This is a genomic window from Salinarchaeum chitinilyticum, assembly GCF_055390775.1.
In genome coordinates this window covers 2,912,789-3,133,682 of sequence record NZ_AP043888.1, presented here as the reverse complement: position 1 = coordinate 3,133,682, position 220,894 = coordinate 2,912,789, and the positions used below count along the sequence as shown (strand labels likewise).

Annotated in this window: 220 protein-coding genes, 8 tRNA genes and 5 pseudogenes (1 of these 233 only partly in view); 92 read left to right on the top strand and 141 right to left on the bottom strand. The window is 65.3% G+C overall.

The genetic code is table 11. From position 1 onward, the window contains the following. Window positions 1–140: 140 nt before the first annotated feature. Entirely contained in the window at window positions 141–728 is a 588-nt protein-coding gene (locus ACZ5KP_RS15250; RefSeq protein ID WP_460918746.1) for a DUF2150 family protein, read from the bottom strand. Between the two features lie 1,095 nt (window positions 729–1,823). Here ACZ5KP_RS15250 and purD point away from each other — a divergent pair. The 3 genes from purD to ACZ5KP_RS15235 all read left to right on the top strand — a co-directional run bounded on the left by purD (window position 1,824) and on the right by ACZ5KP_RS15235 (window position 5,114). Next, window positions 1,824–3,146, top strand: coding sequence for a phosphoribosylamine--glycine ligase (gene purD / locus ACZ5KP_RS15245; protein WP_460918745.1), 1,323 nt, complete (start codon window positions 1,824–1,826; stop codon window positions 3,144–3,146). A 107-nt stretch (window positions 3,147–3,253) separates the two neighbouring features. Further along, entirely contained in the window at window positions 3,254–4,051 is a 798-nt protein-coding gene (dph5, locus tag ACZ5KP_RS15240; RefSeq protein WP_460918744.1) for a diphthine synthase, read from the top strand. Between the two features lie 82 nt (window positions 4,052–4,133). Beyond that, window positions 4,134–5,114: a PLP-dependent cysteine synthase family protein gene (locus ACZ5KP_RS15235; protein WP_460918743.1), complete on the top strand. Its 981-nt coding sequence runs from the start codon at window positions 4,134–4,136 to the stop codon at window positions 5,112–5,114. A gap of 29 nt (window positions 5,115–5,143) precedes the next feature. Here the strand turns inward: ACZ5KP_RS15235 and ACZ5KP_RS15230 are convergent, their stop codons facing one another. From ACZ5KP_RS15230 to ACZ5KP_RS15215, 4 genes are all read right to left on the bottom strand, one after another. Beyond that, a complete protein-coding gene (locus tag ACZ5KP_RS15230; protein WP_460918742.1) occupies window positions 5,144–5,560 on the bottom strand; it encodes a CoA-binding protein in 417 nt (138 codons plus the stop codon). A 48-nt stretch (window positions 5,561–5,608) separates the two neighbouring features. Then, window positions 5,609–6,241, bottom strand: coding sequence for an RAD55 family ATPase (locus ACZ5KP_RS15225; RefSeq protein ID WP_460918741.1), 633 nt, complete (start codon window positions 6,239–6,241; stop codon window positions 5,609–5,611). 193 nt (window positions 6,242–6,434) lie between these two features. After that, window positions 6,435–7,280, bottom strand: coding sequence for a geranylgeranylglycerol-phosphate geranylgeranyltransferase (locus ACZ5KP_RS15220; RefSeq protein WP_460918740.1), 846 nt, complete (start codon window positions 7,278–7,280; stop codon window positions 6,435–6,437). Window positions 7,281–7,481: 201 nt separating this feature from the next. Further along, complete coding sequence (locus ACZ5KP_RS15215; protein ID WP_460918739.1) at window positions 7,482–8,882, bottom strand: receiver/sensor box histidine kinase; 1,401 nt, start codon at window positions 8,880–8,882, stop codon at window positions 7,482–7,484. A gap of 183 nt (window positions 8,883–9,065) precedes the next feature. Here ACZ5KP_RS15215 and ACZ5KP_RS15210 point away from each other — a divergent pair. The 3 genes from ACZ5KP_RS15210 (at window position 9,066) to ACZ5KP_RS15200 (ending at window position 11,696) form a co-directional block, all read left to right on the top strand. Next, window positions 9,066–9,140, top strand: a tRNA-Arg gene (locus tag ACZ5KP_RS15210). Window positions 9,141–9,402: 262 nt separating this feature from the next. Beyond that, a complete protein-coding gene (locus ACZ5KP_RS15205; RefSeq protein ID WP_460918738.1) occupies window positions 9,403–10,170 on the top strand; it encodes a pirin family protein in 768 nt (255 codons plus the stop codon). 353 nt (window positions 10,171–10,523) lie between these two features. Then, the gene (locus tag ACZ5KP_RS15200) at window positions 10,524–11,696 is read left to right on the top strand and encodes a tubulin/FtsZ family protein (protein ID WP_460918737.1); all 1,173 of its coding nucleotides are present in this window, start codon (window positions 10,524–10,526) and stop codon (window positions 11,694–11,696) included. A 178-nt stretch (window positions 11,697–11,874) separates the two neighbouring features. Here ACZ5KP_RS15200 and ACZ5KP_RS15195 read toward each other — a convergent pair. Next, window positions 11,875–12,073, bottom strand: a pseudogene (locus tag ACZ5KP_RS15195) (LLM class flavin-dependent oxidoreductase); the annotation flags it as partial. 143 nt (window positions 12,074–12,216) lie between these two features. Here ACZ5KP_RS15195 and ACZ5KP_RS15190 point away from each other — a divergent pair. Then, a complete protein-coding gene (locus ACZ5KP_RS15190; protein ID WP_460918736.1) occupies window positions 12,217–12,609 on the top strand; it encodes a hypothetical protein in 393 nt (130 codons plus the stop codon). Window positions 12,610–12,657: 48 nt separating this feature from the next. On the opposite strand, the gene gatA is transcribed toward ACZ5KP_RS15190, so the two are convergent. Continuing rightward, window positions 12,658–13,926 carry an Asp-tRNA(Asn)/Glu-tRNA(Gln) amidotransferase subunit GatA gene (gene gatA, locus ACZ5KP_RS15185; protein ID WP_460918735.1) on the bottom strand — a complete coding sequence of 423 codons (1,269 nt, stop codon included), beginning with the start codon at window positions 13,924–13,926 and terminating at the stop codon, window positions 12,658–12,660. Window position 13,927: 1 nt separating this feature from the next. Further along, entirely contained in the window at window positions 13,928–14,206 is a 279-nt protein-coding gene (gene gatC, locus ACZ5KP_RS15180) for an Asp-tRNA(Asn)/Glu-tRNA(Gln) amidotransferase subunit GatC (RefSeq protein WP_460918734.1), read from the bottom strand. A 381-nt stretch (window positions 14,207–14,587) separates the two neighbouring features. Here gatC and ACZ5KP_RS15175 point away from each other — a divergent pair, with 381 nt between their 5' ends. Continuing rightward, a complete protein-coding gene (locus tag ACZ5KP_RS15175; RefSeq protein WP_460918733.1) occupies window positions 14,588–15,559 on the top strand; it encodes a transcription initiation factor IIB in 972 nt (323 codons plus the stop codon). A gap of 70 nt (window positions 15,560–15,629) precedes the next feature. Here the strand turns inward: ACZ5KP_RS15175 and ACZ5KP_RS15170 are convergent, their stop codons facing one another. The 10 genes from ACZ5KP_RS15170 to ACZ5KP_RS15125 form a co-directional block, all read right to left on the bottom strand. Next, complete coding sequence (locus ACZ5KP_RS15170; RefSeq protein WP_460918732.1) at window positions 15,630–17,045, bottom strand: ABC transporter ATP-binding protein; 1,416 nt, start codon at window positions 17,043–17,045, stop codon at window positions 15,630–15,632. Beyond that, complete coding sequence (locus ACZ5KP_RS15165; protein WP_460918731.1) at window positions 17,038–18,282, bottom strand: ABC transporter ATP-binding protein; 1,245 nt, start codon at window positions 18,280–18,282, stop codon at window positions 17,038–17,040. The genes ACZ5KP_RS15170 and ACZ5KP_RS15165 overlap by 8 nt, the downstream gene beginning before the upstream one ends. Next, window positions 18,282–19,298 carry an ABC transporter permease gene (locus ACZ5KP_RS15160; protein WP_460918730.1) on the bottom strand — a complete coding sequence of 339 codons (1,017 nt, stop codon included), beginning with the start codon at window positions 19,296–19,298 and terminating at the stop codon, window positions 18,282–18,284. Before ACZ5KP_RS15160 ends, ACZ5KP_RS15165 begins: the two co-directional genes overlap by 1 nt. Then, entirely contained in the window at window positions 19,298–20,329 is a 1,032-nt protein-coding gene (locus tag ACZ5KP_RS15155; RefSeq protein ID WP_460918729.1) for an ABC transporter permease, read from the bottom strand. The genes ACZ5KP_RS15160 and ACZ5KP_RS15155 overlap by 1 nt, the downstream gene beginning before the upstream one ends. Before the next feature lie 13 nt (window positions 20,330–20,342). Next, window positions 20,343–21,998, bottom strand: a complete 1,656-nt coding sequence (locus ACZ5KP_RS15150) for an ABC transporter substrate-binding protein (RefSeq protein ID WP_460918728.1) — start codon at window positions 21,996–21,998, stop codon at window positions 20,343–20,345. A 230-nt stretch (window positions 21,999–22,228) separates the two neighbouring features. Then, the gene (locus tag ACZ5KP_RS15145; RefSeq protein ID WP_460918727.1) at window positions 22,229–23,632 is read right to left on the bottom strand and encodes a glutamate-5-semialdehyde dehydrogenase; all 1,404 of its coding nucleotides are present in this window, start codon (window positions 23,630–23,632) and stop codon (window positions 22,229–22,231) included. 40 nt (window positions 23,633–23,672) lie between these two features. Beyond that, complete coding sequence (proB, locus tag ACZ5KP_RS15140; protein ID WP_460918726.1) at window positions 23,673–24,533, bottom strand: glutamate 5-kinase; 861 nt, start codon at window positions 24,531–24,533, stop codon at window positions 23,673–23,675. 4 nt (window positions 24,534–24,537) lie between these two features. After that, entirely contained in the window at window positions 24,538–25,281 is a 744-nt protein-coding gene (proC, locus tag ACZ5KP_RS15135) for a pyrroline-5-carboxylate reductase (RefSeq protein ID WP_464761850.1), read from the bottom strand. 322 nt (window positions 25,282–25,603) lie between these two features. Then, the gene (locus tag ACZ5KP_RS15130) at window positions 25,604–26,650 is read right to left on the bottom strand and encodes a tyrosine-type recombinase/integrase (protein WP_460918724.1); all 1,047 of its coding nucleotides are present in this window, start codon (window positions 26,648–26,650) and stop codon (window positions 25,604–25,606) included. Next, window positions 26,643–27,062, bottom strand: coding sequence for a DUF5805 domain-containing protein (locus ACZ5KP_RS15125; protein WP_460918723.1), 420 nt, complete (start codon window positions 27,060–27,062; stop codon window positions 26,643–26,645). Before ACZ5KP_RS15125 ends, ACZ5KP_RS15130 begins: the two co-directional genes overlap by 8 nt. A gap of 690 nt (window positions 27,063–27,752) precedes the next feature. Between ACZ5KP_RS15125 and ACZ5KP_RS15120 the strand changes: the two genes are divergently transcribed. Together ACZ5KP_RS15120 and ACZ5KP_RS15115 are read left to right on the top strand one after the other, a co-directional pair. Continuing rightward, the gene (locus tag ACZ5KP_RS15120) at window positions 27,753–27,998 is read left to right on the top strand and encodes a DUF8015 family protein (protein ID WP_460918722.1); all 246 of its coding nucleotides are present in this window, start codon (window positions 27,753–27,755) and stop codon (window positions 27,996–27,998) included. A 35-nt stretch (window positions 27,999–28,033) separates the two neighbouring features. Beyond that, on the top strand, window positions 28,034–29,029 hold the full coding sequence (locus tag ACZ5KP_RS15115; RefSeq protein ID WP_460918721.1) for an ornithine cyclodeaminase family protein: 996 nt from the start codon (window positions 28,034–28,036) through the stop codon (window positions 29,027–29,029). Between the two features lie 6 nt (window positions 29,030–29,035). Here the strand turns inward: ACZ5KP_RS15115 and ACZ5KP_RS15110 are convergent, their stop codons facing one another. The 3 genes from ACZ5KP_RS15110 to srp19 all read right to left on the bottom strand — a co-directional run bounded on the left by ACZ5KP_RS15110 (window position 29,036) and on the right by srp19 (window position 30,853). Continuing rightward, window positions 29,036–30,157 (bottom strand): presenilin family intramembrane aspartyl protease PSH, encoded by a 1,122-nt coding sequence (locus ACZ5KP_RS15110; protein ID WP_460918720.1) that lies wholly within the window; start codon window positions 30,155–30,157, stop codon window positions 29,036–29,038. 136 nt (window positions 30,158–30,293) lie between these two features. Beyond that, complete coding sequence (locus ACZ5KP_RS15105) at window positions 30,294–30,515, bottom strand: H/ACA ribonucleoprotein complex subunit GAR1 (protein ID WP_460918719.1); 222 nt, start codon at window positions 30,513–30,515, stop codon at window positions 30,294–30,296. A gap of 56 nt (window positions 30,516–30,571) precedes the next feature. Beyond that, entirely contained in the window at window positions 30,572–30,853 is a 282-nt protein-coding gene (gene srp19, locus ACZ5KP_RS15100) for a signal recognition particle subunit SRP19 (protein WP_460918718.1), read from the bottom strand. A 364-nt stretch (window positions 30,854–31,217) separates the two neighbouring features. Here srp19 and ACZ5KP_RS15095 point away from each other — a divergent pair, with 364 nt between their 5' ends. Then, window positions 31,218–31,802 (top strand): thioredoxin family protein, encoded by a 585-nt coding sequence (locus ACZ5KP_RS15095; RefSeq protein ID WP_460918717.1) that lies wholly within the window; start codon window positions 31,218–31,220, stop codon window positions 31,800–31,802. Window positions 31,803–31,835: 33 nt separating this feature from the next. Here ACZ5KP_RS15095 and ACZ5KP_RS15090 read toward each other — a convergent pair whose 3' ends face one another. The 5 genes and pseudogenes from ACZ5KP_RS15090 to ACZ5KP_RS15070 all read right to left on the bottom strand — a co-directional run bounded on the left by ACZ5KP_RS15090 (window position 31,836) and on the right by ACZ5KP_RS15070 (window position 37,790). Continuing rightward, the gene (locus tag ACZ5KP_RS15090; RefSeq protein ID WP_460918716.1) at window positions 31,836–33,842 is read right to left on the bottom strand and encodes a PAS domain S-box protein; all 2,007 of its coding nucleotides are present in this window, start codon (window positions 33,840–33,842) and stop codon (window positions 31,836–31,838) included. A gap of 237 nt (window positions 33,843–34,079) precedes the next feature. Continuing rightward, window positions 34,080–35,255, bottom strand: coding sequence for an acyl-CoA dehydrogenase family protein (locus ACZ5KP_RS15085; protein WP_460918715.1), 1,176 nt, complete (start codon window positions 35,253–35,255; stop codon window positions 34,080–34,082). Between the two features lie 75 nt (window positions 35,256–35,330). Next, a complete protein-coding gene (locus ACZ5KP_RS15080; RefSeq protein ID WP_460918714.1) occupies window positions 35,331–36,092 on the bottom strand; it encodes an ABC transporter permease in 762 nt (253 codons plus the stop codon). Between the two features lie 23 nt (window positions 36,093–36,115). Beyond that, window positions 36,116–37,018: pseudogene (locus tag ACZ5KP_RS15075) on the bottom strand (ABC transporter ATP-binding protein); the annotation flags it as partial. A gap of 103 nt (window positions 37,019–37,121) precedes the next feature. Continuing rightward, complete coding sequence (locus ACZ5KP_RS15070) at window positions 37,122–37,790, bottom strand: O-methyltransferase (protein WP_460918713.1); 669 nt, start codon at window positions 37,788–37,790, stop codon at window positions 37,122–37,124. Between the two features lie 269 nt (window positions 37,791–38,059). On the opposite strand from ACZ5KP_RS15070, the gene ACZ5KP_RS15065 reads away from it, so the two are divergent. Continuing rightward, the gene (locus ACZ5KP_RS15065; RefSeq protein ID WP_460918712.1) at window positions 38,060–40,342 is read left to right on the top strand and encodes a methyl-accepting chemotaxis protein; all 2,283 of its coding nucleotides are present in this window, start codon (window positions 38,060–38,062) and stop codon (window positions 40,340–40,342) included. Between the two features lie 153 nt (window positions 40,343–40,495). Here ACZ5KP_RS15065 and ACZ5KP_RS15060 read toward each other — a convergent pair whose 3' ends face one another. From ACZ5KP_RS15060 to ACZ5KP_RS15050, 3 genes are all read right to left on the bottom strand, one after another. Beyond that, entirely contained in the window at window positions 40,496–42,478 is a 1,983-nt protein-coding gene (locus ACZ5KP_RS15060; protein ID WP_460918711.1) for an AMP-dependent synthetase/ligase, read from the bottom strand. Window positions 42,479–42,683: 205 nt separating this feature from the next. Then, window positions 42,684–43,628, bottom strand: a complete 945-nt coding sequence (locus tag ACZ5KP_RS15055; RefSeq protein WP_460918710.1) for a mechanosensitive ion channel family protein — start codon at window positions 43,626–43,628, stop codon at window positions 42,684–42,686. Between the two features lie 94 nt (window positions 43,629–43,722). Then, window positions 43,723–44,145, bottom strand: coding sequence for a Rieske (2Fe-2S) protein (locus tag ACZ5KP_RS15050; RefSeq protein WP_460918709.1), 423 nt, complete (start codon window positions 44,143–44,145; stop codon window positions 43,723–43,725). A 98-nt stretch (window positions 44,146–44,243) separates the two neighbouring features. On the opposite strand from ACZ5KP_RS15050, the gene ACZ5KP_RS15045 reads away from it, so the two are divergent. Further along, on the top strand, window positions 44,244–44,516 hold the full coding sequence (locus tag ACZ5KP_RS15045) for a hypothetical protein (protein WP_460918708.1): 273 nt from the start codon (window positions 44,244–44,246) through the stop codon (window positions 44,514–44,516). Window positions 44,517–44,610: 94 nt separating this feature from the next. Here the strand turns inward: ACZ5KP_RS15045 and ACZ5KP_RS15040 are convergent. The 4 genes and pseudogenes from ACZ5KP_RS15040 to ACZ5KP_RS15025 all read right to left on the bottom strand — a co-directional run. Then, a pseudogene (locus ACZ5KP_RS15040) lies at window positions 44,611–44,697 on the bottom strand (hypothetical protein); the annotation flags it as partial. Between the two features lie 626 nt (window positions 44,698–45,323). Next, entirely contained in the window at window positions 45,324–45,845 is a 522-nt protein-coding gene (locus ACZ5KP_RS15035; protein WP_460918707.1) for a type IV pilin domain-containing protein, read from the bottom strand. A 185-nt stretch (window positions 45,846–46,030) separates the two neighbouring features. Then, window positions 46,031–46,486 (bottom strand): type IV pilin domain-containing protein, encoded by a 456-nt coding sequence (locus ACZ5KP_RS15030; RefSeq protein ID WP_460918706.1) that lies wholly within the window; start codon window positions 46,484–46,486, stop codon window positions 46,031–46,033. A 1,117-nt stretch (window positions 46,487–47,603) separates the two neighbouring features. Beyond that, a complete protein-coding gene (locus ACZ5KP_RS15025; protein WP_460918705.1) occupies window positions 47,604–48,062 on the bottom strand; it encodes a type IV pilin domain-containing protein in 459 nt (152 codons plus the stop codon). 874 nt (window positions 48,063–48,936) lie between these two features. On the opposite strand from ACZ5KP_RS15025, the gene ACZ5KP_RS15020 reads away from it, so the two are divergent. Further along, the gene (locus tag ACZ5KP_RS15020) at window positions 48,937–49,479 is read left to right on the top strand and encodes a hypothetical protein (protein WP_460918704.1); all 543 of its coding nucleotides are present in this window, start codon (window positions 48,937–48,939) and stop codon (window positions 49,477–49,479) included. Window positions 49,480–49,605: 126 nt separating this feature from the next. On the opposite strand, the gene ACZ5KP_RS15015 is transcribed toward ACZ5KP_RS15020, so the two are convergent. From ACZ5KP_RS15015 to ACZ5KP_RS15005, 3 genes and pseudogenes are all read right to left on the bottom strand, one after another. Continuing rightward, window positions 49,606–49,902: a type II toxin-antitoxin system RelE/ParE family toxin gene (locus ACZ5KP_RS15015; protein WP_460918703.1), complete on the bottom strand. Its 297-nt coding sequence runs from the start codon at window positions 49,900–49,902 to the stop codon at window positions 49,606–49,608. A 6-nt stretch (window positions 49,903–49,908) separates the two neighbouring features. Next, on the bottom strand, window positions 49,909–50,100 hold the full coding sequence (locus ACZ5KP_RS15010; RefSeq protein ID WP_248515954.1) for an antitoxin VapB family protein: 192 nt from the start codon (window positions 50,098–50,100) through the stop codon (window positions 49,909–49,911). A gap of 371 nt (window positions 50,101–50,471) precedes the next feature. Further along, window positions 50,472–50,528 (bottom strand): annotated as a pseudogene (locus ACZ5KP_RS15005) (type II toxin-antitoxin system HicA family toxin); the annotation flags it as partial. Between the two features lie 108 nt (window positions 50,529–50,636). Here ACZ5KP_RS15005 and ACZ5KP_RS15000 point away from each other — a divergent pair. The 3 genes from ACZ5KP_RS15000 (at window position 50,637) to ACZ5KP_RS14990 (ending at window position 51,517) form a co-directional block, all read left to right on the top strand. Beyond that, window positions 50,637–50,840: a hypothetical protein gene (locus ACZ5KP_RS15000; RefSeq protein WP_460918702.1), complete on the top strand. Its 204-nt coding sequence runs from the start codon at window positions 50,637–50,639 to the stop codon at window positions 50,838–50,840. 165 nt (window positions 50,841–51,005) lie between these two features. Next, entirely contained in the window at window positions 51,006–51,392 is a 387-nt protein-coding gene (locus tag ACZ5KP_RS14995; RefSeq protein WP_460918701.1) for a hypothetical protein, read from the top strand. Further along, window positions 51,389–51,517, top strand: coding sequence for a hypothetical protein (locus ACZ5KP_RS14990; protein WP_460918700.1), 129 nt, complete (start codon window positions 51,389–51,391; stop codon window positions 51,515–51,517). Before ACZ5KP_RS14995 ends, ACZ5KP_RS14990 begins: the two co-directional genes overlap by 4 nt. A 343-nt stretch (window positions 51,518–51,860) precedes the next feature. On the opposite strand, the gene ACZ5KP_RS14985 is transcribed toward ACZ5KP_RS14990, so the two are convergent. The 5 genes from ACZ5KP_RS14985 to ACZ5KP_RS14965 all read right to left on the bottom strand — a co-directional run bounded on the left by ACZ5KP_RS14985 (window position 51,861) and on the right by ACZ5KP_RS14965 (window position 54,403). Beyond that, a tRNA-Trp gene (locus ACZ5KP_RS14985) sits at window positions 51,861–52,031 on the bottom strand. A 73-nt stretch (window positions 52,032–52,104) separates the two neighbouring features. Further along, window positions 52,105–52,656: a cupin domain-containing protein gene (locus ACZ5KP_RS14980; protein ID WP_460918699.1), complete on the bottom strand. Its 552-nt coding sequence runs from the start codon at window positions 52,654–52,656 to the stop codon at window positions 52,105–52,107. Between the two features lie 87 nt (window positions 52,657–52,743). Next, complete coding sequence (locus ACZ5KP_RS14975; protein ID WP_460918698.1) at window positions 52,744–53,037, bottom strand: hypothetical protein; 294 nt, start codon at window positions 53,035–53,037, stop codon at window positions 52,744–52,746. 9 nt (window positions 53,038–53,046) lie between these two features. After that, window positions 53,047–53,274: a DUF5795 family protein gene (locus ACZ5KP_RS14970; protein ID WP_460918697.1), complete on the bottom strand. Its 228-nt coding sequence runs from the start codon at window positions 53,272–53,274 to the stop codon at window positions 53,047–53,049. Between the two features lie 115 nt (window positions 53,275–53,389). Then, a complete protein-coding gene (locus ACZ5KP_RS14965; RefSeq protein WP_460918696.1) occupies window positions 53,390–54,403 on the bottom strand; it encodes a DUF5794 domain-containing protein in 1,014 nt (337 codons plus the stop codon). Window positions 54,404–55,179: 776 nt separating this feature from the next. On the opposite strand from ACZ5KP_RS14965, the gene ACZ5KP_RS14960 reads away from it, so the two are divergent. After that, window positions 55,180–56,016 (top strand): hypothetical protein, encoded by an 837-nt coding sequence (locus tag ACZ5KP_RS14960; protein ID WP_460918695.1) that lies wholly within the window; start codon window positions 55,180–55,182, stop codon window positions 56,014–56,016. Between the two features lie 394 nt (window positions 56,017–56,410). Beyond that, complete coding sequence (locus ACZ5KP_RS14955) at window positions 56,411–57,001, top strand: AsnC family transcriptional regulator (protein WP_460918694.1); 591 nt, start codon at window positions 56,411–56,413, stop codon at window positions 56,999–57,001. A gap of 280 nt (window positions 57,002–57,281) precedes the next feature. On the opposite strand, the gene ACZ5KP_RS14950 is transcribed toward ACZ5KP_RS14955, so the two are convergent. Further along, the gene (locus tag ACZ5KP_RS14950; RefSeq protein WP_460918693.1) at window positions 57,282–58,340 is read right to left on the bottom strand and encodes an aldo/keto reductase; all 1,059 of its coding nucleotides are present in this window, start codon (window positions 58,338–58,340) and stop codon (window positions 57,282–57,284) included. A gap of 215 nt (window positions 58,341–58,555) precedes the next feature. Here ACZ5KP_RS14950 and ACZ5KP_RS14945 point away from each other — a divergent pair, with 215 nt between their 5' ends. From ACZ5KP_RS14945 to ACZ5KP_RS14935, 3 genes are all read left to right on the top strand, one after another. Then, window positions 58,556–59,461 (top strand): acyltransferase, encoded by a 906-nt coding sequence (locus tag ACZ5KP_RS14945; protein WP_460918692.1) that lies wholly within the window; start codon window positions 58,556–58,558, stop codon window positions 59,459–59,461. 102 nt (window positions 59,462–59,563) lie between these two features. Then, complete coding sequence (locus ACZ5KP_RS14940) at window positions 59,564–60,058, top strand: hypothetical protein (protein ID WP_460918691.1); 495 nt, start codon at window positions 59,564–59,566, stop codon at window positions 60,056–60,058. A gap of 124 nt (window positions 60,059–60,182) precedes the next feature. Beyond that, on the top strand, window positions 60,183–61,169 hold the full coding sequence (locus tag ACZ5KP_RS14935) for a cation diffusion facilitator family transporter (RefSeq protein WP_460918690.1): 987 nt from the start codon (window positions 60,183–60,185) through the stop codon (window positions 61,167–61,169). A gap of 27 nt (window positions 61,170–61,196) precedes the next feature. Here the strand turns inward: ACZ5KP_RS14935 and ACZ5KP_RS14930 are convergent, their stop codons facing one another. Then, on the bottom strand, window positions 61,197–62,576 hold the full coding sequence (locus ACZ5KP_RS14930; protein ID WP_460918689.1) for a tRNA pseudouridine(54/55) synthase Pus10: 1,380 nt from the start codon (window positions 62,574–62,576) through the stop codon (window positions 61,197–61,199). A gap of 122 nt (window positions 62,577–62,698) precedes the next feature. Between ACZ5KP_RS14930 and trmY the strand changes: the two genes are divergently transcribed. Continuing rightward, window positions 62,699–63,292 (top strand): tRNA (pseudouridine(54)-N(1))-methyltransferase TrmY, encoded by a 594-nt coding sequence (trmY, locus tag ACZ5KP_RS14925; protein ID WP_460918687.1) that lies wholly within the window; start codon window positions 62,699–62,701, stop codon window positions 63,290–63,292. Window positions 63,293–63,364: 72 nt separating this feature from the next. Further along, window positions 63,365–63,437 (top strand) — tRNA-Pro (locus tag ACZ5KP_RS14920). 113 nt (window positions 63,438–63,550) lie between these two features. On the opposite strand, the gene katG is transcribed toward ACZ5KP_RS14920, so the two are convergent. The 3 genes from katG to ACZ5KP_RS14905 form a co-directional block, all read right to left on the bottom strand. Continuing rightward, window positions 63,551–65,695, bottom strand: coding sequence for a catalase/peroxidase HPI (katG, locus tag ACZ5KP_RS14915; protein WP_460918686.1), 2,145 nt, complete (start codon window positions 65,693–65,695; stop codon window positions 63,551–63,553). 317 nt (window positions 65,696–66,012) lie between these two features. Continuing rightward, window positions 66,013–66,807, bottom strand: coding sequence for a formate/nitrite transporter family protein (locus ACZ5KP_RS14910; protein ID WP_460918685.1), 795 nt, complete (start codon window positions 66,805–66,807; stop codon window positions 66,013–66,015). 76 nt (window positions 66,808–66,883) lie between these two features. After that, window positions 66,884–67,138: a hypothetical protein gene (locus ACZ5KP_RS14905; RefSeq protein ID WP_460918684.1), complete on the bottom strand. Its 255-nt coding sequence runs from the start codon at window positions 67,136–67,138 to the stop codon at window positions 66,884–66,886. Between the two features lie 307 nt (window positions 67,139–67,445). On the opposite strand from ACZ5KP_RS14905, the gene ACZ5KP_RS14900 reads away from it, so the two are divergent. From ACZ5KP_RS14900 to ACZ5KP_RS14865, 8 genes are all read left to right on the top strand, one after another. Next, the gene (locus ACZ5KP_RS14900) at window positions 67,446–68,282 is read left to right on the top strand and encodes an RAD55 family ATPase (protein WP_460918683.1); all 837 of its coding nucleotides are present in this window, start codon (window positions 67,446–67,448) and stop codon (window positions 68,280–68,282) included. A gap of 73 nt (window positions 68,283–68,355) precedes the next feature. Then, window positions 68,356–69,246: a hypothetical protein gene (locus ACZ5KP_RS14895; RefSeq protein ID WP_460918682.1), complete on the top strand. Its 891-nt coding sequence runs from the start codon at window positions 68,356–68,358 to the stop codon at window positions 69,244–69,246. After that, a complete protein-coding gene (locus tag ACZ5KP_RS14890; RefSeq protein ID WP_460918681.1) occupies window positions 69,243–69,800 on the top strand; it encodes a DUF8135 domain-containing protein in 558 nt (185 codons plus the stop codon). The genes ACZ5KP_RS14895 and ACZ5KP_RS14890 overlap by 4 nt, the downstream gene beginning before the upstream one ends. 95 nt (window positions 69,801–69,895) lie before the next feature. Next, window positions 69,896–71,092, top strand: coding sequence for a M20 family metallopeptidase (locus tag ACZ5KP_RS14885; protein WP_460918680.1), 1,197 nt, complete (start codon window positions 69,896–69,898; stop codon window positions 71,090–71,092). Between the two features lie 115 nt (window positions 71,093–71,207). Further along, window positions 71,208–72,716 (top strand): carboxypeptidase M32, encoded by a 1,509-nt coding sequence (locus ACZ5KP_RS14880; protein ID WP_460918679.1) that lies wholly within the window; start codon window positions 71,208–71,210, stop codon window positions 72,714–72,716. Between the two features lie 238 nt (window positions 72,717–72,954). Further along, window positions 72,955–73,890, top strand: a complete 936-nt coding sequence (locus ACZ5KP_RS14875) for an ABC transporter substrate-binding protein (protein ID WP_460918678.1) — start codon at window positions 72,955–72,957, stop codon at window positions 73,888–73,890. Window positions 73,891–73,955: 65 nt separating this feature from the next. Next, on the top strand, window positions 73,956–74,471 hold the full coding sequence (locus ACZ5KP_RS14870; protein ID WP_460918677.1) for a peptidylprolyl isomerase: 516 nt from the start codon (window positions 73,956–73,958) through the stop codon (window positions 74,469–74,471). Between the two features lie 78 nt (window positions 74,472–74,549). Continuing rightward, complete coding sequence (locus ACZ5KP_RS14865) at window positions 74,550–75,821, top strand: NAD(P)/FAD-dependent oxidoreductase (protein WP_460918676.1); 1,272 nt, start codon at window positions 74,550–74,552, stop codon at window positions 75,819–75,821. A 34-nt stretch (window positions 75,822–75,855) separates the two neighbouring features. Here the strand turns inward: ACZ5KP_RS14865 and ACZ5KP_RS14860 are convergent, their stop codons facing one another. Together ACZ5KP_RS14860 and ACZ5KP_RS14855 are read right to left on the bottom strand one after the other, a co-directional pair. Continuing rightward, window positions 75,856–76,140 (bottom strand): DUF357 domain-containing protein, encoded by a 285-nt coding sequence (locus ACZ5KP_RS14860; protein WP_460918675.1) that lies wholly within the window; start codon window positions 76,138–76,140, stop codon window positions 75,856–75,858. Window positions 76,141–76,172: 32 nt separating this feature from the next. After that, window positions 76,173–77,972 carry a radical SAM protein gene (locus tag ACZ5KP_RS14855; RefSeq protein ID WP_460918673.1) on the bottom strand — a complete coding sequence of 600 codons (1,800 nt, stop codon included), beginning with the start codon at window positions 77,970–77,972 and terminating at the stop codon, window positions 76,173–76,175. A gap of 199 nt (window positions 77,973–78,171) precedes the next feature. Here ACZ5KP_RS14855 and ACZ5KP_RS14850 point away from each other — a divergent pair, with 199 nt between their 5' ends. Then, window positions 78,172–79,575 (top strand): tryptophanase, encoded by a 1,404-nt coding sequence (locus ACZ5KP_RS14850; protein WP_460918672.1) that lies wholly within the window; start codon window positions 78,172–78,174, stop codon window positions 79,573–79,575. A gap of 25 nt (window positions 79,576–79,600) precedes the next feature. Here the strand turns inward: ACZ5KP_RS14850 and ACZ5KP_RS14845 are convergent, their stop codons facing one another. The 7 genes from ACZ5KP_RS14845 to ACZ5KP_RS14815 form a co-directional block, all read right to left on the bottom strand. Then, a complete protein-coding gene (locus ACZ5KP_RS14845) occupies window positions 79,601–79,780 on the bottom strand; it encodes a hypothetical protein (protein WP_460918671.1) in 180 nt (59 codons plus the stop codon). A gap of 154 nt (window positions 79,781–79,934) precedes the next feature. Then, window positions 79,935–80,786, bottom strand: a complete 852-nt coding sequence (locus tag ACZ5KP_RS14840) for a UbiA family prenyltransferase (RefSeq protein WP_460918669.1) — start codon at window positions 80,784–80,786, stop codon at window positions 79,935–79,937. 157 nt (window positions 80,787–80,943) lie between these two features. Beyond that, on the bottom strand, window positions 80,944–82,899 hold the full coding sequence (locus ACZ5KP_RS14835) for a HEAT repeat domain-containing protein (RefSeq protein ID WP_460918668.1): 1,956 nt from the start codon (window positions 82,897–82,899) through the stop codon (window positions 80,944–80,946). Window positions 82,900–82,988: 89 nt separating this feature from the next. Continuing rightward, window positions 82,989–87,293 carry a hypothetical protein gene (locus ACZ5KP_RS14830; RefSeq protein WP_460918667.1) on the bottom strand — a complete coding sequence of 1,435 codons (4,305 nt, stop codon included), beginning with the start codon at window positions 87,291–87,293 and terminating at the stop codon, window positions 82,989–82,991. Window positions 87,294–87,581: 288 nt separating this feature from the next. Continuing rightward, window positions 87,582–88,700 (bottom strand): pyridoxal phosphate-dependent aminotransferase, encoded by a 1,119-nt coding sequence (locus ACZ5KP_RS14825; RefSeq protein ID WP_460918666.1) that lies wholly within the window; start codon window positions 88,698–88,700, stop codon window positions 87,582–87,584. 77 nt (window positions 88,701–88,777) lie between these two features. Further along, complete coding sequence (locus ACZ5KP_RS14820) at window positions 88,778–89,992, bottom strand: TIGR04347 family pseudo-SAM/SPASM protein (protein ID WP_460918665.1); 1,215 nt, start codon at window positions 89,990–89,992, stop codon at window positions 88,778–88,780. Window positions 89,993–90,028: 36 nt separating this feature from the next. Beyond that, window positions 90,029–90,382 (bottom strand): Htur_1727 family rSAM-partnered candidate RiPP, encoded by a 354-nt coding sequence (locus ACZ5KP_RS14815; protein ID WP_460918664.1) that lies wholly within the window; start codon window positions 90,380–90,382, stop codon window positions 90,029–90,031. Window positions 90,383–90,509: 127 nt separating this feature from the next. Here ACZ5KP_RS14815 and ACZ5KP_RS14810 point away from each other — a divergent pair, with 127 nt between their 5' ends. Both ACZ5KP_RS14810 and ACZ5KP_RS14805 read left to right on the top strand, forming a co-directional pair. Continuing rightward, window positions 90,510–91,628: a TIGR04053 family radical SAM/SPASM domain-containing protein gene (locus ACZ5KP_RS14810; protein ID WP_460918663.1), complete on the top strand. Its 1,119-nt coding sequence runs from the start codon at window positions 90,510–90,512 to the stop codon at window positions 91,626–91,628. Between the two features lie 781 nt (window positions 91,629–92,409). Beyond that, window positions 92,410–92,928 carry a gamma carbonic anhydrase family protein gene (locus ACZ5KP_RS14805; RefSeq protein ID WP_460918662.1) on the top strand — a complete coding sequence of 173 codons (519 nt, stop codon included), beginning with the start codon at window positions 92,410–92,412 and terminating at the stop codon, window positions 92,926–92,928. 54 nt (window positions 92,929–92,982) lie between these two features. On the opposite strand, the gene ACZ5KP_RS14800 is transcribed toward ACZ5KP_RS14805, so the two are convergent. Beyond that, window positions 92,983–94,305 (bottom strand): permease, encoded by a 1,323-nt coding sequence (locus tag ACZ5KP_RS14800; protein WP_460918661.1) that lies wholly within the window; start codon window positions 94,303–94,305, stop codon window positions 92,983–92,985. A 262-nt stretch (window positions 94,306–94,567) separates the two neighbouring features. Continuing rightward, window positions 94,568–95,296: a 5-formyltetrahydrofolate cyclo-ligase gene (locus tag ACZ5KP_RS14795; RefSeq protein ID WP_460918660.1), complete on the bottom strand. Its 729-nt coding sequence runs from the start codon at window positions 95,294–95,296 to the stop codon at window positions 94,568–94,570. A gap of 169 nt (window positions 95,297–95,465) precedes the next feature. On the opposite strand from ACZ5KP_RS14795, the gene ACZ5KP_RS14790 reads away from it, so the two are divergent. Both ACZ5KP_RS14790 and ACZ5KP_RS14785 read left to right on the top strand, forming a co-directional pair. Next, entirely contained in the window at window positions 95,466–96,389 is a 924-nt protein-coding gene (locus tag ACZ5KP_RS14790; RefSeq protein ID WP_460918659.1) for an NAD-dependent epimerase/dehydratase family protein, read from the top strand. 273 nt (window positions 96,390–96,662) lie between these two features. Next, window positions 96,663–97,670, top strand: coding sequence for an ROK family protein (locus ACZ5KP_RS14785; protein WP_460918658.1), 1,008 nt, complete (start codon window positions 96,663–96,665; stop codon window positions 97,668–97,670). Window positions 97,671–97,724: 54 nt separating this feature from the next. Here the strand turns inward: ACZ5KP_RS14785 and ACZ5KP_RS14780 are convergent, their stop codons facing one another. Next, window positions 97,725–99,560 (bottom strand): ribosome biogenesis/translation initiation ATPase RLI, encoded by a 1,836-nt coding sequence (locus ACZ5KP_RS14780; protein WP_460918656.1) that lies wholly within the window; start codon window positions 99,558–99,560, stop codon window positions 97,725–97,727. Window positions 99,561–99,575: 15 nt separating this feature from the next. Next, window positions 99,576–99,890, bottom strand: a complete 315-nt coding sequence (locus ACZ5KP_RS14775) for an EMC6-like membrane protein (protein ID WP_460918654.1) — start codon at window positions 99,888–99,890, stop codon at window positions 99,576–99,578. Window positions 99,891–100,260: 370 nt separating this feature from the next. On the opposite strand from ACZ5KP_RS14775, the gene ACZ5KP_RS14770 reads away from it, so the two are divergent. Beyond that, window positions 100,261–100,542: a helix-turn-helix transcriptional regulator gene (locus ACZ5KP_RS14770; protein WP_460921068.1), complete on the top strand. Its 282-nt coding sequence runs from the start codon at window positions 100,261–100,263 to the stop codon at window positions 100,540–100,542. 143 nt (window positions 100,543–100,685) lie between these two features. On the opposite strand, the gene ACZ5KP_RS14765 is transcribed toward ACZ5KP_RS14770, so the two are convergent. Then, entirely contained in the window at window positions 100,686–101,201 is a 516-nt protein-coding gene (locus ACZ5KP_RS14765) for a hypothetical protein (protein ID WP_460918653.1), read from the bottom strand. 384 nt (window positions 101,202–101,585) lie between these two features. Between ACZ5KP_RS14765 and ACZ5KP_RS14760 the strand changes: the two genes are divergently transcribed. Beyond that, window positions 101,586–102,017 carry a hypothetical protein gene (locus ACZ5KP_RS14760; protein ID WP_460918651.1) on the top strand — a complete coding sequence of 144 codons (432 nt, stop codon included), beginning with the start codon at window positions 101,586–101,588 and terminating at the stop codon, window positions 102,015–102,017. A gap of 98 nt (window positions 102,018–102,115) precedes the next feature. On the opposite strand, the gene ACZ5KP_RS14755 is transcribed toward ACZ5KP_RS14760, so the two are convergent. Continuing rightward, on the bottom strand, window positions 102,116–104,044 hold the full coding sequence (locus ACZ5KP_RS14755; RefSeq protein ID WP_460918649.1) for a PINc/VapC family ATPase: 1,929 nt from the start codon (window positions 104,042–104,044) through the stop codon (window positions 102,116–102,118). A 128-nt stretch (window positions 104,045–104,172) separates the two neighbouring features. On the opposite strand from ACZ5KP_RS14755, the gene ACZ5KP_RS14750 reads away from it, so the two are divergent. The 6 genes from ACZ5KP_RS14750 to ACZ5KP_RS14725 all read left to right on the top strand — a co-directional run bounded on the left by ACZ5KP_RS14750 (window position 104,173) and on the right by ACZ5KP_RS14725 (window position 107,980). Further along, entirely contained in the window at window positions 104,173–104,493 is a 321-nt protein-coding gene (locus ACZ5KP_RS14750; RefSeq protein WP_460918648.1) for a DUF5785 family protein, read from the top strand. 126 nt (window positions 104,494–104,619) lie between these two features. Beyond that, window positions 104,620–105,282: a CBS domain-containing protein gene (locus tag ACZ5KP_RS14745; protein ID WP_460918647.1), complete on the top strand. Its 663-nt coding sequence runs from the start codon at window positions 104,620–104,622 to the stop codon at window positions 105,280–105,282. Next, the gene (locus ACZ5KP_RS14740; RefSeq protein ID WP_460918646.1) at window positions 105,279–105,794 is read left to right on the top strand and encodes a GNAT family N-acetyltransferase; all 516 of its coding nucleotides are present in this window, start codon (window positions 105,279–105,281) and stop codon (window positions 105,792–105,794) included. Before ACZ5KP_RS14745 ends, ACZ5KP_RS14740 begins: the two co-directional genes overlap by 4 nt. Window positions 105,795–105,817: 23 nt before the next feature. Next, window positions 105,818–105,891, top strand: a tRNA-Thr gene (locus ACZ5KP_RS14735). 286 nt (window positions 105,892–106,177) lie between these two features. Continuing rightward, window positions 106,178–107,122: a bifunctional 2-dehydro-3-deoxygluconokinase/2-dehydro-3-deoxygalactonokinase gene (gene kdgK1, locus ACZ5KP_RS14730; protein WP_460918644.1), complete on the top strand. Its 945-nt coding sequence runs from the start codon at window positions 106,178–106,180 to the stop codon at window positions 107,120–107,122. A 414-nt stretch (window positions 107,123–107,536) separates the two neighbouring features. Continuing rightward, complete coding sequence (locus ACZ5KP_RS14725) at window positions 107,537–107,980, top strand: hypothetical protein (protein WP_460918642.1); 444 nt, start codon at window positions 107,537–107,539, stop codon at window positions 107,978–107,980. 21 nt (window positions 107,981–108,001) lie between these two features. Here the strand turns inward: ACZ5KP_RS14725 and ACZ5KP_RS14720 are convergent, their stop codons facing one another. From ACZ5KP_RS14720 to ACZ5KP_RS14705, 4 genes are all read right to left on the bottom strand, one after another. Then, complete coding sequence (locus ACZ5KP_RS14720; RefSeq protein ID WP_460918640.1) at window positions 108,002–109,234, bottom strand: ABC transporter ATP-binding protein; 1,233 nt, start codon at window positions 109,232–109,234, stop codon at window positions 108,002–108,004. Window positions 109,235–109,312: 78 nt separating this feature from the next. Beyond that, window positions 109,313–110,266, bottom strand: coding sequence for a carbohydrate ABC transporter permease (locus tag ACZ5KP_RS14715; protein WP_460918638.1), 954 nt, complete (start codon window positions 110,264–110,266; stop codon window positions 109,313–109,315). Between the two features lie 17 nt (window positions 110,267–110,283). Beyond that, window positions 110,284–111,252, bottom strand: coding sequence for a carbohydrate ABC transporter permease (locus ACZ5KP_RS14710; protein ID WP_460918636.1), 969 nt, complete (start codon window positions 111,250–111,252; stop codon window positions 110,284–110,286). Between the two features lie 9 nt (window positions 111,253–111,261). Further along, on the bottom strand, window positions 111,262–112,542 hold the full coding sequence (locus ACZ5KP_RS14705; protein ID WP_464761849.1) for an ABC transporter substrate-binding protein: 1,281 nt from the start codon (window positions 112,540–112,542) through the stop codon (window positions 111,262–111,264). 356 nt (window positions 112,543–112,898) lie between these two features. On the opposite strand from ACZ5KP_RS14705, the gene dgoD reads away from it, so the two are divergent. Next, a complete protein-coding gene (gene dgoD, locus ACZ5KP_RS14700; RefSeq protein ID WP_460918634.1) occupies window positions 112,899–114,056 on the top strand; it encodes a galactonate dehydratase in 1,158 nt (385 codons plus the stop codon). Between the two features lie 526 nt (window positions 114,057–114,582). Here the strand turns inward: dgoD and pdxS are convergent. After that, a complete protein-coding gene (gene pdxS, locus ACZ5KP_RS14695; RefSeq protein ID WP_460918632.1) occupies window positions 114,583–115,491 on the bottom strand; it encodes a pyridoxal 5'-phosphate synthase lyase subunit PdxS in 909 nt (302 codons plus the stop codon). A gap of 156 nt (window positions 115,492–115,647) precedes the next feature. Here pdxS and ACZ5KP_RS14690 point away from each other — a divergent pair, with 156 nt between their 5' ends. Continuing rightward, complete coding sequence (locus ACZ5KP_RS14690; RefSeq protein WP_460918630.1) at window positions 115,648–116,388, top strand: DUF1405 domain-containing protein; 741 nt, start codon at window positions 115,648–115,650, stop codon at window positions 116,386–116,388. Window positions 116,389–116,494: 106 nt separating this feature from the next. Here the strand turns inward: ACZ5KP_RS14690 and ACZ5KP_RS14685 are convergent, their stop codons facing one another. The 6 genes from ACZ5KP_RS14685 to ACZ5KP_RS14660 all read right to left on the bottom strand — a co-directional run bounded on the left by ACZ5KP_RS14685 (window position 116,495) and on the right by ACZ5KP_RS14660 (window position 124,648). Further along, window positions 116,495–117,283, bottom strand: a complete 789-nt coding sequence (locus tag ACZ5KP_RS14685) for a TrmB family transcriptional regulator (protein ID WP_460918629.1) — start codon at window positions 117,281–117,283, stop codon at window positions 116,495–116,497. A 350-nt stretch (window positions 117,284–117,633) separates the two neighbouring features. Continuing rightward, window positions 117,634–118,563, bottom strand: a complete 930-nt coding sequence (mptA, locus tag ACZ5KP_RS14680; protein WP_460918627.1) for a GTP cyclohydrolase MptA — start codon at window positions 118,561–118,563, stop codon at window positions 117,634–117,636. A gap of 183 nt (window positions 118,564–118,746) precedes the next feature. Continuing rightward, window positions 118,747–119,568 carry an NAD(+)/NADH kinase gene (locus tag ACZ5KP_RS14675; RefSeq protein WP_460918626.1) on the bottom strand — a complete coding sequence of 274 codons (822 nt, stop codon included), beginning with the start codon at window positions 119,566–119,568 and terminating at the stop codon, window positions 118,747–118,749. A 473-nt stretch (window positions 119,569–120,041) separates the two neighbouring features. Continuing rightward, complete coding sequence (locus ACZ5KP_RS14670) at window positions 120,042–122,888, bottom strand: valine--tRNA ligase (RefSeq protein WP_460918625.1); 2,847 nt, start codon at window positions 122,886–122,888, stop codon at window positions 120,042–120,044. Between the two features lie 238 nt (window positions 122,889–123,126). Beyond that, window positions 123,127–123,624, bottom strand: coding sequence for a hypothetical protein (locus ACZ5KP_RS14665; protein ID WP_460918624.1), 498 nt, complete (start codon window positions 123,622–123,624; stop codon window positions 123,127–123,129). Between the two features lie 91 nt (window positions 123,625–123,715). Then, window positions 123,716–124,648: an HFX_2341 family transcriptional regulator gene (locus tag ACZ5KP_RS14660; RefSeq protein ID WP_460918623.1), complete on the bottom strand. Its 933-nt coding sequence runs from the start codon at window positions 124,646–124,648 to the stop codon at window positions 123,716–123,718. Between the two features lie 161 nt (window positions 124,649–124,809). On the opposite strand from ACZ5KP_RS14660, the gene ACZ5KP_RS14655 reads away from it, so the two are divergent. Both ACZ5KP_RS14655 and ACZ5KP_RS14650 read left to right on the top strand, forming a co-directional pair. Further along, window positions 124,810–125,694 (top strand): redoxin domain-containing protein, encoded by an 885-nt coding sequence (locus ACZ5KP_RS14655; RefSeq protein ID WP_460918622.1) that lies wholly within the window; start codon window positions 124,810–124,812, stop codon window positions 125,692–125,694. Between the two features lie 89 nt (window positions 125,695–125,783). Continuing rightward, a complete protein-coding gene (locus ACZ5KP_RS14650) occupies window positions 125,784–126,110 on the top strand; it encodes a nuclear transport factor 2 family protein (RefSeq protein WP_460918621.1) in 327 nt (108 codons plus the stop codon). Window positions 126,111–126,164: 54 nt separating this feature from the next. Here ACZ5KP_RS14650 and serS read toward each other — a convergent pair whose 3' ends face one another. Then, window positions 126,165–127,547, bottom strand: coding sequence for a serine--tRNA ligase (gene serS, locus ACZ5KP_RS14645; RefSeq protein WP_460918619.1), 1,383 nt, complete (start codon window positions 127,545–127,547; stop codon window positions 126,165–126,167). A 185-nt stretch (window positions 127,548–127,732) separates the two neighbouring features. Between serS and ACZ5KP_RS14640 the strand changes: the two genes are divergently transcribed. Continuing rightward, the gene (locus ACZ5KP_RS14640) at window positions 127,733–128,509 is read left to right on the top strand and encodes a DUF7504 family protein (protein ID WP_460918618.1); all 777 of its coding nucleotides are present in this window, start codon (window positions 127,733–127,735) and stop codon (window positions 128,507–128,509) included. 94 nt (window positions 128,510–128,603) lie between these two features. Continuing rightward, on the top strand, window positions 128,604–128,972 hold the full coding sequence (locus ACZ5KP_RS14635) for a hypothetical protein (RefSeq protein WP_460918617.1): 369 nt from the start codon (window positions 128,604–128,606) through the stop codon (window positions 128,970–128,972). 76 nt (window positions 128,973–129,048) lie between these two features. Here ACZ5KP_RS14635 and ACZ5KP_RS14630 read toward each other — a convergent pair whose 3' ends face one another. From ACZ5KP_RS14630 to ACZ5KP_RS14620, 3 genes are read right to left on the bottom strand one after another with little or no spacing between them, the layout of a single operon-like run. Continuing rightward, window positions 129,049–130,152, bottom strand: a complete 1,104-nt coding sequence (locus tag ACZ5KP_RS14630; RefSeq protein WP_460918616.1) for an NAD-binding protein — start codon at window positions 130,150–130,152, stop codon at window positions 129,049–129,051. A gap of 23 nt (window positions 130,153–130,175) precedes the next feature. Then, window positions 130,176–130,823, bottom strand: coding sequence for an NAD-binding protein (locus ACZ5KP_RS14625; protein WP_460918615.1), 648 nt, complete (start codon window positions 130,821–130,823; stop codon window positions 130,176–130,178). Window position 130,824: 1 nt separating this feature from the next. Beyond that, window positions 130,825–131,346 (bottom strand): archaemetzincin family Zn-dependent metalloprotease, encoded by a 522-nt coding sequence (locus tag ACZ5KP_RS14620; protein ID WP_460918614.1) that lies wholly within the window; start codon window positions 131,344–131,346, stop codon window positions 130,825–130,827. A 39-nt stretch (window positions 131,347–131,385) separates the two neighbouring features. On the opposite strand from ACZ5KP_RS14620, the gene ACZ5KP_RS14615 reads away from it, so the two are divergent. The 4 genes from ACZ5KP_RS14615 to ACZ5KP_RS14600 all read left to right on the top strand — a co-directional run bounded on the left by ACZ5KP_RS14615 (window position 131,386) and on the right by ACZ5KP_RS14600 (window position 134,081). Beyond that, a complete protein-coding gene (locus ACZ5KP_RS14615; protein ID WP_460918612.1) occupies window positions 131,386–131,877 on the top strand; it encodes a UPF0146 family protein in 492 nt (163 codons plus the stop codon). A gap of 35 nt (window positions 131,878–131,912) precedes the next feature. Beyond that, window positions 131,913–132,851, top strand: a complete 939-nt coding sequence (locus ACZ5KP_RS14610; RefSeq protein WP_460918610.1) for a TIGR01548 family HAD-type hydrolase — start codon at window positions 131,913–131,915, stop codon at window positions 132,849–132,851. Window positions 132,852–132,984: 133 nt separating this feature from the next. Next, a complete protein-coding gene (locus ACZ5KP_RS14605) occupies window positions 132,985–133,416 on the top strand; it encodes a hypothetical protein (RefSeq protein ID WP_460918609.1) in 432 nt (143 codons plus the stop codon). 191 nt (window positions 133,417–133,607) lie between these two features. Next, entirely contained in the window at window positions 133,608–134,081 is a 474-nt protein-coding gene (locus ACZ5KP_RS14600; RefSeq protein WP_460918608.1) for a DUF7384 family protein, read from the top strand. Between the two features lie 50 nt (window positions 134,082–134,131). Here the strand turns inward: ACZ5KP_RS14600 and ACZ5KP_RS14595 are convergent, their stop codons facing one another. The 5 genes from ACZ5KP_RS14595 to ACZ5KP_RS14575 all read right to left on the bottom strand — a co-directional run bounded on the left by ACZ5KP_RS14595 (window position 134,132) and on the right by ACZ5KP_RS14575 (window position 137,302). Further along, window positions 134,132–134,746 carry a non-canonical purine NTP pyrophosphatase gene (locus ACZ5KP_RS14595; RefSeq protein ID WP_460918607.1) on the bottom strand — a complete coding sequence of 205 codons (615 nt, stop codon included), beginning with the start codon at window positions 134,744–134,746 and terminating at the stop codon, window positions 134,132–134,134. Continuing rightward, the gene (locus ACZ5KP_RS14590) at window positions 134,747–135,034 is read right to left on the bottom strand and encodes a DUF5808 domain-containing protein (protein ID WP_460918605.1); all 288 of its coding nucleotides are present in this window, start codon (window positions 135,032–135,034) and stop codon (window positions 134,747–134,749) included. An 88-nt stretch (window positions 135,035–135,122) separates the two neighbouring features. After that, complete coding sequence (locus tag ACZ5KP_RS14585; protein WP_460918603.1) at window positions 135,123–136,853, bottom strand: bifunctional N(6)-L-threonylcarbamoyladenine synthase/serine/threonine protein kinase; 1,731 nt, start codon at window positions 136,851–136,853, stop codon at window positions 135,123–135,125. Between the two features lie 3 nt (window positions 136,854–136,856). After that, entirely contained in the window at window positions 136,857–136,991 is a 135-nt protein-coding gene (locus tag ACZ5KP_RS14580) for a 30S ribosomal protein S27ae (RefSeq protein ID WP_460918602.1), read from the bottom strand. Continuing rightward, entirely contained in the window at window positions 136,988–137,302 is a 315-nt protein-coding gene (locus ACZ5KP_RS14575; protein WP_460918601.1) for a 30S ribosomal protein S24e, read from the bottom strand. Before ACZ5KP_RS14575 ends, ACZ5KP_RS14580 begins: the two co-directional genes overlap by 4 nt. A 312-nt stretch (window positions 137,303–137,614) precedes the next feature. Here ACZ5KP_RS14575 and ACZ5KP_RS14570 point away from each other — a divergent pair, with 312 nt between their 5' ends. Beyond that, the gene (locus tag ACZ5KP_RS14570; protein WP_460918600.1) at window positions 137,615–138,001 is read left to right on the top strand and encodes a RidA family protein; all 387 of its coding nucleotides are present in this window, start codon (window positions 137,615–137,617) and stop codon (window positions 137,999–138,001) included. 20 nt (window positions 138,002–138,021) lie between these two features. On the opposite strand, the gene ACZ5KP_RS14565 is transcribed toward ACZ5KP_RS14570, so the two are convergent. The 6 genes from ACZ5KP_RS14565 to ACZ5KP_RS14540 all read right to left on the bottom strand — a co-directional run bounded on the left by ACZ5KP_RS14565 (window position 138,022) and on the right by ACZ5KP_RS14540 (window position 141,991). Continuing rightward, a complete protein-coding gene (locus ACZ5KP_RS14565; protein ID WP_460918599.1) occupies window positions 138,022–138,849 on the bottom strand; it encodes a DUF6159 family protein in 828 nt (275 codons plus the stop codon). 80 nt (window positions 138,850–138,929) lie between these two features. Then, window positions 138,930–139,496, bottom strand: coding sequence for a GTP-dependent dephospho-CoA kinase family protein (locus tag ACZ5KP_RS14560; protein ID WP_460918598.1), 567 nt, complete (start codon window positions 139,494–139,496; stop codon window positions 138,930–138,932). Between the two features lie 6 nt (window positions 139,497–139,502). Then, on the bottom strand, window positions 139,503–139,700 hold the full coding sequence (gene spt4 / locus ACZ5KP_RS14555) for a transcription elongation factor subunit Spt4 (RefSeq protein ID WP_248516073.1): 198 nt from the start codon (window positions 139,698–139,700) through the stop codon (window positions 139,503–139,505). Beyond that, the gene (locus ACZ5KP_RS14550; RefSeq protein ID WP_460918597.1) at window positions 139,700–140,278 is read right to left on the bottom strand and encodes a DNA-directed RNA polymerase; all 579 of its coding nucleotides are present in this window, start codon (window positions 140,276–140,278) and stop codon (window positions 139,700–139,702) included. Before ACZ5KP_RS14550 ends, spt4 begins: the two co-directional genes overlap by 1 nt. 17 nt (window positions 140,279–140,295) lie before the next feature. Then, window positions 140,296–140,712: a PIN domain-containing protein gene (locus ACZ5KP_RS14545; protein ID WP_460918595.1), complete on the bottom strand. Its 417-nt coding sequence runs from the start codon at window positions 140,710–140,712 to the stop codon at window positions 140,296–140,298. 40 nt (window positions 140,713–140,752) lie between these two features. Next, window positions 140,753–141,991, bottom strand: a complete 1,239-nt coding sequence (locus tag ACZ5KP_RS14540; RefSeq protein WP_460918594.1) for a translation initiation factor IF-2 subunit gamma — start codon at window positions 141,989–141,991, stop codon at window positions 140,753–140,755. A gap of 191 nt (window positions 141,992–142,182) precedes the next feature. On the opposite strand from ACZ5KP_RS14540, the gene ACZ5KP_RS14535 reads away from it, so the two are divergent. Beyond that, window positions 142,183–143,181 carry a DUF5787 family protein gene (locus tag ACZ5KP_RS14535; RefSeq protein ID WP_460918592.1) on the top strand — a complete coding sequence of 333 codons (999 nt, stop codon included), beginning with the start codon at window positions 142,183–142,185 and terminating at the stop codon, window positions 143,179–143,181. A 14-nt stretch (window positions 143,182–143,195) separates the two neighbouring features. Here the strand turns inward: ACZ5KP_RS14535 and ACZ5KP_RS14530 are convergent, their stop codons facing one another. Both ACZ5KP_RS14530 and ACZ5KP_RS14525 read right to left on the bottom strand, forming a co-directional pair. Then, window positions 143,196–143,393, bottom strand: a complete 198-nt coding sequence (locus tag ACZ5KP_RS14530; RefSeq protein ID WP_460918590.1) for a hypothetical protein — start codon at window positions 143,391–143,393, stop codon at window positions 143,196–143,198. A 36-nt stretch (window positions 143,394–143,429) separates the two neighbouring features. Continuing rightward, window positions 143,430–144,464, bottom strand: coding sequence for a phosphoribosylaminoimidazolesuccinocarboxamide synthase (locus ACZ5KP_RS14525; protein WP_460918589.1), 1,035 nt, complete (start codon window positions 144,462–144,464; stop codon window positions 143,430–143,432). 279 nt (window positions 144,465–144,743) lie between these two features. Between ACZ5KP_RS14525 and cofH the strand changes: the two genes are divergently transcribed. Continuing rightward, window positions 144,744–146,186: a 7,8-didemethyl-8-hydroxy-5-deazariboflavin synthase subunit CofH gene (cofH, locus tag ACZ5KP_RS14520; protein WP_460918587.1), complete on the top strand. Its 1,443-nt coding sequence runs from the start codon at window positions 144,744–144,746 to the stop codon at window positions 146,184–146,186. Window positions 146,187–146,367: 181 nt separating this feature from the next. Beyond that, the gene (locus tag ACZ5KP_RS14515; RefSeq protein ID WP_460918586.1) at window positions 146,368–147,306 is read left to right on the top strand and encodes a cell division protein CdpA domain-containing protein; all 939 of its coding nucleotides are present in this window, start codon (window positions 146,368–146,370) and stop codon (window positions 147,304–147,306) included. A 121-nt stretch (window positions 147,307–147,427) separates the two neighbouring features. On the opposite strand, the gene ACZ5KP_RS14510 is transcribed toward ACZ5KP_RS14515, so the two are convergent. After that, the gene (locus ACZ5KP_RS14510; protein WP_460918584.1) at window positions 147,428–149,233 is read right to left on the bottom strand and encodes a helix-hairpin-helix domain-containing protein; all 1,806 of its coding nucleotides are present in this window, start codon (window positions 149,231–149,233) and stop codon (window positions 147,428–147,430) included. A gap of 22 nt (window positions 149,234–149,255) precedes the next feature. Then, complete coding sequence (locus ACZ5KP_RS14505) at window positions 149,256–149,699, bottom strand: DUF5788 family protein (RefSeq protein ID WP_460918583.1); 444 nt, start codon at window positions 149,697–149,699, stop codon at window positions 149,256–149,258. A gap of 104 nt (window positions 149,700–149,803) precedes the next feature. Between ACZ5KP_RS14505 and ACZ5KP_RS14500 the strand changes: the two genes are divergently transcribed. Next, on the top strand, window positions 149,804–150,307 hold the full coding sequence (locus ACZ5KP_RS14500) for a DUF5518 domain-containing protein (RefSeq protein ID WP_460918582.1): 504 nt from the start codon (window positions 149,804–149,806) through the stop codon (window positions 150,305–150,307). Between the two features lie 81 nt (window positions 150,308–150,388). Here ACZ5KP_RS14500 and hflX read toward each other — a convergent pair whose 3' ends face one another. After that, a complete protein-coding gene (gene hflX, locus ACZ5KP_RS14495; protein ID WP_460918580.1) occupies window positions 150,389–151,699 on the bottom strand; it encodes a GTPase HflX in 1,311 nt (436 codons plus the stop codon). 141 nt (window positions 151,700–151,840) lie between these two features. Here hflX and ACZ5KP_RS14490 point away from each other — a divergent pair, with 141 nt between their 5' ends. After that, entirely contained in the window at window positions 151,841–153,025 is a 1,185-nt protein-coding gene (locus ACZ5KP_RS14490; RefSeq protein ID WP_460918579.1) for an NAD(P)/FAD-dependent oxidoreductase, read from the top strand. Between the two features lie 30 nt (window positions 153,026–153,055). Here ACZ5KP_RS14490 and ACZ5KP_RS14485 read toward each other — a convergent pair whose 3' ends face one another. From ACZ5KP_RS14485 to ACZ5KP_RS14455, 7 genes are all read right to left on the bottom strand, one after another. Beyond that, window positions 153,056–153,433, bottom strand: coding sequence for a hypothetical protein (locus tag ACZ5KP_RS14485; protein WP_460918578.1), 378 nt, complete (start codon window positions 153,431–153,433; stop codon window positions 153,056–153,058). A gap of 67 nt (window positions 153,434–153,500) precedes the next feature. Next, on the bottom strand, window positions 153,501–153,923 hold the full coding sequence (locus tag ACZ5KP_RS14480) for a DUF7124 domain-containing protein (protein ID WP_460918576.1): 423 nt from the start codon (window positions 153,921–153,923) through the stop codon (window positions 153,501–153,503). Window positions 153,924–154,056: 133 nt separating this feature from the next. Beyond that, window positions 154,057–154,260, bottom strand: coding sequence for a hypothetical protein (locus ACZ5KP_RS14475; protein WP_460918575.1), 204 nt, complete (start codon window positions 154,258–154,260; stop codon window positions 154,057–154,059). 131 nt (window positions 154,261–154,391) lie between these two features. Further along, complete coding sequence (locus ACZ5KP_RS14470; protein WP_460918574.1) at window positions 154,392–154,925, bottom strand: DUF5815 family protein; 534 nt, start codon at window positions 154,923–154,925, stop codon at window positions 154,392–154,394. A gap of 161 nt (window positions 154,926–155,086) precedes the next feature. Continuing rightward, a complete protein-coding gene (locus ACZ5KP_RS14465) occupies window positions 155,087–155,896 on the bottom strand; it encodes a DUF7847 domain-containing protein (protein WP_460918573.1) in 810 nt (269 codons plus the stop codon). Between the two features lie 102 nt (window positions 155,897–155,998). Continuing rightward, window positions 155,999–156,415 carry a DUF7124 domain-containing protein gene (locus ACZ5KP_RS14460; RefSeq protein ID WP_460918572.1) on the bottom strand — a complete coding sequence of 139 codons (417 nt, stop codon included), beginning with the start codon at window positions 156,413–156,415 and terminating at the stop codon, window positions 155,999–156,001. A gap of 113 nt (window positions 156,416–156,528) precedes the next feature. Further along, entirely contained in the window at window positions 156,529–157,770 is a 1,242-nt protein-coding gene (locus tag ACZ5KP_RS14455) for an NAD(P)/FAD-dependent oxidoreductase (protein ID WP_460918571.1), read from the bottom strand. Between the two features lie 366 nt (window positions 157,771–158,136). On the opposite strand from ACZ5KP_RS14455, the gene ACZ5KP_RS14450 reads away from it, so the two are divergent. From ACZ5KP_RS14450 to ACZ5KP_RS14435, 4 genes are all read left to right on the top strand, one after another. Continuing rightward, complete coding sequence (locus ACZ5KP_RS14450) at window positions 158,137–158,721, top strand: DUF6149 family protein (RefSeq protein WP_460918570.1); 585 nt, start codon at window positions 158,137–158,139, stop codon at window positions 158,719–158,721. A gap of 166 nt (window positions 158,722–158,887) precedes the next feature. After that, window positions 158,888–159,781 carry a homoserine kinase gene (locus ACZ5KP_RS14445; RefSeq protein ID WP_460918569.1) on the top strand — a complete coding sequence of 298 codons (894 nt, stop codon included), beginning with the start codon at window positions 158,888–158,890 and terminating at the stop codon, window positions 159,779–159,781. A gap of 147 nt (window positions 159,782–159,928) precedes the next feature. Further along, window positions 159,929–160,498 (top strand): (d)CMP kinase, encoded by a 570-nt coding sequence (gene cmk / locus ACZ5KP_RS14440; protein WP_460918568.1) that lies wholly within the window; start codon window positions 159,929–159,931, stop codon window positions 160,496–160,498. A gap of 2 nt (window positions 160,499–160,500) precedes the next feature. Continuing rightward, the gene (locus ACZ5KP_RS14435; RefSeq protein WP_460918567.1) at window positions 160,501–161,502 is read left to right on the top strand and encodes an RNA-guided pseudouridylation complex pseudouridine synthase subunit Cbf5; all 1,002 of its coding nucleotides are present in this window, start codon (window positions 160,501–160,503) and stop codon (window positions 161,500–161,502) included. A gap of 20 nt (window positions 161,503–161,522) precedes the next feature. Here ACZ5KP_RS14435 and ACZ5KP_RS14430 read toward each other — a convergent pair whose 3' ends face one another. Further along, window positions 161,523–161,837 carry a CGCGG family putative rSAM-modified RiPP protein gene (locus tag ACZ5KP_RS14430; protein ID WP_460918565.1) on the bottom strand — a complete coding sequence of 105 codons (315 nt, stop codon included), beginning with the start codon at window positions 161,835–161,837 and terminating at the stop codon, window positions 161,523–161,525. A 969-nt stretch (window positions 161,838–162,806) separates the two neighbouring features. Here ACZ5KP_RS14430 and ACZ5KP_RS14425 point away from each other — a divergent pair. From ACZ5KP_RS14425 to ACZ5KP_RS14415, 3 genes are all read left to right on the top strand, one after another. Continuing rightward, window positions 162,807–162,929 (top strand): hypothetical protein, encoded by a 123-nt coding sequence (locus tag ACZ5KP_RS14425; RefSeq protein ID WP_460918564.1) that lies wholly within the window; start codon window positions 162,807–162,809, stop codon window positions 162,927–162,929. A 188-nt stretch (window positions 162,930–163,117) separates the two neighbouring features. Beyond that, the gene (locus tag ACZ5KP_RS14420; RefSeq protein ID WP_460918563.1) at window positions 163,118–164,461 is read left to right on the top strand and encodes an alkaline phosphatase family protein; all 1,344 of its coding nucleotides are present in this window, start codon (window positions 163,118–163,120) and stop codon (window positions 164,459–164,461) included. A gap of 331 nt (window positions 164,462–164,792) precedes the next feature. Continuing rightward, window positions 164,793–165,473 carry an HAD hydrolase family protein gene (locus tag ACZ5KP_RS14415; RefSeq protein ID WP_460921064.1) on the top strand — a complete coding sequence of 227 codons (681 nt, stop codon included), beginning with the start codon at window positions 164,793–164,795 and terminating at the stop codon, window positions 165,471–165,473. Between the two features lie 36 nt (window positions 165,474–165,509). Here the strand turns inward: ACZ5KP_RS14415 and ACZ5KP_RS14410 are convergent, their stop codons facing one another. Continuing rightward, window positions 165,510–165,707, bottom strand: a complete 198-nt coding sequence (locus tag ACZ5KP_RS14410; RefSeq protein ID WP_460918562.1) for a VNG_1110C family protein — start codon at window positions 165,705–165,707, stop codon at window positions 165,510–165,512. Between the two features lie 182 nt (window positions 165,708–165,889). Here ACZ5KP_RS14410 and ACZ5KP_RS14405 point away from each other — a divergent pair, with 182 nt between their 5' ends. The 3 genes and pseudogenes from ACZ5KP_RS14405 to ACZ5KP_RS14395 form a co-directional block, all read left to right on the top strand. Next, on the top strand, window positions 165,890–166,996 hold the full coding sequence (locus tag ACZ5KP_RS14405) for an OBG GTPase family GTP-binding protein (RefSeq protein WP_460918561.1): 1,107 nt from the start codon (window positions 165,890–165,892) through the stop codon (window positions 166,994–166,996). A 121-nt stretch (window positions 166,997–167,117) separates the two neighbouring features. Then, complete coding sequence (locus tag ACZ5KP_RS14400; RefSeq protein ID WP_460918559.1) at window positions 167,118–167,798, top strand: hypothetical protein; 681 nt, start codon at window positions 167,118–167,120, stop codon at window positions 167,796–167,798. Window positions 167,799–167,800: 2 nt separating this feature from the next. Further along, window positions 167,801–167,949 (top strand): annotated as a pseudogene (locus ACZ5KP_RS14395) (OBG GTPase family GTP-binding protein); the annotation flags it as partial. Between the two features lie 119 nt (window positions 167,950–168,068). Here ACZ5KP_RS14395 and ACZ5KP_RS14390 read toward each other — a convergent pair. Next, entirely contained in the window at window positions 168,069–168,797 is a 729-nt protein-coding gene (locus ACZ5KP_RS14390) for a hypothetical protein (RefSeq protein WP_460921062.1), read from the bottom strand. Between the two features lie 185 nt (window positions 168,798–168,982). Between ACZ5KP_RS14390 and ACZ5KP_RS14385 the strand changes: the two genes are divergently transcribed. The 7 genes from ACZ5KP_RS14385 to ACZ5KP_RS14355 all read left to right on the top strand — a co-directional run bounded on the left by ACZ5KP_RS14385 (window position 168,983) and on the right by ACZ5KP_RS14355 (window position 172,816). Next, a complete protein-coding gene (locus ACZ5KP_RS14385; RefSeq protein WP_460918558.1) occupies window positions 168,983–169,738 on the top strand; it encodes a VOC family protein in 756 nt (251 codons plus the stop codon). 127 nt (window positions 169,739–169,865) lie between these two features. Then, window positions 169,866–170,603 carry a glycosyltransferase gene (locus ACZ5KP_RS14380; protein ID WP_460918557.1) on the top strand — a complete coding sequence of 246 codons (738 nt, stop codon included), beginning with the start codon at window positions 169,866–169,868 and terminating at the stop codon, window positions 170,601–170,603. Window positions 170,604–170,609: 6 nt separating this feature from the next. Next, window positions 170,610–171,038 (top strand): GtrA family protein, encoded by a 429-nt coding sequence (locus ACZ5KP_RS14375; protein WP_460918555.1) that lies wholly within the window; start codon window positions 170,610–170,612, stop codon window positions 171,036–171,038. Between the two features lie 60 nt (window positions 171,039–171,098). Continuing rightward, window positions 171,099–171,173, top strand: a tRNA-Met gene (locus ACZ5KP_RS14370). Between the two features lie 291 nt (window positions 171,174–171,464). Next, entirely contained in the window at window positions 171,465–171,746 is a 282-nt protein-coding gene (locus ACZ5KP_RS14365) for a winged helix-turn-helix domain-containing protein (protein WP_460918554.1), read from the top strand. A gap of 53 nt (window positions 171,747–171,799) precedes the next feature. Beyond that, the gene (locus tag ACZ5KP_RS14360) at window positions 171,800–172,102 is read left to right on the top strand and encodes a DUF8036 family membrane protein (protein WP_460918553.1); all 303 of its coding nucleotides are present in this window, start codon (window positions 171,800–171,802) and stop codon (window positions 172,100–172,102) included. Between the two features lie 132 nt (window positions 172,103–172,234). Next, window positions 172,235–172,816 (top strand): COG4315 family predicted lipoprotein, encoded by a 582-nt coding sequence (locus ACZ5KP_RS14355; protein ID WP_460918552.1) that lies wholly within the window; start codon window positions 172,235–172,237, stop codon window positions 172,814–172,816. Here ACZ5KP_RS14355 and ACZ5KP_RS14350 read toward each other — a convergent pair whose 3' ends face one another. After that, window positions 172,817–173,605 carry a TrmB family transcriptional regulator gene (locus ACZ5KP_RS14350; RefSeq protein ID WP_460918551.1) on the bottom strand — a complete coding sequence of 263 codons (789 nt, stop codon included), beginning with the start codon at window positions 173,603–173,605 and terminating at the stop codon, window positions 172,817–172,819. It lies immediately after the preceding gene. A gap of 142 nt (window positions 173,606–173,747) precedes the next feature. Between ACZ5KP_RS14350 and ACZ5KP_RS14345 the strand changes: the two genes are divergently transcribed. Further along, the gene (locus ACZ5KP_RS14345) at window positions 173,748–174,080 is read left to right on the top strand and encodes a DMT family transporter (protein WP_460918549.1); all 333 of its coding nucleotides are present in this window, start codon (window positions 173,748–173,750) and stop codon (window positions 174,078–174,080) included. 303 nt (window positions 174,081–174,383) lie between these two features. Here ACZ5KP_RS14345 and ACZ5KP_RS14340 read toward each other — a convergent pair whose 3' ends face one another. Both ACZ5KP_RS14340 and ACZ5KP_RS14335 read right to left on the bottom strand, forming a co-directional pair. Beyond that, window positions 174,384–175,403: a tyrosine-type recombinase/integrase gene (locus ACZ5KP_RS14340; protein ID WP_460918548.1), complete on the bottom strand. Its 1,020-nt coding sequence runs from the start codon at window positions 175,401–175,403 to the stop codon at window positions 174,384–174,386. After that, window positions 175,400–175,663 carry a hypothetical protein gene (locus tag ACZ5KP_RS14335; RefSeq protein WP_460918547.1) on the bottom strand — a complete coding sequence of 88 codons (264 nt, stop codon included), beginning with the start codon at window positions 175,661–175,663 and terminating at the stop codon, window positions 175,400–175,402. Before ACZ5KP_RS14335 ends, ACZ5KP_RS14340 begins: the two co-directional genes overlap by 4 nt. Window positions 175,664–175,948: 285 nt before the next feature. Here ACZ5KP_RS14335 and ACZ5KP_RS14330 point away from each other — a divergent pair, with 285 nt between their 5' ends. From ACZ5KP_RS14330 to ACZ5KP_RS14320, 3 genes are all read left to right on the top strand, one after another. Next, on the top strand, window positions 175,949–176,077 hold the full coding sequence (locus ACZ5KP_RS14330; RefSeq protein WP_460918545.1) for a DUF7557 family protein: 129 nt from the start codon (window positions 175,949–175,951) through the stop codon (window positions 176,075–176,077). Between the two features lies 1 nt (window position 176,078). Beyond that, window positions 176,079–176,408 carry a hypothetical protein gene (locus ACZ5KP_RS14325; protein ID WP_460918543.1) on the top strand — a complete coding sequence of 110 codons (330 nt, stop codon included), beginning with the start codon at window positions 176,079–176,081 and terminating at the stop codon, window positions 176,406–176,408. A 165-nt stretch (window positions 176,409–176,573) separates the two neighbouring features. Next, window positions 176,574–176,960 (top strand): hypothetical protein, encoded by a 387-nt coding sequence (locus ACZ5KP_RS14320; protein ID WP_460918541.1) that lies wholly within the window; start codon window positions 176,574–176,576, stop codon window positions 176,958–176,960. Window positions 176,961–177,222: 262 nt separating this feature from the next. Here ACZ5KP_RS14320 and ACZ5KP_RS14315 read toward each other — a convergent pair whose 3' ends face one another. The 8 genes from ACZ5KP_RS14315 to ACZ5KP_RS14280 form a co-directional block, all read right to left on the bottom strand. Next, window positions 177,223–178,188, bottom strand: a complete 966-nt coding sequence (locus ACZ5KP_RS14315; RefSeq protein WP_460918540.1) for a hypothetical protein — start codon at window positions 178,186–178,188, stop codon at window positions 177,223–177,225. Beyond that, on the bottom strand, window positions 178,181–178,990 hold the full coding sequence (locus tag ACZ5KP_RS14310; protein ID WP_460918539.1) for a DUF8125 domain-containing protein: 810 nt from the start codon (window positions 178,988–178,990) through the stop codon (window positions 178,181–178,183). Before ACZ5KP_RS14310 ends, ACZ5KP_RS14315 begins: the two co-directional genes overlap by 8 nt. Continuing rightward, a complete protein-coding gene (locus ACZ5KP_RS14305; protein ID WP_460918538.1) occupies window positions 178,987–179,523 on the bottom strand; it encodes a hypothetical protein in 537 nt (178 codons plus the stop codon). The genes ACZ5KP_RS14310 and ACZ5KP_RS14305 overlap by 4 nt, the downstream gene beginning before the upstream one ends. Beyond that, window positions 179,510–181,561 (bottom strand): hypothetical protein, encoded by a 2,052-nt coding sequence (locus ACZ5KP_RS14300; RefSeq protein WP_460918537.1) that lies wholly within the window; start codon window positions 181,559–181,561, stop codon window positions 179,510–179,512. The genes ACZ5KP_RS14305 and ACZ5KP_RS14300 overlap by 14 nt, the downstream gene beginning before the upstream one ends. Further along, the gene (locus ACZ5KP_RS14295) at window positions 181,558–182,094 is read right to left on the bottom strand and encodes a hypothetical protein (RefSeq protein WP_460918536.1); all 537 of its coding nucleotides are present in this window, start codon (window positions 182,092–182,094) and stop codon (window positions 181,558–181,560) included. Before ACZ5KP_RS14295 ends, ACZ5KP_RS14300 begins: the two co-directional genes overlap by 4 nt. A gap of 88 nt (window positions 182,095–182,182) precedes the next feature. Then, a complete protein-coding gene (locus ACZ5KP_RS14290; protein ID WP_460918535.1) occupies window positions 182,183–182,563 on the bottom strand; it encodes a hypothetical protein in 381 nt (126 codons plus the stop codon). Next, window positions 182,560–182,955: a hypothetical protein gene (locus ACZ5KP_RS14285; RefSeq protein ID WP_460918534.1), complete on the bottom strand. Its 396-nt coding sequence runs from the start codon at window positions 182,953–182,955 to the stop codon at window positions 182,560–182,562. Before ACZ5KP_RS14285 ends, ACZ5KP_RS14290 begins: the two co-directional genes overlap by 4 nt. After that, complete coding sequence (locus ACZ5KP_RS14280; protein WP_460918533.1) at window positions 182,955–183,317, bottom strand: hypothetical protein; 363 nt, start codon at window positions 183,315–183,317, stop codon at window positions 182,955–182,957. Before ACZ5KP_RS14280 ends, ACZ5KP_RS14285 begins: the two co-directional genes overlap by 1 nt. Window positions 183,318–183,545: 228 nt before the next feature. Here ACZ5KP_RS14280 and ACZ5KP_RS14275 point away from each other — a divergent pair, with 228 nt between their 5' ends. Beyond that, complete coding sequence (locus ACZ5KP_RS14275; protein ID WP_460918532.1) at window positions 183,546–184,841, top strand: hypothetical protein; 1,296 nt, start codon at window positions 183,546–183,548, stop codon at window positions 184,839–184,841. Between the two features lie 18 nt (window positions 184,842–184,859). Here the strand turns inward: ACZ5KP_RS14275 and ACZ5KP_RS14270 are convergent, their stop codons facing one another. From ACZ5KP_RS14270 to ACZ5KP_RS14250, 5 genes are all read right to left on the bottom strand, one after another. Then, window positions 184,860–187,133 (bottom strand): hypothetical protein, encoded by a 2,274-nt coding sequence (locus tag ACZ5KP_RS14270; protein ID WP_460918530.1) that lies wholly within the window; start codon window positions 187,131–187,133, stop codon window positions 184,860–184,862. A 3-nt stretch (window positions 187,134–187,136) separates the two neighbouring features. Further along, entirely contained in the window at window positions 187,137–187,424 is a 288-nt protein-coding gene (locus ACZ5KP_RS14265) for a hypothetical protein (RefSeq protein WP_460918529.1), read from the bottom strand. Next, window positions 187,417–187,944: a hypothetical protein gene (locus tag ACZ5KP_RS14260; protein ID WP_460918528.1), complete on the bottom strand. Its 528-nt coding sequence runs from the start codon at window positions 187,942–187,944 to the stop codon at window positions 187,417–187,419. The genes ACZ5KP_RS14265 and ACZ5KP_RS14260 overlap by 8 nt, the downstream gene beginning before the upstream one ends. Beyond that, on the bottom strand, window positions 187,937–188,077 hold the full coding sequence (locus tag ACZ5KP_RS14255; protein WP_460918527.1) for a hypothetical protein: 141 nt from the start codon (window positions 188,075–188,077) through the stop codon (window positions 187,937–187,939). Before ACZ5KP_RS14255 ends, ACZ5KP_RS14260 begins: the two co-directional genes overlap by 8 nt. Window positions 188,078–188,493: 416 nt before the next feature. Further along, window positions 188,494–188,565: transfer RNA gene (locus ACZ5KP_RS14250), tRNA-Ala, on the bottom strand. Window positions 188,566–188,926: 361 nt separating this feature from the next. Here ACZ5KP_RS14250 and ACZ5KP_RS14245 point away from each other — a divergent pair. The 5 genes from ACZ5KP_RS14245 (at window position 188,927) to ACZ5KP_RS14225 (ending at window position 192,086) form a co-directional block, all read left to right on the top strand. Further along, on the top strand, window positions 188,927–189,391 hold the full coding sequence (locus ACZ5KP_RS14245; protein WP_460918526.1) for a 30S ribosomal protein S15: 465 nt from the start codon (window positions 188,927–188,929) through the stop codon (window positions 189,389–189,391). Between the two features lie 2 nt (window positions 189,392–189,393). Then, window positions 189,394–190,569, top strand: a complete 1,176-nt coding sequence (locus tag ACZ5KP_RS14240) for an exonuclease (RefSeq protein WP_460918525.1) — start codon at window positions 189,394–189,396, stop codon at window positions 190,567–190,569. Next, window positions 190,566–190,934, top strand: a complete 369-nt coding sequence (locus ACZ5KP_RS14235) for a KEOPS complex subunit Pcc1 (RefSeq protein ID WP_460918524.1) — start codon at window positions 190,566–190,568, stop codon at window positions 190,932–190,934. Before ACZ5KP_RS14240 ends, ACZ5KP_RS14235 begins: the two co-directional genes overlap by 4 nt. Continuing rightward, complete coding sequence (locus tag ACZ5KP_RS14230; RefSeq protein WP_460918523.1) at window positions 190,931–191,566, top strand: 30S ribosomal protein S3ae; 636 nt, start codon at window positions 190,931–190,933, stop codon at window positions 191,564–191,566. The genes ACZ5KP_RS14235 and ACZ5KP_RS14230 overlap by 4 nt, the downstream gene beginning before the upstream one ends. 94 nt (window positions 191,567–191,660) lie before the next feature. Next, a complete protein-coding gene (locus tag ACZ5KP_RS14225; RefSeq protein WP_460918522.1) occupies window positions 191,661–192,086 on the top strand; it encodes a hypothetical protein in 426 nt (141 codons plus the stop codon). A gap of 56 nt (window positions 192,087–192,142) precedes the next feature. Here the strand turns inward: ACZ5KP_RS14225 and ACZ5KP_RS14220 are convergent, their stop codons facing one another. Next, window positions 192,143–192,550 (bottom strand): cupredoxin domain-containing protein, encoded by a 408-nt coding sequence (locus ACZ5KP_RS14220; protein WP_460918521.1) that lies wholly within the window; start codon window positions 192,548–192,550, stop codon window positions 192,143–192,145. A gap of 166 nt (window positions 192,551–192,716) precedes the next feature. Here ACZ5KP_RS14220 and ACZ5KP_RS14215 point away from each other — a divergent pair, with 166 nt between their 5' ends. Together ACZ5KP_RS14215 and ACZ5KP_RS14210 are read left to right on the top strand one after the other, a co-directional pair. Further along, window positions 192,717–193,433 carry a protein sorting system archaetidylserine synthase gene (locus ACZ5KP_RS14215; RefSeq protein ID WP_460918519.1) on the top strand — a complete coding sequence of 239 codons (717 nt, stop codon included), beginning with the start codon at window positions 192,717–192,719 and terminating at the stop codon, window positions 193,431–193,433. A gap of 91 nt (window positions 193,434–193,524) precedes the next feature. Continuing rightward, entirely contained in the window at window positions 193,525–194,736 is a 1,212-nt protein-coding gene (locus tag ACZ5KP_RS14210; protein WP_460918518.1) for a HEAT repeat domain-containing protein, read from the top strand. A gap of 79 nt (window positions 194,737–194,815) precedes the next feature. Here the strand turns inward: ACZ5KP_RS14210 and ACZ5KP_RS14205 are convergent, their stop codons facing one another. From ACZ5KP_RS14205 to ACZ5KP_RS14110, 20 genes are all read right to left on the bottom strand, one after another. Beyond that, window positions 194,816–195,541 carry a DUF7289 family protein gene (locus ACZ5KP_RS14205; protein WP_460918517.1) on the bottom strand — a complete coding sequence of 242 codons (726 nt, stop codon included), beginning with the start codon at window positions 195,539–195,541 and terminating at the stop codon, window positions 194,816–194,818. Further along, entirely contained in the window at window positions 195,538–196,014 is a 477-nt protein-coding gene (locus ACZ5KP_RS14200) for a DUF7266 family protein (RefSeq protein WP_460918516.1), read from the bottom strand. Before ACZ5KP_RS14200 ends, ACZ5KP_RS14205 begins: the two co-directional genes overlap by 4 nt. Continuing rightward, complete coding sequence (locus tag ACZ5KP_RS14195) at window positions 196,007–196,870, bottom strand: hypothetical protein (protein WP_464761848.1); 864 nt, start codon at window positions 196,868–196,870, stop codon at window positions 196,007–196,009. The genes ACZ5KP_RS14200 and ACZ5KP_RS14195 overlap by 8 nt, the downstream gene beginning before the upstream one ends. Beyond that, complete coding sequence (locus ACZ5KP_RS14190; RefSeq protein ID WP_460918514.1) at window positions 196,867–197,487, bottom strand: DUF7288 family protein; 621 nt, start codon at window positions 197,485–197,487, stop codon at window positions 196,867–196,869. The genes ACZ5KP_RS14195 and ACZ5KP_RS14190 overlap by 4 nt, the downstream gene beginning before the upstream one ends. Window position 197,488: 1 nt before the next feature. Next, window positions 197,489–197,965 carry a DUF7287 family protein gene (locus ACZ5KP_RS14185; RefSeq protein WP_460918513.1) on the bottom strand — a complete coding sequence of 159 codons (477 nt, stop codon included), beginning with the start codon at window positions 197,963–197,965 and terminating at the stop codon, window positions 197,489–197,491. Window positions 197,966–197,968: 3 nt separating this feature from the next. Further along, window positions 197,969–200,014: a type II secretion system F family protein gene (locus tag ACZ5KP_RS14180; protein ID WP_460918511.1), complete on the bottom strand. Its 2,046-nt coding sequence runs from the start codon at window positions 200,012–200,014 to the stop codon at window positions 197,969–197,971. Then, window positions 200,011–203,871, bottom strand: a complete 3,861-nt coding sequence (locus tag ACZ5KP_RS14175; RefSeq protein WP_460918510.1) for an ATPase, T2SS/T4P/T4SS family — start codon at window positions 203,869–203,871, stop codon at window positions 200,011–200,013. Before ACZ5KP_RS14175 ends, ACZ5KP_RS14180 begins: the two co-directional genes overlap by 4 nt. Window positions 203,872–204,378: 507 nt before the next feature. Next, window positions 204,379–204,451 (bottom strand) — tRNA-Arg (locus tag ACZ5KP_RS14170). A gap of 16 nt (window positions 204,452–204,467) precedes the next feature. Next, window positions 204,468–204,749: a twin-arginine translocase TatA/TatE family subunit gene (gene tatA / locus ACZ5KP_RS14165; RefSeq protein ID WP_460918509.1), complete on the bottom strand. Its 282-nt coding sequence runs from the start codon at window positions 204,747–204,749 to the stop codon at window positions 204,468–204,470. 79 nt (window positions 204,750–204,828) lie between these two features. Next, window positions 204,829–205,074 carry a DUF7385 family protein gene (locus tag ACZ5KP_RS14160; protein WP_460918508.1) on the bottom strand — a complete coding sequence of 82 codons (246 nt, stop codon included), beginning with the start codon at window positions 205,072–205,074 and terminating at the stop codon, window positions 204,829–204,831. Window positions 205,075–205,179: 105 nt separating this feature from the next. Beyond that, window positions 205,180–205,812: a zinc metalloprotease gene (locus ACZ5KP_RS14155; RefSeq protein ID WP_460918507.1), complete on the bottom strand. Its 633-nt coding sequence runs from the start codon at window positions 205,810–205,812 to the stop codon at window positions 205,180–205,182. Between the two features lie 81 nt (window positions 205,813–205,893). Continuing rightward, complete coding sequence (locus ACZ5KP_RS14150) at window positions 205,894–207,636, bottom strand: TraB/GumN family protein (protein WP_460918506.1); 1,743 nt, start codon at window positions 207,634–207,636, stop codon at window positions 205,894–205,896. 83 nt (window positions 207,637–207,719) lie between these two features. Next, window positions 207,720–208,355 (bottom strand): GNAT family N-acetyltransferase, encoded by a 636-nt coding sequence (locus ACZ5KP_RS14145; protein WP_460918504.1) that lies wholly within the window; start codon window positions 208,353–208,355, stop codon window positions 207,720–207,722. Between the two features lie 70 nt (window positions 208,356–208,425). After that, the gene (locus tag ACZ5KP_RS14140; RefSeq protein ID WP_460918503.1) at window positions 208,426–208,830 is read right to left on the bottom strand and encodes a DUF5518 domain-containing protein; all 405 of its coding nucleotides are present in this window, start codon (window positions 208,828–208,830) and stop codon (window positions 208,426–208,428) included. 97 nt (window positions 208,831–208,927) lie between these two features. After that, a complete protein-coding gene (locus ACZ5KP_RS14135; RefSeq protein ID WP_460918502.1) occupies window positions 208,928–209,356 on the bottom strand; it encodes a NusA-like transcription termination signal-binding factor in 429 nt (142 codons plus the stop codon). A gap of 68 nt (window positions 209,357–209,424) precedes the next feature. Beyond that, window positions 209,425–210,624: a DNA-directed RNA polymerase subunit A'' gene (gene rpoA2 / locus ACZ5KP_RS14130; protein WP_460918501.1), complete on the bottom strand. Its 1,200-nt coding sequence runs from the start codon at window positions 210,622–210,624 to the stop codon at window positions 209,425–209,427. Beyond that, window positions 210,617–213,544, bottom strand: a complete 2,928-nt coding sequence (locus ACZ5KP_RS14125) for a DNA-directed RNA polymerase subunit A' (RefSeq protein ID WP_460918500.1) — start codon at window positions 213,542–213,544, stop codon at window positions 210,617–210,619. The genes rpoA2 and ACZ5KP_RS14125 overlap by 8 nt, the downstream gene beginning before the upstream one ends. 1 nt (window position 213,545) lies before the next feature. After that, complete coding sequence (gene rpoB, locus ACZ5KP_RS14120; RefSeq protein WP_460918499.1) at window positions 213,546–215,375, bottom strand: DNA-directed RNA polymerase subunit B; 1,830 nt, start codon at window positions 215,373–215,375, stop codon at window positions 213,546–213,548. Window position 215,376: 1 nt separating this feature from the next. Then, complete coding sequence (locus ACZ5KP_RS14115) at window positions 215,377–216,945, bottom strand: DNA-directed RNA polymerase subunit B'' (RefSeq protein WP_460918498.1); 1,569 nt, start codon at window positions 216,943–216,945, stop codon at window positions 215,377–215,379. Continuing rightward, a complete protein-coding gene (locus ACZ5KP_RS14110) occupies window positions 216,945–217,172 on the bottom strand; it encodes a DNA-directed RNA polymerase subunit H (RefSeq protein ID WP_460918496.1) in 228 nt (75 codons plus the stop codon). The genes ACZ5KP_RS14115 and ACZ5KP_RS14110 overlap by 1 nt, the downstream gene beginning before the upstream one ends. A gap of 328 nt (window positions 217,173–217,500) precedes the next feature. Here ACZ5KP_RS14110 and ACZ5KP_RS14105 point away from each other — a divergent pair. Continuing rightward, a tRNA-Asp gene (locus tag ACZ5KP_RS14105) sits at window positions 217,501–217,573 on the top strand. Window positions 217,574–217,772: 199 nt separating this feature from the next. Next, a complete protein-coding gene (locus tag ACZ5KP_RS14100; protein ID WP_460918495.1) occupies window positions 217,773–218,720 on the top strand; it encodes an aminopeptidase in 948 nt (315 codons plus the stop codon). An 87-nt stretch (window positions 218,721–218,807) separates the two neighbouring features. On the opposite strand, the gene tbsP is transcribed toward ACZ5KP_RS14100, so the two are convergent. Both tbsP and ACZ5KP_RS14090 read right to left on the bottom strand, forming a co-directional pair. Next, complete coding sequence (tbsP, locus tag ACZ5KP_RS14095; RefSeq protein ID WP_460918493.1) at window positions 218,808–219,623, bottom strand: transcriptional regulator TbsP; 816 nt, start codon at window positions 219,621–219,623, stop codon at window positions 218,808–218,810. Window positions 219,624–219,975: 352 nt separating this feature from the next. After that, a protein-coding gene (locus tag ACZ5KP_RS14090) for a hypothetical protein (RefSeq protein ID WP_460918491.1) crosses the window boundary here: on the bottom strand, window positions 219,976–220,894 show its 3' end. 1,304 nt of this gene lie beyond the right edge of the window; only the last 919 of its 2,223 coding nucleotides appear in the window; its start codon lies off the right edge, out of view — the gene reads right to left on this strand; it ends in the stop codon at window positions 219,976–219,978.

Sequence of the window (220,894 nt, the reverse complement as noted above, 5' to 3'; positions counted from 1 at the left end):
TCGGTGACCGAGCATCGTGATCGGACAGTCAGGAATCCGGAACTGTAGCGAGTCAGTCCCAGACAGTTCAGCGACTCGCAAACGGACAACGGAGCGCAGCGTCTCGGTCGATGGAAACGTCACCCCCGCGGGACGTTCGCTCAGTTCTCGGCTTCTTCTTCCTCGACGACCTCGGGGTCGCTCATCGCGCTCTGGAGGCTGTCGAGCCCGTTGATCCACTCAGTGACGAGCCCGTACTCGAGCTCCTCGGCGACGGAAATGTCGAGCTCCTCGCCGTCGATGACAAGAGTTCCAGCCTGGGCAGCGAAGCCCAGCGCCGCGTCGAGGTCCTCCTCCGCTTCGGCGTCGGCAGCGGCGCGAAGGTATTCGCCGACTTCGGCGTCCTCGGCCGGGCCGCCGACGACGTACTCCTCGGCCGAGTAGAAGACGCACATGAGGCTCGTCTGGACGCCGTCGACGAGGATCGCGGTTTCCTCGTCGTCGAGACCGGGATCGTCGAGGACGACGTCGCGAATGTCCGCGATCTCGTTCATCGCCTCGTCCTCGTCGAGGTGGTCGTCCTCGTAGGCGGTGACGATCTTCGCGATCGCGAGCGCCGCGTCGTCCTGGAGGTTCAACAGGAGCCGCGCGGAGTCCTCGTCCTCGGGATCGATCTCTTCTTGGGATATGCGGTCGATCCAGTTCTGCCAGCGATCCTCGGAGTAGAACTCCTGTGGCGGCTCGCTCATACCCGAGCAAACGGGTGTGCAGTGAAATGCCTTTCTCTGCGGGACGGCGATGGATTTCGAATCGTAACTGCCGGACGGGATTCCGAGGCGCTGGTTACGCTCGTCTGTCGACGGATTCGGGCGCACTGTCCGCGATGGAGTTTCTGACCGACTGGACTACTGAGGAACTCAAATTGGAGCTGTGGAGTAGGCTGGTCCGCGACCGCCTTCGGAAGCCCCCTCCCGCTCAACGATTCTAACTCGCTGTCGTCCGAGAGAGCAAAGCTCTCTCGTGATCACGAAAGACGCTTTGCGTCTTTCGAACGACGCTCCTCGTTCGCTTCGCTCACTTCGGTGCTTACTTCGTTAGAATCGCCGAGCGGTCGGCCCCTTCCGGAGTCCCACCCGACTGGAATTTTCACCGATCGCGAACCCCCGGTGGACCACGTCGGCGCGCGCTGGCGCCGGCTGCGAGCCCCAAAGCGGGCGAGCGGCCGCGCCAGCCAGCGCGCGAGGGCCGAGCGATGCTGGATCGGAGATCCAGCAAGTCTGAGGCTTCGCCTCAGGCAGCGCAACGAAGTGAGCAGCGCAGAAGGCTGGGGAGGAATGAGGTCCGGTGGGTGGGGTGAGCGAAATCTTCGATTTCGCGATCTACGGAAGATCTCCGATCTTCCGGTACTGAGCGAGACCTTCGGTCTCGCGAGGTACGAAGGATCTGCGATCCTTCGATACATCGAAAGGGGCAGGGCGACTCGGCTGTCCCCGGGCGACGGTGAGCCGAGCAACGCGAGGCGAACGTCGAAAGGTGAGCGAAGCGAGCCTTTCGGAATAAGCACCGCAGAGAGCGAGCGCAAGCGACGCGACTGAGGAGCGCAGCGAGCGTCACGCGAACGAAGTGAGTGTGACCTCGAAAGACGAGCGAAGCGAAGTCTTTCGGTGCCCGGGATACCGAGCGCCCTGGGGCTTTCGGAGATCACTGCCATATTTAAAAAACCTCCTCGCGATTCTGATTTCCTCAGTAGTCGAATCTCGCAGATCGAACCGACAGCCGTTCCCTTCAATCTCCAGCCAGCAGGAACGGTAACCTTTACACCCACTCCGCGCCCGAAATCTGCCATGAGCGAGACCGTTCTCCTGGTGGGCGGCGGCGGGCGCGAGCACGCGATCGCCCGGGCAGTCGACGAGAGCGAGCAGGACGTCGAACTGTACGCTGCGGCGAGCAACAAGAACCCGGGCATCGCCGAGCTCGCGTCGGGATTCGTCACCGTCGACGAGACGGACGCCGACTCGATCGTCGACTTCGCCGAGTCCGTCGGCGCAACGCTCGCCGTCATCGGGCCGGAGAGCGCGCTCGCGGCGGGCGTCGTGGACGCACTCGACGACGCGGGGATCTACGCGTTCGGCCCGCGTGAGGCCGAGGCCCGCATCGAGACGGACAAGGCCTACCAGCGGGAGTTCATGCGCGAGAACGACATTCCGGGGACGCCGGACTTCCAGGTGTTCGAGGACCCGGAGGAGGCCGCCGAGACGCTTCGGCGCTACGACGGCGACATGGCGATCAAACCTCGCGGGCTGACCGGCGGGAAGGGCGTCCGGGTCACCGGCGACCAGCTCACCAAGGAGGAGGGCATTGAGTACATCCTCGAGAGCGAGTACGACGAGTTCGTGCTCGAAGAGCGCCTCGTCGGCGAGGAGCTCACCGTCCAGGCGTTCGTCGCCAACGGCTCGGTGCTCATCACGCCCGCCGTCCAGGACCACAAGCGCGCCTACGAGGGCGACGAGGGGCCGAACACTGGCGGTATGGGCTCCTACACGGATTCCACGTTCCAGCTACCCTTCATGACCGAACTCGACTCCGCGGAGGCCCTGACCATCCTCAAGGCCGTCGTCGACGAGCTCCCGGCCTACCGCGGGATCCTCTACGGCCAGTTCATGCTCACGGAGGACGGGCTGAAGGTCGTCGAATTCAACGCGCGCTTCGGCGATCCCGAGGCGATGAACACGCTCCCCGCGCTGGAGACCGACTTCGTCGAGATCATGCAGGCCGCCCGGGATCGCCAGCCGATGCCGGAGATCTCCTTCGCCGAGCAGGCGACGGTCGTCAAGTACGCCGTTCCCGAGGGCTACCCGACCGATCCCGAGGACGGCGCGACCGTCACGATCGACGACGAGGTCATCGCGGACGTAAACCGGGACCACGACGGCGAGGCGCTGCTCTACTACGCCAGCGTCGACGACCGCGAGGACGGCATCTACACGACGACGTCGCGATCCTACGCGGTCGTCGGGATCGCCGACGACATCGAGACTGCCGAGGAGATCGCCGAGGCTGCGCTCGAGGAAGCGGGCACCGAGGGGCTGCGCGTTCGACACGACATCGGAAAGGCAGACCTCGTGCAGTCCCGGATCGACCACGTCGAGGAGCTCCGCGGGGACTGAACGGACGGCTCCCGACTCCGATCGCCTCTTTCCCCCTTTCGGCTATCGAACGATCTGCTACCGACGAACCCGGACCGCTTTTCCCGCCACCCCACGGAGCAGCGACCATGCTCACCTTCGTCGGCCTCGGCCTCTACGACGAGGACTCGATCACGCGCGAGGGCGCGGCCGCGATCGCCGACGCCGACGCCGTCTTCGCGGAGCACTATACCAGCAAGCTGATCGGCGCAACGATCGAGGACCTCGAGGACGACCACGGTGTGACGATCGAGGTCCGGGATCGCGCCGGCGTCGAACAGGATCCCGAGCCGATCCTTACAGCAGCGGCGGAGGGCAACGCCGTCTTCTGCACCGCTGGCGACACGATGATCGCGACGACCCACGTCGACCTTCGGCTCCGCGCCGAGGAGCGAGGGATCGAGACTCGCGTCGTCCACGGCGTCACCGCCCAGGCCGCGGCGAGCTCGCTGACCGGCCTCCAGAACTACCGCTTTGGCCCGTCGACGACGCTACCGTTTCCGGACTCCCACGGCGCGGACGGGCTCCCGGCGAGCGTGACGGACACGATCGACGACAACCGGGAGCGCGGCCTCCATACGCTCGTCTTCCTCGACATCAAGGCCGCAGACGATCGCTACATGACGGCAGATCACGCGGCCTCTCTGCTCGCAGACCCGGACGGCCTGGAGGGCGACCACTCCTACGGGGATCTGCTCGGCGTCGTCGTCGCTCGCGCAGGCAGCCCGGACCCCCTCGTCGCCGCTGCCCCGATCGACGCACTCGCCGAGCGGACGTTCGGCGATCCGTTGCATCTCCTCGTCGTTCCAGGAGACCTCCACGCGCTGGAGGCCGACGCGCTCGAAACGTTCGGCGGTGCGCCGCCTGGGCTGCTCCCGGATCGATAACCTCGCCAGTGCGCACGGTCGGTCCACGGTGCACGACACTGTCGGGATAGCACTTTACCCCGAGCCACGCGTTGTTCCACCGATGACGAGCCACGGGGAGCCACTCGACTCCGTCCTCGAGACCGTCGGCGAGACGCCGCTCGTTTCGGTCCACGCCGCACCGGACGACGTTCCAATCTACGCGAAACTCGAGTCGTTCAACCCCGGCGCCAGCGTCAAGGATCGGATCGGCCAGTACATGCTCGAGGCGATGCTCGATCGCGGCGAGCTCGACCCCGGCGGAACGGTCGTCGAGCCCACCGCAGGCAACACCGGGATCGGCTTCGCGATCGCCGCAGGGCAGCTCGACGTCGAGGCGGTGTTCGTCGTCCCGGAACGCTTCAGCGTCGAGAAACAGCAGCTCATGGACGCGCTCGGCGCGACGGTGATCAACACGCCGACCGACGACGGGATGCAGGGTGCGATCGAGCGCGCTCACGAGCTCGCCGACGAGCTCGACGACGCCGTCGTTCCCCAGCAGTTCACTAACCCGCTCAACGTCGAAGCCCACCGGGAGACGACCGGCCCGGAGATCCTCGACGCCCTCGACGGCGACGTCGGCGCGATCGTCGCCGGCTGTGGCACTGCCGGAACGCTGATGGGCGTCACGAAGGCGGTGCGGGAACGGGTCCCCGACGTCCACGTCGTCGCCGTCGAGCCCGAAGGATCGACGTTCGGCGAGCGGTTCGGCGAGGATCCCGAAGAAGCCGAGTACAAGACCGAGGGGATCGGGACGCACGACGCATCGACGAACGAGCTGTTCGACCCCGACCTCGTCGACGATCTACTCTCGATCCCGGATCGCGACGTGCACGCCGAGATGCGACGGCTCGCTACCGAAGAAGGCCACCTCGTCGGATCGAGCGCAGCCGCGAACAGCCTCGCCGCCCAGCAGGTCGCTCGCGGGATCGATGGCGGAACGATCGACGCGCCACACGACGCCGTCGTCACCGTGTTCCCCGATTCCAGCGAGCGGTACCTCTCGAAGGGCGTCTATCGATCCTTCGAGGAGTGGGAAGGATAGGGGCGCGCTGGACCGTGCCGCCAGCGTCGCTACTCGGCGCGACCCAGCGCCTGGTGTTCGACCTTCATGCAGCGATCCTGGACGACGATCAGCCCGGCCTCGCGAGCACGCTGTGCTGCGTCGTCGTCGCGGATCCCCAGCTGCGTCCAGACGACGTCGACGTCGCCACGTTCGATCGCTGCGTCGACGATCCCGGCGACCTCCTCGCTCGGCCGGAACACGTCCACGATCTCGACGTCGCCGGGAACGTCGGCAAGCGAGTCGTACGCCTCCCGGCCGAAGATCTCGTCGGCGAAGGGATTGACCGGAACCACGTCGAAATCGTGGTCGATGAGGTACTTCGGAACGTCGTGGGCGGCTTTGCCCGGCGAGGTGGAACAGCCGACGACGGCGACGCGATCGAGCGAGAGCACTTCACGGAGCTGTGCGTCGGTCGGTGACGTCATGGCTGTACGGAGGCAGCGCAAGCGTATAAAACAGGGGCAGGAGCGCGCTCAGACGGACTGGATCCCGGCGGTCGTGATCGACTGCTCGCCGGCCTCGTCTTCGTCGACCTCGATCACGCCGTCGAAGAGCTGCTTCAGCGTGTTCATCGTCTGGTCGTCGTGCGCCGTCGAGTCGATGACGTAGAGCCCGAGTGCGTCGGCGCTCTGGACCCGCCCCGTGAACACGTGAAGGAACCGGAACACGGTCTGGAGGTTCGAGTACATCAACAGCGTCGAGATCGAGTGCAACAGGATGCGGTTTCGCTGAACGCCGCGGCCGTCGTAGAACTCCTCGAGGAACTCGGAGAGCTTGATTCCGATCCCGGTCATGTCGACGGGGGAGGAGGCGTACTTCACGCGTGCGGAGTCCTCGACGTCGCCAGCGCCCTGTTGTTTCGTGACGCAGTCGACGACGCCGACCGGGGCGTCCTCGAGGCCGGTGGCGAACCTGCCGTACTCGTCGAAGACTTTCTCGGCGCCGTCCTTGGTCGACACGACGATCACGCCCTCTCCCAGGTCAGTGCCGCGAGCAAGAATCTGGAAGGCGACGCGTCGCTTTCCAGTCATCGGGGGCCCGGAGATGAGGAGGTTCGTTCCGGGGCCGATCTCGGCGTCCGGCAAAACGTCGTCCAGATCGTACATACTGTGGTGGAGTCTCGCTGCTCCGCGGCGACGAGTGTTACTGGAAAATGAGTAGATACCCATATAGTCCTTGTGATCGATACAACCGCTTTCGGGCGTTCGTACACTACTCGAGGACCTGGACGGATCCACCGTGCCACAGACCGCACAATCGTTGCGCGCCGCCGCTGCCTACTGTTGGATTACTGTCCATTCAGGCAGCCGGGACGGCCCGGCCGATCACGAACGCAACTGTCGCGACGAACATGCCGTACTTCAGTATCGACTGCCCCGCAGTCGGGTCCGCGTAGCTTCGATAGCCGGCGTACAACAAGAGGCCGAGCGCAGGGAGCACCACGATCAGGTAGGCCACGCCGAGTGCGTCGAGGAGATAGGGCGCCGGGCTGAGGAGAAGCGCGACGAGCAACAGCCCGTTCGCGAGGTGGAGCGACCGACGCTCACCGACGGCGATCGGCAGCGTCCGGAGCCCCTCGGACCGATCGCCCTCGACGTCTTCGACGTCTTTGACGATCTCGCGGGAGAGCGTCGAGAGCGCGGCGAGCGCGAAGAGCACGAGAGCTGCGGACCCGGGCGTCGCGACCGCTGCCGCACCGAACAGGAACGTGCTGCCACCCAGATAGGCCACGACGGCGTTCCCAGCGCCGGGAAGTCCCTTGAACACCTTCGTGTAGGCGACCAGTGCGACGAGATTCACCACTGCGATCGCGATCGCGAGTGGCGGGAGCGTCAGCGCGAGTCCGACCGCACCCACGAAGAGAGCGGCGCTGAAGAGAAGTGCCCCGCGGGGCGAGACGGCACCGCGTGGGAGCGGTCGCTCCGGTGCGTTGATCTCGTCGATGTCCCGGTCGAAGTAGTCGTTGATGGCGTTACCGGCCGCGACGCCGAACACCGTCGCGACGACCGCCGCAGCGACCGCCGCTGGAGCGTCGAATGCCCCGCCTGTGACGTACGCGCCGACGAACGTTAGAACGCCCGAAGCGACGGCGTTCCCGGCCCTCGTCAGGTCGAAGTAGCCCCGGAGCGTCGCGGCGGCGTCCATGCTCGGTCACTGCGATGGGCAGGGGATAAATGACCCGATGCCCCGACGAACCGGGCGATCGCCGACCCACTCGCGTATCAACACGATTACTCGCTCGTTCGCCCTCTCACGTACCCGCTCACATTCACTCGATCAGATTCACTCACTCACTTGCGATCTCTCTCTCTCTCTCTCTCTCCTGCTCGATCTTTCGAACTTCCGTCACTCGATTTCGATCAGGAACTGGGCGCCGCCGTCGTGTTTGACCGCCCGGATCTCCCAGCCGTGTGCCTCGGCGATCTCGCGAACGATCGAGAGCCCGAACCCGGTGCCGTCGTCGTTCGTCGTGAACCCGTGTTCGAACACGTTTCCGCGGAGGTCGCCCGGAATGCCTGGACCGTCGTCGGTGACCGTGACTCCCTTCAGGTGGGGATCGATTCGCACCGACACGTCCGGACTGCCGTGCTCGACGGCGTTCCGAAAGAGGTTCTCGAAGAGCGCCCGGAGCCGTTCGTGGTCGCCGCGGACCGTCGGGAGGTCACCGAGTTCGAGTGCGGAGCCGCCTTCGACCGTGTCCCACGCGTCGCGAGCCGGATCGGCCAGATCGATGAGCTCGGGGTCGTCGACGACCGACCCCTGCCGAGCGAGTTCGAGGACGTCGTTGATCAGCTCCTCCATCCTGTCGAGCGCCCAGTGCACGTCGGCCTTGGCGTCGGCGTCGCCCTCGAGCTGTTCGACGCGACCCTTCGCGATGCCAAGAGGGTTCCGGAGGTCGTGACTGAGCACGCTCGCGAACCGTTCGAGCCGGTCGTTCTGGCGCTCCAACCCGCGGCGGTGTTGCTCCCGATCGGTGACGTCCACCGTCACGCCGACGATCCCGCGGAGGGTCCCCGCCGAGTCGTACCACGGCGCCTTCGAGGTCGAAACGAACGTTTCGGTGCCGTCGGCCTCCTGCGACCGCTCCAGTTCGTCCACCATCGGCTCGCCGGAGCGAAGAATCCGCGCCTCGTCTTCGACCGTCTTCTCGGCCAGAAAGGTGGGATACAGGTCGAAGTCGGTCTTCCCCAGCACGCTCTCTCCCCTGTGGATGATCTGCCCGTCGGGCGTCTCGGAGTACGGCGGCCCGATCAACCCCGGAAAGTCCTCCGTGACGGCGACGTGGCGCCCCGCAGTGTCCTTGAAGTAAATCGACAGCGATCGGGGCACCATCCCGAGGAGCGCGTCGAGCATCCCCTCAGCGTCGCGTCGGGGATCGCTAGCGGGCCGCACGTCCTCGAGCGCGCGCTCCAGCGCGTCGATGCCCTCGTGCTGTGGGACGTAATCGTCGACGCCGAAGGAGAAGCACCTGGCAGCGAGCCGCTCGCTTCCGGCGCTCGGAAACACGACCAGCGGGAGGAGCGTGTCGATCTCCTGTACAGCTTCGAGCACCGCGAGTGCGTCGAACGCCTCCCGATGATCGACGACGAGACAGTCGATCGACTGCTCGGTGGCGAACGCCACTGCGTCATCGGTCTCGTGGGCGACGTCGACCGGAAAATCCCGGGCCCGCAGTCCCTCGACCGCGTCGCTTGTCTGCGCGTCGTCGGGGCCCACGTATCCGACCGAGAGACGACGCGTTCGCATGGAATCCAGTTCGTGCTGATCCGGTTTAACATTGCTTGCCGACAGTTCATACGGCAAATGTCGTTACCGATCACCGCTGCGAAGGGCGACGGTACATTCGTAGCGAGACGTGCCCCCGCACTGGGCTGGAAAACGAACCGCGAACCGTCGCGCTTAAACGGGACCTGGATGTACGAAAGCGTAGGGCGCTTAGCTCAGTCTGGATAGAGTGCTTGGCTTCGGACCAAGCTGTCGCGGGTTCAAATCCTGCAGCGCCCATCCAGTTGCTCCACGAATCGACTCCAATTAGAATTATCGAGTAGAAGCGTCTCCTCGACCGGTTCCGGCAGAATTGCCGAACCGAATTCGCTGTCCGAAAAGCGAGTTCGTTCTGGTCCAGCCCGCGGACCGTCTCCGTCGTGCGATTCCGAGTTGCAAGGGCGGCGTTCTGGGGTGGAGCGTAATGGAGAACCGCCAGAACCCTGCAGCCAGAATTTCCGGGCGCCGAACGCCTTTCCCCCTCGACAGCCTACAAGACACAATGAGCGATCCAGCACAGACCACCCAACCAGGAATCCACACCTCCCCGCGCACCGACGTCTCGCAGAACCAGGGCAAGTTCAGGATTCACTTCAACTTCCCGGGCCGTGCGGTTCCCGACCACGACGACCACGGCTACGGTCCCCTCGCCACGGTCGTCGAGTCGTTCATGGATCCGGGGACGCTGATCCAGATGCACCAGCACCGCAACGAGGAGATCGTCTCGTGGGTGCCGGCGGGCGTGATGCGCCACGACGATCGTCAGGGGAACGAACTCGTCACCGATCCCGAGCATCTGCTGGTGATGAACGCCGGGAGTGGGTTCTGGCATGCCGAGGAAACGTTATCGGAGGACCCGCCGCTGCGAATGCTGCAGATCTTCGTCCGCCCGCACAGTCTGGATCTCGAACCCGGGATCCAGCACAAGCCGATTCCGGAGCCGACGCCGAACGAGTGGCGCCACCTCTTCGGGCCGACGGACGGCGACGCGCCGCTGTCGGTGCGGAACGAGGTACAGTGCTACGACTGTCGACTCGAGGCGGGTGCGACCACCGAGCTTCCGTCGCGAGGGGATCGAGACGTGTACTGCTACGTGTTCGACGGCGCTGTGACCGTCGGCGAGGACGAGGCACCCCTCGGATATACGGAGAGCGCTCTCATCACTGGTGCGGCGGAAGTCCCCGTGACGGCGACGGAAGATTCCACGCTCGTCGCCTTCGCGATCGATCCCGACGCGCCGATCACGCGGCGAGGCACGATCGGCCGCTGAGAGCGGCGATCGAGCGGCGACGGAGCGTACATCGCTCCGCTCCACCCACGAACAGACCGAGAGCGTCGCCACTCTCCATCGTAGAAACGAGCCGGAGACCGGCTCGTCGCTTCCTAAATGATCCTGAGGAAGCACTCGAATACGGTCGCCCGCGCTGTATAAGTCCGTGGATCGGGCAGTGGACCCGTGCAGTCAGGAAATCCCTTAGCGTGACGGCACCGTCGGTACGTCGGACCGGGTAATGCCAGCGTTACCAGCCAGCGGCGCTGGCCCGGGATCGCCCCCGACGCCGAACCGATCGCCGGAATAACCGCTCCATTACAATTTGGTAACCCGCCATACCGTCGAGCACGATGAAAATCGCGCTCATCGGATTCGGGAACGCAGGGGGAAAGATCGCCGATGAGCTGTTCGAGCACCAGCTCGATTCCGACCGCGACCTCTGTCGCGCCGTGCTCGCGGTGAACACCGCACAGACGGATCTCGCGAAACTGGACACGATCCCGGAGGCGGACAGGATCCTGATCGGCCAGACCGACGGGAGAGCGAAGGGCCACGGCGTCGGCGCGGATCCCGACCTCGGAGCGGACGTCACCGAGCGCGATCTCCACGAGATCGAGAGCGCGCTCGCGGAGGTTCCGATCTACGACGTCGACGCCTTCCTCGTGATCGCCGGGCTCGGCGGCGGAACGGGGAGCGGCGGTGCACCGGTCCTCTGTGAGAAGCTCGGCGACACCTACGAGGAACCGGTCTACGGACTCGGCGTCCTCCCCAGCAGCGACGAGGGTGGGCGTGCGACGTACAACGCCGCTCGCGCGTTCCCGTCGTTCGTTCAGGCGACGGACAATCTGATCGTCTTCGACAACGACGCCTGGCGAGGCCACGACGACTCCGTCGGTGGCGGCTACGATCGGACGAACCGCGAGATCGCCAAACGCATCGAAACGCTCCTCTCCGCCGGCAACGTCGGCGAGGAGATATCCGAGAACGCGATGGACGCCAGCGACGTGCGACGCACGCTCGGGACCGGCGGGATCAGCTCGATCGCGTACGCCGAGACGGGGATCGATCGCTCGACGTACGAGTCGAGGGGCCTGCTGAACCGCTTTCGATCCAACGGGACGCAGGAGGACACCGACTCGGCGAAGAAGATCAGCGGCCTCGTCCGACAGGCAGTGCAGTCCCGGCTCACCCTGCCGGCGACGATCGAGTCCGCCGAGCGGTCGCTGATCGTCGTCGCCGGCCCGCCACAGGAGTTCTCGCGAAAGGGACTCGAGAGCGCCCGCCGGTGGGTCGAGGATCGCACCGACAGCATCGAAGTCCTCGCGGGGGACAGCCCGACGCCGTCGGCGGACCAGCTCTCCGTGGCGGTGATCGTCTCGAACGTCACCGACGTCGAGCGAATCGATCGCCTCCAGTCGCAGGCACTCGACGCCCAGGAGAACGTCGAGGCACAACGCGAGTCGCGCGACCGGGAGATCGAGGAGCTGATCACCGACGACAACGACGAGATCAGCCCCGTCTGAGGCGTGCAGTCGCCGGTTCGTGCGAGACCGGAGTACCCGACGACAGAATCGCCAGAATCCGCTCACGTCGGCGCCACTCTTCGGTACGAGAACGACGGTAACACGACTCCCGATAGCGATCGACGAGCGCCGCATGGACGTCGCCGATCTGCTGGACGTAGACGGTCGTAGCCGGCGTCGATCGACTCCGTCGCGGCGGCGACGCCACCGAGCGTCGCCCACGCGAACGGCGAGTGGCCCTGTGCACTGACCCAGGGATGGTAGTGGTCCGATATCGAGCGGAAGTCGAACCCCGCCTGCTCGGCCCGGACGGCCTGTTCGACGAGATCGGTCGGACTGTGCTTCTCGCTCGACAGCGTGTAGCCGATGTCTGTCATGATGGGACTGTGTCGCAGTCCCCCGCTTCCCGACACCCTCCGGCCGTCGGACGCATAAGGTCAATCCCGGAGAACTCCCCGAACAGCACCGGTCTGGCGAGACCTCCAGAACGATTATTCCCACAGGTCGCGAACCGCAGACCGTGCCGATCGACCAGCCCGACGATCCCGCGGACGTCTACCTCACGGAGGCCGACGTGGCCATCCTGACGGGGATCGTCGGGCATCCCTACGAGATGCCGACGCTGCCGGAACTCTGCTGGGCGGCCGGCGGTCATGGCCGCGAACTGGTCAAGCGGCGGGTCCACCGGCTCACGGAGCAGGGGCTGCTGGAGGAGGTCCGCTTCGAGGACGGTGCGCCGTCGCCGAAGCTGCCCGATCGGTTCTTCGGAACGACGGCGTTCGGCGACGACGTGCTCGATCGTCGCCTCTCCGCGGAACGCCAGCGCGCGCTCCAGGAGACGTACGCGAGCCTCGACAAACCCGACAGGATCCTGCGGTACGAGCGGGCGCCCCGGCCGCCACGAACGCGGTGAGAATGCCAAAAACGAGGCGATCGGCGGGCGAGCCGATCCCGCTACACCTTACGCCAGCGCGCTGCCGGCTCGGACGATAGTCTCCTCGCCGAACGCGGGCCCAACGAGCTGCAGCCCGACCGGAAGGCCGTCGGTCTCGCCGGCGGGCACGGAGATCGCGGGGAGATCCGCGAGGTTGACCGGCGTCGTGTTCGCGTCCGCGAGATACATCGTGAGCGGGTCGTCGAGCGACTCGCCGAGCTCGAACGGCGGGACCGGCATCGTCGGCGAGGCGAGCACGTCGGCGTCGTCGAGCGCCGAATCGAAGTCCTGTTTGACCCACGCGCGGGCGGCCTGGGCCTGATCGTAGTACTTCTCGTGGTAGCCAGCAGAGAGCGCGTAGGTGCCCAGCAGGATCCGGCGGACGACCTCGTCGCCGAAGCCCTCGCGTCGGGCGTTCGCGAAGGTCTCGTTCCAGTTGCCGTCGAACCCGCCGCCGTGACCGTAGCGGACGCCGTCGAATCGTGCGAGGTTCGAGGACGCTTCGGACATCGCGATCACGTAGTAGGCCTCGACGGCGTGCTCGACCGATGGCAGTGAGACCTCGTGCGTGGAGGCGCCCTGAGCCTCCAGCTCGCCGATCGCGTCCCAGAAGGTCTCGACGACGCCCTCGTGAGCACCGTCGAGGAGTTCGGTCGGGATGCCGATCTCCAGCCCCTCGACGTCGCCGTCCGCAGCAGCGGCGTAGTCGCTGTCGGCGCCGTTCTCGCGGGTCGTCGCGTCGTTGGGGTCCGGGCCGGCGATCACGTCGAGCAGTTCGGCCGCCTCCTCGACGGTCGGCGCGATCGGCCCGATCTGTTCGAGGCTGTTCGCGTACGCGACGAGCCCGTAGCGTGAGACGAGGCCGTACGTCGGTTTGATGCCGACGACGCCACAGAAGGCAGCGGGGCAGCGCACCGAGCCGCCCGTGTCCGTGCCGAGCGCGAGGTCGGCTTCGCCGTCGGCGACGGCAGCAGCGGAGCCACCGGAGGAGCCCCCGGGGACGTGGCCCGGCGCCGCGGGGTTGTCCGTCGGGCCGAAGGCGGAGGTCTCCGTCGTCGTTCCCATCCCGAACTCGTCCATGTTCGTCTTGCCGACGATCGTCGCGCCGGCGTCGAGCAGCGACTCGACGACGGTGGCGTCGTAGGGGGGCACGTACTCCTCGAGCATGGCCGAGCCACAGGTCGTTGGCACGCCCTGCGTCGAGATGTTGTCCTTGACCGCGACGGATGCGTTCGCGAGCGGACCCTCCTCGGCGCCGGCGATCTCCGCCTCGGTGATGAATGCGTCCCGGGCCATCTCAGGAGACGTTGGGGCCCTTGAAGTAGCCGTCCTCGCTCTCGGGGGCGTTCGCGAGAGCGTCGTCCTGGGAGAGCGACGCGCGCTCCTCGTCGGGGCGCATGACGTTGGTCAACTCGGCGTCCCGATCCACGTCGGGCACCTCCTCGAGCGCGTCGAAGGCCTCGAGGATGTCCGCGAACTGCTCGACGAACCGCTCGGCGTCGCCGTCGTCGAGGTCCACCCGTGCGAGGCCAGCGACGTGCTCTACGTCTTCGGTCTCGACGCGTTGCTCGCTCATAACGAGGACCACTTTCGGCCCGGGAGTAAGCGTTTCGAATGGTGGCCCACTCGTTCGACGATCGGCACTGACGAAGCCAAAACCACCGATTCGCCGAGAGCGGCCCTTCGACGGCAGGAGGCACCTGACCGATCCGTTCCTGGCCGAACGTCCAGTTCTCTTCGCTGATCACCACAGGTCACTGTCGCGGGCACAGACCCCCGATTCCGGGCCGGAGCAACGCTCGGAACGTGGATCCATCTCACGATACGGGAAACGGCAGCGAGACGCCACGAATCGGCGCTTGCCGGCGAAATTGGGGCAAAATTGGGCAAAGACCTTAAGTCCCGTCCTGCGCAACAAATAAGGGAGCGGTTTTCCCGAGGGGGATCACCATACACAATGTCAGACGGACGTAGAACCCGGGAACGGGAGCGAGCCGAGACCGAGTCCGAGGAGCAGACGGAGGAGGTCGACGAGACGGTCCAGTGTCCCGAGTGTGGCGGACACCTCGTCAACGACGAGGAGCACGGCGAGACCGTCTGTCAGGACTGCGGCCTGGTCGTCGAGACGGACGAGATCGACCGCGGGCCGGAGTGGCGTGCCTTCGACTCCCGCGAGAAAGACGAGAAGAGTCGCGTCGGCGCCCCCACGACCAAGATGATGCACGACGAGGGGCTCTCGACGAACATCGGCTGGCAGGACAAGGACGCGTACGGCCGCCAGCTATCGAGCCGCCAGCGCGAGAAGATGCAGCGCCTGCGCACCTGGAACGAGCGATTCCGCACGCGGGACTCCAAGGAGCGCAACCTCAAGCAGGCACTCGGCGAGATCGACCGGATGGCGAGCGCACTCGGCCTCCCCGAGAACGTTCGCGAGACAGCCAGCGTCATCTACCGACGCGCGCTCGCGGAGGACCTGCTGCCTGGACGCTCGATCGAGGGCGTTTCGACGGCATCACTCTACGCCGCAGCGCGACAGGCCGGGACGCCCCGAAGTCTCGACGAGATCACCGCGGTCTCCCGCGTCGAGAAGGACGAGATCGCTCGGACCTACCGCTACGTCGTCCGCGAACTCGGCCTCGAGATCAAGCCCGCCGACCCCGAGCAGTACGTGCCCCGGTTCGTCTCCGAGCTCGAACTCTCCGAGGAGGTCGAACGCCGGGCCCGGAAGCTCCTCAAGACCGCGAAAGACGAGGGGATCCACAGCGGCAAGTCGCCGGTCGGCCTCGCCGCCGCAGCCGTGTACGCCGCCTCACTGCTGACCAACGAGAAGGTCACGCAGAACGAGGTCAGCCGCGTCGCGAACATCTCCGAAGTGACGATCCGGAACCGGTACCACGAGCTGCTCGAGGCCGAGGGCGCGATCGCGTAACGGAACGGCCACGCAGCGGAAACGCGGTCAGTGTCGCGTCCGAGGACGATGCAGACGGTTTTTCGACCGATCAGTCGGAGTGAGCACTGTCGCTCCCGCGTTCAGCCGACGGCGGCGCGTCCACGTCCGCGTCCTCGATTTCGGACGTCACCGGACCGGGTTGCTCGTAGAGGTGGCAGGCCACGGGATGGGATCGATTCTGCTGGAGTGCCGGTGAGACGACCTCACAGACGCTCTCGTACCGGTCTCGGAGTATCTCGGCGGCGCGCTCCCAGTCGTCGTAGGACAGCTCTCGGAACGCCGATCGGACGGTGTCGGCGTGGGAAGCCGATAGCTCGTCGTCGAGGAGCCGCTCCTCCAGGCGAGCGACGAACGCGTCGCCGTAGCGGTCCCTGAACGGATCGTCCCGGACGGCATCGTCGTCGAGCAGCCCCCGAAGCGAGGAGGTCCCCGTGTCGGGTTGCTCGTCGGCGACGTACTCCCAGGCGGATTCGAGGTCGATGTCGCGGGACTCGATGCGCTCGCGCACGTCCATGATCTGGCGGTACTCAGACTGCTCGACTGCGACGTCGGCGGGCGGGATCACCGAGGGACAGCGCGTGCGGAAGCGACAGCCACTCGGCGGATTCCGCGGCGAGGGGACGTCGCCGGAGAGCGTCTCGATCTCGCGATCACGCTCGTCCGTGGAAGCGCGAGGAACGCTCTCGAGGAGCGCCTGCGTGTAGGGATGGCTCGGCGATTCGAAGATCTCCGCGACCGGTCCCACCTCGACGAGTTCACCGAGGTACATCACGGCGACGCGATCGGAGATGTGGCGGATGACCGAAAGGTCGTGGGAGATCAGGAGGTAGGTCAGGTCGAACTCCTCCTGGAGCTCCGAGAGCAGGTTCAGGATCTGCGCCTGCACGGAGACGTCGAGTGCGCTCGTCGGCTCGTCGAGCACGATGAAATCCGGCTCGAGCGCCAGCGCCCGCGCGATGCCGATGCGCTGGCGTTGCCCACCGGAGAACTCGTGCGGGTAGCGATCGTACTGGTCGGGACTCAACCCGACGCGATCGAGCAGTTCGCGGACGCGCTCCGTTCGCTCGGCCTTCGTCCCGACGCCGTGCACGTCGAGCGGCTGGCGAACCGTCGCACCGACGGTCATCCGGGGGTCGAGGCTGGAGAACGGATCCTGGAAGACCACCTGTGCGTTCCGGCGGAACGACTTGAGGTCGTCGCCGGAGAGCTCGAGGACGTCCTCGCCGTCGAAGCGGATCGTGCCGCCGGTCGGATCCTGGAGCCGGAGGAGCGTCTCGCCACAGGTCGACTTGCCGCAGCCGGACTCGCCGACGAGCCCGAGCGTCTCGCCTGCCTGGACGTCGAAGCTGACGCCGTCGACGGCTCTGATCGAGACGGGCTCGCCGCCGAGCATCCTGTCGACGAGCGTGTCACGCTCGTAGAAGTGCTTCTCGAGGTCGCGCACCTCCAGCAGTGGTTCAGTCATCGGCGCTCACCTCCTCGCCGCTGGCAGTCTCGGGGCGTTCCCCGTCGTTCGCGTCGGCCGAACCGTCCTCGTCGTCGAAGAACCCGTCCGGAAGCGCCTGCTCCGGTTCGAACGGATGGTCGGCGAGGTAACACGCCGCCGCGTGTTCCTCGCTGCCGGGCCCGGCGAACTCGGGTGGTTTCTCGAGACACTCCTCCATCGCTTTCGGACAGCGATCGGCGAAGTAGCAGCGATCGTCCATCTCGTGATCGAGGAGGCTCGGCACGTTGCCCTCGATGGGCTGGAGCCGCCCGCCCGCGGATTCGAGATCCGGGATCGATCCGAGCAGCCCCTTCGTGTAAGGGTGAGTGGGGTCGTCGAAGACGTCCTCCAGCGTGCCGCGCTCGACGATCTCGCCGGCGTACATCACGCCGACGCGGTCGCACATCCGCGCGATGACGCCGAGGTTGTGGGTGATGAGGAGGATCGTCATCCCCGTCTCCTCCTGGATGTCCCCGAGGATGTCGAGGATCTGGGCCTGGATCGTGACGTCGAGTGCCGTCGTTGGCTCGTCGGCGATCAGGAGCTCCGGCTCGCCGGCGAGCGCCTGTGCAATCATCGCGCGCTGGAGCATTCCGCCGGAGTACTCGTGTGGGAGCGCTTCCGCGCGCTCGGCAGGGTCCGGAATCCCGACGAGTTCGAGCAGCTCGATCGCCCTCGCCTCGCTCTCCTCGGAGAGGTATCCCTTTCCGGGAACGGCACTGCCGAGCAGGAACTTGCCCAGGCCGTACGACTGCGTCCGCGACCGGGTGGATCGGGGGTTCGCGCTCGCACGACGCTGGACCTCCACGGCCTCGGCGATCTGCTCGCCGACGGGAAGGGACGGGTTGAGACTGCTCGCGGGGTCCTGGAAGATCGTCGCGAAGTCGGGACCGCGGAGCGCTCGACGGTGTCGCTCCGGGAGCTGCCGGACGTCGACGTACTCGCCGTCGACGGCCGCAGGGTCGTTCTCGCTGGCCGATTCCGCGAGCTCGGCGTTCCGGTACTGGATTTCGCCGTCGACGATCTGGCCGGGGTCCTCGACGAGATCGACCAGGGAGAGCGCCGTGACGCTCTTGCCCGATCCGGACTCGCCGACGATCCCGAGCACCTCGCCGTCGCGCACGTCGAAGGAGACGCTCTCGACGGCGTTGACCTGCCCCTCCTGGGTGAAAAAGCGGGTCGTCAGGTCGCGAACGCGAAGGAGGTCGCGGGCCATCAGACACCGCCCTCCCCCTGGTCGATGCCAGGATCGAGTGCGTCGCGGAGCCAGTCGCCGACGAGGTTGATCCCGACGACGGCGACGACGATCGCGGCGCCGGGCACGGTCGCGATCCACCACGACGAGGAGAGGTAGTCCCGCCCCTGCGCGATGTCGAGCCCCCAGGAGAGGTTCGCCCCGGAGAAGCCGAGGAAGGACAGCGAACTCTCCAGCAGGATGATCGCCGCGATCTGGATCGTCCCGAGCACCAGGATCGGCGTCAGGCTGTTCGGAAGGACGTGGCGCCAGAGAATCTCGAAGTCCGAGGCGCCCACGCTACGGGCGGCCTTGACGTACTCCTCGTTGCGCACGCGCAACGCTTCGCCACGGGCGACGCGTGCGAACCAGACCCAGTTCACGAGCGCCACGACCGCGATGATCGTGACCGGGACGACGATCGTCTCTGGCATCCCGGGGGTTATACCGAGTTCGTGGAAGGGGTCGGGGATCGGTTGGGACTGCTGGCCCCAGAGACCGACGAGTGCGATCGCGAGCACGAGCGACGGGAACGCCAGCATGACGTCCGCAGCTCGCATGAGCGCGTCGTCGACGCGTCCGCCGTAGAAGCCCGAGACGAGGCCGACGATGACCCCGAACATCGCGGCGAGTGCCGTTCCGCCGATGCCGACGATGAGGGACGTTCGAGCGCCGAACAGCGCACGGGAGAGCACGTCACGGCCGACGTGATCGGTCCCGAGTGGATGCTCCGTCTGGGCGTTCACCTTGATCTCCTCTTCCACGATCTTGATCTCGCCGCCCTCCATCACGGTGGTTGACTCGGTCCGCGTCTCGCTGAATCCAAGCGGCGGGAGATTCGCCTCGCCCGGGCTGGTCTCCGTCGGATCGTGTGGTGCTAACAACGGCGCGAACGTCGCGGCGAGGAGCACGAACAGGATCAACACCACGCCCAGTTTCGCGAGGTGACTCCGCTTGAGTTCGACTTTCAGATTTCGCCAGGTTCGATCCGAGACCATTATTCGTACCCCACCTGCGGGTTCAGGTAGCCGTAGACGACGTCGACGGCGACGTTGATGACGACGAAGCTCACGCCGATGACGATGAGCGACGCCTGGATGATCGGCCAGTCACGGCTGTTGATCGCGTCGATCAGGAGCGACCCGAGGCCCGGCCACGCGAACACCGCCTCCGTGATCACCGCGCCACCGATGAGCGTCCCGAGCTGGAGCCCAAGGACGGTAAGGATCGGGATCAGCGTGTTCCTGAGTGCGTGCCGATAGCGCACGAGCGTCTCGGGGAGCCCTTTCGCCCGGGCAGCAGTGACGTACTCCTTGCCCAGCTCGTCGAGCATCCCGCTCCGCGTCAGCCGCGTGATCAGGGCGGTGAAGTAGGTGCCGAGCGTGATCGCCGGCAGCGTAATGTGCCAGAGCCACGTCCCCATGTCGTCGGCGAACGCACGGGCATCGAGCGGCACCGAAAGTGACGGCGAGCTGAGATTTACGTGAATCAAATGGCTCCACGCCTCGAGGAACCCGACTGGACGCTGGCTCGTCGGGAACAGGTCCAGCTGGACCGACATGAACAGCACGAGCATGATCCCCAGCCAGAAGTTCGGCGTCGAGATGCCGACCAGCGAGAACAGGGTCGCCCCGTAGTCCGCCGGACTGTGTCGGCGGGTCGCCGCGACCACGCCGAGCGGGATTGAGAGGACGATCGCCACGATACTCGAGGCGACGGCCAGCTCGACGGTCGCCGGAATGCGATCCCAGACGAGGTCGCTAGCTGGCAGTCCTCGCTGGTACGAGTAGCCCATGTCTCCCTGGAGCAGGCCAGCGAGGTAGTCGAAATACTGCACGTAGATCGGCTCGTTCAATCCCAGGTCTTCCGCGATCCGTTGCCTGAGCTCGGGACTGGCGTCCAGCGGGGCGATGAACGTGACCGGATCGCCTGGCGAGACGACCCGGAGCAGGAAAACTACGGTAATAACTCCCCAGACGACGAGGATACCCTGCAGTGATCGTCTGACGAGGAAGCGTCCCAGCGACATCGGTCGCTGGAGGTTACTGGCTCCCGGGCAGGCTCTGTGCCTCGTTCACGAGGGCGTCGAACTCCTCGTTCTTCCACGAGGTCAGTGCTCCGCCGCTGGTCAGCAGCGGAATGAGCGTCTGAGAGGCGTCGAACACGGCGTTTCCCCACCCGATCAGATACCACTTCGGACTGGTCTCGATGTCGCCGTCGGTCAGTTCGCCCGCGAGATTTTCGAACACGCGCTGGTTGACGGTCGCAGTGACGTTGTCGAGGTCGTCGATGTAGCCAGCGGTCGCCTGCGCGATCTCGAGGTCGTTGAGGTATCGGCCGACCGGCGTGTGGAGTTCGAGCTCCGCTCCGTCGTACTCAGAGGCCTCGATGAGCTGGTTGGCGAGCTCCGGATCGTAGGGGTAGGGATCGAGGTCCTCGTTGTAGCCCACGAACCCCTCGAGCGTCGGCTGGGCAGTCTGGTCAGCGAAGCTCTGAAGCGTATCCTGGACGATCGTCTCCAGATCGATCGCGTAGTTCATCGCGCGACGGAACAGCGGATCGTCGAACGGCTCGACGTCGTAGCGCATCCCGTTGTAGATGATGCGGGTACTGGGAACGGGTGCCATCTCGGCACCGCTGGCGTTCTGGACGTTCGAGACCTGCTGGGGCGGGACGTTGACGATGACGTCCGTTTCGCCCTGAATCAGCTGATTGACCCGTGTGCTGCTCTCCGACACTCCGCGGAACGCGAGCGAATCGAACTCCGGTGCACCTCGCCAGTGGTCCTCGTAGGCCTCGTACTCCACCACGCTCGTTTCGTAGTTGGTGAGCTGGAAGGCCCCCGTCCCGTTCATGTTACTGTTGATCTCCGAACTGCTCCGGGATTCGATCCACTCCTGCTGGACGATGTTACAGTAGGAGGCGAACAGCGAGAAGATGACGGGGTTGATGCCATCGGAGAAGACGTCGACCGCTCGTTCACCGTCGACGACCTCCGCACCGGTCACGCCCGCGAGCTGGTCGTTCTGCGGGCTGACGATGCCCACCTCGGGATCGACCACGCGGTTGATACTGTACGCGACGTCCGACGGCTGGAGCTCGTCGCCGTTGTGGAACGTGACGCCGTCGCGGATGTGGAACCGGACGTGACCGGGCTCGATGCGCTCCCAGTCCTCGGCGAGTGCGGCCTCGATCGATCCGTCGCTGGCCCGCATCAGCAGCCGGTCGTAGGCCTGGGTGACGATGTTGTCGGTCGGGGTCTCCCGGTGGTCGTGGGGATCCAGCCCGGTGTCCATCTTGCCTTGCGTCACCGTCACGGAGTTGCCCTCCGGGGACATCTGGATGGCCCAGATCAGTTCGTCGTTGCGGGGCTCCCACTCGAGACTGGTCTGCTTCCCGTAGTTGCTGTACTGCCGGTTCAGGAAGATCCACGGCGCTTCCTGGTGGGCGGCGAGGTTGGCACGCTGGAGGTACGCGTCACGGCCCTCGGGTTCGTCGAGGTCTTGCCAGTTCTCCTCCTCGTCGATGCCGTTGCCGACGCCCCCACCGCCGCCGTCGCCGTTCGTGTTGTTCCCACTGTCGCCGCCGTCACCGTCCCCACCGGAACAGCCCGCGAGTGCGACAGTCGCTACTGACGCCCCGGCAGCGGTTCCGTGCTTGAGAAACGACCGCCGATCGAACCAGTGATCGTCCGACATACCTGAACGGATGAGCGATGCGGCCTAATAGTTCATGGTTAATAAATAGACATATAGGATAGTATTTTCAAGTTCCCATACCAAAACTAGTATCCTGAACTCATATGGCCAGTAATCAGATTATAATTGGTCTATTAAATCAATATGGGCAACATAATCCCAGCGTACGACCGGATTCGCATAGAATTCGTGCCTGGAGCAGCGAATCCCCGAAGCGCGAACTGGCTACGTTACTCGGTCGACCGGTGTCCCGGCCGCCACTCATCGTCGAAGTCCTCGTGAAGGAACGGTTTCGCGTCCGCGCCCGCGTACGTACCCACGATCTGGCCGTCGCCCTCGAGGTAGTACTGGTACGTGGTCAGCCCCTCGAGGCCGACGGGGCCGCGCGCGTGGATCTTGCCCGTGCTGATCCCGACCTCCGCACCGAGGCCGTACCGATAGCCGTCGGCGAACCGCGTCGAGGCGTTGTGGAAGACGCTCGCGGAGTCGAGACTCCGCATGAAGTACCGGGCGTTCGCTGCCTCTTCGGTGACGATCGAGTCGGTGTGCTTCGAGCCGTACGTCGTGACGTGGTCGACGGCGGTTTCGATCGAGTCGACCACCCTGATCGAGACGATCAGATCGCCGTACTCGGTCGCCCAGTCTTCCTCGGTCGCCGCGATCACGTCGGCGTCGACGCCGCTCGCCTCGACGATCGACCGCACCGTCTCGTCGCCGCGGACCTCCACGTCTGCGTCCCGGTAGCGCTCGACCATCTCGGGGAGGAAGGAGTCGGCCACGTCCTCGTGGACGAGCACGGTCTCGACGGCGTTGCAGACCGCGGGATACTGGACTTTGGCGTCCAGCGCGATCTCCGTCGCCATCGATAGATCGGCCTCGTCGTCGACGTAGACGTGACAGACGCCCTCGGTGTGACCGAGCACCGGAATGTGCGTGTTCTGCTGGATGTACTCGACGAACTCGGAGCTGCCCCGGGGCATTACGAGATCGATCGAATCGTCCATCTCGAGGACGGTGTCGACGTCCGCCCGGGCCTCGATGAGCTGTGCCCAGCCGTCGGGAACTGACGCCGAAGCGTCGGACGCGGAATCGGCACCGGCCGAGCCACCCTGGGTCGCTTCCTCGATCAGATCGAAGAGCACGCGGTTCGAATGGCTCGCCTCACTACCCCCTTTCAGAATGACTGCGTTTCCGGACCGCAGACAGAGCGCGGCGATCTGGACGAGTGCGTCCGGCCGGGACTCGAAGATGGTCCCGACGACGCCGATGGGGACGGAGCAGCGGTAGAGTTCGAGGTAGTCGTCGAGCTTCCGGGCTGTCTGGGTCTCGCCGAGCGGATCGTCCTGTTCGGCGACGCTGCGGACCATCTCCTCGATGCTCTCGAGTTTCGACGGCGAGAGCTCGAGGCGGTCGACCAGCGCCTGGGTGTACTCCCCGGCAGCGAGCAGCTCCTCGGCTTGCTCGACGTCGCGCTCGTTCGCCGCGAGGATCTCGTCGTGGTGGGCCGCGATCGCGTCGGCGATCGCGTGGATCGCCGAGGACCGATCCTCGTCGGAGCTCTTCGCCAGCGAGAGTGCTGCTCGCTCTGCCGCTTCGACCTTCGCCTCTGTCGATTGCTCGGCGGTCTCACTCATTGAAAATCACCGGTCTGCGTCGTCCGATTCGGCAGTACCGTCATTCGGAGTCACCGTTCGTGGGCACGAAGATGGTCCCCACGGGTTTGCCTTCACCGATCTTCGCGAGCACGGACTCCTCAGTCGACTTGCCGATGATCGCGGGGATCTCGTGCTCGCTCGCCGCGCGCGCGCCGTGAACCTTCGTCTGGATACCGCCGAAGGTCACCTCCGAGCTCTCCTCGACGGCTGCCTGGACATCGGCGTAGTTGCTGCCGACCGCTTCGACGAGCTCAGCGGACGGGTCGTCTTTCGGATTCGCCGTGTAGACGCCGCCGACGTCCGTCAGCGTGACCAGGAGATCCGCCCCCACACCGATCGCGACCGACGACGAGAGCATGTCGTTGTCGCCGATGCGGATCTCCTCGGTGGCGACGGCGTCGTTCTCGTTGATGATCGGCACGACGTCCCACTCCAGCAGCGTCTCGACGGTGTTCGTGAAGTTCGTGAACCGCTCCGTGTCGTCGAGGTCGGTCTCGGTCAGGAGGAGCTGGGCGACCTTGCGGTCGTAGCGCCCGAAGCTGTCGGCGTACGTCGCCATCAGGTGAGACTGGCCGACCGTCGAGAGGGCCTGGGCCTCCTCGACCGTATCGCTGGGGTGGTCCACCCGGCCCTTTCCGGCGCCGACGGCCCCGGAGGAGACGAGGAGCACCTCTCGGCCGTCAGCGAGGAGATCGGCGATGTCGTCGACGAGCTTGTCGACCTTCTCGCGATCGAGGTTCGAGTCGTCGTCCGTGAGCGTGTTCGTCCCGGCCTTGACGACGACGCGTTGGGCTTCGGCAGCCTGCGTTCTGGCTGCCTCGATCGTCGCTGCCTCGACAGCGGGAATCGCGGTGGCGGCGTCGGTCTTCGAATCGCTCATCGAATCACTCCCCCGCGGACTCGCTGGCGAGTTCCTTCGATCGTCGCTCGGCGGCGGCCACCGCCGCGGCGAGTTGCTCGTCGGCGTCGCCGTCCCAGAGGACCTCCATCCCCTCGATCGTCGTCCCGTTCGGCGAACACACCGCGTCGATGAGATCCTCGATGTCGTCGTCGGAGCGGAGCACCGTCTCTGCGGCACCCTTGAAGGTCTGGGCCGCGAGCACCCGAGCGTCGTCCTCGTTCAGTCCGGCGTCGACGCCAGCGTCCTGCATCGCCTGGATGAGGTAGAAGACGAACGCGGGGCCGCTCCCGTTGACGGCTGTGGCGACGTCCATCTGCTCCTCATCGACCTCCACGAAGACGCCCGCCTCCTCCAGGAGCGCCTCGATTTCGGGCGTGAGTTCGCCACCGGTCACTGCCGCTGCCATGTTTCCGGTCGCTGCAGCGAGATTCGGCATCACGCGAACGACCGAGGCGTCGGTCAGCGGCTCGATGACGTCCGTCGAAACGCCAGCAGCAAAAGAGACGAGCGTCTGCTCTGCAGAGAGGTCGAGATCCTCGACGAGCGCCGGTGCGATGTCGGGCTTCACGACCAGGAAGACGATATCTGACTCGGTCGCGCGCTCGAGATCCGTCGTCGTCTCGCTGCTGTACTCGGCGACTGCGTCGAGTGCCGCCTCGTCCACGTCGTAGGCGACCACGCTGTGATCGCCAGAACGGGCAAGGCCGCGCACGAGGGCACTCCCCATGTTGCCACACCCGATAACGCTAGCTCGTGCCATTCTATGGTCACCATCGACGGGTGAGGAACATAGCGCCTGTGATTTTGCACTCGGATCGAACACCGGCGAGCGACGGCACTGTCGGCGGTGCAGGCGGGTGTTTCGGCCGGATTTCGACCGTCGAATCTCGCCCGATCCGTCCTGTTCACTCTATATAGCGACATGCAGTGTACAAGTCGCATATCCGCCCCAGGCAAATAGTTTATATAAAAATACCATTCAGTGGCTATATCTGATAGAATTGCACCGGTACCCGGACTACGGCGAAGCAAAACGCGAAGCGAGGTCGTTACGCGGAGTTCGTGAGCGAGTAGACGTTCGCCTCGTACACGTCGCGAACCCGGCCGCCCCAGTTGTGCGTGTACGTGTCGATGATGTCCTCGGCGACGTCCCCGCGGAGGTACTTGACGACGCCGCGATCCCCGGTTCGGTCCCGGAGATGGGTCGTGAAGAAGTGTCGAAAGTAGTGGGGCGTGACGTTCTCCCCCGCCCCAGCGCCCGCCTCGTACCACCCCGCATCCTCGGCGTAGGACCGGACGATTCGACGTACGGAGTGGGGTTCGAGCCGGGCGCCCCAGTCGCCGTCGGTGGACCGGAAGAGCGGCGCAGGCTCCGCCCTGGAATCCGGTCGCACCGCGAGCCATCGAGTGAGTTCGCGGGCGAGCTCGTCGTCGATCGGGACGATCGTCGAGCGCTGGCGCTTGTTCGCCGCCGAGCGATCGTCGGAGAGTTCCGTTCCGGCAGCGACGTAGAGCGCGTTCGGACGGTTGTCCAGGGCTGCACGGGGGCGGACAGCGGCATCCGCCCGGATATCGCCCTCGAGCGAACAGTCGCGGATGTCGAGATTGCAGAGTTCGCCGACTCTGATGCCGGTTTTCAGGAGCGTGACGACGACTGCACGGTGTAGCGGATGGTCGATCGAAGCCACGAACGCACGGACGTCCGGGACGCTCAGATCGCGTCGCGTCGGGTTCTTCTCGATCCGCTCGTCCATCTCCTCGCGAACGAGCGCCATCGGATTGGCATCGAATTCCTCGACCCGAACCATGTAAGCGTAGAACCGGTGGACGTAGGCCGCGTAGGAGGCGATCGTACTTCGGGCGTACGACCCACGGAGCTCGTGGATCCAGGCCATACACTCCCTGCGCGTCGCTCCTTCCGGAACGGTCGTATCACCGGGAACGCGCTCGGGGTCGGCGAGGAACGTCTCGAAACGCCGCAGGACCCGCTCGTAGGCGTCGAGGGTCCGCTGGCTCTTCCCGTGGTACCGCTGTTCCTCGAGGAAGTGTGCGATCGGGTCGCCGGTCGCCGACTCGGACGTGACGGTTCTAGCCATCGTCGGTCACCCGGTACCCGCCGTCAAGCCGATCGTGCTCGACCAGCTCCCGTTCTTCGAGTCGATCCAGCGCCGCGTCGACGTCGCGACGGAAATCGTCGGCCACGACCTCGACCAGTTCGTCGAACTCGAGGGGGCCATCAGCCAGCGCTTCGAGGACGGTGCTTTCGAGGCCCTCACCCCCAGGGGTAGCGTCGCCAGAACCGGGTTCCTCGATACTCGGCTCAGACGGGCTGTGCTCGATCCCCTCGAAGCCACGCTTCCCGGCCTGCACCATCGAGCGAACGTACTCGCTGAGGCTCATCTCGAGTTCCTCCGCGTGTTCGGCCCAGGCCTCCTTCTGGTAGACCGGAACGTACGTTCGCACGGACGTGCGTTCGGCGTCCCGCTCGGTCGCGGATCGATCGGCCATGAACTGAGGCTTACGGGCCACCCACATCAATCTATCCCCACTATCGCAGATAAGAGTCCTTATCGTCGTATGTGACACCCTATTTTCGGTGGTTCTGGCCCACATTCGACCCATTATGACAGGTTGTCTATAGATTAGGAAGGATCCGTGCACACATCCCACGTTCCAATATATTCTCGGGATTGTCCCCTCTGGGAGTGAGTCACCTGTTTGCGCTCCGATTTTCATGTCATTCCGTACCACGGGCGATGACCGTGCACCGAGCGGCTCGACGGACTGTGATTGGCATCGGGACGTTCGTAATCGAGAATGCCAATGAGAACGAGCAGTGGGAGAGAAGCGGGAGAGAGAGAAATACTGGAGATGCAGGAGAGAAGCGGGAGAGAGGAGACAGGGGGGTCGAAGCGAATCCTAACGCCGTCGTTGAACGCCCCACTCCCGTAGGGATCGAAGCAGGCCGGCGGTTCTGAAAACGTGTTCGTGGCGACGAAGGTGGTGAGTTCAGTTGAGACCCAGGATCGCTACGAGCGTGCCGGAGAGTCACTCTACGGCCGATAGAGGAAGATAAGATAATATTATACATAAGTTATGAGGATGTTGTAGCTTCAGTTTGAAGGAGTCATCAGTGAAATACTCCTCGCATACTGGGGCAACACTTATGATATATGTCGTGCTATTAGCATACATACTATGACTGGATACTACGACGCCGTTCTCGCACTCATTCCGGTCGCACTGCTCGGAATCGGCGGCGCGCTCCTGGTCGCTGGCGTGCCACAGCCGATCGCCGTCTCCGTCGCTGGCGTCGCGTCCGTCGGGATGATCGGACACGCGATCTTCGTCAAGGGCCCCGTTGCCTCGACGACCGGGACCCCAGCGAACGACGCACAATCCGGTTCGCCCGATGCCGCCGGCGCGTCGGTACAGGCCGACTAAACAGGTCTTTCCTCCTCCGGTCCCTCCGTACCCGTATGCAGCCAGTGTTCCTCTCCAGCGACGACCTCGAAGGACTGGCAGGTCCAGCGGCGTTCGTCGACGCCGTTCGCGAGGGCTACCGCCAGCGTGGCAACGGCGCGCCGGCGAAGCCACGGACGACGCTCGGGTCCGCAGACCCACCCGGAATGCTCACGGGCTACACTGCGATCCTCCCCGAAACCGGCGTCATGGGCGGCTACACCTACTCCGCGGGGTTCGGCGAAGCGGACGCCTGGTTCGTGACGCCGCTGTTCGACGCCGAGACCGGTGCCCCGCTGGCGATTCTCGACGGTGCATGGATGAACCCGTTCAAGACGGGCGCTACGGGGGCGCTCGCCGTCGACGAGCTGGCACGAGACGACGCCGAGATCGTCGGCGTGATCGGTTCGGGCGCACAGGCACGCGGCCAGCTCCGGGCCATCGATACCGTTCGCGACGTCACCGAGGTCCGGGTCTTCTCGCCGACGGAAGCCCACCGCGTGGCGTTCGCCGAGGAGTTCGACGAGCGACTCGAGGCGGCCGTGAGCGCCGTCGCAGACAGCGCTGACGCGGTCGAGGGCGCGGACGTCGTCGTCACGGCCACGAACGCGAGCGATCCCGTCTTCGACGGCGAGCGACTCGCTCCGGGCACGCACGTCACTGCGATGGGACAGTACCATCCCGAGAAGCGGGAGCTGGACCACGAGACGATCGCACGGTCGCGGTACGTGCCGGACCTCGAAGAACGCGTGAGCCAGGACGCCGGATCCTTCCTCCACGCACAGGAGGCCGGCGTCGTCGAGGAATCGCACGTACACGCCGAACTCGGTGCGATCGTGGCGGGAAGGGCGGATGGGCGGACGAACGACGAACAGATCACCGTCTTCGACAGCGGTGGGACGGGTATCGAGACCGTCGCTGGCGCCAACTTGCTCTACGAGCGAGCACGAGAACAGACGCTGGGCACGGAGATCGAACTCTCGGCTGCGAGTGAGTCGCTCACCGGGCGATAAAGGCGTTCACAGCGGAAGGCCAAGTGCCTCGAGGAGCCCCACACCGCTCGCGAGTGCTCCGACGAGATAGCCGCCGATCGCGCCGCCGTTGAGCATTGGCAGACCGGCGTGTGGACGACCCTTTAGGACCATCCGGAGCAGGAATCCAAGGCCGATCAAGGTCCCCAGGAGCGCCGTAAGTGCCGGGAGATTGATCGCGAGCAGCGGAACGTCGAACAACGGCGCCGTATCCCGGAGGAAGTAGGCCGCGCTGACGACCAGAATCGTCGGCATGACGGCGTCGCCGAGCCCGATGTAGATGGCGTCGCGAGTGGATTCGTCGGCTTCTGCGTCCGTAGATCCAGCCGCTTCTCCGTCGGGGTTCGCCGCCCGCTCACCTCCACTCGAGGTTGCGTCTCGGGCTTCCTGACTGGAGCCACCGGCGTCGTCGCCATCGTCGGTCTGATCCGGCGAAGCTTCCTCCGAATCGAGTGCAGACGGGCCGTCGTCGGACAGCAAGGAGAACGAACGCGTGGTCGGCACCACCAGCAGGACGGGGAGATTGAGGTCCGTCACGCCCTCGGCGAGCGCGAGCATGTGCTCGGTTCCGTAGACGCTGATCGCGTCGTAGACGGCCAGCAGAACCAGGAACGCGATCGTCAGCTCCGGCGTGAAGGCGAGTCCGAAGAGCCCTGCTGCGCCCGCGCCGAGAACGACCCCGGCAGCGTCGATGACGTACCACTCCGGGTGGACGAACAGCGACGCCACGAGCACGCCTGCGGCGGCGAAAGGAAGCACGAACACCAGCGTCTCGAGCACCGTCCCAGCTGTTCCACCGGCAAGATTCCCGGGTGTAGCGGACGCGAGGATTGTGTCGAGCACCAGCCAGCAGATCCAGCCACAGGACAGCAGGACGAAGCCCCGAATGATGCGCTCGAGACCGAACTTGATCGCGGCCAGCATCCCCGCCGTCGCGACCAGAATGACGCCGAAGAAGTACGCCACGTTCCCCGCGTTCGACGGGTCGTCGACGGGCTGGGCACCCGCTGCGACGTAGGGATCGAGGAGGGCGAGAGCACCGATTTGAATGCAGAGGAAGAGGCCGATCGTCCCTGCGACCGCCGTGAGCGATCGCGTACGGTCGTCCATACCGGACGGTCGGCTGGTCGCCCCTTGCCCGTTACGCTTCCGGCGGACGGCCGAGCACGATGCCGGCGTTGGAGTCGACCGAGGAAAAGGCAGCTAACTCGGGATCATAATCGGACGTCGAAGAACGATCAGCGCGTCACCGAACGTATAGTGGTTCGCCGAGGAGCGACGGCAACTGCCGGGACTCGGCCGGTGAGACGGTCGCGAAGGGCGCTGCGACGGGGCCGAACACGTCGACGACGGTGCCAACCGTTTCGAGCTGGTCGTCGACGACCTCCGTCCCGATGTCCGGGACGTCGTCGACCCTGACGATCGCGAGTCCCTGCGCGATTCGGTTCGTCGTTCCAAGTCGTTCCATAGTGGGTTGTGGGCGTTTCGACGGCCAGTGTGAACGCGGCGTCGATACCGGGGAGTTCAGTTCCGCAGGGCGGTGACGTAGGCGCCGACTGCCTGGATCAGGTCCGACTTTCCAGTGTCGGTAGCGTCGTGGACGACGACTCGTCCCCGAGCCGTGTGGTGCTCTCGGGGATATGCGACGTCACGTTCGACGGTGGCGTCGTACCCGACCTGACCGACGGCTTCGGCGATCTCTTCGACGGTCGGCTCGTCGACGGCCAGATCACCGGGAACCCGGCGGCCGTTCGACCGAGAGAGCGTGGCGTCGAAGTACGCCGGCCAGAGGACGTTCTCGACCATACGAACGCTCCGGGTGGATGCGGTTTAACCCCTGTGCTCGGCGGCCGATCCCGGGTGTTCGACGGTCGATCCCGGGTGTCGGATCTGACTCCCCGAGACGAGGCCGGCTCCTTAGTGATCGTCGACGGCTCGAATCGCCGACTATCCGGCAAAAGTACCACAACAGAAACATATAATGCAACAAATACAATGGCGAACCGCCGCCACGTAAATGGTATAGCGCTATATCAAACTGGTTTGGTCCAAACAGACCACGAACGAACCGAAATTCGGGGTACGAGAGCGGAAACTGCGATCGCCAGGCCGCAATTTGATCGTGCTCACCGACGCAATCGTTTTGGGCGACGCCGCCGATCCCTCGATCATGGCCGGAGAGTCAGTCGACAGACTCGAGATCGGTGACGCCGCACCAGCCTTCGAACTCCGAGGGACCGACGGAGCGACCTACTCGCTGGCGTCCTTCGACGACGCCACCGCGTTGCTCATCGTGTTCACCTGCAACCACTGCCCGTACGCGCAGGCGAAACACCCGCTACTCAATCGAATTGCCGACGAGTACAACGACGTGGCGGTGGTGGGGATCAACGCGAACGACCCCGAGGCGTACCCCGAGGACTCCTACGACTCCATGGTCGATGCCGTCGAACGCGGGGAGATCGCCTACGACGCGTACCTCTTCGACGAGTCACAGTCGGTGGCAGCAGCCTACGGAGCAGTGTGCACTCCCGATCCGTTCCTGTTCGCCAACGACGACGGGTTCGAACTCGCCTATCACGGCCAGCTCGACGACGCCCTCGATCCCGACGACGAGGCGAGCAGGTTCCACGTTCGCGAGGCGATCGACGCTGTCCTCGCGAGCAAGCCCATCGACATCAACGCCGAGCCGTCGCGTGGCTGCACGATCAAGTGGCGCGACGGAAACGAACCGGAGTACTGGGACGAAATATAGGGCAGCGGACAAACCGGAGCAACTCCTCCCCCTTTACTCGGCCCGATCGACGCCAGTAAACTCGAAGCGAGCTCCGCCATCCGTGCCGACGGTCGCCGTCGGCGCCCAGTCGTGTGCGTGTGCGACTTCGCTCACGACCCACAGACCGATTCCGTTCCCCTCCGAGGAGGTCGTAAACCGAGACTCGAAGACGTTCTCGCGAACCGCGGGCGGAATGCCACTCCCGTCGTCTTCGACGAAGAACCCGAGGGTTGCAGCGTCCGGTCCTTCCAGCACGCCGACCGTAACTGAAAGTGGTTCGGAACGCTGCTCGGCGGACTCGTCGATGCCGTGTTCGATCGCATTCCGGAAGAGGTTCTCGAGCAATCGGAGGAGCCGGGACTGGTCGGCACTGATCTGTACGTCCGCATCGACGGAGAGCGTCGCGTCGCCAGTCTCGACGTTCGACCACGCCGCCTCGACGATGCTCCCGAGGTGGACGGGCCCTGTCTCCGTTGCGGACCGACCGCTACGTGCGAGTTCGAGGACGTCGTCGATCATCTCGTTCATCCGCGTGAGCGCGTCGTCCACCCGCTCGATCGGCGCATCGTCGTCGGCAGACTCCTCGACGAGTTCGAGATACCCCTGGGCGACGCTGAGTGGGTTCCGGAGATCGTGGGAAACGATCGAGGCGAACGCGTCCAGTCGTTCGTTCTGTCGCTGGAGTTCCCGTTCGCGTTCTTTGCGGTCCGTGATATCTCGTAGCACGCCGACCGTTCCACGAGACTGGCCGTCCTCGTCACTCGGAAGGAGCCCTACCTTGTTCTCACAGGGGAAGGGATCGCCCGTCTTCGGATGAACGGTGAGCTCCAGGGATTGCGAGCTGCCAGCGGCATCGTGGAGTGACTCGACGGCCGCGTGCCAGGACTCGCTGCTGTCGGGCCCGAGTATCATCTCGATGTGCTCGCCGAGCAGTCCCTCTCTCGCGTACCCCGTCATCGAACAGAGGGCGTCGTTGACGGTCATGAAGTGACCGTCGGCGTCGAGGGCGTACATCCCGTCCCCGACCGTCTCGACGAGGCGCTCGTGGCGACGGAGGATGCGTTCCTGCTGGTCGATACGGCCGCGAATGGCCATCCCTTCGAGCACCCGTGCGGTCGTTTCGGCGACGTCCAGGAGGGCCGTCCGTTCGGTCGGATCGAACCCATCGGGATCGGTCGAGTAGACGCCGAGCACGCCGAACAGCTCGTCGTCGGTCTGCAGCGGAACGAACGACAGTGCACGACAGTCCCGCGCGAGTGCCTCCGCTCGCCACGGAACGAAGGCGTCGTACTCCTCGACGTCCTCGGCGAACACCGGCGTCCGATCGCCGAGAACCTTCGCGAGGACCCCCGCGGCGTCGTCACCTGCAGGAAACGTCCGTGACCGAGGCCAGTCCTCCCCCGACGTCGCGGTGCCCCACGGAACGACCTGCCCCTCCCCGCGATCGAACTCGCCGATCCACGCGAACTCGTACCGGTCGTCGAGAACGAGCTGTTCACAGAGCGCAGCCTCGACGTCCCCCGGACGCGTCGCGTCGACGAGATCGCGTTTGATCGCTGAGATCGTCGTCTCGATGTGGGGAGAGTGGACCCCGACAGGAGCGGCCGACGCACCGAACCTGTTGGCGCTCCCGCCGGCCGCTGTGGAGCCGTCCCCGACGACGGAGTTCGCGACCCAGTCGGCGAGCGCGCCGTCCTCGCTCGTTCCAGCGTCGTCGAGAACGTCGACGACTTCCGCGACGGCGGTCAGTCGGTCGTTCGCCACCGCCTGGGTCGAGAGAACGAGCAAGGAGAGCTCCGGCCGGCGATCGCGGACGGCTGCGAGCAGCGTGGGTGCATTCGCAACCGTCTGCGCATCCGTCACCACCGCGTCGACGTCCTCGTCCTGGATGACGTCGACGCCGTCTGTGACGTCGGCGACGCTGAGGACGCTCACTTGCGGATAGGAGTACTCGAGCGGCGCGCTCACCAGCGACGCGAAGGACTCGTCGTCACTCAGACACAGGACGCGACTCGTCACAGCGTCGTCACCTCCAGTACGCCCATGCTCCCCACGAATGCGGACACTTCGAGAGCCATACGACGCCGCCGACTTTAATGCTTCTTGCCACCTGATGGAATCTCCAGTCATCGAGTGACCGGCGAACGCCGCACGACCTCGATCGACGCTCCCACCCCCTCGATCGGCGATTCCGCGACCTCGATCGGCGCTCCCACGACCTCGAACCGCGATCCCGCGATCCGGTCGTCGCTCCGTTCAATCCCCGGACTGTCGGTAGACGAGGTTGCGCTGGATTTCGTTGGCGCCCTCGTAGATGACCGGGATCCGGACGTCCCGGTACACCCTGGCGATGCGACGGTCGGTGAGGATCGAACGGCCGCCGTGGAACTGCATGCCCTGCTCTGCACAGTCGGTGGCCGCCTCCGTCGCGACTGTCTTGGCCATCGCCGCCCAGAAGCCCGGCTCCTCGCCGGCCTCGACCTTCTTCGCCGCACGCCAGGTCAGCGCACGAGCGCTCTCGAAGTCCATGCGCATGTCGGCGAGCCCGTGCTGGACCGCCTGGAAGTCGCTGATCGTCCGACCGAACTCCTCGCGGTCGTGCGTGAACGACCACGCCTCCTCGAAGGCGGCAGCGGCGAGGCCGAGGCCGTGCCCCGCGACGACGATCCGGCCGTGGTTGAAGAACTCGGCGAGCATCCAGAACCCCGCGCCCTCGGTCCCGATCACGTTCTCGGCGGGGATCCGGCAGTCGTCGAAGACGACGTGGGCCTGCTTCGAGGCACGCATCCCCATCTTCTCGGGGATGTGTTCGGCGTGGTAGCCGTCGGCGTCCGTCGGAACGATGAAACAGGTGTGGTTCCCGTACCGATTCGTCTCGTCGTCGCCGGTCCGGGCGTAGACCGTGAGCCAGTCGGCCTCGACGCCGTTGCCGATCCAGTACTTCTCGCCGTCGAGGACGTACTCGTCCTCGCCGTTCGGTCCGGAACCCTCCTCAAGTTCTGCGCGGGTCGACATCCCGGCGAGGTCGCTCCCGGTTTCGGGCTCGGAGACTGCAAGCCCGGTGAGCTGTTCGCCCTCTGCGACGGGCCGAAGGTACGCCTCTTTCTGTTCCTCGCTCCCGTACTCGGTGACGAGCTCCGCACCGAAGCTCGCCAGCTGGAGGGTGAGCGCGATGCCTGCGTCCGCGCGGAAGAACTCCTCGGCGATCGCGAGGACCTCCGTGAGCGAGAGCCCGCGACCACCGTACGCCTCGGGAATGTCCTGAGCGATCAGATTCGCGTCGCGAGCGGCTTCGAGGATCTCCCAGGGGTACTCCGCCTCGCGGAAGCACTCCTCGGCGTTCGGCTGGATATGCTCGGCGGCGAACTCGCGGGCCTCCTGCTTGACGGGACGGGCGTCCTCCGGGACGACGGACTCCTCGAGAAGCTCCATGTGCGAGCAACGGGCTCGGCTGGCAAGTATCCGGCGCGTCGATCGTCGGCCAGAGCGAGCAGGTGGGTCGGGGAGTCAATCCGTCAGCCCGACGCCCCGTTTCACCAGCCAGACGTCGAGGACGAGCACCGCGACCGTCGCCCCCACCAACACGCCGACCGACACCGCGGGCGTCAGATCCGAGTAGCCCAGCAGGCCGTAGCGGATCGTGTCCACCATGTAGACCATCGGATTGAGCAGGGAGACTGTCCGCCAGGTCGCGGGAAGCACGTCGAGCGAGTAGAAGACCGCGCCGAAGAACACCAGCGGCCGGAGGATGAACTGGTTCATCACCGTGAGATCGTCGAAGTCACGGGCGTAGAGCCCGCCGATGAGCCCGAGCCCCGCGAAGAGCACGCAGACCACGACCATCGTCACGGCGAGGACGAGCGCGTGCCTGATGCCGATCGGCGTGAAGATCCGACCGACCGCGCCGATGATGACGCCGACGAGCAGCCCGCGAAGCGCGCTCGCGCCGACGTACGCGGCGACGATCTCGGTGTAGGACAGCGGCGAGGTGAGCGGCTCCTCGATGTACTCGTTCCAGCGGCCGTGGAAGATCGAGAAGGCGGCGTTCTCGAAGGCGTTCGAGACTGCGCCGAGGACGATCAACCCCGGGAGGATGAACAGGACGTAGGGGAAGCCGGCGATTTCGTCGATGCGGCCGCCGAGGACGATCCCGAATACCGCGAAGTAGAGCACGTTCGTGATCGCCGGCGGCATGAACGTGTTCTTGGGTCGCCGGACGAACCGCTGGACCTCGCGTTTGAACAGCGTCCGACCGCCGACGGTCCACATCAGAGCCCACCTCCAGATTGCTCCGTGAGATCGACGAAGATGTCCTCCAACGACGTCCTGGCAATCTCGAGGTCGACGACCTCGTGGCCGGCGGCGTCGAGATCGCGGAGGAGCCGCGGCGCGGTCCCACCGCCGTCTTCGACCTGGACCGCGACGCGGCCGGCATCCATCCAGGAATCGAGGACGTAGTCGTCCAGCGTCGGCGGCGCGTCGAGGTCGGCGTCGAGCGTCACGTAGATCGTATCAGTGCCGCGGTCCATGAGATCCGCCGGCGTCTCGACGGTGACGACCTCGCCGTGGTCGAGGATCGCGACGCGATCACAGAGCCGTTCGGCCTCCTCGATGTAGTGGGTCGTGAGCAGGACGGTCGTCCCGTTCTCGTTCAGCTGCGTGATGATCTCCCAGAGGTCGTGCCGGAGCTCGACGTCAACGCCGGCGGTCGGCTCGTCGAGAATCAGCAGGTCGGGATCGGTCACGAGCGCGCGAGCGAGGAGGAGCCGGCGCTTCATCCCGCCGGAGAGCCAGTCGAATCGCTGCTCGCGCTTCTCGTAGATGCCGACCGTCCGAAGCACCTCGTGGGCCCGCTCTTTCGCCTCGTCGTGGGGAATGCCGTGGTAGCCGGCCTTGTGCATCAGCACCTCCTCGATCGGGAAGAACCGGTCGACGTTGAACTCCTGGGGCGCGATCCCGATGGCGTCCCGCGCTTCGCGATAGTCGTCGACGACGTCGTGGCCAAAGACCCTGGCAGAGCCGCCGCTCAGGCGGACCAGCCCGACCAGAATGGAGATGAACGTCGTCTTGCCGGCGCCGTTGGGGCCCAGCAGGCCGAAGAACTCGCCGTCCTCGACCCGCAGGGAGACTTCGTCGAGCGCCCGCAGGTCCCCGTACTCCTTCACCAGGCGCTCGGTCTCGATGGCCGGCGGCATGCGTGGCAGTCGATCGGTGGGCGAGAAAAGGCTGTTCGTCGCGGTCAGCGCCACCGGATCGACCCGACCGAGGGAGCCGGCGACGTCATCGAGCGCCGTCTGCTCAGGACTCCCGGTGACTCACCGCGAGCCCGGAGCCGATCGGGAGGATCGTCGTCTCGAACTCGGGATCGTCGCGGACGGCGTGGAGGTACTCGTCGATGCCCGTCGTCATCTCGTCGTCACTGGCAAGCGGCTCGTCGTCGTGCCATGCACGAAGCAGCGCCTCGAACTCGATCGTCCCGCCGGTCATCACGTTATCCGCGACGACGATCCCGCCAGGGGCGACCTTCTCCCGGACTGCCTCGAATGCGTCGGCGTAGCGGTGCTTCTGGTGATCGATCAACACCACGTCGAAGGGGCCGTCGTACGCCTCGACGATCTCCACGGCGTCGCCGTGCTCGTAACTGACCACGTCCTCGAAGCCGCCACGGGCCAGAAACTCCCGGCCCATCGCAATCTCGTCCTCGTCGATCTCGGTGCAGACGATCTCGCCGTCCGCGGGGAGCGCGCGGGCGAACCAGTACGCGGAGTAGCCGTAGCCCGAACCGAACTCGAAGACGCGCTCGGCGTCGACCATGCGGGCGAGTAGCTGGAGCCAGCCGCCCAGCGCGGGGCCGACGTGTGGGAAGCCGTGCTCCTCGGCGTAGGCGTCCATCTCTTCGAGAATATCGTCGGGCTGGGGGCCAACCGCACGAAGGTAGCGCGCGACATCGTCGGACAGTGGATCCATGTGAACAAGTGTGACCGTCTGCCACCTAAGGGTTCCTCACTCCCGGACCGCATCGAGGGAAGGGCGCAAGGAACGTCGGATTGCCAGTTCGGTAGCACGTTCGAGGCCATTCGAGGCCATTCAGACGACCGGGGAGTACGTACCACCTCCGAACCGCCTGTACGCGAACAAGTCACGAGATTGCGCCACATAGCGGTGCCATGTGTACGATAGGCGTAATTATAAATTTTCATAAAAGTATAGGTGTGTGATTGGTGAGGACGTATCCGATGGGTTCGCTCACACGGGCGCTGTTACCGAAGCGATTGCGAGCTAGTTACGGGAGGAAGTTCCTCGCTGCACTCGTCGTCGTGACAGTGATCACGGGATCGCTGGGAGCGTACGTCTACGTCAACGCGGGAGAAGAACTGCGCGGGGAGACGAAAGAGGAGCTGACCACGACGGCCGAGCTCCAGGCCTCACAACTCGACGACTGGACGACCTCGACGAGCGGGAACACGCGTTCGCTCGGAACGACGATCTCGACGATCAGCGGCCGCGACGACTCCTACGGGCGCATCCAATCGTTGCTGACCGGGACCGTCGACCGGAACCAGCACGTCATCGGTGCGTACTACGTCCACGAGGAGTCCGGTGAGATACGGCTCCAGGCGGGCGACCGCTCAGTCGTCCAGGGAGGCGACCAGCTCAAGCCCCAGGTGACCGAGCGCGTTTCGGGGCTGACAGGCGACGAGACGGGGCAGGTCAGGACCTCCGACACCTTCCGCGTCAGCGAATCGGGGTCCCCACTGACCGCGTTCGTGACCGAGACGCGCGGCTCGGAGACCGGCGCGGTCGTCGTGGTCGCGAGCCTCCAGTCGCTCTCGGCGGACGTGCTCCGGAGCTCGAACGGGGGCCGGACCGTCGTGACGGACGGGGACGGGACCGTCGTCATGGCGACGGACGACCGCGGCCTGCTGGCGAACGACGGGCTCTCGCTGAACGGGTCCCAGGGGTTCGTCTCCAGCACCGGCTCGTCGAACGGGTCGGTTGCGGTCGGCTACGCGACGGCCGGAGCCAACGGCTGGACGGTGTCGACGCGCGTCCCGAGGAGCGAGGCGTACGCGCTCCAGCAGTCGATCTCGAAGCAGATGCTCGCGATGGTCGCAGTGGTGTTCCTGAGCGTCGCGTTGCTGGGACTCACGATCGGCCGGAACACGGTGCGATCCGTCCGGGAGCTCTCCGAGGCCGCCGCGGAACTCGAAGCGGGCAACCTCGACGCCGACGTACCGACCGACCGCGCCGACGAGCTGGGCGACCTCGGCCGGGGGTTCGACCGGATGCGGTCGTCGCTGAAGCAGCGCATCGACGAGGTCGAGTCGGCTCGCGAGGACGCACAGGCAGCCCGCGAGCGAGTCGAGTCGCTCTCGGACCACCTCGAGCGGAAGGCCGACGAGTACCATGCGACGATGGTGACCGTCGCCGACGGCGACCTCACGAAGCGGCTCGACCCCGAGAGTCGCAACGAAGCGATGGCGGCCGTCGCCAGGTCCTGCAACGAGATGCTCGAGGAGATCGAGGCGACCGTCGCCGAGACGGAGTCGTTCGCCGCGGCAGTCGACGACGCGAGCGAGGCGGCCGCCGAATCCGCGACCGAGGTCAAGACCGCGAGCGAACAGGTGACCGAGTCCATCCAGGCAATTTCGGTCGGTGCCGACCGGCAGTTCGAGAGCCTCCAGTCGGTGAGCGCGGAGATGGAAAGCCTCTCGACGTCCACCGAGGAGATCGCGGCGACGACGAATCAGGTAGCGGACGTCGCCGAGCAGACCGCCGACGCCGGGCAGTCGGGACGCGCGGCTGCCACGGCGGCCGTGGAAGGGATGGAACGGATCGAGGCCGAGTCGGAGGACGCCGTCGACGCCATCGAGGACCTCGAGGCGGAGATGGCGGAGATCGACGAGCTGATCGAGTTCATCACCGACGTGGCCGAACAGACGAACATGATCGCACTGAACGCGAACATCGAGGCCTCGCGCGGTGGCGGCGACGAGGAGGGAGAGGGGTTCGCCGTGGTCGCCCAGGAGGTGAAGGAGCTCGCCTCGGAGACCAAGACGGCCGCCGAGGACGTCGAGGAGCGCCTCGATCGCATCCGCGAGGAGACAGACCGGACCGCGGCGGAGGTACGCGAGACGAAGGAGCGGGTCGCTACGAACGCCCGGAGCGTCCGCGAGGCCGCCGACATGCTCGACGAGATCGCCGACTACGCCCAGGAGACGAACACGGGCGTCCAGGAGATCTCTGCTGCGACCGAGGAGCAGGCCGCGTCCACCGAGGAGGTCGTCGCGGAAGTCGAGAAGGCGACGGGAATCGCCGAGCGGACGTCGACCGAAGCCGAGACTGTCGCGGCGGCTGCCGAGGAGCAGACGGCGAACCTCACGGACCTGACCGGCGAGATCGACGAACTCGCCAAGCGGGCCCGCCGGCTCTCGAGCAACCTGGCGACGTTCGACGTCGACGGCTCAACAGCGTCTCAACAGGCGCAAGTCGGTAGCGAGGTCGCCGACGACGACTGAGTCGCACCCCGGGTCGTCCCGTTCGATCCGCCGGAATTTCCACGCGGCCGGTCGGCGACGTCGCGAACGCGATTGTGCGCGGCTGGGCAGTCCGAACGTCTACGACAGCTGGGGTCCCCACAGATAGCTCGAGGCACGTCCCGCTGGTACTGTTCAGTCGGTCCGCGGCGCGGACGTGGCAGTCTCCTCCTCGGCGTAGATGTCCTCGATCAGGTCGTCGTACCGATCGACGATCTCGGACCGGCGCTTCTTGAGCGTGGGCGTCAACAGCCCGTTCTCCTCCGTGAACTCCGCGGGGACGAGCCGGAAGTCGCCGATCTGCTCGTGGGGTTCGAACCGCTCGTTGATCCGGTCGATCTCGGTCTCGATCCGGTCGCGCACGACCGAGAGATCGCAGATTGCCGCCGGATCGTTCGGGAGGTCGACGTCGTTCCTGTCCGCCCACCGGCGGAGCCCCTCGACGTTCGGCACGACGATCGCACCGACGTACTTGCGGTCGTCGCCGACGACGATCACCTGCTCGACGACGTCGCTGTCGACGAACGCGTCCTCGATCGGGGCCGGCGCGACGTTCTTGCCGGTTCGGAGCACGAGCAGCTGCTTGTTGCGCTCGTGGAACGTGAAGTAGCCGTCCGGTCGCTTCGTGACGATGTCACCGGTGCGGAAGTAGCCGTCCTCGGTGAAGGCCGCCTCCGTGGCGTCCGGCATGTTCCAGTAGCCGTCCGTCACGTTCGGCCCCTTGATAAGGAGCTCGCCGGTCTCGCCAAAGACGTCCGTGACCTCGTCCTGCAGGACGACCGAGCTGTCGATCTTCACGTCCATATCGACGACCGGCGGTCCGATCGTTCCGATCTTCACCTCGTCGGCGGGGTTGGACGTGACGACCGGTGCGGCTTCTGTCAGCCCGTACCCCTCGAAGATCGGGAGCCCCATGCCGTGGTAGAGCGTGCAGAGCTCCGCGGAGAGCGTCCCGCCACCGCTGACGAGCATCTCGACGTTCCCGCCGAGAGCGTCCCTGACGTCGGAGAACACCAGTTTGTCCGCGAGCCAGTACCGGACTTTCGTTCCGGCCCCGGGCTGGTCCGCCTGGTGGTACTCCCGGGCGACGTCGGTGGCCCAGTCGAAGATCCGTTCCTTCGTCGCGGATTCGGAGGCCTGCTCCCGGATCGCATCGTACATCTTCTCGTAGACGCGGGGGACGCTGGTCGCGCTCGTGGGCTCGAACAGCGCGAAGTCGTCCTGGAGCGTGTCCGGGCTCTCGGCGTAACAGACGGTGCCGCCGACGGCGAAGATTCCGAAGTGACCGGCGAGTCGCTCGAACACGTGCGCGAGTGGGAGGTAGGAGACGGTCCGCGTCGACTCGTCGATGGCGGGTACGCTGGGGTGTTTGTCGGGTCGGTTGCCGTGCCGGCGGTGGACCTGATTGACGTTCGCGCGGAAGTTCCGATGGGTGAGCCGGACGCCCTTCGGCTGGCCCGTCGTTCCGGACGTGTAGACGAGGCTCGCGAGGTCGTCCGGGTCGCGGGCGGCGAGCCAGGACTCGTAGGTGCCGGCGTCGAACTGCTCACTCCCCCGTTCGTAGATCTCGCCGAGGGTGTGGACGTCCACGGCTGCCTCGTCGAACTCGTCGGCGAGCGAATCGATCGAGACGATCCACTCCAGTGCGAGATCGTCGGCCACCTCGAGGACTCGCTCGGCCAGGGCTCCGTTCTCCACGACGACGCCGACGGCGCCGGGATCGTCGAGCAGGTACTGGACCTGGTCGGCTGACGAACTCTTGTACACCGTCGTCACGACGCCACCGGCCGCCATGATCGCGAAGTCCGACTGCGCCCACTCGAGGCACGTGTCCGCGAAGATGCCGACGCGGTCGCCCGCCTCCAGACCGAGCGATCGGAATCCGGCCGCGAGCGATCTGACGACGGTCTGCATCTCGCGATACGTGATCGTCTCGTAGTCGCCCTCGTCGGCGACCGGAATCGCGTCCGGAGCCAGCGAACGGTCCCGAATGCCACCTCTGTACCCCTGTGCGGGCTCGTCGGGAAAGCGCTCGACCGTCGCTTCCAGCATCTCCGGAAGCGTGTTCATCGTCGTTACCTCGTCGGAGAGTTCGCGTTCCGCCTCGAGATCCACCATAGGATGATATATCCTGAACATCAATGATAATAAACTATGGTGAGTCAAACGTCGAAAACCGCCCGCAGAAAACCGCTAACAACGGAATTCGCGTTTCTTCGTGGAGTTCTGGCCCCGTCGCCAGACGCGGAACGAATGCCGCGAGCAAACGGCGGACGAGAACGGAACCGTCGGCAGCCCGCGGGCGGACCCTGTCCGGCGGTGCTCAGCGATTTCGACTGACCGGGAATGCGACCCGATCGGGTGCCTCGTTGCAGCGCTCGAGGATCCGCTCGTAGAGCTGATTCCTGACGGACTGGCTCTTCTTCGGGTGGACGAGATAGCGCAGGCGGAGCTCGACCCAGCTCTGCTCCTGGACGACGTTGACGGAGGGCCGCTCCCGGACCTCGAGCTCGACGGGCGTCTCGTCGAGCACCTCGCGGTACTGGGCGATCCGTTCGGCCATCTCGTCGCCGAGCAGGTCGTCGGCCTCCTCGACCATCACGGATCGGGCGAACTCGAGGTCGGTTTCGTATGCGACCTGCAGCGTGAGCTCGTTCCAGACGTAGGGGAAATCGTCCCAGGAGAAGTTGTAGACCTGCGTCGAGAGCACCGTGCTGTTGGGCACCGTCACCAGTCGGCCGGAGGGCTGGTTGCCCGAGACCAGCTCGCCGCCGACCTCCCAGAGCGTCGTGACGAGGAAATCCACGTCGATCACGTCGCCCTTCGCGTCGTCGATGCGAACGCGATCGCCGACGCGGTAGGGCTGTTTCACCACGATGTACGCCCAGCCGATCAACGAGGCGAGTGGCTGCTGGAGCGCGAACGTGATCGCGAACCCGACGACGCCCAGCGAGACCATGAGCCCGAGCCAGCGCTGGGTCAGGAGTCCGAGGACGGCGAGCGCGACGGCCACGAAGATCGCGAGGCGCAGAATCGTGAGCAGGCTGTGTGCACGCGCCTTGGTCGGCGCGGTCGCGACGATCGCGCGCGACGCGAGGAGATAGAGACCGTACCCGGCGGCGACGATTCCCAACGCCACGACGAGCTTCCAGAGGATCGAGTTGGGGAGGCCAGTCGACCCGGGAGCCGACAGCGTCGAGAGCACCGCTCCTGCGAGCGCGAGCAGCCCAGCGAGGACCAGGAGTCCGATGCCCGCAGTGCGTTTCACGTCCGTCGAGTGGATCGGTCGTCGGAAAGGTGTTTTCACCGGACTGCCCGGCAGGGTGATCGAGGACGCGAAATCCGTATCGTGAAAATCGACACTAGAACCCGATGTTCGACGTAGAGCCGGGCGCTCCGCCGTCGCCGTCGTCATCGTCGATCCCGCCCTCGTGAAGGAACGTGTAGCTCTCGTCGACGAGCACTACCTCGCCGTCCTCGCAGGCGACCTCGACGTGTGGAAGCGTCGTGTCCTTCGCGTCGCCGTTGTCACAGAAGCCCGAGCAGGTATCGAAGGTCGAGCCGTGCTTTGCGCAGACGATCTCTCCCTCGCGATAGATCACGCCGAAGCCCCGGTCGAGGCGGAAGTCCTCGTGCGTACAGCGGTTGTGCCACGCTTCGACGCCGTCCTCGCAGGGGACGAGGATGACCTCCTCCTTGACGCCGTAGTCGTCCGCGACGGTGAAGAGATAGGAGCCCTCCTCCCGGACCTGTTCGACGGTCGTGAGGGTCGGTGCTCTGGCCATATCGAGCGGGTTGGACTGGACGATACTAACCCTGACGACGAGCACCGCTGGATCGCGACCTGCATATTTTACGGGCCAGGGCGTACTCGCTTCGCTCGATGTCACTCACAGACGTGCTCGGCGACCTGGTACAGACGATCGTCACGTTCGCCGTGTTGATCGTGCTCGCGATCCTGGCGTTCTACGTCACCGTGTTCGTCGTCTCGACGGGTGCGGGGCTGGCGAACTACGACCCGAGTGGCGACTTCGTCGTGCTGTCGGCGTCGATACTGGTGGTCGCTGCACTGCTGGGCGGCGTTCCGTTCGGCGGTGCGGCGCAGGCTCAGTCCGGCTCGAGCGACGACGATCAGCCTGCGGCCGGGTTCGAGTAGCGAATCCTGTAGAGAAACCGGCAGATTCGACAGTGCGTTCGTGAACGGTTTCGGTTGGAGTACACGCGGGCTCGACGCCCATGCGATCCCGCGCCGCGACGCTCTCACGCTGGCAGTCCTGTTCGAAGATTTCGACCTGCCCAGTGTCCGGCCGCACGAAGTCGAGGAAGACTTTGATCATCGTCGACTTCCTCGCACTGTTCGGACCGAGGAAGCCGAAGATCTCGCTCCGTCGGCCGTGAGATCGACGCGATCGAGCGCCGTGAGGGTGCCATAACGCTTGGAGACCTCCCATGCCTGAATGGCGGCCATGTATCTGGGCGTGATGGGTTGGTTATAGGCTTTGAGGAGTGTCGCTAGAAGTGAACCGGGACGTAGGTAAACCGTGGGTTAGCGAGCGGTTTTCAAGCTGTTTTTACAATGTTCAGTAAGAGATCATATATTAAACATCATCCTGACAAATCAGTATGTCGTTATATCTGTGCTTTTCGGTGATAAAATTGTATACAGAAGGCAGATTAAATGCATCTTGCGACTCTCCAGTATCTTACACATGCATGAAATCTATCTCCCATGGCAGCGAGGTCCATCCAATTTGATATGAAATACCATGAAATGACTACAATTGCTTCTTAATTGCCGGATAATTCCAGTACCTTTAGCATTGATTGGACTGCAGCGTTACACGGTGTACGGCGTTGTTAAGGCGACCCACGCAACGGCAATTTCTGGTCAAACCCAGATCCGATACTGGCCAACATACCAACCCCGATCATCTGATAAAACGAAGGCAGCTCTTGAACTCAGTTAGGGACTAGGGTCAACTGAATCGAAATCCCACTGTTCACCACTACCCGAAGTTTCCTCTCCAATTGTGTGCGTGTAAACAGTGGAAGAACTCCCTTCCTCGGACCAGATCAGATTTATTTCATCATCCGACACTGCTCCATCAGAGATTGAAGCATTAGTGAGATCTACAGAAATGGAGGTTCCTGCGCTGATCTCCTTTGCGCCAAATTCTTGACTGATACCGGGGCCCGAAACCTTCAATGTTTCAGCATCAAAGCCATCGCTGACACTATCCGCAGTAAACGAAATAGTAAGCGTTTCAGTATCGTCACTGCCATCGGCAGGAGTCCCAGCATTATTCACCGTGGTTTCTTCGCTTGAGTCCCAGCTCGCAGTTGGCGCGGACGGCCCACCGCCACCGAAGCCGAGCACGAAGGCACCGATTACCGCTGCCAGGATGACCGTAATCGCAACCATCAGAATAACTCCGATGACCGGCGACACCGCGTCGTCGTCTGTGAGTAGCTGTCGGATTTGCATCACAAATATCTAATCGCACCGGTCAATAATAAAACCGTTGGCCTCCAATGGGCCTTTGATTAAACAAGATCGGCAGAATTGATCTTCTAACATAATAGTAATATAGTATGATAAATACGACGCTTGGAGATCTTGGCAGCAAATATTAATGGACCAAAAAATGCCGCATATGGAGATTGACTCAGTTAGTCGTCAAAGTCTTCCAGCGTTCCACTGCCACTAACTGAATCTACATCATGAGTGTAGAGGGTTGAGGAACTACCATCCTCTGACCAGGTAAGTGAAATTTCTCCATCACTTGCGTCCACACTACCTGAGCTGGAGAAATCCACTACAATTTCGTCGCCTGCACTTACTGTGCCATCACTACTAGATGCAACTGTAACGTCCACTCCGTCAACAGACAAAGTATCAGCATCGAACTCATCACTTACCGATTCTGCCGTGAACGTGAGTGTGTCACCACTAGAACTCTCCGTCGAGTCCCAGCTCGCGGTCGGCGCGGACGGCCCACCGCCACCGAAGCCGAGCACGAAGGCGCCAATTACCGCTGCCAGGATGACCGTGATCGCGACCATCAGAATAACCCCGATGACCGGCGACACCGCGTCGTCGTCGTTGAATAGTTGTCGGATGCGCATTGCGAACTGCTCGTCTCACTATTCCATAATAAATCCATTGGCATCGAAGCACACCCCTAATGGGATGTCCCGACAGCTACGTCGCAGACGCCGATGCGCCCGCTTTCGTAGGGACTCAACCGTGCATTGTAAGCCTGCGGGCCGATCAAATCCAGCCGAGACAAAATACCGACGGCTCTACTTTCTGAAATATAATTCAGGGCGAGGAGTATTCTGAATTTGAGACAGGTGGCGGGAGTTTGTTCAGGTCGAGAAAACACCGGTTTGGCGAGTTACCGGCGAGGGGAATTTGGTGATAGCGGGCATCTCGTAGACGGACGTGGGAGCGTCGGTTGAATCTATTTAACCGGGGCAAAACCGGGATATGCTGTTCTCTTCGGGACGTCGTGTTCGAAGTGAGCCGTTGTGGCGCGCCGAATCGGGGTGAATTGGCGAATCGATAGCTCACGCGCGGACGGACGCAAGACCTCAGTAGTCGGAAACGTTGAGGTGCCGTCCAAGTCCAAAATACCGCCTCGGAGAGCAAATCCGGTACTAGTTGCGTAGGTCGACAAGACTAGGGGAACACCTACGTGGAACGTCCTCGGTCAAGGTTCCAGATGACTCAACGAGATCGTTTACGATATCGTTCGATCTATGGTCCGCTCTCCGGGAGCAGCCACCGGCAAGACGCATCTTGGCATTTTTAGACGTCTAATTCCCACCAGGGCATCAACCGAAATCGGTTGAAAGCCCTCACCCCTCGCGATTCAGAGACATTCAGGCGTTCCCGCCGCGAGCGGTGAGAGTTTTTAACTACCTCACTGTAGCACTCCTGATCACCTATACAGGGCATGACTTGGTGATCCAATATCGTCTATCAGGACTATCATTTGTATCGTTAGCAACGACAATACTGACTCGCCAATACGGATACTTTGGCCGCCACCACCTATGTATTTTTTAATTATGCGTCAGCAAATATAGTAATTCCACGAAGTGGGATGGTTTAATCGAGTGGTCACTACTATATCACCACTAATCACGGGTGACCGAGTCCTACAGCATTTGATGCTGATATGTTGAAATTATAGAAAAACTCCCCCAGCCACTAAAATAAGAAATGGAAACAGGCTGTTTATGTTACACTACTGACTGAATAGGTCTCTCCGCTTTCTCCTTCAAGAGTGTGAGTAGCGATAGTGGATGAACTCCCATCTTCCGACCAGACGAGGTCGATCTCGTCCCCCGGTGAATAAGTATCGGACCCACTCGTTTGCAGAACAACTTCAATAGTACTACCTGCCTCTACTGTAGCTTCGCTAGCTTGGGTGCCATCCACAGACAGAGTGGATGCATCAAAGGAATCGCTTACGCTCTCAGCAGTAAAGGTAATCGTAATCTCACTACTACTAGGAGTATCGACCTCTTCATTTGTATCCCAGCTCGCAGTCGGCGCAGACGGACCGCCGCCACCGAAGCCGAGCACGAAGGCACCGATTACCGCTGCCAGGATGACTGTAATCGCAACCATCAGGATGACCCCGATGACCGGCGACACCGCGTCGTCGTCTGTGAATAGTTGTCGGATGCGCATTGCAAACCGCTCGTCTCACTATTCCATAATAAATCCATTGGCCTCGTCCAGACCGACATAAAGGGATTCCCTAACTGGACTGCAAACACGCGTACGTAGCGGCCCTCGTGCGAACCTGGACGTGGATCGTAAGTTTACGTTCCACATCGAATAGCATGTGCAAAAATCTCGACGGTTACGTGTTCTGAAATATAATTCAGGGCGAGGTGTGTTCTGAGTCTGAGGCAGGTCGTGGGGGCTTGTTCACGCTGCGAAAACACCCGTTCGCAGAATTATCGGCCGTTGGAATCTGTCGGTAATGGACGTTTCAGCGGTGATCGCCGGGGGTTCTGTTCTGTCGCCACATCGTGGGCAAAACTGACCCATTCTGTTGTTTCAGGAGCGTCACGTTTGAACGGCGTCGCTGGGGCGCGTCGAATCGGGGGCGAAATCGGTGATCGAGTGCTCGCGCGCGGTGGAAGATCGGTCGCTGGAGGGTACTGATCTGTACCCTGCGTGTTCGAACTACGGATGATTGTGGAGCAGATTGAAGCGGATACCCCGGCACGCGTATCATGGCTACAACTGAACTGAATGAGGGTCGGAGGGAAGGACGCTGGTCTCGTTCCCGACATCCACTGGGTTGTACGACGTCGATCTCGAACGGTCAGATTACTCTTTGGTCTCCTGAATGTCAAGGTTCAGCGTGGGCTCCGCCCGGCGCTCCTCGAACTCGTCGAGCAGTTCGGGCTTCAGGTAGTGCTTCCGCAGCGTCTCCGGGCTCGTGTTCACGCGCTTCCCGATATCCTCGACGGCGATCTCGACGCGAAACCTCCCGGAACCGGACGGCGATTAACCAGCCGCCAGGGCGGATAGCTTTACGTGGATTCCCCGATTGGCGAGCGGTATACCGGAATCCAGCAAGGGTGCAGGGTCGATCGGTCCGTATCTCGCACCCGGCGAATCCGTCACGACAACGTACCAGGGCGAGCCAGAGCACGAGAACGACCATCCCCCATTCTACGCACTTACCGACCGGCGCTTCATCGAGATCTCAAAGCAATCCGAGAACAGCGAGGAAACGGTCTCTGTCGAAGCATATCCGCTCGCCGAGTCGACGACCATCCATATTGACCGGACTGAGGAGGGGAGTGGTCTCGATTCAGAGTACGGCTTGGCAGCCGCAATATCCGGCCTTTTCGGGCTTTTCATCATGGTCTTCCCGAGTTCTGGCGCTCAGAAACTTGGTCTGTTCATGATGGGTGGCCTCTTTCTGACGGTGGCAATTCTTCTAGCTCTGATAGGCTGGGATAATGGGTCCGGCGAAGTTGTCCTCCAAATTGAGCAGAAACGTGACTCGAAGAGCGTGACGCTGCCGCTCGCCGCCCAGGAGTTCGTGGAGTCAGTCGCCAGCGGAGTCGGAGCTCATCAGAGCTAACTCCTGCCACTGTTCCTCAGAGTACCTCGAACGATCCCGGTACCAGCTCCGTTCACCTGACCGTGTAAAAAGGAATCGCGGCCACTTCTCTGAACGCCGTCCGGAAACTGGCTGAAAAACGGAACCTCAATCGAGATCGCCGTACTCGTCGTGTGCTTGATCGATCGGTAGGACATCAAGCACCTTTACCGCGTCCTCGGACTCGTTAACGTCGTAGAACGCGGTCCAGGTCCTGCCGATATGTAATCGGTACACTTCCTCGCTGCGCCACTTGATTTTCTCCTTGTCACCGGTCCCACGGCCAGGATAGGGATTTGAGAGCTTCTCCAGGTTCTCCCGAACGATTCGTTCGGTTTTTTCGTCGACGTTGTTGAGGAACGTCCGAACTTCCTCGGAGACGAGTAGCCGATACCCGTCACTCATCCCGCCCTACACCTCGTCGAGTGGCTCGAACTCGCTCTCCTCGCGGATCTGGTTCATATCCCGGAACAGCCGCTCCTTCTTGCGCTCTTCGACGAGTTCCTCGATCAGCTCGTCGAAGGTCTGCCCCGGACCTTTCAGGTCGTGTAGTTCTTTCCATCGTTCTTCCGTAACTGGAATTCGTTTTTCTGCGTTTGACATTGAGTTGATCCCACAAGCCCGTCGAATTCGATTTCACAGGGAGAGACAATGCATACCGTTCCACCGGTTGCCATAGTTGTGAGGTAGGGGAATTTCTTCCAACTGTTACATCCCTGCTTATACGAACCGGGCCGGCACCCGTGGCTGGCGATTCACTGCGCCGATCGCCGTCTTCGGATGCCATTGATTATCCTTACAACCTGTGCACCATATAACGCTTGTGCCATCCTGACAACTTCGTCCGAAACGTGGCTGAGAATAGGCTACCGCTGCTCGTCGATCCAGGCACACCACGCCCGGAAGTCCTTCGCACCGCTTTGCTCCGCGATCGACTCGAAGGTCCCTCGAGAGATCTTGTCCTTGGATTTCATCGGGACGGTGACGATCCGCACCTCGTCGGAGTGGGGACTCTCCCAGCGCAGTTTCAGGTGACTCCCGGTCCGGTCAGCCGGGACGAACCCGTTGTCGATGAGAACGTTCGCGATTTGCTGGGGTTGCCAGAGGTGTTATGCGATTGCCGTTCGCACCGCTACGGTATGAGCACCGACTCGCAGGATTGTCCAGAGTGTGGCGCGACAGATCAGACTGGTGAATACTGCGAGCAGTGTGGCGTTCGCATCCGGACCGAGCAAAGCGGTTGGGAGGCGCTCAGTACCAGGAAGAAGTGGACCGTCGTCATCGCCGGGTTGTTGCTCGGCATGTTCGTGGTCAACCTTCTCGATCGCGGCGTGCTTGGGTAGGGGCGTCAGTCGCTGCCAAGCAACAGCTCGCGTTCGCGCTCGGGGCTCGCTGCGGGCTTCGACCCCATTATGTCCTCGACGTGACGAGCACCCGGTCGCACAGACGCGAGCGCAAGAAAGTCGCCTGGTTATAACTGTCCGGCCTGAGCGGAATCGGGAGAGAACATGCTTGATGAAGCTGCTCTCCGGGTACTCGAAATGGTCGGTGTACTCCTCTCGATACTCTTTGTAGGAATGCAGTTCGCTTCTCGGCACTCGAATAGAGACGCAGTTTCGGATGAGACGCTGCGGTACGCGCTGGAAAACATTGAGAAGGCGGCACTCTTCCTTCTACTCGCATCCAGTGCCGCGATTTCTGTGTATTTCTCGATTCACGGAACCCAGCCGGCATGGCAAATGTTTATTCCCCTATTCCTCGCATTGGTTCTGATAACGAACGCGATCAGGCATTCAACGAGAGAAATGCGAGCGTCCTTGGAGCCCGACGAAAACGACGACAGTTTGAACACGGATCAACCCGAATCTAGGAACACGGAGGAAGACCGCGAATGAACTCAACGCTCGAAATCCTGCTGGGAAAACCCGGCGGCGGCTATGACTGGTACAAGTTCGTCACCTGGGGACTGTTCGTCGCGCTCATCGGCTACACCGTTGGCGCGGGCCTCGGCTTCTTCTGACGACTGTTTCGGCTTCGCGTACGCTCTGATCGCGGGCTGCTCTTGGAACTCGGGAGATCGCCCCTCCCGGGGCACTCGGATCACGTACACTCGTGGAGTGAGCCACTGATAGTGAACTACGCCCGGACATACTCGCTACGCTGCAAGCGTCAGGTCTCGTTCAAATCCTCCTCTGTCACAGTTTCGTCGCTTACGAACGTGTTCGTGACGAAACAGCATGGGGTCGGAGGGATTGTGAACCACGGTCACACGGTCGCTCACTACGCTCGCGCTGCGTGCTCCCTGGTTCAAATCCCTCTCTCCGTTCACTTCTGTCTCCTCACGTCCATTCGTCGCCAGAAGATGGGGTCGGAGGGATTTGAACCCCCGATCGACTGATATCTCCGATCCGCCTCGGAACTCCAGAGCGTCGTCGTCACGTCCGGTGATCAACCCGGCCGTTCCGTATATCAGGTAGTTCGTCAGAGGCGGGCTCTCTGGAGTCAGTCGCCCTGCCGGACTGGGCCACGACCCCGCGGCCGGAAGTTCCGCCGGTCGCACTTTAGGGGTTTCGATTCACCCGACTGAGGCCAGATTCGGCGGTGAGACTACGGTTCCTGCTTCGCGCCGCACTCCGAGCACCGCGATACCGGTTCACCGTCAGCGTCGAGGACTGCCTGGAGCTCGTGGCTGCCACACGCCGAGCAGATTGCAGGCTGCTGTTCATCACAGGCCGGGCAGGTCAGTGCCGGGCCAGAGTCCGTACGCGTCGGCTCGCGGAACTCGTGATCACAGTTCGGACAGGGAAGCGGAATCCGGATATCAGTGGAATCCCGCGGCGCACCGATGGCCAACACTTCGAGTGACGACCTCGCGTCGTTGGTGACGGACTGGTACTCTCCCGGCGCGAATCGCACGGTCTCGCCGGCATCGACGTCGACCGGTCCGTCGAGCGTCTCGATCGTGGCGGTGCCTTCGAGGACGACGAAGAGTTCCTCCTGATCGCCGTGGGCGTGGAGCCCGCTGACGCGCTCGCCCGGCGCGACCGCGTAGTGATTGATCGCGACGGCCTCGGTCCCCAGCACGTCGGAGAGACGGTGCGCCGTCGCCGCACCAGCCGACGGTGCCGGATCGACTGCATCGAACGCGACTCGCTCCATGGTCGGCGTTCGGCCGACCGTGGAAAAAGCGCTCCGGCGAGAGCAGGCCTTTCGACCGACGATCTGCATGCCCGAGATCACGGTGAATCACTCGGATGCGAGCGCTTCCAGGGCTGCCTCGGTCAACGACTTCGCGCGATCGAGGAGTTCGTCGGCCCGTTCGTCGCCGGTCGCCTCGACCTCCGAGAGCAGCGATTCGACGTGACCCAGTCGCTCCGCGACGACCGGCTCGGAGAGGTCAGCGTTGGCGAGGTCCCGAGCGACGGCCTCGGCTTCGCCGATCCACCGCGCAGCGGAGCGTTCGACGGGGAGCTCCTGCGTGGCTGCCAGTGCCTCGTGGATCGCGTCGAGCAGCTCGTCGAGCGTCGACGGCTCGGTCACGGATACGACTCAGTCCCTGTCGGTTTCGGCCCAGTCACAGTCCTGGCACTTGAAGCCGGTCACGAATTCGGTCACCGTCGGCATGTAGCCGACTGCGAGTACGTCGCCGCCGCAGTCGGGACACTCCCGGTCGGCGTCTTCGATGTCCTCGGCGTCGATCACGCCCTCGCCCTCGACGATCTCCGCCAGCGACGCGGGCGTGACCATGCGGCCCTGCACGACCCGATTCTCGCTCATGAATCTCCGTCGTGGCTCCCGCGTCGTAAGGGTTGCTAGGAAGGGCCGACCGTCGGACGCGAGACGCGGCGGCAGATGGTCGTCCGTCGTCACCCAGATTCGGGGTGGGCCCAGACTACAGCCACGGCGGGCGATCGTCGTCGGCGTCGTCGTCCGGCGCGTCCGGGACGTCCGGCGCATCCGGGACGTCCTGGGCGTCCGGGGCGTCCGTAGCTGGTTCGGGATGTTCACCGCCGTCCGGTGCTGCCGAGGAACCGCCGGATCGTGCGGAACCCGAAGACGGTGACGACCCGGCGTCATCAGCGACTTCAGAGTCCTCGCCGCCACGGAGGACGGTCTCGGGAACACCCAGCCGTCCCGAGCTTCCGTCGGCCCACTCGCCGATCTCGCGGTCGGGGTCGAAGGCGAACAGCGCGGAGAGCCCGAGCACCACCAGCGGCGCGAGATCGGTGAGGAGACCGACCTCCTGCGCGCCGGGGAGCAGCCCCACGCCGAGCAGCCCGAGGGCCACGGCGCTGCCGAAGCGGAAGCGGTCGAGGTCGACGACGCGTCGCAGGGTAGGGCTCGTGATCGCGAGCAGGAACGCGAAGCCCACGCCGACGAGGGCGGCTGCGACCCCGCGAAGGACGAGCGCGGGCTCCGCGGTCGCCGCGAGCGTCGCGTTCGACGGTTCGACGCTCGCGATCAGGCCGAAGACGATGACGATCGCCGGGCGCGGGACGTACGCTGCGATCCGGGCGCTGGCCGTCGAAGCGGCGACAGCCAGGACCACCAGCGCGGCGAAGCGGTGGAACACGACCATGTTCAGCGCGCCAGCGATCGCCGGTGCGAAAGCGGCCTCGAGCGCGGCGAGCGCGACGAGGGGAACGGCGACCAGCGCGACGACTCGCGCCCCTTCGCGGCCGCTGCCGTCGAAGTCCGCGAGGATCACCGCGACGGTTGCGCTCCCGCCGAAGATCAGGAGGCCGACCTGGACGATTCCCGCCGCGGAGTCGAGCGCTCCTGCGACGATCAGCGCCGGGAAGATTCCGTCGACGAGCGGGAGGCACATGACGGTCGCGAGCAGCGCGGCTCGTCGACCTACCAGTGCCTCGATGCGGAGCGCGATCGGGTGCCGAGAGACGCTCATCGACTATCTGGAAGCGCCCTCACCCAGGGCCATCGGGTCGTGGTGCCCGCGTGGGCGCACTGGACTGCCGCCGATGACCGCGAAAAATTTTGTCGCCATCTGCTGCCACTCGAAACGGGCGGCCGTACGGAGGCTACCCTGCGGCTGCACACCGGTGCCGGCTCGGAGTGGACTGGCGACGTCCATATATCATTATCGTTCAGGTCGGACAATAAGGATTGCGTGAGGCACGGCCACACAGTCCACGAGCGAGACCGGACGGACTGGCAAAAGCTCCCGAGAAAGGGAGCGAAAACTACACACTTGCAACGTTCGTGAGGCAGGAGGTCGGCCCCACCCGAGGATCTCTCATTGACCTTCCTCACTCACTATCTCTCTCTCAGACTCACCCCCGCTCTCACTAACACGGTCACTCACACGGTCACTCTCGTGCCGGTGAAATCGGCTCGCGGTACTGCCAGCGAACGACCCCGAACCGCCCGAGGCGGTACTAATTTATACTGTGCTATCATATTCGAAAGCATGTCCAGAGCCCTGAAGGTCCTCGCACTGGTCGCAGTCGTCCTGATCGCGTACAAGCTCTTCGCGTCCGACTCCGCAGTCGAGGTAGAGTACGAATCCGAGTAGCCGCCGATCGAGGGACAGCGGCGTTCTTCTGGTGACAGCGTTCCTTCAGCGTAGCGGTGCAGCCACCCGACGTCGACAGTTCCTGGAGGCCCGGAAAGCGCCCGATCGACAGCGGCGGCCTTAACAGTCCCCTCACACTTATCTCGGCTATGTACGGCGTCGTCACGCGTAACGAGCCGGAGACCACGTGGGAGGAGTTCGATCGCGCGTTCTACGAGGTCAAGGACGTCACCGGTCGCGGCGCCGAGCCGATCGAGACCGCGGTGAACATGGTGTCGTGTTTCGGCGACACGGCCGCCGTCGAGGCCGACCCGTCGCTGGCCGCCGTGGACGAAAGCGGGACGCCGGCGACCCGGGACCAGCCGTACTTCGACTGGTCCTACGTGTGCCCCACGCGCGAGGAGTATCGCCAGGGTGTGCTCGCGACGATCGAGGATTGCGCAGCGGTGAACCCGGACGTCCGTCTCGACGACGTCGGCTTTCCGCGCGCGGGCTACTGTCGCTGTGAGACCTGTCGTGAGCGCTTCGCCGAGAGTGAGCACGAGGACTGGGCGAGCTGGCGCGCCGCCGTCATCACCGAGTTCGTCGCAGACGCTGCGTCCCGGATTCCGGGACGAACGAGCCTCACGCTCTACCCCGATCCCTATCCAGGCCACATCTACGAGCGATCCGGTCTCGAGATCGAAGCGATCGAGCCCCACGTCGACGAGTTCGTCGTCCCGCTCTACGACACCGCCTACGGAACGACGTACTGGCTCGAAGCACTCGCGAGCGGGTTCGCCGACAGCGTCGACGTCGATCTCGCGATCGAACTGTACGCCGTCGACGTCGACCTCGACGCGCTGATTCACGCAGCCGAAGTCGCCGAGGTATCTGCAGACGCGGTCTACTTCGGCTACGACGCGTCGAACGGCCGGGCCGCACTCCGACGGATGAAGGCCGACGCCCAGGAGGGAGTCGCCCACGGCGACGACTCGGGCGGATAGTCCGACGGAGACGCACTGATTCACATGGGACGATCGTCGGACGGTCTACCGACACAGTGCACGTTCCACAGTTTCGATACGCGGTGACTGTTACTCTGCGAGCGGAAGCCAACTCGATCGTTGCGGGCAACGCCCGGACAGGAAGGACCGACGTTTCAGTTGCGAACAATCAGTCAGACGCTCGCACGACGCAGGTCGAAACGAGGGGCAAATCCGGCGAAATTGGCGGCGTATTCGTCTCCAATTTCGATAGAAATGGCGAGGATATATTGCATACATTCGATCGTTCTCATGCGAGCACCAGATTCGCCATAGTTTCGGACGAAAAGAGTAAAACGAAAATAAATCGCCGGATGTCGAAAACGGTATATGCGAACCGTCAGTACTCCGCGGTATGCCTCAGCTCGACGACACGGACCTCGAAATCCTCCGGCTTCTGGTCGCCAACGCGCGCCGACCATACAGCGAGATCGCCGACAAGGTCGGCGTCTCACCGCCCACCGTCTCCGACCGCATCGATCGGCTCCAGGAGCTCGGCGTCATCCGCCGATTCACGCTCGACGTCGATCGTTCGACGCTCGACGCAGGCATCCAGGTCCTCATCGACGTCTCGACGGCCCCCGGAACGACCGAGGAGGTCGCGGAGAGTCTCGCGGCCCAGAACGTCGTCGAGCACGTCTACGCCACGGCCGACGGCTCCGTCGTCGCCCACGCCACCGTCCCCGAAGACGCGGTGCACGACGTGCTCGAAGAGAGCGTCGCGAACGAACACGTCGAGTCCTTCGACGTCCGGCTCCTCACCGACGAGGAGTGGACGCCGGAGGTCGCCGGAACGGCGTTCGCACTGGAGTGCGCCGTCTGTGGCGACGAGATCACCAGTCAGGGCGAGACCGCACGGATCGACGGCGAGTTCGTCGCCTTCTGTTCGGCTTCCTGTCGAGAAGCCTACGCTGAAGAGGAACAGCTCGCCGCCGAATCGATCTGAGGCGCAACCCAACCCCGTTCTCTGGCGCCCACCCGACGAGCCACTGCGCCCCTCGACGATCGAGCGAACGACGGAGCAGACGCTCGACGAGGTCGCTTCACGGCCGACGCTCAGCCGGGCGGATCCGGAGTGAGTGGGACTTCGAAGTGGAAGTGATCCTGGGGGAATCAGACACTGCACCGTCCATGGGTTTGCAGTGGAAACCGTCGATCGAACTGGCTGGCGTTCGGCCGTGAGAACTCCAAAAAGAGCGCGGACCTGTAGGATCCCGATTCCGCGATCAGTACGCGGCGGGTTCCTTGTCGAGTCCGGCCTCGCGGATGTCCTCGCCGTCGACGGACGTCCGGAGCGAGTCCATCCCGTCGTCCCCATCGATATCGAAGTCGTTCGCGTAGAGCGCCTGGACGCGCTCGTACTCAGCCTCGGAGAGCGGCGGAACGTCCGACGCGGCGGCCCACGCTTCGACGTCTGCTTCGGAGCGGAACGTCGGCGTGACGCTGGCGACGGCGTCGTGGTAGAGGAGCCACTGGATAGCAGCCTGGGCGAGCGTCCGCTCCCCGTCACGTTCGAGAAAGCGAATCTGTTCGACCTTCTCCCAGCCCGCCTCGTACCACTCCTGGGGCCGGTGCGAGCGGTGGTCGCCTTCGCCGAGTTCGGTGTCGGGTGTGACCTGCTCGTTCAGAAGACCCGAGGAGTGCGGGACACGGGGGAGGAGGCTCGTCGACGCGTCGTGGGCGTCGATCTGGTCGAGGAAGTGCTGGCCTGGCTCCTGCTCGAACAGATTGAACACCGTCTGCAGCGCGTCGACGTCGGCCTCCGCGGCAGCCTCCCCTTCGGCGAGCCAGCCGATCGAGGGGCCGAGCGCCCAGCCGACGGCCTCGACGCGGCCCGACTCCTGCAGGCGGTCGAGCGTCTCGAGCACGTCCGCGTCGACCTCGTCGACGTTCGCGTTGTGGACCATCAGCAGGTCGACGTAGTCGAAGTCGAGCCGCTCGAGCGAGCGGTCGAGGGCCGTCTCGATCCACTCGGGCTCCATCCGCTTGGGGAGCTCGCCGTGTCCGGCCTGTGGATTGTTGTAGAAGTCGTAGCCGACCTTCGTCGAGACGACGACGTCGTCCCGGCGATCGGCGAGCGCCTCGCCGACGATCTCCTCGCTGTCGCCGTGGCCGTACACGTCGCCGGTGTCGAAGAAGTTGATGCCGGCGTCGACGGCAGTCTCGATCAGGTCGAGTTCGTCCTGGTGCGTGCGGTCGCCCCACCAGTCGGTTCCCACTACCCAGGCGCCGAAGGCGACCTCGCTGACCTCGAGGCCCGTGTCGCCGAGTTCCCGGTATCGCATACGTGTTCATTCGCGTCCGCGTACTTAGGCGACGCGGAAGCCGGGGATCGAGAACCCGTGGAATCGGGGGGAGACCCCCGACACCCAATCGGTCCATGCAGCACGCGAGGGTCCCCGTGGTGAGGTGACCGCGCTGCCCTGCAACGCGATTCGCTCGCTCGCCCTCGCGTTCCGCGACGGAAACCCATATCAACAGCCGCGATCAACCTCCGGCTATGACGAAGCGTCACGTCAGCCTCCCGACCGATGCGGAGGCGGGCGTCAGGGCGTTCATCGACGAGGTCGACGAGCGGCTCGCGTCCGACGAGGACACGTGTCGCGTCGTGGAGGACGTCCTCGTCGATCTCTTCGGAGACCGCGATGCCTACGAGCGCTGGCAGGACGGCGAGAACGTTTCCGCGGCCGAGCGCGTGCGACTCCAGGGGTACGATCCCTGCAACGCGACGCTGGAAAGCGAGTACTACGCGGAGAAGGACGAGGACCAGTTCCGACGCTCGAAACACCTCCAGTGGCTCTGGCGGCAGTTCGACGCGACACCGCTCGCCGACAACGTCGAGTTCGCGTTGCGCTTCCGGAACATGCTCGCGAAACACCTCTTCGCGGAGTGTGGCGACGACTGCCGGTTCTTCAAGGGAATCTCCTTCACCTACGGTCACAACATCGAGGTCGGCGACAACGTCGTGATCCACGACGACGTCCACCTCGACGACCGCGGCAAGCTGACGATCGGCGACCGCGTCTCGATCTCCGACGACGCCCACGTCTACAGCCACGACCACGACGTCGTCGATCAAACGGGGATCACGAACTACCACACGATCATCGAGGACGACGTCCGGCTGACCTACGACACGATGGTTCGCGCTGGCTGCAAGATCGGCGAGAATGCACTGATCGGCGCGAAGTCCTCGGTCACGTCGGACATTCCGGCCCACCACATCGCCGTCGGCTCGCCCGCCAAGAGCGTGAAGGTCAAACCTGGCTGGGAGCCAGTCGCTGCGCCGCTCGACGACTCGAGCGAGACCGATCGAGAGGAGCGCGTGATCGAGCGCGATCTCCCCGACGACCTCCGACAGTTCGACGAGTTCCAGCGCGATCTCACGCCGCCGGACGGTTCCTGAGTCCTGTAGATACCCCAGGCGAGCAGCTCACTCGAGCTCGGGGCCTCCTGAACTTTATTGAGAGTTCGAATAGAAGGAGCGAACGTGCGCCGAAGAACCTTCGTGAGCGTACTCGTCCCCGCGATCGCAGCCGTCGCTGGCTGTAGCAGCTCCTCCTCCTCGCCATCGGTCAGTGAGCAGCCCCTAGCAGACTACGGCTGTCCGCCCGGTGGCGTCGACGAATCTGGACTCGACTGTTCGCAAGTCGACGACGGAGCGGACGCCGAGGTACTGCTGGAACCGTCCCCGGAATCGACGAGCGATCCAGCCGAGGTCACCCTGACGCTCCGCAACGAATCGAGCGAGCAGCTGGAGTTCAATCCCGCCAGCTGGCAGTTGTGGGTCGAGCAGAACGGCGACTGGGATCGAATCGAACAGACAGCGACGGGTGACGGCTACGAGGAACTGCCCGCCGGCGACTCCAGGACGTGGAACGCGACCGACGTTCCCGATCTGATCCGACAGTCCGAGTTCGACTTCGAACCGGGGACCTACCTCGCGGCGATCTCGATCAGGTCCCGGACCCCGGCCTGTTTCTTCCGCATCGTCGACGAGTAGGGGTCGATTGCGAGGCGACCCACTGGATCGGGCCCGCTCGATCTCCGATTGCAATCCTATCCGACGAGCAGTCGTCGCAACAAACCCGCCAGAGCTAACTATCGGCTGGTGCCACGTCCCTGCAATGGCATCCAGCGTCTCCGTCGTCCTCGCCGCGCTCGTCGCCAACGGCGCGATCGCTTGCCTGAAGTTCGGCGGCTTTCTGCTCACGGGAAGCCCCTCGATGCTCGCGGAGACCTACCACTCGATTTCCGACACCGGCAACCAGGTGTTCCTCCTCATTGGCATCTTCTACGGCCGGCGCGAGGCCGACGAACACCATCCCTTTGGCTACGGGAAGGCGGAGTTCTTCTTCTCCTTCCTCGTCTCGGTCATGCTCTTTGGGATCGCGGGCTGGGAGAGCGCAAAGCACGGGTACGAGGCGATCCGTCACGGCGAGACGAGCTTCAGCGACGAGGCTCAGCAGCTCCCGCTCGTCGACGTCGCGGTCCAGGGCGTCTACATCAACTACGCGATCTTGCTCGGCGCGATCGTCTTCGAGGCGTACGCGCTCTACAAGGCCCGCGCTGGGATGCAAAAGGAGATGGAGAAACACGGCTACGACGGCTACGTCGAGGCGTTCCGGAAGACCAGCCAGACGACGATCCTGACTGCGCTGACCGAAGACACGATCGCACTCTCCGGCCTCGGGATCGCGCTGGCCGGCATCTTCCTCACGCGCACGACGGGCGATCCGATCTACGACGCCGTCAGCGCGCTGCTCATCGGGATCATGCTGATGGGCTTCGCGATCGCGCTCGCCTGGGAGAACAAGCGGCTCCTGATCGGCGAGAGCCTGCGGAAGGACGACGAGGACGAGCTCGTGCGGATCGTCCGCGAGACCGACGGCGTCAGCTCCGTCGTCGACTTCCGATCGGTCTACTTCGGCCCCGGTGACGTCATCGTGGCCGCCGACGTCGCCTTCGAGCAGGGACTCGACATTCAGACGATCGACGAGACGATCACGGCGCTGGAAGCACGGATCAAGGAGACCGCACCGGAGGTCACGAAGGTCTACGTCGAGCCGGAGGATCCCGTGGAGCCCAGTCCGACCGACGAATCGAGCCCGTAATCACGGGACTCGACTGCCAACGCCTGATCAGTCCCGGAAGAACTCCTCGTCCTCGAAGGGTTCCTCCTCGCCTTCGACAGCGAGAACGTCGAGTGCGGTTACCACGATCTCCGAGCCGAGGAGTCCAGCGAGGCTCGGCTCCGTCCGGCCCTCGTCGCCGCTGATCAGCTCCTTGACGTAGAGGCCGCCCTCGCCGTGGATTTCGACCGTGCCGGTCCGAACGATTTTCTCGAGGTCGACCTCGTCCTCGTACCGTGCGGCGATCTCGGCGTCGTCGTGGATCGCGTCGCCATCCGAATCGGGGGCGTCGTGGAGTGACCCGTCGATATCGTAGACCGTTCGGGTCCGGGTCGTACTCGCCCGGCGATGGTCGACCCGTTCAGGGGTGTACTGCTCGACTGTCGTGCCATCGAGTTCCGCGAGCGCGTCCTCGAACGCGCCGTCGTCGACGTCGTCGAACAGTGCGACCGACGCCCGGTAGCGTTTGCTCGCGTCGAGTTCCTTGACGCGCTCGACCATGTCGTACGTCGCCAGGCGGAGCCCTTCGACCTCGACACGGCCCGCCGCAGCCTCGTTGGTCTCGACTTCGAGCGCTTCGACGTCGGGCGATCGATTCCGCGGGCGCTTGACTTCGACGACGAACGGCCTGCCTGTGCCGAGCATGAGCGCGTCGACGTCCTCGCGGCCAGCACCGTGGAACAGCGCTTCCTCGCCGTCCATCGCTTCGTCGATCAGCGGTGCGACGGACTGCTCGACGCTCGTCGGGTACATGTAGCCCGAGCCATCGCAGTGCTCGCAGTCCTCCTCGCCGTCCTCCCCGAGTTGCTTCCCGGAGCCACCGCACTCGCGACAGGGCCACTCGGTCTGTGGCACGTCGCGTTCGACCTTGCGGTAGCGACCATAGACGAAAGCCGGATTGATCTGTACGTCCACGTCGCCGCGTTCGAGGTTCAGGAGTGCGAGCACGTCCGGTCGCTCGAAGTCCACCTCGGCGCCGGTCAGCTGGCCGAAGCGCTTGCCGACCTCGCGGTTGAACGCAGATTTGAACGACTCGCCAGCGTCGGGGTCCAGCCCCGCTTCTTCCCGCAACAGTCGGTCGTTCTCTTCGAGGAGCGGGGGTGTGCGGGTTCCGATCTGATACGTCTCGAACTCGGCGTCACCGGTCGCCTCGACGACGCGTTCGGCCCACTCGTCGTGCGTCGAGCACTGCCCCTCACAGACCCAGCACTCCTCCGTGGGACCCGATTCGAAGTCCGCATCGTCGGCCAGCGCGACAGCGGTCCGGAGCGAGCGGCCGCGCTCCTCGTTCGAGAGGCCGAAGCTCCGGTCGGCGAACGGCCGACCGAGACAGGGATCGCAGATGGGCCCGCTCGCGAGGAGGTCCCGGGCCACGGCGACGACGTCCATGTACCTTGGGCCGCTGCGGTCGCGGTAGTACCTTGCGGATCCGCCGCGAGCCGGACCTTGGCAACCGAACGCACCGATCTCGATGCGACGACGCTATTGGGCGCCCGCCACTCGTGAGTGCCATGCGCCAGTTCATCGTCGTCGGCCACGAGGTCACGCCCGACGCCGACGTCTCACTCGACGACCTCCCGGGAGCGGGGCGGTTCGACGTGCTCTGTCGGTCCGTCACTGCTGGGCTCCTGACCTCCCACGGAATCCGCACGGACGCGCTGGTCCACCTCGTGATCGACGACGCCGTCACGATCACCGTCGACGGCGCCAGCGTCCGACGCCTGAATCCAGACGAGCGCTCGACGGCCGCCCTGCTCCGCGGCGCGCTCGAGCGGCGACAGGAAGCGATCGGCCACCAGCCCGTCGAATCCTCGCCCGGCGTCGAACTCCGCCGCCGCGGCTTCGAGGCCACGCTCGACGCGGTCGCGGCCAGTGGAGATCTGATCGTGCTCGACGCGGACGGCGACCCGGCAGGGTCCGTCGAGCCTCCGGACGGTCCCGCGTTCGTCCTCTCTGATCACCACGACTTCACGGACGCCGAGCGAACCGCGCTCGCCGATCGCGACGCGACGCCACTCTCGCTCGGGCCGGAGGCGCTCCACGGTGACCAGGCGATCACGGTCGCGCACAACTGGCTCGACACGGACGGTTTCCAAGACTACTGATCGACTGTACTTCCACCGCCGCCTGCCCCACTCCGGAATCGTTAAAGGCGGACGGTCGCTTCTATCACGTGCGGGCCGGTGGGGTAGCTTGGTATCCTTCGGCCTTCGGGTGGCCGTAACCGCGATTCGAATTCGCGCCGGCCCACTGGGAATATACCCCTTTTCCCGCATTCTCTGACAGGTAGCGACGGCCAACTGTCACTGCTCGTTGTCAGTAGGAAAAAACAAACGCGCACAGCGCGAGAAGCGCCAGCGACGTTACTCCAGGTCGAACCGGTCGTGCTGCATGACCTTGGACCAGGTGTCGACGAAGTCATCGACGAACTCCGCCTCGCCGTCGTCGCTGCCGTAGACCTCTGCGATCGCACGAAGCCGGGCGTTCGACCCGAAGATCAGATCGACGCGGGAGCCCTCCCACTCGACCTCGCCCGTCTCGCGGTCGCGAAGTTCGAAGCGATCCTCAGCCTCCGTCTTCGCTTCCCACTCGTAGCTGCCGTCGAGCAGGGTCACGAAGAAGTCGTTGGTCAGCGTGCCGGGCTCGTCGGTGAACACGCCGAGCTCGGAGTTCTGGTAGTTCGCGTCGAGGACGCGCATGCCACCGACCAGCGCCGTCATCTCCGGCGGGGAGAGGTCAAGCAGGTCGGCCCTGTCGACGAGGAGCTCCTCGGCGGGGTCGTCGTACTCGCCGCCGAAGTAGTTCCGGAACCCGTCGACGTCGGGTTTGAGCGCCTCGAAGGAATCGACGTCGGTCTGCTCCTGCGTGGCGTCGGTGCGGCCCGGCTCGAAGGGGATCTCGACGTCGTGGCCGGCGTCCGCCGCGGCCTTCTCGATGGCGGCGTTCCCACCCAGGACGATGAGATCGGCGAGCGAGACACGGACGTCGTCGGAACGTGAGGCGTTGAACTCCTCCTGCACGCCCTCGAGCGTCTCGAGGACGGCGTCGAGTTCGGCCGGCTCGTTGACCTCCCAGCTGCGCTGGGGTTCGAGTCGGACGCGTGCGCCGTTCGCACCGCCGCGCTTGTCGCTGTCCCGGTACGTCGATGCCGAGGCCCAGGCCGTCTTCACGAGCTGTGAGACGGTGAGGTCCGTGTCCAGAATCGACGCCTTCAGCTCGGCGACGTCGTCCTCGTCGACGAGGTCGTAGTCGGCGTCGGGGATCGGATCCTGCCAGAGCATCGTCTCGTCGGGGACCTCGGGGCCGAGGAACCGGGACGGCGGGCCCATGTCGCGGTGGATCAGCTTGTACCACGCCTTCGCGAAGGCCTGCTGGAACTCGTCGGGATGCTCCTGGAACCGCTCGAGGACCGCCCGGAAGTCGGGGTCGTGCTTGAGGGCGATGTCCGTCGTCAGCATCATCGGGGTGACGGAGTCCGGCGCGCCCTCGACGTCAGGGACGGAGTTCTGCAGGTCGTCGCCGACCGGCTCCCACTGCCACGCACCGCCGGGACCCTTGACGGACGTCCAGTCGTGCTCGAGCAGGTTATCCACGTAGCCCATGTCCCACGAGGTCGGCGCTTGCGTCCACGGCCCCTCGATGCCGCTAGTGATCGTGTCGGGACCTTTGCCCTCGCCGAACTCGTTCTCCCAGCCGAGCCCCTGCTGGTCGATCGGAGCGGCGTCGGGTTCGGGGCCGAGGTTGTCACCGCTGTCGGCGCCGTGGACCTTTCCGAACGTGTGACCGCCGGCGATGAGTGCGGCGGTCTCCTCGTCGTTCATCGCCATCCGGCTGAACGCCTGCCGGATGTTCTTCGCAGAGCCCTCGACGTCAGGTTCGCCGTTTGGCCCCTCCGGATTCACGTAGATGAGCCCCATGACGGTGTTGCCGAGGGGCTTCTCGAGGTCGCCGTCCTCGTCGAATCGATCGGGAGAGCTCTCCTCCCACTCGTCTTCGGGGCCCCAGTCGACGGCGTCGTCGGGCTCGAAGGCGTCCTCGCGACCCCCGGCGAAGCCGAACGTTTCGAAGCCCATCGATTCGAGTGCGACGTTCCCGGCAAGGACGATCAAGTCCGCCCAGGAGAGTTTCTGGCCGTACTTCTGCTTGACCGGCCAGAGCAGGCGGCGTGCCTTGTCGAGGTTGACGTTGTCCGGCCAGCTGTTGAGCGGCGGGAGTCGCTGGCGGCCACCGCTCGCGCCGCCGCGCCCGTCGATGGTGCGGTACGTTCCGGCGCTGTGCCAGGCCATCCGGATGAACAGCGGCCCGTAGTGGCCGTAGTCAGCAGGCCACCAGTCCTGGGAGCTCGTCATCAGCTCCTCGATGTCCGCCTTGACGGCGTCGAGGTCGAGCTCCTCGAAGGCCTCGGCGTAGTCGAACTCCTCGTCCAACGGACTGACGTCGCTGGCGTTCTGGTCGAGCACGTCGAGGCGGAGCTGGTTCGGCCACCAGTCGGTCTCTCCGTGTCGCATTATCGGGCTCCCCCCGTGCGTTCGTCGGCGGCGATAGACTTCCCGGCAGTCGCCGCGACAGCGAGCGAGCAGTCGCCGGTTTGGGCCGCGTCGATCCCCGGTGGTGGGCTAGTATCGGACATTGATCTCGTGTCTACTAAAGATAATTTGTGAGATAACCAAAAATGTTCTGGAAGGCAAAGACAACAACTTGCAGTGTAACGAGCAGGGTTCTCGCGGTGTCGTCCCCTCCCAGCGCCACGAACGTGAGGGGAGCGACCACAGTAGCGATCGGCTCAATCTAGCCGCTTCACCGCGATCGCTGGCAGTAGCGCCGATTACTGCAGCTCCGTCTCCGAACGGGCGCCTTTCGCCTGCGCCGCGTGTGTGAAAGTAACGAGGCCGAGCCCGCCGAGGAGGTTCCCCGCCGTCACGACGACTGTCAGGAATGCCAGCGTTCCGAGGCCGACGTTCGCCCCGTAGAGCATTCCCAAATACACGTGGAGGACGGTGACGACGACGTGATCGAACGGACCGAGCGCGAGGAGCACGCCGACCACGTAGGCGAGCGCGATCCGACTTCCGTCGCCCTCGACGGCGGCGAGGAGGAAGGATAGCAAGCTCAGTAGTGCGCCGCCCGCGATACCCCGGGTGAACCACGTACCGGCCCCACGGTGTGCCGTCTCGGTGGCGTACCTGCTCAGTGCCTCGCCCGCACCTGGCGGTAGCGCCCCATCGACGGCGAAGACGAGCGCGAACAGACAGCCACCAGCGAGATTGAAAACGAACGTCAGCGACCACAGCCGGAGCAGCGGTCGGAGCAGCCACGTATCGGGCCGTTCGATCGCCGCTGCCGCCGGATCGGAGAAATTCTCGTTGAACAGCTCCGTCCGCCCGACCACGAGGAAGACGAGACCGACGCCGAAGGCGAGTGCGCCCCCGAGTTTTGCGACGGCCCCGAACTGCGGCTCGACGATCGACTCGACGATGCCCAGTGCGACGATTCCGAAGACGATCGTGAACCCGGCGATGAAGCTCGTCGCGACCAGTTCGAGGAGCGGCTGCTCGATGCGCCGGTTCCCCTCCTCGACCGCCCGATCGAAGATCGCCGCTGGAGTCGGCGGCACAGCCACGGGCGACTAGTCGTGGGCCATCGACAAAAGCGAACTCGTCGCACGGGGGTCGAGCGCCGCTCCCAGACGGTCGGAGCTACGCCGTTCGTCGGTCGAAGGTGGGTTCGCCACAGCTGTCACAGCTAGCCGGTTCTTCGAGGTACGCCCGATCGCACCGCGAGCAGTGAAAGAGCGGTCCGTCGAGCGTGATGGCGCCACCGTCGGGTGCGGGCTCGGGATGGTCACCTCGCGGAGTGTTCGAGTCACCGTCCTCGGTCGCCGCCTCCTCGCCGTCGCTCCGAACTGCCGCGAGCAGTCGACGTCGCTCGGTCCCGCGATCCGTAGCCGTCACGTCAACCCCTCCGCGTTCGCGCTGTAGCCGCTTCGATCGACCGCTCTGCCTCCTGCAGCCCGACGGTCCACCACCAGCCGTCGGTTGCCGCGCCGATGCATAGAGACCACGTACCACACTACCCTCATAATAATTCCGCTTCCGATTAGCCTGATGCATGTTACGAGTCACGTAGTAAACGAGTCCCCAATCGAAGGCGTCGACCGGGCCGAAACTGCCGTGTCGTCCGAGGAAAGGGCAAGCTCGCAAGCCGGAGGATCACCGATTCCGCCGTAAGTGCTAACGGCAGTCGCTCCGAACGGGAGTCATGGTTCGGGTCCCCTTCGGCGTCTCGCGGCTCGACGCGATGATCGGTGGTGGCGCACCCGCTGGCAGTACGGTCCTGCTGGGAAGCGAGGTCGGGGCCGGGGGACGGGAGTTCCTCTACACGACGGCCGCGATGAACGGGCTCGCACTTGCGGACGAAGCACAGTTCGACCTGTACTATGGGGATCTGGAGGACGGTGCCCAGCTCCCCACGTCGGTCCAGTATCTCTCCTTCACGGACGACGAGAACGCGCTGATCGAGGAGATGGAGTACACGATGGACGAGGAACTCGTCGACGCGGCAGCGGAGGCGATTACCTTCGAAGACTTCTCCGAAGAATACTTCCAGCTCAGTCAGGTGCCGAGCGACTGGTACGCCAGCAAGACCGCGGACATCTCGTCACTCGGCGACCGGCACGACCGACGCGACGTGCTGGAAGCCATCGGCGAGTACCTCAGTCGGAAGGGAGAGGGCAGCCTCGTGGTGATCGACTCCGTGACGGACCTGATCAGCGTCGCCAGCGGCGAGATGGACTGGACCGACATCACCCTGCTCATCAAGGGCCTCAGCAAGGCCGCGAAACGGTGGGGCGGGATGGTCGTACTGCTCGTCACGCTCGACACGCTGGAACCGACGCAGCTCGGGCGGCTCATGGAAGCGACCGACGGGACGTTTCTCTTCGAGTGGGAGACCGGCGGGAGCGAGCGCGCACGAACGATGGTCGTCAAGCAGTTCCGCGGCGTGCTCTCCCGGCTCGAAGAGGAGGAAATCATCCGGTTCGAGACCGAGATCCACGACGGCGGATTCGACATCAGCGACGTCCGCAAAATCCGCTGAGGCGAACGTTTTCGCCGTCTCGCAGGGTGCTGGCCACGGGATACTTATGCCGTGACTCCGATATATTGCACAGATGGCGAGCGAAGACACCGGCGAGGCAGCGGGGATCGCGGTGTCCGAAGACGTCCGTCGCTGGCTCCAGCGACGAGCCGACGAGCACGGCGTAGACGTCGGGCAGTTCGTACGGTTGCTCCTCGCCGCACATCGAGATCTCGACGACGATGACGGTGCCCTCGAGGGACTCTCGACGGACGCGATCGCGGATGTCGACGACCCGGTCGATCGGTCGGAGCTCGACGAGGTCGAATCCGAGTTCCGTTCGCTCCTCGAGGACGTCCGATCGAGAGTGATTCAGGTGAAGCGGGAGGCCGACGGAAAAGCGCCTGCCGAACACGGCCACGAAGCGCTCGAGAGCGATCTGGAGGAACTCGGTGCGGAGCTGACGGCGCTCGACGAGCAGCTCTCGACGCACGGCGACCGTCTCGAGAGCGTCGAAGCGAACCTCGACGATGGGTTCGAGAACTTCGAGGAGGTGCTCGAGTACCTCATCGAAGTAACGGACGACCTGGCCGATCGCACCGACAGGCTCGCCCAGGCGACGATCGGTACGAGGGAGCAGCTGCAGGAACTAGCCGGTTCGATCGAGGAACGAGAGGCTGCGGACCGGCTCAAACGCGACGCTGCCCTGGAGGGGATCGAAGCGGCCGACTGCGAAGACTGTGGACGGTCCGTGCGCGCGGGGCTGCTCACGAGCCCGGACTGTCCGTACTGCGCCGCGAGCTTCGTCGACGTCGAACCCAAACAGGGGTTCTTCGGTTCGGCGACGTTCGTGACGGGGCAATCGCCGGCGTTGACGGGCTCGAACGACGATCCCGTCGCCGAAGCGCTCCAGGCCGACGTCGAGCGCGACCGTCCTCACCCGGCAGACGTCGACTGGGACACCGCGGGTGACGACGACAGATGATCGACGAGGGCGACGGTGCTGGTGAGCGTGATCCCGAGGGCGACGCGGACACCGAATCGGCCGATGAACGGATCGATTCGGAACCATCGAGCACCGATTCCTTCGGTCTCGATACCGATCTCGAACCGGATCACCAGGCCGACGAGGCCGCCGGGGCGGGTGAAGAAGCTGCAGAGGCCGATGCCGAGAGCGGTGCGAACGCCGACGCGCCGCTGGGGTCCCTGGCCTCCACAGTCGACGAGCGCCGAGGTCGCGACGCGGACCGCCCGGACGACGGCCTGTTCGAGGAGGAATCAGTCCCCGAGATCGACTCCGACGTCGTCTGGGAGCAACTCGACCAGGACGAGCCACCGGAGCCGCCGGACGACGCTGCCCAGGACGTCCGCGTAGTGAAGAAACGCAGCTACTGCGAACAGTGCCCGTACTTCTCCGAGCCACCCGAGGTAGCGTGTTCCCACGACGGCACGGAGATCCTCGAACTCGTCGACATGGAGCACTTTCGGGTCGTCGACTGTCCGATAGTCCGGGAAAACGAGCGCCTCGAGCAGCTCTAACGACCGTCAGCGTTGGCGGCCAGCGTTTTTCTCCACGTCAAACAGGTCCCCCGCCAGCCACACCGGTTATTAGGCTGGCAGCCGCTCCAAGCCGCATGGACGAGCTCGTCTCGCTTGCGACAGATCTCGTGGAAACACCGAGCCACGAAGATCCGACGGCAGCCGGAGATCTGATCGAGTCCTGGCTGTGCGAAGAGACGGAAGCGACCGTGCGACGGGACGAGGTGGGAAACGTTCTCGCTCGGCGCAGCGCCGACGGAAAGTCGGCCCCAGAGACTGACGATCAGTCGCCCCCCGATAGCACGTTGCTCACGACCGACCGATCGCTCGCGCTCGTGGGACACCACGACGTCGTGCCACCGGACGACGATCAGATCGACGACGACGGGGCGTACGTCGTCGAACGCCGGGACGGTCGGCTCTACGGCCGCGGGAGCGCGGACATGAAGGGAGCAGTCGCGGCAGCGATGCTCGCATTTCGCGATGCGGAGCTGTTGACCACCGCAGAGACCGCATCGGCCGACGCGCTCGTCTTTGCGAGCTTCGTCGGCGAGGAAATCGGCGGCGAGGGCGCCCGACACGCCATCCAGAACGGGTTCGTTCCCGAGACCGCCGTCGTCGGAGAGGGATCGACTTGCTACTCGGCCGAGGGGGTTACCGACGTCGCCGTCGCGCACAAAGGCCGCCGTGCGAGCACGATCGTCGCACACGGGGAAAGCGCCCACGCGAGCGTACCCGAGGAGGGCGAGAACGCGATCTACAGGGCGACCGACGCAGTCGATTCCCTGCGGTCGCTTCCGGTCCCGTCCGTCGAGGTCGCCGGAGAAACAGTCTCTGGAAGCCTGGTCGTCACCGAAATCGACGGCGGCACCGCCTGGAACGTCGTTCCCGACCGATGCGAGGTGACGATCGACGAACGGACGGTACCGGGCGAGCGCGCCCCCATCGATCGCGTGGCAGCGACGACTGGCGTCGAGTGGGCCGTCGAACAGGACCTGCCGCCGATGCGGTGCCAGGACGAATCCTTCGCCGACGCAGTCCTCGACGCGGCGCGATCGAACCAGGATTCCGGCAGCCCCAGCAGCCCCCAGCACGTGGTCAAACCCCACGCGACCGACGCCGGCTGGCTCGCGGAAGCCGGTACCGACTGCGTCATCTGCGGGCCGGCCCAGCCGGGCGAGGCGCACACTGCGACGGAGAGCGTCTCGCTCGAAGTGCTCGAGCGGTGTCGGTCGATCTATCGAGCGGTCGCCGAATCGCAGGTCGGCGCGACCACGGCACCATCGGAGTGACGGACGATGCGGATACGGAACGGTCGTTCGCTGCGCTAGCACCGTGCGAGCACCCTGAACGCGCAGGATCGCCGAGAACCACGCATTCTTGAACCCCCCTCTGCAACGGTCGATCATGTCGGATAGCGCTACGACGACACCCGACGAACGATACGAGGAGTTCCTCCAGCGCGTCGAACGGCGGCACAACGTCGGTGCCGCGGCTGGCGTCTTGCGGTGGGACCAGGAAGTGATGATGCCGGAGGGTGGAACGACCGCCCGGTCCGGACAGCTCTCGGCTCTCTCCGCGATCGGTCACGAACTGCTGACCGACGAGGAGATGGCGGGCTGGATGGAGACGCTCCGCGACGCTGATCTCGACGACGATCAGCAGGCCGTCTTGCGCGAAGTCGGTCGGGAGTACGACCGCGCGACGAGCGTCCCCACCGACCTCGTCGAGGAGATCTCCGCCGCGACCAGCGAGGCCCACCCGACGTGGACCGAAGCGAAGGAGGAGTCGGAGTTCGAGACGTTCGCACCCTCACTCGAACGGCTCGTCGAGCTGAACCGGGAGTACGCAGAGCACATCGACCCCGACCGCCCGGCCTACGAGGTGCTCTTCGAGGAGTACGAACCCTACCTCGGTCTCGAAACTGCGGATCGCGTGCTCACCGAGCTCCGAGAAGGACTGGTCCCACTCATCGAGCAGGTTCGCGAGAGCGACGTCGAACTCGCGTCGCCCTTCGACGGCGAGTATCCCGCCGAGAAGCAGGAGGAACTCGCCAGAACCGTCCTCGACGAACTGGGCTACGACTGGGAGCACGGACGGCTCGACACCGCACCGCACCCGTTCTCGACGGGGACGCAGTTCGACGCCCGCGTGACGACGCGCTTCGACGAGTCCGAACCGATCGGCGCGCTCTCGAGTACGATTCACGAGTTCGGGCACGCCCGCTACACGCAGGGGCTTCCGAAGGACCACTACGGCACGCCGCTGGGCGAGTCGCGCGACCTCACCGTCCACGAGTCCCAGTCGCGGTTCTGGGAGAACCACGTCGGTCGTTCGCGGAACTTCTGTGAACGCCTCGTCCCGCTGATCCAGGACCACCTCCCAGGCACGGCGGACCTGACGACGGAGGAGCTGTTCGAGGCCGCCAACGAGGTCTACGAGGACAACCTCATCCGCGTCGAAGCCGACGAGCTGACCTACCACCTCCACATCGTCGCCCGCTACGAAATCGAGCGCGAGCTGATCGATGGAGACCTCGCGATCGACGACGTACCGGATGCCTGGAACGACGCCTACGAGGAGTATCTCGGGATCAGGCCGGAGAACGACGCCGAGGGCTGTCTGCAGGACATCCACTGGAGCCACGGCTCCTTCGGCTACTTCCCGACGTATTCGCTGGGGAGCGTCCTCGCCGCCCAGATCGACGCCGCGATGCGCGAGGACCTCGACGTCGACGAACTGGTCGCTGACGGCGAGTTCGAGCCGATCCGCGAGTGGCTTCGCGAGGAGATCCACCAGCACGGCGCGCGCTACACGACCGGCGAACTCATCGAGAAAGCCACTGGCGAGCCGCTCACGGCCGAGTACTTCCTCGACTACGTCGAGGACAAGTACGGCGAGCTCTACGACCTCTGATCATTGCCAGCGGCGTGCAGGGGTCGTGGCGAGCAGGCGGCGCGTGGCCGCTATTTCGACCGGCCATCAGCTGTGTTTCCGACGGCGCGCCGCGCATCCGCCTCGGCCGTCGGAACCGACGCGTTAGCGCATAGATTACTCGACGCGAGTTCGCCGCGGCATCCCGCTTAAAGCTGTAGTCCCACCGAGACGGCAGACGAGAACAGACGTTTATGGCCGAGTAGCCGAAAGTCGATCCATGGACGTCGTCACGCTGCTTCCGTCTGCGACGGAGATCGTCGCTGGACTGGGCGTCGATCCCGTTGGGACCTCCCACGAGTGCGACTACCCGCCCGGCGTCGAGGAGCTTCCCGACGTCAACACGACTCGAATCGACGCCGAAGCGTCGAGCGAGGAGATCAACGACCAGGTCGCGCGGGCCGAGGCCGGTGACGGCGTGTACGAGATCGACGTCGACCTGCTGGAACGGCTCGATCCCGATCTGATCGTCACGCAGGGGATCTGTGACGTCTGCGCGGTCGACACGGTGCTCGTCGAGGACGTCGTCGCCCAGCGCGGGATCGATGCTGAGATCCTGACGACCGATCCGCACCGGTTGGGCGACCTCTACGCAGATATCGAGCGAATCGGTGCAGCGCTCGGGCGCGAGGAACGTGCGGCGGAGTGGGCCGCCGACCTGCGAGCGCGCGTCGACGCGGTCGAGTCGGCCGTCGATCAGGCTGCGCCCGCGACCGAGGATCGGCCGTCCGTCGCCGTTCTCGACTGGCTCGATCCCGTCATGGTGGCGGGCCACTGGATTCCCGAAATCGTCGAGCACGCCGGCGGAACGTACCCGATGGCAGAGCCGGGCGACCGTTCGACTCCACGAGAGTGGGAGTCGGTGTGCGAGACGGATCCGGACGTCCTCGTCGCCGCACCGTGTGGCTTCGATCTCGAACAGACCCGCGAGAACCTCCCCGACCTCACGGAACGGGAAGCGTGGCGCGGACTGCGGTCAGTTCGTGCCGGCCGGGCGTACGCGATGGACGGCCATCACTACGTTAATCGGCCGGGGCCACGCCTCGTCGACACGCTCGAACATCTCGCCGCAACACTCCATCCGGGCCACTTCGACGAACCGCCGGCCGACGTCGTCCGACCGCTGTCGGAGCTGACGGCACCGACGCACCTGTAGGACTGGCCAGCGCGTCGACGCCGAGACCCGCACGCTTTTCGGCCGGGGTCGCGTCCGATTCATGCATGGGAGACACGACTGCAATCCTGCACACGAATCGTGGCGACATCGAGGTCGAACTCTACGAGGAGAAGGTCCCGAACACGGTCGAGAACTTCGTCGGTCTCGCGACTGGCCAGAAGGAGTGGGAGGATCCCGAGACGGGCGAGACCATCGAGGGCGAGCCCTACTACGAGGACGTCCCAATTCACCGCGTCATCGAGGACTTCATGATCCAGACCGGCGACCGCACCGGCACCGGCCGCGGCGGTCCGGGCTACACCTTCGACGACGAGTTCCACGACGACCTCACCCACGACGGGCCCGGTGTCCTCTCGATGGCCAACAGCGGCCCGGACACCAACGGCTCGCAGTTCTTCATCACGCTCGATGCGACGCCCCACCTCGATGGCAAACACGCCGTCTTCGGGCAGGTTGTCGATGGGATGGACGTCGTCGAAGAGATCGGAAGTCTGCCGACGGACCGTGGCGACGAACCCCAGAAGGAAGCGACCCTGGAATCAGTCACTGTCTACCGATAAGCTTCCAGTTCACAACGCTCGCGTGGTAACTGACTACCGAACACCGTCTTTTAGGTGCGGCCCGTCGAAGCCCAGAGCATGACTGCTGACCGGGTCGTGATCGCTGGCGCTGGCCCGGCCGGCCTCGTCGCTGCACGGCACCTCGCCGACGCTGGCGTCGACGTGACCGTTTTCGAAGCCGGCGAGGAGGTCGGCGGCCGAGTCGCGACGCGGACCGTCGGCGGCTACACGCTCGATCGGGGCTTCCAGGTCCTCTTCACAGGGTACCCCGCAGTCCAGCGGGAGCTCGACCTCGACGCGCTCGACCTGCGGACGTTCACACCGGGCGCCGTCATCTGTCGGCCGAACCGCCGCTCGATCCTCGGTGATCCGCTCCGCGATCCACGATCGATTCCGCAGACGCTGACCAACCGCGAGATCACGACGGGCGACGCTTATCGGCTCTGGCAGCTTCGCCGGGATCTCCGCTCGGAAACCCAGGGCGCGATCTTCTCCGGTGCGGACCGGACGATCCGCGAGGAGCTCGATCGTCGAGGGTTCTCGGACGGATTCGTCGAGGCCTTTGCCGCCCCGTTCATCGGCGGGATCACGCTGGATCGGTCGCTGGAAACGAGCAAGCGCGTCTTCGAGTACGTCATGAAGGTCCTCGACGACGGCAAGACGGCCGTGCCTGCAGCAGGAATGGGCGCAGTGACCGAGCAACTAGCGAGCAGCGCTCGCGATACTGGCGCTACGATCGAAACTGGCACGCCCGTCGAATCCGTCACGGCCGACGACACCGGCGGCGACTTCGACCTCGGCGGCGAGACGGTCGACGGCCACGCCGCGATCGTTGCGACGGACGGACCGACGGCCCAGGAACTGACTGGCGTCGAATCGATCCCGACGGACGGCAACGCCGTCGCGACCCAGTACTACACCGTGCCCGCCCACGCCGCGCCACCTGGAAAGCGTCTCCACCTGAACGCCGAGAACGAACAGCCGAACACGCTCGTCACGCTCTCGAACGTCGCTCCAGAGTACGCGCCCGACGACGATCGGGCACTGATCTCCGCGACCTTCCTCGGCGATCCAGACGCGCCGAACGCGAAACTCGACGACAAGACACGACGTGCGCTCACGGCCTGGTATCCCGAGCGACAGTTCGGCGACCTCCAGCTCTTCGCGACCGACCGAATCGAGTTCGGCCAGTTCGCGCAACCACCCAGGTGCCACGACGATCTTCCCGGCGTCGCCGCGCCGGACGGCCGCTGCTATCTCGCCGGGGAGTACACCCAGTGGTCGTCGATCCAGGGCGCGATGGCGAGCGGACGCGACGCCGCGCAGCGCGTGCTGGCCGATCTGTCCTGAGAACCGAATCGGCCGACGCCGGAGCGCCCGGTGGTTACTGCGTGAAGAGGTGGCCCTCGCTGGGGACGTCGAGCACACCGACGCGAGCGCCGGCATCGAGCCAGCCGTGGCCGTAGGAGAAGGCCGCGAGCGCGTCGGGCAGATCGTCGGTATCCCGGAAGTGCCGACCATCTCGGAGATAGGATTCGGCCATCTCCAGGCACTGCTCGGCAGCCTCGGACTGCTGGTCGGGGAGGTCCTCGGCGACGGTCGCGACCTCGAGCGCCTCCGCGAGGAGCGACTCGTACTGGTCGGTCTTGGATTCGAGATCGGATGTCATTGGGCTGTGAGAGTGGTTCTCGGTCGCGGACGTCAGTCCGCGCCGCTGGGCGCCCCCGTCGTGACGAACGAAGAGAGGTCGGCGTCGACGCCGAGATCCGTCACGGAGTCGTAGGGTCGGTTCACGACGATGTCGCCAGCGCGCTGTTTACCGATCCCGGGGAGCGCCGCGAGCTCGTCCATCGACGCGGCGTTGAGGTCGAGCGGATAGGGCACGCCGGTGACGGATCGATAGCCGTGGTCGACGATCGCGACGTCGATCGAGCGGCCGAGTTCGCGCTCGCCGGGGATACCGACGAGCAGTGGATAGGTCCCGAGCTGCCTGCCGAAGGTGCGGCCGCCCTCGTGGTACTCGAGGTGGACGTCGGGGAGGACCGTGCCGGGCGGGGCGACGCGCTGGAGCATCGGGTTGTCGATCTGCTCGCGGACGCGAGTCTTGTAATGCTTGAACAGCTGCTTGTGGTCGTTGGCGATCTGGGCACCGGTCTCGTCCATGTCGGTCCCGGGGAACGCCATCACCTGCCGGATGTTGACCCGGCGGAGCACGAGCCCCTCGTCGTAGACGCGCTGGAGGAACTGCTCGTTGTGCTCGAAGGTCTCCTCGCGTTCGCCCTTCAGTCCGTGGAGCAGATTGATCCCCGGAAGGAGCTTCGGGAGGCGGCGCGGAGCCTGGTCGCCGAAGGTCGGCGCTTCGAGATCGGCGGCGGCGCCGTGGACGCTGCTGTCTCGTTCGGCGGGCGGGGTGCCCGGCGCGCCGGGATCGAACGGCGGCTCGTCGTTCTCGGATCGCCAGCCGGCGACCTCGTTGACGATCTTCACCGCCTGGAAACATTCCTCGGCGGAGACGTTGAGGTTGTTCTCCTCCTGGACGATCGGATCGGCAGATTCGAGGCCGAACGCTGCGGTGTCGCCGGGCGTGTTGTGCCGGGCGATGACGTCGAGGCCCTCCCGCGAAAGATCCGGCCACTTCACGATCGTGATCGGGTTCACGTTGTCGAGGTGGAGCGTCTCGAGATCGGGCACGACGGTTCGAATTCCGCCGTAGAGCTCACGGAGCGCGTCGGGGTTGGGCTTCTCGCCGTCGCCGCCGTAGGCGAGGATGTCGGCCTGGCGACCGAGCCGGAAGTTCCGGACGCCGTGGTCGGCCAGCGCGTCGACCTCGCCGACGACGGTCTCCGGCGGGCGGAAGGTCGCGTCGCCGTAGAGCGGCTCCGTACAGAAAGAGCAGCGATACGGACAGCCCCGGCCCGTCTCGAGTTCGCAGATGAGGTAGTCGGGATGGTTCGGATGATCCTCGACGATGAACGCACCCTTCTGCGCCCAGCGGGTGACCTCCTCGACGTCCCGGTAGCGACCGTTGAACCCTTCCAGTCCGCTCTCGACGATGTCGTGGGCGGCCGCCTCGACGTCGCCCATCGCGAGGAAGTCGAAGTCGAGGTCGTCGCGCTCGGTCTCGATGCCGCCGGCGTTCTCCTCGCCGACGCCGAACTTCGCGGGGCCGCCCATCACGCTGACGCCCTCCGCGGTCCAGGCGAGCTCCCTCACTTCGTCCGGCTCGGCGGGCGTCCCGCCGACGTACTTGCCGGGGACGGTCATACCGCCGATGTAGAGCAGGAAATCGGCGTCGGCGACGTCTGCCCAGCGGTTCCGATCGTCGCGGAGTTCGTCGATCGTGTGGTAGGTGATCCGCTCGCGGGGGACGCCAGCGTCGACCATCGCGCCAGCGGCGTAGCGCGGGTAGGTCGAGATGTACGGCGGGACCCCGAAGTGGGCGGGCTCGTCGACGTAGCCGTCGACGATGGTGACGTCGATGGACTCGGGGTCCGCTGTCATGGTCGCATTCTTGCCGTTCGAGGTGTATAACGCGTGTGGATCGTCCGGCTTCGGACGTGGCGGTCCGGTCTCCGGCGGGAGCAGATTGTGCGACTCGGTGCCAGTGTGCACACGTCCGGCACGGGACGGACGCCTATCACCGTCAGCCGACAAGATTCGTCGGATTACCTATACGTTCGGCCAGGGCGAACCCGGAGACATGTACGAATCGCGGATGGTGGATCGCAGCAGTGTGCCCGACCGAGCGGAGCGAGAACGGTTGCTCGAACGGGCTGGCTACAACGTCTTCGACGTGCCAGCCGAGGCCGTGGCTGTCGATCTCCTCACCGACTCCGGCACGGGGACGATGAGCACCGACCAGTGGGCTGCGCTGCTCCGCGGCGACGAGGCCTACGCGGGAAGCAGAAGCTTCAGCGAACTCGAGGACGCCGTCGCGGAGGTGATGGGGTTCGACCGGATCGTCCCGGCCCACCAGGGACGGGGCGCCGAGCACGTGCTCTACGGTGCGATCGTCGAGGAGGGCGACGTCGTCCCGAACAACACGCACTTCGACACGACCCGGGCCCACGTCGCGGAGGCCGGGGGGCTCCCGGTCGACTGCCCGGTAGCGGGCGCGATGGATCCCGATGCGAGCGGCGAGTTCCTCGGGAATCTCGACGTCGACGCGGCCCGGGAACTGGCAGCCGAGCACGGCCCGGAGAACGTCCCTGCGATCGTGGTCACCGTCACCAACAACGCCGCCGCTGGCCAGCCGGTCTCCATCGAGAACGTCCGTAGAGCACGCTCGCTCGCGAACGATATCGACGCCCGTCTCGTGATCGACGCCTGCCGGTTCGCCGAGAACGCCTACTTCGTCAAGGAGCGCGAGCCGGGCTGGGCAGACGCATCGATCCGGGAGATCGCTCGCGAACTCCTCGGCTACGCGGACGCTCTCGTCATGAGCGGGAAGAAAGACGGTCTCGCGACCGTCGGCGGGTTCGTCGCCGTCGGTGATCACGACCCAGGGGACGACGGTGGAGACAGCGACGACACCGACGAGCTCTTCGAGCAACTGAAACAGCGAGCGATCCTCTACGAGGGGTTTCCAACCTACGGCGGCATGGCGGGCCGCGACATGGCGGCGATGGCCGTCGGGCTCCGGGAAGCCGTCGAACTGGAGTATCTCGAGCACCGCGTCGGGCAGGTCCGGGAGCTGGCTGATCTGCTCGAGGCGGCCGAGGTCCCCATCTACCGTCCGGTGGGCGGTCACGCGGTTTACGTCGACGCTGCAGCTGCGTTACCGGCGATCCCGGCCGACCAGTTCCCCGGACAGACGCTCGTCTGCGCGGCCTATCGCGAGGGCGCCGTTCGTGCGGTCGAACTCGGGAGCTTCGCGTTCCCGAAGACGGAGCGCCCGGAGCTCGTCCGGCTCGCGATCCCACGGCGTACCTACCACCGCGAGCACCTGGAACTGGTTGCGGACGCGTTCGGCGACGTGCTAGATCGAGCCGATCGCCTCACTGGTCTCGAGATCGTCGAGGAGCCGGAACGCGAGTCGCTTCGCCACTTCTCGGCGCAACTCCAGCCGCTCGAGGGTGCGCTCGTCGACGGTCCTGCCGAGTAAACGGCAGGAAGAACTGTAGTGCGAGCTACACCCACTCGGCGAGCGGCCCGACGGCGTCGGACTGGATCCAGGCCTCCTCGATCTCCCGGTCGTAGATAATTGTCTCCTCGTGGTCGACGGCCACTGCCGAGTAGCGGTCACCGTCGTCCGCGTCGTGGTCGACCGGGTCGGTGCCCATCGTCTCGTCCATCTCGTCTGCTGGCATGGGTGTATAGCGTGTCGGGCCAGCGAGGCCCACCGCAGTCGGTCGTCGCGCGATTCGATCACTGCTAAGCGGCCAGCCTTGTTAACTGTTATCGTTCGACAAACCCTTGCCGGCACGGGTATTTCGGGGCGCAGTCGGGTCGCCAGCACTGGCATCACCCAAGCGGTTCGAACCAGACCGCCGCGACCAGCACGGCCAGGAAGACGTACGCACCGCGGATGAGCAACATCGTCGCGATCTCGGGATCTGCTCGCCTGGTCGCGAGCACGACCGCGCCGAAGGCAGCGACCGCGAGGACGCTCGTCGGCGGGAACACGGCAACCGCTGCGAGCGCGAGCACGACGAGAAAGCCCAGCGCAATCAGCCCGTAGGCGATGCGGCGCGCTCGCGGCGGACCGACTGTCACGGCGACCGTCCGCTTGTCGATCGATCGGTCGTAGTCGTAGTCCTGCGCGTCGTCGATGACCTTCACGCCGGAGAGCACGAGCAGGAAGACCAGCGCGAACGCGATCGGGACCGGAGCGATGGCGGCCGTCTGGACGTAGTACCCGCCGACGATCGCGAGCGCGATCCCCGCCGGATAGCCGGTGGTCGCGGTGAGTGGGTTCGTGTCGAGCTGTGGCGCGTGGTGGTAGCCGATTACCCACGTCGGGATGGTGAGGAAAGCGGCGATCGGATTCACCGCGATCCAGAGCACCACGACCGCAGCGGCAAAGAGTGCCGTCGCCCCGACGAGCGCGACGCGACAGCCCACCACCGTGAGCGGGTGATCGTCGTCCTCGCCGCGGACGTGAAAGTCCACGTAGCCGTCCTTCACGTGTGCCGTGTAGACTGCCGCGAAGATGGCGATCGAGTGGACCGCTGCGAAGGCAGCCGAATCCAGCCCACCGAGTACTGCGCCGAACCACGCGGCGGCGATCGGCGGGAGCATGAACACCGGGTGCACCTGGGAGGCCAGGGCCCGGAGCGCGGCGACCGGGCCGGTCCCGTGACGGGCGAGCGACACGGTTCACGCAACGGCGACTGGCACAAAAAAACGTCGTGACGATTCAAGGGGGTAGGCCGTCGCAGAAGCCGGTGCAACGGACTCCGTGGCGGTCGGGGTCGGTCGGTACCCTGGCGGAGAGCTCCGTCGTCGGTCGGATTCCAGCGACAGGGACCACCTACTCGCGCTCCGACTCGGCGACCGGGTCTCTGTGGGCCTGGAGCTCCGACGCCGCAACCGAGACTGCGTCCGGATGGGACGCCGCGATCGACTGGAGAGCCGCGGCGATCAACGAACGGACGTACCGATATTCGTCGTCGCGTTCGAGGCGAGACTGCAGCGCATCGCTGGCGACCGGGGCAAGTTCCCGGTGGGCGGCACCGACCGCACCCAGCGCAGTGGTTGCCGACAGACGGACGTCGGCGCTGACGTCCCCGAGTCCGTCCCGGAGATCCTCGATGACGGATTCGGCAGTGTCGAGATCCTCGGCGCCGATCGTCCCGAGGGCCTCGAGCGCTGCGGATCGAACCTCGGCGGCGTCGTCCGCCACGAGTGGCCGGACGTCCCCACTGACGTCTGGCGCCAACGCCGGGATTCCAGCGCCGATCGTCCCGAGTGCCTCGGCCGCCGCTGCTCGCCCGTGGTGGGGCTCGTCGTCGAGAAGCGCCCGTAGATCGTCCAGTGCGAGCCTGGCAACCTCGGGGTCGGCAGCCCCGATCTTGCCGAGCGCGACGGCCGCATCTGTCCTGTTCCAGTGCATGTCGGCCGCGAGGAGGTCCAGAAGATCCGGCACGACGGGCCGGACCGCGTCGGGGCGGACGGCCCCGATCGTGCCGAATACCTCAGAGAGGTCCTCCATGGAGCCCCAGTCGTCGAGCCCGTCGAGAAGGTCGTCCACGATCGGATCGACGGTATCGGGGTGGCTCACAGCGATGCGGCCGAGCGCCTCGACGATCGAAATCCGCATTATCTCCGTGAAATCGATGCGAGCCCGATTCACCACCTCGGCCCGGTCCAGCCACTCGCGTAACGTCTCGACGACCTGCGGGGCGATCGCTGCATCCGCAGCCGCGAGCTTCCCGAGCGACTGGACGACCGAGAACTGCACGGTCTCGCTGCCGTCCTCGAGCATTGCCACCAGCTCGTCGAGGTGTGGGCGGACCGTCGCAGGTCGTTCGGCGGCGATGACCCCGAGCGCGTCGACGACGGACTTGCGGACCTGTTCGTTCTCGTCGTCGATGTGGGCCAGGAGACGGGGGAGCTCGGGCACGACGGCGTCGGGGTGTTCGGCCCCGACGCGTCCGAGCGAGCTGATCGCCGTGGTGCGGGCGAACTCGGGATACTGATCGCTGGGGTCAGCATCGGCGAGCGTGCAGAGATCCTCGATACATCGTTGGCGTTCGTCGGGGTAGACGATGGCGATGTCGGCGAGCGACGTGGCGGCGACGATCCGGAGACGGTGGTTCTCGTCGGAAAGCAACTCCCGCAACTCCTCGACGACGGGACTGACGAGGTCGGGGCGAACCAGCGCGATCCGGCCGAGTGGACCGGGGACCCCAGTGACGTCAACACCCTCGTCCCTGGTCAGTGCGAGCAAGTCGTCACCGGCCGGAGCGATTGCCTCCGTATAGGCACGCGAGATCCCTGTCAACAGGGTGAGGGCCTCGCGACGCATCGACGCGTCGTGGTCGAGATATCCGATGATCTCGTCCACGTGCGGATGGAATAGAACGGGCTTCACGTCGGCGAGTTCGCGAAGCACGGACCTGGCTGCCTCACGTCGGGTTTCGACGTCGGCCTGGAGCGCGGCCAGGAGGAACTCGATCGTGGTGTCGAGCGCGCCGGGGTTCTCCAGTGCGTACCACGTGATTTTATCCGCTGCTCTCTCCCGCACCTCTTTTTCGTCGTGAACGAGGTACGGCTGGAGCCCCTCGGCGACCCGTCGGACGCCATCCGGATGCGCCGATGCGATCTCGTCGAGTGCATCGGTGGCCTCGGAGTACCCATCCCGTTCCGTGAGCAGTTCACACCACGCGGCGACGTCCGCTTCGGTGGCCGTGGCGGGATCGACTGTTTCTCGGAGGTATTCGACTCGTCGGCGGGGATCGTCGGGTGCGTCTGGGTGATCGGTCATGTGTATCGGGTGCCGGAATTGCGTCGGATTCCCATCGTCCGGTTCAGACGGTTGTCGAGCGGTCGTGGCCGCAACGACGACGCAGCGTACTACCGGTCCTCGTGATCCGCGGGATTGCTACCGATCCCTCCACCGGTGTTCGAGACCGGTTCGCCGTCGGGGACACCGGTGTCGTCGCCACGGTCGCCGTCGAACAGGTCGTTCGCGACGGTCTCGTGCCCCGCGTTCCGGAGTCCGTGATCGATGCGGAGCAGGTACTCGCCGGGATCCTTGACGTTGGCCGAGGAGAGCGTGTCGGCGGCTCGCGAGACCGTTCGTTCCAGGGCGTCGTCGCTCCGGAGCAGGTCCGCATCACCTGCAGCTTCCAGCGACTCGCTCACGGCGTCGATGCAGGCTTCGATCGAGGTCCGGGGGCCGTGGCGTTTCGCTCCTTCCACGACCACGTTGGCGTACGTCGCTTCCAGAAACGCCGCGGGATCGTCGACGGTCGGTCCGTTCGTGTACGTACGAAGCTCGGCATCGAGGCGCCGTCGCCACTCGTCGGCCCCGTCCTGGGCTGCTTCGAAGAGCGCCCGAACGTAGACGTCGGCGACGAACTCGGCAGGGTCCTCCGGCGCCACGCTACTCGCGGTCGCTTCGATCCTGTCGCTCACGACGTCGAACCACTCCGCAGTGTCCGAGACGTCGGGGTGCGTTCGACCGACCCTCGCGAGCGCCTCGGCGTAGATCCGCTCGAAGATATACGCTCGCTCCAGATCGATCCACTCGAGTGAGAACTCGTCGTCGAGGATCGCCAGGACCTCGGTCACCCCGAACCGGACCTCCTCGGCCGGACCGTCGGCGGCGAGCGCCAGCGCACCGCCGAAGACGGACGCCACGTACACGACGGGGTGCGGTGGATTGTCCGCCGCCTTCGCGGCGACCGCGATCTTGGACAGCACCGCCTCGACCAGGCGGTCGTGCGTCCGTTCACCGACGTCCGACCGGGTCAACACTGCCGTGAGAATCTCCGCGTCGGTCGACGCGAACGCGTCGAACCACCTCACCTTCTGCGGGCCGTCGATCGACTCGCGAGTGCTCCGCAAGGTTTCGACCAGCACCGTGACCCACTCCTGGGCCCGACTCGATTCGCCCTCCCTGGCCCACGTCGTCGCTGCACCGCCGTAGACGTCCGCGAGGAACGCCACCGGGTCCTCGATTCCGTCGGACGTCGCTCGCGTTTCGATCAGCTCCGTGAGACCGGCGTACCAGGTGTGTTCCCCGCGCGGAGTCACGCCGTCGCCCGTATCGTTCCAGTGCTTCCCGTCGGGATCGAACCCGCGGACGTGCGTCGACAGCGCCCCGCTGTAGACGTCGGTGAGATACTGGGTCGACTCGTCGGCGGACGCCGTCGGCCCGATACTCCGTGGCACCGACGCATCGTACAGCGTCAGCCAGTCCTCGAAGCCGAGGGAGTCCTCGAACGCGATCGTATCACGGCCGTACGGATAGCTGCTGGCCGCGTCCGGGAAGTCACGCTCGACCTGGCCGAACGCGGCGAGCCCGCTCGCGTGGAGCGCTGCCCGACCGTCTCGACCGGTCTCGAACGCGTCCGAATCACCGATAGCATCGACGAGCCGGTGACATTCCGCGAAGAAGCGTTCCGCCCGGTCGAGGTCGCCCGACTGGACGACGGTCCGGACGGCCCGGCCGTACCCCTCGAGCACGAGCGCCTCGGAATCCTCGAGGTTCGCCGCCGTCGCCGTGTAGCACACGGACTGGCCCACGGCGTCGAAGAACGAACCGACCGCCTCGTCGGGACAGTCGTGCTCGAAGACCCACAGCCCGAGCCCGCTTCCGTAGAACGTCGTGAGCAGCCGTCGCCGACTGTCCGGATCGGCGACGTCCTGGAGTGCGTCCCTCGCCCGGGACTCGACGTCCTCGACCCAGGCGGTGGGGGTTTCGCCGGGGCTATCGTCGGAACCCTCGACGCCGGCCACCGCCCCGAGCATCGATGCAAAGGAGTTCCCGAGTGTCCTCGCAGTCCGATGATCGGTGGCGCCCATCGCGTGCTGGCGAACGCGAGTGACGACCGTGGAGATGCCGCCGTTTGCCGCCCGCAGATCGTCGGCCCAGCGGGCGATTCGACCGGCAGCACGCCCGTAGACGAGGTGGACCGGGAACTCCCAGCCCTCCTCGACCATCGCGTGGAGCGCCTCGTCGACGCACCCGACGGCGCCGTGGTTCACGGTCGACCCGTCCGGTGGCTGTGCGAGCCGCGCCAGTGCGCCCGAGAAGGCGGTGGCGAACGGCTCCAGGTCGCCCCCGACGGACTCCCGGCCAGCGAACGGGGCGGCGGTCTCGTTCGTGACCTCCAGCACGCCGCGAGCCACCGCGTGCACCCACTCGTCGGTCCGCGGGTTCGCCGCTGCGACGGCGGCGATCGCCGTCTCGTAGACCTCGCCACGGTACAGGAGCGCAGCGTCTGAGTCACCGGTCCTGTTCAGCGCCACGTCCGCGACGAGGTCGTCGACGAACGAGAGCCACTGCCGGGCAGCGGCAGGTCCGTGTGACGCGGAGACGATCTCGACGACCTCGGCGACGACCGTCCCGAGGAACTCGCCGTCCAGGGCGTGGTCCGGAGCGCCCACGATCGCGGCCAGCGTGCTCTGGTCGGCCACCGGATCGACCTCGACGGTCCGCCGGGACGGTGACTCGACCTCGTTCCAGCCGATCGCGTCCAGCAGGTCGCGGGCGACGACAGCTGGTTCCCGGTCGATTTCGGTGGACGGTTCGCCGAGAGAGACTTCGACCCGGTCCGTCCAGGCCGTGAACTCGTCGCAGTTTGTGCGTTCGGCGACCTCGTCGAACCGGTCGCGATCGGCGTCGTCGCAGATCACCAGTGCACCGGCACAGCTCCCGTCGTCGACCCACTCGGGGAGTGCGCGAACGCCGTCGTCGCCCACGATCCTCGCTGGCCCGGCTCCGTACGTCGCGACCACGACGGCGTCCCCCGTCGCCTCGATTCCCGGGCGAAGCTCGTCGGGATTTCTGAGCCCGGTGAGTCTGACAGTCGCTCCCCAGTCGTCGAGTTCCGCGGCGAGGGAGGCGGCGACCTGTCGCTTCCCGCTCGCTTTCGGTCCGGAGAGAACCACCAGCCCACCGTCGATCGCTTCGAGGAGATCGACGTCGTCGACGAACGTGCGCCAGTCGTGACTGGCCCCGTCGTCGGAATCATCGGACTGCTGGATCCACTCGGGCAGTTGGCGATCCGCAGCAGCGTCCTCCAGCGCTCGCGGTCCGTCCCAGTGCCAGGCCCCGACGAGTGGCCACCGCCCGTACTCGTCGGAAGCCGTCGAACGCGCTTCGAGCGAGTCGGCCTCCGCGTGGAGCACGTCCGCGGCCTCCCCCACCACGTCACGAGCCACGTCGAGCACCGCCTCCGCGTCCGCAGCCGTCGAGAGACGATCCTCGAGGGCGGATCGGGGGGAATCGGCGGCGAACACCTGCAGCTCGTCGATCGTTCCCGGCGGGAGATCCAGGGCGATCTCCAGCGCCTCGGCGGTGGTGGGGAGCATCCGGAACCTGGTGACGGCCTCGAGCCAGTCCGCGTCGTCGTCCAGTCCAATGGCGACGAGCGCCGCGGCAGCGAGGACCGGCGGCGAGCGCTCGGTGGGACGTCGGCCGGGCCGACCGCCGCTCGGGACCAGTTCCGAAACGCGGTCTTCGAACTCCCTGCTGATCGGGCCAATCGAGACGTCGTAGCCATCGAGGACGTCCCTGACCGCACCGGGGAGGAGGACCGGCGCGTCGTCGTACTGCGACAGGGAGAGCAATGCCGCTGGCGTGACGGTCCGGTCGTACCAACCCAGCCGTCGTTGCAACGCCGGCTCCCGGAAGTCGTAGGCCGGATAACTGGTCCGGGCCAGCACGGCCGCGCGGTCCTCTTCACGGAGCGTAGACACACTCGATCGGTCCATCCGCTCGAGAATCGCGTCGATCGCATCGATCGCAGCCGTCGGGGGCGTCCGGACGAGTACCACGGCGTCCACCGACTCCACGAACTCGCCGTCGACGCCGTCGGCGCTCCGGCAGAGCCAGTCGAAGCTCCGGGGACGGGTGGCGAGCACTGCACCACCCGGCCTCGCAAACAGCGAGTGCTCGCCGCGCTCGGTCATGTACTCCGAGTGGTGGTCGTCCGCTATGTCGAAGACGGCCGAGACGAAGTCGTCGACGAACACGAGTTCGTCCTCGTCGACATTGGCAGTCTCGGGGAATGCGTCGACGGACGGACCGAGCGGTGCCAGGTGTCGTGCCAGCTCGATGCCAGGTGCGCCGAGAACGAGCGTAAGCTCCCCCGGCTCGACGGACGCTGCCAGTTCGTCAGGTGCGACTTCCGCGATGGTCGTGTCCATTGGTATTGCGCCCACTCCGTCGACGACCCCCGTCGGGAGAACGACGACGACAGTAGTTGTTTTTTCGTCTATTCACGCACAATATAGGTGTTTCCACAGCGGGCCGGCGCTCGGCGAAGCGCCGTCGGCGGAACCCCGGATCGGTCGTCGATGCTGATCGTCTCCTTCGGCGAACTCCAGCCCTCACAGACGGGCCGTGACCGGGGAGCTGGTGAGGATCGGTTTCGGTCGATCCTGCAACGCCTGTAGGAATATCCGCAGGGTCGTCGCTGGAACCGGGCCGGTCAGTCAGACGGCCTGCGTCGCCTCTCGCATGATCGAGAGGGCCTCCTCGAGTTCGTCCATCCCCGTCGCGTAGCTGATCCGGGCGTATCCCGCTCCGCGTTCCCCGAAGGCCTCACCGGGCACGACGACGACGCCACGGTCGATTACCTCGTCGACCCAGCCCTCCGGGACCTTCGGCATCGCGTAGAATGCCCCCTCGGGCGTCGGGACGTCGAGCCCCATGTCGGTCAGTTCGTCGAGGACGAGATCCCGGCGCTCCTCGAAGGCAGTCACCATCTCCTCGACTGGCTCGCGCGGGCCGGTGAGCGCTGCCTCGGCGGCGTACTGTGCTGGCGCGCTGGCACAGGCCTGTCCGTACTGGTGGACGCGGAGCATCCGCTCGATTCGCCGGTTGCTCCCCGTGACCCAGCCGAGTCGCCAGCCCGTCATCGAGTAGGTCTTCGAGCAGGCGGAGACCACGACGACGTTGTCGGTCTCGGCGAACTGCAGCGGCGAGTGGTGCTCGCCCTCGAAGACGATGTGCTCGTAGACCTCGTCGGAGATACAGAGGACGTCGTGCTCGTCGGCGATCCGGGCGAACTCGCGCATGTCCGCCTCGGACTGGACCGCGCCCGTGGGGTTCGCGGGGCTGTTGACGACGAAGGCTGCGGTGTCCTCGGTGATCGCCTCCTCCACGGTCGCCGGATCGAGCGTCAGGTCCTCGCGGAGCGGCAGTGGCGTCGGAGAACCGCTGGCGATCCTCGTCAGCGCGTCGTAGGAGACGAAGCCGGGGTCGGGGAAGAGCACCTCCTCGCCGGGGTCGACGTGGGCCTCGAGGGCGATGTGGAGTGCTTCGGAACCGCCGGCCGTCGCGATGAGGTCCGCGGGATCGACGTCGATGCCCCAGTCCAGATCGTATCGGTGTGCGATGGCCTCCCGGAGCGACCGAGTGCCCTTGTTCGAGGTGTACGCGTCTGCGATCCCCTCGTTGATGGCCTCACAGGCCGCGTCGCGAGCGTGGGCGGGCGTCGGGAAGTCCGGCTGGCCGAGCCCGAGGTTGATCGCGTCATCGCCGGCGGCCTCGAAGACCTCCCGGATCCCGCTGATCGACACCTGCTCGACCCGCTCGGAGAACTCCGTCATGTCCGGAGGGGCGTCCGGGGGGCGCATACCTCTTACGGAGGCACTCCGATCCGGGGGAGTCCGCCGCCCCGGAGGGATCAGTCCGCAGGATGTCCGATCGCCCCGTCCCCGACGCCTTCGCGCTCTGCCTCCGTCAGGTAGCACTGCGGATCGGGCGCGAACGGATCGTCGCTCGCGGCGAGCGCACGGAGCCGCGAGCCGCCCCGGCAGATCGACTGGTAGCGACAGCTCGCACAGCGGCCGGTGAGGTGCTCCTCGCGTTCACGGAGCGCGGCAACGAGCGGGTTGGTCTCGTCGCTCCAGATGTCGCCGAAGGAGCGGTCCCGAACGTTGCCGAGGCTGTAGGACTGCCAGAACTGCGTCGGGTGGACGTTCCCCTGGTAGTCGACGTCGGCGACGCGCTCTGCGGTCGGATCCCCGCCGTTGCGTTCGAGGTAGCGATAGATCCCCTCTGCAGCCTCTTCGTCCAACTCCGAGCGTGCGTACTCGACGAGGAAGGCGGCGTCGGCGTAGTTGCCCACGAGCAGCGTCTCGATCTCCTCGCCGCGGGCGTGGTACTCGCGAGTGAGATCACAGAGCGTGCGGACAGCCTCGCGCTTCTCGGGGGGCGCCAGATCCACGTCGGCGATCTCCGCACCGCGACCGCCGTAGTCGAGGTGGTAGAAACAGAAGCGGTCCACTCCTTCCTCGTGGAGCAGTTCGACGACGTCCTCGAGATCCTCTGCGTTCGTGCTCGTGATGGTGTAGCGTAGCCCGGTCTTGAGTCCGGCGTCGAGGCACGTCCGGATGCCACGGACCGCGTCCTCGAAGGCACCCTCCTTCCCGCGCATCTCGTCGTTGTGGGCTGGCATTCCGTCGACGGAGACGCCGGCGTAGGCGAGGCCGGCGTCGCGGAGCGCAGCGACGCGCTCCTCGGTGAGCAGTGTGCCGTTCGTCGAGAGCACTGGGCGGATTCCGAGGTCGGAAGCGTAGGCCACCAGCTCCTCGAGATCCTCGCGGACGAGGGGCTCGCCGCCGGAGAAGAGTACGACCGGCACGTCGAACGCCGCGAGATCGTCGAGGAGCCCCTTGCCCTCCGCCGTGGAGAGTTCGCCAGGGGCCCCGACCTCCTCCGCGCCGGCGTAACAGTGCGAGCAGTAGAGGTTGCACTGCTTCGTGAGGTTCCAGACGACGACCGGCCGCTCCTGTTTGTCCTCGCGAATCTGGGGCTTGCTGGACTCGCCGGCCGCGTCGTAGCGCAGTCCGTCGCCTTCGGCCTCGCCGCCACACAGCAGTTTGCTGATGGAGATCATGGATCGTGGTTCGCTGGGGTGCTCGTGCTCCTCGAATCAGAGTTCGGTGACGCGGGGCTCGTCCTCGGCGTCGTGCTCCTCCGTGTCGTCCTCGTCGACGACGTCCGTCGGTGCGTCTCCGTTCGAGTCCGTCGCTTCGCGTTCGTCGTCGTCGAGGTCGTGCGTCGAGAACCGTCGGACCTCGTCTGCCGGGCACAGCCAGAGATCGTCGGCGTACCAGGCGAACAGCCGGCTCGCCTGCTCGTTCGCGATCTCGGCGGTCTGTGCGCTGACGCTCCCGACGTGACCGAGGGGTTCGTCGGCGTCGTCGCGGACGAACACCTCCCACTCGCGGCTGGGGTCACCGCGTGGTTCCGCACCCACCTCGTCGCGATCTGCCTTCTCGACCATGCCTCTGGATTACGAGTGAACCACCAAAACCGGCCCTCGCGTTCCCACCGGCTGAGAACGGCCGCTGCGTCCTTTTCAACGGGATCCAAAGTCGTCCTCACGCGGACGTTCCACACAATACCCTTCCATGCGCCCTACAGCCGTCGACACCGACCAACGACCGTTCGTGTTGATCTGGGAACTGACCCAGGCCTGTGAGCTGGCCTGTGATCACTGCCGCGCGGAGGCCCAGCCCGATCGCCACCCCGAGGAGCTGACCACCGCCGAGGGCAAGGAGCTGCTCGACCAGGCGCGGGAGTTCGGCGAGAACCAGCTCGTCGTCCTCTCCGGTGGCGATCCGGCCGCTCGCCCGGACCTCGTCGAACTCGTCGAGTACGGAACCGACGCCGGCCTCTCGATGACGGTGACGCCCAGTGGCACGGCCTCGCTCACCCGGGACGTGATCGAGGACCTCTCCGACGCCGGCGTCCGTCGCATGGCGCTCAGCATCGACGGCGGCGTCGCCGAGGAGCACGATGCGTTCAGGGGTGAACGGGGCAGCTTCGGGGCGACGCTGGAGGCGGCGGCCCACGCCCGCGGGGCAGGCGTCCCACTGCAGGTCAACACGACCGTCTGCGCGCGGACCGTCGATCAGCTCCCCGCGATCCGCGAGCTCGTCGCGGATCTCGGGGCGGCGCTCTGGAGCGTCTTCTTCCTCGTTCCCGTGGGACGCGGCGCGATGCTCGATCCCGTCAGTCCCTCGCGAGCGGAGTCGATCATGGAGTGGCTCGACGACGTCGCAAGCGAGGAGTCCTTCGGCGTCAAGACCACGGAGGCGCCGCACTACCGGCGGGTCGCGATCCAGCGACGTCGGGCGGAGCAAGGCGGCGAGGGGCCCGAATCGGGGGTGGCAGCAGGTGGCGAGGGCGGTCCCGGTCGTCGCGGTGGCATCGTCGCCGGCGACGGCTTCGCGTTCGTCTCTCACACCGGGGAGGTCTACCCCTCCGGCTTCCTCCCGGAATCGGCCGGCACCGTCCCGGAGGAATCGATCGTCGACGTCTACCGGAATGCCGATCTCTTCGAGCGACTCCGAGACCGCTCGGAGCTCACGGGTAAATGCGGGGCTTGCGAGTTCAAGCACGTCTGCGGTGGGAGTCGGTCGCGGGCCTTCGCGACGACGGGGGATCCGTTCGCCGCCGATCCGCTCTGTGAGTACGTTCCCGACGGCTACGACGGCCCGATGCCCGACGGAACGCCAGCTGATTAGGGATTTTGCATCGCTCGGTGTGCGTGTGGTCGATCTGACTACTGATTATACAGAAAGAGAGAATCGGGACATCCGAAAGCCCCAGGACGCTCGGAATCCCGGGGCTCGCTGCATGCTTCCCTCCTTCGCTACACTCAGTCAGTCCAGTGCTTGCGTCGCCCGGGGACAGCCGAGAGTCCTGCCCCTTTCGATGTGCCGGAAGATCAGAGATCTTCCGTACCTCGCGAAATCGAAGATTTCGCTCAGCCCCACCCGCCTCACTCCTCCCCAGCCTTCTGCGCTGCTCGCTCCGCTCCGCTGCCTGAGGCGAAGCCTCAGACTTGCTGAATCTCCGATCCAGCATCGCTCGGCCCTCGCGCGCTGGCTGCCGATGGCCGCTCGCCCGCTTCGGGGCTCGCGACCACGCCAGCGCGCGCCGACGTGGACCACCGGGGGTTCGTGATCGGTGGAAACTCCAATAGGGTGGGGCTCAGGAAGGGGCCGACCGCTCCGGGAAGCACGGCGACGCAAGCACTGGAGCGACCGGAGGGAGCGAAGTCGTTCGAGAGAGCGAAGCTCTCTCGTGATGACGAAAGACGCTTTGCGTCTTTCGAACCACGCGCAGCGAGCCGCGCGACCGGAGCGGGAGGGGGCTTCCGTGGCGGTTCACTCATCAGCCAACTCCCACGCTCCGATCTGCTTTCCCTAGTAGTCCAGTCCCACAATCAACACCGAATAACCACACGTGGACAGCCAGACGTAGCAGGAATCCTTTATGCCGATTGCCCTGGTACCACACTGCATGGATTCTCGTACGTACGCCTTCGAGGGTGCGCGCCCGTCGATCGACGAGGACGCCCACGTGAGCAGGGAGGCGACGCTCGTCGGCGACGTTGCCGTGGCAGCGAACGCGAGCGTCTGGCCATGCGCAGTCCTCCGTGGCGACGTCGGCCCGGTCGAGATCGGCGAGAGCGCGCACGTCGGCGACGGGGCAGTGCTCCACGCCTCGACCGCAGCCGAGGAGGCGATGATCGGCCACGGTGCTGTCCTGAACGACGCGACTGTGGGCGAGGACGCCCTCGTCGGGTTCAACGCCACGCTCAACTCGGACGTGACTCTCGGCGCCGGGAGCGTCGTCGCATCGGGGTCTGTCGTCCCCGCGGGCTGGGAGATCCCGGAGGATTCCTTCGTCCGCGGGGTGCCAGCGCAGGTGACGCCGATCGAGGACACGAGCCTCGACGCCGAGGGGATCTCGAAGCGCTACGCGTCTGGCGCCTACTCCGACCTCGCGGGACGCCACGAGGAGCTGTTCGAGGACTGAACCCAAGGTCGAGGGCTGTCCTGAACGGGAATGGGACGGCGATCAGTCGGTGTGTTAGGCCGTGGCACCACTCTGATCCGGAGATCCCTCCATCGAGTTGGACCGATGGAGCCAGTAGAGCACCCCGAACAGGGCGGTCGCCAGCACGTTCAACGCGAGCTTGTAGTTGAGTTCGATCGACAGCTCGGCGACCTCCGTCGCGGACGGATCCGGGACGAATCCGATTGCGAGGAAGACGAAGTGGATCACGAATCCCGTCAGGACGGCGCTGACGAAGATCATCACTGCCAGGATGGCACCGAACGTCGCGCCGTAGTACTCGCGATAGGCGTCGACGATGGGCGGAACGATCAGGTCCGCGTAGATGTAGCTCAGAACGCTCCCGAACGGTAGGCCGTTCGTCCAGAGCACGGTCGCGAACGGTACGTTACCGACCGAGCAGACGAACGTCGCGACGCCGATGACGGCGCCGAGCACTGCTGTCCAGAAGACGTAGATGGGAAGCCCGAACGTCGGGCCCGAGAAGACGGACGTCCAGACGCTCTCGGGGACGAACCCGGCGATGAGCCCGGCGAAGAGGAAGCCGATGGCGATCTCGTCCCAGAGCATCCCCCACTCCTTCCACTGCTTGTCGGCGAGTGCCCTCCAGCCGGAAAGCGCCGTCGCCTGTTCGCGGATCGTCGTGTTGGCGTCTTCGGGATCGAAGCTCTCCATACAGGACTTCGAACAGAAGTACGTCGTTTCCCCGTCGTGGTCGATCGAGTACTCCGTCTCCTCGGGATCGACCTCCATGCCACAGACGGGATCGCGAACCGTGCGATCGCGCTGTTCCTGAACGTTCTCACGCGCCTGCTCGACGACCTCGTCTGGGACGACGTAGACGAACCCAAACGCCATCATGGCGATCAGGATGAAACCACCGACGACGTCGGCAAGGAGGAACTGCCAGCCCAGCAGGATCCAGATGACGGCTCCGATCTCGATGACGAGGTTGGTCGACGCAAACATGAACGCGCCGATCGTGGCGGCCGCCGACCCGCCCTTCTTGAAGAGGTTCTTCGCCGTCGCGATCGCGCTGTAGGAACACGAGGAGGAGACGAATCCGAAGAGCGATCCGTAGCCGATCTCGCGTGCCCCGTGTCCGTCGAGAAGCTCAGCGACTTCCTCGTCGGACGTCCAGGCTTCGACGCCCCCTGCAATCGCGAATCCGAGCACCAGCGCCCACCACGTGATCCACGCCATCGTGGCCGTCGTCGTGAGGAACTGTCGCGTGCTTTCGACGACGAAGGTGTCCAAGGGCTTCGAGGTCGTGACCGCCCCCAGACAGACCGTCCCGAACGCAAGGCCGATCAGTATCGCGTACTCGTTTCGATCCACGTGTGTACTAGGGCAGCCCGTTTGAATGCAGTTGTGACTGTCCAGACGAACGACGAACGGCTGAGAATTTTGCTATCAAAACTCGAGTTCCTGGGTTGCTATCGAAACGAACCAAAAGGGCGCGATATCGAGCTTCGGAACGATATCGGCATCGTCGGCAGCCAAGCAACGGGAGACAGGGTTACGATTCCAAACCAAGCGTGGTGAGCGGCGCGGGGAGACGAGCGGGAAGAACCGATCCGGAACCCTCCGGAGACGTCGATCAGGGCTGGAGCTGCTGGAGGACCGGGATCGCCTCGATTCGCTCCTCGTCGAGCAGCGCCCAATCGATCCCGGTCGGTCGCGCGACGTTGCCGGAGGAGTCCGCTCGAATCGCCCGCTCGGGCGTGACGAGCAGATCCATCGGCACGTCGTGCGGATCGGGGCCTGGCACGTCCTCCCGGAGCTGGCGTTCGTGGACCGTCGTCGCGATCGTCGTCGAGTCGTCGACCGCACCCAGTTCTGAGAGCACGGCGAACTCGAGGTCGCTGTAGCCCTCTCCTTTCCCGATGCGCGTTCCGTTCTCTGGATCGACCGCGACGCTCCCCGAGACGATCAGGTCGACGTGCGGAACGTCCTCGGGCCCCACCGGCTCGCCGTACTCGTCGATCCCGGAGATCGTCGTCGCATCGTCGATCGATCCCCCTTCGCTGGCTTCGATTCGCTCGGGATCTAGCTCGCGGAAGGGATGCTCGTCAGCGAGTCGAGGCACCGCGACGTAGACGGTCTTGCCCGCGCGGAGCGCCCGCCGGCGCACGGGAAGCTGCGGAGCGTCGGGGTTGCTCTTGATCGTCTCCGCGTCGGCCCAGGCGTCGGTCTCGGCGAGTCGGTCGGCGGCTTCGGTTGCGCCGGCGAAGTTCGGGATCCGATCGTGAGGTGGGAACGGGAAACGAGCGATGTCGTCGTCCTCCAGCTCGTCCCAGACCTGCTCGCGGATCGCCTGCTTGGCCATGAGGAATCACGGTCCAGGATCGCCTTGAGAGCAGCGGAGCGTCGTGCTCGAACGAACGGCGGGCAGATCGAGCCCTCGAAGCAAGCAACGGTCTCGAAAGCGCCGTACACGTCACCATACTCGCTGAAATCTCGGAATACTTTTCCCCCGTCTACCGGACCTACCGAGCATGCAGGACAAGCGCGTCCTCGTCACCGGCGGCGCGGGCTTCATCGGATCGAACCTCGCGAATCGGCTCGCCGTCGACAACGAGGTAATCGCTCTCGACGACTGTTATCTCGGGACACCCGACAATCTCACGGACGCCGTGGACTTCCGCGAGCAGAGCGTCCTCGACGACGACCTGCCCACAGAGGACCTGGACGTCGTCTTCCACATCGCCGCGCTCTCCTCCTACAAGATGCACGAAGAGAACCCCACCCAGGGCGCCCGGGTCAACGTCGAGGGGTTCGTCAACACCGTCGAGCAGGCCCGCGACGATGGCTGCGACACGGTCGTCTACGCCTCGACCTCGTCGATCTACGGCGATCGCACCGAGCCCTCTCCCGAGGACATGCCCGTCGAGGTCAACACCGGCTACGAGGCATCGAAGCTCGCCCGCGAGCGCTACGCCGAGTACTTCTCCAACCACTACGGGCTCTCGATGGCGGGCATGCGATTCTTCTCCGTGTATCAGGGGATGGCCGAGGGTGCCGAGGGCCACAAGGGCGAGTACGCGAACCTCATCGCGCAGTTCGCCGAGGACGTCGCGAACGGCCGCCCCCCGGAAATCTGGGGCGACGGCACGCAGACCCGCGACTTCACGCACGTCGACGATATCGTCGACGGACTCGTGCTCGCGGCCGAGCACGAACTCGACGGCATCTACAACCTCGGCACTGGCGAGCAGTACAGCTTCGACGAGCTGGTCGCACTCCTGAACGAGGAGCTTGGCACCGACGTCGAACCTGTGTACGAGGACAACCCGATCCCGGAGGACGTCTACGTCCACGACACGATGGCCGACGCCTCGAAGATGCGAGCGGCCACCGGCTGGGAGCCCGAGATCAGCTTCGAGGAGGGCGTCCGGCGCGTCTGCTCGCAGTATCGGTAAAGACAACAAGGCAGCGACCGGCATCGATAGCCGCCACCGCGTAGGTGACTCCTATGATGCACGGACGGGGCGACTACTTTTCCTGCACACCGCCGTCCGGGCCGACGTGCAACGACGCAGTTCCGCGCGGCGGTCGACGCAGAAGCCGACGCCGTGCTCTAGATCGCCAGGGTCGCAACGGCAGAGTCCAACCGCTCTGTATCGGGCTGAACCGGCACGCAAGGTTTCGGAGCTACCAGAAAGTACATGCCGACCACGGCAGCTACTGTTCCCATGACCAGGGTGGCCGTCTTCGGCGTCGGAAGCACGAACTTCCGGTACGCCGTCGCCACCGCTTCCGGAGAGTTCGTCACCGAGCCCGTGATCGAGCCGACCGATCCGGATAGGCTCGCCGGGCAGATCGTGGACGCGGTCGGCGACCTGAAGACCTCGACCGGCCTCGGGCTCGACGCCGTCGCCGTCTCGGCGCCCGGGCTCGTCGACCGGAACGCAGGGACGATTCGCAAGCTCGACGCGCCCGACGGCAGGACGGTTCCGGAGGTCGAGGTTCGCGACGCCGTGCGCGAGCGACACGACCTGCCGGTGGTCGTCGAGAACGACTGCAACGCCTCGGTACTCGCGGAGTGGCAGTTCGGATCGAACCCCGCCGTGGACTCTGTCGCCCACCTGACGATCGGCACCGGGATCGGCGGTGGCGTCGTCGAGAACGGGACGCTCATCGCCGGAGAGGACGCTCAGGCCGGCGAGTTCGGACTGTTCGCCGTTGCGCCCGAGGGCGATCTGCGGAGCACTGGCGTCACGGGCGCCTGGGAAGCGTACTGCTCCGGGCGCGGAGTCCCGAAGTATGCCACACACCTGTTCGAAACCGGGGAGGCGAGTTTCGGTCCGGACGACTCGGAGCTGGCCACAGCGATCGGCGACGGCGTCCCGATCACCAGCCAGACCGTGTTCACCCACGCCGCCGACGGCGACCCCTTCGCGGAGGCCTGTCTCGAGCGGATCCACCGCTACAACGCCGTCGGCATCGCCGGCATCTGCAACGCGTTCAATCCCGGACTGTTGACCCTCGGTGGCGGCGTCGCGCTCAACAACGGCGAGGCGACGATCGAGGGCATCGAGCAGTATCTCGGTGAGTACCTGTTCGTCGATCGGCCGGAGATCAGACTGACCGCGCTCGGCGACGACATCGGGCTGTACGGATCACTCGCCGCGTATCTCACGCGGACGGATGATCCCTCGATTTCGGTCGAGCGCCAGCCCGTACAGTCCACGACGGACTGACGGTGCCTGCCGGTACGGGAGCTCGGAGAACAGAGATCGTGCGGCCGAACTCGGTCAGTTCGCGTCTTCAGGCGCGTAGTAGTACTCGCCCTCGCGCTTTTGCTGGCTGTCGAGCTGGGAGCCGGGCTTGTTGATCCGCGGTCGACCGATCCGCTCGTCGCGGCGGAACGTGATCTCGAGATTCGAGAGGAACTCGTTCATGCCCTCGCGCATCCCCTGGGGCGTGCCGGCGTGGCCGTGAACGGCGGGCTCGCCGTCGAAGACCTGCAGCCGGTCGGCCAGCAGGTCGATCATGTAGATGTCGTGGTCGATGACGAGCACGGTCGCATCCTGCTGTTCGGCGTAGCGCCGGATCGCACTGGTCGCCTGGACGCGCTGCTCGACGTCGAGGTGTGCGGAGGGCTCGTCGAGGAGGTAGAGGTCCGCGGGCTCGGAGAGACACGCCGCGATCGCCACGCGCTGGCGCTCGCCGCCGGAGAGGTCAGTGAGCTGCTGTTCCATGATCCGGTCGAGCTGGAGGGGCTGGGCGATCTCCGTGTTCCAGTAGGAGGAGCCGAACTGATCCGTAATCCCGCGGAGGAACGTGTCGACGCGCTGGGGGCGGTCGATCTCGATGTACTGGGGCTTGTAGGAGATGTCGAGGTCGACGTCGAGATCACCCTCCTCGGGTTCGAGCTGTCCGGCGATGAGCTGCGCGTAGGTCGATTTCCCGATCCCGTTGGGGCCGACGATGCCGAGGACTTCGTTCTCGCGGATCGCACCGCCCTCGACGTCGAGCGAGAAGGCGTCCTCGCCGTAGCTCACCGTCATGTCCGGGTACTCGACGAGCGTCTCGGAGCGAGAGATGGTCCGGGGGGCGTGTTGCTCGAACTCGATAGCTTCCGGGCGGATTCGCATGTTCTCGTTGTCGAGGTAGCCCGCGAGATACTCGTTGATCCCGTTGCGGACGGACTTGGGATCAGTGATCACACCGTAGGCGCCCGGCTGCCCGTACGCGACGTGGAGCGTGTCCGCAAGCAGGTCGAGGATCGCGAGGTCGTGCTCGACGACGAGCATGGAGCGATCCGGCTCGTTCTCCAGGGTCTCACGGAGCAGTCGAGCCGCTGCCATCCGCTGCCCGATGTCGAGGTACGGCGTGATCTCGTCGAGGAAGTAGAAGTCCGCGTCACGCGCGAGACACGCCGCGATCGCGACGCGCTGGAGCTCGCCGCCCGAGAGGTCGTCGATCGGCTGGTCCATCACGGGGCCGATCGACAGCGATTCGACGAGGTGGTCGAGTTCGTCGCGCTCGTCGACGCCCTCCAGGAGCTGTCGCGTGTTGCCGTCGAACTGGTCGGGGATGCGATCCACGTACTGGGGCTTTCGCGAGACGGCGACGTCGTCGTCCCGAATCGCTGCGAGGTAGTCCTGCAGTTCGGTGCCACGGTAGGCGTCGAGCACGTCGTCCCAGTCGGGCTGGTCGGCAGGATCGTAGTTCCCGAGGTTGGGCACCATCTCGCCCGCGAGCATCTTGATCGCGGTCGTCTTCCCGATGCCGTTCGGGCCGAGAATCCCGACGACGTTGCCGTCTTCTGGCGCAGGGAGGCCGTAGAGCCGGAACGCGTTCTCGCCATAGCGGTGGGCGGGTTCGTCCTCGAGCTCGCTCGGCAGATTGACGATCTCGATCGCGTCGAAGGGGCACTTCTCGACGCAGATCCCGCAGGTCTCGCCGAGGCAGATCTCCTCGCTGATGCGGACCTGGTCGGGGTCGCCCTCCTCGGCGTCCTCCCCACGCAGCGTGATGCACTCCTTGCCCGTCCGATTCGGCGGGCAGTAGTTCTTGCACTCGTAGTTGCAGCGGTCGGGCTGGCACCGATCGAGGTCCACGACCGCGATGGAATCGTCGCTCATTGGAAACTGTCCGCGTTAGACGAGGTTCGCGTCGGACGTGAGAATGACGCCCCAGGTGACGAACCACATGATGAACGTCATGAACGCGACGTAGAGCACGTCCTTCGCGCCGCCCCACTCCTCGTAGACGACGTGATAGACCGGGAGCTGGACGACGACTGCCGCGAGGACCACCAGCTGGGCGTTCGTCGCCCCTGCTGCGTTCTCCGGCGACATGCCGGAAGTCACCATCTCGGATCCGAGCGCGGCGGCCACGCCCGCCAGCGCGGTCGCCGACGTGATCGCGATCGCACGCAAGTGCGCCCGGCGCTCGTCAACCTCGTCGCTCATGACAGAGTGTCTGCGAGGCCGGGCAAAAAGGGGTTCGCTTTGGCCGCTGAAATCGAACGGGAGTACGGACGCTACCGGGCCGACGCCTCCACCGCCACAGGGCAGTCACGAAGCAAGCCGGATTGGATACGGAACTCGGGGCGGGCGAACGCGAATCCGCACGTGGGAGACACATATGCGTGGAGAGCCCATACTCGTGGGAGGACCCAACGCACGCGGATAGCAGCGAGGATAGTGACTTGCTACCGCCGAAACAGCTACAGAGAGCCCAGTACGACCCCTCGTACGAACTGGGAAGCAGCTGGGAGGCACCGGCCACGCCACCCGCGGCACAAATCTTTATGGCGCCTGGACGTTTCGAATCGTAATGATGGCAGGTACTGACGACGACGGCCTGGAGGACCTCCCGCCGAGCGCCAAGCTGGTCTTCAAGGTGCTCGAGTACGACGGGCCACTGACACAGAAGCAGATCGTCGAGGAGTCGATGCTGTCTGCTCGAACGGTCCGCTACGCCCTCGAGCGCCTCGAGAACATCGGAATCGTCGAGGAAGACATCTACTTCGCCGACGCCCGACAGAACCTCTACTCGATCACGGCCGAAGCGCCCTCCGACGTCGAGCAGGGCGTCGACGCCAGCGCGACGGCAGAGTAGTCAGCGACGAACTCTCCGCTGTACGGACACCCTGCGGCGTTTTTACCTGATCGCGGATCGAGATTGGTCGGTACAGTCGACGTGTAGCACCTGGATCGGACGGCCTGTTGAGTAGTACACGTACGGCAGTAGATCACCGCAGATCACCCCGTGGTGCCATACCGGTCCCGCTCGGACTGACTCTCTAGTTCAGCTCGGATGAACTCCCTCGCTTCCGCGCGCTCCGCCTCCGTTTCGAACCTATAGATAGAGGGGGAGATCGTGTCACGCGTCCCGAAATACACGTCGACGCCGACGTACTCGGCATCAGCTTCGTCGAGGTCGAACGTCTGCCATTCGTGGGACGGCGTCAGAAACCGGGCTCGTAGTTCGTACGCTCCCGAGCCCTCGTACCGAGCCGGATCGATCAGATGCGTACTCGGATTCTGACGATCGGGAGCTGGCGGGTCCGTCCCCCAGGCTGGAACGTCGTTGTACCGTTCCTCGAAGCGTCGTTCACCGTCACGAACGATACTGACTTCAAGACTCTGGGACTCCGGAGTCGCGTTTACCAATCGAACGAACAGTACCCTGACGTCACTCGATGGGGAGGAATCCCGCGGCAGCAACACGTACCCGATCCCAGCGAGACCAGCTGACCCACCGATCGCTGCGAGCAATCGTCGTCTCGTTACCGTCGGAACGTCCGTTGCGTCCATTCTATGATGGCACTGTATTCCACCGTTGTTCTATATGCAGTTTCTGGAGGTTTCGGATGATTAGTACTGGGTCAGCCCAGATCTGTAAGCCTTCCCCCAACAGCATTTACGTCAACTCTAAGCGGTACTGAAGTCAGAAAGATCGGTTCGATTTACTCTACGAACATCTTGGTTATCATTTGCCATGGTATATGGAATAATGAATGCAGACTAAATAAATACATGCATTAGCCGCAATATTTATGTATTATTTATATTATCTGAAATATATTGGAGAGATATTCCGGGACCGGTCAGCACATCTGATCGGTATACTTTTGCGTTCTCGCCGATCGGTGCCTGCGCATGGCACGATCCAGGGTGGTCGCCGCGTCGATCGGGGTGGTCGCACTCCTGCTCGGGTGGGCGTTCCTGCAGGCGATGACGCCCAGGACCGGCCCCGACGGCCAGCCGTACGTCGAGACGGTGAGCTTCGCGCTCTCGACGCCCGCGGGGCTCGTCTTCCTCACCTACCTCACCGGCGTCTTCGAGTTCGATCGGTACTTCGGCGACCGGAGCCTGCCTGCGCTCTTCGGCGACTTCTTCCTATCCGTACTCGCCGCGGCCGCTATCGGGATCCTGGCGACGGCGCTGCTGATCGAGGTGACGACCGCTCGGCAGGTGCTGTTCATCGGGGGGTCGTTCGCGACGTTCCTCGGCGGATTCGGGCAGTTCCTCCTCCGAACGCGGGACTACTTCGACTGGGAACAGACAAACGACGTGGACGCTGTGGACTAACGCAGCGACGTCGAGCGGCTCGGGCTCGATCTCTCTCCGGACTTGCGAAGCGGACCGGCGGGAATGAGACCCCACAGGTCGGAAAAGACGGACGAGATTCAGGAGGGGACGACGGTGACCCGCTCTCGCCGGTCGATCGCGTCCTCGAGTTCCTCTGCAATGGCGCTTCCACGCGAGACCTGCACCTCGCCGCCACGGCTGACCGTCGCGGTGAAGAGGTACTCGTCGCCCGCCTTGACCTCGACGGTCTCGCCAGCGTGCCCGTCGACCGGCAACACGACGTGTCGAGACGTGATGTCGGGCTCGACGATCTGGCCCTGACGACCACCGCCAGCGCCGGAAGAGCTCCCAGACCCAGCGCCTGCTCCGCCACCACCGCTCGCTCCCGCACCGCCCGCTCCTCCACCGCCCGCGCCGGGCCGGTTCGCGGGATTCTCCTCGTGCGTGCGGACGTCGATACTGATACCGAGTCGATCCTCGACCTCGCTGATGCGACCGCCGCCCTTGCCGATCACCGTGGAAATGTCGTCGTCTTCGACGTAGACGATCGCGTCGTTCGATCCCTTGAGCTGGACCTCGACGTGGCCTCGAGCGATCGAGCGAATCTCCCGTTCGATCTCCTGCTTCGCGATGCGCTCGACGCCCTGTTCGGCGGTCGCGGCGCCGGGGCCGCCCTCCTCGTCGGTCAGCGGGACGGTCACGACCTGCCGGTTGAACGTGTAGATCTCGTAGGCGGGCTCGCCGGTCTCGAAGTCGGAGACGACGATCACCGGGCGTGCGAGGTCCTCCTCGGTGAGGCCGTGTGGGACCTTGACCTCGGTCTGGACGTCGTAGACGGTCTCGACCTCGCCGGCCTCGATGTAGACGACGGTGTCGACGATCTGGGGGATCATCCCCAGCTCGACGCGACCCACCAGGCGCTGGAGCGCGTCGATCGGCCGGGTCGCGTGGACGACGCCGATCATACCAACGCCCGCGAGCCGCATGTCCGCGAAGACCTCGAAGTCGTCGGTCTTTCGGACCTCGTCGTAGACGGTGTAGTCCGGACGGACCATCAACAGTGAGTCGGCGGTCTTCGACATCTCGCCGCCGAGTTCGGTGTACTGCGTGATCTCGGGGCCGACCTGGAGGTCACGGGGTTTCTCCATCGTCTTGACGACCACGTCGTGGTCGGCGAGGAAGCCGGCGGCCGCCTGCGCGAACGTCGACTTCCCGGCGCCGGGTGCCCCGGAGATGAGAATGCCGCGCTGGCGCTCGAGGAGCCGATCTTTCAGCTCCTCGTCGTGCTCGTAGTCCTCCATCGTCGTCTGCGCGATCGGTCTGACGGCGGTGATCTCCACGTCGTCGGCGAATGGAGGTTCCGCGAGCGCGATCCGGTAGTCACGGTACTGCACGATCGTCATTCCCGGTTCTGCAAGCTCGATGAAACCTTCGTCGGACTGCCGGGCGGCGTTCTCGATCTGCTGGGCCATGTCCCGGACCGTCTCGGTATCGAGGATCGCGTCGTCGACCGGCTCGTAGCGGAGCTCCCCGACGGTGCCGCGCTTGGCCATCGGCTTCGTGTCCGCCCGGAGGTGGACCGACATGGTGTCGTCGTCGAAGTACGACTCCACGGCGAGTTCGTCCATCGACTCCGTGCGCGGATCGACGTACTCGACGTCGACGCCCTTGGCGGCGGCGACCTCCGACTGGACGACGTCGCTGGTGAAGAAGGTCGCGCCGAGATCGGCGGCGAGTGCGCGAATGAGCGCGTCGACCTCGCCCTCGCTAGCGTGGCCGCGCTCGACGGCGTCCGGCCGCTCGCCGACGTACTCGAGGTCGATCTCGCCGTCGTCGGCGAGGTCGGCGAGGCGCTGTAGCTCGGAGAGGCCGTCCCATCCGCTCTCCGTGCCCTCGTTGGCCTGGGCCTCGAGCTCGGCGACGACGGCCTCGGGAACAGAGATCGTGGCGCCGACGAACTCCCCGTCTTCGATCCGCTCGGAGACGCGACCGTCGACGACCACGCTCGTGTCCGGAACGACGTGCATACTGTCGCTGGGGCGTCGTCGTTCAAAAGGGTGTCCAAGCCACCGAGGACGGCAGGTGGCGGAAACCGACCGTCGGCACCGGCCGCCAGAGGACAATCCTTTTGCGCCCGCTGGTCCCACCCGGTGACATGGACTGGCCCCACGACCCGGACGGCGAGGAGGGTAGCGAGGGAGGACGAAAGTACGGGATGGCGATCCTGGCGAAGAAGCTCGACGAGGACGAGGACTTCCCGCTGGACGTCGAGGCGTTCGTGGCCGAGCACGGCGACGAACCGCTCCGGCTCAACTACCAGCGCGTCGTCTCCGTCGCGGACGTCTTCGAGCACGTCGACGCCGAGTCCTTCGAGGACATCGTCACCTTCCACAAGGGCGTCGGCGCTGCGATGCGCGAAGGGGGCTTCTGGGAGTACCACCCGAAGGGAGCGAACCCGCAGCGCAAGCGCGCCTGAGGGCTCGAAAATTCGACCCGTGGATCGATCGACGGCACCCCGAAGAGACCAACAGGCGACTACGGCAAGGTTGGGGATAAGCTTGCCGGGAGTAGCTTTTAGACCGACGATGCGGTACCCGTTGACATGGAGGGAGTGACCGCCCGGGACGTGATGTCGCGTACGTTTGCCGGCGTCACGGAGGGCGACGACGTCGAGGACGTCCGGGAGCTGATGGTCGAGGAACGGACGGACGACGTCCTCGTGCTGCGGGGCAACGATCCGGTCGGCCAGGTCGCCGCCCACGACCTGCTGAGCACAGTCGCCGAGAACGGTCCCGACGACGCGACCGTCGAATCGGTGATGCGGCCGGCGCCGGATCCGATCGACGCCGACGCCGACCTCTCGAACGTGCTCACTCGGCTCTCTGCCGTCGACGGCGGCCGCCTCCCGGTCGCGAACGGCGATGCCGAACTCGTCGGCGTCGTCACGGAGGCGGACGTGATCGCAGCAGCGAGCACGGTCGTCACCGAACCCCGGGCCACCGACGTTGGCGGACCGGAAGGACTCGGCCGATCCGATCGAATCGCTGGAGAGGAAGGGCTGGGCGGGCCAGAGGGGCTCGCGACGGCCGAAACCGGCGCCGTCGCTGGCACCGGACAGACGACGACCGACCCTGACGCCGAGGAGCCCGTGGCGCCGTCAGAGCAGTACTCGAACCAGAGCGTCTGCGAGTCATGTGGCACGCTAAGCGCGGATCTCCAGGTCGTCAACGGGCAGTCGATCTGCCCGGAGTGTCGCGACGTGTGACTGGCGCGGACGACGGCGCCGGCGTGACAGACGAACTCGCGAGCGACGATGCTATTCGGGAGGCGACGATGGCGGACCTCGACGACGTCGTCGAGGCCTGGGTCGACCTCGTCGAACACGGCCGGGCACACGGGCTCCACATCGAGGCGACCAGCAACCGCACCGTCGCACGGCAGACGCTCGCTGCTGCGATCGACGACGACCTCGCCTTCGTCGCGAGCGCTGGCGATCGAATCGTCGGCTTCTGTTCGCTCGCGCTGGAAACCGGCGGGTTCGACCGCGACGTGGACCGCGGCGTCGTCGAGAATCTCTACGTCGAACCGTCCGCGCGTGGACGCGGACTCGGCTCGGCGCTCCTCGCCGCTGGCGAACAGCGGTTGATCGATCGTGGTGCCGACGCGATCGCCGTCGAGACGATGATCGCCGACGAGGACGTCGTCGAGTTCTACCGCGAGCGAGGCTATCGTCCGCAGCGCCTCAGCGTCGAGAAGCGAGTCGAAACCAATAGGTGAGGCTAGCGCGGAGTCCAGACCGCGCCAGGGGAGCGTGGGCGGTTCACGCACTCGACTTGTAATCGAGACTCCATGGGTTCAAATCCCATCCCTGGCTCTCGTGTTCTCGAACGGACGTGAGCGAGTTAGAAGCCAGGGATGGGATTTGTACCCTGGAAGACGCAACCTGCACAGCCGAACGTAGCGAGGCGGTCGAAAAACGACGTCCGCCGGTTCACACCACCGCGTTCACGGGAGCCGCTCGAACCGAATCCGCGTTCGGCTGCAGGCAGCCATCCTGCCGGATCGCCACTCGCCGACGGCGCTGCCGCGAACGCCTCACCTTTAATCCCGGGCCGTGCATCCACCACACGAAATGATGCGTGGACCTCGCACGTGGTTCGATGGCTGACGTCGTGGCCTTCGGCGAGACGATGCTTCGCCTCTCGCCGACGGCCGGCGAACGCCTCGAGACGGCAGATCAGCTGGAGTACCGGACCGCCGGCGCTGAGAGCAACGTCGCCGTCGCGGCGTCGCGGCTGGGAACCGACGCGGCGTGGCTCTCGAAGCTCCCCGACTCGCCGCTGGGCCGGCGCGTCCACGGCGACGTGCAACGACACGGCGTCGAACCGCTGGTCGCCTGGAGTGACGACGGGCGGCAGGGAACGTACTACCTCGAACAGGGTGGCGAGCCCCGCGGAACGGACGTGATCTACGACCGAGCGGACGCAGCCATCACGACTGCGACGCCCGAGGAGCTCGCCGTCGACGCGGTCGCCGACGCCGAGATCTTCTTCACCACCGGCATCACTCCGGCGCTGTCCGAGCAGTGCTTCGCGACGACCGAGCGACTGCTCGAGACGGCCGATCGAACCGCGTTCGATCTGAACTACCGGAGCAAGCTCTGGTCGACGTCCGAGGCTCGCGACGCCTTCGACGAGTTGCTCCCTCGGGTCGACGTCCTGTTCGCCCCCGAGCGCGACGCGAAGGCGATCCTCGACGCCAGCGGTGAACCAGCCGCGATCGCCGCGTCCCTCCGTGATCGGTACGACTGCGAGACGGTCGTGCTGACGCGGGGGGAACACGGTGCACTGGCCCGTACGCCAGCGGGGACCTTCGAGCAGCCCGTCTTCGAGGCCGAGACCCTGGATCCGATTGGCACCGGCGACGCGTTCGTCGGCGGCTACCTCTCGCGGCTCGTTCGCGGTGAGGACCCCGAAACGGCACTCGCCTACGGCGCTGCGACCGCTGCGTTGAAGCGGACCATCGGAGGCGATATCGCCGTCGTCACGGAGGAGGAAGTCGAGCGGCTACTCGACGATCGAGACGGACGCACAATTGCGCGATAGCACCGGGGACCGACGGGTTACTGGCCGGTTCGATGGAGCCACGTTTAAACCGGATCGCTTCGCACAAACCGATATGGAAGCGCCACGGCGGCGACACCGAGTACGGTGGTTGGGCACACCCGAGGACGTCGACCCTGGCCGCTGCGGTGACCGTCGATGATTGGCGATGCGCTACGATTTCCGCTCGACAAAGCGTCTGGGGAATCGCATTTCCTGGGCGCTACCGGAGCACTCCTGGCGACGGCGATCCTGTTCCGATTGACACTCCAACTGTATCCACTCGTCGTAGCCGTCGTCCCGCTGATTGCCGCAGTCGTTTCGACGTCGGTCGCGACGGGACTCTGCGTCGAGGCGTTTCTCAGACCGAACGAAGAACTCCCGCAGCTACGGTCGCTGTTTCGGACGGGAATCTTCGTGGCTTGCATCGCCACGGCGATGCTCCTCGGACCGGTGATGCTCCTGGTCGGGACGATTCTCAGCTATGGAACTGGGGAAGCGATCTCGAACTCCGGGGTAGCGACGTTCTTTCTCCTGGGATCGACGACGTCGATCGTGACGTTTCTCGCAGTGACCTACGCCTTGCCGGTCGTGGTGGCACGTGCCGTCGACGGCGGGCTCCGATCGATATCGAGTGGTCGGCCGCTCAGGAGCATCCTCGGCGAAATCGCGTACCTCCAGGGCTGGGCGGTGGGGTTCTCGCTCGCGACGATCGGGTGGTGGATTTCGGTCGCTGGACTGGCATCGCGAACGTTCGTCGGACTCCTCTCCATCCTCTTTGGAACCTACTGTTTCGTCGCAGGCGTTCGGGCGGTCGGCATGGGATACGCCGCAGTTCCGGGGATCGAACGCGGAACGTGAAAAGCGGGTCTCGTGGATCGGTCAGGCTTCCGGGACGCTGCTGGCGTTCTCGAGCCGCCGGTTGTGGAGTGCCTCGGAGCTCACGGCGTCGAACAGGTGAATGGACTCCGGCGGAATCCGGACCGAAACCGAATCGCCGGCGTCGTACTGTTCCATTCCACCGACAGTAGCGACCAGCGTGCCCGACTCGTCGGCGATGGATTCCTCGGTAGCCACGTCATCACCCTGGTCGGTATCGGGTGTCGTCTCGGCTTCGACGTCGGCCGCAACGACCTGGTCGCCCTCCTCGAGCTGGAGGTAGACGACGTTTTCGTCACCCATCGGTTCGACGACGTCGATGGTGGCCGAAACTGCCCGTTCGGTATCGGCGCCCTCGTCGTCGAGTTCGATGTCCTCGGGGCGAACGCCGAGAATTACGTCCTCGACGCCGCTCAGACTGTTGGCGATCTCGGGAGGAAGCGGATATTCGAACGTTCCGTCGACGAGAGCTCCGTCCCGATGGGACACCTCGAGGAAGTTCATCGGCGGATCACCGATGAAGCCGGCGACGAAGAGGTTCTGGGGCCGGTGGTAGCATTCCAGGGGCGTGCCGACTTGCTGGAGGCGCCCGTCGTTGAGGATGGCGATTCGATCGCCCATCGTCATCGCTTCGGTCTGGTCGTGCGTGACGTAGATCGTGGTCGTTCCGAGCTCGGATTGGATGCGCTGGAGCTCCGTCCGCATCTGCGCCCGGAGCTTGGCGTCGAGATTCGACAGTGGCTCGTCCATGAGGAAGACGGCCGGTTCCCGGACGATCGCGCGACCGAGTGCGACGCGTTGTTGCTGTCCGCCCGAGAGATCAGCCGGCTTTCGATCGAGCAGATCGCCGATCCCCATCATCGTAGCGGAGTCTCGGACGCGCTCGTCGATATCGTCGCGCGGCAGATCTGTCGACTCCTCCAGCCCGAAGCTCATATTCTCCCGAACCGTCATGTGCGGGTAGAGCGCGTACGACTGGAACACCATCGCGATGTCGCGATTTTTCGCTGGAATGCCGTTGATGACGGTGTCGTCGAGCCGGATCTCGCCCTCCGAAATCGTCTCCAGCCCGGCGACCATCCGGAGTGTCGTCGACTTTCCGCAGCCGGACGGGCCGACGAGGACGAGGAACTCACCGTCCGCGATGTCGATCGAGAGGTCGTCGACGGCGACGACCTCCGAACCGTCGTCCTCGACGAAGATCTTCGTGACGCCGTCGAGTTCGGTCTTAGCCATGGTTCACCCACTCGGTTCGGCACGCTCGGTCGATACTCCCTGTCGGTGTCGTGATCGGTGTCGTCATTGTGATTGCAATCATACGCGAACCCCCTCGGCGAACTGATCGGTGAAGAGGATGTAGACGACGAGAGTCGGCATCGCCGCAACGAACGCCGCCGCCATCCTGAGCGGGAAGTCGACGCCCTGCATCGAAGTGCCGATCTGACTCAGGATGAGCGTCACCGACGCCGCGTCGTCGTTGGCGCCCCCGATAAGCGTGAGCGAGAAGAGGAACTCGTTCCAGATCTGCGTGAACTGGAAGATCAGTACGACGGCGAACATCGGGACCGACAGCGGGAGCACGATCCGGCGGTAGACGCGCCAGAGGCCGGCACCGTCGAGCCTGGCAGCCTCGATCATCTCCCACGACATCGTCTGATACTGCGCACGGAAGAGCACCGTACAGATCGGGATGCCGTAGGCAGTGTGCGTGATGATCAACTCCAGGATCGTCGCGTAGTGCTCCTCCATGAACGGCAGCGCCCAGATCGCGCCAAGCCGAGTCTCGAGCATCAGGTAGTTGGTGTAGAACTCGGTCAGCGGGATGACCACTGCCTGGTAGGGGATGAAGATGCCGGCGATGAACAGCGCGAAGACAGCTATCTGGCCACGCCAGCGGACGAGCGTAAGCCCGTACGCGGCCATGCTTCCGAAGATCGCGCAGAGCACCGTCGAGGGGATCGTAAACAGCATGCTGTTCACCATCCCCCTGGACAGCGCGTTCCAGGCTTCGCTCCACTGTTCGGCCGTCGTCTGGTTCGTCAGCTGTGCGAAGTCGAACTCGACGAAGGGGATTCGGAAGAAGAGATCCATCCCTGGCAAGAGGAACGGAAGACTCGCCCGGATCCCCTCGCCCGTTTTGAACGCCGTTACCAGCCCGGTCTCGATGGGGAGGAGGTAGAATACGGCCAGCGCGATCAACAGCCCGTAGTAGCCGAGGGTCTTGAGGAAGCTACTGACGTCGAACGCCTCGGCCGCCTCCTCCGACATGGTTGATTGTGCTTGTGTCATAGATTCCCGTTCCTGTACTGTTGGTAGAGGTACGGTGCGATGACCGCCAGCGAGAGGACGAAGAGGAAGATCGCGATCGCAGAGGAGTACGCCCACTCGTTCTGGAAGTACCCCTCACGCATCATCTTCGTCGCGAGGATGTCGGATCCTTTCCGTGGCTGGTAGCCCCCGAAGAGGGCGTAGAGGAAGTCGAACGCCTTGAGCGAGAACAACAGCAAGACGACCGATGCACTCGCTATCGCTGGCTTGAGCTGCGGGATGATCACGCGCCAGTAGAGCTTGAGCGTGGATGCACCGTCGGCTCGTGCTGCCTCGTACTGTTCCTCGGGGATCGCACGGAGTGCAGCCAGATACACGATCATGGTGTACCCACTGTACTGCCACACCAGTGCGAAGATCACCGCGTAGAGGACGAGGTCGGGATTCGACAGGAAGGCGTACGGACCGAGCTGAAACACCCCGAGAAACTCGTTGATGACGCCGTACTGGGAGTTGTACATCCACTGCCAGAACTGTGCAGTGACCACGAACGAGAGGCTCATCGGCAGCAGGTAGATCGTCCGGAACCCGCGACCGAACCGTATCTCGCGGTCGAGGAGGATCGCCAGCAACAGCCCGACGACGAGACACGCGACGGTGAACGTCACGAGGAGAACGAGCGTGTTGACGGTTGCATCGATCAGCTGCGCGTCGTTCACCATCTGCGTGTAGTTCTCGAAGTCGAGGTTCGTGTAGTCCGGCTCGCCGAACCCCTCGTAGTCGGTCAGCGAGAGTGCGAAGTTCCAGCCGATCGCAGCGTAGACGAAAAAGCCCATCAAGAGGAACGGCGGCCCCCAGAACGGAGCCGACCGGACCAGATCGCTACGAAGCAGTCGCTGGAAGCGAGTAGTGGACTCCTCCTCGCCCGTTCGGTCACCTTCGGACGCTTGGCTGGCGCCCCCTTCCGCTGTTGAAAACCGCTTCATGAAAACGGATCAGACGAGTTCCATGAACCGGTCGGTTGCAGACTCGGCGTCGAACGGATCCGCGAAGTTCTGCGAGATCGCCGTCTTGAGTTCGGAGAGGACGCCCGCAGGGACGGCGAGCCCGTGTGCGATGGTGGGCGGACGGTACTCGACGCTGCCGAAGTCCTCGATCGTCTCGACGAGGTAGTCGTTGAACTGGTCGGTCGACGTCTCCTGGGTCGGGATCGAGCCCTTGTACTGATTGAACGCGATCTGGGCTTGCTCGGATCCGACGAACCGGAGGAACGTCTTCGAATCCTCGGGCGTGGGATTGTTGTTCGGATAGATGAACGAGTCCAGGTGGAACCCGTACATGTCCTCTGTCCCGGGGAAGCGAATCGCACCCCAGTCCTCGCCGTAGGTGAGATCCGCGTTCGCGTAGGCACCGGCGGACCAGTTACCCTGGTGGGTGAAGGCCGCGTCCCCCTCCATCAGGCGCTGGTTCGCAGTCGTGAAGTCGATCTCGGGTGCGTCGTCGTTGATGTACTCCGAGAGGACGACCTGGGCGTTCTCGAAAGCAGCGAGGACCTGCTCGCGGTCCCCGTTGCCTTCGATGAAGTTCATGTACGCGTCGTAGCCCTGTGACCCCAGCATGTTGACGGCCCAGAACTGGAGCACGATCCACGGTGCCATCGCGTTCACGTACGGCGTTGCATTGGTCTCGCTCTGGATCGTATCCATCGCGGAGGTCCACGCTTCGAAGGAATCGATGCTGTCGGGATCGACGCCCGCGTCCTCGAGAACCTGGACGTTGTAGAACACGTCGTTCATCCGGTGGGAGCCGATCGGCACCGCATTGAACCCGTTCGGGCCCTGGCACGCTTCGACGACTTCGGGGTAGTGCGCCTCCTTCAGATTCGCCTGGTTCCACACGTCCTCCTCGATGTCACCGAGTCGACCCTCGTACTGCATCAGGTTCTCGCCCGGCCAGCCGGCGAAGCTGCTCGGTGGGTCGTCGGACTGGAAGCGGTTCGCGACCTGCTGATTGAGGGAGGTGTTTCCGCTACTTCCGATGCCGTTCCAATTGGTGTCGATGTCCGGGTACTCCTCGGTGAACGCTGACGTCAGGGCGTCGAACGCTTCCTGACCGTCGCCCGCGTTCCACCCGTGCATCACCTCAAGTGCGTTGCTGCCACCGTCACCACCAGTCAAACAGCCGGCGAACAGCGTCGTTCCGGCAGCGCCGACAGCTGCCGCACCGCGCATGTAGTCACGCCGTCCGAGTGCGTTTTCCACCGTATTGTCTGTCATGGTAAATGACCTAAGTAGTGTGAGAGACGGCAGCATGATAAGTATTTCCTCGACAGCAAAGTAATATTCATCAACTGCTGCTGACAATACTGCAAGATGACAACCAGACTGCGACAAATATCTTATATTAATTAGTTTGTCACCAATATATACCACCATCTGCAGCAAATGACAAATATCATTCGGAAATGGCCAAATTCCACCGGCCTCCAGGGACCGACACGGTGGCACGAACTACATACGACGAGAGCGTACCACACGGCCGACCCGATGCCTTCTTGCACGGTGCGCAAATGATCACGCGTACGTGGGCACGGGAGCAACGGTATTCGACCCCCCGATTGCCATCGAATCACATGACACGAACCATCACTGACTACGAACTCTACGAGGTGCCGCCGCGCTGGCTGTTCCTGAAGATCGAAACGAGCGACGGACTGATCGGCTGGGGAGAACCCGTCGTCGAAGGGCGGTCGAAAACCGTCAAGGCGGCCGTCGAGGAGCTCCTCGACGGCTACCTCCTCGGCGAGGACCCCGGCCGGATCGAGCACCACTGGCAACGACTCTATCGTGGCGGCTTCTACCGCGGCGGTCCGGTCCTGATGAGCGCCATCGCCGGCATCGACCAGGCGCTCTGGGACATCAAGGGGAAAGCGTTCGATGCCCCCGTCTACGACCTGCTGGGTGGCCCCGTTCGCGATCGAATCCGGGTCTACCAGTGGATCGGCGGCGATCGGCCGGCCGAGGTCGGCGACGCCGCGGCCGAGCAGGTCGACGCTGGCTTCACCGCGCTCAAGATGAACGCCACGCCGGAGCTCCGGCGCGTCGACAATCCCGCAGCCGTGGAGGCAGCGTCGAACCGGCTCGCGGAGGTCCGCGACCGCGTCGGCCCGGAGGTCGACATCGGCGTGGACTTCCACGGCCGCGTCTCCAAGCCGATGGCCAAACGCCTCGTCGAGGCGCTGGAACCCCACGAGCCGTTCTTCGTCGAGGAGCCGGTCCTCTCCGAACACCTCGACGACCTCGCGGAGATCAGCCAGCACACGACGATTCCAATTGCGACGGGCGAGCGGCTCTATTCGCGGTGGGATTTCAAGGAAATTCTGGAGGACGGCCACGTCGACGTGCTCCAGCCGGATCTCTCCCACGCCGGCGGGATCACGGAGGTCAAGAAGATCGCCGACATGGCCGAAGCCTACGACGTCGCAGTCGCGCCCCACTGCCCGCTGGGGCCGATCGCGCTCGCGTCTTGCGTGCAGCTCGACGCCGTCTCGCCGAACGCGCTCATCCAGGAGCAGAGCCTCGACATCCACTACAACGAGACCAGCGACGTCCTCGACTACCTCGCCGACACGGAGGTCTTCGAGTACGAGGACGGCTACGTCGACCTTCCTGACGGCCCCGGCCTCGGCATCGAGATCGACGAGGAGCACGTCCGGAAGATGGCCGAGGAGGACGTGGACTGGCACAACCCCGTCTGGACCCACGACGACGGCAGCGTCGCGGAGTGGTGACGGAACGGAACTGCCGAAGTTGAAACTGATTCTGTAATCGATCCTCCATTGCATTCGATCCATCGGCCGCCTCGAAAGCCCTCGGCCAGCTCGCGCGGTTTCTGCCGGATATTCTCGCTCGCTCTGCTCGCTCGAATAGGGCCGGCGGAAACCGCGCCACCTGGCCTCGCCCTTTCAGTCCACCAGGGGTGGCGGGAGCGAAAGGGTCAGTACCCCGAGGATATCGGCCTGCTGATCCCTGTTGGCTGCGACAGTTTCGACAGCCACCGCGCCTGGCGGACTGAAAAGGGCCAGGACCGTCTCGCGTGGGCTCAGCCGGCCCTATCCGAGCGAGCGTGAGCGAGCGAGGATATCCGGCTGTCGAGGGCGACCAACGGGAGCCCTCGGCTATAGCGAGCGGGAGCGAACGAAGTGAGCGACACGCGAGCTGAGCGCACGTCGAGCGGTCCGAGGGCTTTCGGGGCAGCTGCTATCGTTGCTCGGTTACGAGTAGTACGAATAGCGAAATTCAGTGAGAAGTTTCAGTTCAAACGCCGCGGCCCTGGAGCTTCTCCTCTTCGGGCAGGTCGGCGTTCGAGTCGCCCTTCATGCCCGATCCGATGTCCGCAGCGATCTCCGCGAGCGTCTCGGGATCGTCCCAGTTGTTGACCGCGTCGACGATCGCGGTGCCCATCGATTCGGGATCCTCCGCGCCGAAGATGCCCGAGCCGACGAAGATGCCGTCGCACTCGTGGTGCATCATCAGCGCCGCGTCGGCGGGCGTCGCGATGCCACCGGCAGCGAAGTTGACGACCGGGAGTCGGCCCTGCTCGGCAGTCTCGTGGACCAGTTCGGCCGGCGCATCGTTCTCGCGAGCCCAGCGTTCGCGCTCCTGGTGGGTCGCGCCCTCGAGCTCCCGGATGGCGCCCTTGATCTGGCGCTGATGGTGGACGGCCTGGTTGACGTCGCCGGTGCCGGCTTCGCCCTTCGTTCGGATCATCGCCGCACCCTCGTCGATCCGCCGGAGCGCCTCGCCGAGGTTCCGTGCGCCACAGACGAACGGCGCGTCGAAGTCGCGCTTGTCGATGTGGTAGGCGTCGTCGGCGGGCGTGAGCACCTCGGACTCGTCAATCATGTCGACGCCGACGGCCTCGAGGATCTGGGCCTCCTTCACGTGGCCGATGCGGGACTTGCCCATCACCGGGATCGACACCTCGTCGATGATCTCCTCGACGTCGGCGGGGTCGGCCATCCGCGCGACGCCGCCGCGCTTGCGGATGTCCGCGGGCACGGCCTCGAGGGACATGACGGCGACCGCGCCGACGTCCTCCGCGATGCGCGCCTGCTCCCGATTCACGACGTCCATGATAACGCCGCCCTTCTGCATGCGGGCGAAGCCGCGCTTGACGAGCTCCGTCCCGCGCTTGAGTTCCTCTAGATCGGTCTCGGTCGGCATGTGAGCCGCTACGCAACGGAGGCACTTACTGGTGTCCTTTGTGTGGCACCGTGTCCGGAAGTGGGGACAGTCCGAGCGCTCCGGGAGCGTCCAGGCAATCCAGCACGATCCCGCTACCGCTACCGTTTTGGGCCGCCCCTCGCTTTGAGCGACGTAATGGGGAGCTCCGACGCGAGCGCTCGGGCCAGACTCCGGCGGCTGACCGACGACGACGGACTGCCAGCCCCGGATCAGCTCCCGTGGTATCTCGCGCCCGTTCCCGAACGCCTCGAGAACCTCGGCCTGCGACTCGCGTGGGCCGTCGTCGTCGTCAACCTCCTCGGCACCGCCTTCGGGTTCTGGTACTACCGCTTGCAGTTCTCGGAGACGCCGCTCCCGATGCTGCCGTTCGTCCCGGACAGCCCGCTGGCGACGCTGCTGTTCGCGCTCGCCGTGGCGAGCTGGAAACTCGGTGCGACGCGGCAGTGGCTGATCGTGCTGGCGTTCGTCGGCAACGTCGTCCTGGGGCTGTGGACGCCGTTCACGTTGCTTGCCTTCCGCCCCGAGTTCCCGACGTCACCGCCGATGTGGCAGTTCCTCTTCTGGAGCCACCTCGCGATGGTCGTGCAGGCGTTCGTGCTCCACCGGATCGGGGACTTCTCGATGCGAGGGATCGCCGTCGCGGCACTCTGGTACGGCACGAATCTCGTCGTCGACTACTTCGTCCCGGTGCTCGGGGACCATCCCCATCACACGACGCTCCCGGTGGAACCAGAGCAGTCGGTCGCTCTCGGGGCGACGGCGCACGACGCCGCTGCGGCGGCGGCCGTCGTCGTCGTCCTGGCGGCGATCACACTCGCAGCCGCTACGGGTGCGGCGAAACGATCCGGCACAGCCGATCGGTCGAGAAGTGGGTAGATCGAGCCCCTACTGAAAGCACCCGGCCGAGTCGCGCACGCCAAAAACAGTCGAGACCACGAGGAGAAGCGTCCGGACCGAGATCTGGCGATCGATGTGAGCGGGCTCACTCGGCAAGTTGACTGTCGGCCAGCTCCTCGAGGAGCAGCCGACGGCAGAGGACGACGGCGCCGTTGGACGCGCCCTCCGCGACGATCGCCCGTTCGGTGCCCTCGCCATCGGCGCCGGTACACGTCGTCAGCAGGAGCGAGTCGCGATCGGCGAGCAGCAGCCGACCGATCCGGCCGTCGTCACCCTGGGACTCAAGCCAGGGAAGCTCCGATCGGACCGTCTCGACGGCGTCGAACCCGTCGAGATCGAGGGTGACCGACGGAAGGGTGACGACGTGGACGTCGACGCCGCGATCCACGACAGTCTCGATCGCGTCGGCGAGTTCCACGGTCCAGCCGTCCGAGGAGCCAAGCACCAGGACGACCTCGTGCTCGGCGGCCAGGATCGTGGCCGAGATCCGGGCGTCCAGGCTCCCGTCCGACGACAGCGTCCACACCTCGGGGTGATCGTCGGGTTCGTTCGCGTCCGGTTCGAGATCGGCGAGCGTCTCGTGGAGCCGCTCGATCCGTAGCTCGTACTGTTCGCGAAGGTTCCGTACGGCTTCGGACAGTGGAATCGCTCGGAAACGCTGGGGGTTCGTGTGCTGGACCTCGACGAACCCCTGTTCCGCGAGCGCTTCCGTCGCGTCGTAGACCCGCGTGCGTGGGACGTCGGCGACCTCGCTGATCTCCCGAGCCGTCCCACTAGGGATGGTGTTCAGGGCGGCGAAGCACTCCGCCTGATACGTCTTCATCCCGAGTTCCTTCAACAGTTCCACCGCACGATCGTGTTCAGCAGTACCCATCGGTTCCAACCACCTACCGGATAGACGATCGTTTGTGACTCCTCCGACATATACGTTCTTGCTTCCAGCGTCGAAACGGCGAGGAAAATTCCACGTAACGGCAAGAGTCGGATACCCGTTACAGCGCTCCTATCCCACGAAATCAGCCAATTAGCACGTCCGAACGCCAACGCCCACTGCGACTGCGAATTATAAACGGAAAGTGGCGTCGGCAACTGGGGGGAATCGAACGGTGAATCGATCCGCTCCGCATCGACGCCCGTCGTTCTTGCCATCCACCATCGTCGATCACCGAGGACGATGAGCCGACGGATCGCGCTGCCCAACTCGTCGAGTCGTTTCCCTGGCTCTCACTCGCCGTCGACTTCCGAACGCAGCGTCGCGACGTCGACCACGCGCTCGGCGTGGGCGTTGTGCTGGTGGATCGACTCGTCGTTGGACTGGGCCATCGTCACGATCGCATCGTCGGGAAGGTCCGGGAACGATTCCGCGACCCCCTCTGCCATGGACCGCACGCAGTCCTCCACGAACTTCGCGTCGCTGTGTGCCTCGAAGGTCATGTGATCCTCGTCGGGCCGCTTCGCGAGGTTGTAGATGCGCGCACTCATCGAGTCGCGAGCGACCTCGATGAGGTCGACGAGATCGACCTCCGGAACGCCGTCGCTCTCGACGGTCAGCGTGGCGTGGCCGCGCTGGGAGTGTCCCGGCTGTGGAACCTCCTCGAGGAAAGTCTCGACCGTCTCCTCGTCGACGTCGAGATCCTGGAGCGTCTCACGGGCTCGCGACGCCGACATTCCCTGCGAGCAGGGGCAGACCGTCATGCCGGTCACCTCGGCGCCGATTTCCGTACGAACGCCCTCCTCGGACGCGGTCGCACTGGCGAGCACGTCGCTCGTGAACTGCGTTTCGCGCTCGCTCGCGGGCGTGTCCTCACGCTGGACGAACTCGGCCTCCATCGACACCTCGGCCTTCGTCGTGTAGTCGTGTTTCTCGAGGAGCCGTCGTGCTGCCTCCGTACAGACGTTCTCGATGCCGTAGACTTCGTCGCGAGTCGCCGCCTCGAGCGTCTCGTCGACGACCTCCATGTTGCGGCTCATGTCCGCGCCCTTTCGCCAGGAGGGCAGATCGACGAACACCTCGAACTCCGCCATCAGGACGATCGGACGGTCGTCGGCCCGCGCGATCTTGACGAGCTTCTCGACGCCGGTGACGCCAACCCGGTTCAGTCCGACCGTGACGTCGGGACTGTCGGCCTGTACGTCCGGCAGTTGCTGGCTCATTAGCTGCATACGGGGGCCTCGCCCGATTAGGCCTTACGAAAGCAGGGGTCTCCGAGCGCGCGTCTTCGACCTCGATGTGCTGTGCACTCGACCACTGGAAGTAGGGCGGTCGATCGCTGATTCCCGATGCGTTCGGCCACTGGATATCGAGCGGTCGAACACTGTTCGACAGCATCCGGCCGGCTACTCCAGCTTCTCCAGTGCCTCGAAGTAATCGACGTCGGGACCGGCGATGTGGAGGGGCTGCTCGCTCACTTCGACGGTCACGTCGAACGGAGCTTCGAGCTCGCGAGCCTGTCTACCGTCGGTGACGACGTGACCACTGTCGGCGTTCTCGACGTGCAGTTCGATGGTCGAATTTCCGTCGACGACGAGCGGCCGCGTGCCGTCTCTCGCGAACATCGGCGTGACGACCATCGCGTCCACGCTGGGATGGACCAGCGGTCCGCCTTCGCTGAGGTTGTAGGCCGTGCTCCCCGTTGGCGTCGCCACCAGAACGCCGTCTGCGACGCCGCTGGCGTACGTCGAGCCGTCGACGCCGACCGACACCGTCGTATCGACGCCCGCACCGCGGCGGGGACCCTGTACCAGCACCTCGTTGATCGCGGGCTCCAGCGACCAGTCGTCGCCGCCCGCCCGGAGACGGGGGACGTCTCGCGTCGAAAGGGAGCCAGCTTCGAGCTCGTCGACCGCGGCAGTCACGGCCTCGATCGCTCGCTCCGGAGAGACCCCGTTCAGGAACCCGACTTCGCCGAGATTGACGCCGACGAGCGGCGTTGCACCAGCAGCGCGAGCCGCGTAGAGGAAGGTCCCGTCGCCGCCGATGCTCACCGCCAGATCGCAGTCGGCGAGGCGCTCGGGCGGCGACCCCTCGACGTCGAGCGCCGTCGCCGTGGACTCGTCGAGGACGACGTCGACGCCGCGCTCGTGGAGTCGATCGCGAAGGTCGTCGGTGACCGCGACCGCCCGTTCTCGTCCCCGCTGTCCGACGATCCCGACCTGCATTGGGCCGGGCTACTCGTCCCGCTGCCAAAAGCGCCCCGTAACGAGTCGGATCGTCGGACCGCCTGGCCGTCCAAAGGCCGAGTGGAACGCACGTTGGACCGCAACGGCGCTCGATCACACCCCCGTACGAGCCGCCCGAAGAGGGCACAGTTCGAACGCCCAACAGATAGTCACCCGAAAACTCACAAAACTTTTATCGGGGGGACTCACTCTGGAAACTGGGGTGCGCCACGGTCTCCAACCACCTACCACGCACCCCGTTCTCTGTGTGCCGTTCTGCGCAGCCGCGTCTACGTCGCTACTGGACGTGATTGCTGATCGAACGCGCCACCACCACCAGACCCAGAGCGGTCTCAGTTCGGTCGGGCGAAATCGACCGATTCCCGGCACGTACAGGAACGAATTTCAGCAGTTTCAGCATGCAGTTCCCGCGACCGGTACACCGTCCGCGAACGCGGGGATCGGCTCCGGCGCTACGACTGGACGATGACCGTCGCGTCGTCGGCCTCGAGCAACTCGCCCTCGCCGTCGTAGGTCTGCTCGCGGATCAGTTCGTAGTGGTCCGGATCGAGCGTCTCGCCGGCGATCGCGAGCCCGTCGTCGGTCTCCTCGTACTCGCCGGCGTCGATCGCAGCGTCGAACTCGCCGATCTTCTCGCCGTACTCGGGCCCCAGCGTCGCGTAGTCGAGGTCCACGCCGACGATCTCGGTCGTGGTCGGGGCGTCGCCGTCCTCGGCAGTGATCGAGCCGACGTGCATCACGTCGGCGATCGCGCCCTCGAACCCGTCGACGTCGCCGTAGACGGTCGCCGCGGTCAGATCGGCGTTGAGCGGCAGGCCAGCGTCGGTCTTGTATCCCCGGAGCGCTGCGATAACCGAAAGCGCGGTTTCGCCGGCGTCGAGGTCGGCGGTCTGACCAGTGGGCTCCGGCCAGTCGGTCGTGTGGATGCTCTCGGTGTCCACGCGCCGCCCGTAGCTCGCCTGCCAGATCTCCTCGGTGACGTGGGGAAGGATCGGCGCGAAGAGCTGGCAGAAGGTTCGGTGGGCAGTCCGGAGCGCGTACGCCGCGGAGCTGGCTGCGGAGTTCGCCGTTCCATCGGCGAGATCGCCGCGGTCGACGTCGTCGAGACGCTGTTTCGCGATCTCGAGGTAGTCGTCACAGAACGTCTCCCAGAAGAACGTGCGCAGCTCCGTGCGCGCCTTCGCGTACTCGTGGGACGCGAACTTCTCGGTGACGGACTCGAGCACGGCGTCCTGCCGTGCGAGGAGCCATTCGTCGATCGGTTCGAGGTCGGAATCGGCGACGCCGGTCGGCGCCGCTCCCTCCTCGTCCACCTCCACAGCACCAGTATTCGGGGCCGCCGGATCCACCGGTGCCAGCTGGTCGACGAGCTTCGACGCGTTCCAGAGCTTCCGGAGCAGGCGCTCGCCGGCCTCCAGATCACCTTCTTTGAACGGGAAGTCGTCGCCGACGGCGGTGCCGGCCGCCCAGAACCGCGCGGCGTCGACGGGGAACTCGTCCATGACCTCCTCGGGGGTGACCACGTTGCCCTTCGACTTCGACATCTTCTCGCGGTGCTCGTCGAGCACGTGGCCGTTGATCAACACGCCGTCGAAGGGCACCTCGCCGGTGTGTTCGTAACACTTGACGACCGTGTGGAACAGCCAGAAGCTGATGATGTCGTGACCCTGCGGCCGGAGGTCGAAGGGGTAGAGCTCGGGGTTGTCGAGGGTGAACGCCTCCGCCTCGCTGTCCCAGTCCCAGCCGGCGTTGATCAGCGGCGTGAGCGAGGAGGTCGCCCACGTGTCGAAGACGTCCTCCTCGGGCTCGAAGGCGTCGTGCCCGCACGCGGGACAGGCGTCGACCGGCGCTTCGTCCTCGATCGGCTCGACGGGGAGATCCTCCCGGTCGGCGACGATCGGCTCGTCGCAGTCCTCGCAGTACCAGACCGGGAACGGGATGCCGGAGTCGCGCTGGCGAGAGATCAGCCAGTCCCACTCCAGCCCCTCGATCCAGTGCTCGTACCGGGAGAACATCTTCTCGGGATACCAGTCCATCTCGCGGCCGGCCTCGAGATACTCCTCCTTCCTGTCGAGGATCTCGACGTACCACTGCTTCGAGACCCGGTACTCGACGGGGACGCCACAGCGTTCGTGGACCTGGACAGCGTGCGTGATCGGATCGTGGTCGTAGAGGAGACCGGCGTCCTCGAGCGCTTCGATGATCGCCTCGCGTGCCGCCTCGGTGGACTGGCCCTCGTACTCGCCGGCGATTTCCGTCATCGTGCCGGAGGCGTCGATCGCGACGCGGAGGTCCAGGTCGTGCGCCTGGTACCACTCGATGTCGGTCTGGTCGCCGAACGTACAGCACATGACCAGCCCGGTGCCGGTCTCGAGGTCGACGCGCTCGTCCTCGTAGATCGGGACCTCGTGCCCGAACAGTGGCACCTTTGCGGTCCCGCCGACGAGGTGGGCGTTTGCGTCGTCGTCGGGATGGACGAACATCGCGACGCAGGCCGGCAGGAGCTCCGGGCGCGTCGTCGAGATAACGAGGTCGTCACCGGGCTCGGTCGGCGGTGCGTAGGGCCGTTCCTCGGCCGCGGTCGCGACGGCGTCCGCGTCGGGCTCACCGCCCGTTTCGACCAGCTCGAAGGGAATGTCGTTGAACGCGGAGTCCCGCTCGTCGTCCTCCATCTCGACCTGGCTGATCGCGGTCTCGCAGTCGGGGCACCAGATCGCTGGCGCCTTCTGGCGGTACTCCCGGCCTTGCTCGTAGAGATCGAGGAAGGACAGCTGGGAGATCCGCTGGACGCGGGGCTCGATCGTCTTGTAGGTCCGGTCCCAGTCGATCGACATGCCGAGGGACTGCATCTTCTCCGTAAACTCGTCCTCGTAGTCCCGGCAGACCTCGCGGCACTTCTCCTGGAACTCCCGGCGGGAGTAGTCCTGGTGGCGGATGTCCAGTTCGCGCTCGGTCAGCCGCTCGGAGGCGATTCCGTTGTCGTCGTAGCCGAAGGGGAAGAACGTGTCCTCACGGGACATCCGGTGGAATCGCGCTGCGAAGTCCTGCAGCGTGCTGCCGTAGAGGTGGCCCATGTGGAGGCTCCCCGAGACCGTCGGTGGCGGCGTGTCGATCGAGTACGCGGTGTCGGGATCCTCGATCTCGTCGTCGTAGCTGTAGACGTCCGCCTCGAGCCAGTACTCCTGCCAGCGCTGTTCGGCCTCGCGCGGGTCGTACTTGCCCTCGAGCGTGGGGTCGGGGTCGTCACTCGTCGGTGCCGATTCGGCGTCGTCGCGGTCGGTTCGCATTGGGTCTGGCATTGCTGTGGTCGATCGGATCCGTCGGAGCCGGCGTCGCCGTCGGCGATCGAACGAGACGGCGGCCGGGAACTTTCGGGTTCGCTGCGGGCGATGCGAGAACTGGAGGTGAGAGATGCGGGGCTAAAAGGCCCCTACTACGACCGCCGCTACGGCGAACCCGACGTACATCATCAGGGACTGCTCCCGTCCCGCACTTACCTCTTTCGTCGTCAATCGGCGACGAGGCCGGCGAAGCGAATCACTCCGCCTCGGGCGAATCGACACCTGGCCGCGAACCGTCCATGCGACCCGACCAGAGTGCGGCCGCGGACCGCACCACGAGGAGCGCGAACGCGACGACGGCGAGTGCGAAGCCGACGATCGTGAGGGGGCCAGCGCCGCCCTCGGCCTCGATGTAAGCGCCGATCGCGAGCACGAGATAGCCGACGAATCCGACGACGAGCGCGGCAGGAACCACGAACACGGCGTGACGGACGAGCGTCCTGCTCGTCGATCGGTGGTGGAGTTCCCGATAGCCGTGGAGGCGCACGCGGGTTACCAGGTTCGCAGTGTACAGGGCGACGGCGATCTCGACGATCCCGATCGCGAGCAGCAGCCAGGGAACCGGATCGAGCCCGAGTTCGGAGAGAACGACGCGCCGCGTCGCCGAGAGGAAGGCCAGCGTCGGGACGCCGACGAGCACGAGCGACCCGAGCCAGACCGCGGCCGTGATAACGGAGGATTCGCGATCGACCATGGTCGGTCTACGCGAGGCGGTCGTATCATCCTTTCGCGACCGCAACAAAGTCACAGTGCACGCCCCGACAGCGTGGATTAGGCCGTACGGATCAGTCCACCGTTACTTCCTCCGGTGGGGAGCCGGAGTGTGCCCGAACCCACAGCTCGCCGATCCGCGAGAGCCGCGTCCGGTGGGACTTCCCGTGGTGGTCCTGCTCGATGTACCCCTTTCCGCCCGGCCCCAACCGATCGACGTTGTAGATGACCTTCGAGCGGAAGCTGTCGGTGTACTCCTCGTCGAGTTCGTCGGCGAGGGCCTTCGCCAGCTCCGAAACGGAGTCGAACTCGCCAGCGTCGCCCAGCTTGTAGAGGATGACCTCCTCGAACGGTTTGACGTTGGAGAACGAGGCGACGGGTAGCTCGACGATGTGGCTGCCGTCGATCTCCTTGGCGCCGATCGTCGTCCCGCGCTCGTCGAACTCCGCCAGGAGGTCGCGGGTCTGTTCGAGACGCTCCTCGAGGCGTGCCTCGCCGATCGCGTCGGCAGTCGATTCCGACTGGGTTTCGCGGAGGTCCTCGAGCAGTGCGCGTTGCTCCCGGAGCTCCTCGGCGAGTTCGGTCTCGAGGTACTTCTCGGGCGCCGTGTAGTAGGTGTGGATCTTCTCGCGGTCGGCCTCTCGCTCGACCATGATGGAGTGGGCGGCGGTCGCGAACGCGAAGGAGACTGGCCGCGGCATCGCCGAGACGTTGACCCAGACCTCGTTCCCGCGATCCAGTTCGTCGTTGATCAATTCGTAGGCCTGCTCGAAGGCGGGGTCGTAGTCGTAGACGTTCTCGAGGACCAGCCGTTCGGTGGTCGCCCCGAGCAGGTTCCGGAAGTCCTGCTCGAGTTTCGTCGACAGCCGACGCGAGTACTCGACGTTGGCCTCGCTCCCGACGGCCCCCTCGAGGAGAATCGCGCGGTCCACGTCGAGCTGGTCGCGGACGAGCGGCGCGATGAGCCGGTCGTAGTCGAAGCCGACCGGGACGACGTGGGTCTGCATTCCTCGTCTGGACGCACGAGCACGCACCCTATCAGGGCATCGGTCCCCCGGGAAGCGGTTTGGGTACCCGGGAAGCGGCGTCAGTCCTCCGGGAACGGTCTGGGTACCCGTACCTTCCCCCGCCGCAATCGATTTCCGGATCGGCCGTCAATCTGCCCGTCATGCTCGAACCGGGTGCGCCCGCACCGACCTTCTCCCATCCAGGAGCACACGGCCGAGAGATCGACGAGTTCGAGATGCCAGAGGATCCCGACCGAGTGCACGTCCTGGTCTTCTATCCGATGGACTTCAGCCCGGCGTGTACAGAGGAGATGTGCTCGCTACGGGACGTCGAGCTGTTCGGGCTCGAGGCCGACGTCCGACTGCTCGGCATCTCCGTCGACAGCGCCTACAGCCACCGGGCGTTCGCAGAGGAGAACGGGCTGGGGTTCCCGCTGCTCTCGGATCGCCGCGGGGAGACGGCCGAAGCGTACGGCGTGCTCGCCGACGAGATCGAGGGCCATCCGGACGTGCCACACCGGGCGATCTTCGTCGTCGACCTCCATCGGACGGTGCAGTACGCCTGGACGACGGACGATCCACACACCCAGCCCGACCTCGACGCCGTCACCGACGCGATCGAGGCGATCCAGGACGACAGGTCGGCGATGGATCGCTACGGCGAGGCCCACGAGCAGTTCCAGTACGGCCGCTCGGAGCTCGACGCCGCCCGCAACGCCTACGACGAGAAACACTGGGGGCTGGCGAGAGAGACCTTCCAGGAGGCCCGCTACTACCTCGACGACGCTGTGGACGGATTCGCGTCGGCACGGCGGTTCGCCGAGTCCGACGGGATCGAAGCCGCGGCAGCCACGGCCGCGGAGAAGGCCCGGCGGCTCCGGCAGGCGTCGGACTGGTTCGCCACTGCAGCCCAGCACTACGGTGAGGGAACGACCGACGTCGCGGACGAGTACGAACGCGACGCGATCGAGGCCATCGAGGCGGTCGGCGAGCTTCCGTCGCTCGAGCGTCAGCGCGACCGCGGGCGTACTGCCGACGGAGAGTAGCTGAAACGTCGCCACGACGGCGCTCCCAGCGAAACGTCCGGCGTGCGGACCGCGGGTGTTAACAGCTGGCAGACGCGACGTGGAGTCACATGGATCCCGCGACGCTCGCCCGGTCGTACTACGAAGCGATCGACGACGACGAGTACGACCGACTTCGCGACCTCCTCGATCCGGCGTTCACCCAGCAGCGCGCCGACCGGACGTTCGAGGATCGGGAGAGCTTCGTCTCCTTCATGCAGCACGACCGGCCCGATCGGGACACCACCCACGAGATCGAACACGTGACCGCGGCGACGGATCGCGTGGTCGTCGAGGGCACGCTCCGGCGATCGAACGGTGAGGTCTGGTTCGAGTTCGCCGACGCGTTCGAGGTCGAGGACGGAGCGCTCGCGTCGCTCAGAACCTATTCGATCTGACCCAGTGGAGAAACCGGATCGGAATCCGCCACAGCGACTGGCCGCAGCGCTGCGTTACTCCTTCTCGCCGGCGCCGACGGCTGCCTCGCCGACGGGCTCGTGCCCTTCGATGCGTTCCTGGCCGTTCATGTAGGGCCTGAGTGGCTCGGGCACCGTGACGGTGCCGTCCTCGTTCTGGTAGTACTCGAGCAGCGCCACCATCACGCGACCCACGGCGGTGCCGGAGGCGTTCAGGGTGTGCAGATACTCGGCGGACTCGTGGCGCTCGGGGCGGTAGCGAAGCCCGGCGCGTCGGGCCTGGAACGCCTCGAAGTTCGACGCGCTGGAGACCTCGAGCCAGCGTCCGCCCGCCTCCGGGCCGTCGTCCATGTCGTCGCCGGGCGCCCAGACCTCGAGGTCGTAGGTCTTGGCGGAGGCGAAGGTCAGATCGCCGGCACAGAGGTCGAGGACGCGGTAGGGGAGTCCGAGGCGGTCGAGTACCGCTTCGGCCTCGCCCAGCAACGCTTCGAGGCGGTCGTAGCTCTCCTCGGGTTCGACGAAGTTGACGAGTTCGACCTTGTTGAACTGGTGGACGCGGACGATCCCGCGGGTCTCCGTGCCGTGCTCGCCGGCTTCCCGACGGAAGTTCGGCGTGTACGCCTGGTGTTTCAGCGGGAGGTCGTCGCTGAGCAGGATGTCGTCGGCGTACATGTTGGTGACCGGCACCTCCGCGGTGGGGCAGAGCCAGAGGTCGTCGTCCTCGTACTCGACGGTCTCCGCGCCGCCGAGACGGTAGGCGTCGTCGGCGAACTTCGGGAGCTGGCCGGTGCCCTCCATGGAGGAGCTCTTGACGGGGATCGGCGGGAAGACGTCGACGTACTCCTGCTCGCGGTGGACGTCGAGCATGAATTGGATGAGCGCGTGCTCGAGTCGCGCGCCGTCGCCCTTCAGGAAGTAGAAACCGGCACCGGTAGTCTTGGCGCCGCGGCGCTCGTCGATGACGTCGAGCTCCTCGCCGAGTTCGTAGTGCGGGACGATCTCCGCTGGGAGATCGTCGCGTAGATCGTCGAACCCCTCGCGGCGGACCTCCTCGTTGTCGCTCTCGTCCTCGCCCTCCGGGACGGACTCGTGGGGGAGCTGGGGAATCTCGAGCAGGCGCTCCTCGAGTTCGGCCTCCAGCTCGTCGGCACGGTCCTCGACCTCCTCGAGTTCGGCTTTCAGCTCGCTGGAGCGCTCGATGGCTTCCTCGGCTTCCTCCTCCTTGCCCTCTCGCTTGAGGTCGCCGATCGAGCGGCTCACCTCGTTGCGCTCGTGGCGCAGTTCGTCGCCGCGGGCTTTCAGCTCGCGCCACTCCTCGTCGACCGCGAGGATCGCGTCGAGATCGAGATCGCTCCCGCGGGCGTCGAGCGCCGCGCGGACCCGTTCGGGCTCTTCCCGGAGGGTCGTCCTGTCGAGCATTCTTGCTGCGACGTTTTCCGGGACGCCGCAAAACCGTGTCGATGGTGCGATACGCACCAGCGTGCTCGCGATCCCGCTCGCCGGCTGTGCACTCTCGATCGCGTCGTCACGTGGACAGCCCACCGCGGACGCTCCCGACGAGCAGCGGGTTTTATCTCTTCGAACCCGAATGTACAGGTACGCGTATGGAGCCCTCCACCTCGCACGATCCGAGCGGCCTCTCCGGTGCCGTCGAACCGCCGGCCCTCCTCCTCGTCGAAACCCCGCGGTTCGACGATCGCGACACCACGACGTGTCTCGATCTCCTCACCGTCACGGAGCCGGCCTCAGAGAAGCTGCTCATCGTCAGCGTGACCGAGACGATCGGCAAGACCCACCGGCGCTGGGACGATCACGTCGGCGAACATCCCGCGGAGTTCGCCGTCGTCAGCGCCAGCTTCGCCGAGACCGCACCGGGGGAGGGCGCCCCCGGCGCCGGAGCGACCGATTCCGGACCCCGAGAGACAGGCGCGACGGACGCCGTGGCAGCCGAGACGGAGCCGACGGCGGCCACTGACCCGGGAGCAACGAAATCGGCGACGGCCGAGTCTGGCGGGGCCGATCCAGAGACTGCCGGCGAGCCGAAAGCGAGCTGGCTGACGACCCACGAGGTGAACGATCCCGGCGACCTCACCGGACTCGGCGTCACGATCAGCAGCCAGCTCTCGGAATGGGCCGACGCCGAGGAGCGCGTCGTCGTTTGCTTCCGGTCGCTCACCACGACGCTCCAGTACGTCGGGACCGAGGAGCTCGTCCGGTTTCTCTCGGAGCTCCGCACCCACGTCGAGGCCGCGGACGCGATCGCTCACTTCCACCTCGACCCGGCAGCGGTCGACGAGCAAACCCGAGCGGCGATCCGGAGCGTCGCCGACGGCGTCGTCGTCAGCGACGAGTCCGACTCCGGCGTCGAGCTACTACAGTAGCCGGTCTGGCAGGAACGGCGGGCGGCGGGTCGGCCGCCAGGGTCCCGCCGCGAAACCCCGGTAACACTTTCCACTGCCGGTGCCAAGCGCAAGCATGTCCCAGGCGATCACGCACTTCGCCGTCGGTGCGACGATCGCGATCCTCGCAGTAACCTTCCTCGTTCCGAACGTCCGGTATCCGCGCACCTGGACGATCGTCGCCGGTGGCTGGGCGATGGTTCCCGACGCGAGCAAGCTCCTCGAAACCTCGGGCACGCTCGGGTTCCACGACTCGGTCTGGGCGGACCTGTTCTGGGCGCATCGCGCGCTCGATCGAGCCGATCCAACCGACAGCACCGTCTGGGCCAGCGTCGCCGTGGCGGCGTTCCTGGGAGCGACGCTGATCGCAGAGCACCGCTCCTATCGGACGCTCGAAGTCGTCAGGGCCGAGTTCGAAGAGGGGTCGGTGCTCGATCGCGAGTAGTTGCCGCGCTCGCCGCCAGCCGCGTCCGTTGCGGTCTCCGAGCAAATCTGGGCGGCGGTCGTCGCACCCTGGGGGATCAGTCGGCCGCGCCGACGAGCAGCTGGCCACCGATCGCCGCGGGGTCTACCACCACGTCGGCGCCGGCACGTTCCAGCTTGCTCGAGTTTTCGGCGTTGGTGGCAGCGGCGACGATCCGCAGGTCGGGCGCGAGCTGTCTGGCGGTGAGCACCGAGAAGGCGTCCGCGGAGTCGCTCTCGGTGGCCGCGATAGCGACCGTCGCTTCTTCGATCCGCGCTCGTTCGAGTATCGTCTCGTCGCTCGGGTTGGCGTGGACGGCGAGCACGTCGCGCTCTGAAAGCTCCGTGACGCGGTCCTGATCGTCGGTGATGACCACGAACTCGCGGTCCCGCGACTCGAGGGCGTCGACGATCGGATCGGTCAGGTCGCCACAGCCGAGTACGAGCACGTGCTCCTCCAGGAGATCGAACTCCCGGTTTCGGACCTGTCCGAGTGCAGCCGCGAACCGGGACTCCAGGATCGGGCCGAGCAGCGTCCCGAGCGCGATCGCGAACGTGGCCGTCCCGAACAGGAGCACGCTCATCCCGAACAGCCGCGCGACCTGGGTCGTCGGCGTCGCGTCACCGTAGCCGACGGTCGACGCCGTCACGATGGTGAAGTAGAACGCGTCGAGGACCGTCGAGACGTTCGAGAACTCCTCACGGAGTGCGTACGTGCCGGCAGTGCCGTAGAGCTGAACGGTGACGAGAGCGATCGCCGCAGCTATCTGTGCGGTCGTGAGGGAGACCCTGCTGCGGAAGTGATGGCGACTGACGGCGAGCGTCGGGATCGAGAGCACGGAGAAGAGGACCAGCGGGACGGAGAGCGGACTCGACTGGATCAGTCCCTGTGCGGCGGTGACCGGAAGGAGAACGATCGTCAGTGCCCAGGCGGCACGGTAGCCTCGCCGAAGCCCGAAAGCTCCGAGGAGCATCAGGAATCCGGTGATCGCACCGGTGAACCCGGCTGCGGTCCTGACCGTCGCCGGCACGTAGGGCTGGAGCGGTTCGATGACGGCGACGCTGCCGATCGCGATGTTGACGATCCCCGTGATCACCGAGAGGACGCCCACCACGATGGTGAGCAGGACGCTGAATCGCTTGCCCGTCCAGGTCCCCAGCATGCACGGACCTGTGACTGGATGGCTTAAGAACCTCCCGGCACCGGCCCGCGTAAGGAACCGTCGCCGACGAGCTCCCCGACGACCTCGGAGACGTTGCGCTCGGACAGCGCGACCTCGACGAGGAGCTCACCGACCGCCTGGCCGATGCTCACGACGCTGTCCGCACCAGCGGCGCGCAGTTTCTGGACGTCCTGCCGCTCGCCGGCGAACGTCACCACTCTCATCGACTCGTCGACGTTCATGACCGTGAGCACCGCGAGGACGTTGAGCTGGTCGTCGAGGGTCGCGACGAGCACCGCGTCGGCGTTGGCCACGCCGGCAGCGCGGAAACACGCCTCGTCGACGTCGTCGGTGTGCACGACGGAGAGACCGCGATCTTCGAGGCGATCCGCAGCCTCGCCGTCGGTCGTCACGACCGTGAAGGATACCCCGCACTCGGCGAGTTCGACGAGCACCGGCTCCGTCCACGCGTCGTACCCGACGACGATCACGTGCTCAAGGGCAGCGACGGCCGCGTCCGCCATTTCGGTGGCTTCGGCGGCATTGGCGGGATCGACGGCGTCGACTTCACCACCAGTGTCGACGATCGCCTCGTCGGGACCGGTCCCGGAGGCCGCATCCCTGGCAGCCACTGTGGCGTCCGAATCGGCAGAGGAGCTGTGCTCGGCCATCCTATCGGATTCGCCGCGAGCAGGAGCCACAGAGATGGGGCTCTTTGACGTCGACCTCGCGCACCGTCGGGGAGAAGTTCATCACGCATCGCTTGTTGTCGCAGTGTTCGAGGCCGAGCGTGTGACCGATCTCGTGGACGATCTCCTTCCGGACGCGATCCCCGAAGATCTCGTCGGAGCCGCGTTCGGAGAAGCCGCCATCGGAGGAGGTCTGGAGCCGGTAGGTCGAGACGACCGAGCCGTTGCCATCGAGATACGCGAGGCCGAAGACGTAGTTCCGCCGGCGGTAGAAGAGGTCCTTCGGCGTCAGCGCGATGTTCTTCTCGCCGCGGCCGACGCGGCTGGCGAGCTCGATGAACTCCTCGGCGCGGTACTGGGAGCGCCCTTCGTCGTAGGCACCGGATGGGATCTCTCTTTCCTCGTGCACGGAGACGTCGCAGTCGTAGACCGACTGGAGCGCGTCGGAGGCCTGGCGCTTCACTGGCGCCGGCACCTCCCCGACCGGCACGATGTCGACGAGCATGGGGAGTCGTTATGCCTTCCCGGGCATAAACGTCCCGGCGTGTCGCACGCTGATCGCACGACTGCACTGGCCGCGACGCTCGTCGACGGGCTCGTCGGCGAGCACGAAACGGGCCGGAAATCCGCGCCCGTACGCCTGCTCGAAGTCGGGATCGGCGAGCGGACGGCCGTCGCCGCTGCGATCGCGGAGCGGAACGTCGACGTCGCCGCGATCGACGTCGTCGAGCGATCGGTCCCACCGGGCGTCGCGTTCCGGCACACGGACCTCGTCGAGTTGAGTCGCGCGGCGACCGGAGGGCCGCCTCCCGAAGCGACCAGCGAGCTACTGACGGGGCTCGACGGGCTCTACGCGCTCCGTCTTCCCCCGGAACTCCACGGTCCGTTCGTCGATCTCGCCACGGCGCTGGACGTGCCAGCGGCGTTCACGACCCTGGGCGGAGAGCCACCGTCGGTCGCCGCGGGGCCCCAGCAACTCGCCGGTGGCGAGACGGTCTACTGGATCGAGGACTGTGGAACCGGTCGCCGTGAATAGGTACGCCCAAATGCGCCCGGCGTCCATTCGTGGCTATGCAGGTCGACGCTGTCGTGCTGGACGTCGATGGCGTGCTCGTCGACGTGGCCGACTCCTACCGCCGCGCGATCGTCGAATCCGTCGAGATCGTCTACGGCGCGTCGTTCGATCGAGCAGTCGTTCAGTCATTCAAGGAAGCGGGCGGATTCAACAACGACTGGGAGCTGACCGATGCGTTGGCACTCTACGCACTGGCGACCGAAGCGAACGACGGCGAGGGCGACTCTGGCGGCGACGGACCGACCACTGCTGGCGCCAGTGAAGACGCCTCCTTCGATCCGGACGTCGAGGCGTTCACCGGCGCCATCGCCGATGCCGGCGGCGGGCTCGAGGGCGCTCGATCCGTCCTCCGATCGTCGCTGTCCACGCCGGATGCCGAGTCGATCGAAGCTGCGTGGGATCCAGCACGGCTCCGGGCGGTCTTCCAGCAGCTCTACCTCGGCAGCGATCTCTATCGGGAGCTGGAGGGAGCGGAGCCGGACCTCGATCGCGAGGGGTACATTCACGACGAGCCGGTATTGATCGACGACGCGACGATCGAGTGGCTCCAGTCAGCGTTCGACGTCGGCGTCCTGACGGGGCGACCCGCCGCGGAGGCCGAGATCGCGCTCGATCGGACCGGCCTCGACGTTCCCGAAGAGCATCGGTTCACCATGGACGACTGGGAGGCCGGCAAGCCGGATCCAGACGCCTTGCTTACGCTCGCCGACCGGTTCGACGCTTCGTCGCTCGCGTTCGTCGGGGACACGCTCGACGACGTTCGGACCGCGACGAACGCGGCGACGGCTGATCCATCGAGACGCTACCACGGCATCGGCGTGCTCACCGGCGGGCTCAGTGGCGATCGCGGGCGGGCACTCTTCGAAGACGTGGGTGCGACGGCAGTCCTCGAGGAGATCGACGACCTGTCGTCCGTCGTCGAGCCACGGGAGTGAACTGTACAGCGTTGCTGTAGCAGGCGGCGCTACCTGCTGGCGGAATCTCGGTAAGCGTCCACCCCGGGCGCCAATCGGTGTTCGACCCCTGCGAGACCGCCACACACTTGAACCGTCCACCGAATTCGGTCGTATGGACACCGAACGGCTCGCCGAGTTCGTTTCGACCGTCGTCATCGTCGGCATTGTTGCCGCACTCGCCGTGCCCCAGTTCGGCGTATCCGGCGTCCAGCAGACGCTGCTGGCTGCCGGCGCGATCGCGATCGGCTTCGGCGTGCCGTTCGCGGCGCTGCTCGTCTACGTCTTCGACGTGAGCTCGAGTCACGTCGGGCCGTGGGGCCCCGAGGACGTCGTCTTCGTCGCCGCTGTGGCGCCACCGATGCTCGCCACCGTCTGGGCGACGGAGGCGTACGGACTCACCGGCGTCGTTTACGGCGTCGCAATGGTCGTCGGATTCCTCGCATCGATCCTCCTCGCCGTGGTCGTCCGCGACGCCACCGTCGGCGAGTGGCCGCCCGGATCCTCGGCGCGCAGCGAACGCAGAGGAGGACCACCCGGACAGTAGCCGCTGTCGAACTGCTCGGCACCGACACATCGACGGCGACCACGCACATAGTTGGCAGAGACCCGGATTGCTTTTCTCCCGGCAGCCCCACGGATCGACCGTGAGCTGGGCCACGCTGTTCGATCGTGCCGAAGCGTTCGACGTCGACACCGAGGACGTTCGATCGACGCTCGGACGGCTACGAGGTGAGGATGACGACGCCGCCTGATCCGGCGAGCGTGACTGCCGACGCGGACGTCCTGGCTGCCGACCTCCTCGCCGACGGGCCGGCCCGCGAGGCGCTCGACGTCGTCCGATCGCACTCCTGGATCGAGCTGGTGGCCAGCGATCGGCTGCTCGACGACGCCGAGGCGGTGATCGCGACGCTGGCCGAGGAGGAGCTCGCGGCGGACTGGCGCGAGCGGATCGAGCGGGAGGCACGCGCAGTCGAGCATCCCGCAGGCGATCACCCGGGACTCGCGAGCGCGCTCCACGGGGATGCCGCACACCTGCTCAGCTTCGACGAGAATCTCACGAGCGCCACTGCCGGGGTCGAGCTACAGGGCCGCGTGTCGGTCAGCGTCCGGACGCCCGAGGCGTTTCTCGCCGTCTTCGACGCGGAAGCACTCTACGAGTCCCTCGACGAAGTGCCGTACGAGGGACCGGATCGCGACCCGCGAGACTGACCGACGCCGAGCTGCCCGGGCGTCGATCAGTCAGTGCGACGGTTGCTCCCTCACTCCTGGGCAGCCAGCCAGTCCGCGAGCTTCGCGAGCGCTCGGCCACGATGGGAGATCGCGTTCTTCGCTTCGGTCGATCGCTCGGCCATCGTGCGGCCGTCGTGTTCGAAGATCGGATCGTAGCCGAAGCCGCCGTCGCCGCGCGGCGCGACGATCTCCCCGCGGACGGTCCCCTCGAACGTCGCCACAGCGACGCCGTCGTCGACGGTGACGCCGTCGTGCCAGTCGAGGGCGGTGCCGTCGGCCGTCGAATCCCCGACCGCGTCAGCGTCGACCGCGTACGCGACGACGCTCCGGAACGACGCCCGGTGGTCGTCCTCCGGGTCGACGAGTCGGTGGACGCGCTCGATCCCGAGCGAGTGCTCGACGTACGCGGAGTACGGGCCCGGGAACCCGTCGAGCGCGTCGACGAACAGCCCCGAGTCCTCGACGGCGACGGGCTCCGTAGCGCCGAGTTCGCGGTAGGATTCGCGGGCGCCCCGCGCCGCGATCACCGCCAGGTCGTCGGACTGCACCTCGACGTAGTCGTAGTCGACCTGCTCGACCGCGATCGGGAGATACTCGCGTGCCTCCCGGACCTTGCCCTCGTTCCCGGTGACGAACCGCAGCATTCAGTCGTCGACGAGGACCTCGACCGGCTCGTCGGATTCGGTCTCGTCCTCCTCGGCGCCCGAATCGGCGGACCCCGATCGCTCCTGGTAGAGGAGCGCGCCGGCGACGCCGATGACGAGCCACGAGCGCCAGTTCGCGAGGTTCAGCGTGTAGCCGACGCCGAAGGGCTTCTTGACGAGCATCCCGTCCCCGGGCTGCCAGTAGGAGGAGAGCAGCCGCCGCATGCTCGGCTTCTCGAAGTTGTACGGGATGCCGAACAGCTCGCCTGAGTTGGGCTTGTCGACCATGGGGGTTCCTACGACGGCCCGTGGGATAAAAACTGCGAGGCGACGGTTCCCGATGGACCAGTTCGAGCGCGAACGATGCCCGGACCGGTTACTGGTACCGGCCGCGGCCCTCGATCTCGCGCAGCCGTTCGAGCACCGCGGGATCGCCCACAGCCGCGTACGCCGTCTCCAGCGCGTCGATACATGCCTCCGGATCCGACGCCGTCCCGGTGATCGATTGCTCGAGAACGTGCAGATCCATCGCGTGGTCCTCGACGTGATCGCTGTCGTACCCGAGTCCGAAGTCGATCAGCGCGACACGATCGGTCGGCGCCGATGCCCCGGAGCCGCCGCCGTCTTCAGCGTGGTCGAGAACCCTGACGTTACGCGTCGTGAGATCGCCGTGGACGACGCCGTCGGCATGCAGCCTCGCGAGGTGCTCGCCGACAGCACCGAGCAGCGCCGGTTCGGGCGTCGATTGGAGGTCGTGCGCCCCGACCGTCGAGAGTTCGAGCGTCGCATCCACTGGATCGACGTCGAGCACGACCGGTGCGGGGATCCCGAGTCTCCGCGCACGAGCGGTCAGCCGAGCCTCGCTTCGGGTCCGCTCGGCGCGGAGTCGCTCGTCGAGATCGGGATGGCGGTACTCCTTGGGAATGCGGCGCTTCGTGACGCGGTCGTCGTCGATCTCGACGACCGCCTCCGCACCGCGGCGCTGGCCGGACGCTGCCGGGGCGATCGCGGTCGAGGACTCGTCCTCCCGCCAGGTCACCGGGACCTGGTCGGGGCGGTAGTTCGGTCGCACGCCGGAGTCCTCGATAGCGACGGTGTCGCCCACTGCGAGCTGCCTGGCGCCCGTGAGCGCGATCATCGCCGCGTTGTCGCCGAGGAACCGTGGCTCTGGAGCGAAGAACGCTGCGCCGCGAGCCTCGCACATCGCCGCGAGCATCTCCCTGAGTCGATCGTTGTTGCCGACGCCGCCCCCGAGAACGAGCTCGTCGCTCCCCGTCAACGCGAGCGCGCGCTCGGCGACCTCCGTGAGCATCGCGAAGATGGTCTCCTGGAGCGAGCGAGCGACGTCCTCGATCGGCGCGCCGTCGTCCAGCGCGTCCTGGGCAGCGGTGACGATGCCGGCGAAGGAGAAGTCCATCCCCTTGACGACGTAGGGGAGATCCAACAGTTCGCCGTCGGTCGCCAGCTCCTCGAGCTTCGGCCCGCCGGGATGTGAGAGCCCGGCGTGGCGAGCCACCTTGTCGAGTGAGTTCCCGACGCCGGTGTCCATCGTCTCGCCGAGGACCCGGTACCGGCCACCGTCGGGCACGCTGCGCTCGCCCGACGAGCCCGGGCTCGCTTCACTCGCCCGGACGCTGTGGTAGCCGAGGACGTGCGCATTCGCCCCGCTGGCGTTCAGACAGACCGGCTGGTCGAACCCGGAGCAGTGCCGGCCGATCTCGAGGTGGGCGACCATGTGGTTGACGCCGACCAGCGGAACGTCCAGGGAGTCGGCGAGTGCGCGGGCGGACGTCCCGGCGATCCGCAGACACGGGCCGAGGCCGGGGCCCTGTGAGAACGCCACTGCGTCGATCGGCGGCTCGTCGGCGGCGCCCCCAGCGGCAGATCCGGCTCCCGCAGCCGGCGCTGTTCGCTCCCGTGCCTCCTCGAGCATCTCGGCGATAACGGCAGGTACCGCGTCGGCCATGTGATCGGCGGACTCGCGCGGGTCGATGCCGCCGGTCTCTGGAACGTAGGCGTCGGTCGTCAGGGAGAAGGAGTCGTCCCCGGTGTCGTACAGGGCGGCGCTTGCGGCCCACGCGGTCCCTTCGATCCCGAGGACGCGCATCCCCTACTTCCACTCGGTGTAGCCGCACTTGCCGCAGTGCAGCCGGTCGTCGTGCTCGCCGAGAAACGTGTCTTCACAGCGCGGGCACTGCTCGCTGTCCGTGGTGCCGTCGTCGGCGTAGATCTCGTGGCGGCTCATGCCTCCTCGGCCTCCTCGTCAGCGTCGGCCTCGACGCCGATCTTGTTGCGATCGAGCATGTGGTCCTGCTCGATGTCGACGGCGTAGTCGGCGTCCTCGTAGACCTTCGCCGTGCCGATCGTCTCGCGCATGCCGAACTTGGTGTCGAGCTTGCGAACGACGACCTCTTCGGCGTCCTTGTTCAGCATGGCGGCGAGGCTGTCACGCACGGAGAGGCGCTCGGGAGTGCTCTCGTCGTGGCGAACGCGGAATCGCACGTCGGTCCGATGCAACATGGGGTTCTCGTCTTCTTCGATGATATCGACGTCCATGGCTCAGTTACGTGTATCTGGCCGCGAAACGCGTAAAAGGATTTCGAAGGACCTTTTTTACGCTCGGGCGGCCGCGACTCGGCCTCGCGGCCTCACCGCGGCGCCCTCGCGCAAAAAATCTCCACCAAAAAACGGCTACACCTTCCACACAGCTACCCACCACGGCAGCACGACAACTGCACCGTCGCGGGGACGCTACACATCCACACCGCGACAGTACGCTCCCGACGAACGCGCAGTCCCGCCCGTCGATGCAATCCGGCGTCGTCGGTCGACCTGCACCTTTGTATCGGACCCCGACAGAGTGCCCGTATGGATCGAACAGAGATCTCCAGTGGTACGGAGTGGGAGGACGAGGTCGGCTACTCGCGTGCAGTTCGCGTCGGCGACCGTATCGAGGTCGCTGGCACGACAGCGACCGACGAGAACGGCGATCCGGTCGCGCCGGGCAGGCCATACGAACAGGCCACCCACGCGTTCGGCCTCGTCGAGGACGCGGTCCGCGACGCGGGCGGGGAGCCAGCCGACGTCGTCCGGACCCGAATGTTCGTCACCGACGCCGACGACTGGGAGCAGATCGGTCGAGCCCACGGCGAGCACTTCGGCGACGCGAAGCCTGCCTCGACGCTCGTGGAGGTGCAGGCGCTGATCGATCCGGCGCTCGTCGTCGAGGTCGAGGCGACGGCGATCGCCGAGTGAAGCGGCGGCGCCGGCAGCACTCAGTCGTCGTCGAGGACGGCCCGGGGACCGAGCTCGGCGAAGGGACCGACCCGTCGGTCCTCCGTCGCGTACTGGTACAGCGCAGTCTTCGCGACGGCGGTGATCACCTGGCTGAAGACGATGGCACCGACGACGAGCACGAACCCGGCGGCCCCGGCGAGCAGCGCCATCGGATTCGACGGTGCGAAGAAAGCCCAGCCCATGCCGATCGCGCCAGCGACGACTGCCGGGAGCATCACCAGACCGACGCCGAAGGAGACCGTGAGACTCTCGCCCCAGGTGTCTTTGAACGTCTCCCCGCTCCGTCGGAGGGCGGCGCGAACGCTCTCGTCGTCCTCGAGGACGAGCACTGGGACGACGAAGAACGTCAGCAGCGACCAGGCCAGGTCGAAACCGAGCCGCGCGAGCGTCCCGAGACCGCCGAACTTCTCGTCGAGTACGTAGAGTGCGGTGCCGACCGTCGCGGCCGTGACCGACCAGATCGCGATCGTGCGTCGCGCTTCCCACGCCGCCCGGAGACCGTCCCGGACGGTCGGATCCTCGCCGGCGAAGTGGCGCGCGGCGACGTGGACCACGGCGGCGTTGAAGAAGGTCCCGAGCCCCGTCGAGATACCGAACCCGACGAAGATCGCGCCGTAGCGCACCAGGTCGTTCGTGACGATCGGCGCGACGAACCCGTACTGCAGTGCCAGACCGGCAGCGACGGCGAAGCCGCTGCCGACCAGCAGGAGGCTACACAGGGGGAGGAGGACCAGCTGTGGACGTGCGCGGAACACGTCGAGGCTCCCGTCCACGACGGAGAGCCCGCGGCTGAATCGACCGGACATATCGTTAGTTCCTACGGGCCACGCGCACATAAAAGGAGACGAACGATCCCAACGCCTGCAACGGTGAGTAACGACGCAGTTCAGACGCCGAGGATCGCCCGGGCTCGCTCGACGTCGCCCTCGAAGGCCGACAGGAGCTCCCGGAACGATTCCTGGTGGGCCTCGGTCACGTCCACGGCGACCATCCCCTCGTTGGGCTGGCCATAGACCACGGTTGCGCCCAGCGGTGCGGCGAGGACGACCGGTACCGTCGCGAGATCCTCCTCGCCGTCGACGACGATCGTCGTGGGACCGTCACTCGCCAGCGCGTCGGCGATCGCCGTCAGGAGGTCGGTCGTGATGACGCCCGCGGGGTTCGTGACGGTGACTTGGTTCGGCCGGGCGTCCAGCCGATCGCGAACGTCGTCAGGCGCAGCTTCGCGCTTCGTCCGCCCGTCGACGAACGCGATCGATGGCTGGTGGCCGGCTTCCTCGAAATGGTAGGTGACGATATCGCCGACGGTGACGATCGGGCCGTCGTGCTCGGCGAGCAACGCATCGACGTCGGTGAAAACGGGACCGAACGGGTCTTTGAACTCCCCGCGAGCGGCTTCGGGGAGCTCGAGTACGACGTCGGGTTCCGTGGGATCTCCCTCGGCACCCGGCATCGGACGTTATCGGACCTTCAGCGCGTAGGCACCGGGCTCGGTGACGCCCATCGCCTCTGCGATCTCGCTCTCTTCGGGATGCGCGACGATGACGTAGCCGGCCCAGTCCTCGGTGAGCGAGGAGGAGCCACACGTCGGGCAGGCGTCGACGTCGGGGTCCACGACCGAGTGACACTCCCGGCAGACGAGGCGATCGTCTGCCATTACTGCTCACCCGTTGCGACGTCGGCGTCGTCGGTCTGACGCTCGGCTTCGAGCCAGCCGTGCTTGCCCAGTCCGGGCTGCTTGGCCGTGAGGCCGATCTTGGAGTCCCGGGGGTTGCGCTCGTCGATGGACTTCGTGACGATCCGGGCCCGGACGGCGTCTCCCTCCGCGAGCACGCGGTTGGACTCGTTCGAGGCGAGCTGGCGGTTCTCGCCGTCGTAAGCGAGGTACTCGTCGGAGATCTGGGAGACGTGGAGCAGCCCGTCGACGGGGCCGATCCCGACGAAGGCGCCGAACTCGACGACCTCGACGACGTTGCCGTCGACGACCTCCTGCATCTGGGGGTCGAACGTGACCGCGTCGAACTCCGCGGTGTAGTAGACGCCGGGGCGGTTCGGGAGCACGCGGCCCTCGCCGACGTCGTGGACCTCGGTGACTGAGACGACCGAGCCCAGATCCTCGTCGACGAGCCCTTCGAGCTTGTCCTGGAGCAGTCGCTTGACGAGCTCGGGCGTGACGTTCGCGAGCTCCTCGGGCGGTACCTCGACCGTGTCGGTGACTCTGACCCGTTTGTACATTGGTAGATGAGTGGCAGCTACGGTTCGGTTATGGCCAATTTATCGGTCCCCCGTAAACTAAGTACCGAAACGCCCGCGTCGAGGACCCGGTCGCGGAGCGGCAGATCGTTCGTCACGACGAAGTCGGCGGTGCCCTCGCGGGCGAGCTCGACGATCGCGTCGTCGGCCTCTGCAGCCTCGGTGTCGACGGGCATACAGCGATCGGTGGCGAGATCGTGGCCCACGCTCGCCGCGATCGACTCCTCGCCGCCGCCGGCCTCCGAGAGCCGGCGAAGCTCCTCCAGAACCGCCTGGGGAACGATCGGCTCGAACCCAGCCTGCTCCCCGTCGGCGCTCGCGCCGCCGAGAACGCGATCGAGCTCCTCGAACAGCCGAACGTCGAGTTCGACGGGCATCATGAGTGCGTTCGTGTCGATCGCTACGGTCCTGGTCATATTCAGTAGTCGGTGCGTGGAGGACCGGCCCGGTGGCCGATCAGTTCGTCAGGGTGCCGATCCCGATGAGTCGCCAGCGCGAGCCGACGCGGCGGTTGATCGCGATCGTCGCGCCCTCCTCGGCGCAAACCGGGCGCTGGAGCGCGACCTCTGCCTCGTCGCCGCGAGCGCTGGTGACCGAGCCGACGGTCGTCGCCGTACCGACGGTCATCATCAGCGGCTCGCCGGTGGTGATCTCGTCGACCTCTTCGTCGTCCATGTCGCCGACGACGCGGTCGAGCAGATCGACGGACATCGTGAACTGCTCCCAGGTCGGGGGCAGCGCGCCCTCGTGACCGGCCACCTGGCCGGCGAGCGCGTCGCCTTTCGTCAGGCTGGGATCGAGCCCGGTCCCGACGCCGAGCAGTCCGCCGGGCGTCGCCTCGTCGACTGGCGTCCCGCCGGCCTGGATCGATCGAACCGTCGTCGTGATCGGCTCGTAGCGCGTCTCGCCGCCCTCCTCGACCTCGCGGCCGGGACGGACCTCGATCTCGTCGTCGACGTTGAGCGTCCCCTCGACGAGACTTCCACCGAGCACGCCACCGAGGAGGTCCTCCCAGGTGGTGCCGGGTCGGTTGATGTCGAAGCTCCGCGCGATCTGCATCCGCGGATCGGCGTCGGAGTCGCGATCGGGCGTCGGGATCTCCCGCTCGATAGCCTCGATCAGGAGGTCCATGTTGACGCCCTGCTGGGCGGAGACGGGGACGATCGGCGCGCCCTCCGCGACGGTGCCCGCGACGAACTCCTCGATCGCCTCGTGGTTGGCGACCGCCTGCTCGCGGTCGACGAGGTCGATCTTGTTCTGGGCGATCACGAGGTTGTCAAGCCCCATGATGTCCAGCGCCATGAGGTGCTCCTCGGTCTGGGGCTGGGGGACGTCCTCCGTTGCGGAGACGACCAGCACCGCGCCGTCCATGATCGCCGCACCGGAGAGCATCGTCGCCATCAGGGTCTCGTGGCCGGGTGCGTCGACGAAGGAGACGGTCCGCAGTACGTCGGTCTCCACGTCGTGGTCGGCACAGTCCTCGGCGACCGTGTACGACGCGGTGCCCTCGCAGTCGGGGCACTGACGGAACGTCGTGTCCGCGTAGCCGAGCCGGATCGAGATCCCGCGCTTCATCTCCTCGGAGTGCTGGTCGGTCCACTCTCCAGAGAGGGCCTGGACCAGGGTGGTCTTCCCGTGATCCACGTGGCCGACCAGCCCGATGTTCACCTCCGGACGTCGGTTGCTACCTGCCATATGAGCGAGTAATCGTGTGCAATCTTCGCTCCGTCCGATTCATAAAGGTGCTGTTCTGGCCACGGGCCTGCGTGCGAATGGCTGGGCCGTCGGTCCGGATCGGCTGGCCGGCGCCCTGCATCGGTTCCTGAACGTCCGTCACTACCACTGCGCACCGCGTGCTTATACGGCAACGGCCCCGAACCGCCCCCGTGCGCGAGTTCGGCTTCGAACTGTCGCTGTGTGCCCACCTCGAAGCGGCCGGAACACCGGGGCCCGAGCATCGCGATTCCACTCCGGCGATCGTCGCCCGGCAGCTCGGAGGCGGCGTCGCCCGGCCTGGCGGGCGCGTGCTGGATACGGTCCTCGTCGAGCCCGGGCCGTCGTACGACGAGCGAACGGCGATCACGTCCGAACGAATCCCGCAGGCGGCGATCGACGCGGCGCTCGGACCCGGACGGGCGCGGCGGGTGACCAACGCGTTCGACTGCAGACCCGATCGTGCCCGGTCGATCGCCGAGCACGCGGCGGAGATCGGCTTTCTGGAGCTCGAACGTCGGTCCGGACAGCTCCACGCCCGGCAGACCGCCCGCTATCCCTCGAACTGGTTCGGCGAGATCGTCGGAATCGAGAACAAACCCGACCTCGGGACGCCCGGCGCGCTGGAGGCACAGCTCCGGACCGACGTCAGCCTCGGGCTCGTCGATCGGATCGTGCTGGCGACGGAGAGCTACGTCACCGGGGCCCACCGAAACCGGATTCCCGACGGGGTCGGTATCTGGCGGTTCGACCCCGGCGCCGGCGACCTGACGGTCCTCCGAGAGGCAGCAGAGCTGCGAGTCGACGAACCGGGCGTCGAGATTCTCGACCAGAAGCCCGGGCGATCCGACGTAACGGTCGTCGCTCCGGACGAGAAATTCCGGGCACGGCGACGGATCGCCGAGCGCGCGTACGGCAAGGGCTGGCGGACGTTCGGGTTCCCGGAGTGTGCGGAGGTCAAACCCCGAGCCGAGTACGACGGGCAGCTCCCCTGGTGTGAGTGGAAAGGCCGCATCGTCGATCCCGCCAGCGAGTGCGGGCCCGAGTGTCCGGGGTTCGAATCGGCCGACGCTCCCGAGGTCGATCACGACGCAGACCGTGCATCGGCGTCACCGTGGGTCGCGAATCCGGCGGGGCGCAAGCGGAGCCAGGTCGGGCTCGATCGCTACTGATCGGGTGGGAACCGTTACTCCGCGTCGTCCTCTCGCTGGTAGTCCTCGCGAAACCGGTACGCGATGAGCACGACGGCAAGCATCCCGAAAACCAGGGCTCCGATCGCGATCCACTGGTCGTCGAAGCTGCCGCCCTCCGCGATCAGCAGATAGCTCAGGCCGGCAAGAGAGAACAGTACCACGAATCGGCTCAGATCGTTGAGGGCGCTCATGCGGTACGAAGGAGGTCCAGTCGTGTAGGGGTTCGCTCAGAGCTCCCGGATCGCCCCGACGGCGTCGTCGATCGACGGCGCGTCGAATCGCTCCTGGCCGACGTAGGCGTTCGTCCCCGCGGCGTACATGTCACGAGCGACCTGGAGAACCTCGGGATCGAGCGGTTCGGGACGCTCCTCACAGAGTCCTTTCCAGTCGGCCACGCCCTCGGCCTTGGCCTGCGTCTTCGCTGTGCCGACGGCATCGACCCACGCTGGCTGCGTTCGCTTGTGGTACTGCCGGAGCACCTCCTTGGAGAGCTGCTGGCCGTCGTAGGCGAAGCGGTTCTCGTCGAACGTGCCGACGACGTCGGCGACGAGGAGGTCGCCCTGGTGGTAGACGACCTCGATCTTCCCGTCCTCGTGGGTGAACCCCCGCTCGGCCGCGCGATCGGTGACGAGCCGGTTCACGTCGCGAGCGAGCGCGTCGAGGTCGGCGATCGAGGCCGCGCCCGCGATGAGGTCGGCCTCCTCGCGATCGAGATAGCGGTCGGACTCCTCGTACTTCGTGGAGAACTCGACGATCGGCTCGGCGAGGTCGACGGGCTCGTCGGGCCAGCCCTCGCCGACGAGGTCGTCGAGACCGTGATCGGCGGGGTCGGTTCGCGAGCGGAGACTCGATCCGATCGGGACCGAATTTCGGAAGACGATCTCGAGGGGAACGACGTAATTCTCCGCGGCAGTCTCGTGGTAGGCGTCGTAGTCGTAGTTCCGGCCGTCGCGTGGGAGATCCGGGATCTGGGAGAGCGCGATCGCCATCTCGCGTGGCGCGCCGTCGACGTCGCTCAGTGGCAGGGGCTCGGTATGATCCTCCGGGACGACCCCGCGGTAGTGCGTGCCGACGCCTTCTGCCTCCAGCAACTCGAAATTGAAGGCTCCCATCGTACACAGCGAATCGCCCTTGTCGGGGATCGGGTCGGGCATCTTCCCCCAGTCGAACACCGAGTAGTCGTCGGTGAAGTAGAAGGCGCCGCGACCGAGCGCCGTCGCGGTCGCGTCCTCCTCGATACGGAACTCCTTGACGCTCGTCATGGTCGAACGGTCCCCGCCCGCTACAATAAGGGTTGCAGTCGGCGACGATGCACGGATCGTGGGAGAAACTGGGACGTCGAACGACGAACCCACGGCGAACAGAAATTTTTCGATTGTAGCAGAATATCTCTAGAACAGGCAATACCTTCAGCTGCGATGCAGGTCGCACCGAGTCCCGGCAGAATGGGCCGCGATACCGGACTCTCCGCGTCCGTGCAGCCGGCGTGCACTGCCGGAACCACCTTTGTTTTACCCGTCGGGGTTTGTGATGGTAGCATAATGGGCGACGGGTTCATCTGCGGCGTCGACGTCCCCGAGGAGGGCGTCTCCGTCTCCTTCGATCACCTTCCCTGCACCGACCAGAGCTTCGAGAACGCCCTCGAGCGGGCCCGGAGCGGCGATCGGCTCTCCGTCGAGGACGGCGTCGAACTCATCACAACCGGGACCGACGAGCCCGGCATCGACCCCGAGCGCAAGGAGCGCGTGCTCGAGATCGCGGACCGCCGGCGTGCCGAGGAGGTCGGCGACGAGGTCACGTTCGTCGCGAACCTGAACAACAACGTCACGACGGCCTGTAACACCGGTTGTCTGTTCTGCAACTTCAAGGACCGATCTCAGAAGTTCCGCACGGAGTACCAGGGCGAGCACGGCGGCTTCACCAAGACGCCCGCGGAGTCCCGTGGGATCGTCGAGGACGCACTCGATCTCGGCATCTACGAGGTCTGTTCGGTCTCCGGGCTGCATCCCGCGTTCGCACTCGACGACGAACACCGCGAGATCCTCGAGGCGAAGGACGACCCGACGATGGTCAACTACCGGCCACCGTCGGCCTACGACACCTCACCGGGCACCTACGTCGACCAGATTTCGGCGATGAGCGTCGAGGACGTTCACATGCACTCGATGACGCCGGAGGAGGCCTACCACGCCCAGCGCGGCGCAGACTGGGACTACGAGGAGGTCTACGGTCGTCTCAAGGACGCCGGGCTCGACTCCGTCCCCGGGACTGCCGCGGAGATCCTCGTCGACGAGGTGCGGGACGTGATCTGTCCCGGGAAGATCGACACCGAGGAGTGGATGGAGGCGATGCACGCCGCCGCCTCCGTCGGGCTCGACACGACAGCCACGATCATGTACGGCCACGTCGAGAACGCGATGCACCGCGTGCTCCACCTCAAGCGAATCCGCGACCTCCAGGAGTGCACCGGCGCGATCACGGAGTTCGTGCCACTCTCCTTCGTCCACGAGGAGACGCCACTGTTCGAGCGCGGCTACCTCGACGGCGGCGCCAGCACCGACCAGGACGAGCTGATGATCGCCGTCTCGCGGCTGTTCCTCGACAACGTCGAGCACATCCAGTCCTCCTGGGTCAAGTACGGCGACGCACAGGGACTGAAGATGCTGAACTGCGGCGCCGACGATTTCATGGGGACGATCCTCTCCGAGGAGATCACCAAACGCGCCGGCGGCGACTACGGCGAGTTCCGCTCCGTCCAGGAGTACGTCGACATGATTACCGCGATCGGCCGGACGCCGGTCGAGCGCTCGACGGACTACCGACAGCGCCGCCGGATCGATCCCGACGCCGAGACGATCGGCCCGACGCTCGGCCCGCGCGCCGACGGCTCGCCGATGGTCGAGCAGTCCCAGTCGACCGACGGCTCTGGGAACGAATCGGGAACATCGAACCCCGCACCCGCCGCCAACCGGAGTATCGACTGAGGGCGGTTCGACGCTTGCCGCCAGGAGAATAGACGCTGGATAGACGCATCGTTCCACGGCAGTCGCTGGTCACACAAGACCTGGGCTGCAGCGCGCCGTGAGCGGGGGTCCGTCCGCACGCCCGCGTGCATGACGCGCGTCTGACGGGTGCTTTTGGTGGACGGTACCGTACCCGAGGAGTATGACCGGTCTCGCTGACGCCTACACCGACGACGTCGGGGCGCTCCAGAGCGACACCCGGCTGAAGACCGGCGTGGCGCTCCTCGGCGTCGGAATCGTCCTGAGCCTGCTCGCACTCGTCGTCGCGATGGCCAATCCGACCCAGTGGGGTGCCCGCCGACTCGCCGGCGTGCTCGGCGGCCTCGCCGCGCCCGCACTGGCCGGCGGCGTCGTCGTCATCCTGCCCGCGAGTCCACGGCTCCGCGCTGCCGCGGCGATCGGTGCGAGCCTTACGCTGCTGGGCGTCGCGAGCTTCTGGCGGGCCTACCCGGATCACTGGCTCGGTCACGGCGAGCAGCTGACCCCGTACGTCACCGGGATCTACTTCGTCGGCATGCTGACCATCGCGCTCTGTCTGTTCGCCGGCATCGCGACGTTCAAGCGCCGGAACGACCCGGGTGGCACCGTCTCGCTACGCGTTGGCGAAGGGAAGACGAAGTACGTCGAGGTCGAGAAGGAAAGCGGCGGTTCGCTCGGTGGCGGCGTCGGGCTCCTCGGCAGTACGCCCGATGGCTCCGTCGAGACCCAGACCAACCGGCCGAACGAGCAGGACGCGGACGACTCCACGGGTGCTACTGGTCGTGGTTCGTCGACGAATCACACCCAATCGACCACGAGCCGATCCAGTTCGACGGGGTCCAAGCCGGCGACTGGCTTCGGAACCGCAAGCGACGGTGGCTCCGGTGCGGAGACGCTGCAGTCGCCGAAACCGAAACGTGACGGCGGGGCACGAAGCGACAGTGGCCCCTCGGCAGACGTCGCGGACAAGTACTGTGGCAACTGCGAGCACTTCGAGTACGTCCGGACGGACCAGGGGATGACGCCCTACTGCGGCCACCGCTCGGAGTACATGGACGACGTCGAGGCCTGCGACGACTGGTCGCCGAACGCCGGCCGATAGCTCGACGCGCCCAGCTACACTTTTCCTCGCACCGTGTCACCCGGCGAGAGCGTCGCTACGGAGCGATAGACGTCCGAAAAAAACCGCTAATCTACGGTGAACAGAACCGTCGCGAGCCTCCTCACTCGAGGAACGACCTGACTGCGTCCGCGTCCCACGCGTTGAGCACGTCAGCAGACTCCGCCCAGCCACGGCGAGCGGTGTGGACGCCGTAGCGGACGTGACCGAATTCCGGCGTGGCGTGGGCGTCGGTATCGATCGCGATGGTCGCGCCCTCCTCGATCGCGACCTGGACGGCCTCGCCCCAGAGATCGAGCCGAGCGGGGTTGGCGTTGATCTCGAGGGCTACGCCGTGCTCGGCAGCGGCTTCGCCGAGCCGCCGTGCGTCGAACTCCATCCCGGAGCGCTCGTTCAGCAGGCGACCGCTGGGATGGCCCAGGATATCGACGTGTGGATGCTCGATCGCGCGAATCAGCCGGTCGGTCGCCTCGCCGTCGAGCCCGCTGTGGGGCGAGGCCACCACGACGTCGAGCTCCGCGAGCACGTCGTCGGGCGTCGAGAGATCGCCGTCGGCGTCGACGTTGGCCTCGACGCCGTGGAACACCTCGATCTCGGCGTCCGCCGCGACCTCGGCGACGGCGTCGGTCTGCTCGAGGAGTTCTTCGTCGTCGAGACCCATCCCGGCGACGACGCCCGGCCCCTCCGCGTGGTCGGTGATCGCGACGTAGTCGTGACCGAACGCGGCGGCACCCTCGACCATCGACGCGATCGACTCCCGGCCGTCGGACCACTCCGAGTGGACGTGGAGGTCACCGCGTACGTCGCCCTCCTCGAGAAGGTCTGGGAGCGTCCCCTCGGCGGCGGCTTCGATCTCGCCACGACCCTCCCGGAGCTCCGCGGGCATCCAGGGAAGGTCGAGAGCCTCGTACATCGATTCCTCGGTGTCGCCGGCGAGGTGCTCGCCGGCGTCCCGGGCGTCGCCGGGCTCCACGTCGGGATCTGAGATATCGAAGGCGCCGTACTCGTTGAGCGAGACGTCCCGGTCGAGCGCGTAGTTGCGGAGCTGGACGTTGTGCTCCTTGCTCCCGGTGAAGTACTGGAGCGCGGCGCCGAACTGGTCGGGGCGAACGACGCGGAGGTCCGCCTGCTGCCCGTCGATCCGGACGCTCGCCTTCGTGGTGCCGGCCTGGAGCTCCTCGTCCGCGAGGTCGAGAAACGCGTCGACAGCAGCCTCCGCGTCGTCGGGATCGGTGGCCACGAGCACGTCCACGTCGCCGATGGTGGGGAGCCAGCGGCGGATCGATCCCGCGACCTCGGCCTGCTGGACCACGTCCGCGTCGCGCATCTGCGCGAGGAGGTCGTCAGCGACCGGCCGTGCATCACCAAGACGCTCCCGACCCTGAGCCTCTTTCGCGAACGCGAGATTGTCGAGGATGTTCTGCTCGGTCTTCGCGCCGAACCCCGAAACGTCCTGGATCTCGCCGGCCTCGGCGGCGGCTTCGAGGTCGGCGAGCGTCCGGACCCCCAGCTCACGGTAGAGCGTGCCGACCGTCTTCGGCCCGACGCCCTCGACGGCCGTGAGGTCTTCCATGTCGACGGGCAGCTCCTCGCGGAGTTCCTCGAGTTCCTCGATGCGGCCGTCCTCGACGTAGGAGACGATCTTGCTCGCGATCGCGTCGCCGACCCGGTCGATGTTCTCCACGGCCTCGGGGTCGTTGGCCGCGAGCGCGGCGACGGAGCCGGGATACTCGCGAACGTTGTCCGCCGCGCGGCGGTACGCGCTCGGCTTGTACTCGACGTCCTGGGCCTCGAGGCGATCCGCGAACTCCTCGAACAGGCTCGCGATCTCGTCGTTCGTGATCCCGGTGGGATCGACGTCCGGTGCGTCCGTCGCGTCGTCGGATTCGTCGGCTGTGTCTTCGCTCATGATGCGTAGCTGTGGAAACCGTTCACGGCCCCTGTCGTCCCCGCGCTTCCTCGGAATCGCGTCCGAGCGCCTGTTTCAGGAAGGACACCCAGCGTTTCTGGTCGGCCGCTTCCTTGCGCTCTTGCTCGCCCTCGATGTCCGTCGGCCCCAGCGACTCGAGGGCGTTCAGTGCGCGGTCGATGCCGACGATGGCGTTCGCGAGCTGCTCGCCTTCGGCCTTCGAGATGTCGGCCTCTTCGAGTCGCTCGAGGCGCTCCGTGCGCTCCCGTCGGAGGTTACGCTTGGCGCGATCCACGCGGTCGCGTTCGCCTGCCGGGATCGTGTCCCGCCGGGAGATCTCCATGACGAACTCGCGGAGGTCGACGGGCTCCCCTTGCACGTCGACCGTCTCCGGGATCGACGCACCGACGGTCGCGCCGTCGCGATCGACCCGCGCGAGGAGCTGTTTCCGCTCGTACGGCTTCACGCGCGACAGTGGGACAGCCAGCGGCAAAAGTCCGCGGGGATCGGCGGTCGTCGGGACGCACGCTCCGTTAGTTTGAACAACGTGTCGGCGGAACAATCGATAGAATGGCGGAAACGCTCGACGGACCCCGCACGACGATCCGGGATGCGCGCCGCGAGGTCGGGTTCGGGACGGCTGTGATCGTCGGTACGATCGTGGTCGTTCTGATCGCCCTCCTCCAGAGCGACCTGACGGGCGCGACGAGAAGCTACGAGTTCGGGTCGGCGACGATCGTCGGCGGCGCGATCACCGGTGCCGTCTACGGGGCTCCCCGGCAAACCGCCGCGAAAGCCGGTGCGCTGGCCGGTGGGCTTCCCCTGCTCGTATTGGGTACGGCGTTCTACGCTCTCGGTATCGTACCCGGAACCGTCGGTGCCTCCACGGGCTTGTCGTCGATAGCTGTACCCTTGTTCTTCCTCCCGTTCTTCTTCCTGGTGTTCGCACTCCTGAACGCGTTTGCGGCCGCGTTCGGCGGCGTCTCGGCCTACGTCGCCCACTGGCTCGTCGAGGCGGTACTCGAATCGAACCGGTCCGAGACACGGCCGACGGTCGAATCGCTCCGAGGCTAGCCACCCTCGACCACCAGTCGGTCGTCGGGCGGCCCCAGTTCGGTCGAGAAACGACGATGCAGGGCTCGGCGGCCGGCGCCGTCACGCCGACTCCGCCGGCGGACTCAGCCCCGCCGCCTTCGAGCGGGACTGCTCGACGACGGCCGGCCGCGCAGCGAACTCGACGAGCACGTCGTCGTCACCGTAGGTCACGTCCTCGACGCGAGCGTTGTCGTGGAGCCAGGAGACGACGGACATCGTGTCGTCCGTCATCGGCATGACGAGGCGTTCCTCCTCGAGAGGGGGTAACGCCGCGCGGATCCGCTCGCGAAGCTCGTCGACGCGCTCCCCCTCCTTCGCGCTGACGACGACTGGATGGGGAGCGAGCGCGGACAGGGCCTCGCGCTTGCGATCGAGTTCCTCGTCGTCGACGTCGTCGATCTTGTTGAGGACGGTGACGATCGGCGCCTCGTTGCGCTCGTAGAGCACGTCGTGAGAGGTCACGAGCTTCTCGCGGATCGACTCGACGGACTCGGTGACGTCGACGACGAGTAGCACGAGGTCCGCGCGGTAGGCCGCGTCGAGCGTCGACTTGAACGACTCGACGAGCCAGTGTGGGAGATTCGAGATGAAGCCGACGGTGTCGGTGATGAGGGCGTCGCGGTCGCCGAGGTCCGCGCGGCGGGTCGTGGTGCCCAGCGTCGTGAACAGCTGGTCCTCCGACTTCGCCGTCGAGTCGAGATCGGCGTGGAGCTCCTCGTTCTCGTCGACGTCGAGGTCCTCCGCGAGCCTGCGAAGCAGGGTGGACTTTCCGGCGTTGGTGTAGCCCGCGAGGGCGACGAGGTCGAATCCGGATTCGCGGCGCTGCTCGCGACGGTGTTGCTCGGTCTGCTCGATCTGATCGAGTTCGTCGCGGATCCGGGAGATCTGGGCCTTGATGTCCTGCTCGCGGGACTCGTCGTACTCCCCCAGTCCCATGAACCCGGGATGTTCCTCGCGTCTCGCGAGACTCGTCTTCGCCTCCGCCCGTGGCAGCTCGTAGCGCAGCTCCGCGAGCTCGACCTGAAGCTGTGCGGTCCGGGTCTCCGCACGCTGGCCGAAGATCTCCAGAATGAGGGTGAATCGATCGTGTACCTCGACGCCCTCGGGCAAGAGCTGGCCGAGGTTGTACGTCTGATAGGGACCGAGTTCGTTGTCGAAGAGCACGGTGTCCGCGTCTTCGCGCTCGACGATCCGGGCGAGCTCCTCGGCCTTCCCCTCGCCGAACTCGAGGGCGGAATCCTCGGTGCGGGTCTGGGTGACGACCGCCGCCACCTCGTAGCCCGCAGAACGGGCGAGGTGCTCGATCTCGTCGGTCTCTGGCTCACCAGCGTCGGCGCGTTTGGCGACGACGGCTTGGTCTGTGGCTGACACTCGGGTGGTCTCCTCCGTACCCCCAAGTTGGGCCTCCTCCACCATAAACGCGGGGACGGCTCGAAGAAGCTGGACTGCGCGCCGAGTGGGCCACGCTCCAGTACGCGGCACACCTAACCCGATGGCCGACAAGTGGTAGCCATGCGCGTTCTCGTGCTCGGCGGCGGCTACGCTGGCGTGACTCTCGCGCGGAAGCTCGAACGTCGGCTCGGTGACGACCACGAGCTGCTCGTGGTCGACGACGACGGCCGACATCTCCTCCAGCACGAACTTCACCGCGTCGTCCGGCGTCCGGCGCTCGCCGACGACATCGAGATGGACGTAGAACCGATGCTCGACGGCGCTTCGGTCCGGATCGGCCGCGTCGACGCGGTAACGCCCGCAGATCGAACCGTGACACTCGAAGACGGTGACGAACTGCGCTACGACGCCTGCGCGGTCGCGGTGGGCGCAGCGCCGTCTATGGCCGTCGAGGGCGTGAGAGACCACGGCGTCCCGCTCAAGCGGATCGACGACGCACGACGGATCCACGACCGGGCGAGCGAACTGCTCGAAACCGGCAGCGCGTCGGCAACCGAGCACGCGAACGTCGTCGTCGCTGGCGCCGGGCTCTCCGGCGTCCAGGTGGCGGGAGAGCTCGCGGCACTGTCCGAGGAAACGGCCGGCACGAGCGGTGCCGCTGGCGCCACGACGCCGATCGACGTGGCGGTGCTCGAACAGCAGTCGAGCGTCGCGCCGGAGTTCGAGGCACCGTTTCGCGGCGCGATCCGCGCGGCGCTCGACGATCGCGGCGTCGACGTGCGGACCAGCGCCACCGTCGAGCGTGTGACGGCGGAGACGGTCGAACTCGACGACGGGGAATCGATTCCGCACCACCTGCTCGTCTGGACCGGCGGCATCACCGGACAGGACGCGCTCGATGGGGATCGGCCGATCGTCGACGCCCGGCTCAGACTCGGCGAGCGCACGTTCGGGCTCGGCGACGCCGTCCGCGCGATCGATCGCGACGGCGAGCCCGTCCCCGCGACGGCACAGGCCGCGGTCCGGGCGGCCGACACCGTCGCGACGAACGTCGAGCGCGTGCTAGAGGAGGACGATGGGACGTTCGAGCCCCGGCTCGAACGGTTCGCGTTCGATCCGCCAGGGTGGGTCGTCAGCGTCGGCGACGGCGCCGTCGCCCAGGTCGGTCCGACGGTCGTGACGGGGAAAGCGGCGGTCGCGCTCAAGACGAGCGTCGGCGTCGGCTACCTCAGCTCGGTCGGCGCGCTCCGGGATGCCGTCGATCTCGTGAACGAGGAACTCGGGCTGGGAATCGGGACGAACTGATCGGCAGTAACGTCGGCAACGAGACGTCGATCAGGCGCCGGGAATGCCGTAGGCGCCGATGCCACCGACGCCCAGTAGGTCGAGGAGCGCGAGCGCGACGACCGCCGCGACCCACGCGAACAGCCCGATCATCCCGGCACGGAGCCAGCCGGTCTCGTACCGCCAGCCGACGACGCCGATCCAGACGACGAGCGCGACGAGCGAGCTGAGATTCCCGGCGATCGCCAGTTCCGTGAAGAGAAAGTTGACGAGCGCCCAGGCGAGTGCGCCCAGGACCGCCGTCACGATCGCGTGAGCGTAGTTGCGCGACGCGAGTCCGAACATCGATCCGACGTGGATCGCGAGCCCGCCGATCAGGATGCTAACTGCCAGAACGAGGATCGACGACTCGGCGCCAGTCGTAGCCATGGTCGATGGGTCGAGCGGCTGGCTGAAAAGCCCCGGTGTCTTCGGTGGGGCCGATGTCCGTGGTTACTCAGCGCCCGAGCGCGTCGCGAAGCCGTCCCAGAACGCCGCCGCTTTGCCCGGCCGCGGCGTCGTCGGGGGCCTGCAGCTCCCAGTCAGCCCGCTCGGCGGCGTCCTCGACGTGCTGGAACTCCCAGTTCCGGCGATCGGCCAGTTCTGCCTGGCCGTCGACGCCGACGAGGACGTGGCGCTCGGTGCGGTAGTTGCCCTTGACCGCGTAGAGCGTCTCGGCCGGCGGGCGGGTTCCGGAGAAGAAATCCAGCCGAATCCGACGCTCGCGGGTGAAGGAGAGCGCGCCGTTCGGCGTCGCCGAGAGCGCCCCGACGTACTCGCTCCACTCCCGGGCGTCGTCGATCGACCCGCGAGGATCCTCGAGGCGCTGGAGTGCCTCCAGCGAGAAGGCGAGGGTCATGTCGCTGCTGCGCTCGGCCATCGACCGGGAGGAATCGCCGGGTGGGGAAAAACCCCGCGTCGGGCGGCCACGACTCGAACTGCAATCGGCGACGGTCAGCGCAGACGGATCCGGTTGACTGGGCGGCCGATCCCTCGCAGACGAATCGGCAGAATCAGACCCGGTAGCGGTAGGGCCGATCCCGGATCACGTCGACGTCACCGCTGTCGGCGCGCCGGCCGAGCACCGTCGCCACGCGATGAGCGCTGTCGATCTCGGGATCCTCGAGATCCTCGAGGATCTCGCTCGCGGTGAGCGGCTCGTCGGCCTCTTCGAGGATGCGGCGGATCTCCTCGAACTCGCTGTGACGGGCGGCCATTGGGAGCTATTAGCGCGTGCTACTGCATAAAATCGCGTCAGACGCTCGTCAGACGGCTGCGTGGGCTACCGGTTTCCGGCAATCGATCCGGGAGGTGCGACCAGACAGACGGTCGCGCTCGAAGCGGGTGGTCAGAGCGCGGCGTCGTGTTCGGACTCGAACTCGCGTTCCTCGCGGTACTGCTCGACGAACGCCTCGACGTCGAACTCCTCGAGGTGCTGTTCGAAGACGGCGGCGTGGTCCTGGTCCTCGGCGTGGCTGATCGCGTGGTCCATCAGCTCGATCAGGAGTTCGACGACGATCTCGTGGAGCCGGCGGTCGTCGAACTCGGTGACCCAGACCATCGCGTAGCCCACCTCGCCGTCACTACTGGCGTCGTGGGTAGCGACGTGCTCCGGGAACTCCTCGATCACCGCACCCATGACGTGGGGCGTGCCGAACGTCTCGAACTCGTCCTCGACGTCAACGACGTTTTCGAGGATCTCGACCAGGAACTCCGGGACGAACCGCGACGGCGGGTGGAGGTCCATCACCACGGCGTGGTCCTCGCCGCAGGCGCAGTGGAACTCCCGCATTCCGAGGTCCAGTTCCTGTGGCGAGATCGTCTCACCGCAGGGAAGTTCGATCGCCCCGCCCCGGCTACCGGGGACGCGCGGCTCGGTCATGGGCGCGCTTCGTGGCTGGGCTGGATAAAGGACGCGTCTCGGGGTCGCGCTCGACAAATCGACAAATCGAGAGAGAGAGAGTGCGTGTGTGGGTGTGTGGGTGTGTGGGTGTGTGTGAGAAATCGAACCGAACGAATCCTCGGCGGAGCGTGGGCGGATAGCTAGTTCCAGGCCTCCGCGTCGCCGAAGTCGCCGTCGGGGTCGTCTGCGGCCACCTCGTTGCTGGCGCCGACGTACGCGCGGGTCAGCATCGCGAGGGTGAACATGCTCCCGACCGCGCTGAGCGTCGCCGAGACGATGCCACCCGCGGCGCCCGTCAGTACGAACGAGACGACGGCAGAAATCGCCCCCATGACGAGTCCGACGACGATCAGGAGAAGCACGAGGAGGAGCGTCTGCAGGAAGTTGTCGGTGACCGTGTCGATGGAGCTACCGAACGCCGAGAAGAAGTTCTCCTCCTCGACGACGACCGCGATCGGGAAGAACAGGAAGAGGAAGAACACGACGAGACCGGGGACGAAGAAGAAACTGAAGCCGATCAGCAGCATGATGACGAAGAAGATCCCGCCGACGAGGAGGTTGATCGTGTTCCAGACCAGCCGCGAGGTGTCGAGGTCGCCCACGCTCGATGCTTCGCGTGCGAACGCATCGATCGCGAGCGCGGTCACGACGGTCGCTCCGATCAACGCGGCGAACAGCAGTAGCAGCGCCGGGACGAGATCCAGCCCGAGCGCGAGCGGAAGGTCGTTCAATAGCGGATCGGTCTGGTCGACGAACTCCTGATAGTCCTCGGCGGATTGCTCCTCGCGGACGAGTTCGCGAAGCTCCTCGATCGCCAGGCGAATGAGGTCCTGGAGCGCCGCTGTCTGGACGATACTCGCCACGGCGTAGAGCCCGATCACGAGGAGGGCGGCCTGCGTGGTGATCCGGTCGACGGCTTCCGAGAGGGCGTTCCCTGCATCTACTGACATCTGTATCGGCGACAACGACTGGGACGCACAAAAAGGGGGACGGCGCGTTGCTGGAACTGAAACTCGACCGGCGGGCGTCGACGCCAGTGAGACGCGCTCAGGTCAGGGCCAGTCGTCGCGCTCGGGCTGTTGAACGGGCGCGGCGTCGGCCTCGGGCGCGTCCTCGGCGAGCGTCCAGTCCGCGGCCTCTGCAGCGTCCTCGACGGGGAGATACTCCCAGCCCTCCGACTCGGCGAGCGCGCGGTCGTCCTCGTCGGTCCCGACGAAGACGTGGCGCTCGGTGTCGAACTGCTCGCGGACGCTCTCGAGGCTCTCGGCCTTCCCGCGCGGCCCCGAGAAGAAGTCCTGCCGGATGCGATGCTTGCGAGTGTAGTTCGTCACGACGTACGTCGGCTCAGCGGAGACGACGCCGACGTACTCGCTCCACTGCCGGGCGTTCCCGAACGCCGCGTCGGGCTCGGCGAGCGCCTGCAGCGCCGTGAGCTCGAACGCGAGCGTCATGTCCGTGCTGCCCTCCATGCGTCAACCGAGCCCTGACGAGCGGAAAACCATGTCGGTCGGCGACGCAACGATCGGAAGCAAGCCTGCTAGGGTCGGTGGGGCCGGCAGCAGCAAACGGGATCCTTGGCGATCTACTGCTGCTGGGCGGGCGCGATCTCGTCGGGATCGACGGACTCGGCGAGGAGCGCCTCCTCGTGGCCCCGGACGTCACGCTCCTCGCGAGCGAGTTGCTTGTACGCGCTCTGGGGAGCGAGGTCGCCGATCAGCACGCCGCCGACGATTTGGCCGTCGCGGATCGCGAGCCGCCGCCACTCGCCCTCGTCGTAGGAGCGCTCGACGTACTCCTCGCCGCGGGTGGGATGGCCGAAGGAGAGGAAGGGGAAATCGAAGTGCGTGATTGAGTAGGAAGAAACCCAGCGGAAGGCGTCGGCCTCGTCGTCGGCAGCCATGTTCTTCCCGGCAGTCTGGCCCTGCTCCTTCGCGGAGCCCCACGATCCGTTCTGCTCGTAGGAGTTCGTGATCGTGTCGTAGAAGCGAGTGAGGTCGCCGGCGGCGTAGACGTCCTCGAGGTTCGTCTGCATGTACTCGTCGACGACGACGCCGTCGTCTCGTTCGAGCCCGGTGCCGTGCATGAACTCGAGGTTGAAGTCGAGACCGATCGCGACGCCCGCGAACTCCGCGTCGTAGCGGTCGCCGTTGGGGTCGACGGCGGCCTCGACGTGGCCGTCGTCGTCCACTTCAAAGTGGTCGACGCCGGAGTCGAACACCGGCGTGACGCCGAGTTCGCGGAGGCCGTCGTGGATGATCTCCGCGCCCTCCTCGCTGAGCGCGTAGCGCCACCAGCACTCACCGCGCATGAGGTAGTTCGCGTCGACGTCCTGTGCGCCACAGACCGCGGCGAAGTCGATGCCGAGCAGGCCGGCGCCGACGACGACGCCCTTGTCGGCGGCCTCGGCGGCCTCGCGGATCTTCCGCGCGTCCTTGAACGTCCAGAAGTGGTGGATCCCGTCGGCGCCGGCGTTGTCGACGGGGAGCTGGTTCGGCGTTCCGCCGGTGGCGACGAGGAGTTTGTCGTACTCGAGCACGTCGCCTTCGTGCGTGTGAACCTCGTGCGCGTCGGGATCCACCTCGGTCACGTGCGTATTGAGAGACAGCTCGATGTCCCGTTCCTCGTACCATCCGGGCTCGTGGATGGAGATCGGTGCCTCCGGGAGCTTCCCCTTGGCGTGTTCCTTGATCAGAATCCGATTGTAGAGTGCCTCCCCCTCATCGGTGACGACGGTGATGTCCGCGTCGGGAGCCTCCTCGCGGAGCGTCTCCGCCGCGGAACTTCCCGCGATCCCGTCACCGATGATCACGTACGAAGCAGCCATGTCGGTGGCGTTAGTCGTCGGCCTTGAAGTGAATTGCTATCCGCGCGAATACGGCGGTGCCCCCGATTTCGACAGTTCCGTACGTTCGTTCGATCCCCTCCGCTCAGTTCGTACTTCCTGCGACAAACGTCCGCAAATTGTTGCGACATGTGCACCCATTTCACACGGTATCGGATGGCGTGAATTGGTGCGAGTCGACCCGAACTTCCGAGAGAAAGAGAGCGAGTGTGAGAGCGAGTGTGGGAACGAGTGTGAGTTACGCAACCGCGGAAGCGGAGTGGTAGAGAGGTGGACCAGCGACGACGAAAGCGAACGACGACAGCCGATGACGGGGAGTTCAAGAGTCTCGACGCCTATCGATCGCGTATGAAACTGCGCCAGAACGCGCGCCACTGGGCGTTCAAGGCGGCGCTCACCGCGCCGGTCGTCGGCGGCTTCACGCGGCGCAAGCTCGTCGACATGCACACCGGGATCTTCCTCGACAAGGCCGAAGATGGACGTCGGGAAGAACGGCGCGACCACCTCGACGCGCTGTTCGACGCGACGACGGACGCCTACGTCGCAGCACTGCGTGCTGGCTACCCGGAGGCGGAGGCCCGAGAGATCACGCACGTCCAGGCGAACTTCGACTTCTACAACCACGGCTGGACGGAGATGATGGAGATTCCGATCGAGGAACTCGAACCCCACTACGAGCGTTACCGCGCGTTCTTCGAATCCCACGGGATCACGATCGACGACCCACTCGGGGCGTTCGAACCCGCGGGCGGACTCCCCGACGCACCCTCGACCCCCGAGAAGCTCGACGATCCCGAGCATCCACACGCGGAGAGCGGCTTCGCCGACGACGCCTACGTCGAGACCGAGGACGGCGAACTCGTCGTCGGTGGCCAGGACCAGCCGAGCGACGTCACCGCTGGCGACGCACCGGGCGTCGAGTCCGGCGAGTGAGCATGCTGGCCTGGGTGATCGACACAGCGATCGACACGCTACCCACGCCGACGAAGCTGCGGTCTTGCGCGAAACCGCTGGACGATCCGGTCGCCCCATCGGATCAGTCACCGGCGTGGGGGAGCGTACCAACGGCTTTTTGAAGGCGTCGGGCTATCGCCTGCGTATGATTACCGTGCGGGCGCCAGCGACGAGTGCGAACCTCGGAAGCGGGTTCGATGTGTTCGGCGTCGCGCTCGGTCGGCCGGCAGACGTGGTCCAGGTGGAGAAAGCCGAGGAGACCTCCATCGAGGTGACCGGCGTCGGGAGTCGGTTCATCCCCGAAGATCCGGAGGGCAACACCGTCGGCGCCGTCGCGAAGGCGCTCGACGCGCCCGCCCACATCAAGATCGACAAGGGGGTCCGCCCGGCGTCCGGCCTGGGCTCGTCTGCGGCGAGTGCGGCGGGAGCGGCGCTCGCACTCAACGAGCTCTACGACCGTGGCCACAGCCGGAGCGAGCTCGTCCCGATCGCCGCGGAGGGCGAGGAGCTGGTGTCGGGCGAGGCCCACGAGGACAACGTCGCGCCCGCACTCCTCGGCGGGTTCACCGTCGCAGCCGGCGACGTCGGGGTGACGGCAGTGGACGCGCGGATTCCGCTCGTCGTCTGTCTCCCGGAATCCGTGGTATCCACGCGCGACGCACGCGACGTCATTCCCGATCGGGCGACCCTCGACGAGCTCGTCGGGACCGTGGGGAAGGCCGCGACGCTCGCCGTCGGCATGTGCCGGGACGACCCGGATCTCGTCGGGCGGGGCATGCACGACGACGTCGTGAGCCCGGCACGCGCAGAGCTGATCGACGGCTACGACGAGGTCCGCGACGCCGCACTCGACGCCGGTGCGACCGGCGTGACGGTCAGCGGTGCCGGGCCGGGCGTCATCGCCGCGTGCTATCCAGGGCGGCGCCGTGCCATCGCCAGTGCGATGGTCGAGGCATTCGACGACCGCGGCGTCGAGTGTCGCGCCTACCAGACCGCGGTGGGACCAGGCGCGACGGTTCACAGTCCCGATTCGGAATGACGCCATAGTCCCGATTCGGAATGGCGGTACAGTCCAGGTTCGGAATCACGCGGCGATCGGCGTCGTCAGCCATTCATCGGGACCGTCTCCACACGTTTCGCGCCGGCTATTCACAACGCCTTTGAGCCCGCCCGGCGCAGTCGTCGTATGTTCATTACCGTCTCCGGACCACCCGGAAGCGGCAAGAGTACCACCGCCGCGGCGCTGGCCGAGCAGTTCGGGCTCGAGCACACCAGCGGCGGTGACATCTTCCGCGGACTCGCCGAGGAGAAGGGGATTTCGCTGGCGGAGCTCAACAGCCGCGCGGAGACCGATCCGATGATCGATCGCGACCTCGACCGGCGGCTCCACGAGATCGCCGTCGATGCCGAGGACCTCGTCCTCGAATCCCGCCTCGCGGGCTGGCTCTCCGGCGACCACGCCGACTTCCGGATCTGGCTCGACGCGCCCGTGGACGTTCGCGCAGAGCGCATCGCGGACCGAGAGGACAAACCCGTCGAGGTCGCTCGCGAGGAGACCGTCGAGCGCGAGGCGAGCGAGGCCCAGCGCTACCTCGAGTACTACGACATCGACATCGGAGACCTCTCGATCTACGACGTCACGCTGAACACAGCTCGTTGGGGCGAAACCGAGGTGCCCGAACTTCTCGCCGCTGCGATCAAGCGCCACGACCCCCAGGAAGACGAGGGGAAGGTGCCGGTCGGCTTCGAACTCTGACCATGCGCGGGCCCCCGGAGGATCGTACCCCCGCGCAGCTGCTCTCCTTCGGGGTCGTCAACCTCGACAAGCAGCCCGGCCCGTCGGCGCACGAGGTCGCCGGATGGGTCCGGGACGCCGTCAACGATGCGCTGGGCAGTGGCGAACTAGCCGGCAGCCGACCCGGCGATCCAGCGCCGATCACCGAAATCGATGGGGCAGCCCACGGCGGGACGCTGGACCCGAAAGTCACCGGCTGCCTGCCGATCCTGCTGGGTGACGCAACGCGCCTCGCGCAGGTCCTCCACCGCGGCGCGAAGGAGTACGTCGCCGTGCTCGAACTCCACGCCGATCCGCCGGCGGATCTGGAGGCGATCGTCGCGGAGTTCGAGGGGCCGATCTACCAGAAGCCGCCGCGCAAGAGCGCCGTCAAGCGCCAGGTCCGCGTGCGAGAGATCTACGACCTCGACGTGCTCGAGGTCGATGGCCGACGGGCGCTCCTCCGGATCCGCTGTGAGGGCGGTACCTACGTTCGGAAGCTCTGCCACGACCTCGGACTCGCGCTCGGCACCGGCGCGCACATGGGTCACCTCCGCCGGACCGGCACGACTCCCTTCGACGACGCCTCCCTCAATACGATGGAGGACCTCGTGGACGCGCTCGCGTACGCTCGTGAAGCTGAGGGGTCGGGGCCGGACGGAGAGTCGCCGCCGATCGACCTCCGCGACGTCGTCGCGCCAGCCGAGCGCGCCCTGGCGCACCTCCCAGCGATCACGATCGCACCGAGTGCTGCCGAGGAAGTCGCTCACGGTGCGCCGGTGTACGCTCCCGGCGTTCTCGACGGGCCACACGGAGGCGATTTCGAGGCGGAGCTGAATCCCAAGGGGGTCGCCGACGACGCGGACGACGCACCGCTCGTCGTCTGCTACACCCCCGACGACGCAGCCGTCTGTCTCGGTCGGCTGGTGGGCGATCCCGACGCGAACGAGGGCGTCGTCGTCGAGCTCGAACGGGTCCTCGTCTGAGAGGTCCGACGCACCTCCCCTTACTCCGCCAGCACCTGAACGCGCACGACGTGTCCGCCACAGCCACACTGTTCGACGTACTCGTGCTCGATCGTCTCGCCGAACTCCGCGTCGAGGTGTTCGTAGAGGTACTCCGAGGGATGACCGTGCTCGCCGTGGGTCACGAGGTTGACGTGGTTGCCCGGAACCGTGTGCTCGATCGCCTGGACCGCGCCGTCGAGGACGAGGTCGCGGTCCTCCGCGTGCTCGGGCTTCTCGAGGTTCGCCGACCAGGAGTTGTCGTGCCGCTCGTCGGTGACTGAGACCGCATCTGCATCCGCGGGTGTGCTCGCCATTGTAGTTCGTCGTTGGCGAAGGAGCGATGAGAGATCGTTCCCGAACCGATTCGGGTCGAATCCCTTCTGCCGGGGACCTGGTTTTCGGACGATTTGATCGTGATCTGGATCTTCTGGACTACTAGGGAAATTAGATCGGTGCGTGGGAATTAGCTGGACCGCGACCGCCTACGGAAGCCCCCTCCCGCTCGACCGTCCGCGACTCGCTGCGCTCCTCGCTCACTCCGTTCGCTGCGGTGCTTGCATCGTCGGGGACGGATCGAGCGGTCGGCCCCTTCCGGAGTACCGGAAGATCGCAGATCTTCCGTGCCTCGCGAGAGCTTCGCTCTCGTTCAGTCCCATCCTGTGAATTCCCACCGAGCGCAACACCCCGGTGGACCACGTCGGCGCGCGCTGGCGCCGGCTGCGAGCCCCGAAGCGGGCGAGCGGCCGCGCCAGCCAGCGCGCGAGGGCCGAGCGATGCTGGATCGGAGATCCAGCAAGTCTGAGGCTTCGCCTCAGGCAGCGCAACGAAGTGAGCAGCGCAGAAGGCTGGGGAGGAATGAGGCGGGTAGGACATCGAAAGGGGCAGGGCGACTCGGCTGTCCCCGGGCGACGTAAGCACCGCAGCCGACGCGAACGGAGTGAGCGAGGCGAGGAGCGCAGCGAGCGTCACGCGAACGAAGTGAGTGTGACCTCGAAAAACGAGCGAAGCGAAGTCTTTCGGTGCTGAGCCGAGCGAACGCGAGGCGAAGCCCGTCGGAGCTCGCTCCGACGGTGACCGGGATATCGAGCGCCCTGGGGCTTTCGGAGGCCCTCGATTTCCAAATGCCGCCGATCCCACTCTGCTTTCTCCAGTTATCGAGTACACACGCACCTCCAGATCACCACCATACAGAGCGGGGGATACGTTCCAGTTATCCAGCCCGGACGGACCATGTTTTATGATTATGGGTAATTATTTGGGTGCGTCCACCGTACGTGTACTCGATGGCAGCCAAAGAGCACCCCCGGGACGCGCCCGGTATGGCCCACCCGACGGTCGTGCCCACGAACGCCGAGCACGAGGAGGAGTGCCCGGAGTGTGGCACGCGGATGGACGACGAAGAGTAATCACGGGGACCCACGGTCTCGAAGCGCTAGCTCGCGGCACTCACTGTTCGGTTTCTCGGTCGTTCTGTGCAGTTCTCGTCGCGATCACGTCCCGTCACTCTCCGGCAAACCCGGCCGCAGTCGGTGACGATCCACAGTCGCGGCGCCGAAACCAAGCGTTTTGTACCCGCTGACTGTACCCGGCCCACATGGGGCTGTTCGACCGGCTCGGCGGTGACGACGCACCGCGAGTCGCATTCATCGGTATCGACGGCGTTCCCTGGAGTCTCATCGCCGACAACCCCGGCGAGTTTCCGAACCTCACCGCCCTCGCCGAGGACGGCGCTGGCGGCGCGATGGAGAGCATCGTGCCGCCCGAATCCAGCGCGTGCTGGCCATCCCTGACGACCGGCGTCAACCCCGGCGAGACGGGAGTGTACGGCTTCCAGGACCGCGAGATCGACTCCTACGACACCTACGTCCCGATGGGCAACGACGTCCAGGCGACGCGGGTGTGGGACCGGGTCACCGAGGACGACCGGAAGGCCACGGTGATGAACGTTCCCGTGACCTTTCCGCCACAGCGCAACGTCCAGCGGATGGTCTCGGGCTTCCTCTCGCCTGACGTCGACAAGGCGGCGAACCCGGAGGAGCTCCGGAATTACCTCGAGTCCATCGACTACAAGATCGACGTCAACGCCAAGCTCGGCCACCAGGACGACCGGACCGAGTTCGTCGAGGACGCCCACGAGACGCTCGACGCCCGCTACGAGGCCTTCGAGCACTACCTCGAGACCGACGACTGGGACCTCTTCTTCGGCGTCTTCATGACGACCGATCGGGTCAACCACTTCCTGTTCAAGGATTACGTCGAGGACGGCGAGTTCGCCGAGGAGTTCATGGCGTTCTACCGCCAGCTCGACGACTACCTCGGACAGCTCCGGGATCTCCTCCCCGACGACGTCACGCTCGTGATCGCCAGCGACCACGGCTTCACCGAGCTGAACTGGGAAGTCAACTGCAACCAGTGGCTCCAGGAGGAAGGCTGGCTCTCCTTCGACGGCGACGACCACGAAAACCTCGGCGACATCGACGACGAGACACGAGCGTACTCGCTCATCCCCGGGCGGTTCTACCTCAACCTCGAGGGCCGCGAGCCGAGAGGGACGGTCGCGCAGGAGGACTACGATACGGTCCGCGACGAGCTCAAGGCCGACCTCGAGGCGCTCGAAGGGCCCGACGGCAACCCCGTCGCCGAGCGCGTCGTCGAGGGCGAGACCGTCTTCGAGGGCGCCCACGACGAGATCGCACCCGATCTGGTCGTCATCCCGAACACGGGCTTCGACCTCAAGTCCGGCTTCAAAGGCGGTAAGGACGTGTTCACCAAGGGCCCGCGTAACGGCATGCACAACTTCCACGACGCCACGCTGTTCGTCGACGACCCCGAGGCGACGATCGCGGACGCGAACCTCTTCGACGTCGCGCCGACGATCCTCGACCTGATGGAGGTCGACTACGAGCCCGGCGAGTTCGACGGCGCGTCGCTGGTCTGACGGCTACGCATTTTCTGCTGATCGACCGACCACCCCAGAGCGCTCGGTGAACCGTTCCACCGGGGTTCGCGACCCAAAACAGAACCCAGGGTGGGATTGGAAGGGGCCAACCGCTCGCCGATCGTAACGAAGTAAGCGATGACGAGCGAAGCTCGTCAAGTGCCGGAGGAAACCTCCGGCCACCGCAGCGAGCACCGCGAGCGAGGAGCACAGCGAGTTAGGATCGGCGAGCGGGAGGGGGCTTCCAAGCAGTTTGCAATCTCGGTACAGTCGACAGTTGTAGCAACTCAGTCCGACCGCCACACTTCTGACCCTCCGACGACGATCACACATCAAGATGGCACCCCCGCTCGCGCTGGACATCGACGGCACCCTGACCGATCCCGAACGCGACAGGATCGACCCCAGACTCTTCGACGTGCTCGGCGACTGGCCGGAGCCGATCGTCGTCGCGACGGGCAAGGCGTTTCCCTACCCAGTCGCTCTCTGTCACTTCCTCGATATTCCGATCCGCGTCGTCGCGGAGAACGGCGGCGTCGCGTTCGCCGACGATCACGTCGAGATCCTCGGCGACGACACCGCCTCGCGCGCCGTCGCGGAGGCGTATCAGGACGCGGGCTACAGCCTGGGCTGGGGCGACAGCAATTTGCTGAATCGCTGGCGAGAAACCGAGGTCGCCGTGCAGATCGACCAGCCGGAGGGACCGCTCCGGGAGCTCGCCGCCGAGCACGGACTGGAAGTGGTCGACTCGGGCTACGCCTACCACGTCAAATCGCCAGACGTGGACAAGGGGAAAGGCCTCGCAATCGTCGCCGCGACGATCGGCGTCGAGCCCGAGGCGTTCGTCGCGATCGGAGACTCGGAGAACGACGTTGAGACGTTCGAGCGCGTGGGACGGAGTTTCGCGGTCGCGAACGCCGACGACGCCGCCATGGCGGCTGCTGACGAGGTCGTATCGGGCGCCCACGCCGACGGCACGCTCTCGGTGCTGGAGCAGCTCCGCCAGGAGTAGTCAGCACCGGCGAGGCGGGCGTTAGGGCGAGGGGCGTTACGGCAAGGTGACGCCGTTGCGCGCGAGGAAGTCGCTGGCTTTCTTGATCTCGACGGGGCTACCGATGACCCGGCAGGGCCCGTCGCCGACGATCGTCTCCGTGAACTGGCGCTCGAGATCCGCACACAGATCCTCCAGCGTCTCGGCCGGCAGCACGATCTGCGTGCTGTCTCGGAGGCTGGAGGGATCGGGCATGGCTACTGGCATTTTTCCCAGGCTTCCCCAATAGTATATCGGATTCCCGCGGGTCGAATCGGGTGAATACCGACACTCGCGACGCGAACGGACCCGGACGACGGGGACGGATCGACGTCGGCCGTCCTGACCGCTTGCGATGGGAAGCGTTTTCGGGGCGGTCGCGTTACCCCCGAGCGAGAATGGGGCTCGAGGAGGAGATCGAGGAGCTCCGCGAGGAGATCAGCGAGACGCCCTACAACAAGTCGACCGAGGCGCACATCGGTCGGCTGAAGTCCAAGCTCGCTGAGAAGAAGGAGGAGTTCGCCAAGCGACAGCAGTCCTCCGGCGGCGGTGGTGGCTACCACGTCGAACAGCACGGCGACGCCACCGTCGCGCTCGTGGGCTTCCCCAGCGTCGGTAAGTCGACGCTCCTCAACGCCCTGACCAACGCCGACAGTGAGGTCGGCTCCTACGAGTTCACGACGCTCGACGTCAATCCGGGCATGCTCGACTACCGGGGCGCCTCGATCCAGCTGCTGGACGTACCGGGGCTGATCGAGGGCGCCGCTGGGGGCCGGGGTGGCGGGCAGGAGGTCCTCTCCGTCGTCCGCTCGGCGGACCTGATCGTCTACGTGCTTTCGCCCTTCGAACTCGAGCACTACGATATGCTCGCCGACGAGCTCTACAACAACAAGATCCGGGTCGACCAGACACCCCCCAAAGTCTCCGTCACCGGGAAGGGCAAGGGCGCGATCGACATTACGGCGAGCGTCGACCTGGACCTCGACGAGGAGACGATCGAGGACGTCGTCCGCGAGCACGGCTACGTCAACGCCGACGTCGTGATCAACGAGCAGGTCGACATCGACCAGCTGATCGACGGCGTGATGGAGAACCGGGAGTACGTCGACTCGCTGACGGTCGTCAACAAGACCGACCTGATCGACCCAGACTACGTTGAGACGGTCAAGGAGGGCCTCCGCGAGCGCGACATCGATCCCGAGGAGGCGATTTTCATCAGCGCCGAGGAGGAGAAGGGCCTGGAGAGCTTCAAGGAGCAGCTCTGGGAGGCCCTTGGGCTCATCCGGATCTACATGGACAAGCCCGGCCGCGGCGTCGACTACGACGAGCCGCTCGTCCTCCGCGAGGGCCAGACCGTCGAAGACGCCGTCGAGAAGCTTGGCTTCGACGACCGCTACCGGATGAGCCGCGTGACGGGACCGAGCGCCCAGCACGACGAGCAGCAGGTCGGCCTGAGCCACGAACTCGAGGACGAGGATGTCCTCCGGCTCGTGTTGCGGAAGTGAGTTTGCCGGAATGCACCGAGTTCGATGGACACCACGCACCGACCAGTCGTCGGACTGCCTGGTCAGCCACGGGACGCTGACCACGAGAAACTATATCAACTGACGGCCACGCGACCGTCCCATGCGCAGCGCACAGGTGACCTTCGACCTCGCCGATCGAGCGGCCGAACGGACCTTCCTCGAGACGTACATGATCGACGCGTGGGATCGATACCAGGCCAGCGAAGCCTTCGACCGTGGCTGGTTCTGGCGGTTCGGGAACACCAGCGACCACGGGCCGATCGAACTCGAAGGCGGCAACACCCTCGAGGGCGGTGGCGTAATACTCGTGCTCAACGGCGAGCCCTTGCCGGAGCCCGTGCTCGACGCCGAGCGGTCTCGCTGGCGCGACCTCGAAGCCGATGGCCTCCTCGACGGGTTCGACGTGACGTGGTTCCATCCGGAGTACGAGAATGCCCGCCAGAAAGCGATCGAGAACTTCGGCGAGGTGGGCGGGGATCGAGCGTATCGCCTCCGGCCGCTGGCGTCGCGCGCGACCCTCGACGTGCTCGAGGAGTTCGACGACCGGCTCCCGGCCGTGGGCGAGGGCACCGAAGACGATCCGCTGCCCGTCGGCTACTGGACCACGATCCACTTTCTCATGAAGCAGTCCGGCTACGACTGGTACGACGAGATCGAGGCCTGTACGAAGGACATCAAGAACCGGCTGAAATCGCTGTCTGCATTCCACGGAACGGCCGCTGCCCGCGAGGCGAAGTCGGACGCGATCGCGGACCTTCGAGGATTCGATCCGGGTGCTTGATCGTCGACGACGCCGTGGAGAAGTTGGGCTTCGACGACCGCTACCGAATGAGCCGCTTCACGACCCGAGCGCCCAGCACGACGCGCAGCAGGTCGAGCTGGATCACGAGATTCCGGACGAGGACGTGCTGTGGCTCGTGCTGCGGAAGTAATCTCGACTATCCTGCCGGCTCGCAGCTGTACGGATCGAAGCAAGCATCACACAGCAGCTTCCTCCAGAGCGGCCCGTGCCACAGCAGCATTGCCACAGCAGCCTATGCCACAGCGGCTCTCACCACAGCGGCGTACCGCCCTGCCAGCGCAGGTACACCATGTCCGCGATGAGGAGCAACTGGACGAACCCCTGTACGCCGCCGAGCATGGCGTTCCGACGGCCGATCCGCGCGATGACGGCGCTGTCGGGGGACGGAGACGTCATCTCCAGATACATCTTCACCTCGCCGGGCATCAGGAAGCCAAAGCCCTGCACGGAGAGGATCGTCACGAGCACGAGTGCGACGACGATGGCGTGGGACGTCATCGCGAACTGGCCGATGGTGAGCGCAACCCAGGCGAGGGAGCCAACGGTCGCGACGACGAAGGGTGCCTGCCAGCGCCAGTCGCGGAAACAGTCCAGTCGCCAGCCGATGAGCAACAGCGACGGCACGAGGTTCGCCGCCGTGAACAGCGCGAGCCACGGGCCCGCGTGGGGAAACAGCGCCAGCTCCTGGGCGAGCGTGATTCCGGATGCGATCGTCACGAGCGCGAGCGTCGGCAGCAGGAACGCGGTCTTGGGCGTCAGCCGCTGAAAGAGCTCGGCAGAAGCGTCGTCGTCCATTCCGCCGACGACTGGCCCAAGTACGAGGCCCATGAAGAGGTCGATCCCGGTCCAGAGCACGCCCGCCATCACGTGCACGTACGTGTGCTGTTCGAGCGTCGCGACCGTCAACGCGTAGCCGAGCGCTGCGAGCGGTACGAGCACGATCGCGACTGCGAACATCGGATTTGCTCGCTGGGCCATCCCGGCGATCGTTCCTCGAACGGTGCGTCGAACCCCCGTCTCTCCCCCCGACATGTGTCCTGCTCCTTTCGGGCGATTCCTTAAAACTCGTGGCCGCGGCAGTGATTTGCCAGTGGGGTCCGCACGAACCCCACAGGCCCGCCGCTGCCGACATCGTTTCGTGCCGGGAGGACGGAGTATCGTCCATGGTCGGACTGCTCGATCACGTCATGTGCCGCGTGGAGGATCTCGAGGAAGCCATGGAGTTCTACCAGGGCCACTTCGGCTACGAGGAAGTGGGCCGCTGGGACGCGGACACGTTCACGAACGTCCACCTCGCTCCGGAGGGCGCCAGTGACGACGCGGCGACACTCGAACTCACGTACAACCACGACGGGCGGAGCTACACGATGGGCGACGCCTGGGGCCACGTCGCCGTCCGCGTCGAGGACGTCTACGAGGCGTACGACGAGCTGATGGACGCCGGCGTCGAGGACTACCGCGATCCCGACAGTTGTGGCGGCCAGTACGCCTTCGTCAAAGATCCCGACGGTCACGAGATCGAGATCGTCGAGCGGGACTACGGCGCGCGCTGGTCGCTCGATCATACGATGATCCGGGTCGAGGACGCCGAGCAAGCGATCGGCTGGTACCAGCGCGCGCTCGACTATGACCTCGTCCGTCGGTCCGAGCACGACACCTTCGCGCTGTACTTCATGGCGCCCAGCGACGCACCCGAGGAGGCGATGACAGTCGAGTTGACCTACAACTACGACGGTGGCGACTACGAGATGGGCGACGCCTGGGGCCACCTCGCCGCGAGGGTCGAGGGCCTCGAGAGCGACTGGGAGACGCTCATGCGCCGCAACGCCAAGGACTACCGCGATCCCGAGTCCTGTGACTACAACTACGCGTTCACGAAGGACTGCGACGGCCACGAGATCGAACTGGTCGAGCGGTAGATCGACGCGCGAGCAGTTCGCACCGTCGATTGGCCGATCGTTCCGCGGAGCGAGCCATGGAGGGGTGGATGGGAATCCCCCGTCGGTGCAGAAGGATTTTGACGGAGCGGACCTCCGGATCGAACGAATGCAACGCTCACTCGGGATCGTGCTGCCCGCCTACGATCCCGACGTCGAGCGACTGGCATCCTACGTCGAGTCGCTCGCATCGCTCGATCCGGCCACGATCCGGATCGAACTCGACGACCCCACGGGGAGCGTTCGCGAGGCGATGCCAGCCCTCCCGGCGACCGTCGCCGTGTCGGACCGCCGCCGGGGAAAGGGAGCGGCGATCACCGCCGGGTTCGAGGCGCTCGACACGGACGACTACTGCTTCGTCGACGCGGACGGGAGTACGGCGGTCGAGAGCGTCGAGCGCATCGTCGAGACGGTGCAGTCCGGACGCGCCGATCTCGCCGTGGGGTCGAGGCGCCACCCGGAGGCGACCGTCTCGAACACGCAGTCGAGACTCCGCGGATCGCTCGGGGACGGCTTCGCCTGGCTCGCGCGGCGACTGTTGCCAGTTGCACTCTTCGACTACCAGTGCGGAGCGAAGGCCATCGACGCCGAGAGCTGGGCGCTCCTCCGTGGCGACCTCTACGAGCCCGGGTTCGGCTGGGACGTGAACCTGGTCGCCGCCGCGGGCCGCCACAACCTCTCGGTCGCTGAAGTGCCGGTCTCCTGGTCGGATCGGCCCGGATCGACGGTGCGTCCGATATCGACGACCGCAACCCTCGCGAGCGCCCTCTTCCGGTCCCAGCGGCTGTCGATCCTCGGTAGCGCCGGCCGACGACCGCTCCTCGAGCAGCTGGCCGAGGGAGAGTGACGACGGATGGTAGAGCTCACCAGCGCGCTCCGGGACACGCTCAAGTTCCACCGGCTCTGGCAGTTCATGGCGGTCGGGGCGGTCGGCACCGCCTGTGACTTCGCGGTGCTCATCGGACTCGTCGAACTGTTCTCGACCTCGCCGGTCCTCGCCAAGGTGGTTAGCGCCGAGACCGCGATCGTGGTGATGTTCGCGATCAACGAGCGATGGACGTTCGCGTCGTGGGGCGCGAACGACGTCGTCTCGATCCTGCGCCGACTGGGGACCTCGAACCTCGTTCGCCTCGGCGGCCTCGCCGTCGCGACGGTCGTGCTGGCAGTGTTGACGACCCAGTACGACGTTTCGTACGTCCTCGCGAACGCGGTCGGAATCGCCGCCGGGTTCATTGTCAACTATACGATGGAAAACCTGTTCACGTGGCAAACGCACCGGTAGGGAGTGCCACGCCGTCGGGGAATCACAACCCTTAATGGGCAAACAGGGATACCAATCGGTAGCGGGATGGGATAGCCAGGAGATTCCGCCGGGCTCATAACCCGGAGATCGGTAGTTCAAATCTACCTCCCGCTATTTTCGCCGACATCACCGAGCGAGGAGTGCTAGCGACGAGCGGACGAGTCGGCGAAAATACGTCGCGGTAGATTTGAACGAGAGAAGACGCAACTCGTGAGCGTAGCGCGCGTCCGTCTTCACGTTGTTCAAATCTACCTCCCGCGATTTCTCGAGGATCACAGCGTACGAGGGCGTCGGGACGAGTGAGCCGAGCAGTACCGAACTGGTGAGGCGGTACGCTCCCCATCTCCTTCGCGCTCACCACTCCGGGCGAGTGTTTACAACACGTCCGGTGGAATTGCAGTCCGGATGGAGGGCGTACTGTGGTACGTGCTGGCCAGCTCGCGTGGCGGGCCGACCAGAACGCAACTCGTCCGCGCGATCGACGAGCGACCACGGAACGCCAACCAGCTCGCGGAGGCACTGGAGTACGACTACACCACGATCAGACACCACCTCGACGTTCTCCAGGAGAACAACGTCGTTCGCCGCGCGGGTGACGGCTACGGCGACGTCTACCTCCTGACCGAGCAGGTCGACGCGAACAGGGAGACACTCGAGGAGGTGCTCGAGACCGTGGCGGACGACTAGTTCGGAGGAACTTTGGACAGCACCTATAACCGCGCCGTCGATAGGGGGTACCGATGGAGCTCTGGCTGAACGCGGCCCGGGCCGCGGCGGGACTGAACGTGGTCCTGCTGCTCGCGCTGGGCTCGGTCTGGCTGCGGGGCTACCGGAGCCACGGCGCCAGCCACACGCTCGGGCTGCTGGTCTTCGCCGCGCTGTTGTTCGCCCAGAACGTGCTCTGGCTGTACTTCTACGTCCTCCACCCCGACTTCATCGAGTGGTTCCGCGTGACCGGAACCGACGTACAGATCGGGATCACGCTGCTGTGTGGATTCGAACTCGCCGCGCTCGCGTTCCTCTCCTGGATCACGTTCCGGTAGGTCGGAGGAGCAGCAGTCACTGCCCGCCGCTGTGGATCGCTCCGGGACGCCGGCTCTTCACCGCAGCATCAGGGACGAACTTTGGACCGAATTCGGAAAATCTTCAACAGCGACTCCGTCGTCGGCACGACCATGGCATCCACCAGACGAGCGTGGCTGGCAGCGGTCGCGGCGAGCGCATCGCTCGCAGGCTGTGTCGGTGACGACGACGGCGGTGGGGGAACGGACGACGAGGGAGGAACGGATGACGGAGCAACCAACGAGAACGGCGACGGCTCGACCGACGGAGGCAACGAGACTGCTGCAACCGTCGCCGTGGCCGAGCACGGCGAGTACGGGCAGCTCCTCGTCGACGGCGACGGCATGACGCTCTACATGTTCGACTCCGATGAGCAGGGCGCTGGCGCGAGCACCTGTACGGACGGCTGTGCTGCCAACTGGCCGCCGCTGACGGTGGAGGGCGACGCGATGGCAGGCGACGACGTCGACGCCGAACTCACCACCTTCGAGCGCGCAGATGGAAGCACGCAGGTCGCCGCGAACGGGTGGCCACTGTACTACTGGCAGGGCGATTCGGAACCGGGCGACGCCACGGGGCAGGGCGTCAACGACGTCTGGTGGGTACTCGACCCGAGTGGCGAACCGATCCGACCTGGCAGTGAATCGTCGAACGGATCGGGTGGCGACGGGAACGACGGATCGACGGGGTACTGATCACTCCAGGACCGGCACCGCGTCCTCCCACGCCGCCTGGAACTGCGCTTCGAGTTCCTCGACGACGTCGCCGGCGTTCACGCCGAGTACGCCGAGCCGATCGGCCGGTGAGCGAGGATGGAGGACGTCGACCGTCGCCGACGCGCGATCGACGACGTCGAAGGAGAGCGGAATGTCGGGGAGTGCCCTGACGTCGACGTTCGGCGACTGCTCGGCAACGAGCCCCGGGAACGAGTCGGGAACGACCTCGAGCAGCCTGTCGGTGACGACCAGCGAGACGTCGACCTCGTCACCGGCTCCCTCGAAGAACGATTCGAACTCCGTTTGCAGCGTCTCCCAGGACGCGTGTTCGTACGGCGGCCCCACGAGTGCGTGGATGGACGCCTCCGCCGTGTGCGTGTGCTGTCGCAGCGCGTCGACCATCGCGTCGCTGCCGAGTGCACCGAGCCAGACGCTGCCGTCGGCCGGCGGCTCCGGGAGCAGATCCGAGCGAGCCGTTTCGGCCACCTCCCTGTACCGGGCTCGCTCTCGATCAAGCTCGCACACGCGCTCCTCGAGGAGTCGGTCCACCGCAGTTTCGGGCTCGACCGCGAGATACCGCGTCGGGTCGGTGGCCTGCGAGCGGACGAGTTGGCGCGATTCGAGCCCGTTGAGCACGTCGTAGATGCGCCCGCGCGGGACGTCGCTGGCCGTCGAGAGATCCGACGCCGTCGTCGCTCCGGTGACGAGCAGCGTTCGGTAGACCTTCTCTTCGTAGCTCGAGAGACCGAGTTCGCCGAGCGAAGTCATACATCGCCGTTTCGACGCGCACGGCAAATATCCCGCGTGACGCCGCTGGCGCTGCCAGGCGGATCGGCCGACCCTTTGCAACGGACCGGAAGTTGGAGCCGATTGCAGTACGCCAATAGTCGAGGGCCACACAGCGGGCCGTATGCATCCCTACGCGTTGCTCGCTGGCGCGATCTGTTCGGAACTCGTCGGAACGACCGCGCTCAAGCTCTCGGAGGGGTTCACGAACCCCGTGCCCAGCCTCGTGGTCGTGCTCGGCTACGGAGCAGCCTTCTACCTGCTCTCACTGACGCTCGAGGAGCTCCCGGTCGGGACGGTGTACGCGACGTGGGCGGCGCTGGGAATCGTCGGCATCGCGGCGATCGGCATCGTCGCGTTCGACGAGTCCATGGACCTCGCCGGAGTGCTCGGGATCGCGCTCATTCTCGGCGGCGTGTACTTCCTGAACGTCGTCTCCGACGTCTCCGCGCACTGAAACCAGACCGAGCGACGCCGGTACGCTCCTGGAGCCCAATGTACGAAGTCCACGTAGTACCGGCCCGAGCTCCGATCCTCCACAATCCAGTCGCTTCGAGAGGATTCTTGAGTGGAGTGGACTCGGCGGGACTGAGCAAACGCGAAGCGTTTGCGAGGTACGCCGAGTTCACGAGTGACTGAGCGAACGCAGTGAGCGAAGGAAACGAGTGGACTCGGCGGGGAATGCCCGATTCGGTACTCGCCGCGGTAGCTGATTCGAAGGTCGATACGACTGAACTCAGCGCTGTTGGAACGTGTTTGCTCATGAGTCTGGAAGGTGACCGCGCCGCAGCTCCATTTTCTCGCGATCCGTACGGCGATCGTAGTGCTGATCGAGAACGTCAGAAGAGACGTTCATCCGGTCCGAAACGACGCGTTCGGGCGTGCCCGTCCGAAGGTGGTGCGTTATCGCACCGCGACGGACGCCGTGAGGCGACCGACTCGATGGACACTTAGACGCGGCTTTCGGGTTGATCGCCTCGCACTCCTCGACGTCTCGATCGTGCGGACAGTCCTTGCCGACCTGACAGGGGCGACTCCACCGGTAGATGGTGTCGCGGATGCCGGTCGGCGACAGACGGCCGTGCGTCGACGAGATCAGCGGACGGCGGCCGTCGTCGTCAGTGATCGAATGGCGATTGTTCTGCAGGTAGTCCTGCAGGACGCCAGTGTAGTAGTCGCCGACCGCGATCGAGCGGCCAGCTGCTTCGCCGTTCTTCAGCGGCGTGCCCGACTCCGGTCGATGACGGAGATCGAGGCACTGGGCCTCCTGGTCGAAGTCGTCGACGTCCAGGGCGCGAAGCGCGCCCATGCGGATTCCAGTATGCCAGAGGATCGCGACGATGACGTGATCCCGACTGGCGTACTCGTACCGCTCCATGTACTGAAGGATGTCCTCGGCACGGTCAGCGGGGAGCTTCACGTCGCGCGCCTCGTCAGAGCGGTCGATCGAGGGCAGTTTGACGCGCTCGCGCATTCCCTCGGGAACGAAGTTCAGGTCAGCACAGAACTCGAGGAACACGCGGAGCGTCGCAAGCTCACCGCGCAGGGTGATCGTCGCGACGTTCCCCTCGCGTCGACGCCACGAGCGGAACTGATGAATGTCCCGTGGGCTCAGCTCGTCGAGCGTTTCGATACCGAACTCGCCACAGAACTCACAGAACGTTTCGAGACGATACTCGTGGTTCAGGAGTGTCTTTTCGGATACCTCGGGTTCGCGGTGATCGAGGTAGAGCGGTAGTGCTTCAGCTGGCGGGATCGGGTCGAGATCGTCCTCGGTCACGCCTCGACCTCCAGGCCGCCATCCTCGACGACCTCGATCTGATCGCGCTCGATCAGCTCGTCGGTCTTGCGATCGTGGAGTTCGTAGAACTCCGGATCTGGGCCGACAGGACGCGAAGCGCACTGTTGGCACCAGAAATGGTTATTGGTCGGTTCCCACGACCGGTGGCCTGCAGGGCAGCAGAACCGCCAGCGGTCGGCGCTATTCGACAACCGAATTTCTCTCTTCGTCGCAGGCATCCACCGGATGGTAGATGCCACTGGTAGAGGTGATCGGCCAAAGGCCATCAGTGAAAGTGAAACTGTTCGACAGCGGTTCCAGTCCGGGGGTTTATGCCCGGTTGGGCGTGATCGTTGCATGCTTCCTTTCGGGCAGCTAGGAAGCAGTCATCACCAGCCGGGCTCTCTCCCGGCTGCTTTCCGCACTTCGATAGTGACGACACTGCTTCCTGTGGTGTTGTGGCTGCTGTGGTGCCTTATCTCTTTGGTAGCCACAGTAGCCACAGCTTACCAGGGCTAAAGGTTCACACCTGCCAAAGGGGATCAATGGCCGACGATAAGACGAATATCGAGGTGCGTCGTGAAACTTGGAAGCGCCTAACGATGCGTAAAGAACCAGGGGACAGCTTTGATGACGTTATTCAAGATCTCCTTGATGAACTGGAGGATGAGTAGAATGGCAGAGGGAAGGCCTCTGGTCGAGCTGAACTACAGCACGCTCTACAAATTTTTGTCAGGTGCAGGTCTCGCTATCCTAGTGCCCTCGTTATTTTTTGAATCAAAGGTTGGGGCAGCTACGACCCCCGTGAACCTAGGGAATTTAATATTCAGCATAGGTGTTATGTCATGGGGAGCACATGATATATACTCAACTTATTGGACAATACAAGAAGAAACATCTTGGCGAAGCCAAGAAAGAAGAAGAAGCATGAATTTTCTATATATCAAGGGAACCATGTTGATCGCCTTCGCAGTCGTTATGTTCTTGCTTTGGGCTTCCGTTTGATCGTCGGGAAAACAAGACTGCTTTTTGGGATACGACCTTGATATTTGGTATTGTCTAAGATAAGGTCATCAATAAAGGCGGATTGCCTATCGGCATTAAAATAATATGCTGATATGCATAAAGCTTCGGCAGCAGCCTTTTATTATCTAAGAACTTTTTGATATCATGGTCGATTCGATGTACACGAGCGGACAGTTCACGGTTGAGGATGGAGACACCACAGTCATCCCAACGGGCCTACAGCCAACAGTTGATCGGAGTCAATTCTCTGCAGATCTATACGTTGAGACACAGGGCCATGATTTCGAAGTCGACCTTCGAGCAGACATGGAGCACACGGATAGAGAGTTTGAAACGAATATTATGATAAATGAAATACAGAGGAACAACCTCCAACTGGACATTTCGTTCTCCGGTCATTTCGATACAGAAACCGGGGAATTGAATATTATCGTGGGGGATGACCGAGGGGACCAGACTATTACTGGCAAGTTCAATTTTCCGGGAGACATGTGGACTCCCGAATTGGACCGTGTGAAAGGTATCGAGTAGGGGACAGTCGATTCTCAAATCATATCGCAACTACACCGCATTGTCGTCCCCCTTCCCTTCGGTCAGGGGATGCGCTGCGTGCGCGGGCTCCAGCCCCCATGGGAGGGGGCCATCGCCCGCGTACTCGCTTGCGGTGGCACGTGCAGGAGCACGGAGAGAGGTCTCAGACGTGTATCTCAGTTGACGGAGGGACTGTCAGGAACAGGCACGAGGGCGACCCACCGGACGAATTGGGGAGGTGGGTAGGTGGGTGGAGAGCGGTTCAGGACTCAGCTGGTCCAGCATCGCGAAGCCACTCAAGTAACTCGGGCCAATCGAGGTCTCTGGAGAAGATTCCTTCCGGGAGGTTCCAGGCCCACGGCGCAGCGTCGTCAGGCGCGTACTCGTCGACGGCAGGCTCGATCTCCTCGACAGGACCGCCAAACATCCGCCCAGTAGGGGCGTCAGAATCAGCGGGCCATTTCTCGTAGAACTCGGCCGTCGTTCGTTCGCTTTTGAACGCCGCGAGCGTCGTGAGGCGCTTGCACTCCGGGTCGATATCCTTCCCAGTGTGACCGATGGCCGCGAAGACGTCTACTCCGAGCTTCGCGAATCGCTTCGCCATCGGCGTCAGCTGCGTCCGAACCGCGTACCCGTAGACAGACGCGTCCAGGTGGGTCGAACCCTCGTCGAGGATCACCGCCTTCGGCGTCTCTCGGTGCTCCAGCAGTGCCACCAGCAGATCATACGCGGAAGTCACGACAATGTCGGTCGACGTCGAGGTCGACACGTTCGAGATGATCAGATACTCGTCGAGCTGCGCTTCCCGCAGCTCGCCAGCCATGAAGCCGAGATTCGTTTTGCCTGTGTTCGGGTTCCCCGCAATCGTCAGGAACGCGGGCGCGCCGTCGTTCTCGAGCTCGGCGAGCAGCTGCACAGGCAGGCGTAGCGAACTGGCGTCGAGATCCTGCTCGGTGATCCCGACGAGCCCGCTCAGGAGATCGCTTCGGCCGTCCCGAAGGGCCGCATTCGCGCCGTCCGTCTGCAGACTCGCGACCACTTCAGCGCCCCAGTCGGTGCTATCGACGGGCTCGCCCATCGCCCGCTCCATGAAGGAGAGGCTTCGGGAGTGATCGTCGTCGACGACGTTGGCCGCGTGGCCGCGAAGCGACAGGTCGGAGTCGATGTTACCGGCCGCGATCTCCGCGATCTTGGCCGCGGTGAGCAGGTGCTCGTCGGATTCAGTCATCGGCGCCCTCCGTGGCATCCTCGACGGCGTTGGACAGCTCCACCTCGGCGAGGGCTTCCAGCTCCGGGGGCGCCGCATCGTCGAGATCGTCCTCGACGTCGTCGCCGTCCTCCTGGTCGCCGTCGTCGTCGCGATCGAGATCGAACTGTTCGAGCGCACCGTCGACGGCATCGTCGAGTGACTGGCCTTCGTCGGGAAGTTCGGCAGCTTTCAGCGTGTCGACGAGGGACAGGAACGTCCCGGTGACCGCGTTGCGGACGATGCCCCAGCCTTGGGTCTTGTAGGCGAAGCCGATCTTCGCGTCTTCTTCGAGCTGCGTGCGCAGCTCCTGGATCGCACCGTAGTCTTCCATCAGCTCGCGATCGGTCTTCGAGGCGGGCCAGGTGCCTTCCTCGACGGTCAACGCGTCCTTGTCGACGCCCTTCCCGGCGTGAAGACGCGTCGCCCAGTCTTCGAGGGAGTCCTCTTTGACCTCCAGTTGCTGGAAGTCGGTTTCGGGGAACTCGTAGAGCGCCGCGTCGTCGTCAGCGGCGCCGGGCGCCTCGACGTCGTTGACGTAGTGATACTGGGGTTCCGGGAAGTAGCCGTTTATCCGGTACCCGGCGAGCACGCCGAAGGGAATCCCGCAGATCAGCGCGAGGTACGGAATCTGGAGTCGACGCGGAATGCCGATCAGGCCCAGCCACGAGATCAGGAGGAACATGAACGACGTGGCTACGAAGAGCACCCAGAACCGCGCGATGAACCAGCCGAACAACCGCTCGGACCAGCTCTTGTCAGAAGTGTTCAGAGAGACGTTCACGCTAACCGCCTCGGTTCAGGTTCTGACTCGCCGTTCTTCCGACGCAGGACCGTCACGAGAGCGCCGAGTGCGGCACCGGATCCGGCGCCGACGCCAGTCAGCTGAGCATCGAAGGCAGACCACGGGCCACCGATCAGCTCGCGGTGCTGGGAGAACACGACCGAGTAGAGCGCGAACTCCGTGTCAATCCCGACACCGGACATGCCGGTATCGGTCTCCTCGAGCTCGAACCGGACGGTGACCGTCTCGCCCGCGTCGACCTCGACGTCGCGCTGATCAGCGAGGCCACCGGACGAGAAGTCGGCAGCGTCGGTCAACGTGATCGTCTGGCTCGCCGTCGATCGAAGCGTAAGCACCGCCTCGCCATCGTCGAGCTCGGCGGAGCAGAGATAGGTGACGCGGTCGATTCGTTCGTCGGCGCACGGATCGGACGCGTTCGCGTCGGCGCTCTGTGCTGCTACTGGTGGGGCAGCGACCAAAAGAAAGAGAGAGCCGAGAACGACCGTGGCCGCGAGCAGCTTACCGGCGCGCACGGCCATCATCTCCGGAGAACTTGCTGATTCCGAGTGCTGCACCACCGACGCCGATACCGGCAGCGACGACGATCGCGAGCTTCCGGAGGAACGGATCGTTTCCATCCGGCAGGTCGGGGAGCCACGACCAGTCCATGCCGGTCCAGAGTGGACCGCCACCGCCGGAGTACGACGGGCCGGACTCGTCGTGAATCGACTCCATCGTCGCGATGAACGCGTCCAGATCCTCCTGCGTGAATTGCGTCTCCGTCGAACTCAGGTCCGTCGTGCCCTGTCCCTCGACAGTGTCGACGGGTTCGCCACTGTCGCGATCGTACGCTTCGAGGATGGTGAACGGGTTGGCGATACGTATCATCGAATCGCCCGTTCCCTTTGGGTACGTGAGGGTGATCGACTCGACCTCAGTGATCGGGCTTTCGAGGTCGTCCTCGAGGTCGACGGTGTAGTCCGTCGTAGCCTCGGGATCGAGGTGCTTGCTCTCATCGACCGGGATGAAACGATCAGGAGTGATCTCGATGGCCTCTCCGGCGGCCGTCTGGAGCTGGTAGATCGTGCCCTGAATCGGGCGCTGGTGAATCAACAGTTCGCCACCGTCGATAGCCGTGCGGAACTCGTCGGCATGGAGCTGCCGGCTAGCCGATTCAGAGGCGAACGCGAAGTACACCTTGCCGCCGAGATCGGCAGGGTCAACGGTCGATCCCACGTCGACGGAGAAATCCTCGTTGTCGACGAGCATCGTGCCGCGCAGCTCGGTGCCATCGTGGAGCTCGACGACCATCTCGTGGGGCAGCGAGTGGGCCATCCCCATCGACGCGAACGAGGCCGCAGCGTACGTGTAGTGGCCGGTGTTCTCGTAGTCAGTTGCATACTCCGAGGCAGCCAGCATCGGATTATTGGCGATGATCTGTTCGGTCGAGAGTTCTCCAGCGGCGATTTTGCCATAGGCGTTGAGCGCCCACTGACGGATCTGATCGACCATGCGATCATGCTCTTGGACGATCCAATCGCCGATGACGGCGTGCTGGTTGAACATCGCCCAGTCGGTGAAGTCAGTGCTTGCTGACTCTGCCTCCGAATAGCTGGTCGGGTGAGTCTTGTCAGCAGCTCCCCAGAACGTTTGGACGCCACCGTCCGTCTTGGCGTTGAACCGAGGACGAGTCGCGACGGCAGTGTCGCGACCGCCGGAGTAGCTCAGAGACGTCCACTGGTCCGGACGGAACACGAGGGAGAACGAATCGCTCCCGTCGGCACCGCCATCGTCGTAGTCCCAGTCGTAGCTGTAGCTGAACTCTGGGCAGTTGAGCGTCATCGTGGAGCCGTCGACGAGCGTAACCTCCTGGTCGACGAACGCGATGTCTTTCGAGACGCTGCTGGCCCAGCCGCCACTTCCGCCCCACGACAGACCGCCGCCGTTGTAGAGGTGACTGTCGGGGTCAGAAAGGCCCTCGTGGAGGGCGACACTCAGGGCCTCGATCTCGTTCATCTGCTCCTGCCAGTACGCGAAGTGGTTGTTCTGCGGGATCGCGTAGTAGTTGCTGACGGCTGCCTCAGCGGCATCCATAGTCTCGTCCTCGGTCTTGCTCGCCTCGATCGCGTCGAGGAAGCCGACGAGCCCTTCGAGCCACGCGTTGTTGCGTGCCTGCAGCACCACGTTCCAGATGTTCGTCAGGACGTGGTGATCGCGGTTCCCCATCGTAGAGAGCTTGAGAACGGCGTCGGCTTGCAGATTCTCAGCTGTGGAGTCGTCGAACTCCTCGATGAAGTACGGTGCGCCCATCGTGGACATGACGTCCTTCCACGTACCGAACGCGCCCTCATCGGGATCGTTCAGCATCTCGATCAGGACGGCGTTCGCACCGATGGTCTGCACCGACGAGCCCATGAAGTTCTGCGGCGGGCTGAACGTCGTCTCCTCCGTCCCGTCGGAGCCGTCGGTCTCGTTCTGTGCGGTCGCCGGGGCAGCGCCAGCAGCTGCGGCGGCAGTTGCCCCCATCAGCTGCATGGCGCGGCGCCGGGAGACCTGGGGCTGGGCGCTCATCGGCCCGACTCCCTCCACGCGAGGCCGAACGCTGCCAGCACGATCACGACGCCACCGACGAGGCCGCCGACCGTTCGGCGGTCCTCAAGGAGGCCAGCACCAGAGCCGCCGACTGCACCGCTTTCAGTCTGCGCGGATTCGGCGGAGTACGAATCGACGGCACCAGGGTCGCCAGCGAACTGGACCGAGTAGTTTCCGACCGTCGCGTTCTCACCCAGCACGAACGACTGTACGGACGTACCACCAGCGGAGCCGTTGACGGTCATGTTCTGAGTGACGTTCCCGTCCGGCGCGACGAGATCAGCGGTGACCGTCGCGTTCGCATCGTCGATCGAGTCGTTGAACGCGACCGTTACTTCGACAGTGTCGGTCTCCTCGGTGACGGTGACGTTCTCGGGGCCAAGCTCCGCGGCGTCGACGGCACCGGTCCCGAAGGCGACCGCGAGGCCGACGACACCGATTATTGACACGACGAGCAGGCCCCACGCGAGGAGCCGCTGGGCGGCCTCTGCGTCGGCGTTGCCCAACGTCATCGGTGGATCACCGAACCGGCGGGGACAGCGGTCTGTCGAACTGTACGCGAGTCGTTCCCGCTCTCGCGGGGAGTGTTGGCACTCATAGTCAGTTGAGCATCGAGACGAAGACGAACCCGGCAGTCTGAATGAAGAAGACCGGGAGCGCGATCGCCTCGATCTGCACGGCGTCCGCGACGTGCGGGATGATCGGCGGCGCGATCACGAACCCCATCGTAGCGTAGGCAATCCACGCCTCGACGGGGCCGAGCATATCACGGAAGCCCTTGTCGCGGTTGAAGATGACCGCGGCGAGCGCAACGAGCTGCAGGATAGCGCCGACGGACAGCACGATCCCGCTGCTCGACCACACGACCTGTGCGAGGTTCACGCCGACGGGATTCGATACGACACCGAGGGCGCCCCACGACCCGATGATGAAGGTCGGGAGCGCCAGCACCAGCTCCTTGTCCAGCTCGAGTTCGGTCATCTGACTGCTGACCCCCACGAGCCGAACGTTACGAGGAAGGCGGTCGCACTGAGCCAGTCAGCCGTCCCGATCAGTCCGGCGACACCGGGAACGAACTGATGGGCGAGGATCAGGATAGGACCACCTGCGATCAGCGCCTGCTCCCAGCGTGCGTACTCCTCGTAGTCTCGCGTCCTCGAACTCATGAACGCGACCACGAGGGCGACGAGCGAGATCACCGTCGCGTGGATCGACGTGAGCGTGTAGTCGACCCACAGCAGTCTCGGCGCTGCAAGGCCGCCGAACTGGAAGGCTGAGGCGACACTGAAAACGATCCCGAGGAGTGCCGGGAGCGTGCGAAGCTGGTAGTAGTCGCTCGCCTTCGATGCAGCAGCGTGACGGTAGGCGGTCATCAGTTGCCTGACTCCGGGAAGGCCGCCTTGTGCGGGTGCTGGGTCTCGTCCGAATCGGGAAGCGATCGCTCCTCATCCTCGTCGACGTAGAGGCACACGTCGGTTCCCTCGTGGATGCGGCCAGCGTTGACGTGCTGCTTCACGTCCCACTTGGCCCACACCTTCTGCAGGCCGTCGTCTTCGGTCAGGACAGTGAGAAGATGCCAGGCGCCGCGGTCGTCTTCGCCGCTCTTGACGTTGACGACAGTCCCGACGAGCGGGCCTGCCTCGGCGAGATCGACGGGATCGTCATCGTCGCGGTCGTTGTCGTTCTGTACCTCTGCGGTCTCGTACCCTTCGGGCAGGGCGGAATTCGTCGCCATTTGGTTGGTCGGACCCAGATCCCCTCACGGGAATCCGGGGCACCGAGTTGACCTCGGTACAGTAGACTGTCCGACCGGAAGGGAACTAAAAGAAAAACTAGAAGTCTAACTTATTTGTGATAGGAACAAGAGTACCCGTGGATTGCATCATCCATAGTGAGAGGCATTCCAATGATGTCCATCAAATATAGGATATCAATTTAACATTCTTGAAGCCAGACCATAATTATGCACAGTGGTTACTTTGACGCATATCAACTAATCCATGAGGACCCATTTAGTGGAGAATATCAGGTCAAAATTGGACAAAGTTCAAATTTTAGAAGATTTCTGTTCAGAGCAGTTCAAGACTTTGGAATAAATAGAGACGAACACAAGCTCACGAACAGAGGGATTTGTAACGAATTCCATGAGATGCTTATCGAGATCGCAGAAGAGGAGGGGACGGACCTGTCAGAAAGCGAGTTCAACCGAGAATTCCATAGGAAGAAAGGAGAGCTGTTCTCAGATTGGTTGGGAGGTGATCCGGAATCATATACAATAGCCTTCCCGATAATGATGAGGAGCAAGCACTTTCCCAACCAAGTTGAATTCTACGGATCGAAAGCGGAGCAAATTGGCAATGAGGAATGGGAATCGTACCTAAATACGTCAATTGAAGCAGAGGATTCGAATTTTAGTACGCTCCTCGACGAACTACCGAATGATTTCGAGTCTGACCATCCACTTGACAGAAGAGAATGGACATATCTAAAAGTCAATATTGAAGGTAGAGACCGGCTTTATCCCTTATTAGAAGTCAGCAATCTCATTGAAATCAAATTTGCCGAGATCAATTTCTTTGATCATCTATGGGGTTCCGATATGCCCCAACCCGCGAGCTCGGACAGAGTACCAAATGAAAAATGGTCGAGGCTACAAGAGCCACCATTCTATCTTGTGTTCAAGGATGGTGATTATGTCACACACCGTATGGTCGACTATGATTATCGACGGTCCATAGGCAGATTCCATTTTAGTCAGACAGATATAAGCGATGTTAGCGAAATTCCTACATTTGACTATGACGCAGAGAAGGGTACTTATGAAGGTCACATCGTCGCTGCACTCCTAGCCTACCAAGATGGAATGACAGAACGGTCGGTAAGGCAATCATTCTTTAGTTTTTGGCGCGGAATTGAAATACTCTCGAATACCAGCAACTCCTCAAAGATGGTAGACCGGGGAGAATTTGCTGTCTCTTATCATCACGATGGTGAGAGTTCCTTTCTTCCGGAAATGAGGGATGCCATCGAGGAGATTGAGAATATTCGTCATAAACTTGTACATGAAGGTTTGAAAACCGAGGTTCATAGAGGACATAGAAATGGAGCCAAAGTGTTGCTGGATGGACTTTTATATCTATATATTCAGAAATTTGACGACTGGGATTTAGACGACATGGCTTCATTCCTTAGGCATGGAGTTGAGTATCAAGAAAAGATGCAGTTTCTGTCTACATTAATAAACAAAATGAGCGAGTGAGCTTAGGCAAAACCGGATTTACTGAATTGGATACTGGTCGCCACAGTTCGTACACTCCCAGGTTCGCGTCTCGTAATCGCTCACATACTCGCCATCGTCGCACTCCCAGCAACCGGGTTCCCACCACGGGAGCGGGCGCTCGGGAACGTCGACGAACGCCTCGATGATGTGCTTGCAACGTTTCACCGACGCACCAGCGCGTTGGGCGAGTTTTTCGAGTACGTACCCGAGTCGGACGCGCCCATCCTTCCAGAGAAGTTGGCCGTTCGTATCGGCGGCCATCTCGACGATCTCCGTATTGCGACGAATCCACTCTTTGAGGGCTTCGCCCGATAGGTGCGTCTCGACGAGCTGCACTCCGCCACCACCGTCGTCGACAGAGTGACGTTCACCGTGAACCGTGATTGCGTCGAGTCGCCACGCAGGCGGCCGCTCGACACTCACCACGTCGTCCGCAGGATCGTAGCCAGCTCGCTCCTGTTGTACGAGCTCGTCGATTCGATCAGGGTGGATCGAATGCCGTTCGTTCAGGAAGACGACGATGCGCGGCAGTGGGTCATCGAGATCGGGCGCGCGGTCATCCGCAGAGTAGACCAGCGGGTCGTCGGTATCAGCGCGATAGCGGGGGTCAGATTCGAGAATCCACCCGGCTTTCATCCACTCCGGTCGCCGAACGTCTCGATCGAGGGCGCGCAGGAGGTACCGTATATCGCGGTCCGTGATCGCCTTGCCATCCTCCGATTCGTCGGGGTTTTCAATTTCTCGCGCCGTTCGAGTCGGCTGTTCACCGACCGCTGCCACTGACTTAGCCGACGGCCAACGTTCGCGAAGCTCCTCCTCGCGCTCTTCATGCCAGTCCCGACCGCCGTCAGCAACGGCAGTCGGGCCATCGTTCGAAGTGCCGTACTTCGCCTCGACGAGCGTTTGCGATTGGTCGATCCCGTGCGGTGATCCGCACTCGGCACAGACCAATTTCCGTTGCTGGCGGATCTCCTTGCGTCGAATCTCCTCGCCATGATCGAGATCCTGATCGCACTGTGAGTGCTCGAACCGCTGACGACAGGCATCCGCCGTCGACGCCCAGCACGCGGCATCAGACCGGGAAATCGTTTGCGCGTTGATCGACCACATCGCGGCCGCGAAGGCGACATACGGCAACTCGCGTTCGAGCAGATCGGCGGGTTCGATACTCGCGTAATCGCAGACGTAGGACGCGAGATTGTCAATCTCGTCGGGTTTCCGTATCTCGACGGTCCCGACGTCTTCGCGGTTAGCATCCCAATCCGCAACGTCGAGATCGTGCGCAGCTGCGCCAGCTGCGTCACACACCTCGACGTGCTCCTCGATGATCGGGCGGAGATCCGACAGCTGGAGATCGGGCGAGTCGATCAGCAGAACGACGTGCTCGTGAGGATAGCACTGATTTTCACCGTCGCCTGGGTGGGGTTCGACTCGCTTATCGTACTGCCAATCCACTCCGAGGCTTCGGAAGTGATTGCGCATCTTGTCATAAACGCCGTTGCTCCAACTGTCGCGAAGCTGGTCGGCGTGATCGACGGGGCCAAGTTTGTACTTCCCCGGTCGAGACGACGCCGAGCGCGTCAGTAACACCACGTTCGGATCGTCCATGATCCCGTCCGGGCTCTCGCCCGAGGGACGTTCACCGACGCCGACGACCTCGCGAAACCAGCCGTTCATCTCGGCGAACTTCGTTTTCTGATACGACGGCATCCACCGGTTATCAGCTTCCACGTCGTGGGTCGCGTGGCCTGGATCGCCAGGACGGCCCCGTTCCAAGTGGAGGGTCGTGTTCCGGCAGTCCTCGTGCGATTGGAGCAGCCGGACCACAGCCTCTCCCCACGTGACGGGGTTGCGGCCGTTCTCTTGCTCAACGTCGAAGCCAGAGGTCCAGTCTTCGGGCTTATCGTCGAGCGATTCGAGGTTCGCGCCATCGGGCAGATCCTCGGCCATCGGCTCGACGAACTCCTCGGAAGTATCTCTCTCGAGTAGCACGGGACGAAGCCCGCGTTTGTGCTGGTGCGACAGCGGCATCCGGGCGAGCTCTGGAAACTCATTCCAGAACCGTTCGGTCACGTCACCGGGCTCGGGCAGCTCTCGGTCTTCGTCGAACTCGACAGGACCGTCGTCAGCCCGGTTTACAGAGTCTATCTCATTGGTGAGCCAAGCCGCACCGCACTCCGCTGGCGGTTGGTCGGCGGACTCTTCGTCGCCCTCAGCGGGCGCTACATGCTCGCCTTCGAACCGGTCGGCGTCGACGATCTCGCCGACCACGGTTCAGGCGTCGAGCTGGGCAGCGCGGTGATCGCGACCGTGCTCCGCTGGGTGGACCGCTTCGAGGAGATCGGGACGATTGTCCCAGCCGTCGCGACCGGCGTGATGGGCGTGGCGGGGATCGTCGGACTCCCATGGCGAGGCCAGCTCGCCGTGCGCCCACGCAGTCAGCCGGTGCAGGTAGACGTAGCAGTCCCGACCGAGATCCGACGAGTAGGCGCGGATCCGGACGTAGCCGCCGACCTCGAACTCCACACGAGGCCCGACGGTGAACGTCGGGCCATCAGACACCGGCCATCACCTCGACGGATCGAGTAACGGACTCAGCCAGTGGCTCGGGTATTGCGGCGTTCTCGACACCGGCGTGTGGCGTCTGGTTCTGGTACTTGTACTGCACTGGTCCTGGATCAAAGACCGGGAGATCGTGCCACAGACGCCAGGGACCCCACACAGTATCCGGTGGACCGTAGAAGTCACCGAATCCGAGCACATTCTCGACGACCCAGTACCGAGGTTCGAGCCGGCGGATCAGCGAGAAGCACGCAGCGTGGACCGACAGGTCCGGGTCGCCGGAATAGACCCCGTCGCCGTACCACGGGAGACGGTACTTGGTTACCTCCACGCAGGGCGGCGAGGCGGTGACCAAGTCCGGGCACCGGTCGACCTCGAGCTGGCGAACGTCACCGAGCAGGTCAACACGGTCAGAGTCGACGACATCGACGCCGAGAACGTCCCACTTCGAACTACCGCGAGTGCGCGCCTGCCAGCCACCAGTGCCTGCACAGAGGTCGAGATGGAACAGGTCAGACACGGCCGACCTCCTCGCCGTCGTCGGTGTGCGTCCCGCAGACGACCACAGTGACGCCGTCACGGCGGACGTAGGCCACCGGCTCGTTCGTGCAACCCATCCGGCCACAGGCGTCGGGTTCGCGCGCTCGGCTCATCGCGACCGACCTCTGGCAGCAGGCTCACGAACGGTCGGCCGCGTACGAGGTACGCAGAGCTTGCATGCGTCCTCAGACTCGGCTTCGGACCCGATTTCGTTGATGCACTGGGATCGACAGAACCGGCAACGGTACGACCGCATATCCCGCCAGTCCGTCATGGCCGACACCTCCGATCACCGAGCGCTGGGCACCGTTCATGCTCGGCGACGATCACACCGCCACAGAACTCGCAAACCGGGCCGTAAATCGGCCGTTCACCACAGCGATGGCCCGACGGCGGTTCGGTGCCTCTCGATTCGTGTTGAACTCGGTCCCCTACATCGGCACCGCTGGAAGACCTATCTCCGAATACCGGAGCTAAGAAGCGTTGTACTCCGAGGTTAGGAACCCCGGCCACGACGGGTAAATTCCGATGGACTCGGCGGGATTTGAACCCGCGGCCTCCCCCGTGCCAGGGGGGTGATCTACCACTGATCTACGAGCCCGCACTCGAATTCTACAGCCGGTGTCGTTGATAAACCCCTCGAAACGAATCCCCGAGAGCGTCGAACGCCGAGCCGAGAGGATCGATATGGGGCCGTTCGACGCGGACGAAACCACGCGTTCTGGAGCCGCTTCCGCGGAATCGTCGAGTAGAAACCCTTTAGGACGGGCCAGCGGTACGGTGTTCTGGGAACAGCACGGCCGCAAGTCCGACGCGCCGCCGCGTGTCTTCGCGGAGCTTCCCTCCGCCACGCACGGCTTGGGATTGCGGAAGTGCACCCGGACGCGGCTCGATTCGCGCGTTTGGCGCGGCTCGATCCGTCAACCCGGGCTTTCGTGCGGTTGTGCCGTTCCTATCAATCTATGGCACGAATGCACTCACGACGCCGCGGATCGTCCGGTTCGGACCGGCCCGCGGACGACGACCCGCCGGAGTGGAGTGACGTGGACGCCGACGCGATCGAGGATCGCGTCGTGGAGCTGGCCGAGCAGGGGCACGACCCCTCCCAGATCGGTCTCAAGCTTCGCGACGAGGGCGTGAAGGGCACGCCGATCCCCGACGTGAAGGCGGCGACGGGCTCCAAGGTCACCGAGATCATGGAGAACAACCACGTCGAGAACGAGATTCCGGAGGACCTCCGCAACCTCCTCGAGCAGGCGATCCGCCTGAACGAGCACATGGAGGAGAACGGCCAGGACCACCAGAACCGCCGGGCGCTCCAGAACACCGAGTCGAAGGTCCGCCGCCTCGTCGACTACTACAGCGGTGACAAGATAGACGAGGAGTTCGCGTACACCTACGAGAACGCCAAGGAGCTCCTCGAGTAACGATGCCTGCAACCAGCCGCACAGCACGGGACGCCCCCACCGCGAGCGACGTCGCCGCGTCGCTCCGGGAGGCGCCCCTGGTGCGGCTGGTGCTCCGACGCGACGGCGACGCCGTCGCAGCCGCTGGCGTCCTCGCGCGAGCACTCGATGCGATCGACGTCCCGGTCCAGGTCTCGCCCACGGGAACGGCCGACCGGCGCGCCGCACGCGCGGACGCTGGCGACCCCGACGCGACGACCGTCGCGATCGGTCCCGTTCCGGGCGCAGACGTCACACTCGACGACGCGGAGCGACCGGTCGCGGTCGCTGCCGTCGAGATCACAAGCGAACTCGGCTGTGAGCCCGACGCGACCCTCGGGCTCGCGGGCGTCGTCGCTGCCGGGGAACTGCCCGCCGACGTTGCGCCCGCGCTACTCGAACGCGCCGAAGCCGACGGGCTCGAACGGAAGGACGGCGTTGGGCTTGCCACCGACGACATCGTCGACGGCCTCGCCCACTCGCTGTCCGTTCACGCCGAGTTCTCGGGCGACATGGCAGCCACGGCAGACGCCCTGGCCGAGATCGGCCTCGACGCCGACGATCGCGAGCGCGTGACTGAGCTCTCCGACAAGCAGCGTCGGGCAGTCGCGTCACTCCTCGCGGTCGCGGCCACCGACGGCGACGCACCGGAGGCAGCAGCCGAGACCGTCGAGCGGACCCTTCGGCCCCACCACGTCGGTGGAGCGGTTCCGACGGTCGAGGGGTACGCAGACCTCCTCTCGACGACGGCGGTCGTCGCGCCCGGGATCGCCGCCGCCCACGCCGTCGGCGACGTCGAGATCGATGCGCTCCGCGCCGCGTGGCGCGATGCGAGCGCCGAGACCCACGCCGCGCTGGCGGCGGATCCCGCGCGCTACGACGGCGTCGCGGTCTACGACGCTCAGGACGCGCCCCCGGAGCTCGTTGCCGCGCTCGCGCGGGACGCCCGATCGCCCGAGCCGGTCGCACTCGCGATCGGCGAGGACGCGATCGGACTCGCGAGCCGAGACGGCGACGACGCCGACCTCGTCGATGCGGTCGCAGAGACCGCCGGCGGCGACGTGGACGTCACGGCCCGCTACGCGGTGGTTCGACAGTCGAACGACGCCGACGACGCGAACGAGACGGCCCTCGTCGAGGCCATCAGGGAGGCACGATGACCGGGAACGATCACGCGCACGCGGACGGCGCCACGAACACGGCCGAGCCGATCGGCACGCGCCGGGCCACGATCACCAGCGAGGTGGACGCCCCGGAGACAGTCGCCGCCGCGATCGGGCCCGACGACACCGACGAGATCGACACGCGCGTCGAGGACGGCCGCGTCGTTACCACGATCGAACGGGAGACGACCGGCGGCCTCGAGGCGACGATCGACGACTACGTCGTCGCACTCGACGTGGCGACCACGACGGTCGAGCACGTGGCCACGGACGGCCCGGCGGACGACGACGCCGACGCCTCGGAGCAGGCACCTGAAGCCGACGAACAGCACGCCAACCGAACGGATACAGATACACCATGAGCGAGCGATCAGTCTCACGACAACGACAGGAAAAGCGGTGGTACACCGTGCACGCCCCGGAGCAGTTCGATCGGGCCGAGCTCGGCGAGACCCCCGCTGACGAACCGGACCAGGTCCTCGGACGGACCGTGGAAACGACGCTCGGCGACCTGCAGGACGACGCCGGCGAGAACAACACGAAGCTGACCTTCAAGATCAACGACGTGGGCAGCGACGCTGCCTACACGGAGTTCATCAGCCACGAGCTCACGCGGGACTACCTCCGCAGCCTCGTACGCCGCGGTGCCTCGAAAGTCGAGGCGTACGTCACCGTCCTCACGACGGACGACTACCGCGTGCAGATCCAGCCCGTCGCGTTCACGACCAAGAAGGCGGACGCGAGCCAGGAGAAGGCGATCCGTCGCGTCATGATCGACATGGTCGAGGAGGCCGGCGAGGAGCGCACCTTCGAGGCGCTCATCGACTCCGTCGTCGAAGGCCGCCTCTCCAGCGGGATCTACGGCGAGGCGAAGTCGATCTACCCGCTCCGGCGGGTCGAGATCCAGAAGGCCACCCTCGAGGCGCGACCCGAAGAGGTCGCCGCCGAGGAGGAGGCCGCCGTCGACGTCGAGGACGAAGACGTCGAAATCTGAGGACGGAACGGATTTCGTTCGTTTTCTTCGCGTTCGTCACCGAGAGCCGTGCGTCCGCAGGTTCAAGGCAGATACCGAGGCGATCCAGCGGTGGATGTCGACACGAACCCGCGCGCCGACGACTCGCGAAACGGCACCGCAGAAAACCAAACTCGTCGCCGGAACGTTCGCGATCGGTGGCGTCGGCGCCGCGCTCAGTGGCCTGTTCCTCCTCGTCGCGTCGTCGCAGCTCGCAGGCAGCGGGATGGGTGGCCTGGCAGGTCTCGGTGCGGCACTCGGGGTCGTCGTGCTGGCGATCGCTGGCGTCTCGATCGCCGTCGCCTACGGCCTCTGGACCGCTCGGCGATGGGGCTGGTACGCGGCCGTTGCACTCCTCGGTCTCGGCGTGGTGAACGGCGTCTGGACGCTCCTTTCCGGCGCCGGACTCCTCGTGATCCCGCTCGTACTGAGCGCCGGCGGACTCTGGGTGCTGTGGGAGGAACAGGCGGCGTTCGGCCTGGACCACGAACTGCCGACCTGATCCGGCAGGCGGAGCTGCGCAATCTCGTCGAGCTAGCAATCAGCGGTCCCATAGCGCTACTCCTCGACGACGATGGAGCCGTACATCTCTTCGGACTCGTGGGGGATGCAGAAGTAGTCGTACCGGCCGGGAATCTCGAACGTGTGCGTGAACGTCTGGCCGGGACCGATGATGCCGTCCTCGCCGAGCGTGTTCCAGGCATCACGCGCCGCGGACTGGCTCTCGAATCCACCGGTCGCGAAGAAGGATGCCTCCTCGGGAATCGCGTTCTCGTAGGCGGTGACGGTGTGGCCGCGCGAACTCGTGTTCTTCCAGATCACTTCCGTCCCAGCCTCCACGGTCAGCGTCCTGGGCTCGAAGTCCGTCGGCGACATCCCTACGTCGTAGTCGTCGAAGAGTCCGAGACAGCCACTCGTCGCGACGGCGGCGCCAGCGACGCCCGCGAGATACGCCCGGCGGTGCATTGGAGGTAGATTCGAAGCGGACGACCAAATGGGGCCCGATCCGCGTCGGCAGCGTCCCACAGTATTCGGGCCATCGACGATCGGGGATGCCGAACGGCGAACGAGCGCACGAGCTGGCTGTACCGAAGTGGAAAGGGGTAAGGTGACCCCACGGTACCGATTCGATATGCTTCCGCGGTTCGTCGGCAGGACCGGGCTCGCCGATGCCGTGACAGTCGCCAACGCGATGCTGGGATTCCTGGCGATCGTCGTCGCCACGACCGACACCTGGGCCGCGGCCAGGCTCCTCCTGCTCGCAGCGATCCTCGACGGGCTGGACGGCGTCGTCGCGCGCTGGCGCGGTGGCACGGCCGTCGGACCGTACCTCGATTCACTGGCCGACGTCGTCTCCTTCGCAATCGCACCGGCAGCGCTCGTCTACGCGGTCGCCGTCGAGGAGTGGGGGATCGTCCCGCTCGAGAGCACGGAGCCGCGGGCGATCGCCGCGTTCGTGCTTCCCGCGCTGTTCGTCGGTGCGGCGATCACGCGGCTCGCCCTCTACACCGCCTACGACACCGAAGACGAGTACACGCAGGGCGTCCAGACCACGCTCGCCGCGACGCTCATCGGCGCAGCGATCCTGACGGGGATCACGCGGCCGGACATTCTCCTCGTCATCACCGCAGCGTTCGTCTACCTGATGCTCTCGCCGCTTCGCTATCCCGATCTGCTCGCACGCGACGCGCTCGTGATGGGCGTCGTGCACGCGATGGCGGTGATCGCACCACTGCTCGCCAAGCGAGCGTTCCCCTGGGCACTGCTCTTCCTCGGCCTCGGCTATCTCGTCTTCGGCCCGTGGCTCTACTGGCGCGACCGATTCCCGATCCCCTTCCTCGCGGAGTGAGCGAGCACGAGCGGACGGGAACAGACCAGCAACGCCAGCCGAAACCGGGCGAACGAAACGCTTAGAAGGAATCCGGCGAGATGCTAGGCCAATGAGCGACGAGGAGCCCACCGTTGAGTCGTTGCGCGAGCGACTCGAAGCCATCGAGGAACAACTCGAGGCCGCCGAGACCGAGGACGACCTCGACGAGGTCGCCGAGGAGATCGAAGCCCTCGAGGGAGACGTCGAGGCGGCCGACCTGCCGGAGCCCGACGACGAAGACGAGACGCCGCCGGCAGAGGCGCTGACCGACGACATCGAATCCGTGAGCGACGATCTCGAGGAGGCTCGCGGCCCCTACGCCGAGGACGTCGTCGAGTCGATCGAGGACGCAGTCGACGCGATCGAGACCGGTGAGTGGACCGAAACTGGCGAGGAGCAGGTCCTCGCGGCCGTCGAGTCGTACCTCGACGCCGTCGACGAGCACGTCGACGCGTCCGCGTCCGGCGCCGAGGATCTGGACGCAGCCGTCGATGCGCTGGAGAGCGTCGCGACCGCCGTCGGCGACGCCGACCTCGAACCGGACGAGGACGCCGAGACGATCGCAGCCCTCGTCGAAGCGACCGACGCCCTCCAGGAAGACCTCGACGCCGCGGAGGAGTGGGACGACCTCTCGGTCCGCCAGCAACTCGACGCGCAGGGATATTACGACGTCCTCGACCACCGCAAGGACTTCCCACCGGAGTGGGGTGCACTCAAGATCTACGAGAAGCGTGGCGAGGCCGAGCCGATCCTGCTCGCGCTCGATACGTTCGACTCGGACTTCATGGAAGAGCACGCGATGGACGCCCTCGAGCGAATGGGGCCGGAGGAGGCCCTCGACGAGATGCTCGCCCGCGCGGAGAAGCGTGACAAGCACGCGATCCGGGCCCTTGGGACCATCGGCAGCGAGGAGCCCGTCGACACCCTGCTCGAGTACGTCGACGCGGACGTCGGCCTCCAGAAGGTCACCTTCCAGGCGCTGGGCAAGATCGGGAGCGGGGAGGCCGTCCAGCCACTCGCCGACCAGCTTGTCGCCGACGACGCCGAGGTTCGCTCCGCCGCAGCCCGTGCCCTTGGGCTGATCGGCGACGCGCGAGCCATCGATCCCCTCGCCGACGTGCTGGACGAGGACGAGTCCGGCTCGGTTCGTGCCTCCGCCGCCTGGGCACTCGTACAGATCGGCACGGAGGACGCGCTGTCACAGGCCAGCGACTACGCCGACGATCGGGAGTATCTCGTGCAGGCAGAAGCGGAGAAGGCCCGGGACGCGACGACGGCCTGAGGGGCACTCGCAGACCAGTTGCGAGGACGATCTTTCTACGTACTCAACACGTCGAGGCGTGGCCTCGAAGAGAAGCCTTTCAGACGCCTGCGTACTCGAGGTCGATCGGAACGTTCCGGACGTACACGCTATCGGCCGTACACGTCGCATCCCCGGAGCTCGTCGACCAGCCATAGTCCTCGAAGTACCGTTCCCAGGCTGCTTCGTACGGCGTTCCGCCGTAGGAGACGGTCAGTGTATGAGGACCACCAGTGGCAGATGCGACGACCGTCTCGTCTCCAGCCAACGGCCCGTCGGCCCGGATTTCGATCGATCCGTCCGACGAAACCGAGCCGGAAGGGCCGGTGAGTGTGACCAGCGACACGACGGCGTGCCCGTCGGTGCAGGTGAACTCGGGAGTGCGGATCACCGTCTGGGAATCGGGGCCGTCACTCCGAATGACTGCGCCGGACTGGTAGACGATCTTCGTGTCGGCGCCGAGCCCGTAGACGAGACCGCCGTCGGCGTCGCCGTTCGAGACGTCCGTTCCGTCGATCGAAACGGAAAGTGAAAGATCGTCATCGATCGCCATCGTCCGCCCCGACAGCTCGACGTCGAAGGCGCGATGTTCGCCCTGCCCGCGCTGGATGTCCTGCAGTGCGACGGCCGAAGCACTGAACGCTTGCTGTGCGCTTCGGTCCGTCTCGTCCTCCTGGATCTGGTTGATGCTACCGAAGCCGGCGGTGTAGAGCAACCCGACGGAGGTGATCACGACCGAGAAGATGAGCACGAACGCGATCACCTCGCTGACGCCACGGTCGCTCACAGGTCGTCACCCCGGATCGTCACCGTCGAGTTCGACGCGTGGAAGACCGACACGACGTGTCCACCCATCGCAGAGCCTTCCTCGATCGTGACTCCGGCGGGGAGACTCACCGGTACCTCGACGTCGATGTTCTCCGCGAAGGAGTTCAGCTCCAGACAGCCGTCGTACCCCGATCCCGCGTAGCAGTCGGAGCTGTCGGTGAGGTGAACGCGGTAGCCACCACCGACGGAGGAGCCGGGCTGGCTGGACCGAACCTCGAACGTGGCGTTCGTTCGCTCGCCGCGGTCGGCGGCGGTGACCAGCTCCGTCGCGACGCGATCACCGATCGAGCGAAGCTCTCGGTCGCCGGTGTTGGTCCGCTGGTCCTCCAGCATGTTCCCGGCACCGAGCAGCAGGCCGGCGATCAGGATCGTCGTGATCCCGATGGTCATGACGTGCGTGACCGTGATGGAGACGCCGCGTTCGTCAGTCATAGACGTCGATCACCCTGGATTCACTCTCGACGGAGGCATCCGTCGAATCGTAGGTAAACCCGTATTCGAACGACCAGATAATCGGATCTCCGCCGGGATGATCCGAACCAAATGACGAAGTCTGGTCCGTTGCGATCGAGTAGGTCACGTTCATGTTCTCACCGCCGTCGAAGGCGACGTCGTACGGCGCTTGGGTTCCCTCGAAGAGTTCGAACTGACAGGCGGTATCGCCGTAAACGGTTCCGTGACGGACGTCGATCGTCACGGAGCCATCAGTGACGTCCACGTCAGTACACCCGCTGGCACCTGCACCGGATAGCTCGATTTCGTCCGATCCGACGACCTCCACTGAGAGTGTTCTCGACGACGAATTGGAGGGATCGGCAGTGATGGTGAACGTCTCCGTAGCGCTATCGTCCGTATCGAGAGTGAGGAGGAACTCACCGACGTCACCGTCGGAGACAGGGGACCAGTCGTCGTCGCCGTCCGTATCGGTCAAGGGGCCATCACTCGACTGTTCGATGTACGTGCCGTCTTCTCGGTCTGACACGTAATCCAGCGAGACGAACGAACCACTGCTTTCGAGGCTTCGTTTGACCAGCGCACGCTCTAGGTCGTCGAGATCGGAAGGCGGTCCAGTTCCGCCACCGTTACGATTCTCCTCGGCGATCACGACGCCAATTGCGTGTCCAATCTCCTGGCCAGAGACGCCGCCCTCCTTGGCAGACTCGACGGTGCCTTCCGAGCCGACGATCTGCGTGAACAGCGCGGTGTTCACGATCAACACGAGCCCGAGGACGACCAGTGCGATCGCGATCGCACCGACCAGGATGAGCTGGCCGCGCTCGTCGCTCACCATAGCACCACCCGAACTTCGACGACGTTGTAGACCGCGCTACTCGAGTGATCGTCGGGGATCGCTGCTGACAGACTCGAGTCCGAATGACACTCGCCGATCGTTTGGCTACCCACCCCCGGACCGGTCACCAGCTGATCGTCCGTCAGCGCGATCGTCCGCGAAGCTGTGACGACGTCAGAGCCAGGGGTTCCCTGGTAGACGATCCTGGAGACGCTCTGGTTGGTACCGTCCGTGTAGACCAGTTCGACGTTGTATCGCGTGCCGATCTCGAAGGTCGCGTTGAGCGTCGATCCGAAGTCATCGATCGGCACCTGATCGGAGGGATACCCTTCGCCGGCCACCCACTCACCGGTTCCCTCGGCAGTGGCAAACCCGCCGTCCGAACAGTCCCAGAAGCGAGCCAGTCGCGAGAGCTCGCCCTCGTTGGCTGCCGTGGTGAGCATGTCGCTCGCGACCTGCTCTCGCTGGGCAGCCACGTCACGGTCCTGCGTGCCTGCACTCGTGGGCGTGATGACGACGGCCTGCAGCGCGAACAACACCGCCGTCACGAGCAACAGCGCAGCGACGAGTGCTTCGAGCGTGTACGCCTGGCCGCGATCGGACGATCCGGTCATCTCACCACACCCGTACGACCAGCTCGCAGGCTGGTTCGCAAGTATCGGGATCGTTCGTACGGACGATACGCGTCGCAGTGGCTGCCTCGCGGCCCTCCCGGTGGACGGCGCCACCCGACCAGACGGACTCGCCGGACGTGACGTTCGCGACGGTCACGTTGATCCGCGACGAGAAGGGCAACCCGGTCCGGTCCCGGAGCTCCGCGACGCTGGCACTCTCGAAGTACGTAGTCGTCGACGCGTTGTCGATCTCGTTGGGACGGTCGTCCACCGAGAGGTTGCCGACGATCAGCGTTGCAGCGCGGTCGGCCTGGGCAGACTCACTGGCACCGACCCCCACGTCGTACGGCGCGACTACCTGGGGGACGAACGCGAAGACGAAGGCCACGGCCAAGAGGAACAGCCCGATCCCGACAGCGAAATCCTGTGCCGTCTGGGCCCGGTCGCGATCGGCGCGAGAGTGGTGATCCTGGTTCATATGCTATCCGACGAACATCCAGACGGACAGCGCGATGGTCAACAGAACAACCACGTACTTGACACCGCTCAGGATGTCCGCGTCGCGCATGTAGCCGCTGATGAATCCCGAGAGGATCGCCTGCATCGTGACCGCGTGGAAGAACAACAGGGAGAGCTCGGACGGGTCGATCGCACCGAGGTTGAAGCTTCCACCGGCCTGCTCGAGCGAGTCCTGATCGGTCCCCGCGGTCAGTTCGGCCATCGTCTCGAGGAACTGCGTCTGCAGAATCGCCATGACGGCCAGCAGCGTCAGGAACGTCATCATGATGATGACGACCTGCATTCGCGTCCTGGACTTTCGCTCGCGGTCGATGTCGTCCTGGTTCTCACTCGCGGTCGCGGCGGTACGAAGGACGTCCGTGATCTGGCTGGACGCCTCCTGGGCCTTGCTGATGAGTTTGACCGTGCGCGCGAGCCGTGGGATGTGGTACTTGTTGTTGAACTCGACGAGCGCTTCGCGAAGGCTCATTCCGTAGTTGACCTTCGCGTGCATCGTCTGGAACTCGGTCGCGAGCTTCCCAGACGTCGTGTCCGCGACGGTGTAGAACGACTCCAGTAGCGTCAGCCCGGTGTCGTTCGCACTGGAGAGCTTTCGAAGATTGTCCGAGAGATTGTTCGTGACGCCGTACCTGGACCGGACGTTCCACTCGTAGAAGATCGTCAGGGGAAGGAGCACGAGGTACGCCGGGAGGTAGATGTACAGGAAGGTTCCCCAGACGGGAGCGTCGATCATCCCCTGCCAGCTCGTCGGTGCCGAGCCGGTCCCGATCGCAGTCCCGACGATGACGAGCGCCAGGGGAACGGTGATCGCCAGCGTGTAGAGGGGATTCTCCCGGAAGAACAGGTGGGGCTTCTTGATGATCTGTGTCGCCTCGTAGCTACCCTCACGGTTCTTGATCCGGTTGAACACGCTGTACTCTCCGGTGAAGCTCTCGACGAGGCCGAGGTTGAGCAGCCCGCTCCGTTGCTGTTGGCGGAGCCGCTCGCTACCGCTTCCCGGCATCAGGTATCCGTCACCTACCTCGTCCTGTTTGACCGTCGAGACGAGTACGAGAAAACCGAGCCCGGTGAGTGGAACGAGCGCGTAGACGGTCGCGTAGATCATCATCGACTGTGCCTCACCGATCATCATCATGATGACGAGAATGATGATGAGGAGGAGCGGGAACAGGGACAGCGTCATGTACATCTCCCCGAACAGCTCGAGGGTCTCCAGCGTCATCTCCTGTTGCTGCTTGGCCGTCCGCATGTGCTTGTCCTTCTTGTCGTCGAGGAACGCCTGCATATTCCCACCGCTGGAGACGATCGAGAGCATGTCCGTCAGGAACTGGGCGAGCTCGTCGCTCGGCGTCGAGAGCGCCTGATTCCGGATCGCAGTTCGGTAGTCGGTGTCGAAGTACTCCGTCTCCTGGACGATCGACTTGAACTCGCGAGACACTTCGCCGTAGGTGTCGTCCGCCTCCGCCATCGCCTGGAGGATCTCGAGCTGGTTCAGGCCACCGACGGAGAGCGCGTACATGAACGCGACGGCGTCGGGCAGGAGCATGTTGATCTCCCGTTTACGCGTCGACGCTCTCGAGTAGGGGACTGCGATGAGTACGCCAAACCCCATGATGAAGCCGATCGAACCGAAGACCAGCCCCGTTACCAGCACGAGCAGGGGCACTCGGAGCATCTTCAGCACGTCGGCGACGCCGGGTGAAACGTTCTGAACGATGACAGCCGAGCCGAGATCGATCACGCCGGTCGCGAACAGGAGATAGCCCAGTAGCGTCCCGACGATCCACAGCGAGACGCCCGTGATCGTCCCGATTGCGAGCGCGCGTGAGATGTAGAGTTCGACCGTGTCGGCCATCCGGGCCTGCGCGAGCTTCGTCTCCAGATCACCGACGAACTCGCTGTCCTCGGAGAACAGCCGTTCGTAGAGCGGGTAGAACGCATCGCCCAGCGAGTCGGCGCCGGAAACGGTTGTGCCCTGGCCCGATTCGCCGAGGGTGTCCAGGCTCATTCGTCCTCGTCCCCGTCGGCGTCGTCCGTCTGGCTCTCCCCGAACGGCCCGTCGCTACTGAACGGGTCGTCATCGTAGGAGTCGTCCGACGCGTCGGACTCCGACGAGTCTGTCGCCGACTCGTCCTCGGGTGGGTCGGCGAACGGTCCGCCGCCGCTGCCACCGAAGGGATCGTCGTCGGTATCGTCGTCGAAGGGGCCCGAATCACCGGACGATCCGGAGCTGAACGGTCCATCGTCGTCCGCATCGTCAGCTTCGTCGTCGTCCGTCGAATCGTCCGACGACGGCGTCACCTCGGTCTCGGAACCGTCCGAATCGGCGACGTCGCCATCGTCACGAACGGGATCGACGGCGGCATCGTCCGCCAGGCCAGCGTCCTCCGTAGCGGAATCCTCGCTCTTCTCCTCCGCTTCGTCGGCCGGGGAGTCGGGCTCCGACACGTCCGCCGAAGCGGACTCGGCCGACTCCGCCGACTTTGCTCCGTCGCTCTGGGGCGCCTCGCCGTGCTCGGAATCGTCGGTCGGCGCCAATTCTGCGGGAGACGCTTCGGAGTCAGTCTCGCTTTCGACCCCGTCGTCTTCGAACGGGTCGGTCACAGCGGTCTCGAACGGGTCGGCCCCATCGTCTTCGAACGGTTCGTCTCCAGCGTCGGCCGCACTTCCTTCGTCGTCCACGGTGGCCGCTGAATCCCCGCCCTCGTCGAGTTCGGGTGGTGACGGCCGCTCGTCAGCTTCGGCGTCGTCGGACGGTTCGTCGTCGGGGAGCGCGGATGGCGTCGGCGAGTCTCCCGCCTCGAGTTCGGCGTCGCCCGTCGGTTCGGACTCGTCGAGGGCCGGGTCGTCGTCTGCGGGCGCCTCCCCGCTTTCGAGCGCAGCCTCGGCGTTCGGGGGTTCCGGGCCACCAGCGTCCGAGTCGTCCGTCGAATCGGCTGTGTCGGCCGGTTCGTCCGATGCACCTCCGTCGGAGTCGGCACCGTCCTCGAGTGCCTCGCGCGCGTCCGCCCAGATGTCCTCGGTCTCGTCGCTGCCACCGAGCCAGTCGGGACCGCCGGAGAACGGATCGTCCTCTTCGGCGGCTGCCGCCTCGGGTTCGGCCGACGTTGCACCGGATTCTGCCGTGTCGTCGCCACCGAACGGAGCGGAGTCGTCGCCGAAGGTAAACTCGCTCTCGAAGCCGTCGGCGACCTCGCCTTCGAAGCTGATCTCGTCCTCGTCCTGGTCGGCCTCGATCGTGTCCTCCGGCTCGCTGGCACCGTCGAGTGCGCTCTCGAGGCCCTCGACGGTCTTGCCGCGGTACTCGTCGAAGAGGGACTCCTCGGCGTCCTCGACGATACTCATCGCGAGGTTGTACCCCTCGTCGTCGGGGTCGGGCCGGGGGACGAGCTCCTCCTTGGCCGGATCGACGTCGATCAGGACGCTCTCCATCTCGCGGAGGTCCTCGAGACTGTCCTCGAGCTGGCCGTTCGCGATCAGCGTGAGGATCGTATCGGGATCGTTGATGAACGCCTGGATCGTCGCCGCGACCTCGCGGTACTGGTTCAGCCCGTTCTTGATCAGGTACGCGAGAATGATCTCCCGCTTGAACAGCTCCTCCTGGAGCCGTGCATCGTTCCACCCGCGGTCGAACTTGATCTCCTCGAGCGTGTTCGAGTCGCCGAGTTTGAGGAACTCGTCGGTCTCCGCCTGCCACTGGTAGACGTCCTGAACGTTGATCTCGTCGTTTTCGGCGTCGTAGTGGTTGACCTCGGTCAGCGTCTTGTTGCGCCGGACCTTGTGGCCGTGGACCCGGGTCTGGGTCTGGATCGAAACGAGGTCCAGCGCGGTGAACATCGTCTTCGAGACGTTGATCGGCTCCGTCGTGAACCGCTTGAGCACCTCGCCGACGGAGTCGGCGTGGAAGGTGGTGTACGTCGTGTGCCCGGTCGACATGACCTGGAACAACGTCCGGCCCTCCTCACCACGAATCTCGCCCATGACGATGTAGTCGGGCCGTTGTCGGAGTGCGGCCTCCAGCAGGTCGAACTCGTCGACGTCACCCTGGGCGTCGTCGGAGAAGGAAGGTCGCGTGACGCTCGCGATCCAGTTTCGCTGTGGCAGTTCGACCTCGCGCGTGTCCTCGATCGAGACGATCTTCGTGTTCGAGGGGATGAACAGGGAGACTGCGTTCAGGCTCGTCGTCTTCCCCGACGCTGTACCGCCCGCGAAGATCAGGCTCTTGTGGTTCTCGATACAGAGCCAGAGGAACGCCATCTCCTCCAGCGAGAACGTGTTCCAGTTGATGAGGTCGATCGGCGTGAACGGGACGTCCTTGAACTGTCGGATGGTGTAGTTGGTCCCGTGGTCGGAGACCTCCCGTCCGAGCGTGAGCTGCGCACGCGAGCCGTCCGGGAGCGTGGCGTCGACCTGCGGGCGTCGTTTGGAGATACCCTTCCCGGACCGCTGGGCGAGTTTCACGACGAAGTCGTCCAGCTCTGCCCGCCCGTGGTAGATGTTCGAGATGATCTGCTCGTAGTCCGTGTGATAGACGAAGACGGGAGAGTCGTACCCGTCACAGGAGATGTCCTCCACGTTGATGTCGTGTTTGATCGGGTCGATCCGCTCGTACCCGATGAAGTCCCGCTTGAGCAGGTAGAGCAGCTTCTCGATCTGGTACTCAGTGAGCGTCTCCGCGTCGTCGGCGAGCACCGCAGGCTCCGGCCTGACGCTGATACCGTCGAGTGGCTCCGGCGTGGGATCCACCTCGTCCTCCACCGCCTCGCCACCGTCGTTGAACATCGCCATGAGGCCCGAGAGGATGCCTTCGTCACCGCTGGCCCCGTCACCCGTGACCTCGTCGACGGAGCCCTCGAACAGATCGTACCGGTCGAGGAGGCGCTTCGTTTCACGTTCGATGACCGCCCGGCGTTCGGCTTCCGTGCTGTCGGCACCGGCGGCCACCTCCTCGTCGGCGTACTTGATCGCGGTCCGGAGCTTGCCGATCAGGAACTCGCGGAGGTCGTCTTCGATCTCGTTGAGGTACGGCTCGATGGCGTAGTACTTCTTCTCGTTTTCTTTCCGGGAGTGGAACAGGACGACGAACGAGTAGGGTTTGTTGACCCAGTAGCGGTCCTCCTCGACGAAGTGTTCCTTCTTCTCCATCGGTACCGCCTTCTCGAGGTCGTACCGGTTCGTGACCGTCGTGTTCCCATGTTCGTCGGAGAAGAACTCGTCCTCGTCGACGTCCTCCTCGACGTCGACCGTCCGCCGTTCGACGAGTTCGTCGAGCTCGCGAGCGATCGAGCCGGCGCGGGCGAGCTCGGATTCGGTCTCGTCGGCGTCGAAAGAGAGGTACTCCGTCGGATCGAAGCGATCGACCGTGCCGTCGGAGTTGCGGGGGCGGGAGCCGTCGTCCTCGTAGTAGTACTCTCGCTTGAAGTGCTCCCACATCCACTCGTCCTTGACGACCGGCGTCGTGCTCGGGTCGGCGAACGCGTCGAACTCGGAATCGAGCCACTTCGCGTTCGCACCCGCAACGTCGGTGATCCGCTCGCGGAGATCGTCGGGATGGAAACCAAGATACTCCGACGGGTCGAAAGAGACGCGGTTCCAGTCGTTGCCGGTGGGGACCTGGCGTTCGACGTCGTCGCCGCTGCTCAGTCCGACGTCGGCTGCCGCCTGGGACTGGGGCCGTCCCTGCGGGTAGAGATCACTTACTTCGTCGTCGTGGCCGTGATCGTCCATGAAGTCCGCCCACGAATACCGCCCGACTGCGACGGGATCCGGTCCGGCGTTCGCCGGTTCCGAATCGGCCGTGGACTCCGAATCGTCGGACTCCCCGAGCTGTCCGGATTCGGCACTATCAGCCTCGTCAATAGCCATTGCTCACACCGTTCTGCTGGTCAAGCAAAAAACCTTTTGTTAATAAAAGACAACTGATAATTGGGGCACGGCTCACGCTACCGGCGGGCAGGTCGCCCTCGACCCCGACACTGTCGGTTGATTTCCGCAAAGAGGAACGAACTTCGCGGGGATTTCTTTTTGTTTTATTGCCACAAATATAATCTTCTGTCGCCGGAGATATTATCGTGTTTATGTTCACCGTACCGCTCCTGGGGATCTCTACGATAAACTGAGCGTGGAGCTACTTCGTTGCTTCGGCCGGTCTGCCCTCGGGCGGTCTTTTGTCTACCGACCGGTTCAACTACGACGCACGTCAAAGCGTGGTATGGGACGTGGTCACGTGGCCGCCGTTCAGTGCGATCGAAACGGAATGTCGTGGACGCGAACGCAAACGCAACGAGGAGGAGGGAGCCCGGCGGGACTGAGCGAATCGAAGATTCGCGATGGTCGCCATGCCCGTCGACGAGGAGCGATGCGACGAGGAAACGGGCACGGCGGGATTCGAACCCGCGATCCAGGAGTTAGGAACCCCTTGCCCTGTCCACTAGGCCACGCGCCCGAGAAAAGAAAGCGGGTTACTCCGTGGAGCTGCGATCCTCGGCGTCCGAGCTGCCAGCGCTGGTCGTCTCCGTGGTCTCGCCGTCCTCGGAGACCTCGGTCACGTCTGCGTTGCCGCTTCGGATGTCCTCGAGTTCCTTCTCCGCCTGCGTCTTTCCTTTCTCGAACTCACCGATCGCCTGACCGGTGGAGCGAGCGAGCTTGGGAATCTTGTTCGCACCGAACAGGAGGATCGCAATGAGCAGGATTACGATGAGCTCCGGCCCAATTGGAATCCCGAACAGGGGTGTGACTACCATGTCTATCCCAGCGTAGCCGAGGATCGATTATAGGCCTTTTGCTCGGTAGAGTCTCGAAGCCCCCGGCCTGGCCCGGTGACTAGTGGGTGAGTACGAGCACGGACTCGGGCGTCCGTGCCAGACAGATCGGACCGTTCGGCGCGCTCGAAAACGTGACCGTCGCGTCGTCCGTGACGAACAGACGATCGAACGGACGACCACACGCGGGACACTGGAGGTCATCGCGATTCGCGAGCGTCATCGAACCGTCGTCCTGTCGCAAGAGCTTCAGCGCGGAGCGGTACTCGTGGACGTCGAACCCGCCCTCGACGTCGAGCGTGGTCATAGGCCGTCCACGCGCTACGGCGTCGTATGTGTACTGGCCCGGAGCGAACGAAGCGACCCCAGGACGATCGAGCTGCTCTGGCGGGTGGAACGTCACTCCCGGCCGTCAGATCGGGAAACCGACCGTGAACAACACGCCCACCACGAGCCCAGCGCTCGCCACGAAGGCCGCTGCGAAGACGATGGGATGCCACTCGTAGACGGTTCGCCCGTCGAGTGGTCCGAAGGGAATCATGTTGAACGCCGCCAGGAACGCGTTGACGAAGACGCCGAAGGCACCGATTCGCCAGAGGATGCCATCGAACACCAGCAGTGGTGCGAACGCCGCGATCAGGGCCACGTTCGTGGCTGGGCCGGCCAGCGCGATCAACCCGTTTTCGCGGTCTGTGATGCGGCCGACGTGGTGGACGGCACCCGGCGCCGCAAAGATGAATCCAGCGAGCGCGCCGACGACCGCGAGCCCGAGCATGTTGTAGTTCGCCCGGAACTCCGCGAGCTGGCCGAACCTGATCGCAGTCACCTTGTGGGCGAGTTCGTGCAGCATGAACGCGACGCCCACCGAGAGGATGCAGACCACGAGCAGGCGGGCCGCCCAGCTGGGACGCTCGACGAGCCGTTCGGGACGACCGACGAAGATCGTGAACGCGACCGACAGCGTGAGCCACGCGGCGGCGAGATCTTGCAGTTCCTGCCGCGAGAACTCGATCGGGCGGTGCTGTCGGCGATTGTCGACGCTCATCGGCCGGCAGCACCTCTTGGGGGTCGTCCGACCAGCCGTAGGGTATCGGTATCTGCCATTGTCATGAATCTGGAATGGAGATCAGGTCACCAGCTCGATCAGTAGCTCGGCACCGTTCTCGACGCCTTCGAGCATGAGGTCGCCGACCTCGCCGATGCCGCCAACGCCCTCGAAGAAGAAGGGCAAGACGACGAACGGGAAGAGGATCGACGCGACGAAGCTGCCGACGTTCGTCATCGCGACGACGGCGATCAGCCGGAACAGTGGAACGTCGAGCATGTCGCCAAGTACCTCGCCGATCGGGCGCTCGTGATCGTCGAGGAGCTCGTTGAGCGTCCCGATATCGGCGACGTTCACCGGGCGATGTCGCAGTTCGACGTAGCCAGCGAACCAGCCCGGCGCGAGCAGTGGGTTGATGCTCGTCAGCCACGCGACGCCACCGCCGACGGCGGCAGAGTCGAGCCTGGCACCGGCGAGCCGAGCTGCCGTGAACGCGAAGGCGCCGTTGAATAGGAACCACGCCGCGAACAGCTTGAGCAGGAAGACGTTCTGGGCACCGCCGAGCGCCAGGAGCCCGAAGAAGGCGACGAAGCCGACGAGCATCAGGTAGCCGAAGGCCTTGCCCCAGGAGAACCGGCCGGTGTCCTGGGTTCCGGTGATCGACTCGATCGTCGGCAGCGTCTCCGGCGCGGCGAGGTAGGATTCGATCCCCTCGCGGTGGCCGGCGCCGACGATCGCCACGACGTCGTACCCCTCCTCGCGCAGGCCGACGAGCTGGTGGGCGATGTACGCGTCACGTTCGTCGATCAGCGCCTCGGCGCCGCCGGGGGAGAACTGCCGGAACTCCTCCATCATCGCGGTGACGACGTCCGCGTCGGTCAGCGACTCGATGTCGAACTCGTCGAGTTCCTCACCGGCATCGCCGCTCGGACCGAAGGTTGCGCCCAGCGCCATTCCCACGGCGCCGCCGATCGCGCCGCCGGTGAGTGCGCCCACGAGGCCACGGAGCACCGTGCCACCCATCGACGCGAAATCCGGCGCTCCGACGAACGGAAGCGAGGCGCCGGATACAGCGAGGACGCCGCCAGCAACGACGCCCCCGAGCAGGCCGAGCCCGGCCCGTTCGATGGCACCGAGATAGCCCAGTCCGGGAACGGAGATAGGCGGCACGATACCCACGCCGACCACGAGCCCCACGAGGGCGCCGACGACGACGCCACCGACGACGCCGGCCACGACCGTTCCACCCAGCCCGAGTGCGAACGCACCGCCCAGGCCGACCATCGGAGCGATCGCGAGGCCTCCGACGATGCCGAAGAGGACGCCCAGCGCTACCCCCATCGACAGACCGATCATCGTCCCGTCGGCAGCACCGACGGCGAGCCCGCCGACCAGTCCCAGCTTCTCGCGAATCGTCAGCCGCGCCCAGAAGCGCTGGACCGTCTCCTGGATGTCCCTGTCCACGAGCGCGAGCCCGCGCCCGTGCTCCTCGGCAGTCTCGACGCCCGCACGCATATCCGCGCCGGGTTCGATGTCGAAGCGATCGCCCAGCCGATTCTGCACGTAGGAGAGCATCCAGTACGCGAGGAACTGGAAGACGGTGTTGCCCGAGAGGAGGTCCGCCGGCTCGAGGTCGTCCGGCGCCTCGTCCTCCATCATCTGCCGGTAGCGCGCCTCGTCGAGCTCGACCGCCACGACGTCGGGATCGTGCTCCTCGATTTCGGAACGGACGCGGTCGGCGCTCTCCTCGGAGACGTGCGCCGTGCCGACGACGGTCACCTGGCCAGGTCCGCCGGCTGCGTCCTCGCCCGCGGCCTCCTTCATTGCGCCGGGCTATTCGGGCACGGCTCTTACCACCTTCGACACGGGATCCCCGTCGCCTCCGGGCTTTCTGTGGAATCTGGCCGTCACGCCTCCGCGACGATCTCGACCGCCGGCCCGTCGTCTCGGTTCGCCGCGAACTCCTCGGCCGAAATCGTGTAGCGGTGTGCGTCGACGGCGCCACCGGTATCGATATCGGCCGGTTCGAAGTTCCGGAGCAGCCCCTCGTGCCGGCCGCCGAAGCGCTCGACGTACTTCTCGATCGCGCGCTTCGAGTTCTCGTTGCCCGCCATATGGGTGACCGCAACCACTTCCAGGTCGAGGTGGTCGAACGCAACGGTCAGGAGCGCACCGGCACGCTCGCCCGAGTAGCCACGACCCCAGAACCGCTTCCGGAGCCAGAGCCCGATCGTGCCGAGTCGCTTGTCCCAGTCGACGTGGAGCGCGGTCGAGCCGGCGATCTCGCCGGCGCCGTCCTCGCCGTCGGCGGGTCGGATCACGTAGCCCGCGGTGTCGCCGTCTTCCCACCGCTCGGCCTGCTGTTCGAGAAACTCCGCGGTCTCCTTCGGCGTGTCGTGGGGGTTCCACGGCATGTACTCCGTGACCCGATCGATCGCCTCGTCGTTGCCGCAGATCTCGTAGAGCCGGTGGACGTCGACCTCGTGCATCGGTTCGAGGACGAGTCGCTTCGTCTCGACCCGTTGGGGGAAGAGCTCGGTCATGTCCGTAGCAAAGTCGGGCCCTATGCTAACGGTTCGGGGCGTATGCGAGCAGTTCACACGTCACCCCGGATCAGGACTGCGATCGCCTGGCGTTCGCCAGGTGTGGCCGAATTGTATCGACGAGTAACGCCGCGAGCACCGCACTGGCGATGCAGAACAACGCACCGGTGATCCACAGAAAGAGGACCCCCAGGAGTCCGAAGAGTGCAGCGAGGAGGATCTTCACCTCCAGTGCCATGGACGTCGCCCAGAAATCGAGGATCGACGTGGTCGGCTGGACGATAACTATGGGTATCGAGGCGAACAATCCAGCACGCGCACCGGCGCGATACGCGGGCTCCGGTCCATCGCTGTAGATCACACCCACCAGCGCTCCTGCAAGGACGATCGCGATCCCGCTCTCGGGCCCGGCGAGATAGATCCAGAGAAATCCGACGGGAATCGACGCGAGTCCCACCAGCGTGGCTGTGCGCATCGACGCCGCCCGTAGCTCGTCGATTATCCCTGTACGCGCTCGCCCATGTCGAATATATCGTGCTCGTTCGCCCGTAGTAAAGATTCCGTGGACGCCCTCAGGCCAGCTTCACGTCGTCGAGATCGAAGTGCCGTCGGGCCATCACGCGCGCCGCCTCGACGTTCCGGCCGTCTTCGCCGATCGCGACGCCAACGTCGGCTTCCGCGACCTCGACGTACGCGACGGTGTCATCGTTCTCACTGATCGTGACGTTGAGCACGGCCGCAGGCGCGAGCGCGTTCGCGACGAAGTCCGTCGCCGTGTCGGCGTCCTCGACGAGCTTGACCGAGCGACCGAGCTCCGCCTCGACGGCCTGGACGTTCTGGCCGCCCGGACCGATCGCCTGGGCCATATCCGCCGGCTGGACGAGGACGATCGCGCGGTCGAACTCCTCGTCGATGACGCAGTCGACGCCCGAAACCTCGGTGATCTCCTCGAAGAGCGCGAGTGTGCGACGCGCCTCGTCGGTGAGCGTGCGCGAGGGCATTCAGTAGTCACCGCTCCAGAATCGCTCGAATCCGATAGCTAGCTGCATGAATGAGAGTGCCGGGCCGCTCAGTCCGCGGAGCCGTCGGCGACGAACGACCCCATCCGGAGGTCGACGTCGCCGGTCCCGAGCTTGATCGGCTTGCCGACGATGACGTTCTCCGTGACGCCGTCGAGCTCGTCGATCTCGCCGTGGATCGCCGAGGACAGCAGGTGGTTGACCGTGACCTCGAACGCCGCACGGGCGAGCACGGAGTCCTTCGAGCCGGAGATGCCGTGGCGACCGATGGACTCGATCTCGCCGTTGTTGCACATGATGTCGGCGACGAGCATGAGGTGGCGGACGTTCACGTCGTCGAGACCCTGCTCCTCGAGGGTCTCCATCGTCTCGTTGATGATGGACTCGCGGGCGGCCTCGACGCCGAGGTTGCGGTATACCTCGTGAATGTCGTTGGTAGAACAACGGGAGGCGTCGACGCCCTCGATGTCGAGGGCGGTTCCGAAGTCCGATCCCTCGGTGTAGAGGACGAACTCCTCGCCCGCTTCGGTCTCCTCCTTCCGGACGACGACGCGGCTGATCCCCTCGATCCCCTTGAACGTGATCTCGCGGAGCTCCTCCACGAGCTGGAGGAGATCGCGGTATGACGGCTCCTCGGGACCGAACTGGATCCGGGTGCCCTTCTGGAGCGCCTCGACGCCCAGCGAGGACTCGATCGTCCCCGCGATCTCGGCGGCGACCTCGGTGGCGTCGTCCTCCCTCGGCCACCGCTCGAGGAGCGTCTCCTCGTTGAGATCGACGATGACGTTCATGTCCGCGACGTTCGTGGAGACGTCGCCTAGCGCGAGGATCTTCGTCGCCTCGATCTGCCAGACGACCTCGTGGGCCTTCTCGCGGCTGTCGGCGTACTCCTCCTCGAGGAACACCGTCATCATCGGCGTGTCGGGCTCCTTCCGGGCGTCCACCAGCTCGATGAGCCGGGGCAGCCCCTGGGTGACGTCGATCTCCGCGACGCCCGCGTAGTGGAACGTGTTCATCGTCATCTGCGTTCCCGGCTCGCCGATGGACTGTGCACTGACAGTTCCCACCGGATCCAGCGGGTCGACCCGGGAGTCCGTATACTCCGCTTCCACGGCCCGCGTGATCTCCTCGACCTGCTCGACGGTATCGACGTCTCGGTCCTCGATCGCACGGTACACTCGCTCTTTGAGGCGGAGCGGAAGCTCGGAGCCCTCGACGACCGCCTCGTGTTCGCTTGTTACGTCAGTCATCGGATTCCACCCGCCAGGACTCGCCGTGTTCGGAGAGGTTCGTCTCCGGGGCCTCGCTGCCGATGAAGGCCTCCTTCTCCTGCTCGCTCTCGAACTCCTCGTCGAGGATCGCGTCTGCGATTCCTTCGACGTCCACGTCGTGCTCTTCGGAGGAGGATACCTCGACGGGAGAGGTGCCGTCCTCGCCGAACTCGAACTGGACGATCGTGTCGGAGGTGTCGCGAACGGTGCCGTCGTACTGGGTCTCCAGCTCGGAGAGCGCGTTGATCAGCCGGCGCTGGAGGTAGCCGGACTTCGACGTCCGGACTGCCGTGTCGACCAGCCCCTCGCGGCCACCCATCGCGTGGAAGAAGAACTCCCGCGGCTCGAGACCGTCGGTGTAGGAGTGCTCCACGAACCCGTGGGCGTCCGCAGAGAGGTCGTCGGCGTCGTAGTGGCTGAGGGTTCGGCCCTCGTAGCCGCGGTTGATCCGCTCGCCACGGACTGCCTGCTGGCCGACGCAGCCGGCCATCTGCGTGAGGTTCAGCATCGATCCTCGCGCGCCGGACTCCGCCATCACGACCGCGGGGTTCTCCTCGTCGAAGTTCTCCTCCGCGATGTCACCAGCGTTGTCACGAGCCTTGCCGAGCGTCTGCATGATCCGCATCTCGAGCGTCTCGTCGACCGTTCGACCGGGCAGGGACTCCAGTTCGCCCGCACGGTAGGTCTCGATCAGCTCGTTGACGCGGTCGTAGGCGTCCTCGATCGTCTCGTCGATGCGCTCCTGGGCCGCGCCGGAGATCGTCTCGTCGTCGATCCCGATCGAGAACCCGAAGTGCATGATCGTCCGCATCGCGAGCGCGGCGACCTCGTTGACGAACTGCCGCGCCCGGGTCTTCGAGTACTCCTTGGCGATCGTGTCGACGACCTCGCCGCCGAAGGCACCGACGCCGTCCTCGTCGATCGTTCCCTCGATGAGTTCGCCGTCCTCGACGACGACGGTGTCGCCGGCAGAGGAGGTGAACTCGAGGTCGAGGCCGGCAGGGAGCAGCTCCGAGAAGAGCGTGCGCCCGGACCAGAACGGCGCGCCGTCCTCGTCCTCGCCGTCAGCCTCGGGCAGCTCGTCGATCGTGGTCTGCCGGAGCAGGTCGAGTGCCTGCGTCTCGTTGAATCCGGGGTTCTGGTTCGTCAGCAAGTAGAGCCCGGAGATGTGGTCCTGGATCGCGCCGATGATGTTCTCACCGAAGCGCGGGCTCAGGATCTGCTCCTGGACGCGCATCAGGACGCGGGCCTCCGCACGCGCCTCCTCGTTCTGGAGGGCGTGCATGTTCATCTCGTCGCCGTCGAAGTCCGCGTTGTACGGCGGACAGACCGTCGTGTTCAGCCGGAACGTCTTGTACGGCATCACGACGACCTCGTGGGCCATGATCGACATCCGGTGCAGCGACGGCTGCCGGTTGAAGATCACGATGTCGCCGTCGACGAGGTGGCGGTTGACCTCCCAGCCGGGCTCGACCTTCTCGGCGAGCTCCTCGCAGTTCTTCTCGGTGACCTTGAGCCGGCGACCGTCGGGACGACGCACGTAGTTCGCGCCGGGGTGTGCCTCCGGGCCGTTCGAGACGTATCCACGGGCCTTCGGGAGGTTCCGCTCGTTGACGTTCATCGTCTGCGTCATCTCCGTCGCGACGCGGTCGGGGACGCCGACCTCGTTCAGGGAGAGCGTCGGGTCCGGCGAGATGACCGTCCGCGAGGAGAAGTTCACGCGCTTCCCGGAGAGGGAGCCACGGAACCGACCCTCCTTCCCCTTGAGCCGCTGGGAGAGGGTCTTCAGGGGCCGACCGGAGCGGTGTCGCGCCGGCGGCGTCCCGGAGATCTCGTTGTCCATGAACGTCGTGACGTGGTACTGGAGCAGCTCCCAGAGGTCCTCGATGATCAGCTGGGGTGCGCCGGCCTCACGATTCTCCATGAACCGCTGATTGATCCGGATGATGTCGACCAGCTTGTGGGTGAGGTCGTCCTCGGAGCGCTGGCCGTTGTCCAGCGTGATCGACGGTCGCGTCGTGACCGGCGGAACGGGGAGGACGGTGAGGATCATCCACTCGGGACGGGACTTCTCCGAAGAGATCCCGATCGTCTCGATGTCCTCGTCCGGGATGGCCTCGAACCAGTCCCGGATGTCGCTGGGCATCAGCTTGTTCGTGTCCTCCTCGGTCAGGTCCTCGTCGAGGGCCTTCTCGAGGGCCTTGCGGTCCTCCTCCCGCGGGCGATGCTCGCCCGACATGATCGACTGGATCCGGTCGAGGGGGATGTCGGTCTCTTCGGCGAGCTCCGGGGGCGCGACGCCCTCGGAGATTTCTTCGCCGTCCTCGTCCTCCTCGGGCTGCATCGCGACCGCGATGCGCTCGGAGTAGTCGGCGGCCAGCACGTCCTGGACCTCGTAGTACGTGGTCGGCTTCTCGTGCTGGATGTCGTACTGGACCTCGCCGCAGTGGGGACAGCGGTCCTTCTTCCGAGCCTGTCGGATCGCTGCCTTCGTGACGTCGTCGACGTCCTCGGAGAGCTCCCGAGTGCGGTCGAGGCTGCTCCGGAACTCCGCCTGCTCGTCCTCCGTGAGACAGAGCTTCGAGCACTCCCGACAGGTTCCGCGGAGGAGTCGGCGAATGAGCTTCGTGAAGCCGACGTGGATCACGGGCGCTGCGAGCTCGATGTGGCCGAAGTGGCCGTTACACGAGCCCGATCGCTTCCCGCAGGTCTTGCACTCCAGCCCGGGGTCGATCACGCCGAGGCGCGGGTCCATGAGTCCCATGTCGATGGGGAACCCGTCGTCGTCGTACGTGTCGGCGGTGATGACCTTCGTGGCGCTCATCTCCCGATACTCCTCGGGGTTCATCAGGCCGAAGCTGAGCGACCCGATCGTCTTGGGTGTCGTTTCTCGGACCATGTTAGACTGCGTCCTCCAGTTCGAGCCGCGGGGCGATGCCCAGCGCCTTCATCTCGTCGAGCAGGAGCTTGAACGCGTAGCTCATCTCGATGTCGTGAATGTCCGTCTCCTCGTCGCAGTTCGGACAGTAGACGCGACGTTGCTCGACGTTCTCGACGGCGGCCATCCCACACTGTGCACAGATCGGAACGAACTCGCGGTCGGACTCGTCGAGCAGTCGCTCCTTCAGGGTCATGGCCGCGCCGTGTCCGATGAACACGTCGCGCTCCATCTCCCCGATCCGCAGGCCGCCTTCCCGCGCACGACCCTCGGTGGGCTGGCGGGTGAGTACCTGCACCGGCCCGCGCGAGCGGGCGTGGATCTTGTTGGAGACCATGTGGTAGAGCTTCTGGTAGAAAATACAGCCGACGAAGATCTCCGCGTCGATCTTCTCGCCGGTGACGCCGGAGTACATGACCTCCTTGCCGGAGGACTTGAAACCGTGGTCCTCCAGCGAGCCGCGGAGCTCGTCCTCGTCCTCGCCGAGGAACGGCGTACCGTCGACGCGCCGACCTTCCAGCGCGCCGACCTTCCCACCGATCATCTCGAGGATGTGCCCGACCGTCATCCGCGACGGCAGTGCGTGCGGGTTGACGATCAGGTCAGGCACGACGCCCTCCTCGGTGAAGGGCATGTCCTCCTGTGGGGCGATGTGACCGACGACGCCCTTCTGGCCGTGCCGTGACGCGAACTTGTCGCCCATCTCCGGGATCCGCTCATCGCGGACGGAGACCTTCGAGAGCTTCGAGCCGTCCTCGCCCTCCATCAGCGTGACCGTGTCGACGACCCCGGACTCGCCGGAGCGCATCGTTACGGAGGTCTCGCGTCGCTTCTGCGGGGAGAGGCCGCCCATGTCGTCGGGCTCCTCGAGGAACCGCGGTGGCGACGTCTTCCCGAGCAGCACGTCGTTCTCGCCGACCTGGGTCTCGGGGTTCACGAGGCCGTCGTCGTCGAGGTGGGTGTACGCCTCCTCGCCGCGGGCACCGCGAACGTCCTGGTCGGGGATCTCGAAGTGGTCCTCCTGACCGCCGGGGTAGCGGCGTTCCTCGCCCTCGTAGGTCCGGAAGAAGTGCGAGCGCGCGAGCGCCCGGTCGACCGATCCCTGGTTCAGGATGAGCGCGTCCTCGATGTTGAACCCCTCGTAGGACATGACGGCGACCGTGAAGTTCTGGGCCGCCGGCCGGTCGTCGTACCCGATCTGCTCCGTGGTCTGGGTCTTGACCATCGAGAGCTGGGGGTAGTGCAGGAGATGCTGGCGGGTGTCCGGTCGGATCCGGTAGTTCGCCGCCGGCAGTCCGAGGGACTGCTTGATCATCCCTGCGCCCATGGTAATGCGCGGGCTCGCGTTGTGCTCGGGGTAGGGGATCATCCCTGCACCGATCCCGAACATCAGCTGCGGGTCGATTTCGAGGTGCGTGTGGTCCTCGGTCAGCTCCTCTTCGTCGACGGCGACGAAGATGTCCTCCTCCTCTTCGGCGTCGATAAATTCGACGTAGCCGGCCTCGACGAGGTCCTCGAAGCTGATGTCGCCGTCCTCGAGCGCGTCGAGCTCCTCGTCGTCGAGGAGCGGCTCGCCGTCCTCGACCACGATCAGCGGGCGGCGGGCCCGGCCCGCGTCCGCGTTGATGATGACCTCCTGTGTCCGGTCCTTGACCGAGACGTTGACCATCTCGGAGACCTCGCCGCGGCGGCGGGCCTCGCGTACCTGTGCTGCGAGCCGTTCGGGGTCGGGGTGAGTCCCGACCAGGCTCCCGTTGACGTAGACTTTCGCCTCGCGTTCCTGGCTTGCCATGTCAGTCTCCCTCCGCTCGTCGCTCGACGCCCTCGATGCCGGGGATCCCCTCGACACCCATCGACGCCAGTTCTCGTTTCAGTTCCCGGTCGTCCTCGATGTCCTGTGACAGCTCCATCGCCTGCGCGAAGTTCTTCACCAGGCCACAGTTCGGCCCCTCCGGCGTCTCGGAGGGACAGACCCGACCCCACTGGGTCGCGTGCAGGTCCCGTGCCTCGAAGTGGGGCTGGGACCGGGACAGCGGCGATCGAAGTCGGCGAAGGTGAGAGAGAACGCCCATGTGGTCGGTTCGATCGACGAGCTGTGAAACGCCGGAGCGGCCGCCCACCCAGTTCCCGGTGGCGAGCGGGTGCTCGAGGCGTTCCGTGAGCACGTCGGAGCGGACGACCGTGGAGACGGAGAGGTTCCGGTTCCGCATGTTGGCTCGCTCGAGCTGGTACTTCACGTCGCGTGCGAGCTTGTTGAGCGCGGTCCGGAACAGGTCGGTCATCAGGTCGCCGCTGACCTTCAGGCGCTTGTTCGCGTAGTGGTCCTTGTCGTCGGACTCGCGGCGCTCGAGTGCGAGCTCGAAACAGGCCTCGGCCATCCGGCAGAGGTAGAAGGACTTGTTGATGCGAACCTCCTCCTCGTCCACGCCCTCCTCGTGGAGGTGCGGCAGGAGGTAGCGGTCGATCACGTAGTTGGCCCGCTTGAGCTGGTAGTTCTTGCCCTGCCCGCTCGCGACGCGTTCGCCGAGGGTCTCGATGGCTTCCTCCTCGGTCTGGACGTCGGCGGCCTCCAGGTTCTCCAGCATGAACTTCACGATGTCCGGGTCGTCGGAGACGCGGTGGACGATCTCCTCGTCGGACTCCAGGCCGAGCGCGCGGACGAGCGTGACGAAGTCGATGCTCCCCGAGACGGACGGGAAGGAGACCTCGAGCAGCCCCTCGCGGTTGCGCTCGACGAGCACCAGCGCGCGGTAGCCACGGCGCTGGCTGAACGTCTTGGCGACCTGGATCTCGTCGCCGTACTTGGTGTCGTACTCCGCGAGGATCTTGTTCGGCGCGAGGTCCTCGCTGGTCATCAGCACGCGCTCGGAACCGTTGACGCAGAAGTAGCCACCGGGGTCGGCGGGGTCCTCGCCGATCTCGATGAGCTCCTCGTCGGAGAAGCCGTTGATGTTACACTTGTTCGATCCGACCATGATCGGCATCCGGCCGATCTTGGTCTCCGTGCGGTCGACGACCCGATCCTCGCCCTGCTCCTCGTCGCCTTTCACGATCGCCATCTCCATGAAGACGGGCGCCGAGTAGGTGATGTTCCGGAGGCGAGCCTCCTGCGGGTAGAGCAGCTCCTCGCTGCCGTCGGCCTCCCGAACGCGTGGGGTGACGACCCGCACTTCGCCGAGCTCGACGTGGACGGGCTCCTCGCCCTCCTTGTCGCCGATGTCGGTGTCGATGGTCTCCTTCTCGTCCACGACCTGCTGCATGCCCCGGTCGAGGAAGTCGTTGAACGAGCGGAAGTGATGCTCCGCGAGCCGTTCCTGGGAGAAATACTCCCGGGAGATAGCGCGTCGGTCCTGTCGATCCATTAGTCTACCACCAGTCGGTACGTTGTCGCGCGATCCGTCGTTCGCGAGTCCCGGACGATCTCGACGACGTCGCCTTCCGTCGCCTCGTCGGGCAACGCGGGATCGCTTCGTTTGATCTTCGGCAGGTCTGTGCGTTTGATGTCGTACTCGTCGAGCACGTCGTCGAGAACGTCCTCCTCGACGACCTCGTGCTCGGGGACGAGTTCGTGCTGGCTGACGTCTACCATGTGTTGACTACTGGGGGAGAAGCGGCTATCACGAGATACTACAGATATCTACACTGCGGGACCCCCTTAACCCTTGCCAAATCCGGCTGCTGGAGCTATCGCAGACCGCAGCGACGTCCGCGTTCGAAGCGGCGAGTGACGATGTGTACGACGACGTTCGCGAGTGCACCTAATAGGCGTTTGGGGGAGCAGGGCTCGCGAGGTTCGAGTTTCACGGCGTGCGAGCGTCCGGTGACGGGGATCGTTGATGGGACGTGTCCCCTTCGCATACCGGGATTCTTTGCAAAGCCTTAAGTTGTATTCCCGGTCTACGAATGAGTGCAGGCAAGCCCGGATGGTGTAGTGGCCCATCATACAACCCTGTCACGGTTGTGACGCGGGTTCAAATCCCGCTCCGGGCGCTTTTCGCAGCGAACAACGAACGAGGAGCGACAGCGACGAGTGAGTCACGCTGCGAAAAGCGGTGACGAGGGGTTTGAACCAGGGGAGTGCATGCCGGCCGACGGTGCTGTCCCGATCGCCCCGACGGGGCAGGGGAGCCTGGAACCGACCACCCGACGCGGCGGAACGACCAAGGCAGCGGCGACCAATTCCGGAACTATGACCGACCTGGAGGCGCCTGCGAGGACCGCGATCCGGGACTGTCTGGCCGTGACGAGTGGCGAATCCGTGGCCGTCGTCACCGACGACGAGCGACTGCCGATCGGAACGGCGCTCTACGACGTCGCCAGCGAAGTGACGCCGGACGCGACGCTCGTCCGCTACCAGCCGGGCGACCAGCACGGCGCAGAACCGCCGGAGCCGGTCGCGGGAGCGATGGCAGACAGCGACGTGTTCGTCGTACCGACGACGAAGAGTCTCAGCCACACACGCGCCCGGACGAGAGCGTGCGAAGCGGGTGCGCGCGGCGTGACGCTCCCCGGCATCACCGAGGACGTCTTCACGACCGGACTCGACGCCGACTACGAGTCCATCGCCCGCGAGTGCGAAGCGATGCTCGACCACGTGAGCGGCGCCGAGGAGATCCGGATTACCACGGAGCTCGGAACGGATTTCACGGTCCGACCCGGCAGTCGGACCTGGAACGCCGACACCGGCCTCGTCCACGAACCGGGGGACTTCTCGAACCTCCCCGCCGGCGAGGTGTTCGTCAGCCCCAAGAGCGCCTCGGGAACGTACGTCGTCGACGGGACGATGATGCCCCACGGGCTGCTCGAATCGGGAGAGACGCTCCGGTTCGAGGTCGAGGACGGCTACGTGACCGAGATCTCCGATCCGGCGATCCGCGAGCAGGTCGAAACGGCCGCCACCGAGGTCGGCGACGCGGCGTACAACCTCGCCGAGCTGGGGATCGGGACGAACCTTGCGGTCGACTCGCTCGTCGGATCGGTGCTACTCGACGAGAAGGCAGCGGGCACCGTCCACGTAGCGATCGGTGACGACGCCGGGATCGGTGGCGACACCGACGCACCGCTCCACCTCGACGGCATCATTCGTGACCCGACGGTGTACGTCGACGGCGAGCAAATCGGGCTGCCATCGCCCTGAGCGGTCGCTCCTCGGCGGACGAGAGCGATCGATACGAAACGGTCGAAGAAGCAGCGTCTCGAATCCAGTCAGTGCAGTTCAGCAGGGTCAGGCGAGCAGCGACTGTGCCGCGCTGGCGAGCTCGCCGTTGTCTGCACCCTGGAGTCGCTCGTCGCCGAGCTTGAGCCGGAGTCGCGGACGGCCGACGTCGATCGGGACCTTCTCCGTGTCGAGGAGCCCCTTGTCCTCGAGCTTGGTCTTCGTCCGGGAGAACGTCGCCTTGCTGGCGATCCCGATGTCCTCGCCCCACTTGCTGATGTCGTAGAGGAGCGCTTCGTTCTTGGCGGCGACGAGGAGGCTAATCGTGACTTCGTCGAGGCCGTCGCCGTCACCACGGGCCGTCTCGAGCGAGGCCAGGATGTTCGTGAAGTCCTCCTCTGCGTCGGCGCCGATGTCCTCGGAGAGGGTCTCTCGGACGCGCTCGATCGAGGGCGTCCGGAGGCTGTACTCCTCGGCAGCGTCCCAGTCGCCCTCGTAGCGCTCGTTGGCGGCAGCGACGAACTCGCCCTCCTCACTGACGAGGCCCGCGACCTGCGTACCGGCGTCGACGATCGCGACGACGCGGTCGTCGGTGACCAGCAGTGCGTTCTCGGGACCGTCCTCGACGGTGCGGAACTCGAGCACGCCGTCCTCGATGAGGACCGCGGCGTTGCTCGCCACGATGAAGTCGTCCATCACGTCCTTGAGCGTCCGCTCCTCCGCGAGGACGCGAACGGTCGGCAGGTCGTCGCTTCCCGAAGCGACGTCGATCAGCGATTCGAGCCCATCCCGCGTCGGATTGACGACCACAAGCTCCTCCCCCGCGTCGGACAGCGCCGAGCGAAGAATATCGTCAAGCCGATCGCCGAGTAAATTCGATTCCATAGACGTACGGGTATAAAAGAGCCATTGTTACTTAATTTTATTGGCCCTTCGTTGTCCACATCATTCAAGTCCGTGGACGAAACTTCGATGGAAATCGCCAATCGACATCAGCCGGCCGGGTGTGGGTTTTGGACCAAAGACTGAAGTCACTGGCAGGCAGTGACACGAAGCGTGCTACGAATCGTCGGGTATCTCTCGCGAGTAGCGGGCGGCAGTGGCTATACCGGGCCCTGAGTTCGAGGCCTTCTCACCGATCACGAGGCACAGTCCTCGATAGCGAGTTCTCGGCAGGCGGATCAGTGCTAGCGTCGCGACCTCGGCACACGTCATCGACGTCTCGTCCTCGAGTTCCTCACTCACCGGAGCGGATCCGATCCGCCAGCGACGCCGACCAGTAGACGTCCCCGTCGTAGATCACCGGTAGCGCCGCCCGATCGAGGAAGGTCGCGAGCTCCGAGCGATCGAGCAAATACTCCGAGACGTTGCCACAGAGGTACGCGTACCGATCGTCCCCGAGGTACGGACGGTAGAAGCTCCCCGCGTGGCGCGAGCAGAACTGGTCGTAGGAGAGCAGGAACCCCTGATCGACGGCATCGAGTTCGACGGTCGCGGGAAGCCGGTTCTCGCTCTGTGCGAGCGCGTGCGTCCCGTCGCCGACGACGGCGTAGTCCTTGCCCATCATGATCCGACGTCGTGCGAGCTGGAGCGCCCGCTCGAATCCGAACCCGTGGACGAGAAGCTGGGCGAACGACGATCCGACGGCGACGGCGTGGTCGTTCAGCACCTGCGAGAAGGTGATCGCACCGGCGACCGCACCGGTACGGACGAGCTCCACCCCCTCGTGGTAGGAGCCACAGGCGTTGAGGAAGAACGTCTGGGCCCCACAGCCGTCGATCGACGACGCCGAGAGGTGGCCGTCGGGGCACCGAAACCCGTCGGTCTCGCAGTGACCGATGTAGTGGACGAAGTCGTGATCGTCCTCGAACAGGGCAGCGAGATCAGCGACGGAGAGACGCTCGTGTACGGAGACGTCGATCGAGACGTCGCCTCCGCGCGTACGGTAGATATCTGCGACGTCGGCGTGTTCGGCGTCCATCTCGGCGTCGTTGCGAACGACCGCGATGTCGATCCCGTCGCTCTCGCGGTCGAGCGCGTCGATCCGGTGCTGGTAGGCCTCGGGGAGACACCGGAAGACGTCGATCGGGGTGCCGTCGGCGAGCCACCCGTGGATGCGACCGCCGCGAAGTTCCGGTTTGACGACGTCGACGGAG

Excerpts from the sequence above, each read along its gene's own strand:
- ACZ5KP_RS14855 (WP_460918673.1), bottom strand. The coding sequence starts at position 77,972 with ATGACAGCGGACCCCGAGTCCATCGACGTCACCATCGTCGACGGCTAC.
- gatC (WP_460918734.1), bottom strand. The coding sequence starts at position 14,206 with ATGAGCGAGCAACGCGTCGAGACCGAAGACGTAGAGCACGTCGCTGGC.
- ACZ5KP_RS14820 (WP_460918665.1), bottom strand. The coding sequence starts at position 89,992 with ATGATCTCCATCAGCAAACTGCTGTGTGGCGGCGAGGCCGAAGGCGAC.
- tbsP (WP_460918493.1), bottom strand. The coding sequence starts at position 219,623 with ATGGAATCGAATTTACTCGGCGATCGGCTTGACGATATTCTTCGCTCG.
- ACZ5KP_RS14175 (WP_460918510.1), bottom strand. The coding sequence starts at position 203,871 with ATGGCTATTGACGAGGCTGATAGTGCCGAATCCGGACAGCTCGGGGAG.
- ACZ5KP_RS14790 (WP_460918659.1), top strand. The coding sequence starts at position 95,466 with ATGCAGGACAAGCGCGTCCTCGTCACCGGCGGCGCGGGCTTCATCGGA.
- ACZ5KP_RS14150 (WP_460918506.1), bottom strand. The coding sequence starts at position 207,636 with ATGAAGGAGGCCGCGGGCGAGGACGCAGCCGGCGGACCTGGCCAGGTG.
- ACZ5KP_RS14360 (WP_460918553.1), top strand. The coding sequence starts at position 171,800 with ATGGAGCTCTGGCTGAACGCGGCCCGGGCCGCGGCGGGACTGAACGTG.
- ACZ5KP_RS14290 (WP_460918535.1), bottom strand. The coding sequence starts at position 182,563 with ATGACCGAACTCGAGCTGGACAAGGAGCTGGTGCTGGCGCTCCCGACC.
- ACZ5KP_RS14295 (WP_460918536.1), bottom strand. The coding sequence starts at position 182,094 with ATGACGTTGGGCAACGCCGACGCAGAGGCCGCCCAGCGGCTCCTCGCG.
- ACZ5KP_RS14875 (WP_460918678.1), top strand. The coding sequence starts at position 72,955 with ATGGACGTCGTCACGCTGCTTCCGTCTGCGACGGAGATCGTCGCTGGA.
- ACZ5KP_RS15110 (WP_460918720.1), bottom strand. The coding sequence starts at position 30,157 with ATGGACGACCGTACGCGATCGCTCACGGCGGTCGCAGGGACGATCGGC.
- ACZ5KP_RS15225 (WP_460918741.1), bottom strand. The coding sequence starts at position 6,241 with ATGTACGATCTGGACGACGTTTTGCCGGACGCCGAGATCGGCCCCGGA.
- ACZ5KP_RS14235 (WP_460918524.1), top strand. The coding sequence starts at position 190,566 with ATGACCGGGAACGATCACGCGCACGCGGACGGCGCCACGAACACGGCC.
- ACZ5KP_RS14230 (WP_460918523.1), top strand. The coding sequence starts at position 190,931 with ATGAGCGAGCGATCAGTCTCACGACAACGACAGGAAAAGCGGTGGTAC.
- ACZ5KP_RS14300 (WP_460918537.1), bottom strand. The coding sequence starts at position 181,561 with ATGAGCGCCCAGCCCCAGGTCTCCCGGCGCCGCGCCATGCAGCTGATG.
- proC (WP_464761850.1), bottom strand. The coding sequence starts at position 25,281 with ATGGGGAGTGCCCTCGTGCGCGGCCTTGCCCGTTCTGGCGATCACAGC.
- ACZ5KP_RS14900 (WP_460918683.1), top strand. The coding sequence starts at position 67,446 with ATGGTTCGGGTCCCCTTCGGCGTCTCGCGGCTCGACGCGATGATCGGT.
- mptA (WP_460918627.1), bottom strand. The coding sequence starts at position 118,563 with ATGAGCCAGCAACTGCCGGACGTACAGGCCGACAGTCCCGACGTCACG.
- ACZ5KP_RS14745 (WP_460918647.1), top strand. The coding sequence starts at position 104,620 with ATGGAGGGAGTGACCGCCCGGGACGTGATGTCGCGTACGTTTGCCGGC.
- ACZ5KP_RS14810 (WP_460918663.1), top strand. The coding sequence starts at position 90,510 with ATGCGCCCTACAGCCGTCGACACCGACCAACGACCGTTCGTGTTGATC.
- ACZ5KP_RS14570 (WP_460918600.1), top strand. The coding sequence starts at position 137,615 with ATGGATCGAACAGAGATCTCCAGTGGTACGGAGTGGGAGGACGAGGTC.
- ACZ5KP_RS14325 (WP_460918543.1), top strand. The coding sequence starts at position 176,079 with ATGGCAGAGGGAAGGCCTCTGGTCGAGCTGAACTACAGCACGCTCTAC.
- ACZ5KP_RS15120 (WP_460918722.1), top strand. The coding sequence starts at position 27,753 with ATGACTGGATACTACGACGCCGTTCTCGCACTCATTCCGGTCGCACTG.
- ACZ5KP_RS14155 (WP_460918507.1), bottom strand. The coding sequence starts at position 205,812 with ATGAGCGTCGACAATCGCCGACAGCACCGCCCGATCGAGTTCTCGCGG.
- ACZ5KP_RS15130 (WP_460918724.1), bottom strand. The coding sequence starts at position 26,650 with ATGGCTAGAACCGTCACGTCCGAGTCGGCGACCGGCGACCCGATCGCA.
- ACZ5KP_RS14485 (WP_460918578.1), bottom strand. The coding sequence starts at position 153,433 with ATGGCTACGACTGGCGCCGAGTCGTCGATCCTCGTTCTGGCAGTTAGC.
- ACZ5KP_RS14430 (WP_460918565.1), bottom strand. The coding sequence starts at position 161,837 with ATGGCGAGCACACCCGCGGATGCAGATGCGGTCTCAGTCACCGACGAG.
- kdgK1 (WP_460918644.1), top strand. The coding sequence starts at position 106,178 with ATGGCTGACGTCGTGGCCTTCGGCGAGACGATGCTTCGCCTCTCGCCG.
- ACZ5KP_RS14930 (WP_460918689.1), bottom strand. The coding sequence starts at position 62,576 with ATGGACGTCGTCGCCGTGGCCCGGGACCTCCTCGCGAGCGGGCCCATC.
- ACZ5KP_RS14545 (WP_460918595.1), bottom strand. The coding sequence starts at position 140,712 with ATGACCAGGACCGTAGCGATCGACACGAACGCACTCATGATGCCCGTC.
- pdxS (WP_460918632.1), bottom strand. The coding sequence starts at position 115,491 with ATGCCGACCGAGACCGATCTAGAGGAACTCAAGCGCGGGACGGAGCTC.
- ACZ5KP_RS15115 (WP_460918721.1), top strand. The coding sequence starts at position 28,034 with ATGCAGCCAGTGTTCCTCTCCAGCGACGACCTCGAAGGACTGGCAGGT.
- ACZ5KP_RS14380 (WP_460918557.1), top strand. The coding sequence starts at position 169,866 with ATGCAACGCTCACTCGGGATCGTGCTGCCCGCCTACGATCCCGACGTC.
- ACZ5KP_RS14610 (WP_460918610.1), top strand. The coding sequence starts at position 131,913 with ATGCAGGTCGACGCTGTCGTGCTGGACGTCGATGGCGTGCTCGTCGAC.
- ACZ5KP_RS15170 (WP_460918732.1), bottom strand. The coding sequence starts at position 17,045 with ATGACTGAACCACTGCTGGAGGTGCGCGACCTCGAGAAGCACTTCTAC.
- ACZ5KP_RS15030 (WP_460918706.1), bottom strand. The coding sequence starts at position 46,486 with ATGCGCATCCGACAACTATTCAACGACGACGACGCGGTGTCGCCGGTC.
- ACZ5KP_RS14585 (WP_460918603.1), bottom strand. The coding sequence starts at position 136,853 with ATGCGCGTCCTCGGGATCGAAGGGACCGCGTGGGCCGCAAGCGCCGCC.
- cofH (WP_460918587.1), top strand. The coding sequence starts at position 144,744 with ATGGGCGACGGGTTCATCTGCGGCGTCGACGTCCCCGAGGAGGGCGTC.
- serS (WP_460918619.1), bottom strand. The coding sequence starts at position 127,547 with ATGCTCGACAGGACGACCCTCCGGGAAGAGCCCGAACGGGTCCGCGCG.
- rpoB (WP_460918499.1), bottom strand. The coding sequence starts at position 215,375 with ATGGCAAGCCAGGAACGCGAGGCGAAAGTCTACGTCAACGGGAGCCTG.
- ACZ5KP_RS14845 (WP_460918671.1), bottom strand. The coding sequence starts at position 79,780 with ATGCCAGCAGACGAGATGGACGAGACGATGGGCACCGACCCGGTCGAC.
- dgoD (WP_460918634.1), top strand. The coding sequence starts at position 112,899 with ATGACACGAACCATCACTGACTACGAACTCTACGAGGTGCCGCCGCGC.
- ACZ5KP_RS15015 (WP_460918703.1), bottom strand. The coding sequence starts at position 49,902 with ATGAGTGACGGGTATCGGCTACTCGTCTCCGAGGAAGTTCGGACGTTC.
- ACZ5KP_RS14660 (WP_460918623.1), bottom strand. The coding sequence starts at position 124,648 with ATGCAGACCCACGTCGTCCCGGTCGGCTTCGACTACGACCGGCTCATC.
- gatA (WP_460918735.1), bottom strand. The coding sequence starts at position 13,926 with ATGGCCCGGGACGCATTCATCACCGAGGCGGAGATCGCCGGCGCCGAG.
- ACZ5KP_RS15070 (WP_460918713.1), bottom strand. The coding sequence starts at position 37,790 with ATGGATCCACTGTCCGACGATGTCGCGCGCTACCTTCGTGCGGTTGGC.
- ACZ5KP_RS14980 (WP_460918699.1), bottom strand. The coding sequence starts at position 52,656 with ATGGAGCGAGTCGCGTTCGATGCAGTCGATCCGGCACCGTCGGCTGGT.
- ACZ5KP_RS14540 (WP_460918594.1), bottom strand. The coding sequence starts at position 141,991 with ATGGCAGGTAGCAACCGACGTCCGGAGGTGAACATCGGGCTGGTCGGC.
- ACZ5KP_RS14630 (WP_460918616.1), bottom strand. The coding sequence starts at position 130,152 with ATGCTGGGGACCTGGACGGGCAAGCGATTCAGCGTCCTGCTCACCATC.
- ACZ5KP_RS15205 (WP_460918738.1), top strand. The coding sequence starts at position 9,403 with ATGAGCGATCCAGCACAGACCACCCAACCAGGAATCCACACCTCCCCG.
- tatA (WP_460918509.1), bottom strand. The coding sequence starts at position 204,749 with ATGGTAGTCACACCCCTGTTCGGGATTCCAATTGGGCCGGAGCTCATC.
- ACZ5KP_RS15145 (WP_460918727.1), bottom strand. The coding sequence starts at position 23,632 with ATGAGTGAGACCGCCGAGCAATCGACAGAGGCGAAGGTCGAAGCGGCA.
- ACZ5KP_RS14760 (WP_460918651.1), top strand. The coding sequence starts at position 101,586 with ATGGCACGATCCAGGGTGGTCGCCGCGTCGATCGGGGTGGTCGCACTC.
- ACZ5KP_RS14215 (WP_460918519.1), top strand. The coding sequence starts at position 192,717 with ATGCTTCCGCGGTTCGTCGGCAGGACCGGGCTCGCCGATGCCGTGACA.
- ACZ5KP_RS14955 (WP_460918694.1), top strand. The coding sequence starts at position 56,411 with ATGCCTCAGCTCGACGACACGGACCTCGAAATCCTCCGGCTTCTGGTC.
- ACZ5KP_RS15045 (WP_460918708.1), top strand. The coding sequence starts at position 44,244 with ATGTCACTCACAGACGTGCTCGGCGACCTGGTACAGACGATCGTCACG.
- ACZ5KP_RS14655 (WP_460918622.1), top strand. The coding sequence starts at position 124,810 with ATGCTCGAACCGGGTGCGCCCGCACCGACCTTCTCCCATCCAGGAGCA.
- ACZ5KP_RS14885 (WP_460918680.1), top strand. The coding sequence starts at position 69,896 with ATGGACGAGCTCGTCTCGCTTGCGACAGATCTCGTGGAAACACCGAGC.
- ACZ5KP_RS14390 (WP_460921062.1), bottom strand. The coding sequence starts at position 168,797 with ATGGCCCAGCGAGCAAATCCGATGTTCGCAGTCGCGATCGTGCTCGTA.
- ACZ5KP_RS14575 (WP_460918601.1), bottom strand. The coding sequence starts at position 137,302 with ATGGACGTCGATATCATCGAAGAAGACGAGAACCCCATGTTGCATCGG.
- ACZ5KP_RS15060 (WP_460918711.1), bottom strand. The coding sequence starts at position 42,478 with ATGGTGGATCTCGAGGCGGAACGCGAACTCTCCGACGAGGTAACGACG.
- ACZ5KP_RS14280 (WP_460918533.1), bottom strand. The coding sequence starts at position 183,317 with ATGGCGACGAATTCCGCCCTGCCCGAAGGGTACGAGACCGCAGAGGTA.
- ACZ5KP_RS14400 (WP_460918559.1), top strand. The coding sequence starts at position 167,118 with ATGCGCAGCGCACAGGTGACCTTCGACCTCGCCGATCGAGCGGCCGAA.
- ACZ5KP_RS15250 (WP_460918746.1), bottom strand. The coding sequence starts at position 728 with ATGAGCGAGCCGCCACAGGAGTTCTACTCCGAGGATCGCTGGCAGAAC.
- ACZ5KP_RS14775 (WP_460918654.1), bottom strand. The coding sequence starts at position 99,890 with ATGAGCGACGAGGTTGACGAGCGCCGGGCGCACTTGCGTGCGATCGCG.
- ACZ5KP_RS14825 (WP_460918666.1), bottom strand. The coding sequence starts at position 88,700 with ATGACGGAGTTCTCCGAGCGGGTCGAGCAGGTGTCGATCAGCGGGATC.
- ACZ5KP_RS14590 (WP_460918605.1), bottom strand. The coding sequence starts at position 135,034 with ATGGTCGACAAGCCCAACTCAGGCGAGCTGTTCGGCATCCCGTACAAC.
- ACZ5KP_RS14865 (WP_460918676.1), top strand. The coding sequence starts at position 74,550 with ATGACTGCTGACCGGGTCGTGATCGCTGGCGCTGGCCCGGCCGGCCTC.
- ACZ5KP_RS14255 (WP_460918527.1), bottom strand. The coding sequence starts at position 188,077 with ATGAGCCGAGCGCGCGAACCCGACGCCTGTGGCCGGATGGGTTGCACG.
- ACZ5KP_RS14385 (WP_460918558.1), top strand. The coding sequence starts at position 168,983 with ATGGTCGGACTGCTCGATCACGTCATGTGCCGCGTGGAGGATCTCGAG.
- ACZ5KP_RS14190 (WP_460918514.1), bottom strand. The coding sequence starts at position 197,487 with ATGACCGGATCGTCCGATCGCGGCCAGGCGTACACGCTCGAAGCACTC.
- ACZ5KP_RS14410 (WP_460918562.1), bottom strand. The coding sequence starts at position 165,707 with ATGCCCGATCCCTCCAGCCTCCGAGACAGCACGCAGATCGTGCTGCCG.
- ACZ5KP_RS14710 (WP_460918636.1), bottom strand. The coding sequence starts at position 111,252 with ATGAAGCGGTTTTCAACAGCGGAAGGGGGCGCCAGCCAAGCGTCCGAA.
- ACZ5KP_RS14945 (WP_460918692.1), top strand. The coding sequence starts at position 58,556 with ATGACGAAGCGTCACGTCAGCCTCCCGACCGATGCGGAGGCGGGCGTC.
- dph5 (WP_460918744.1), top strand. The coding sequence starts at position 3,254 with ATGCTCACCTTCGTCGGCCTCGGCCTCTACGACGAGGACTCGATCACG.
- ACZ5KP_RS14160 (WP_460918508.1), bottom strand. The coding sequence starts at position 205,074 with ATGACCACGCTCGACGTCGAGGGCGGGTTCGACGTCCACGAGTACCGC.
- ACZ5KP_RS15050 (WP_460918709.1), bottom strand. The coding sequence starts at position 44,145 with ATGGCCAGAGCACCGACCCTCACGACCGTCGAACAGGTCCGGGAGGAG.
- ACZ5KP_RS14115 (WP_460918498.1), bottom strand. The coding sequence starts at position 216,945 with ATGGATCGACAGGACCGACGCGCTATCTCCCGGGAGTATTTCTCCCAG.
- ACZ5KP_RS14815 (WP_460918664.1), bottom strand. The coding sequence starts at position 90,382 with ATGGTCGAGAAGGCAGATCGCGACGAGGTGGGTGCGGAACCACGCGGT.
- ACZ5KP_RS14685 (WP_460918629.1), bottom strand. The coding sequence starts at position 117,283 with ATGGGTACTGCTGAACACGATCGTGCGGTGGAACTGTTGAAGGAACTC.
- ACZ5KP_RS14670 (WP_460918625.1), bottom strand. The coding sequence starts at position 122,888 with ATGCCAGACCCAATGCGAACCGACCGCGACGACGCCGAATCGGCACCG.
- ACZ5KP_RS15000 (WP_460918702.1), top strand. The coding sequence starts at position 50,637 with ATGAGCACCGACTCGCAGGATTGTCCAGAGTGTGGCGCGACAGATCAG.
- ACZ5KP_RS14460 (WP_460918572.1), bottom strand. The coding sequence starts at position 156,415 with ATGGAGGGCAGCACGGACATGACGCTCGCGTTCGAGCTCACGGCGCTG.
- ACZ5KP_RS14445 (WP_460918569.1), top strand. The coding sequence starts at position 158,888 with ATGATTACCGTGCGGGCGCCAGCGACGAGTGCGAACCTCGGAAGCGGG.
- ACZ5KP_RS14780 (WP_460918656.1), bottom strand. The coding sequence starts at position 99,560 with ATGAGCGACGATTCCATCGCGGTCGTGGACCTCGATCGGTGCCAGCCC.
- rpoA2 (WP_460918501.1), bottom strand. The coding sequence starts at position 210,624 with ATGACTGACGTAACAAGCGAACACGAGGCGGTCGTCGAGGGCTCCGAG.
- ACZ5KP_RS14475 (WP_460918575.1), bottom strand. The coding sequence starts at position 154,260 with ATGGCCGCCCGTCACAGCGAGTTCGAGGAGATCCGCCGCATCCTCGAA.
- ACZ5KP_RS14715 (WP_460918638.1), bottom strand. The coding sequence starts at position 110,266 with ATGTCGGAGGAGGCGGCCGAGGCGTTCGACGTCAGTAGCTTCCTCAAG.
- cmk (WP_460918568.1), top strand. The coding sequence starts at position 159,929 with ATGTTCATTACCGTCTCCGGACCACCCGGAAGCGGCAAGAGTACCACC.
- ACZ5KP_RS14785 (WP_460918658.1), top strand. The coding sequence starts at position 96,663 with ATGACCAGGGTGGCCGTCTTCGGCGTCGGAAGCACGAACTTCCGGTAC.
- ACZ5KP_RS14510 (WP_460918584.1), bottom strand. The coding sequence starts at position 149,233 with ATGAGCGAAGACACAGCCGACGAATCCGACGACGCGACGGACGCACCG.
- ACZ5KP_RS15125 (WP_460918723.1), bottom strand. The coding sequence starts at position 27,062 with ATGGCCGATCGATCCGCGACCGAGCGGGACGCCGAACGCACGTCCGTG.
- ACZ5KP_RS14315 (WP_460918540.1), bottom strand. The coding sequence starts at position 178,188 with ATGACTGAATCCGACGAGCACCTGCTCACCGCGGCCAAGATCGCGGAG.
- ACZ5KP_RS14835 (WP_460918668.1), bottom strand. The coding sequence starts at position 82,899 with ATGACCGATCACCCAGACGCACCCGACGATCCCCGCCGACGAGTCGAA.
- ACZ5KP_RS14805 (WP_460918662.1), top strand. The coding sequence starts at position 92,410 with ATGGATTCTCGTACGTACGCCTTCGAGGGTGCGCGCCCGTCGATCGAC.
- ACZ5KP_RS14225 (WP_460918522.1), top strand. The coding sequence starts at position 191,661 with ATGTCGACACGAACCCGCGCGCCGACGACTCGCGAAACGGCACCGCAG.
- ACZ5KP_RS14880 (WP_460918679.1), top strand. The coding sequence starts at position 71,208 with ATGTCGGATAGCGCTACGACGACACCCGACGAACGATACGAGGAGTTC.
- ACZ5KP_RS14465 (WP_460918573.1), bottom strand. The coding sequence starts at position 155,896 with ATGTCAGTAGATGCAGGGAACGCCCTCTCGGAAGCCGTCGACCGGATC.
- ACZ5KP_RS14795 (WP_460918660.1), bottom strand. The coding sequence starts at position 95,296 with ATGGCCAAGCAGGCGATCCGCGAGCAGGTCTGGGACGAGCTGGAGGAC.
- ACZ5KP_RS15165 (WP_460918731.1), bottom strand. The coding sequence starts at position 18,282 with ATGGCCCGCGACCTCCTTCGCGTTCGCGACCTGACGACCCGCTTTTTC.
- ACZ5KP_RS14995 (WP_460918701.1), top strand. The coding sequence starts at position 51,006 with ATGCTTGATGAAGCTGCTCTCCGGGTACTCGAAATGGTCGGTGTACTC.
- ACZ5KP_RS14600 (WP_460918608.1), top strand. The coding sequence starts at position 133,608 with ATGACGACGCCGCCTGATCCGGCGAGCGTGACTGCCGACGCGGACGTC.
- ACZ5KP_RS14830 (WP_460918667.1), bottom strand. The coding sequence starts at position 87,293 with ATGGACACGACCATCGCGGAAGTCGCACCTGACGAACTGGCAGCGTCC.
- ACZ5KP_RS14935 (WP_460918690.1), top strand. The coding sequence starts at position 60,183 with ATGGCATCCAGCGTCTCCGTCGTCCTCGCCGCGCTCGTCGCCAACGGC.
- ACZ5KP_RS15025 (WP_460918705.1), bottom strand. The coding sequence starts at position 48,062 with ATGCGCATCCGACAACTATTCACAGACGACGACGCGGTGTCGCCGGTC.
- ACZ5KP_RS14490 (WP_460918579.1), top strand. The coding sequence starts at position 151,841 with ATGCGCGTTCTCGTGCTCGGCGGCGGCTACGCTGGCGTGACTCTCGCG.
- ACZ5KP_RS14375 (WP_460918555.1), top strand. The coding sequence starts at position 170,610 with ATGGTAGAGCTCACCAGCGCGCTCCGGGACACGCTCAAGTTCCACCGG.
- ACZ5KP_RS14965 (WP_460918696.1), bottom strand. The coding sequence starts at position 54,403 with ATGAGCGTCTCTCGGCACCCGATCGCGCTCCGCATCGAGGCACTGGTA.
- ACZ5KP_RS14625 (WP_460918615.1), bottom strand. The coding sequence starts at position 130,823 with ATGGCCGAGCACAGCTCCTCTGCCGATTCGGACGCCACAGTGGCTGCC.
- ACZ5KP_RS14750 (WP_460918648.1), top strand. The coding sequence starts at position 104,173 with ATGGACTGGCCCCACGACCCGGACGGCGAGGAGGGTAGCGAGGGAGGA.
- ACZ5KP_RS14480 (WP_460918576.1), bottom strand. The coding sequence starts at position 153,923 with ATGGCCGAGCGCAGCAGCGACATGACCCTCGCCTTCTCGCTGGAGGCA.
- ACZ5KP_RS14605 (WP_460918609.1), top strand. The coding sequence starts at position 132,985 with ATGGACACCGAACGGCTCGCCGAGTTCGTTTCGACCGTCGTCATCGTC.
- ACZ5KP_RS14860 (WP_460918675.1), bottom strand. The coding sequence starts at position 76,140 with ATGACATCCGATCTCGAATCCAAGACCGACCAGTACGAGTCGCTCCTC.
- ACZ5KP_RS14950 (WP_460918693.1), bottom strand. The coding sequence starts at position 58,340 with ATGCGATACCGGGAACTCGGCGACACGGGCCTCGAGGTCAGCGAGGTC.
- ACZ5KP_RS15035 (WP_460918707.1), bottom strand. The coding sequence starts at position 45,845 with ATGCAAATCCGACAGCTACTCACAGACGACGACGCGGTGTCGCCGGTC.
- ACZ5KP_RS14635 (WP_460918617.1), top strand. The coding sequence starts at position 128,604 with ATGTCCCAGGCGATCACGCACTTCGCCGTCGGTGCGACGATCGCGATC.
- purD (WP_460918745.1), top strand. The coding sequence starts at position 1,824 with ATGAGCGAGACCGTTCTCCTGGTGGGCGGCGGCGGGCGCGAGCACGCG.
- ACZ5KP_RS14500 (WP_460918582.1), top strand. The coding sequence starts at position 149,804 with ATGGCGGAAACGCTCGACGGACCCCGCACGACGATCCGGGATGCGCGC.
- ACZ5KP_RS14110 (WP_460918496.1), bottom strand. The coding sequence starts at position 217,172 with ATGGTAGACGTCAGCCAGCACGAACTCGTCCCCGAGCACGAGGTCGTC.
- srp19 (WP_460918718.1), bottom strand. The coding sequence starts at position 30,853 with ATGGTCGAGAACGTCCTCTGGCCGGCGTACTTCGACGCCACGCTCTCT.
- ACZ5KP_RS14665 (WP_460918624.1), bottom strand. The coding sequence starts at position 123,624 with ATGGTCGATCGCGAATCCTCCGTTATCACGGCCGCGGTCTGGCTCGGG.
- ACZ5KP_RS14895 (WP_460918682.1), top strand. The coding sequence starts at position 68,356 with ATGGCGAGCGAAGACACCGGCGAGGCAGCGGGGATCGCGGTGTCCGAA.
- ACZ5KP_RS15160 (WP_460918730.1), bottom strand. The coding sequence starts at position 19,298 with ATGGTCTCGGATCGAACCTGGCGAAATCTGAAAGTCGAACTCAAGCGG.
- ACZ5KP_RS14350 (WP_460918551.1), bottom strand. The coding sequence starts at position 173,605 with ATGACTTCGCTCGGCGAACTCGGTCTCTCGAGCTACGAAGAGAAGGTC.
- ACZ5KP_RS14450 (WP_460918570.1), top strand. The coding sequence starts at position 158,137 with ATGAAACTGCGCCAGAACGCGCGCCACTGGGCGTTCAAGGCGGCGCTC.
- ACZ5KP_RS15080 (WP_460918714.1), bottom strand. The coding sequence starts at position 36,092 with ATGTGGACCGTCGGCGGTCGGACGCTGTTCAAACGCGAGGTCCAGCGG.
- ACZ5KP_RS14455 (WP_460918571.1), bottom strand. The coding sequence starts at position 157,770 with ATGGCTGCTTCGTACGTGATCATCGGTGACGGGATCGCGGGAAGTTCC.
- ACZ5KP_RS14140 (WP_460918503.1), bottom strand. The coding sequence starts at position 208,830 with ATGCGCACAGCCACGCTGGTGGGACTCGCGTCGATTCCCGTCGGATTT.
- ACZ5KP_RS15150 (WP_460918728.1), bottom strand. The coding sequence starts at position 21,998 with ATGTCGGACGATCACTGGTTCGATCGGCGGTCGTTTCTCAAGCACGGA.
- ACZ5KP_RS14145 (WP_460918504.1), bottom strand. The coding sequence starts at position 208,355 with ATGACCGAGCTCTTCCCCCAACGGGTCGAGACGAAGCGACTCGTCCTC.
- ACZ5KP_RS14620 (WP_460918614.1), bottom strand. The coding sequence starts at position 131,346 with ATGCTCGTCGACATCGTGCCGGTCGGGGAGGTGCCGGCGCCAGTGAAG.
- ACZ5KP_RS14640 (WP_460918618.1), top strand. The coding sequence starts at position 127,733 with ATGGAGCCCTCCACCTCGCACGATCCGAGCGGCCTCTCCGGTGCCGTC.
- ACZ5KP_RS14705 (WP_464761849.1), bottom strand. The coding sequence starts at position 112,542 with ATGACAGACAATACGGTGGAAAACGCACTCGGACGGCGTGACTACATG.
- ACZ5KP_RS14180 (WP_460918511.1), bottom strand. The coding sequence starts at position 200,014 with ATGAGCCTGGACACCCTCGGCGAATCGGGCCAGGGCACAACCGTTTCC.
- ACZ5KP_RS15105 (WP_460918719.1), bottom strand. The coding sequence starts at position 30,515 with ATGGAACGACTTGGAACGACGAACCGAATCGCGCAGGGACTCGCGATC.
- ACZ5KP_RS14245 (WP_460918526.1), top strand. The coding sequence starts at position 188,927 with ATGGCACGAATGCACTCACGACGCCGCGGATCGTCCGGTTCGGACCGG.
- ACZ5KP_RS14275 (WP_460918532.1), top strand. The coding sequence starts at position 183,546 with ATGCACAGTGGTTACTTTGACGCATATCAACTAATCCATGAGGACCCA.
- ACZ5KP_RS14960 (WP_460918695.1), top strand. The coding sequence starts at position 55,180 with ATGTACGGCGTCGTCACGCGTAACGAGCCGGAGACCACGTGGGAGGAG.
- ACZ5KP_RS14100 (WP_460918495.1), top strand. The coding sequence starts at position 217,773 with ATGACCGACCTGGAGGCGCCTGCGAGGACCGCGATCCGGGACTGTCTG.
- ACZ5KP_RS15155 (WP_460918729.1), bottom strand. The coding sequence starts at position 20,329 with ATGTCGCTGGGACGCTTCCTCGTCAGACGATCACTGCAGGGTATCCTC.
- ACZ5KP_RS14210 (WP_460918518.1), top strand. The coding sequence starts at position 193,525 with ATGAGCGACGAGGAGCCCACCGTTGAGTCGTTGCGCGAGCGACTCGAA.
- ACZ5KP_RS14595 (WP_460918607.1), bottom strand. The coding sequence starts at position 134,746 with ATGCTGCGGTTCGTCACCGGGAACGAGGGCAAGGTCCGGGAGGCACGC.
- ACZ5KP_RS14125 (WP_460918500.1), bottom strand. The coding sequence starts at position 213,544 with ATGGTCCGAGAAACGACACCCAAGACGATCGGGTCGCTCAGCTTCGGC.
- spt4 (WP_248516073.1), bottom strand. The coding sequence starts at position 139,700 with ATGGCAGACGATCGCCTCGTCTGCCGGGAGTGTCACTCGGTCGTGGAC.
- ACZ5KP_RS15200 (WP_460918737.1), top strand. The coding sequence starts at position 10,524 with ATGAAAATCGCGCTCATCGGATTCGGGAACGCAGGGGGAAAGATCGCC.
- ACZ5KP_RS14690 (WP_460918630.1), top strand. The coding sequence starts at position 115,648 with ATGGGGAGCTCCGACGCGAGCGCTCGGGCCAGACTCCGGCGGCTGACC.
- ACZ5KP_RS14355 (WP_460918552.1), top strand. The coding sequence starts at position 172,235 with ATGGCATCCACCAGACGAGCGTGGCTGGCAGCGGTCGCGGCGAGCGCA.
- ACZ5KP_RS14365 (WP_460918554.1), top strand. The coding sequence starts at position 171,465 with ATGGAGGGCGTACTGTGGTACGTGCTGGCCAGCTCGCGTGGCGGGCCG.
- ACZ5KP_RS15175 (WP_460918733.1), top strand. The coding sequence starts at position 14,588 with ATGTCAGACGGACGTAGAACCCGGGAACGGGAGCGAGCCGAGACCGAG.
- ACZ5KP_RS14135 (WP_460918502.1), bottom strand. The coding sequence starts at position 209,356 with ATGCCCTCGCGCACGCTCACCGACGAGGCGCGTCGCACACTCGCGCTC.
- ACZ5KP_RS14515 (WP_460918586.1), top strand. The coding sequence starts at position 146,368 with ATGACCGGTCTCGCTGACGCCTACACCGACGACGTCGGGGCGCTCCAG.
- ACZ5KP_RS14320 (WP_460918541.1), top strand. The coding sequence starts at position 176,574 with ATGGTCGATTCGATGTACACGAGCGGACAGTTCACGGTTGAGGATGGA.
- ACZ5KP_RS14220 (WP_460918521.1), bottom strand. The coding sequence starts at position 192,550 with ATGCACCGCCGGGCGTATCTCGCGGGCGTCGCTGGCGCCGCCGTCGCG.
- ACZ5KP_RS15010 (WP_248515954.1), bottom strand. The coding sequence starts at position 50,100 with ATGTCAAACGCAGAAAAACGAATTCCAGTTACGGAAGAACGATGGAAA.
- ACZ5KP_RS14200 (WP_460918516.1), bottom strand. The coding sequence starts at position 196,014 with ATGACTGACGAACGCGGCGTCTCCATCACGGTCACGCACGTCATGACC.
- ACZ5KP_RS14565 (WP_460918599.1), bottom strand. The coding sequence starts at position 138,849 with ATGTCCGGTCGATTCAGCCGCGGGCTCTCCGTCGTGGACGGGAGCCTC.
- ACZ5KP_RS14330 (WP_460918545.1), top strand. The coding sequence starts at position 175,949 with ATGGCCGACGATAAGACGAATATCGAGGTGCGTCGTGAAACTTGGAAG.
- ACZ5KP_RS15065 (WP_460918712.1), top strand. The coding sequence starts at position 38,060 with ATGGGTTCGCTCACACGGGCGCTGTTACCGAAGCGATTGCGAGCTAGT.
- ACZ5KP_RS14470 (WP_460918574.1), bottom strand. The coding sequence starts at position 154,925 with ATGACCGAGCCGCGCGTCCCCGGTAGCCGGGGCGGGGCGATCGAACTT.
- ACZ5KP_RS14530 (WP_460918590.1), bottom strand. The coding sequence starts at position 143,393 with ATGAGCGCCCTCAACGATCTGAGCCGATTCGTGGTACTGTTCTCTCTT.
- ACZ5KP_RS14890 (WP_460918681.1), top strand. The coding sequence starts at position 69,243 with ATGATCGACGAGGGCGACGGTGCTGGTGAGCGTGATCCCGAGGGCGAC.
- ACZ5KP_RS15235 (WP_460918743.1), top strand. The coding sequence starts at position 4,134 with ATGACGAGCCACGGGGAGCCACTCGACTCCGTCCTCGAGACCGTCGGC.
- ACZ5KP_RS14850 (WP_460918672.1), top strand. The coding sequence starts at position 78,172 with ATGTACGAATCGCGGATGGTGGATCGCAGCAGTGTGCCCGACCGAGCG.
- ACZ5KP_RS15215 (WP_460918739.1), bottom strand. The coding sequence starts at position 8,882 with ATGCGAACGCGTCGTCTCTCGGTCGGATACGTGGGCCCCGACGACGCG.
- ACZ5KP_RS14770 (WP_460921068.1), top strand. The coding sequence starts at position 100,261 with ATGGCAGGTACTGACGACGACGGCCTGGAGGACCTCCCGCCGAGCGCC.
- ACZ5KP_RS14755 (WP_460918649.1), bottom strand. The coding sequence starts at position 104,044 with ATGCACGTCGTTCCGGACACGAGCGTGGTCGTCGACGGTCGCGTCTCC.
- ACZ5KP_RS14345 (WP_460918549.1), top strand. The coding sequence starts at position 173,748 with ATGCATCCCTACGCGTTGCTCGCTGGCGCGATCTGTTCGGAACTCGTC.
- ACZ5KP_RS14285 (WP_460918534.1), bottom strand. The coding sequence starts at position 182,955 with ATGACCGCCTACCGTCACGCTGCTGCATCGAAGGCGAGCGACTACTAC.
- ACZ5KP_RS14185 (WP_460918513.1), bottom strand. The coding sequence starts at position 197,965 with ATGAACCAGGATCACCACTCTCGCGCCGATCGCGACCGGGCCCAGACG.
- ACZ5KP_RS14240 (WP_460918525.1), top strand. The coding sequence starts at position 189,394 with ATGCCTGCAACCAGCCGCACAGCACGGGACGCCCCCACCGCGAGCGAC.
- katG (WP_460918686.1), bottom strand. The coding sequence starts at position 65,695 with ATGCGACACGGAGAGACCGACTGGTGGCCGAACCAGCTCCGCCTCGAC.
- ACZ5KP_RS15230 (WP_460918742.1), bottom strand. The coding sequence starts at position 5,560 with ATGACGTCACCGACCGACGCACAGCTCCGTGAAGTGCTCTCGCTCGAT.
- ACZ5KP_RS14990 (WP_460918700.1), top strand. The coding sequence starts at position 51,389 with ATGAACTCAACGCTCGAAATCCTGCTGGGAAAACCCGGCGGCGGCTAT.
- ACZ5KP_RS14970 (WP_460918697.1), bottom strand. The coding sequence starts at position 53,274 with ATGAGCGAGAATCGGGTCGTGCAGGGCCGCATGGTCACGCCCGCGTCG.
- ACZ5KP_RS14425 (WP_460918564.1), top strand. The coding sequence starts at position 162,807 with ATGGCAGCCAAAGAGCACCCCCGGGACGCGCCCGGTATGGCCCACCCG.
- ACZ5KP_RS14525 (WP_460918589.1), bottom strand. The coding sequence starts at position 144,464 with ATGACGAGCGTCAAGGAGTTCCGTATCGAGGAGGACGCGACCGCGACG.
- ACZ5KP_RS15095 (WP_460918717.1), top strand. The coding sequence starts at position 31,218 with ATGGCCGGAGAGTCAGTCGACAGACTCGAGATCGGTGACGCCGCACCA.
- ACZ5KP_RS14650 (WP_460918621.1), top strand. The coding sequence starts at position 125,784 with ATGGATCCCGCGACGCTCGCCCGGTCGTACTACGAAGCGATCGACGAC.
- ACZ5KP_RS14435 (WP_460918567.1), top strand. The coding sequence starts at position 160,501 with ATGCGCGGGCCCCCGGAGGATCGTACCCCCGCGCAGCTGCTCTCCTTC.
- ACZ5KP_RS14560 (WP_460918598.1), bottom strand. The coding sequence starts at position 139,496 with ATGCCGGGTGCCGAGGGAGATCCCACGGAACCCGACGTCGTACTCGAG.
- ACZ5KP_RS14720 (WP_460918640.1), bottom strand. The coding sequence starts at position 109,234 with ATGGCTAAGACCGAACTCGACGGCGTCACGAAGATCTTCGTCGAGGAC.
- proB (WP_460918726.1), bottom strand. The coding sequence starts at position 24,533 with ATGAGCGATTCGAAGACCGACGCCGCCACCGCGATTCCCGCTGTCGAG.
- ACZ5KP_RS14405 (WP_460918561.1), top strand. The coding sequence starts at position 165,890 with ATGGGGCTCGAGGAGGAGATCGAGGAGCTCCGCGAGGAGATCAGCGAG.
- ACZ5KP_RS14870 (WP_460918677.1), top strand. The coding sequence starts at position 73,956 with ATGGGAGACACGACTGCAATCCTGCACACGAATCGTGGCGACATCGAG.
- ACZ5KP_RS15085 (WP_460918715.1), bottom strand. The coding sequence starts at position 35,255 with ATGGAGCTTCTCGAGGAGTCCGTCGTCCCGGAGGACGCCCGTCCCGTC.
- ACZ5KP_RS14675 (WP_460918626.1), bottom strand. The coding sequence starts at position 119,568 with ATGCAGGTCGGGATCGTCGGACAGCGGGGACGAGAACGGGCGGTCGCG.
- ACZ5KP_RS14420 (WP_460918563.1), top strand. The coding sequence starts at position 163,118 with ATGGGGCTGTTCGACCGGCTCGGCGGTGACGACGCACCGCGAGTCGCA.
- ACZ5KP_RS14580 (WP_460918602.1), bottom strand. The coding sequence starts at position 136,991 with ATGAGCCGCCACGAGATCTACGCCGACGACGGCACCACGGACAGCGAG.
- trmY (WP_460918687.1), top strand. The coding sequence starts at position 62,699 with ATGCGCCAGTTCATCGTCGTCGGCCACGAGGTCACGCCCGACGCCGAC.
- ACZ5KP_RS14550 (WP_460918597.1), bottom strand. The coding sequence starts at position 140,278 with ATGTACAAACGGGTCAGAGTCACCGACACGGTCGAGGTACCGCCCGAG.
- ACZ5KP_RS15220 (WP_460918740.1), bottom strand. The coding sequence starts at position 7,280 with ATGGACGCCGCCGCGACGCTCCGGGGCTACTTCGACCTGACGAGGGCC.